General features: G+C 58.2%; 207 protein-coding genes and 2 tRNA genes (1 of these 209 cut by a window edge). 104 read left to right on the forward strand and 105 right to left on the reverse strand.

Annotated elements, in window-relative coordinates; all coding sequences use genetic code 11:
- Positions 1-291: 291 nt before the first annotated feature.
- The 9 genes from AAF739_14150 to AAF739_14190 all read right to left on the reverse strand — a co-directional run bounded on the left by AAF739_14150 (position 292) and on the right by AAF739_14190 (position 7,602).
- On the reverse strand, positions 292-732 hold the full coding sequence (locus AAF739_14150) for a hypothetical protein (protein MEM6383810.1): 441 nt from the start codon (positions 730-732) through the stop codon (positions 292-294).
- Positions 733-953: 221 nt separating this feature from the next.
- A complete protein-coding gene (locus AAF739_14155; GenBank protein MEM6383811.1) occupies positions 954-1,733 on the reverse strand; it encodes an HXXEE domain-containing protein in 780 nt (259 codons plus the stop codon).
- Positions 1,726-2,166: a DUF6640 family protein gene (locus tag AAF739_14160; protein ID MEM6383812.1), complete on the reverse strand. Its 441-nt coding sequence runs from the start codon at positions 2,164-2,166 to the stop codon at positions 1,726-1,728. Before AAF739_14160 ends, AAF739_14155 begins: the two co-directional genes overlap by 8 nt.
- A gap of 33 nt (positions 2,167-2,199) precedes the next feature.
- On the reverse strand, positions 2,200-2,766 hold the full coding sequence (locus AAF739_14165) for an NAD(P)H-dependent oxidoreductase (GenBank protein ID MEM6383813.1): 567 nt from the start codon (positions 2,764-2,766) through the stop codon (positions 2,200-2,202).
- A gap of 45 nt (positions 2,767-2,811) precedes the next feature.
- A complete protein-coding gene (locus AAF739_14170; GenBank protein ID MEM6383814.1) occupies positions 2,812-3,321 on the reverse strand; it encodes a hypothetical protein in 510 nt (169 codons plus the stop codon).
- Between the two features lie 40 nt (positions 3,322-3,361).
- Positions 3,362-3,739, reverse strand: coding sequence for a DoxX family protein (locus AAF739_14175; protein MEM6383815.1), 378 nt, complete (start codon positions 3,737-3,739; stop codon positions 3,362-3,364).
- Between the two features lie 79 nt (positions 3,740-3,818).
- Positions 3,819-5,729, reverse strand: coding sequence for a hypothetical protein (locus AAF739_14180; protein ID MEM6383816.1), 1,911 nt, complete (start codon positions 5,727-5,729; stop codon positions 3,819-3,821).
- Between the two features lie 13 nt (positions 5,730-5,742).
- Positions 5,743-6,342, reverse strand: a complete 600-nt coding sequence (locus AAF739_14185; GenBank protein MEM6383817.1) for a hypothetical protein — start codon at positions 6,340-6,342, stop codon at positions 5,743-5,745.
- A gap of 129 nt (positions 6,343-6,471) precedes the next feature.
- Entirely contained in the window at positions 6,472-7,602 is a 1,131-nt protein-coding gene (locus AAF739_14190) for an alpha/beta fold hydrolase (GenBank protein MEM6383818.1), read from the reverse strand.
- Between the two features lie 88 nt (positions 7,603-7,690).
- Here AAF739_14190 and AAF739_14195 point away from each other — a divergent pair, with 88 nt between their 5' ends.
- On the forward strand, positions 7,691-8,599 hold the full coding sequence (locus AAF739_14195) for a LysR family transcriptional regulator (GenBank protein ID MEM6383819.1): 909 nt from the start codon (positions 7,691-7,693) through the stop codon (positions 8,597-8,599).
- A gap of 172 nt (positions 8,600-8,771) precedes the next feature.
- On the opposite strand, the gene AAF739_14200 is transcribed toward AAF739_14195, so the two are convergent.
- From AAF739_14200 to AAF739_14215, 4 genes are all read right to left on the reverse strand, one after another.
- A complete protein-coding gene (locus tag AAF739_14200) occupies positions 8,772-10,778 on the reverse strand; it encodes a methyl-accepting chemotaxis protein (protein ID MEM6383820.1) in 2,007 nt (668 codons plus the stop codon).
- A 384-nt stretch (positions 10,779-11,162) separates the two neighbouring features.
- On the reverse strand, positions 11,163-12,227 hold the full coding sequence (locus tag AAF739_14205; GenBank protein MEM6383821.1) for a PLP-dependent cysteine synthase family protein: 1,065 nt from the start codon (positions 12,225-12,227) through the stop codon (positions 11,163-11,165).
- A 373-nt stretch (positions 12,228-12,600) separates the two neighbouring features.
- Entirely contained in the window at positions 12,601-13,134 is a 534-nt protein-coding gene (locus tag AAF739_14210; protein MEM6383822.1) for a gamma carbonic anhydrase family protein, read from the reverse strand.
- 89 nt (positions 13,135-13,223) lie between these two features.
- Positions 13,224-13,550 (reverse strand): hypothetical protein, encoded by a 327-nt coding sequence (locus AAF739_14215; protein ID MEM6383823.1) that lies wholly within the window; start codon positions 13,548-13,550, stop codon positions 13,224-13,226.
- Positions 13,551-13,664: 114 nt separating this feature from the next.
- Between AAF739_14215 and AAF739_14220 the strand changes: the two genes are divergently transcribed.
- On the forward strand, positions 13,665-14,387 hold the full coding sequence (locus AAF739_14220; protein ID MEM6383824.1) for a hypothetical protein: 723 nt from the start codon (positions 13,665-13,667) through the stop codon (positions 14,385-14,387).
- A 14-nt stretch (positions 14,388-14,401) separates the two neighbouring features.
- Here the strand turns inward: AAF739_14220 and AAF739_14225 are convergent, their stop codons facing one another.
- Both AAF739_14225 and cysE read right to left on the reverse strand, forming a co-directional pair.
- Positions 14,402-14,611, reverse strand: a complete 210-nt coding sequence (locus tag AAF739_14225; protein MEM6383825.1) for a DUF3126 family protein — start codon at positions 14,609-14,611, stop codon at positions 14,402-14,404.
- Between the two features lie 86 nt (positions 14,612-14,697).
- Positions 14,698-15,576: a serine O-acetyltransferase gene (cysE, locus tag AAF739_14230; GenBank protein ID MEM6383826.1), complete on the reverse strand. Its 879-nt coding sequence runs from the start codon at positions 15,574-15,576 to the stop codon at positions 14,698-14,700.
- 50 nt (positions 15,577-15,626) lie between these two features.
- Between cysE and AAF739_14235 the strand changes: the two genes are divergently transcribed.
- The gene (locus tag AAF739_14235; protein MEM6383827.1) at positions 15,627-16,385 is read left to right on the forward strand and encodes an enoyl-CoA hydratase-related protein; all 759 of its coding nucleotides are present in this window, start codon (positions 15,627-15,629) and stop codon (positions 16,383-16,385) included.
- Positions 16,386-16,393: 8 nt separating this feature from the next.
- Here AAF739_14235 and AAF739_14240 read toward each other — a convergent pair whose 3' ends face one another.
- Positions 16,394-17,161, reverse strand: coding sequence for an alpha/beta hydrolase (locus AAF739_14240; GenBank protein ID MEM6383828.1), 768 nt, complete (start codon positions 17,159-17,161; stop codon positions 16,394-16,396).
- A 133-nt stretch (positions 17,162-17,294) separates the two neighbouring features.
- On the opposite strand from AAF739_14240, the gene AAF739_14245 reads away from it, so the two are divergent.
- Positions 17,295-17,552 (forward strand): zinc-finger domain-containing protein, encoded by a 258-nt coding sequence (locus AAF739_14245; GenBank protein ID MEM6383829.1) that lies wholly within the window; start codon positions 17,295-17,297, stop codon positions 17,550-17,552.
- A 5-nt stretch (positions 17,553-17,557) separates the two neighbouring features.
- Positions 17,558-18,670 carry an FAD-dependent monooxygenase gene (locus AAF739_14250; protein ID MEM6383830.1) on the forward strand — a complete coding sequence of 371 codons (1,113 nt, stop codon included), beginning with the start codon at positions 17,558-17,560 and terminating at the stop codon, positions 18,668-18,670.
- 31 nt (positions 18,671-18,701) lie between these two features.
- Here the strand turns inward: AAF739_14250 and AAF739_14255 are convergent, their stop codons facing one another.
- The 4 genes from AAF739_14255 to AAF739_14270 form a co-directional block, all read right to left on the reverse strand.
- A complete protein-coding gene (locus AAF739_14255) occupies positions 18,702-20,369 on the reverse strand; it encodes an AMP-binding protein (protein MEM6383831.1) in 1,668 nt (555 codons plus the stop codon).
- 384 nt (positions 20,370-20,753) lie between these two features.
- Positions 20,754-20,839: transfer RNA gene (locus AAF739_14260), tRNA-Leu, on the reverse strand.
- Between the two features lie 17 nt (positions 20,840-20,856).
- Positions 20,857-21,363: a xanthine phosphoribosyltransferase gene (gpt, locus tag AAF739_14265; GenBank protein ID MEM6383832.1), complete on the reverse strand. Its 507-nt coding sequence runs from the start codon at positions 21,361-21,363 to the stop codon at positions 20,857-20,859.
- Between the two features lie 26 nt (positions 21,364-21,389).
- Positions 21,390-22,133 (reverse strand): molybdopterin-binding protein, encoded by a 744-nt coding sequence (locus tag AAF739_14270; protein MEM6383833.1) that lies wholly within the window; start codon positions 22,131-22,133, stop codon positions 21,390-21,392.
- A 163-nt stretch (positions 22,134-22,296) separates the two neighbouring features.
- On the opposite strand from AAF739_14270, the gene sfsA reads away from it, so the two are divergent.
- Positions 22,297-23,028: a DNA/RNA nuclease SfsA gene (gene sfsA, locus AAF739_14275; GenBank protein MEM6383834.1), complete on the forward strand. Its 732-nt coding sequence runs from the start codon at positions 22,297-22,299 to the stop codon at positions 23,026-23,028.
- Between the two features lie 14 nt (positions 23,029-23,042).
- On the opposite strand, the gene AAF739_14280 is transcribed toward sfsA, so the two are convergent.
- Positions 23,043-23,921 (reverse strand): FkbM family methyltransferase, encoded by an 879-nt coding sequence (locus tag AAF739_14280; protein MEM6383835.1) that lies wholly within the window; start codon positions 23,919-23,921, stop codon positions 23,043-23,045.
- A 245-nt stretch (positions 23,922-24,166) separates the two neighbouring features.
- On the opposite strand from AAF739_14280, the gene map reads away from it, so the two are divergent.
- The 6 genes from map (at position 24,167) to AAF739_14310 (ending at position 30,011) form a co-directional block, all read left to right on the forward strand.
- Positions 24,167-24,982, forward strand: coding sequence for a type I methionyl aminopeptidase (map, locus tag AAF739_14285; protein ID MEM6383836.1), 816 nt, complete (start codon positions 24,167-24,169; stop codon positions 24,980-24,982).
- Positions 24,983-25,077: 95 nt separating this feature from the next.
- Positions 25,078-25,776: a DNA repair protein RadC gene (gene radC / locus AAF739_14290; protein MEM6383837.1), complete on the forward strand. Its 699-nt coding sequence runs from the start codon at positions 25,078-25,080 to the stop codon at positions 25,774-25,776.
- Between the two features lie 107 nt (positions 25,777-25,883).
- Complete coding sequence (locus tag AAF739_14295; protein ID MEM6383838.1) at positions 25,884-27,296, forward strand: circularly permuted type 2 ATP-grasp protein; 1,413 nt, start codon at positions 25,884-25,886, stop codon at positions 27,294-27,296.
- 14 nt (positions 27,297-27,310) lie between these two features.
- A complete protein-coding gene (locus AAF739_14300; protein MEM6383839.1) occupies positions 27,311-28,255 on the forward strand; it encodes an alpha-E domain-containing protein in 945 nt (314 codons plus the stop codon).
- Positions 28,256-28,314: 59 nt separating this feature from the next.
- Positions 28,315-29,217, forward strand: a complete 903-nt coding sequence (locus tag AAF739_14305; protein ID MEM6383840.1) for a transglutaminase family protein — start codon at positions 28,315-28,317, stop codon at positions 29,215-29,217.
- A gap of 50 nt (positions 29,218-29,267) precedes the next feature.
- Entirely contained in the window at positions 29,268-30,011 is a 744-nt protein-coding gene (locus AAF739_14310; protein MEM6383841.1) for a peptidase, read from the forward strand.
- On the opposite strand, the gene AAF739_14315 is transcribed toward AAF739_14310, so the two are convergent.
- Entirely contained in the window at positions 30,008-31,582 is a 1,575-nt protein-coding gene (locus AAF739_14315; protein MEM6383842.1) for a cryptochrome/photolyase family protein, read from the reverse strand. The two genes, AAF739_14310 and AAF739_14315, sit on opposite strands and share 4 nt — an antisense overlap.
- A gap of 88 nt (positions 31,583-31,670) precedes the next feature.
- Between AAF739_14315 and AAF739_14320 the strand changes: the two genes are divergently transcribed.
- The 3 genes from AAF739_14320 to AAF739_14330 all read left to right on the forward strand — a co-directional run bounded on the left by AAF739_14320 (position 31,671) and on the right by AAF739_14330 (position 34,239).
- Positions 31,671-33,209 carry an FAD-binding domain-containing protein gene (locus AAF739_14320; GenBank protein MEM6383843.1) on the forward strand — a complete coding sequence of 513 codons (1,539 nt, stop codon included), beginning with the start codon at positions 31,671-31,673 and terminating at the stop codon, positions 33,207-33,209.
- Between the two features lie 9 nt (positions 33,210-33,218).
- Complete coding sequence (locus AAF739_14325) at positions 33,219-33,365, forward strand: DUF2256 domain-containing protein (GenBank protein ID MEM6383844.1); 147 nt, start codon at positions 33,219-33,221, stop codon at positions 33,363-33,365.
- 136 nt (positions 33,366-33,501) lie between these two features.
- Positions 33,502-34,239: a cytochrome c biogenesis protein CcdA gene (locus tag AAF739_14330; GenBank protein MEM6383845.1), complete on the forward strand. Its 738-nt coding sequence runs from the start codon at positions 33,502-33,504 to the stop codon at positions 34,237-34,239.
- Positions 34,240-34,245: 6 nt separating this feature from the next.
- Here the strand turns inward: AAF739_14330 and AAF739_14335 are convergent, their stop codons facing one another.
- Positions 34,246-35,307, reverse strand: a complete 1,062-nt coding sequence (locus tag AAF739_14335; protein MEM6383846.1) for an ABC transporter substrate-binding protein — start codon at positions 35,305-35,307, stop codon at positions 34,246-34,248.
- Positions 35,308-35,576: 269 nt separating this feature from the next.
- Between AAF739_14335 and AAF739_14340 the strand changes: the two genes are divergently transcribed.
- From AAF739_14340 to AAF739_14355, 4 genes are read left to right on the forward strand one after another with little or no spacing between them, the layout of a single operon-like run.
- Complete coding sequence (locus AAF739_14340) at positions 35,577-36,575, forward strand: sodium:proton symporter (protein MEM6383847.1); 999 nt, start codon at positions 35,577-35,579, stop codon at positions 36,573-36,575.
- Positions 36,576-36,615: 40 nt separating this feature from the next.
- A complete protein-coding gene (gene rpe, locus AAF739_14345) occupies positions 36,616-37,299 on the forward strand; it encodes a ribulose-phosphate 3-epimerase (GenBank protein ID MEM6383848.1) in 684 nt (227 codons plus the stop codon).
- A gap of 12 nt (positions 37,300-37,311) precedes the next feature.
- A complete protein-coding gene (purB, locus tag AAF739_14350; GenBank protein ID MEM6383849.1) occupies positions 37,312-38,619 on the forward strand; it encodes an adenylosuccinate lyase in 1,308 nt (435 codons plus the stop codon).
- A gap of 2 nt (positions 38,620-38,621) precedes the next feature.
- A complete protein-coding gene (locus AAF739_14355; GenBank protein MEM6383850.1) occupies positions 38,622-39,176 on the forward strand; it encodes an alpha/beta fold hydrolase in 555 nt (184 codons plus the stop codon).
- Between the two features lie 47 nt (positions 39,177-39,223).
- Here AAF739_14355 and AAF739_14360 read toward each other — a convergent pair whose 3' ends face one another.
- Positions 39,224-40,000: an aldolase/citrate lyase family protein gene (locus AAF739_14360; GenBank protein MEM6383851.1), complete on the reverse strand. Its 777-nt coding sequence runs from the start codon at positions 39,998-40,000 to the stop codon at positions 39,224-39,226.
- A gap of 5 nt (positions 40,001-40,005) precedes the next feature.
- Complete coding sequence (locus AAF739_14365) at positions 40,006-40,329, reverse strand: DUF1476 domain-containing protein (GenBank protein MEM6383852.1); 324 nt, start codon at positions 40,327-40,329, stop codon at positions 40,006-40,008.
- Between the two features lie 333 nt (positions 40,330-40,662).
- Between AAF739_14365 and purC the strand changes: the two genes are divergently transcribed.
- The 8 genes from purC to AAF739_14405 all read left to right on the forward strand — a co-directional run bounded on the left by purC (position 40,663) and on the right by AAF739_14405 (position 47,209).
- A complete protein-coding gene (gene purC, locus AAF739_14370; protein MEM6383853.1) occupies positions 40,663-41,430 on the forward strand; it encodes a phosphoribosylaminoimidazolesuccinocarboxamide synthase in 768 nt (255 codons plus the stop codon).
- Positions 41,430-41,696 (forward strand): phosphoribosylformylglycinamidine synthase subunit PurS, encoded by a 267-nt coding sequence (gene purS, locus AAF739_14375; GenBank protein ID MEM6383854.1) that lies wholly within the window; start codon positions 41,430-41,432, stop codon positions 41,694-41,696. Before purC ends, purS begins: the two co-directional genes overlap by 1 nt.
- Before the next feature lie 4 nt (positions 41,697-41,700).
- On the forward strand, positions 41,701-42,372 hold the full coding sequence (purQ, locus tag AAF739_14380) for a phosphoribosylformylglycinamidine synthase subunit PurQ (GenBank protein MEM6383855.1): 672 nt from the start codon (positions 41,701-41,703) through the stop codon (positions 42,370-42,372).
- A gap of 452 nt (positions 42,373-42,824) precedes the next feature.
- A complete protein-coding gene (purL, locus tag AAF739_14385) occupies positions 42,825-45,044 on the forward strand; it encodes a phosphoribosylformylglycinamidine synthase subunit PurL (protein ID MEM6383856.1) in 2,220 nt (739 codons plus the stop codon).
- Positions 45,045-45,060: 16 nt separating this feature from the next.
- Positions 45,061-45,297, forward strand: coding sequence for a BolA family transcriptional regulator (locus tag AAF739_14390; GenBank protein MEM6383857.1), 237 nt, complete (start codon positions 45,061-45,063; stop codon positions 45,295-45,297).
- Between the two features lie 148 nt (positions 45,298-45,445).
- The gene (gene grxD / locus AAF739_14395) at positions 45,446-45,787 is read left to right on the forward strand and encodes a Grx4 family monothiol glutaredoxin (GenBank protein ID MEM6383858.1); all 342 of its coding nucleotides are present in this window, start codon (positions 45,446-45,448) and stop codon (positions 45,785-45,787) included.
- A 2-nt stretch (positions 45,788-45,789) separates the two neighbouring features.
- Positions 45,790-46,512 (forward strand): TIGR02453 family protein, encoded by a 723-nt coding sequence (locus AAF739_14400; protein MEM6383859.1) that lies wholly within the window; start codon positions 45,790-45,792, stop codon positions 46,510-46,512.
- Between the two features lie 4 nt (positions 46,513-46,516).
- A complete protein-coding gene (locus tag AAF739_14405; protein MEM6383860.1) occupies positions 46,517-47,209 on the forward strand; it encodes a GNAT family protein in 693 nt (230 codons plus the stop codon).
- Here AAF739_14405 and AAF739_14410 read toward each other — a convergent pair.
- From AAF739_14410 to AAF739_14425, 4 genes are all read right to left on the reverse strand, one after another.
- Positions 47,199-48,224 carry an aldehyde reductase gene (locus AAF739_14410; GenBank protein MEM6383861.1) on the reverse strand — a complete coding sequence of 342 codons (1,026 nt, stop codon included), beginning with the start codon at positions 48,222-48,224 and terminating at the stop codon, positions 47,199-47,201. The genes AAF739_14405 and AAF739_14410 overlap by 11 nt on opposite strands.
- A 143-nt stretch (positions 48,225-48,367) precedes the next feature.
- Entirely contained in the window at positions 48,368-48,985 is a 618-nt protein-coding gene (gene rpsD / locus AAF739_14415; GenBank protein ID MEM6383862.1) for a 30S ribosomal protein S4, read from the reverse strand.
- A 177-nt stretch (positions 48,986-49,162) separates the two neighbouring features.
- Positions 49,163-49,852 carry a DUF805 domain-containing protein gene (locus AAF739_14420; protein MEM6383863.1) on the reverse strand — a complete coding sequence of 230 codons (690 nt, stop codon included), beginning with the start codon at positions 49,850-49,852 and terminating at the stop codon, positions 49,163-49,165.
- A 66-nt stretch (positions 49,853-49,918) separates the two neighbouring features.
- Positions 49,919-50,752, reverse strand: coding sequence for an RNA methyltransferase (locus AAF739_14425; GenBank protein ID MEM6383864.1), 834 nt, complete (start codon positions 50,750-50,752; stop codon positions 49,919-49,921).
- Between the two features lie 208 nt (positions 50,753-50,960).
- Here AAF739_14425 and AAF739_14430 point away from each other — a divergent pair, with 208 nt between their 5' ends.
- Complete coding sequence (locus AAF739_14430; GenBank protein ID MEM6383865.1) at positions 50,961-52,172, forward strand: NADP-dependent isocitrate dehydrogenase; 1,212 nt, start codon at positions 50,961-50,963, stop codon at positions 52,170-52,172.
- Between the two features lie 217 nt (positions 52,173-52,389).
- Here the strand turns inward: AAF739_14430 and alaS are convergent, their stop codons facing one another.
- From alaS to flgB, 9 genes are all read right to left on the reverse strand, one after another.
- On the reverse strand, positions 52,390-55,038 hold the full coding sequence (alaS, locus tag AAF739_14435) for an alanine--tRNA ligase (protein ID MEM6383866.1): 2,649 nt from the start codon (positions 55,036-55,038) through the stop codon (positions 52,390-52,392).
- A 185-nt stretch (positions 55,039-55,223) separates the two neighbouring features.
- Positions 55,224-56,327 carry a recombinase RecA gene (recA, locus tag AAF739_14440; protein MEM6383867.1) on the reverse strand — a complete coding sequence of 368 codons (1,104 nt, stop codon included), beginning with the start codon at positions 56,325-56,327 and terminating at the stop codon, positions 55,224-55,226.
- A gap of 120 nt (positions 56,328-56,447) precedes the next feature.
- Positions 56,448-59,129 (reverse strand): response regulator, encoded by a 2,682-nt coding sequence (locus AAF739_14445; protein ID MEM6383868.1) that lies wholly within the window; start codon positions 59,127-59,129, stop codon positions 56,448-56,450.
- Positions 59,130-59,280: 151 nt separating this feature from the next.
- A complete protein-coding gene (gene flhB / locus AAF739_14450) occupies positions 59,281-60,369 on the reverse strand; it encodes a flagellar biosynthesis protein FlhB (protein MEM6383869.1) in 1,089 nt (362 codons plus the stop codon).
- A gap of 30 nt (positions 60,370-60,399) precedes the next feature.
- On the reverse strand, positions 60,400-61,149 hold the full coding sequence (gene fliR, locus AAF739_14455; protein ID MEM6383870.1) for a flagellar biosynthetic protein FliR: 750 nt from the start codon (positions 61,147-61,149) through the stop codon (positions 60,400-60,402).
- A gap of 70 nt (positions 61,150-61,219) precedes the next feature.
- Complete coding sequence (fliQ, locus tag AAF739_14460) at positions 61,220-61,483, reverse strand: flagellar biosynthesis protein FliQ (GenBank protein ID MEM6383871.1); 264 nt, start codon at positions 61,481-61,483, stop codon at positions 61,220-61,222.
- Positions 61,484-61,510: 27 nt separating this feature from the next.
- Entirely contained in the window at positions 61,511-61,837 is a 327-nt protein-coding gene (locus AAF739_14465; GenBank protein ID MEM6383872.1) for a flagellar hook-basal body complex protein FliE, read from the reverse strand.
- Positions 61,838-61,848: 11 nt separating this feature from the next.
- Positions 61,849-62,259, reverse strand: a complete 411-nt coding sequence (flgC, locus tag AAF739_14470; protein ID MEM6383873.1) for a flagellar basal body rod protein FlgC — start codon at positions 62,257-62,259, stop codon at positions 61,849-61,851.
- A 23-nt stretch (positions 62,260-62,282) separates the two neighbouring features.
- Positions 62,283-62,699: a flagellar basal body rod protein FlgB gene (flgB, locus tag AAF739_14475; protein ID MEM6383874.1), complete on the reverse strand. Its 417-nt coding sequence runs from the start codon at positions 62,697-62,699 to the stop codon at positions 62,283-62,285.
- Between the two features lie 216 nt (positions 62,700-62,915).
- Here flgB and AAF739_14480 point away from each other — a divergent pair, with 216 nt between their 5' ends.
- Positions 62,916-64,244 carry a flagellar biosynthetic protein FliO gene (locus tag AAF739_14480; GenBank protein MEM6383875.1) on the forward strand — a complete coding sequence of 443 codons (1,329 nt, stop codon included), beginning with the start codon at positions 62,916-62,918 and terminating at the stop codon, positions 64,242-64,244.
- A gap of 109 nt (positions 64,245-64,353) precedes the next feature.
- Complete coding sequence (gene fliP / locus AAF739_14485) at positions 64,354-65,085, forward strand: flagellar type III secretion system pore protein FliP (GenBank protein MEM6383876.1); 732 nt, start codon at positions 64,354-64,356, stop codon at positions 65,083-65,085.
- Positions 65,086-65,101: 16 nt separating this feature from the next.
- Here the strand turns inward: fliP and AAF739_14490 are convergent, their stop codons facing one another.
- From AAF739_14490 to AAF739_14510, 5 genes are all read right to left on the reverse strand, one after another.
- Positions 65,102-68,554 carry a hypothetical protein gene (locus tag AAF739_14490; GenBank protein ID MEM6383877.1) on the reverse strand — a complete coding sequence of 1,151 codons (3,453 nt, stop codon included), beginning with the start codon at positions 68,552-68,554 and terminating at the stop codon, positions 65,102-65,104.
- 125 nt (positions 68,555-68,679) lie between these two features.
- The gene (locus AAF739_14495; protein ID MEM6383878.1) at positions 68,680-69,387 is read right to left on the reverse strand and encodes a hypothetical protein; all 708 of its coding nucleotides are present in this window, start codon (positions 69,385-69,387) and stop codon (positions 68,680-68,682) included.
- Positions 69,388-69,417: 30 nt separating this feature from the next.
- Positions 69,418-69,879 carry a DUF6468 domain-containing protein gene (locus AAF739_14500; GenBank protein MEM6383879.1) on the reverse strand — a complete coding sequence of 154 codons (462 nt, stop codon included), beginning with the start codon at positions 69,877-69,879 and terminating at the stop codon, positions 69,418-69,420.
- A gap of 2 nt (positions 69,880-69,881) precedes the next feature.
- On the reverse strand, positions 69,882-71,003 hold the full coding sequence (gene fliM, locus AAF739_14505; GenBank protein MEM6383880.1) for a flagellar motor switch protein FliM: 1,122 nt from the start codon (positions 71,001-71,003) through the stop codon (positions 69,882-69,884).
- A gap of 11 nt (positions 71,004-71,014) precedes the next feature.
- Positions 71,015-71,551 carry a flagellar basal body-associated FliL family protein gene (locus AAF739_14510; protein ID MEM6383881.1) on the reverse strand — a complete coding sequence of 179 codons (537 nt, stop codon included), beginning with the start codon at positions 71,549-71,551 and terminating at the stop codon, positions 71,015-71,017.
- 329 nt (positions 71,552-71,880) lie between these two features.
- On the opposite strand from AAF739_14510, the gene AAF739_14515 reads away from it, so the two are divergent.
- From AAF739_14515 to flgH, 4 genes are read left to right on the forward strand one after another with little or no spacing between them, the layout of a single operon-like run.
- Entirely contained in the window at positions 71,881-72,624 is a 744-nt protein-coding gene (locus AAF739_14515; protein MEM6383882.1) for a flagellar hook-basal body complex protein, read from the forward strand.
- 15 nt (positions 72,625-72,639) lie between these two features.
- Positions 72,640-73,428 (forward strand): flagellar basal-body rod protein FlgG, encoded by a 789-nt coding sequence (flgG, locus tag AAF739_14520; protein MEM6383883.1) that lies wholly within the window; start codon positions 72,640-72,642, stop codon positions 73,426-73,428.
- A gap of 18 nt (positions 73,429-73,446) precedes the next feature.
- Complete coding sequence (gene flgA / locus AAF739_14525; GenBank protein ID MEM6383884.1) at positions 73,447-74,427, forward strand: flagellar basal body P-ring formation chaperone FlgA; 981 nt, start codon at positions 73,447-73,449, stop codon at positions 74,425-74,427.
- Positions 74,424-75,194 carry a flagellar basal body L-ring protein FlgH gene (flgH, locus tag AAF739_14530; protein ID MEM6383885.1) on the forward strand — a complete coding sequence of 257 codons (771 nt, stop codon included), beginning with the start codon at positions 74,424-74,426 and terminating at the stop codon, positions 75,192-75,194. Before flgA ends, flgH begins: the two co-directional genes overlap by 4 nt.
- A 34-nt stretch (positions 75,195-75,228) precedes the next feature.
- Here flgH and dksA read toward each other — a convergent pair whose 3' ends face one another.
- Together dksA and AAF739_14540 are read right to left on the reverse strand one after the other, a co-directional pair.
- Positions 75,229-75,642 carry an RNA polymerase-binding protein DksA gene (gene dksA / locus AAF739_14535; GenBank protein ID MEM6383886.1) on the reverse strand — a complete coding sequence of 138 codons (414 nt, stop codon included), beginning with the start codon at positions 75,640-75,642 and terminating at the stop codon, positions 75,229-75,231.
- A 141-nt stretch (positions 75,643-75,783) separates the two neighbouring features.
- A complete protein-coding gene (locus tag AAF739_14540; GenBank protein ID MEM6383887.1) occupies positions 75,784-76,194 on the reverse strand; it encodes a flagellar assembly protein FliX in 411 nt (136 codons plus the stop codon).
- Between the two features lie 282 nt (positions 76,195-76,476).
- Here AAF739_14540 and AAF739_14545 point away from each other — a divergent pair, with 282 nt between their 5' ends.
- The 7 genes from AAF739_14545 (at position 76,477) to flaF (ending at position 82,530) form a co-directional block, all read left to right on the forward strand.
- Entirely contained in the window at positions 76,477-77,607 is a 1,131-nt protein-coding gene (locus AAF739_14545) for a flagellar basal body P-ring protein FlgI (protein MEM6383888.1), read from the forward strand.
- An 11-nt stretch (positions 77,608-77,618) separates the two neighbouring features.
- Positions 77,619-77,939 carry a rod-binding protein gene (locus AAF739_14550; GenBank protein ID MEM6383889.1) on the forward strand — a complete coding sequence of 107 codons (321 nt, stop codon included), beginning with the start codon at positions 77,619-77,621 and terminating at the stop codon, positions 77,937-77,939.
- Positions 77,936-78,403 (forward strand): hypothetical protein, encoded by a 468-nt coding sequence (locus AAF739_14555; protein ID MEM6383890.1) that lies wholly within the window; start codon positions 77,936-77,938, stop codon positions 78,401-78,403. Before AAF739_14550 ends, AAF739_14555 begins: the two co-directional genes overlap by 4 nt.
- A gap of 126 nt (positions 78,404-78,529) precedes the next feature.
- On the forward strand, positions 78,530-78,925 hold the full coding sequence (locus AAF739_14560; GenBank protein ID MEM6383891.1) for a hypothetical protein: 396 nt from the start codon (positions 78,530-78,532) through the stop codon (positions 78,923-78,925).
- 232 nt (positions 78,926-79,157) lie between these two features.
- Positions 79,158-81,542: a flagellin gene (locus AAF739_14565; GenBank protein ID MEM6383892.1), complete on the forward strand. Its 2,385-nt coding sequence runs from the start codon at positions 79,158-79,160 to the stop codon at positions 81,540-81,542.
- Positions 81,543-81,701: 159 nt separating this feature from the next.
- Complete coding sequence (flbT, locus tag AAF739_14570) at positions 81,702-82,151, forward strand: flagellar biosynthesis repressor FlbT (protein ID MEM6383893.1); 450 nt, start codon at positions 81,702-81,704, stop codon at positions 82,149-82,151.
- Positions 82,078-82,530, forward strand: a complete 453-nt coding sequence (gene flaF / locus AAF739_14575; GenBank protein ID MEM6383894.1) for a flagellar biosynthesis regulator FlaF — start codon at positions 82,078-82,080, stop codon at positions 82,528-82,530. Before flbT ends, flaF begins: the two co-directional genes overlap by 74 nt.
- A 96-nt stretch (positions 82,531-82,626) precedes the next feature.
- Here flaF and AAF739_14580 read toward each other — a convergent pair whose 3' ends face one another.
- From AAF739_14580 to AAF739_14590, 3 genes are read right to left on the reverse strand one after another with little or no spacing between them, the layout of a single operon-like run.
- On the reverse strand, positions 82,627-84,144 hold the full coding sequence (locus tag AAF739_14580; protein MEM6383895.1) for a hypothetical protein: 1,518 nt from the start codon (positions 84,142-84,144) through the stop codon (positions 82,627-82,629).
- Between the two features lie 11 nt (positions 84,145-84,155).
- Positions 84,156-86,024, reverse strand: a complete 1,869-nt coding sequence (gene flgK, locus AAF739_14585; protein ID MEM6383896.1) for a flagellar hook-associated protein FlgK — start codon at positions 86,022-86,024, stop codon at positions 84,156-84,158.
- A gap of 32 nt (positions 86,025-86,056) precedes the next feature.
- Entirely contained in the window at positions 86,057-87,439 is a 1,383-nt protein-coding gene (locus tag AAF739_14590) for a flagellar hook-basal body complex protein (protein ID MEM6383897.1), read from the reverse strand.
- A gap of 180 nt (positions 87,440-87,619) precedes the next feature.
- On the opposite strand from AAF739_14590, the gene AAF739_14595 reads away from it, so the two are divergent.
- The 3 genes from AAF739_14595 to AAF739_14605 all read left to right on the forward strand — a co-directional run bounded on the left by AAF739_14595 (position 87,620) and on the right by AAF739_14605 (position 90,710).
- A complete protein-coding gene (locus AAF739_14595) occupies positions 87,620-88,144 on the forward strand; it encodes a histidine phosphatase family protein (protein MEM6383898.1) in 525 nt (174 codons plus the stop codon).
- Between the two features lie 92 nt (positions 88,145-88,236).
- Complete coding sequence (locus AAF739_14600; protein ID MEM6383899.1) at positions 88,237-89,688, forward strand: YcjX family protein; 1,452 nt, start codon at positions 88,237-88,239, stop codon at positions 89,686-89,688.
- Between the two features lie 5 nt (positions 89,689-89,693).
- On the forward strand, positions 89,694-90,710 hold the full coding sequence (locus AAF739_14605; GenBank protein MEM6383900.1) for a TIGR01620 family protein: 1,017 nt from the start codon (positions 89,694-89,696) through the stop codon (positions 90,708-90,710).
- A gap of 20 nt (positions 90,711-90,730) precedes the next feature.
- On the opposite strand, the gene AAF739_14610 is transcribed toward AAF739_14605, so the two are convergent.
- From AAF739_14610 to AAF739_14625, 4 genes are all read right to left on the reverse strand, one after another.
- Complete coding sequence (locus AAF739_14610) at positions 90,731-91,135, reverse strand: hypothetical protein (protein MEM6383901.1); 405 nt, start codon at positions 91,133-91,135, stop codon at positions 90,731-90,733.
- Positions 91,136-91,227: 92 nt separating this feature from the next.
- Positions 91,228-92,280 carry an NAD(P)/FAD-dependent oxidoreductase gene (locus AAF739_14615; protein MEM6383902.1) on the reverse strand — a complete coding sequence of 351 codons (1,053 nt, stop codon included), beginning with the start codon at positions 92,278-92,280 and terminating at the stop codon, positions 91,228-91,230.
- 219 nt (positions 92,281-92,499) lie between these two features.
- Positions 92,500-92,820: a 2Fe-2S iron-sulfur cluster-binding protein gene (locus tag AAF739_14620; protein MEM6383903.1), complete on the reverse strand. Its 321-nt coding sequence runs from the start codon at positions 92,818-92,820 to the stop codon at positions 92,500-92,502.
- 161 nt (positions 92,821-92,981) lie between these two features.
- Positions 92,982-93,425: a histidine kinase gene (locus tag AAF739_14625; protein ID MEM6383904.1), complete on the reverse strand. Its 444-nt coding sequence runs from the start codon at positions 93,423-93,425 to the stop codon at positions 92,982-92,984.
- 263 nt (positions 93,426-93,688) lie between these two features.
- On the opposite strand from AAF739_14625, the gene AAF739_14630 reads away from it, so the two are divergent.
- A complete protein-coding gene (locus AAF739_14630; protein MEM6383905.1) occupies positions 93,689-98,623 on the forward strand; it encodes a hypothetical protein in 4,935 nt (1,644 codons plus the stop codon).
- A 108-nt stretch (positions 98,624-98,731) separates the two neighbouring features.
- On the opposite strand, the gene AAF739_14635 is transcribed toward AAF739_14630, so the two are convergent.
- The 4 genes from AAF739_14635 to AAF739_14650 form a co-directional block, all read right to left on the reverse strand.
- Positions 98,732-99,373 carry an ABC-type transport auxiliary lipoprotein family protein gene (locus AAF739_14635; protein ID MEM6383906.1) on the reverse strand — a complete coding sequence of 214 codons (642 nt, stop codon included), beginning with the start codon at positions 99,371-99,373 and terminating at the stop codon, positions 98,732-98,734.
- Between the two features lie 32 nt (positions 99,374-99,405).
- Positions 99,406-100,803, reverse strand: coding sequence for an MlaD family protein (locus tag AAF739_14640; GenBank protein ID MEM6383907.1), 1,398 nt, complete (start codon positions 100,801-100,803; stop codon positions 99,406-99,408).
- 86 nt (positions 100,804-100,889) lie between these two features.
- Positions 100,890-101,714, reverse strand: coding sequence for an ABC transporter ATP-binding protein (locus AAF739_14645; GenBank protein ID MEM6383908.1), 825 nt, complete (start codon positions 101,712-101,714; stop codon positions 100,890-100,892).
- An 8-nt stretch (positions 101,715-101,722) separates the two neighbouring features.
- Entirely contained in the window at positions 101,723-102,937 is a 1,215-nt protein-coding gene (locus AAF739_14650; protein ID MEM6383909.1) for an ABC transporter permease, read from the reverse strand.
- A gap of 175 nt (positions 102,938-103,112) precedes the next feature.
- Between AAF739_14650 and dgcN the strand changes: the two genes are divergently transcribed.
- Positions 103,113-104,117 carry an N-acetyltransferase DgcN gene (gene dgcN, locus AAF739_14655; GenBank protein ID MEM6383910.1) on the forward strand — a complete coding sequence of 335 codons (1,005 nt, stop codon included), beginning with the start codon at positions 103,113-103,115 and terminating at the stop codon, positions 104,115-104,117.
- Complete coding sequence (gene dgcA, locus AAF739_14660; protein MEM6383911.1) at positions 104,117-105,097, forward strand: N-acetyl-D-Glu racemase DgcA; 981 nt, start codon at positions 104,117-104,119, stop codon at positions 105,095-105,097. The genes dgcN and dgcA overlap by 1 nt, the downstream gene beginning before the upstream one ends.
- An 11-nt stretch (positions 105,098-105,108) precedes the next feature.
- On the opposite strand, the gene AAF739_14665 is transcribed toward dgcA, so the two are convergent.
- The gene (locus AAF739_14665; GenBank protein ID MEM6383912.1) at positions 105,109-106,383 is read right to left on the reverse strand and encodes an MFS transporter; all 1,275 of its coding nucleotides are present in this window, start codon (positions 106,381-106,383) and stop codon (positions 105,109-105,111) included.
- A gap of 66 nt (positions 106,384-106,449) precedes the next feature.
- Between AAF739_14665 and AAF739_14670 the strand changes: the two genes are divergently transcribed.
- The gene (locus AAF739_14670) at positions 106,450-108,315 is read left to right on the forward strand and encodes a protein phosphatase CheZ (protein MEM6383913.1); all 1,866 of its coding nucleotides are present in this window, start codon (positions 106,450-106,452) and stop codon (positions 108,313-108,315) included.
- A 7-nt stretch (positions 108,316-108,322) separates the two neighbouring features.
- Here AAF739_14670 and AAF739_14675 read toward each other — a convergent pair whose 3' ends face one another.
- From AAF739_14675 to AAF739_14685, 3 genes are read right to left on the reverse strand one after another with little or no spacing between them, the layout of a single operon-like run.
- Positions 108,323-109,324: a threonine/serine dehydratase gene (locus tag AAF739_14675; GenBank protein MEM6383914.1), complete on the reverse strand. Its 1,002-nt coding sequence runs from the start codon at positions 109,322-109,324 to the stop codon at positions 108,323-108,325.
- The gene (locus AAF739_14680; GenBank protein ID MEM6383915.1) at positions 109,314-110,372 is read right to left on the reverse strand and encodes a glycosyltransferase family 1 protein; all 1,059 of its coding nucleotides are present in this window, start codon (positions 110,370-110,372) and stop codon (positions 109,314-109,316) included. Before AAF739_14680 ends, AAF739_14675 begins: the two co-directional genes overlap by 11 nt.
- Positions 110,373-110,429: 57 nt before the next feature.
- Positions 110,430-111,470 carry a UDP-2,3-diacylglucosamine diphosphatase gene (locus tag AAF739_14685; protein MEM6383916.1) on the reverse strand — a complete coding sequence of 347 codons (1,041 nt, stop codon included), beginning with the start codon at positions 111,468-111,470 and terminating at the stop codon, positions 110,430-110,432.
- Positions 111,471-111,696: 226 nt separating this feature from the next.
- Between AAF739_14685 and AAF739_14690 the strand changes: the two genes are divergently transcribed.
- Positions 111,697-112,476, forward strand: a complete 780-nt coding sequence (locus AAF739_14690) for an SDR family oxidoreductase (GenBank protein MEM6383917.1) — start codon at positions 111,697-111,699, stop codon at positions 112,474-112,476.
- Between the two features lie 60 nt (positions 112,477-112,536).
- On the opposite strand, the gene AAF739_14695 is transcribed toward AAF739_14690, so the two are convergent.
- From AAF739_14695 to AAF739_14705, 3 genes are all read right to left on the reverse strand, one after another.
- Positions 112,537-113,838 (reverse strand): outer membrane protein transport protein, encoded by a 1,302-nt coding sequence (locus AAF739_14695; protein ID MEM6383918.1) that lies wholly within the window; start codon positions 113,836-113,838, stop codon positions 112,537-112,539.
- 163 nt (positions 113,839-114,001) lie between these two features.
- Positions 114,002-114,619 (reverse strand): XRE family transcriptional regulator, encoded by a 618-nt coding sequence (locus tag AAF739_14700; protein ID MEM6383919.1) that lies wholly within the window; start codon positions 114,617-114,619, stop codon positions 114,002-114,004.
- Between the two features lie 35 nt (positions 114,620-114,654).
- Positions 114,655-115,566 carry a DMT family transporter gene (locus tag AAF739_14705; GenBank protein ID MEM6383920.1) on the reverse strand — a complete coding sequence of 304 codons (912 nt, stop codon included), beginning with the start codon at positions 115,564-115,566 and terminating at the stop codon, positions 114,655-114,657.
- A gap of 197 nt (positions 115,567-115,763) precedes the next feature.
- On the opposite strand from AAF739_14705, the gene AAF739_14710 reads away from it, so the two are divergent.
- From AAF739_14710 to AAF739_14720, 3 genes are read left to right on the forward strand one after another with little or no spacing between them, the layout of a single operon-like run.
- Positions 115,764-119,108 (forward strand): transglutaminase family protein, encoded by a 3,345-nt coding sequence (locus tag AAF739_14710; GenBank protein MEM6383921.1) that lies wholly within the window; start codon positions 115,764-115,766, stop codon positions 119,106-119,108.
- On the forward strand, positions 119,105-121,573 hold the full coding sequence (locus AAF739_14715) for a circularly permuted type 2 ATP-grasp protein (protein MEM6383922.1): 2,469 nt from the start codon (positions 119,105-119,107) through the stop codon (positions 121,571-121,573). Before AAF739_14710 ends, AAF739_14715 begins: the two co-directional genes overlap by 4 nt.
- On the forward strand, positions 121,573-122,505 hold the full coding sequence (locus AAF739_14720) for a transglutaminase family protein (GenBank protein ID MEM6383923.1): 933 nt from the start codon (positions 121,573-121,575) through the stop codon (positions 122,503-122,505). Before AAF739_14715 ends, AAF739_14720 begins: the two co-directional genes overlap by 1 nt.
- Here AAF739_14720 and AAF739_14725 read toward each other — a convergent pair.
- Together AAF739_14725 and AAF739_14730 are read right to left on the reverse strand one after the other, a co-directional pair.
- Entirely contained in the window at positions 122,471-123,253 is a 783-nt protein-coding gene (locus AAF739_14725; GenBank protein ID MEM6383924.1) for a GntR family transcriptional regulator, read from the reverse strand. The two genes, AAF739_14720 and AAF739_14725, sit on opposite strands and share 35 nt — an antisense overlap.
- A gap of 230 nt (positions 123,254-123,483) precedes the next feature.
- Positions 123,484-123,966 (reverse strand): fasciclin domain-containing protein, encoded by a 483-nt coding sequence (locus AAF739_14730; protein ID MEM6383925.1) that lies wholly within the window; start codon positions 123,964-123,966, stop codon positions 123,484-123,486.
- 509 nt (positions 123,967-124,475) lie between these two features.
- Here AAF739_14730 and AAF739_14735 point away from each other — a divergent pair.
- Positions 124,476-127,268, forward strand: a complete 2,793-nt coding sequence (locus AAF739_14735; protein MEM6383926.1) for a bifunctional aconitate hydratase 2/2-methylisocitrate dehydratase — start codon at positions 124,476-124,478, stop codon at positions 127,266-127,268.
- A gap of 126 nt (positions 127,269-127,394) precedes the next feature.
- Here AAF739_14735 and AAF739_14740 read toward each other — a convergent pair whose 3' ends face one another.
- Both AAF739_14740 and AAF739_14745 read right to left on the reverse strand, forming a co-directional pair.
- Positions 127,395-130,016 carry a calcium-binding protein gene (locus AAF739_14740; protein MEM6383927.1) on the reverse strand — a complete coding sequence of 874 codons (2,622 nt, stop codon included), beginning with the start codon at positions 130,014-130,016 and terminating at the stop codon, positions 127,395-127,397.
- Positions 130,017-130,326: 310 nt separating this feature from the next.
- The gene (locus AAF739_14745; protein ID MEM6383928.1) at positions 130,327-131,055 is read right to left on the reverse strand and encodes a GntR family transcriptional regulator; all 729 of its coding nucleotides are present in this window, start codon (positions 131,053-131,055) and stop codon (positions 130,327-130,329) included.
- Between the two features lie 258 nt (positions 131,056-131,313).
- On the opposite strand from AAF739_14745, the gene AAF739_14750 reads away from it, so the two are divergent.
- The 13 genes from AAF739_14750 to AAF739_14810 all read left to right on the forward strand — a co-directional run bounded on the left by AAF739_14750 (position 131,314) and on the right by AAF739_14810 (position 142,963).
- Positions 131,314-132,309 (forward strand): ABC transporter ATP-binding protein, encoded by a 996-nt coding sequence (locus tag AAF739_14750; protein MEM6383929.1) that lies wholly within the window; start codon positions 131,314-131,316, stop codon positions 132,307-132,309.
- 35 nt (positions 132,310-132,344) lie between these two features.
- A complete protein-coding gene (locus AAF739_14755; GenBank protein MEM6383930.1) occupies positions 132,345-133,649 on the forward strand; it encodes an extracellular solute-binding protein in 1,305 nt (434 codons plus the stop codon).
- A 74-nt stretch (positions 133,650-133,723) separates the two neighbouring features.
- A complete protein-coding gene (locus tag AAF739_14760; protein ID MEM6383931.1) occupies positions 133,724-134,590 on the forward strand; it encodes an ABC transporter permease in 867 nt (288 codons plus the stop codon).
- A gap of 2 nt (positions 134,591-134,592) precedes the next feature.
- Positions 134,593-135,438, forward strand: coding sequence for an ABC transporter permease (locus AAF739_14765; GenBank protein MEM6383932.1), 846 nt, complete (start codon positions 134,593-134,595; stop codon positions 135,436-135,438).
- Positions 135,416-136,096, forward strand: coding sequence for an aspartate/glutamate racemase family protein (locus AAF739_14770; protein ID MEM6383933.1), 681 nt, complete (start codon positions 135,416-135,418; stop codon positions 136,094-136,096). Before AAF739_14765 ends, AAF739_14770 begins: the two co-directional genes overlap by 23 nt.
- A 42-nt stretch (positions 136,097-136,138) precedes the next feature.
- A complete protein-coding gene (locus tag AAF739_14775; GenBank protein ID MEM6383934.1) occupies positions 136,139-136,978 on the forward strand; it encodes a GNAT family N-acetyltransferase in 840 nt (279 codons plus the stop codon).
- 384 nt (positions 136,979-137,362) lie between these two features.
- The gene (locus AAF739_14780; protein ID MEM6383935.1) at positions 137,363-138,013 is read left to right on the forward strand and encodes a malonic semialdehyde reductase; all 651 of its coding nucleotides are present in this window, start codon (positions 137,363-137,365) and stop codon (positions 138,011-138,013) included.
- A gap of 29 nt (positions 138,014-138,042) precedes the next feature.
- Positions 138,043-138,435 carry a YciI family protein gene (locus AAF739_14785; GenBank protein ID MEM6383936.1) on the forward strand — a complete coding sequence of 131 codons (393 nt, stop codon included), beginning with the start codon at positions 138,043-138,045 and terminating at the stop codon, positions 138,433-138,435.
- A gap of 42 nt (positions 138,436-138,477) precedes the next feature.
- Positions 138,478-139,527, forward strand: coding sequence for a C4-dicarboxylate TRAP transporter substrate-binding protein (locus AAF739_14790; protein ID MEM6383937.1), 1,050 nt, complete (start codon positions 138,478-138,480; stop codon positions 139,525-139,527).
- A gap of 36 nt (positions 139,528-139,563) precedes the next feature.
- On the forward strand, positions 139,564-141,525 hold the full coding sequence (locus AAF739_14795) for a TRAP transporter large permease subunit (GenBank protein MEM6383938.1): 1,962 nt from the start codon (positions 139,564-139,566) through the stop codon (positions 141,523-141,525).
- A 9-nt stretch (positions 141,526-141,534) separates the two neighbouring features.
- Positions 141,535-141,837: a YciI family protein gene (locus AAF739_14800; protein MEM6383939.1), complete on the forward strand. Its 303-nt coding sequence runs from the start codon at positions 141,535-141,537 to the stop codon at positions 141,835-141,837.
- Positions 141,838-141,850: 13 nt separating this feature from the next.
- Entirely contained in the window at positions 141,851-142,492 is a 642-nt protein-coding gene (locus AAF739_14805; protein MEM6383940.1) for a glutathione S-transferase N-terminal domain-containing protein, read from the forward strand.
- A 36-nt stretch (positions 142,493-142,528) separates the two neighbouring features.
- A complete protein-coding gene (locus AAF739_14810; GenBank protein MEM6383941.1) occupies positions 142,529-142,963 on the forward strand; it encodes a GFA family protein in 435 nt (144 codons plus the stop codon).
- A gap of 190 nt (positions 142,964-143,153) precedes the next feature.
- Here the strand turns inward: AAF739_14810 and AAF739_14815 are convergent, their stop codons facing one another.
- Complete coding sequence (locus tag AAF739_14815) at positions 143,154-147,737, reverse strand: calcium-binding protein (GenBank protein MEM6383942.1); 4,584 nt, start codon at positions 147,735-147,737, stop codon at positions 143,154-143,156.
- A gap of 377 nt (positions 147,738-148,114) precedes the next feature.
- On the opposite strand from AAF739_14815, the gene AAF739_14820 reads away from it, so the two are divergent.
- The 17 genes from AAF739_14820 to AAF739_14900 all read left to right on the forward strand — a co-directional run bounded on the left by AAF739_14820 (position 148,115) and on the right by AAF739_14900 (position 168,709).
- The gene (locus AAF739_14820) at positions 148,115-149,527 is read left to right on the forward strand and encodes a sigma-54 dependent transcriptional regulator (GenBank protein MEM6383943.1); all 1,413 of its coding nucleotides are present in this window, start codon (positions 148,115-148,117) and stop codon (positions 149,525-149,527) included.
- Positions 149,528-149,530: 3 nt separating this feature from the next.
- Positions 149,531-151,537 (forward strand): cache domain-containing protein, encoded by a 2,007-nt coding sequence (locus tag AAF739_14825; protein ID MEM6383944.1) that lies wholly within the window; start codon positions 149,531-149,533, stop codon positions 151,535-151,537.
- A gap of 206 nt (positions 151,538-151,743) precedes the next feature.
- Entirely contained in the window at positions 151,744-153,447 is a 1,704-nt protein-coding gene (locus AAF739_14830) for an OFA family MFS transporter (protein MEM6383945.1), read from the forward strand.
- A gap of 329 nt (positions 153,448-153,776) precedes the next feature.
- Positions 153,777-156,149, forward strand: coding sequence for an FdhF/YdeP family oxidoreductase (locus AAF739_14835; protein ID MEM6383946.1), 2,373 nt, complete (start codon positions 153,777-153,779; stop codon positions 156,147-156,149).
- The gene (locus AAF739_14840) at positions 156,136-156,450 is read left to right on the forward strand and encodes a hypothetical protein (protein MEM6383947.1); all 315 of its coding nucleotides are present in this window, start codon (positions 156,136-156,138) and stop codon (positions 156,448-156,450) included. The genes AAF739_14835 and AAF739_14840 overlap by 14 nt, the downstream gene beginning before the upstream one ends.
- The gene (fdhD, locus tag AAF739_14845; protein MEM6383948.1) at positions 156,450-157,283 is read left to right on the forward strand and encodes a formate dehydrogenase accessory sulfurtransferase FdhD; all 834 of its coding nucleotides are present in this window, start codon (positions 156,450-156,452) and stop codon (positions 157,281-157,283) included. Before AAF739_14840 ends, fdhD begins: the two co-directional genes overlap by 1 nt.
- 514 nt (positions 157,284-157,797) lie before the next feature.
- A complete protein-coding gene (locus tag AAF739_14850; protein ID MEM6383949.1) occupies positions 157,798-158,742 on the forward strand; it encodes a tripartite tricarboxylate transporter substrate binding protein in 945 nt (314 codons plus the stop codon).
- Between the two features lie 107 nt (positions 158,743-158,849).
- Entirely contained in the window at positions 158,850-159,290 is a 441-nt protein-coding gene (locus AAF739_14855; GenBank protein ID MEM6383950.1) for a tripartite tricarboxylate transporter TctB family protein, read from the forward strand.
- 6 nt (positions 159,291-159,296) lie between these two features.
- On the forward strand, positions 159,297-160,796 hold the full coding sequence (locus AAF739_14860) for a tripartite tricarboxylate transporter permease (GenBank protein MEM6383951.1): 1,500 nt from the start codon (positions 159,297-159,299) through the stop codon (positions 160,794-160,796).
- A 3-nt stretch (positions 160,797-160,799) separates the two neighbouring features.
- The gene (locus AAF739_14865; GenBank protein MEM6383952.1) at positions 160,800-161,975 is read left to right on the forward strand and encodes an L-rhamnonate dehydratase; all 1,176 of its coding nucleotides are present in this window, start codon (positions 160,800-160,802) and stop codon (positions 161,973-161,975) included.
- Positions 161,972-162,883: a dihydrodipicolinate synthase family protein gene (locus AAF739_14870; GenBank protein MEM6383953.1), complete on the forward strand. Its 912-nt coding sequence runs from the start codon at positions 161,972-161,974 to the stop codon at positions 162,881-162,883. The genes AAF739_14865 and AAF739_14870 overlap by 4 nt, the downstream gene beginning before the upstream one ends.
- 2 nt (positions 162,884-162,885) lie before the next feature.
- On the forward strand, positions 162,886-163,608 hold the full coding sequence (locus tag AAF739_14875; protein ID MEM6383954.1) for a GntR family transcriptional regulator: 723 nt from the start codon (positions 162,886-162,888) through the stop codon (positions 163,606-163,608).
- Positions 163,605-164,621: a 4-hydroxythreonine-4-phosphate dehydrogenase PdxA gene (locus tag AAF739_14880; protein ID MEM6383955.1), complete on the forward strand. Its 1,017-nt coding sequence runs from the start codon at positions 163,605-163,607 to the stop codon at positions 164,619-164,621. Before AAF739_14875 ends, AAF739_14880 begins: the two co-directional genes overlap by 4 nt.
- Positions 164,622-164,869: 248 nt before the next feature.
- Complete coding sequence (locus AAF739_14885) at positions 164,870-165,832, forward strand: tripartite tricarboxylate transporter substrate binding protein (protein ID MEM6383956.1); 963 nt, start codon at positions 164,870-164,872, stop codon at positions 165,830-165,832.
- A gap of 47 nt (positions 165,833-165,879) precedes the next feature.
- Positions 165,880-166,338 (forward strand): tripartite tricarboxylate transporter TctB family protein, encoded by a 459-nt coding sequence (locus AAF739_14890; GenBank protein MEM6383957.1) that lies wholly within the window; start codon positions 165,880-165,882, stop codon positions 166,336-166,338.
- Entirely contained in the window at positions 166,335-167,834 is a 1,500-nt protein-coding gene (locus tag AAF739_14895; protein ID MEM6383958.1) for a tripartite tricarboxylate transporter permease, read from the forward strand. Before AAF739_14890 ends, AAF739_14895 begins: the two co-directional genes overlap by 4 nt.
- The gene (locus AAF739_14900; GenBank protein MEM6383959.1) at positions 167,831-168,709 is read left to right on the forward strand and encodes an amidohydrolase family protein; all 879 of its coding nucleotides are present in this window, start codon (positions 167,831-167,833) and stop codon (positions 168,707-168,709) included. Before AAF739_14895 ends, AAF739_14900 begins: the two co-directional genes overlap by 4 nt.
- A gap of 198 nt (positions 168,710-168,907) precedes the next feature.
- On the opposite strand, the gene AAF739_14905 is transcribed toward AAF739_14900, so the two are convergent.
- Positions 168,908-169,504, reverse strand: coding sequence for a TetR/AcrR family transcriptional regulator (locus AAF739_14905; GenBank protein MEM6383960.1), 597 nt, complete (start codon positions 169,502-169,504; stop codon positions 168,908-168,910).
- Positions 169,505-169,615: 111 nt separating this feature from the next.
- On the opposite strand from AAF739_14905, the gene AAF739_14910 reads away from it, so the two are divergent.
- Positions 169,616-170,086, forward strand: coding sequence for an ester cyclase (locus tag AAF739_14910; GenBank protein MEM6383961.1), 471 nt, complete (start codon positions 169,616-169,618; stop codon positions 170,084-170,086).
- Positions 170,087-170,390: 304 nt separating this feature from the next.
- Here AAF739_14910 and AAF739_14915 read toward each other — a convergent pair.
- The 6 genes from AAF739_14915 to AAF739_14940 form a co-directional block, all read right to left on the reverse strand.
- Positions 170,391-170,466 (reverse strand) — tRNA-Lys (locus tag AAF739_14915).
- An 81-nt stretch (positions 170,467-170,547) separates the two neighbouring features.
- A complete protein-coding gene (locus AAF739_14920) occupies positions 170,548-172,128 on the reverse strand; it encodes a 2-isopropylmalate synthase (protein ID MEM6383962.1) in 1,581 nt (526 codons plus the stop codon).
- A 287-nt stretch (positions 172,129-172,415) separates the two neighbouring features.
- Complete coding sequence (locus AAF739_14925; protein MEM6383963.1) at positions 172,416-173,345, reverse strand: PhzF family phenazine biosynthesis protein; 930 nt, start codon at positions 173,343-173,345, stop codon at positions 172,416-172,418.
- An 82-nt stretch (positions 173,346-173,427) separates the two neighbouring features.
- Positions 173,428-174,402 (reverse strand): PhzF family phenazine biosynthesis protein, encoded by a 975-nt coding sequence (locus AAF739_14930; protein ID MEM6383964.1) that lies wholly within the window; start codon positions 174,400-174,402, stop codon positions 173,428-173,430.
- A gap of 118 nt (positions 174,403-174,520) precedes the next feature.
- Positions 174,521-174,862, reverse strand: a complete 342-nt coding sequence (locus AAF739_14935; protein MEM6383965.1) for a BA14K family protein — start codon at positions 174,860-174,862, stop codon at positions 174,521-174,523.
- Between the two features lie 102 nt (positions 174,863-174,964).
- A complete protein-coding gene (locus AAF739_14940; GenBank protein MEM6383966.1) occupies positions 174,965-175,759 on the reverse strand; it encodes a sulfite exporter TauE/SafE family protein in 795 nt (264 codons plus the stop codon).
- A 149-nt stretch (positions 175,760-175,908) separates the two neighbouring features.
- On the opposite strand from AAF739_14940, the gene AAF739_14945 reads away from it, so the two are divergent.
- The 4 genes from AAF739_14945 to AAF739_14960 all read left to right on the forward strand — a co-directional run bounded on the left by AAF739_14945 (position 175,909) and on the right by AAF739_14960 (position 179,451).
- The gene (locus tag AAF739_14945) at positions 175,909-176,655 is read left to right on the forward strand and encodes a pyridoxine 5'-phosphate synthase (GenBank protein MEM6383967.1); all 747 of its coding nucleotides are present in this window, start codon (positions 175,909-175,911) and stop codon (positions 176,653-176,655) included.
- 95 nt (positions 176,656-176,750) lie between these two features.
- Positions 176,751-177,413 (forward strand): TetR/AcrR family transcriptional regulator, encoded by a 663-nt coding sequence (locus AAF739_14950; protein ID MEM6383968.1) that lies wholly within the window; start codon positions 176,751-176,753, stop codon positions 177,411-177,413.
- Positions 177,414-177,440: 27 nt separating this feature from the next.
- Positions 177,441-178,460, forward strand: a complete 1,020-nt coding sequence (gene ilvC / locus AAF739_14955; GenBank protein MEM6383969.1) for a ketol-acid reductoisomerase — start codon at positions 177,441-177,443, stop codon at positions 178,458-178,460.
- Positions 178,461-178,554: 94 nt separating this feature from the next.
- Positions 178,555-179,451: an NAD(P)-dependent oxidoreductase gene (locus tag AAF739_14960; protein MEM6383970.1), complete on the forward strand. Its 897-nt coding sequence runs from the start codon at positions 178,555-178,557 to the stop codon at positions 179,449-179,451.
- Between the two features lie 61 nt (positions 179,452-179,512).
- Here AAF739_14960 and AAF739_14965 read toward each other — a convergent pair whose 3' ends face one another.
- The 4 genes from AAF739_14965 to AAF739_14980 all read right to left on the reverse strand — a co-directional run bounded on the left by AAF739_14965 (position 179,513) and on the right by AAF739_14980 (position 181,479).
- The gene (locus AAF739_14965) at positions 179,513-179,899 is read right to left on the reverse strand and encodes a hypothetical protein (GenBank protein ID MEM6383971.1); all 387 of its coding nucleotides are present in this window, start codon (positions 179,897-179,899) and stop codon (positions 179,513-179,515) included.
- Between the two features lie 172 nt (positions 179,900-180,071).
- Positions 180,072-180,941, reverse strand: a complete 870-nt coding sequence (locus tag AAF739_14970) for a hypothetical protein (GenBank protein MEM6383972.1) — start codon at positions 180,939-180,941, stop codon at positions 180,072-180,074.
- A 53-nt stretch (positions 180,942-180,994) separates the two neighbouring features.
- Positions 180,995-181,300: a YARHG domain-containing protein gene (locus AAF739_14975; GenBank protein MEM6383973.1), complete on the reverse strand. Its 306-nt coding sequence runs from the start codon at positions 181,298-181,300 to the stop codon at positions 180,995-180,997.
- Positions 181,297-181,479: a hypothetical protein gene (locus AAF739_14980; GenBank protein MEM6383974.1), complete on the reverse strand. Its 183-nt coding sequence runs from the start codon at positions 181,477-181,479 to the stop codon at positions 181,297-181,299. Before AAF739_14980 ends, AAF739_14975 begins: the two co-directional genes overlap by 4 nt.
- Before the next feature lie 126 nt (positions 181,480-181,605).
- Between AAF739_14980 and AAF739_14985 the strand changes: the two genes are divergently transcribed.
- The 5 genes from AAF739_14985 (at position 181,606) to AAF739_15005 (ending at position 185,728) form a co-directional block, all read left to right on the forward strand.
- The gene (locus AAF739_14985; protein MEM6383975.1) at positions 181,606-182,190 is read left to right on the forward strand and encodes a hypothetical protein; all 585 of its coding nucleotides are present in this window, start codon (positions 181,606-181,608) and stop codon (positions 182,188-182,190) included.
- Positions 182,191-182,435: 245 nt separating this feature from the next.
- On the forward strand, positions 182,436-183,959 hold the full coding sequence (gene adh / locus AAF739_14990; protein MEM6383976.1) for an aldehyde dehydrogenase: 1,524 nt from the start codon (positions 182,436-182,438) through the stop codon (positions 183,957-183,959).
- A gap of 129 nt (positions 183,960-184,088) precedes the next feature.
- Positions 184,089-184,679: an NAD(P)H-dependent oxidoreductase gene (locus tag AAF739_14995; protein MEM6383977.1), complete on the forward strand. Its 591-nt coding sequence runs from the start codon at positions 184,089-184,091 to the stop codon at positions 184,677-184,679.
- A gap of 222 nt (positions 184,680-184,901) precedes the next feature.
- Positions 184,902-185,219 (forward strand): DUF779 domain-containing protein, encoded by a 318-nt coding sequence (locus AAF739_15000; GenBank protein ID MEM6383978.1) that lies wholly within the window; start codon positions 184,902-184,904, stop codon positions 185,217-185,219.
- 122 nt (positions 185,220-185,341) lie between these two features.
- Positions 185,342-185,728 carry a hypothetical protein gene (locus tag AAF739_15005; GenBank protein MEM6383979.1) on the forward strand — a complete coding sequence of 129 codons (387 nt, stop codon included), beginning with the start codon at positions 185,342-185,344 and terminating at the stop codon, positions 185,726-185,728.
- A 27-nt stretch (positions 185,729-185,755) separates the two neighbouring features.
- Here the strand turns inward: AAF739_15005 and AAF739_15010 are convergent, their stop codons facing one another.
- The 4 genes from AAF739_15010 to AAF739_15025 form a co-directional block, all read right to left on the reverse strand.
- The gene (locus AAF739_15010) at positions 185,756-186,853 is read right to left on the reverse strand and encodes an ATP-dependent RecD-like DNA helicase (GenBank protein ID MEM6383980.1); all 1,098 of its coding nucleotides are present in this window, start codon (positions 186,851-186,853) and stop codon (positions 185,756-185,758) included.
- Between the two features lie 42 nt (positions 186,854-186,895).
- Positions 186,896-188,383: a methyl-accepting chemotaxis protein gene (locus AAF739_15015; protein ID MEM6383981.1), complete on the reverse strand. Its 1,488-nt coding sequence runs from the start codon at positions 188,381-188,383 to the stop codon at positions 186,896-186,898.
- A gap of 129 nt (positions 188,384-188,512) precedes the next feature.
- Positions 188,513-189,073, reverse strand: a complete 561-nt coding sequence (gene ilvN, locus AAF739_15020) for an acetolactate synthase small subunit (GenBank protein MEM6383982.1) — start codon at positions 189,071-189,073, stop codon at positions 188,513-188,515.
- Between the two features lie 17 nt (positions 189,074-189,090).
- Complete coding sequence (locus tag AAF739_15025; GenBank protein ID MEM6383983.1) at positions 189,091-190,869, reverse strand: acetolactate synthase 3 large subunit; 1,779 nt, start codon at positions 190,867-190,869, stop codon at positions 189,091-189,093.
- A 351-nt stretch (positions 190,870-191,220) separates the two neighbouring features.
- On the opposite strand from AAF739_15025, the gene AAF739_15030 reads away from it, so the two are divergent.
- The gene (locus tag AAF739_15030; protein ID MEM6383984.1) at positions 191,221-192,405 is read left to right on the forward strand and encodes an MFS transporter; all 1,185 of its coding nucleotides are present in this window, start codon (positions 191,221-191,223) and stop codon (positions 192,403-192,405) included.
- Here the strand turns inward: AAF739_15030 and AAF739_15035 are convergent.
- Complete coding sequence (locus AAF739_15035; protein ID MEM6383985.1) at positions 192,366-192,749, reverse strand: hypothetical protein; 384 nt, start codon at positions 192,747-192,749, stop codon at positions 192,366-192,368. The two genes, AAF739_15030 and AAF739_15035, sit on opposite strands and share 40 nt — an antisense overlap.
- Positions 192,750-192,763: 14 nt before the next feature.
- Positions 192,764-193,696 (reverse strand): tRNA (adenosine(37)-N6)-dimethylallyltransferase MiaA, encoded by a 933-nt coding sequence (gene miaA, locus AAF739_15040; protein MEM6383986.1) that lies wholly within the window; start codon positions 193,694-193,696, stop codon positions 192,764-192,766.
- Positions 193,697-193,722: 26 nt separating this feature from the next.
- Here miaA and serB point away from each other — a divergent pair, with 26 nt between their 5' ends.
- Positions 193,723-194,622, forward strand: coding sequence for a phosphoserine phosphatase SerB (gene serB, locus AAF739_15045; protein MEM6383987.1), 900 nt, complete (start codon positions 193,723-193,725; stop codon positions 194,620-194,622).
- 33 nt (positions 194,623-194,655) lie between these two features.
- Here serB and AAF739_15050 read toward each other — a convergent pair whose 3' ends face one another.
- The 8 genes from AAF739_15050 to AAF739_15085 form a co-directional block, all read right to left on the reverse strand.
- Positions 194,656-196,197, reverse strand: coding sequence for a Do family serine endopeptidase (locus AAF739_15050; protein ID MEM6383988.1), 1,542 nt, complete (start codon positions 196,195-196,197; stop codon positions 194,656-194,658).
- Between the two features lie 147 nt (positions 196,198-196,344).
- A complete protein-coding gene (locus tag AAF739_15055) occupies positions 196,345-196,554 on the reverse strand; it encodes a DUF2065 domain-containing protein (GenBank protein ID MEM6383989.1) in 210 nt (69 codons plus the stop codon).
- A 6-nt stretch (positions 196,555-196,560) separates the two neighbouring features.
- Positions 196,561-197,466: a protease modulator HflC gene (hflC, locus tag AAF739_15060; GenBank protein ID MEM6383990.1), complete on the reverse strand. Its 906-nt coding sequence runs from the start codon at positions 197,464-197,466 to the stop codon at positions 196,561-196,563.
- A complete protein-coding gene (gene hflK, locus AAF739_15065) occupies positions 197,466-198,638 on the reverse strand; it encodes an FtsH protease activity modulator HflK (protein ID MEM6383991.1) in 1,173 nt (390 codons plus the stop codon). The genes hflC and hflK overlap by 1 nt, the downstream gene beginning before the upstream one ends.
- A 212-nt stretch (positions 198,639-198,850) precedes the next feature.
- Positions 198,851-199,357, reverse strand: coding sequence for a dihydrofolate reductase (locus AAF739_15070; GenBank protein MEM6383992.1), 507 nt, complete (start codon positions 199,355-199,357; stop codon positions 198,851-198,853).
- A gap of 6 nt (positions 199,358-199,363) precedes the next feature.
- Complete coding sequence (locus AAF739_15075; protein ID MEM6383993.1) at positions 199,364-200,158, reverse strand: thymidylate synthase; 795 nt, start codon at positions 200,156-200,158, stop codon at positions 199,364-199,366.
- 88 nt (positions 200,159-200,246) lie between these two features.
- Positions 200,247-200,573: a DUF2853 family protein gene (locus tag AAF739_15080; GenBank protein MEM6383994.1), complete on the reverse strand. Its 327-nt coding sequence runs from the start codon at positions 200,571-200,573 to the stop codon at positions 200,247-200,249.
- A gap of 174 nt (positions 200,574-200,747) precedes the next feature.
- A complete protein-coding gene (locus AAF739_15085; GenBank protein ID MEM6383995.1) occupies positions 200,748-201,311 on the reverse strand; it encodes a YHS domain-containing (seleno)protein in 564 nt (187 codons plus the stop codon).
- A 797-nt stretch (positions 201,312-202,108) separates the two neighbouring features.
- Between AAF739_15085 and AAF739_15090 the strand changes: the two genes are divergently transcribed.
- The 4 genes from AAF739_15090 (at position 202,109) to AAF739_15105 (ending at position 204,697) form a co-directional block, all read left to right on the forward strand.
- Positions 202,109-202,678 carry an SspB family protein gene (locus tag AAF739_15090; protein ID MEM6383996.1) on the forward strand — a complete coding sequence of 190 codons (570 nt, stop codon included), beginning with the start codon at positions 202,109-202,111 and terminating at the stop codon, positions 202,676-202,678.
- A gap of 182 nt (positions 202,679-202,860) precedes the next feature.
- Positions 202,861-204,249 (forward strand): class II fumarate hydratase, encoded by a 1,389-nt coding sequence (fumC, locus tag AAF739_15095; protein ID MEM6383997.1) that lies wholly within the window; start codon positions 202,861-202,863, stop codon positions 204,247-204,249.
- Positions 204,250-204,259: 10 nt separating this feature from the next.
- Entirely contained in the window at positions 204,260-204,454 is a 195-nt protein-coding gene (locus tag AAF739_15100; GenBank protein MEM6383998.1) for a DUF4169 family protein, read from the forward strand.
- The gene (locus tag AAF739_15105) at positions 204,455-204,697 is read left to right on the forward strand and encodes a ribbon-helix-helix domain-containing protein (protein MEM6383999.1); all 243 of its coding nucleotides are present in this window, start codon (positions 204,455-204,457) and stop codon (positions 204,695-204,697) included.
- Here AAF739_15105 and AAF739_15110 read toward each other — a convergent pair.
- Positions 204,663-208,457, reverse strand: coding sequence for an AsmA family protein (locus tag AAF739_15110; GenBank protein ID MEM6384000.1), 3,795 nt, complete (start codon positions 208,455-208,457; stop codon positions 204,663-204,665). The two genes, AAF739_15105 and AAF739_15110, sit on opposite strands and share 35 nt — an antisense overlap.
- Positions 208,458-208,643: 186 nt before the next feature.
- Between AAF739_15110 and AAF739_15115 the strand changes: the two genes are divergently transcribed.
- The 4 genes from AAF739_15115 (at position 208,644) to AAF739_15130 (ending at position 215,450) form a co-directional block, all read left to right on the forward strand.
- Positions 208,644-210,281, forward strand: a complete 1,638-nt coding sequence (locus AAF739_15115) for a chloride channel protein (GenBank protein MEM6384001.1) — start codon at positions 208,644-208,646, stop codon at positions 210,279-210,281.
- Between the two features lie 104 nt (positions 210,282-210,385).
- Entirely contained in the window at positions 210,386-212,755 is a 2,370-nt protein-coding gene (locus AAF739_15120; GenBank protein MEM6384002.1) for a UvrD-helicase domain-containing protein, read from the forward strand.
- A gap of 6 nt (positions 212,756-212,761) precedes the next feature.
- Positions 212,762-214,588, forward strand: coding sequence for a sodium:proton antiporter (locus tag AAF739_15125; protein MEM6384003.1), 1,827 nt, complete (start codon positions 212,762-212,764; stop codon positions 214,586-214,588).
- Positions 214,575-215,450 carry a 50S ribosomal protein L11 methyltransferase gene (locus AAF739_15130; protein ID MEM6384004.1) on the forward strand — a complete coding sequence of 292 codons (876 nt, stop codon included), beginning with the start codon at positions 214,575-214,577 and terminating at the stop codon, positions 215,448-215,450. Before AAF739_15125 ends, AAF739_15130 begins: the two co-directional genes overlap by 14 nt.
- Here AAF739_15130 and AAF739_15135 read toward each other — a convergent pair.
- A complete protein-coding gene (locus AAF739_15135; GenBank protein ID MEM6384005.1) occupies positions 215,447-215,698 on the reverse strand; it encodes a hypothetical protein in 252 nt (83 codons plus the stop codon). The two genes, AAF739_15130 and AAF739_15135, sit on opposite strands and share 4 nt — an antisense overlap.
- A 189-nt stretch (positions 215,699-215,887) precedes the next feature.
- Here AAF739_15135 and AAF739_15140 point away from each other — a divergent pair, with 189 nt between their 5' ends.
- On the forward strand, positions 215,888-217,708 hold the full coding sequence (locus AAF739_15140; protein MEM6384006.1) for an aminopeptidase P family protein: 1,821 nt from the start codon (positions 215,888-215,890) through the stop codon (positions 217,706-217,708).
- On the opposite strand, the gene AAF739_15145 is transcribed toward AAF739_15140, so the two are convergent.
- From AAF739_15145 to murB, 10 genes are all read right to left on the reverse strand, one after another.
- Entirely contained in the window at positions 217,705-218,703 is a 999-nt protein-coding gene (locus AAF739_15145) for an aldo/keto reductase (GenBank protein MEM6384007.1), read from the reverse strand. The genes AAF739_15140 and AAF739_15145 overlap by 4 nt on opposite strands.
- A gap of 9 nt (positions 218,704-218,712) precedes the next feature.
- Positions 218,713-220,860 carry an NAD-dependent DNA ligase LigA gene (gene ligA, locus AAF739_15150; protein ID MEM6384008.1) on the reverse strand — a complete coding sequence of 716 codons (2,148 nt, stop codon included), beginning with the start codon at positions 220,858-220,860 and terminating at the stop codon, positions 218,713-218,715.
- Positions 220,857-222,527, reverse strand: coding sequence for a DNA repair protein RecN (gene recN, locus AAF739_15155; GenBank protein MEM6384009.1), 1,671 nt, complete (start codon positions 222,525-222,527; stop codon positions 220,857-220,859). The genes ligA and recN overlap by 4 nt, the downstream gene beginning before the upstream one ends.
- A 109-nt stretch (positions 222,528-222,636) precedes the next feature.
- Positions 222,637-223,527: an outer membrane protein assembly factor BamD gene (locus AAF739_15160; GenBank protein MEM6384010.1), complete on the reverse strand. Its 891-nt coding sequence runs from the start codon at positions 223,525-223,527 to the stop codon at positions 222,637-222,639.
- A 273-nt stretch (positions 223,528-223,800) separates the two neighbouring features.
- Complete coding sequence (gene lpxC, locus AAF739_15165) at positions 223,801-224,781, reverse strand: UDP-3-O-acyl-N-acetylglucosamine deacetylase (GenBank protein MEM6384011.1); 981 nt, start codon at positions 224,779-224,781, stop codon at positions 223,801-223,803.
- Positions 224,782-225,059: 278 nt separating this feature from the next.
- On the reverse strand, positions 225,060-226,787 hold the full coding sequence (gene ftsZ, locus AAF739_15170) for a cell division protein FtsZ (protein ID MEM6384012.1): 1,728 nt from the start codon (positions 226,785-226,787) through the stop codon (positions 225,060-225,062).
- Between the two features lie 199 nt (positions 226,788-226,986).
- The gene (gene ftsA, locus AAF739_15175; GenBank protein MEM6384013.1) at positions 226,987-228,321 is read right to left on the reverse strand and encodes a cell division protein FtsA; all 1,335 of its coding nucleotides are present in this window, start codon (positions 228,319-228,321) and stop codon (positions 226,987-226,989) included.
- The gene (locus tag AAF739_15180; protein MEM6384014.1) at positions 228,321-229,211 is read right to left on the reverse strand and encodes an FtsQ-type POTRA domain-containing protein; all 891 of its coding nucleotides are present in this window, start codon (positions 229,209-229,211) and stop codon (positions 228,321-228,323) included. The genes ftsA and AAF739_15180 overlap by 1 nt, the downstream gene beginning before the upstream one ends.
- Positions 229,199-230,122: a D-alanine--D-alanine ligase gene (locus AAF739_15185; GenBank protein ID MEM6384015.1), complete on the reverse strand. Its 924-nt coding sequence runs from the start codon at positions 230,120-230,122 to the stop codon at positions 229,199-229,201. The genes AAF739_15180 and AAF739_15185 overlap by 13 nt, the downstream gene beginning before the upstream one ends.
- 175 nt (positions 230,123-230,297) lie before the next feature.
- Positions 230,298-230,686: the final stretch of a UDP-N-acetylmuramate dehydrogenase gene (gene murB / locus AAF739_15190; protein ID MEM6384016.1), read on the reverse strand. Its footprint extends 571 nt past the window's final position; only the last 389 of its 960 coding nucleotides appear in the window; its start codon lies off the right edge, out of view — the gene reads right to left on this strand; it ends in the stop codon at positions 230,298-230,300.

Genomic DNA, 230,686 nt, shown 5'->3' on the forward strand with positions numbered 1-230,686 from the left:
ACAATGAGCATCGCCCTCACGGAGCAATCGGCAATAAGGTCCCCATGGACCTGATGAAATCGGAACACGCATCCAGCCCGTGTTCCTGATTTGGTCCAGAAAACCCAATGCCCGACCGAGGGCGCGTTGGGGAGCGCTTCATTAGTCCGGAAAACTCAATGCCCGACCGAGCGTACGTTGGGGAGCGCTTCATTAGTCCGGAAAACTCAATGCCCGACCGAGCGTACGTTGGGGAGCGCTTCACAGGTCAGACGGGTTCTCCAAATCGCTGGAGGAAAGTCGGGTCTCAGGTCAATCCCAATCGCTCTGCCAAAAGGACAATTGGTAATCTACTAGCTCTTCGGGGTCTTCCGGAACGAAAAATTCCACCTTGCAGGGTCGGTCTGGAAACTGAAATTGCAGTTTTGCTGCCCACATTTCTTTTACGATGTTGCCCAAGAAAAGGAGCTTATCTGCTGACACATTGTCATCATCATGAATGTGAATATCTGCTAGGTGCCGGTGGTTGAGAACCCACTCGACGCCCTTAGGCGTAGAACCTGGCTGACTTTCAAAGCCTTCGATATTTTCTTTGGTCGTTCCTTCGTGAACGATGTATCTGCCTACGGCCTCAAATTCTGGCCAAAGCACGGCTGCGTAGCCAACTGCCAGCTTGTAGTTGCCCACGCACTCTGCCCATACCTCGAGCGAAACTCCGGCACCGTTGTTCCATGCTCCAAGTTCGGCGGCCATGCTGTTTGGGATTCGATATGGCAATAGACAGGCCCTAGCTCTCTGTGTTTTCGGTAGGACTATCAGAGGAACGTTCCCAAGGGCAGCTCCTCACTTGAGCGCCTTCCAAAATCCCCTACCCAAAACACCCGTGCCAAAAACGACGCTTTTTGGAGTCTCCAAAAACGTGAGGATTTGGAGCATTTTAGATCAGATGGAGAGACCTTCGCTGCCAGGATTGATCAGCTTGCACCGGATGGCCTGGCGCTGGTCTCTCGGTCATTCGAAAACGCAAAGGCAGGCGTGATCGACCAAGAAATCAAGGCGACAAAATACATGACCTCGTTTGCGACGTCTGTGCGGTTCATCAGAACGATCCCGCCTATCATGATGATATGCGCCAGGAGACCCCACAACAGGCTGGCGAGTACAAGACCGGCCGAAGCTGCACCGCTCTTCAAGAGCGCGATGTAGGCGAAAATGCCCAGTGGCAAGAACACAAGCACAGCCGTTAAGAGGCCCGGATTGTAGCCTCCGGCCAAGCCCGCCGCACCGATATGGCTAATCCCGTTCACGACAACGATGGCGGCCATGCACAGAGGCGCGAAGATGTGCTGCGAGCCCTTCCAAATCGCCAACGTTCCAACAAGCCAAACAAGAGATGTGTTGATCACAAAGATGGACGCGTCCGAAATGAGTTCGGTACCATCTCGCTGCCCTATAAGGTTTGAGAGAAAGCTGTTGAGGTAGGGTTTGAAGGCGAAAGTCTGGCCGTACAGATCGACCCAGTGCTCCTCAAACTGATGGACAATGTACGCGATCAGTAGGCCTAGCGAGAGGATCCGCGCGTCGCTCCAATTGGTATCGCTCGATTTGAAGGCAAGTGCGGCAAACGCAAGGAAGGGAGCCATGAAGGTGCCGACCTTCATCCAATGTTCGAGCAGAAAGTCGTGTTGACCAAGCGGTACCCAGAGCATCGCAAATGCCAGGATCAACGCGGCAATTTGGGCTCTTTCAGCCATTGGTGAATGGCGAGCGATAGATGCGTATCGCCGCGACAAGCGCAGCGACGAGCAAGATGCTCACGACCGAAAACAGGAACATGTTGGATTCGATCCCAGCAATGGTGTGCGTATGGCCGTTGCTATCGACAAGTGCGCCCCCGTATCCGTCGCGAAACAGCGTTGCCACCCAGAAGCCCGCTGCAAACATCATTCCAAGGGCGATTGGGACAAAGACCTCATCTCTGCGCCAAATCAAAAACAAGGCAATGCTGGATACCCCAGCGGTGAAGGCGAGAAACCAGGCCGTATGGAAGCGTGCATGTTCGCTCCACAGGGGATTGAACAGGTGCGTTTCGTTCAGGTCTGCCAGAGCAGGAATGAAGCCGTAGAAGATCGTGATGGCGCTCACGAATACTTTGAGCGCAAGTTTCGCGACGGGGTTATTGATCATTGCACCCTGGTCCCATTCGCTGCATTCGGAGCATCACCGTTGGGCTTTCACAGCGTCGTAAAAGCTCGATAGCTGATTTCGAAGTTCGCGCTTGAGCTCGGGCGTGGTAACGCCCGCACCTTCGGCATCGAAGTGCTCAGCGAAGGGACCGAAATTGAACGTCCCTGCGAGCTTCCCGCCGAAAAACGGCGCGGCTTCGGACGCGATGCGCAACACGTTCTGACCACCGCCACGTCCTGGAGAGGTGGCCATCAAAAACAGCGGCTTGTCCTGATAAATCTGCATCTTGATCCGGCTGCACCAGTCAAAAACATTCTTAAATGCGGCCGTATAGTTTCCATTATACTCGGCAAAAGAGATCATGAGGCCGTCGGCGGCGCCCAAACGATCGTAGAATGCGTGAGCCTCTGCTGGGATGCCTGCCGCCTGCCTTTCGGGGCTGTAAACAGGCATATCGAAATCGGCGAGATCGAGCGTTTCAATCGTGATGTCAGCGCCCATCTCATCGCGCAGAGTCTCTGCAGCATGCAGGACAAGCTGCGCATTTATGGAGGCCGCGCTGTTGCTTGCAGCAAAAGCTAAGATGGTGGATTGGCTCATCGGCTGGTCCCTAGGTTTTGCCGCAGCAATAGGATTGGATGCGTTCTAGGACCCTTGACCGGCGCGCAGCATTACAATGGGCGTCCACCCTTGCTCAAACTCGTCTTCGCTGAGGACACCGTTGCCATCGAAATCGGCGCGGTCGAAATCTCGACGTGTGCCTATGCGCAACTCGCGAGCGTCGATGTCTTTGCTCGCATCTAAGTCCGTAACTGCGAACATGACGCGCTTAACCAAGGCCATATCGGCAGCTCTGCCTTCGCTCCGTGCGAGGTACGCAAAGCCGAAATCCCAAGCCATGAACTCCTCTAAACTGAGGCGCTCATTTGCATCGGTATCGGCAGAGAGAGCTATGCTTTGGGTGAGTTGGGTTACTTCGGCAAAATCCAGCGTCCCATTGCCCGTGGTATCCACACTAGAAAAGATGACCTCTGTCAGCTCTCTGCCATTCTCCCAGGCCAAACCTTCAGCTGGTAGAGCCAAGATGGCCAGGGCGGTTAATAGTCTTAACTTCATGTTTTTGTCTTTCTTTCGTTCTGCATGGGAGTGCTGCATCTGAATGGTCAGCAGTTAGAGGGTCTTTACTGGGCAGGCTCTACGACCTGGCCATGAAGCGTGCGGCTAGCGGCTCTATCTGCGCGCGTTGGACGTAGATGACTGCTGCGCAAAAAGCCGCCAGAATGAGAGCGGGGACTGCTGAGGGTCCCAGAATCAACAAGTGGAAGAGCGCCCCACAAAGCATGGTCGCCAGCAGCAGGGCCGCGCCAAGAACGTTCAGGCCAGGTACCCAGAGAAGCGCGGCGGCACCAAGCTCCACAAGCGCGGTCACGTAGCGAAACCATTGGCCCCACCCGATGGTCTCGAAAATATCTACCATCATCGAAACACCGAGCAGTTTGGCACCGCCTGCAGCTACGAAAATAAGTGTCAGTAAAGCGCGCAGCCCTACGTCGGCTCCTCTTTGCAAAGTCATCAGCAAAACCTTCCATCCGTTGTTCGTAGCGCAGCAATGGTAGCGTGCGCCCGAGAGATAAATGTCCCGGGCGCGCCTCTCAGTAGATGTGTGGATCGACTGGGTCTGTGCCTGCTTCAAGCTCGGCCATGTCGCCAATGCCGTCCCCGTCGGAATCGGCCTTGTAGGGATAGGTGCCTGCCTCTAACTCGGCTGCGTTGTCGATGCCGTCGCCGTCAATGTCCGGATCCAAACTGTCTTCGGTGCCGTCACGATCTGTATCGGCCCAACGGCTGGGATCGGCTGGGAAGCCGTCGAATGCGTCTTCCACCCCGTCGCTATCGGTATCGATTGCCGGCGGTGTGAAGGTACCGTTCCATTCGCTGGCGGCATCAGGGACCTTTCCGCTGTTGATCTCGGACAGGATCAAGTCGGCTAGCTCGCTCATATGGTAGGCACGTTGCTCACTGGGCAGGCCAAGGTGAACACCTGGCTTCCAGCCCAGTGGCCCAAGATTGCGCAGCGTCCAAGACATGCTGAGCTGGTCTGTGACAGCGGCAACCGATTGCATCGAGCCTGACAGCCATGCCGTCACAACCGGGATCGCAAGGATCTCTTGCACTTGTCGGTCCGAATAGTGACGCCGCAGCTCTTCAATGTGAGCGGCAGTGACGCGCGTCGGCAAACGCCCCGCATCGCGGGCAAAGCGAAGGGCGGATTTGAAGGCTGGATCATCCGCCAACTGCTCAGACCGCTCAAAGTCCATGAGAGATTGGATGTAGGCCAGAAGCGGGGCTTTCTGGTCGTCAGGAATTTCTGACCAAAAATTATCGGCTTCGGTGTAGTCCCAGATTCCGAAGGCACCGTGTGCTTGGCAATGTACGCAGCCAGAGGCTAACTGGTAGACGAAGAACAGCGACCAGATTTCTGGAAAATCCATGCTGCGCTCTCGTTGCAGCAGGTACTCGTCCATCGCCAAAGTGCCGAAAGCGGCACCCCGGTCCCAAAAGGTGTCCAACATGTTACGATCGCTGTAGGGAACTGTCGAACTGACCTCGGGTGGACCGGTATAGTAGTCGTAGTCATAGGCAGCGACGTCAAAAGCTGGCGTTCCCTCCACAGGGACGTTGGCGGCGATTGCGTCTTCGTCCTGCCATTGCAAAAGCGTGCTTGGAAACGCGTCAAACGGTTCTTCTATGCCATCGCCATCCCCGTCGAAGGTCACGATGGAGACATCGTAGCCGGTGACGAAGTTGAGCCAATCGGTCTCGAGAACCGGATCGACGGCGCCGTAGTCATCTCGCACCCAGCTGGCATCGATTTCTGCAACGAAACCGATTTGAGCTTCGCCCACAAACGGGTTTGTGCGCTGCTCTTGAGGAGAGGTCGGTGCGTTATGACCCAGCTCCCAGCCGACAGCCGCTAAGTTCTCCATCGCCCATTCTACCGTTTCTTGGTCGGTAACGATGGGGAGCACCGCGTCGTGCGTCGCTGACGCGTGGTTGATGGCGCCCAGTTGCATAAGCTCAGCAATGGCGCGGTCGGTGTAGTTGGTGCGCAGAAGCGCATGGATATCCGCCGAGGAGGTGATCGGGTACCGTCCCATGACGTCTATATAGGTGAACGCTGCCTTGAGACGGGGGTCTTCAAGATTTTGGACATAGTTAGGATCGAAAATCGCGAGGATATCTTCCAGTGGCACACCCATCAGCGACAGCTGGTAGGCGCTGCGCGCTGTATGGTGGCCGCTCTCTGACAGGATCATTTGCCGCAGCGTGAGCATCCATTTGGTCGTGCTGTCAAAGAAGGCGTCGCGATGGATCATCGCATCGGCTGTCATCAGACCCTCGTAGAACTCACGCAGATTGCTTATGTCGATCTTATGCCGGTCATAAAATGGCATTGCACGATCGACCGCAGGTGGCTGAGGTGCAATATCGGCCAAAGCCAAAGACGATGCAAAGGTCGCACAGACTAGCGTGGTGCTCGCCAAGAGTGTTTTCAGACGCATAGGATTGCTCTCCTTATTCGGCAAGCAGGAACATCGTGTTCGGATTTGGGGAGTGTGACGGTACGTTTTGGAGCACGTCCCAGTGCTCCTCTAGAAGCCCGGTCTCTTCGTCAAAACGGTACATATCAACCGCCGCAATCCCGAGATCGCGAGGGTCGTCGTGATCAAGGTTCCGAAAATTCACATGGGCAAAGGCGTAGTTTCCCGAGACGATGATCCGATGGATATCGATGGAAATCGTTCGCTCCTCAACCGAGCCGCCAAAAAGTTCGGCCAAGGGTGCGCGACCATTGGGAAGAAAAATGCTATGCTGGATATACTCGTCCGAGATGTACGGGGCTAGGTTCTCGTTCGTGGCGCCTGATACGAATATCTCGTAGATATCGATTACCCGCTGTACGATCTCCAACTCCGCTTCTGTTTCGGCAAGAATGTGGGTGTCGAAGTCCGTTGGCACAGAGTTCTTGTAGATCGCGCCTTGTTCCCACGCTCGCGTAGGCGGTGCGAACGGGTTGCTATCTTGGGCGGCGCTCGGCGATGGGCCCGCCATGACTGCAAGGCTAGCGACAGCAACCAGGCAGGTGGGCAGTGATGTCGTCAGTTTTGAAAGCATGTGATCCTCGTTGATTGGCAAAGCGCTACCGGCGACGCCAAGCGCTGTGCTGGCTCGTGGGTTCGTGGTTCAGATTGTGGAGGACATTCGCTGACCGCTGCGGGCCGAATGAATGTGCCTTGATTGCCGTTAGTTCTTCGCTGGGAACTGGAACGTCACGGGGTGGGAAAAGACCATCTCTGGCCGGTTTTCATTGCCGTTCTCGAACAGTTCCCGCGCCAGATCAGCCACCATGTGCGGGTCTTCGGCATGGAGGAAATGGTTCGCGCCAACGATTGCGACACGCGCGTCGGGCAATAAGTCAGCGGATGTCATATATTCCTCGGCCTTTTGTCCTGGATCGTGATCGCCCTGGATCAACAGAACTGGCATTGTGAGCTTGTCGATCACGTTGGCCATCCGGAATTCTAGCTCGATGTCAAAGCTTGTTCCTTGAAACGTGCGCGCGGCCGCTTCTGGTGTACCTTCGAACTCAAACTCCCAATCAAGGCGCTGAAGAAAGCGCTCGGGGAAGTGTACGGAGCCATAATCGCCGGAGTATGCGGTGCGCGCGACGTTATCCTGGCTTTGGAACTCAACAGACGCCATTGCCTCATGGGGCGGACGTGGCAGTCCGTGTGGCTGATCAAAAGATTGCTGCATCCGAACGTAGGCCGCGATGCGCTCACTCATGCCGTCGATCGCGATCAAATTTTCACTGACGATGGTGCCGCGATCGTGGCTGATGAGGTTGAAGTCCGAGACGCCGATATTGTCCAAAAGCGTGCTCAGGCTCGCTGCAGCACCGGCATAGCTCACGTCAATCTCCGGGCCTTTATCTGATTGCCCATAGCCAAGTACATCGACGGCGATCACATAGTAATGGTCGGATAGCAGCGCCATTACCTCAGCGTTCGCCCACCACGTGTCAGGGTATCCGTGCACCATCAGCACGACCTCATCGGCGGGGTCACCTGCGGTCACGAAATGCCAAACTGGCCCGCCCCCATCAACAAACCAGTGCGTGCCAAACACGCCATCACCCAGATGCTCGACCTCGCCATGCTGGCTAACCCGAAGGGTCGCCGGAAAGGCTTCGGGATACCGGTCTACATCGGCGGAAATCCGTGCCAGTGGATAGGGTTCGTAGGAGAATTCCACCCACTCAGCGTGGGGCGCCTGATCGTCCGCATGAGCAAGGTTCGCGAATGGTGCAGAAAAAACCATAAGCGCGGTCATTGCCGTCGCCGATACTGGAATGAAAAATCTTTTTGCAGGCATCGTTGGTCACCGTCGTGTCCTAGCCAGATGAAGGTGGGCCTGGTGCCGTTGATTGATCAAATTGATTTTTTAGATCATCATCATTGGCATGAAGAATATTAGCGCCGTCGATCTGAACCTGCTGGTCGCCTTCCAAGCGATGTTGGAAGAGCGCAGCGTAACCAGAGCAGCCAACCGTATCGGGCTGGCGCAACCGTCGATGAGCAACGCGCTCGCCCGGCTGCGGGCTTTGTTTGACGACGAGCTTTTCGTTCGGACACCGCAAGGGATGGTGCCCACGCGCTTGGCCTTAGACGCTGCCGATCATGTGAAAGCAGCGGTCGCTGCCGCGGACAGTGCCTTCAATGTCGGCGAGGTGTTTTCTCCGAAAACCGCGACGGGAACATTTCGGATCTTGACCCATGATTTGATCGAAATAACGGTGTTGCCCGATCTTCTTCGGACCGTCGAAAAAGACGCTCCGAACATTCATGTGGGCGTAAGATCTTTGGTGGGCGAAAGCTTCGAAGAAGATCTCGATTTTGGTCGAGCAGACATAGCTGTTTGCGCTGCGGCGGCGGTACCAAAGCGGTTCAGCTATCAAGTCGTCTTTCGTGAATCCTTCGTCTGCCTCGCACGCCTTGGACACCCCATCGTCAGGGGGAACGAACTCAATCTCGAGACCTATTTGGCCTGCAAGCACGCAACAATGTCCCGTCAACCTGAGGGCAAAGCAATCGTTGATGAGGCATTAGCGGGGATGGGTCGGTCGCGCGAGATAAGCGCCAGCGTGGCCAACTTCGGGTCACTGCCTCCCCTGGTTATTGAGACCGATCTGATCGCTGTGATCCCGTTACGCCTGGCAAAGAAGGCGTGCCACGTTATGCCCTTGGTCATGTTTGAATTGCCCTTCGATCTGCCCAGCATCGAGGTGAAACTCATCTGGAACCGCAGTGTGGACCGATCCCCCATGTCCGTCTGGTTTCGAGATCTCATGGTCAAAACAGTCTCGGCCTAGTCGGCAGGTTTGCAAACTCTGGTTCCAAAAACGACCGTTTTTGGAGTTTCCAAAAAGGTACGTTTTTGGAACATAAGAGCCGATAGAAACCGTCCTTTTCTACCGATTGGCAAGCGGCCAGGACGACCCCTGTTGGAACTTCCAACACGGGTCGTTTCTGAGGTTTGAACCTCTATGCGGCCCTCACGTTGGCCAAGAATTGACCAACGTTCTCACGCAAGCGCTGTGCTTCACCAACAAGCTGTGAGGACGCTGCCTTAACATCATTCGCGGCGGAGCCTGTTTGCTCGACGGCGGAGGAAACCTCGGAGATGTTTTCGGACACTTCTTGCGTACCATCGGCCGCTTGCTGCGTGTTGCGGGCGATCTCTTGCGTTGCCGAATGCTGCTCTTCCACGGCAGCAGCAATCGATGATGAGGTGCTGTTCAGCTCCTTGATCATACCTCCAATTTTCTCGATAGCTGATACGACGGCGTCGGTGTCGCCTTGCATACCGGTGATCTGAGTGGAGATTTGCTCAGTGGCCTTCGCAGTCTGTTCAGCTAAGGTTTTCACCTCGGTCGCAACAACGGCAAACCCTTTGCCCGCTTCACCTGCGCGCGCCGCTTCAATGGTCGCATTGAGGGCAAGTAGGTTCGTTTGCTCCGCAATGTCAGAGATCATTGAAATCACGTTTCCAATGGTCTGCGCGCCGACAGCAAGCTTACCCACCATCTGCGTTGAATCTTCTGCACTCATAGCCGCGTCACTCGTCATGCTGGCAGCCTGACCAACTCGCTCAGACACTTCTGAAATTGAGTTCGACATTTCTTCAGAGGCGGCAGCGACAGTGCCAACATTAGTGGATGCTTCTTCAGAGGCGGCTGCGACAGCTGTTGAGCGCTCAGAGGCCCGGTTGGCCGCTTCGCTGAGTACCTCGGCCAAACCGACCATCTGTTCAGCGGCGCTAGAAACAGCTGTCACGACGCCATTCACATTCGCCTCAAAGTCGTCAGCCATGGCATCCATGGCACGGCTCTTCTCCGCCTCGGCTGCAGCTTCGGCTTCTTTTTGTTCCGCCTCAATACGAACCTTTTCTCGCCCATTTTCTTGGAACACCAACAGCGCACGCGCCATGTCGCCAAGCTCATCCTTGCGCTCAGCACCAATGATCTCAATGTCGAGTTGTCCGCCTGCCAGTTCATTCATGCGCCCAACTACACGGGCGATTGAGCCGGAGAGAAGTCGTCCGATGAGGAACGCGGCTGCGACACCGAGAGCGAACGCGACAACAGCAATGATGGTTGTGTTGCGTAACGTGGTGGCCACATCGGCTGATGCCTGGGGCCCAAGTGTGTTTTGGGTATGCACCACAGTCGACAGAACGCTGTTATAGCCAGCCATCAGTTCGGGGCCAATTGAGTCTAAACGATCCCGTAGGATACCGTTGCGGGTCTCAATGAGGCTTACAATCTCACCATAGTGGCCCTCGAAGGTGTTCACCTGAGCATCAAATTGCGCGGCTAGACGGCGGCGTACCGGGTTCTGCAAGCTCGCCAAGAGGGTGCGCATGTTCTCTCGAACAGTCTCAATCTCCGCATAGGTGCGGTCACGATCGTCTTCGCGATTTTCAAGCAGAAACTTTTCACCGTAGTAACGCGCAAGCATCAGGTGTTGCTGAACAAGCCCGCCATAATATGCGGCCTCAATGTCCGCGTCGTTGTAGGCACTCTCGATGATCTCAGTCATCGTGGTGCGTGCATCGCGGCCAACTTGGTTCATCTGTGGCACAAGCTCGTTACGCCGGGCCTGAATGTCTACAACCTCGGCAAAGCCTGCCTTGTAGTCGTCCAAAGAACCCTCAAGGCCAGTAATCTGCGCAACGAGGTTCTGGTCGACCAAGAACGAGGAGATCTCGTCATTCAATGCACGAAGCTCGGTTACGCTGTTAGCGACACGCTCAGCAGCGGCCTCGTCATTACTGATGCGGTATTGCATGACGCCAAGACGTGCAGTGATGAGGTCAATCTTCGCGTCGTTTACCAGTAGGCTCTCTCGCGCCGCCTGTCGGTAGTCGGTGAACACGTCACCGATGTTCGATGTTCCGCGCAGGGACATCATCGCGAGAAGCGCCATCAGCAACAGCACAAGGCCGAAGCCCGATGCGATCACTTGTTTTAGAGAAAATGACGTGAGCATCGGGGGGTTACCTTTGCGTTAGAGGGCGCGCACGAAGTTTACGTGGCGAAGAGCAAACGGCAACGATGGATAACAAACTGCTAATTAAGGTTAGAAACTCGCAATACTGCGTCCCGAGGTATCAGTTCCGCCTGCGTTGGATGCCAGGCCAAAAACTCTTAACCAAAACACCTGTGCCAAAATGTTAGGTTTTGGAGAACTGTACCGCGCGTCTGATCACACTTCCGAAGCAATTTTAGTACTGCTTCCGTTGTCATGCGATCCATGTCAGCGTCGGGCATATACGATTGAAAGCGCAACAGTTATCGAGGGCTAAGACAACCGGTTGGGGTAAAAAGTGACGATCAATTTAATGCACTTTGGAGGGTTCCCGTCCAAACTTCATCAACGATTTGTTGCTGACAAGGTGTTCAGCAGGCGAGTCTCATATCCGAGATCTTCAAGGCCTTTTTTCTGACTGCGCGCTTTAGGGTCATACAGGTCAGGATATATTTCACCCCCGTCGCACATAAGAGTCACGATGGTGATCGGTTTGGCGCCTGCTTTGCTCTCGTTTTCCATCGCTATCTGGATTGAACCCCAAATATTTGAGCCGGTGGAGGGGCCCGCCTTTTTCCTGGTAAGTTCATGAAGCCAAAGCATTGACGCAATTGCCTCGCGATTAGACACTTGCTTCATGTCATCGATAACCTCTTTCAAAAACGATTTCTCTACCCGTGGTCGCCCGATTCCCTCTGCGAGATTCTCTTCTGCATTCTTGTCCAGCTGTTTTACCCCCATTTCCCAATGTCCAAAAAACGCCGACTTATAGGGGTCAACTACTACTAATTTAGTCCGAAAATTTTTATATCTAATATATCGACCAATCGTAGCAGATGTTCCACCCGTGCCTGCACCAACGACTATGTAGTCAGGTATGGGATTAGACTCTCTCTGCAATTGAGAAAATATTGTTTCTGCGATGTTATTGTTGCCGCGCCAATCGGTAGCTTGCTCCGCATACTTAAATTGGTTCATAAAGTAGTAGCCACGATTTTTAAGTCGTCTTATGGCTTTCTTTCGCGCGTTGGAACTGTCAAAAACCTCTAAACGACCGCCGTAAAATTTTATAAGCTTTTTCTTTTCATCGCTGATGTTTTTATCCACCACCGCAATAAATTTTACTCCAATTAACTGAGCGAAATAAGCTTCGGATATCGCAGTGTTTCCTGAGGATTCTTCGAATACTGTAGTGTCTTCATGGATTCTACCATTACAAAGGGCATGCAAGAAAAGAGACGCAGCAAGTCGATGTTTCAAATTGCCGGTGGGGTGGGTGCTCTCATCCTTCAAGTATATGTCTGCCTTTGTAAAGTTTGTTGGCAGTTTGAAGAGGTGGGTGTCTGCCGTCCCGTGGTTTTCGCGAACGATGCTCTGGATTGCATTGCGAGCCCATTTGTCGTTAGACATGTCAATCTCCGATCCAATTCATGTGCCATCGAAGCCGATTGCAAGTGATTTGGGAAGTATGACTTCCTAATTAAGTGAAATTTTTCGCAGCTGTTGAATAACGTGCATGCGGCTTTCCACTTTTGGCTATCAACATACAATTGTTTTGCTTATTTAAAGCTGATTTGGCGAAACAGGTTCGCTATTATTTTGCTCGTGACCCATTCAGTGAATATGCTTAAAAGTCTGACAATTGCATCTGAAGCGAAATTCGAGTCGGTCTGTACAGTAATTAGGATTTTCGAGGAGATTTTGAGCACTGGCAAACGCGACAGCGCGCCTGAATCACGTCATATGCGGACGTTCTTGGGTCGGCCCAGCCACCCCGCCATCGCTACCGATCAAGGCGCTTGAGGCCCTTGGCGAAGCGCTCCGCGTTCTCGACATAGTGGGCCGCTGATTTCTCAAGCATGCTAGCGGCGCCCTCGCCCAGAGACTTCACTTCACGTGCGGGCACGCCAACGGCGAGTTTATCTTCCGCGATGGTCTTGTTCTCGGACACAAGGGCATTGGCACCGACGATCGAGCGGCTGCCGATCCGTGCTCCGTTCAGAACGGTGGCACCCATCCCGATCAGGGCGAAGTCACCCAGCGTACAGCCATGCAAAATCGCCTTGTGCCCAATGGTGCACCCGCGCCCCACGGTGAGCGGGAAACCCATATCGGTGTGCATCATCACCATGTCCTGAACGTTGGTATCAGGACCGATGTCGATCCATTCATTGTCACCGCGCAGAACGGCGCCAAACCAGACACTGGCTCCAGGATGGAGACGCACCTTGCCGATCACCCGGGCGGACGGCGCTATCCATGTACGAGCCGGGTCGACAATCTCGGGTTCCGCGTCATCAAGTGCGTACAGTGCCATGCGTGCTCCCCGAAGACCCCTGTTTGCCTCGCGTTGAAACACCGCGTCTCAAAGCGACACACCGCCCAACCGTGACCGGGAGCCCGCGCTTACGAAACCGAAAGGGCGAAGCTGAGCACCAGGACACCAACACAGGCGCTCCAAAGGGTGGCGACGCCGAAGCTTGCGAACAACCACCCCAAAGGTCGATGTTCGATGAACCGGCCCCGCAGCGCGTTGCGCATAATGATGTAAGGGGCGGCCCAGACCACCAGAACAGCTTGGAAAACCAGAGAAAAGAATGGCGCGTCGCCGGCTCCGAACAACATTTCAAATCGCGCCGGGCGGCTGGTCACCAATTGGTACCCCGTCGCCAACAGCGCTGCCCACACAAAGCCGCATGCCGCGGCATAGGTGAACAACATCGGCTCACTCATACTCGTACTACCCTGTCTCACTGTGCGCCAACGCTGCGGTGGCTGGAGACAACACTGCAAGAGCCGTGCCTTATGGTAAAGGGATCATTAAGGTCGTTGCGCTACGTGGTTAACATGACTGTGTTCGACCCACGCTTGCTTGATGATGATCGACCGTTCGCGGTCGTGCCGTTTACAGTTTTCACTGCGGCGCTTGTGCTGATGACAGCCTTGTTCATCGGCCACATCGGGTTGCGCGAGAAGGGACTGGTCGTCTCCGAGCGCAGCCAACACGAGCAGCGCCTGAGCGCTTATGAGATCGTCGTAGGCGGAATCAATTTCCGCGTGCCGGCGGGCTACCTTCGCTTTGCCGAGCAGCAACGTTCCGGCGTTTTGCCGGGCTATGATCTCGCGCTCGCCTGGCCGACGATGGCGCCCCTTGGGGACGCGGAAACGTTGCGCGCCACACCGCGCGAACGCATTGTCTTCATCGGGGTTGCCGAAGCGGGCGAAGCGCTCGACACCACAGATCTTCTGGGATCGGTGTATCGTGAGGTCTTTGTCGGACCCGTGACGACCGATGAAAGCGGTCTTGTGCGCCGCCGCCTTGATCCGCAGGCGGGATATGGTCACGACAGCGTCGTTTTCGACATCACCCAAGGCACCGGTTTTGCTGCTCGGTGTTCGGCCGGCGGCGAGACCATCTGGTCAACCTGCTATCGCGACGTGATCCTGACGAACGGCCTTACTGTGACCTACCGCTTTTCACCCGAGCTGTTGGCGCAGTGGGAAGACCTCGACCGGAGCATTCTTGGCTTCCTGCTCAGGTTGGCGCAATCAAGTGCCGAAGCGCGTTAGAGGCCAGCGTCTTTCTATTCGAGGTCGAAGTCGAGGATCGACATCGTGAAGTTGTAGGCCAGGTCCTCGTCCTCATCATCCTTGTGAATGAGGCCAATGAATTCGTCGCCCATGTAGACCTCCGCTGAATCGTCCTTGCGCGGGCGCGCTTTGACCGCAAGCGCAGGCGAATCAAACAGGCGCCGCAAATAGGTTTCGATCTTCGACAGTTCATCAGCGGTCATGGTGTTTTGCGTCCCTTGAGTCGGCGTTGCCGGCCAGCCTTAGGGCGCAGCGGCGGGCACGGCAATGCGCCAGAGCGGTCAATTGCTCAAATTCCCGAGCCTTCATCCACAATTGATTGCAGTGGCATGGTGTGATCCATCCGGACCGACGGCATGCTTGCGTCGTCGGTGCAGATATCGCGCGCCACGATCTTCGCCGGAATCCCTGCAACGGTTGCGCATTCGGGCACGGGGTCAAGAACGACCGAACTGGCCGCAACGCGGGAAAACTGCCCCAGTTCGATGTTCCCCAGCACCTTTGCACCGGCCCCAACGAGCACGCCGCGTCGCACCTTGGGATGACGGTCGCCCTCATCCTTGCCCGTCCCGCCAAGCGTGACGTTCTGCATGACCGAAACGTCGTCCTCAATCACAGCCGTCTCACCGATGACGATCCCGGTCGCATGATCAAGAAAAAGCCCCGCGCCGATCCGCGTGCCGGGATGGATGTCTACCTGGAAGCGGGCGCTCGCCCGGCTTTGAACAAACAGGGCAAGATCCTTGCGGCCCGCGCGCCAAAGCGCATGCGAAAACCGGTAGGACTGCAGCGCGTGAAACCCTTTAAAGAACAAAAGCGGCTCGATCAGCCGGTGGCAGGCCGGGTCACGGTCGAGAACAGCGAGCAGATCTCGATGCAAATGGGTCAGCGTCGCCTCATCGGTCTCAAGAACGTCGAGAAACAGCGCGGAAATGTCGTCCGACGACCAAAGCGTATCGCCCAGCCTAGCCGCAAGCACACCCACCAACGCGTACTCGAGCGATGGCTGGCCCAAAACCAACGCCTGGAAAAGCCCACCGGTGGCGCCGTCTCGATCAACCGCCTGAAGGGCTTCGTCGCGGATGCTACGCCAAATCGGGTCCGTGGGCGCAAGCAGCTGGGCGCTTGCATCCTTGGTCGAGTGGGCGGCGAGTGCATGTTCAGTCATGGTGCAGGAACTTAAGCGCACACCACCTAAATTGCCAGCCGGTTCCCCTGATGACCATCACCATTGATGCAACGCCAACACGCCTCACCATCACGATAAACCGACCGCACAAGCGCAACGCGATGACAGCGGCGATGTGGGGCGCGGTTAAGGACGCCGTGGAGGCAGAGACAGGCGAACGCCTGATCATACTGCAGGGCACCGGAGGTATCTTCTGCGCGGGCGCGGACATATCGGAATTCGATTCGCTGCGCGCCAATCCACAAGCCGTCGCCCGATATGACGAGATCAGCGGCGGCGCGTATAGGGCGTTGCGGGCTGCGCGCGCGCCCACCTTAGCCCTGATTGACGGCGACTGCATGGGCGGCGGGTTGGCAATGGCAGCTGCCTGCGACATCCGCATCGCTAGCGGGAAGGCCCGCTTTGCGGTCCCGGCCGCCAAGCTGGGGCTTGCCTATCCGCCAGACGCAGCCGCTGATCTGGTGAGGCTCGTCGGTGCTGGAGATGCAAAATGGATCTTTCTGACCGCCGAACCGATCGACGCGGCGACCGCGCTGCGTATGGGCCTCATACAGACCCTGATCGACGCAGACCGCTTTGACGCCGACAGCGCGGCATTGATCGACGCAATCGAGGCCAAGGCCCGCCTGACGCAAATCGCGGCAAAGTCCGCCGTCAGCGCTGCGCTTGGGACCGGGACAGTGGGTCAAGCAGCCCGCGACGCGCAGACCTGTTTCGAGTCTGATGATTATGCGGAAGGACGGCAGGCCTTTCGCGATAAACGAAAACCCAATTTCACCGGTCGTTAAACCGCCGCCTAAAGCCCATGCCGGTCCAGAAACGCCAAAAAACCCTGCTTGTACTGCTTGTCACCGACCGCCGTCATGTGATCGCGGCGCTCAATGGCAAGATGCTCGCCGGCTGGCAGCAGGTCCACCAACTCGGCGCCGTCGCCAGAGACATCATCCTTCGTGCCAACAGCGACCAACGCGTGTTGACGGATTGACTGAACATCCTCTTCGGTAATCGGGTCGCGTGACGCCAGAATACAGGTCGCCAGCGCCTCCCGATCTGACTTGGTCTGCTCGGCAAAGGCGCGGAAGGCACGTCCGACCGGATGGTCCACCGCGCTCAGTGATGGCGCACGGAGGGCCTGTGCGATGATCTCCGATCCGCCGATGCCGCGGACCATATTGATACCAAGCCCGGCAAAACAAACCGCCGCGACCCGCTCCGGCGCATCGAGACATAAGAATGCTGAAATCCGGGCGCCCATTGAGTAGCCCATAACGATTGCCTGTTCGATGCCCAGATGATCGAGCAGACGCTGCGCATCGCCAGCCATCAGGCGCGATGGGTAGGCGGCGGGATCGTAGAGCTTTTCGCTCTCCCCATGCCCGCGATTATCGATCGCAATGGCGCGGTAGCCAGCCGTCTCAAGGGCTTCAAACCAGCGGGGCCCGACCCAGTTAATCTGACTGTTCGACGCGAAGCCATGGATCAGGAGTACAGGGAGTTTGCTCGCCCTGCCCTCGCCACTATCGCGAAATGCGAGGGTGACACCGTCGCTCACAAATGTCTGCATTGCGGGCCGCCCCTGTTGATTGATCTGAGCTGGAATGCGCGGCGAAAGGCTCGCGCACGCCGCTTGCCGCGCGCTATGTGCCGCGCTAGACCGGGAACGCGCAAGCCTGATCATCGTAAAGCGGGACACGAAGATGGCCGACAAGGCAATTCTGCACGTGCACAATCACGAAGGGCTACCCAAGATTTATGTGGGGGCCCGATCGTTCATGTGTATCGGCGCCAAGCCGCCTTTCGACCATCCGCACGTTTTCCTGACGTTTGGCGACGAGAACGAGAAGGTTTGCCCCTATTGCTCGACGCTTTATGTCTATGACCCGACGCTCGGCCCAATGGAGGCTCGGCCAGCCAGCGCCGTCTGGCATGGGGAAAGCGTCGCCGAAAGCGCCTGACACCCTTGAACAAAGAGCCGTTTCGAATCGTCGGCGGCGGGATTGCCGGCCTCACAGCAGTGCTATGTCTCGCCAAGCGAGGCCTGGCCTCTCAGCTCTTTGAAAGAGCGCCACAATTTGAGGAAGTTGGCGCAGGTCTTCAGCTATCGCCCAACGCGCTCAAGGTTTTGTTTGCGCTGGGCCTTCGGGACAAACTCGAGGGCCATGCAGTCGCCCCGTCACGGATTGCCATTCACAGCGGGCTTTCAGGCCGTCCCATCGCCCATGTGCCTTTAGGCAAGACTGCCGAACAACGCTACGGGACGCCCTATTGGGTGATGCATCGCGCCGACCTTCAGCGTGTACTCGTCGAGGCCTGTACCGCGAGCGAACTGATCACTCTGCAGACAGATCGCGATATCGCGCCTGACGTCGGCGTTGACGATGGTGGGGACCATCTGCCAACAATCGCTGCAGACGGCGTCAACTCGCGTTGGCGTTCCGCCATCCGTAATGACGCCGCAACCCGATTTACCGGCACAGTCGCGTGGCGCGCTGTAACACAGAGCGACAGCAGTGAAGCCAGCAACCCCGAAACACAGGTCTGGTTCGGACCAAATGCTCATCTGGTCAGCTATCCGCTTCGTGGCGGACGCGCGAGAAACCTCGTCGCCATCGCCCGGACAAACAAAATCGAGGGCATGCTTGATGCATTTGCAGCCTGGAGCGGAGACATTCGCGACCGGCTCATGGGCTGCCGAGACTGGAGCCCTTGGCCTTTGAAAGCCGTCGACCCAAAAGGGGCCTGGTACAAACACGACACCGTCCTTTTGGGCGATTCTGCCCACGCCATGCTGCCGTTTGCCGCGCAGGGTGCTGCGATGGCCATAGAAGACGCGTGGGTACTCGCACAGTTCTTGAGCCAACCAGTCGAGCCAGCTCAAGCTTTTGTGCGTTTCGAGGCCGCCAGGAAGGCACGGGTCTCAAGGGTTTGGCGTGAAGCGGAGCGCAATGGACGAATCTATCATATGACCGGACCCATGGCCTTGGGCCGCGATACGGTCATGCGAGCCAGTGGGCCGCAGCGTCTTCTGGCACGCTACGACTGGCTTTACGGGTGGTCGCCTGAAGGTTTGTAACCTTGGCGCTCGCTTAGATCCGCGACCTTTCTTAAGCCGCCTTCGCGCTTGAATTTTCGGGGGCAGCGAGCGCATCAATCGCGCCGTAGTTCAGCTTACCGGTTCCAAGAACGGGAAGAGCCTCAACGCTCACAACCTTTTTCGGGATCATCAGCTCTGACACGCCCGCTTTTTTGGCCCAGGCTAGGAGCTCCTTGGTTTTCGGATCTTCCTTTTCGGTGACCAGAACCAGTTGTTCGCCCTTGCGCTTGTCGGGGACAGCGCAAACCGCGTGGTTCACACCCGGCCAGACCTCACTGACATAGGCCTCGACAGCACTGAGCGAAACCATCTCGCCGCCCAGCTTTGCGAAGCGCTTCGCGCGACCCTTGATGGTAATCCGGCCATCCTCGTCGAGGTCGACAATGTCGCCGGTATCGTGCCAGCCACCCTCCAGCGGCTGAATGACACCGGGTTCGTCGCGCATCATGTAGCCCGCCATGACGTTGGGTCCGCGAACCTTGAGCCGACCACCTTCATTCAGGCCAGGAACCGGGTCGAGCTTGAACTCAATTGCGGGCATGACATAGCCCACAGTGCCCGAGACATTGTCGTCGAGATGATTGGCAGCAATGACCGGGGCAGCTTCAGTCGCGCCGTAGCCCTCAAGCAGATCGATATCGAAACGTTCGCGGAAAAGACGACGCGTCTCGTCTTTGACCCGCTCAGCTCCCAGCACCATCAGCCGCACGTTGGAGAAATCTTCTTTGTCCGCCGCCTTGATCCAACCGTTCACAAACGTATCGGTTGAGACCACAATTTTGGCGCCGGACCGGCGGACGTGGCTTGGTATCTCCTTGTAGTGAAGCGGCGAGGGATAAAAATAAGCCCCGACGCCCAGAACGATGCCTGCGATCAGACCGGCGGTTAGCCCAAACGAATGGAACACCGGTAGCGCCGTAAAGAAGCGATCTCCGGGCCGTAGATCGATGATCTGGCTGAACTGCCAGCAGTTCGACAGAAGGTTTGCATGGGTCAACGCCACCCCTTTGGGCACGCCCTCGGTGCCGGAGGTGAACAACAACACAGCGACGGCATCGGGGGATAAAGAGGCACCTTTCGCCCGCCGGGCACCAAGCTTCAGGCGCGCCATGCCCTTGACCTTGTCCATGGTGCCGATCTGCGCACGGACGTCTTCGGTCCAGACGAAGCGGCAGCGCCGGGACAGGCCCTCAACGAGGTCTTCAAGTCCGGCTTTTTCTATGAACGCGCGTGAGGAGACAATCACGTTAATCTCAGCGGTTTCACAGGCCGCCGTCAGGCTGCGCAGGCCCGCTGAGTAGTTGAGCATGGCCGGGATGATCCCTGCCGCCTGGCAAGCGAAGAAAACAGCTGCAACCCCGGACGCGTTTGGCAGGAGGACGCCAAGCGGCTTTCCGGACGGATCAAGAGCGGACAGCTTGTCGCCGAGCAACAGCGCGCCAAGGGTCAGCCGATCATAGGTCAGAGGCGTCTTCTGAAAATCATCAACGATGACCGTGCTACCGCCATGGTGTGCGCGAGCGTCGAGCAATGCCGTGTACAGGGTTTGTCGCCATGGTTCCGCGCCAGCTTCAGGAAGTGTAACGCTGCGCTTGCCGACGGATTGGCTTTTGCCATTGGGCAGCGCGCCGCCGACAAAGCGAGGCTCGACGGCCTGCGATTCCACCTGTTGCAGCATTGATAATCCTCCTCAAGCGCCGGCGCGCCGCGTTCGTCGCAGCATCCATGTTCGGGTTTATGCGTAGCCTAGCATATAAGCGATTGCTACTCGAAACCAAATTTGGGGGGGGGCAAACTGCTCTAGCTGGATGGAGGCGTCCGGTACAAGCCCCCCTCCCGTCGGTGAACAAGCCGATTGCGACAACCCAGCCCATGGGCAACTCCTGGGGACACGGTTGCAAGCAGCCGGCACTTGCTCATTTGTCGCGACAAACACCGCTTATGGCTGTGCCATATGGGCGGGCCATGTTTGTCGGCATTTTGGCGGGCTGACAGGAGCGAATGGTGAAGGAGGACTCGACCTGCACCGCAGTCGGGTCGCAGGTCCACTGCCTGGCAAGAGTGGTGCGGGCGGCGGGACTTGAACCCGCACGGCCTAGGGCCTCGGGATTTTAAGTCCCGTGTGTCTACCGATTCCACCACGCCCGCATCTTGTTCGCCTGTGCTCACCCTTCCTTCGCGATCGGCGGCACGAACGAGTAGCCCAAATCCCAAGGGAAGTAGATCCATGTATCCTGACTGACCTCGGTGACGAAGCTGTCCACAAGCGGTCGCCCCTTAGGTTTGGCGTAAACGGTCGCAAAGTGCGCTTTGGGCAGCATTTCCCGCAGCGCCTGGGCGGTTTTCCCCGTGTCGACGAGATCATCGATCAGCAACACGTTTTCACCCCCGCTCTCTAACAACTGCGGCGAGATCGCCTTGAGAACGTAGATTTCCCCCTGCATTTGCTCGCCGGAACCCTCGTAATCGTAGCTCGCAACCGACACGGTATCGATGGTGCGGATGTTCAGTTCACGGCAGACAATCGCTGCCGGAACCAGACCGCCGCGGGTCACCGAGACCATAGCGTCGAACGGCCCCTTGTCCGCCAGCCGCCAGGCCAAAGCCCGAGCATCGCGGTGGAACTGATCCCACGAAACGGGAAATGCTTTGTCGTTGAGGCTTTCGCTCATCGGATGCATGTCTCCTGCAAGGTCTCTCAGGCCGAGGGCGGTTTATCGGCAAGGCTTGCGCGCAGCTTGTGAGCCGCAGCGCTTGCTGCGTCAAGCGCCTCACGGTCCCTTGAACGAAGCACGATCTCGGTCGTGAACGCGCCATCCACCATCTTCGGATAGCTGCCAACGGAAACGGTCGGATGGGCCGTGGCGATGTCGGCAAGCTCACCAGCCAGGTCACCCTCACCGCAGGAGAACGGAACGATCTCCACCGCCAGCGGTTCGCCGCCATCAAGCGTCGGCAGGACGCTTTCCAGCATTGCCGAGAAAATCGACGGGACGCCTGCCATGACAAAAACGTTGCCGATCCGAAACCCCGGCGCGATGGACACGGGGTTATCAATCAACTCAGCGCCGTCCGGAAGCCTGGTCATCCGTTCGCGGGCGGCATTCATGTTACGCCCGGTTGCGTCATACCAGTCTGACAGCAGCTTGTAGGCTCTCGGGTCGACGGCGATACCGACACCAAAGGCTTCCGCGATCGAGTCGGCGGTGATGTCATCGTGCGTGGGTCCGATGCCCCCCGAGGTAAAAACATAGGAATTGGCCGCTCGCAGTGCATTGACTGCCGAAACAATCGCGTCCGTCCGGTCAGCAACGACCCGCACTTCCGTCAGATCGATACCGACCATTGTCAGAGCATCCGCAAGCGTCCCGATGTTCCGGTCCTTCGTTTTGCCAGACAAAATCTCATCGCCAATGACAAGAAAAGCTGCAGTCGCCACCATTGTAGTTTCACGCTCACCGATTGTGTTCTGACGCTAACCGCCGGTCGATCCCATCGCTGCCAAGGAGCGCGCCACATCGACCGGTCTAATCTGCTTGTGGGCAAGGGCTTAGCGGTGCCGGTGGGATGTTGCAATTTGCTGATTGCGCCACATTGGTATGAGCATGGAGTTTCCCACACCCCTGTTCGAAGCGCGCCTCATCAAACGCTACAAGCGGTTCCTCGCAGACGTTGAAATGCGCACGGGGCCGGATGCAGGCCAAATGATCACCGTGCACTGCCCCAACCCCGGCTCAATGATGGGCCTCGCTCGGCCCGGTGCCACGATCTGGGTATCGAAGTCGAGCAATCCGAAACGCAAACTCGCCTACACCTACGAGTTGGAACAGGTCGATGGGCCGGGCGAGCCGGCGATTGTTGGGATCAATACGATGCATCCCAACAAGCTTGCCGAAGAAGCAATACGCATCGGGCTCCTACCTGAGCTTGGCCCAATCGGCACCATTGTGCGCGAACAAAAGTATGGACAGAATTCGCGCATTGACCTGCTTCTTGCCGGCCCGGACGGTTCGGACACCTATGTTGAAGTCAAAAATGTTCATCTCATGCGTGAAGCTGGGCATCTGGAGTTCCCAGACAGCGTGACGGCTCGCGGGGCGAAGCACCTTGGAGAGCTGGCATCGATGGTCGAGCAGGGTCACCGCTCAGTGCTGGTTTTCATAGCCCAATGGCCGCATGCCAAAACCTTAGGTTTGGCGCGCGATCTCGATCCTGCCTATGGAAGAGCAATGGACGATGCGGTCGGGCGCGGCGTTGAAGTCTACGCTGTTGACTGCCTGCCAAGTCTCGAGGGAATTCAGCCGCGCGGACGCATACAAGTCGTGTTGGACGCTTGAGGCGCTGCGCGAGTTTACCCGGTCGCCGGCCGGGTCAACACCACGTTCAAGCGGGTCGAAAGAACGAGCTGATAACCCCTCTTGCGGGCGAGGTCGATGCAGTCGATCTGCCAGCTTTCCGGACTGTTTTCCAGTATAAGCACCGACGGCCACAGTGTAGCAGGCGCAGCTTCGAAAAACGGGGCGAGTGCGATGTCTTCGGCACCCTCAATATCGATCTTCATTGCATCGATACGTTGAAGGCCGAGGTCTGAAACCAAAGCCGCAAGTGGCTTGGCAGAAACGCTAATTTCCGTTGCACTGCCGCTGTTGCCGGCGAGACGACGCATTGATGTCTCACCGGCGTTTTGCTCGTCAACGAAAAGACTGATTGCGCCGTCAATGTCCGCAATCGCAAGCTGAATAGCCTCGATTGGCACGCCGGGGTTGAAGGCAATGTTCGTTTGCAAGCGTTGATGTATTTTCGGCTGCGGCTCGATGGCGATAATTCGCGCGTGCGGTCCGGAGCAGCTGGCAGCGAAAAAGCTGTAGGCCCCAACGTTGGCGCCAATATCAAGGAAGACCGCGTCGGCTGGTAAGGCGCGTGCGAGCAGTGCCCGCTCGTCGGGGTCGAAATACTGAGGCGTGAAGAGCAGACGCTTTTCGGCAAGATTGCCGCGGGGATCAATGCGCAGTTTGTGCCCAAAGACCTCAACGTCGGCCACATCTGGGACAGCAGACATCGCGAGGCGACGGGCAAGATAGGCCATCCTCTTTGCAAGGTAGCCGGTTCCACGCGAACTTGAGAAAGCTCGAAAACGCCGTGCGCGATCGTTCAACTCAAAACGGCCCCAAGGGGAGCCGGAGGCGTCCGAGGGCGTTGTATCCGATCCACTGTGTGCGTGTGCGTTCATGTAGCCGTCTTGTAGCCTCTTCTTTTGCGCTAAAAATCAGTCTATAGAACCACTTGCAAGCGGTCTTCCTTGCGGGGGCACCGATTTTAGGCGGGCAAATATCGTGATTGGCGTGATGAGGAAACCTGCGTTGCGCTCTAATCGCTGCGATAATGGCAAACGACCGCACTGTGATCGGCACCTTTTGTGACACCCGTCTTGGTCACTTGTTTGAGGTAGTGAAGAGCAGGAATTCGAGCCGACTGATGCTGCAGACCCAACCCCAAATCCGTTTGTTCGGGCCCGAAGCTTTCGAAGGTATGCATCGCGCCGGCCAGCTGACGGCAACGATCCTCGATCAGATCACTGACCTGATCAAACCCGGCGTCACAACCCAGCAGATTGATGACGCGGTGATGGATTTTGCCCGCGAGAATGGCGCTGTCCCTGCAACGCTCAACTATCGCGGTTACACGAAAGCAAGCTGCACATCGATCAACCATGTGGTGTGCCACGGCATCCCCAACACCAAACCTCTACGGCAGGGCGACATCATCAATGTCGACGTCACGCTCATTTATGATGGCTGGCACGGCGACTCGAGCCGGATGTATTCGGTCGGGGCGCTTAAGCGCGCGCCGGAACGCCTGATGGAGGTCACCTACAAAGCGCTGATGCGGGGCATTGCGGCTGCACGGCCAGGCAACCGGACGGGCGATATCGGGCATGCCATCCAAAGCTTTGCGGAAGCGGAGCGTTGCTCCATCGTGCGCGACTTTTGCGGCCATGGCATCGGCGACGTGTTTCACTTGCCGCCCAACATTCTGCACTATGGGAGGCCCGGCGAAGGCATCGACCTGCGCCCAGGAATGATTTTCACCATTGAGCCGATGATCAACATCGGTCGTCCGCACGTTAAAATCCTGTCGGATGGCTGGACCGCGGTAACCCGCGACCGGTCCCTTTCGGCCCAGTATGAGCATTCGATCGGCATAACCGAAGACGGCTGCGAGATCTTCACCAGCTCACCGGCTGGCCTGTTTGCACCAGCAAGCTTGCGCGACGCGGTCCGGGCAAGCTGAAGGGGCAGGCTTGGATTGGCGGGTTGGGCTTCATCAATGTCATCGGCGGGCAATGTCGAAGGCCTACCGTCTGAAGGCCCTTCAAAGCGCTGTCGATGAATGGGACCAAGCCCCACTATCATGGTCATCGCGAGCGGCTGCGAGAGCGGTTTAGGGAAGCTGGAGCGGAAGCGCTCGCCGATTACGAACTGCTTGAACTTCTCCTTTTCAGATCGATCCCCCGCCGGGATACCAAGCAGCTCGCCAAGCAGCTGATTGACCGATTTGGCTCACTTGGCGCCGTGTTGCATGCGCCCGTCGCGCAACTGTGCGAGGTGCCTGGCATCAAGATCAATACCGCAACCGACTTACACCTCGTCAGCGCTGCCGCCGCGGCCATGCACCGTGACGACATTGCGCACCGTGACGTCCTTTCAAGCTGGTCCGCTGTGATCGACTATTGTCGCAGCGAGATGGCACACCAAAGCGTCGAACAGTTCAGGATCCTGTTTCTGGACAAAAAGAACCAACTTCTGCGCGATGAGGTTCAGCAGAGCGGCACCGTTGACCACACACCGGTCTACCCCCGAGAGGTCGTCAAACGCAGCCTCGAACTTGGTGCCTCGGCAATCATCCTCGTCCACAATCATCCCTCCGGCGATCCAACGCCGTCGAACGCCGATATCACGATGACCCGTGAAATCATGGCAGCGGCGGAACCGCTCGGCGTCAACGTCCACGACCATCTGATCGTGGGTACCCAGGGCCATGTAAGCCTGAGGGCGCTGGGGTTCATGGATCAGCAGTCTGGCTAAATTTTAGCGCGTCATCCGCACCGTTTTGCTAAAACTCTGAGCTTACCGGCGCGTTTACTTCAACGAAGGTGTGTGCTCGATTGAAGGAAAGCCGACCAGGGAGCGCCATGACAGCATTTGATGAAATGACGATTGATGGGAGCGCGTGCCGCTCGCCTTACTCAATCGTACACCAGTGGCTCGACGGCCTCGACGCCGAAACACTGAAACTGCAGTCTTCCGAAGCGGAGATGCTCTTTCGTCGCATTGGCATTACTTTCGCGGTATATGGCGAAGCGGACGCAGAAGAGCGCCTAATTCCTTTCGACCTGATACCGCGCGTCCTTGCCAAAGACGAGTGGGCGCGCATGAGCGAAGGGCTGACACAACGGGTCAACACGCTCAACAGGTTCCTAGCCGACGTCTACGGTCCGCGCGAGTGCATCAAGGCCGGGATCATCCCCGCTGATTTGATCGATCAGAACGACCAGTACCGTCCCGAGATGATCGGCACGACACTGCCGGGCGATATCTGGGTCAACATCGCTGGCATCGATATCGTGCGTACCGATGCGGACAATTTCTTCGTTCTGGAAGACAATGCCCGCACGCCCAGCGGCGTATCGTATATGTTGGAAAACCGCGAAGTCATGATGCGGGTCGTGCCCGAACTTTTCTACGATCACGCGGTTGAGCCGGTCGAAAACTACGCCGACGAGCTGCTGCAGGCCCTGCAGTCCGTTGCCCCACGTGGGGTCAAGAACGATCCAACCTGTGCGCTGCTCACCCCCGGCCCCTTCAACAGCGCCTACTACGAGCATTCCTTCCTGGCCGATAAGCTGGGCATCGAGCTGGTGGAAGGGCGCGATCTGTTTGTCAAAGATGATGTGGTCTATATGCGCACCACGCTCGGTCCCCAACGCGTTGACGTCATCTACCGGCGTATCGACGACGACTTCATCGACCCCCTCGCCTTCAACCCGGAATCCATGCTGGGCGTGCCAGGTCTGATGACCGCCTATCTGGCTGGAAACGTCACGCTCGCAAACGCCGTGGGCACCGGGATTTCCGATGATAAGGCTATCTACACCTACATGCCGGAGCTGACGAAGTTCTTTCTCGGCGAAGAGCCAATCCTCAAGAACGTCCCAACGTGGCGGTGCCGCGAGGCCGATGCCCTTGCCTACGTTCTCGAGCACCTGTCGGAGCTGGTCGTCAAGGAGGTTGCGGGCTCAGGCGGCTATGGGATGCTGGTCGGACCGAAGGCCAGCCGCGATGAAATCGAGATCTTCCGGACCAAGTTAAAATCCAACCCCGATCACTTCATTGCCCAGCCCACCCTGGCGCTTTCGACCTGCCCGACCTTTGTTGGCGAAGGCGTCGCGCCACGGCACGTCGATCTGCGTCCCTTTGTGCTTTCGGGAACCAAAGGGGTGAATATCATACCAGGCGGTCTGACACGCGTTGCCCTGAAGGAGGGATCGCTGGTCGTCAATTCATCTCAGGGCGGCGGGACCAAAGATACCTGGGTCTTGGCGTAAGGAGCCTGGTCATGCTGCTCAGTCGCACAGCCGACAGCCTATTCTGGACCGCCCGTTATATTGAGCGTGCCGAAAACATCGCGCGGCTTCTGGAGGCGGCCACCCGCTTGTCAAACGTCCGTTCTGGAGATGCACCGGTTTCCAACGAGTGGGAGTCGGCGGTGCTTGCGACCGGAATGGAAGAACTTTTCGAAGAACGCTATGGCGAAGCGACGGCGCGCACGGTTGTCGATTTTCTGGCCTTTTCGGAAAGCAACCCGTCGTCCATCCGTTCTTGCCTCGAAGCGGCACGGTCGAATGCGCGATCTGTGCGAACGGCGATCACCATCGAAATGTGGGAGACGATCAACGCTGCGTGGCTTGAGCTCAAGCGCTACCGCACCTTCGGTCAGTCACGCGCGGAGTTGCTGGAGTTTCTGCGCTTCGTCAAACAGGTGGCACTGCGCGTCGACGGGATTGCCAACCGCACCATGCTTCGTACCGATGGCTACTCATTCTTCCGGCTTGGCGGATACATCGAGCGCGCCGATAACACCGCCCGCATTCTCGATGTGAAGTATCATGTGCTGCTTCCGCGCGGCGACCGCGTCGGCGGTGGACTGGACTATTTCCAATGGACGTCGATCTTGCGCTCTGTCTCGGCGCTGACCGCCTACCATTGGGTTTACCGCGAGAGCCTCAAGCCGTGGCTGGTTGCTGACCTGCTACTTCTTAACGAGGCGATGCCGCGCTCCCTGGCATCCTGTTATGGCAATATCACCCGCTACCTCGACATCCTGTCAAAGACCTATGGACGCCAGGGCAAGGCTCAACGTCTGGCGCGATCGATCCACTCGGACTTTCGTAACCGCGACATAGAAGGGATATTCCAGTCGGGGCTGCACGAGTTCGTTGAACAGTTTATCGGGCGCAACAACGAGCTAGGCTCGACGATCGCCGAGCAGTATCTTTTCCAGTAGATGAAAGCGCCAGGGCAAGCCCACCCGGCGCTCGTCGCGACACCAGTACCGAGTGCGTCATGCGTTTATCCGTCCAGCATATCGAGAAGTTTGAATTCGAACCCGCGGCCTTAAGCACCATCCAGGTTTGCCGGCTGACACCGCGCGACCATACCGGGCATTATGTTTGTGAATGGTCAGTCGAAGTCGATGCCGATTGCGATCTCAGCAATCGCGAAGACGCCTTCGGCAACATCGTCACCAGCTTCTCCGTCAACAAACCGCTCGAACGGCTGACTATTCGCTCGCTCGGCGAGATTGAAACAGAACAGCACCACGGGGTGGTGCGCGGAACACGCGAAGGGGTGCCGCTTGGCGTCTTTTTGCGCGTGACAGACGATGATGATCATGTCGCCCAAACCAAACAGTTGCTAGAGATGGCAGACACGCATGATCGATCACCCATTGATCGCCTCCATGCGCTTATGACGGCGCTTCACGCTATCACTGGAGACGACGACACTCGCGAGGCGAGCAGCAATGGAGGCGAAGGAGCGCCGGGTGCAAACGGTACGATAACGCCGCAACAGAGCCAGTCGCAAAGCTCTGATCCTGTACCCAAGTCTGCCCAGCGGTTCGCCGACGCCCTCAGAGCAAAGCAGTCGGGCAACCCTGCACTTCCGGCGATGTTGTTGGCCGATGCTGCGCGGCTGATCGGCATTCCTGCAAGGTTGATATCGGGCCACCGCCTGCTCAGCGAACAGGCGCGCAACACCGACACACGCGACGTTTGGGCGGAGATGTTTGTCGAAAAACTTGGTTGGATCGGCTTCGACCCGCGCCGCAACAATTGCCCCAGCGATGAGAGCGTTCGCATCGCAGCCGGTCTTAACCTGCCTGGGATAAGTGCGCTGCGGGTAAACCATCATACACAGCAAGGTGAGGCCACGCGCCACACGGAGATTGCCTTGTCGCGTGCCTGACGATAACCGTTGAGACACCGTTTATCGCACCGTGCTGTGGATTTGATGCTGTGACCTACTGTGTCGGCTTGCTTGTCGAAGATGGCTTGGTGTTGATCGCGGACACGCGCACAAATGCCGGCCTCGATAATATTGCGACCTACCAAAAGCTGCATCGCTTCGAGCAAGCGGGCAAGCGCACGATTGGCTTGGCAACAGCCGGCAATCTTGCTGTCAGCCAATCCGTTGTCTCGTTGATCACCGACGGTTTTGAAAATCCCGAAACGGGCGAAACCGAGACGATTTACGATCATCCGACGATGTTCAAGACGGCTGCCTATGTGGGGCGCGCGGTCACCGAGGTTATGCGGATGAATGCCGCGTCGAACGGCACGATGGGCGGTGGCTTCGACGTCACCATGCTTCTGGGCGGTCAGGTGAAGGGCGGGCGGTTGCGTCTTTTCATGATCTACTCAGCCGGCAACTTCATTGAGGCAACTGAGGACACGCCCTACTTGCAGATCGGCGAGCACAAGTACGGCAAGCCGATCCTCGACCGGGCGATCGCGTTCGAGACGCGCTTGAACGACGCGCTGAAGATCGGGCTGATCTCGATGGATTCGACCATGCGGTCCAATCTCGGGGTTGGCATGCCTATCGATCTCTGGCTGACGCGCCGCGATTCACTTGAAACCCAGGTGTCCACTCGGATCGAGCAGGGCGAGCCGTACTTCCATGACCTGCAGGACAGATGGTCTGCGGCCCTGCGCTCGGCGCATCAGGCGATACCGGTTCCACCCTACCTGAAGCGCTAGGCGACCTTCCGCTGGTCCTCGGCGCTGTGCCGCGCATGAGAAGCAGTCGTCGCAAGCGAACTCAAGAACCGCTTTGCATCCTGCTTGATCTCCTCGACGCGATCATCATGCATTTTGTCGAGCGACCGATAAATCATGCCCATCCGCGGATTCGCCTGGAGCGTCTCACGGTTGCGGATGATGAAGTCCCAATACAGGTAATTGAAAGGACACGCCTCTTCGCCGGCCTTCTGCTTGACCTTGTAATGACAGCCTTTGCAGTGGTCGCTCATGCGGTCGATGTAAGCGCCAGAAGCGGCGTAAGGCTTCGACGCCATGATGCCACCATCCGCATAGACGGCCATGCCGTGCACGTTGGGCAGCTCAACCCACTCGTAGGCGTCGGCGTAGACGATCAAATACCATTCATTGATCTCCGCGGGGCTAACGCCTGCAAGCAACGCGAAATTGCCGGTCACCATGAGGCGCTGGATATGGTGCGCATAGGCGTGCTCGCGCGTCGTTTCAATGGCATCGCGCATGCACGCCATTTGCGTGTCGGCAGTCCAATAAAAGTCCGGTAGCGGCCGATCAGCATCAAGTGCGTTTGCCTCTTTGTACTCCGGCATCTTGAGCCAGTAGAGGCCGCGCACATATTCGCGCCAGCCAAGGATCTGGCGGATAAAACCCTCCACTGCGTTAAGCGGCGCCACGCCCTGATGGTAGGCTGCCTCGGCAGCCCGACAAACCTTTTCAGGCAGCAAAAGGCCGGCGTTCATCGCAGCTGAAATCGTCGAGTGAAACAGGAAAGCTTCGCCCTCGGCCATTGCGTCCTGATAGTCACCGAACTGTGGAAGACAGTCCTCGATGAAGTGCGCAAGCACCTCCTCCGCCTGATCGGCGGTGACCGGCATGGAAAAAGGTTCAAGGTCACCAAAATGATCCGCAAATCGTCTCTTAACGATGGAAAGGACCTGTTTGGTGATCCCATCAAGTTCAAACTCCAAGCGCTTGGGCAAAACGATATCTTTGGGCAGGCGCTTGCGATTGTCCGCGTCGTAGTTCCACTCTCCGCCTTCCGGCTTGCCGTCCTGATCGATCAGAAGCCCTGTTGCCCTGCGCATCTCGCGATAAAAGTACTCCATCCGAAGCTGCTTGCGCCCTTCGGCCCAGTTTTCGAACGTGCTGAGCGACGCCATGAAGCGTGTGTCTTCGCGCACGATCACCGGCACATCAAAGCGATCCTGCCAGTCATGGATCATCTCCATAACCCGCCATTCGCCGGGCTCTGTGACGATTAAACGGTCGAAATCGCCATCATCGAGGGCGCGCTCGACTTCGCCGGTGAAGCTGCCACTGTTAGACTTGTCGTCGAGCTCAACGTAGCGAACTTTAATCCCTTCCGCTTCCAGAGCGGCTGCGAAATGCCGCATGGCGGATAGGACAAAAGCGATCTTCTTCTTGTGGTGCCGCACGTAAGTCGCTTCATCCCAAACCTCGCACATCAGCACCATGTCGCCCTCCTCAATGCCTTCGAGGCTAGAAACAGAGCGGGTGAGCTGGTCACCAAGAACAAGGCGAAGACTGGACATGGTGATCCTTCAGGACAATTGGAGAAGGTATGGGTTGGTTACGCCGACCCCCCTGCGGCAGTTCAGTGAAGAGCGGCTCTGAAAACCGATGGTTCAACTTGTCTGGTTCAAACGCGACCTACGGATCGCTGACCATGCTCCGCTCGCACGAGCAGCCGAGTGCGGGCCGGTCCTGCCGTTGATTATTGTTGAACCAGAATATTGGCAACTGCCCGAAACATCTTACCGACATTACATTTTTTGGCGCGATAGCGCGCGGGAACTGATCGACTCAGGTCTACCCGCTGCGGTCCGTGTGGGCGCTGTCACAGATGTGTTCGACCAGCTGCATCGCGACTATGGCATTGATGGCATTTGGTCGCATGAGGAAACCGGAAACCGCTGGACCTACGAGCGCGACAAGGATGTTGCAGCATGGTGCAAAAAGGTTGGTGTGACGTGGACGGAGGTCCCGCAGTTTGGGGTGTTCCGCGGTAAGGTTGACCGCAACCGATGGGCGAAGCGTTGGGAGGCCTTTATGGCTGAGCCAGCGCACCAGGCGCCAGAACGTATGCGAACTGTCGATGCGCCATCCGACCCTTGGCCGGAACCACAAGCCTTAGACCTGGCGCACGATGGAGCGGTGCGTCTGCAACCTGGTGGGCGCACACATGGCCTCGACGTGCTTGAGAGTTTCTTCCGTTCAGGGCGAGGCGCTGACTATCGCCGCGCCATGTCATCGCCGCTCGATGGTGCTGACGCTTGCTCTCGGCTGTCACCGTACCTCGCCTATGGCTGCCTTTCGATGCGCGAGGTGGTGCAGGCGGCATATGCGGAGCGACGCATCGTGGCGGACACCGAACCGCATGCGCGGATGATTACCACGCAGAGCCTCGATAGCTTCATCGCGCGGCTCCATTGGCACTGCCACTTTATCCAGAAACTCGAAAGCGAACCCGAGATCGAGTACCGCGATTTACATCCGGCTTTTCGCGAAGCGCGTGTCGATGGATTTGGCCACCCGCATTACGAGGCTTTCGCCGCCGGTATGACGGGTTTTCCGTTCATCGACGCCTGCATGCGTTCGCTGATTGCAACGGGTTGGATCAACTTTCGCATGCGGGCCATGCTGACCGCGTTCGCCAGCTATCATTTGTGGCTCGACTGGCGCGCATCGGGGACCCGACTAGCGCAGCTCTTCACGGACTATGAGCCAGGCATTCATTGGTCGCAGACACAGATGCAGTCCGGGTCGACGGCGATCAACACGCCGCGTATTTATAATCCTGTCAAACAGAGCCATGACCAGGACCCTTCGGGCGTGTTCATCCGGCGCTGGGTGCCCGAACTTTGTGGCCTATCAGGGCGTGCGCTCCATGAACCATGGACCTTGAGCCCATCGCAGGCAGCCGAGTTCGGCGTTGAGCTTGGCAAGACTTACCCCGAACGCATCATCGATCACGAAAAGGCGGCCCGCGCGGCGCGTGAGCGCTTAACCGCTTTGCGACGTACCGAAGGCTTTTCGAAAGAACAGCGTGCGATCTTCCTCAAGCACGGCTCGCGCAAATCATCTCGCCATACGCCAAAACAGGGGCGCGCTTGGAAAAAGCGCAAGCCGAGCGATAGCCAGCTGGAAATGGATGTTTAGATGGCCCGGATGCGAAAAAAATCGGAGCTTCCGACAAAAACCTGCCCGGCGTGCGACCGCCCGTTCTCCTGGCGCAAAAAGTGGGAGCGTGACTGGGACTGCGTTATCTATTGCTCGGAACGCTGCCGCAGGTCGGCCAAGGTGGCCAGCAAATGATCTCGCCTGCCTGCAAGGAGCCAAGCCCGCTGACCACTCATCACAAGCCTACACCTCACCGTGAGTTGGTCTTCCGTTGCGGGCAGTGACATCTTAGGTAGGACTTATGGGCAGCTGAAAGGAGCCTGAGTAAGCAATGGGCGCGGAACTGACCTTGGCAGTTGTATTTGTGGCGGGGATCTTCTCCTTCCTGTCGCCGTGCGTCCTGCCGCTGGTGCCTGCTTACCTGACCTACATGACGGGGGCGTCGCTCGAAGAACTGTCAGAAGACCAACGGACGCCGCAGCTGACGCGGTTCCTCTTGATCCAGTCGGTCGCGTTCGTTATCGGTATTTCGCTGATATTCGTGCTGCTGGGTGCGACAGCAACCCAGCTGAGCTTACTGCTCCGGCAATACGCATCGATCCTTTCAATCGTTGCCGGCATCGCCATCATCATCATGGGGCTGCACTTCCTTGGAGTCTTCAAGCTGTCGATGCTTTACCGCCAAGCACGACTTGAAGGCCCACAAACAGGCAAAAGCCCAGCCGCAGCGCTCACGATGGGCCTCGCATTCGGCTTCGCATGGACGCCTTGTATCGGTCCGATCCTCGGCGCCGTTCTGGCGGTGGCTGCCAGCCGGGACACGGTCGGTCAGGGCGCCGGACTACTTCTGATCTACGCACTTGGGATGGGCGTGCCGTTCATTCTTGCCGGCCTCGCGGTGGGGCCGTTCACTCGCTTCGCAAGCCGCTTCCGGCAGCATATGCAGACAATGGAGCGCGCGACGGGGGCTCTTTTAGTCGCGACGGGGGCAGCTTTCCTGATGGGTTGGCACACAATCCTGGCGAACTGGATGCTTGACCGCTTTCCCGGTCTCGTAGCGCTTACCTAGCAGGGCTTACCTGAGTTCTTCTGGAACAGCATCAGCTGGCCAGATCGCACCGTTTCGCCAAGTCCAAAGCAAATAGCCAGCGACGTCAACATCGCCGTTTTCAGCAAAGCTCAATTCGCCGACCGTGGTCTGATAAGGCCCGGTTTCCTGACCAGAAAATCGCGCGATGCCAACCTCTGTTGCGGCAATGGAGGGCTCCACAAGACCCGCTCCAAAGCTCCACGGGCGCGGAAAGACCACGCCATCGGCAGCGCCATCAGCAAGTAACGGAAACTCGGAGGTCATGGCACTGTCACCCGTCACAATCGGCACATCAACGCCGCGCTGGCGCAGCGCGGAAACCATCAGCGCCGTGTCTGCCTGCCCAGCGAACACCATCACGATATCGGGATCTTCTGCGCGAGTCCGGCCCGCAGCACGGTCAAGACCGTTCTCCGCATCGAAACTCTCGTTAAGTGCCGGCGCGCGCCCAACATCTGTCAGTTTCTCTGCAACTTCCTCAGCGAGCGTGCGGCCATAGGAGCCGTCGGTGAAGAGGATTACGGTGTTGGCAGCTGAAAAAGCGTGACCGACTTCAAGATCAAGAGCGCCCTCAATGAGCTTATCTGCGAGAAAGCGCGCTTGGTGGTCATCCCGGCCGTTGAGCCGGAAAACTGAACCAGGCATGGCATCGTCGGTCAGCGGTCCGTAACGCACCCCGGAGGCAAAAAAAGGGATGTCCTCGAAGGCCAGTACGGCGAGCGCGGCCGTTGCCGGACGCCAGCAAACCCCCCCAACAACAAAATCTACCCCTGCCCCGATCAATTGATTGGCGGCGGCCCGGCCCTGCTCTTCATTGCATTCGTCATCAACGGCAGAGATCCGGACATCAAGCTCACTGCGTTCTATAGCCTGCTCAACGCCTGCTTGTACCTGCGCACCAAGCGGGGCGAACGGGCCCGAAAGAGGCGCCATAATTCCGATGTGAATTGGCTCCTGTGCGCTCGACGTCACGGAGCCGAACGCAAAGGAAAACGCACATAACAGGCCGAAGAGCCGCAGGCATGAAACCTTGGGCCACGAAACCACTGCTGTCCCTTTCAAAAACCAAAATCGAACACCGGTTGGGCTTGGGCCCCTATTAGCTGGCATCTGTCGCCGGTTCTCCTTTCAAATCAATGGGTGGACTGTATGCCAGACGGATCGATCTCCGAAAGCCTTGAGAGCCCAGACGCTTAACGCGTCTCATTTTCAGCGGCGGACCGAACATACGGGCCTGTCCGCTTGAGAACGCAGACTGGCGCGCCGCGCCATAAACGCCTAAGGACCGATGCTTTGCAACATACACAGCGCCGTCTATGACCGCCCTCCAGCGTGTTTTCTTTCCCCTCGCGTTCCTTGGCCAGCATGGCACTATCGCCATCGCTGCGAGCCTACTTGTGGGAATGGCCGTACCTTTTCTGGCAGCCACTCTGCGCCCTTGGCTGGATGAGGCAATCCTTACGCTTCTGACGCTCGCGTTTCTGCGGATCGGATTTCGAGCACTCGGCAGCGAACTCAAAAAGCCCCTGCCCGTGCTGCTTGCCACCGCCGTGGCACTTATCGCGCTACCAGCACTTGGGCTGGGGTTGGGCGCAGCATTTGGCCTGAATCAAAGCCATCCAGAGATTTATCTCGCTTTGTTCATCGCACTCGCAGTCCCCCCCATAACCGCCGTCCCGATCTTCGCCGGTCTCTTGCGCCTTCCCGGGGCTGTGGCGCTGGCCTTTTTGATACTCGCGATGGCGGCCACGCCCTTAACCGCCTGGCTGCACGCGAGCGTATTCTTTCCCGCAGGCAGCCTTCCCCTCGACCCGTCCTCCATCGGCCTGCGTCTGGCCGGATTTCTGGTTGGCGCCGCGGCGCTTGCGTTCGCAATTCAGAAGGTCGCCGGCTTACCTCGGCTCGATAAGATCCGGACCCATCTCGATGGCATCAATGTGCTGGCGATGTTGGTTTTTGCGATTGCGGTGATGGATGGCGTTGGACCGGCAATGGTGCAACGGCCTGGTCTGGTAGCAATCCTGTTCGTCGCAACCTTTGCCCTCGCCTTGGGCCAAATGCTGCTGATGCGTTTGTGTCTGTTCTTCATGGAAGCCCAGAACGCCATATCGGTCTCCCTTGCGACGGGCCTGCGCAACATGGGCCTGATGGTCGCAAGTCTGGGCATGGCCATTCCAGAGACCACGTGGCTTTGGTTTGCTGTCGGCCAGTTTCCGATCTTCTTCATGCCCTGGCTCATCGAGATCGCCCGCAAACGCGGCTTATCCAAGGAACCAAAGACCTCTGTTCAAGACAGTGAAAAGATCGCTCGTTGATCTTGACCCCCTGTGGTGAATGGCTCACTCCCGCTTCGATATGAGCAACCAACGACCCGCCCCACTCATCGCGCCATCGATCCTGGCTTCAGATTTCAGCCGATTGGCGGATGAGGTGCGCGCGATTGATGATGCCGGGTGCGACTGGGTTCATCTTGATGTGATGGACGGGCATTTCGTTCCAAACATCAGCTTCGGGCCAGCAATCATCAAAGCCCTTCGCCCTCTGACAACCAAACCGTTCGATGTACACCTGATGATCGCGCCCTGCGACCCTTATCTGGAAGCATTTGCCGATGCAGGCGCAGACAATATCAGCATTCACGCAGAGGCCGGACCTCACTTGCACCGATCGGTTTCCGCTATCCGTGCCATGGGAAAAAAGGCCGGTGTCGCCCTCAATCCAGCGACCCCCGCCGGCGCGATCGAGCATGTACTCGACACCATCGATCTGGTTGTCGTGATGACCGTCAATCCGGGTTTTGGAGGCCAGAGTTTTCTTTCCAGCCAAGTCGCAAAGATTTCGCAGATCAAGGCGCTGATTGGCGACCGCCCGATTTCAATTGAGGTTGATGGTGGCATCACCGCTCAGACTGCACCGGCGACACTCAACGCCGGGGCGGACGTTCTGGTTGCCGGTTCGTCAGTATTCGGAGCCGGTAATGCCGACAGTCCCGCTGGTTATCGTGATGCTATCGATGCGCTACGCGCGACTTCGGGTTAGGAGAAACCGACTATGGCTGTGGCCCGATACGCCCGCAAAGAGATGAGCGCGATTTGGTCGGCGGAGACCAAGTTTCGGATCTGGTTCGAGATCGAAGCACACACCTGCGATGCTCAGGCAAATCTCGGCGTCATTCCCAAAGCGGCAGCACAAGCGGTCTGGGAGCGCGGCGGGAGCGTAACGTTTGATACTGACCGGATCGATGAGATAGAACGGGAAACGAAGCACGACGTCATCGCGTTTCTGACCCACCTGGCCGAGATTGTCGGTCCCGAAGCGCGGCTCGTCCACCAAGGTATGACATCTTCAGATGTGCTCGACACCACATTGGCGGTCCAGTTGTCTCGCGCGTCCGATATTCTGCTCGACGACCTTGATGCCCTCCTGGAAGCCCTCAAGCGGAGGGCCGTCGAGCACAAATACACACCAACGATCGGTCGCAGTCACGGCATCCACGCGGAGCCAACGACCTTCGGCCTCAAATTGGTGCAAGCTTATGCTGAGTTTGACCGCGCGCGCGCGCGACTACAAGCGGCGCGTGCGGACGTCGCGACGTGCGCGATTTCCGGTGCCGTTGGAACTTTTGCCAATATCGACCCCGCGGTCGAGGCGCATGTGGCCGACAAGATGGGGCTCACAGTTGAACCGATCTCAACCCAGATCATTCCACGCGACAGACATGCGCAGTTTTTTGCCACGCTTGCCGTCATAGCGTCGTCAGTTGAACGCCTCGCAACCGAAATTCGCCATCTGCAAAGAACGGAAGTTCTCGAGGTGGAAGAATATTTCTCGCCCGGACAAAAGGGCTCATCCGCGATGCCGCACAAGCGTAATCCGGTCCTAACCGAGAACTTGACTGGCCTGGCACGCATGGTTCGATCCCAAGCGCTACCGGCCATGGAGAATGTCGCGCTGTGGCACGAGCGGGATATCTCCCATTCGTCCGTTGAGCGTTTCATCGGGCCGGACGCCACCATCACGCTGGACTTCGCACTGGCTCGCCTCACTGGGGTGATCGACAAACTCTTGGTTTACCCCGACCGCATGCAGGCAAATATGGACCGGCTGGGCGGGCTCATGCATTCGCAGCGCGTGCTGCTCGCGCTCACGCAAGCGGGCGTCAGCCGGGAAGACAGCTATAGGCTGGTTCAGCGTAACGCGATGAAGGTCTGGAACGACGGCAAGGACTTCTTCGACGAACTGAATGCCGACAAGGACGTCACGCAGCACCTGTCACGCGATGCACTCGAAGACCTTTTCGACCTAGGCTACCACACCAAGCATGTCGACACGATCTTCGAACGGGTGCTGGGGAGTTAGCGTTGGCGATTTCCGATATCGACGTGTTGGTCCTACCCGGTTGGAAGGGTGGTGATCCAAGCATCTGGTACGAAGGCTGGATCGAAAAGCTCCCGAACGCACAACGCGTTGAACAGGCAGATTTCGAAGCACCAAAACTGGAAGACTGGGCCAAGCAGGTCGAGAAACAGATTTTGCTCGCCTCACGCCCGGTTGCCTTGGTGGGCCACTCGCTGGGCGCTCTGACAATCGCTCACATGGCGCAATCAATAGCAAAGCTCCCCGTGATCGCAGCCTTTCTGGTCACGCCACCTGAGCTTTCCGGACCAAGCTCGATTGGGCATCTGCTCACCGGTTTCGAGCCGGTGCCCTCGGCTCCCCTGCCCGTCCCATCGTTCCTTGTTGCCAGTCGCACCGATCCATACGCCACGTTTGGCTTTCAGGAGCAGTGCGCGGCCGCTTGGGGCTCGGAATTGATAGACGCCGGCGACGCAGGTCATATCAATGTTGATTCGGGGCACGGACCGTGGCCGGAAGGGCTCCTGCGCTTTGGCGTGCTGCTCAAGCGCGCACGCTGAACGAGCCCTAAGGCCGCAAACGACCCGCAAATGTGTTTATGGCTCACTCAATCCAGTTTGGAGGCTGAGGCTGCAAAAGCCTTCAAAGCGATCAGATCAGACGCGATGGCCGTCAGCGCAAAGCCCTGAGCGACGTAGGCACGCGCCTTTTCATTGTCGACCGCATAGACACCTGCGATCTTGCCCTTTGCCTTTGCTGCCTGCGCAATTGACCCTGCGGTCTCCAACACATGCGGCGCAAGCGGCTCAATACGTTGACCCGCTGCAAGCGTCAAAGAGAGGTCTGATGGTCCAACAAATACCCCATCGATACCGGGCACATCGAGAATCGCGTCGAGGTTCTCAAGTGCCTGTACGGTTTCGATCATCGCAAACGTAACAACCAGCTCATTCGCGCGCGCAAGGTAGTCTGCGGGCGTGACCCCCCACATGTCGAGCGCGATGGCGGGCCCCCACGAGCGGCCACCAATGGGTGGGTATTTCGTCTCATACGCAAATGTTCGCGCATCATCAGGGGTGTTGATCATCGGCGCGATGACGATCTGCGCACCGCCATCAAGCGCCCGAGAGGCAAAGTCATACCGTCCGACAGGAATTCTGAAGCCCGGCATCGAACCCGCGTGATGCACCGACTGCAAGCTTGTCAGAACGGACGCCTCATCATGTGAGCCGTGCTGCATGTCCATGCAAACGGCGCCAAACCCACCGCGTGCGAGCGCGGCCGCGGTGTACGCTGACGGTATCGCCGTCCAACCGGTGGCGACAGGCTCGCCACGACGCAGTGCACGAGCGCGCTCAAGACCTCGGTCAAATACAGCCGACACGGTTGTTAGCTGCCGCCTTGAATTTCAGCGATTGCTCGATCCATCAGCTCTGCCATCTCTCGGCGCAACTGGTGCTCGGAAACATCGACACCCTTGGCATCGAAATCTCCCTTCACCTTTCGGTAGACATCCTCATCGCCCGGCTCTTCGAAATCGGCGAGCACCACAGACTTGGCGTAGTCGTCTGCTTCGCCCCCGCTAAGGCCAAGTTTTTCTGCAGCCCATGCGCCCAACATTTTGTTGCGCCTTGCTTCTGCCTTGAATTTCAACTCCTCGTCGTGCGCAAATTTGTTTTCAAAACCTTCTTTACGCTTGTCGAAGCTGGACATGAATGCGTTCTCCCTCACACGCGGACAATTGATTAGGTGCGGGGCCAAACCATGGACCGCATCGAATGCGTTTTCCCCACTACGGGGCGTATATGGGGGGAAAGTGAAACACAATAAAGATGGCACTAAGCCGAATGTCCCCAATAGGCCGGACTGGGCCAATTGCGCACAAGGCCCAGCATCGGGTATTCGACGCAATCAGATGGGCGGCGAGTCGGCTATTTTGCTTTGTGTCGCCCCAATAGTCTCGAGGGCGCTGGACCTGTCTCGGCGCCACCAGCCCTAAACGTGAAACCGCAGCCCACCCACATCAAAGCCAAGACGAAGGATGCGATGAGCCGCCGCCGTAAAATCTATGAGGGAAAAGCGAAGGACCTCTATGAAGGGCCAGAGCCGGGAACACTGGTGCAGCATTTCAAAGATGATGCGACAGCTGGCAATGCCCAAAAACACGCCATCATTGACGGCAAGGGTGTCCTCAACAACCGCATCAGCGAATACATCTTCAATCACCTCAATGACATTGGTGTTGGAACCCATTTCATCCGCCGCATGAACATGCGCGAGCAGCTGATCCGTGAGGTCGAGATTATCCCGGTCGAAGTTGTTGTGCGGAACGTTGCCGCCGGTTCGCTCTCGAAGCGCTTGGGTCTTGACGAAGGAACGGCGCTGCCGCGGTCTGTGGTCGAGTTCTACTACAAGAATGATGCGCTCGGCGATCCAATGGTCTCCGACGAGCACATCACCGCTTTCGGCTGGGCCAACCCCCAAGAGATCGATGAGATGATGGCGCTCGCCATCCGGGTAAACGATTTCCTCAGCGGGCTGTTTCTGGGAGCAGGCATCAAACTTGTAGATTTCAAGATCGAGTGCGGGCGCTTGTTCGAAAACGATATGATGCGGATCGTTCTAGCCGACGAAATCTCCCCTGATTCGTGCCGTCTTTGGGACATTGAGTCCGGAAACAAGCTCGACAAAGACCGCTTTCGCCGGGACATGGGCGGCGTCTTGGACGCCTATCAGGAGGTGGCGCGTCGCCTTGGTGTCTTGAATGAGAACGATCCGGCTCCAACCGGCGGGCCGAGGCTGGTGAAAGGCTGATGATACAGTTTGATGCCCGTGTCGTGATCGCCCTGAAGCCGGGGGTTCTGGATCCGCAAGGCAAAGCGAGCGCCGATGCTTTGGGCGGACTTGGTTTCTCCGGTGTTCAGAGCGTCCGGCAAGGCAAGGTCATGGATATAGAACTTCAGGCGGCGGACATTCACGCCGCCCGGAGCGATCTTGAAGCCATGTGCGACAGGCTTCTGGCCAACACCGTGATTGAGGATTTTGAGATCGCCATGCTTTCAGAACGCGTCGAGGCGTAGCACTATGGCGGTAGCAGTGGTCGTGTTCCCGGGCTCCAACCGGGACCAGGACATGATCGACGCCGTCGAGCACGCGACCGGCCAGGCACCGCATGTCGTCTGGCATGCCGACAGCGACCTCCCGACGGGCACGGATGCGGTCATACTACCGGGCGGCTTTTCCTACGGCGATTATTTGCGATGTGGCGCGATTGCAGCCCGGGCGTCTGTCATGACGGCAGTTGCCGACGCCGCCAACCGCGGTATGCCGGTCTTGGGCGTCTGCAACGGTTTCCAGATCCTGATTGAAACGGGTCTCTTGCCCGGCGCCCTGATGCGCAATGCCAGCCTGCACTTCGTCTGCAAGACGGTCGAACTGAAGGTCGTGCACAACCGATCACCTTTTCTGCAGACGTGGGCAATAGGCGAAAAATGGACGTGCCCTGTTGCGCATGGTGATGGCAATTACGTTTGTGATGACACCACACTGCGGGCTTTGCAGGACAACGATCAAATCGCTCTGACCTACGCCGATGGGACCAACCCGAACGGATCGCGTGACGATATCGCCGGTATCACCAACAAGGCAGGAAATGTTCTGGGAATGATGCCCCATCCGGAAAATGTAAGTCTTCCGCATCACCCAAGCCGCGCCGGTGAGCGGCTGTTCAAGGGATTGCTCGATGAGGTCGAGTGAGGGTTTCGTTGCCGCTGTGACAGCTGCGCTGATGGTCGCGGGATGCGTGAGCGTCAACCTGCCGGAGGGGAGCTACGCCGCTCGCGGTTCATTAGGCCCCACAGCGGAACGGATTGCAGACCGGGTCCGCACCTGTTGGTTTACCTCCGGCGAATCAGATTTCGCAGACTTCAGACAGGAAACGGAGATCACTTCGCTTTCCGGACAACCGCGCATCCTGCTCGTAGATCGCGATGACCGGGGCGGACTTCCACAGCTGGCCATTACCATCCGCAGGGTGGATGGCGCGGGACCCGTGGTCTCATCATTCGGGCCGCTTACCGCGACCCCTCTCAAAGCCCGAATAAACCGTGACCTACAACGCTGGGCTCGGGGCTCGCGGAGCTGTGGTACATGATGCTTGCGCCATTCTCCGGGGCCCTGCATTCGCGGGCTAGCTGGGTTTGCTCCACATGACACTGAACCCGCCAATTGCCATTACACCAGACCTAATCGCGGCGCACGGGCTCACCGCCGAGGAATATGAGCGCTTCCGCGGGCTCCTCAGTGGTCGCGAGCCAACCTTTACCGAGCTTGGGATCGTTTCAGCCATGTGGAACGAGCATTGCTCGTACAAGAGCTCGAAGAAATGGCTGAAAACGCTGCCGACCGAAGGCGAGCGCGTCATCGAGGGGCCCGGCGAGAACGCCGGTGTGGTCGATATTGGCGACGGACAGGCAGTGGTCTTCAAGATGGAGAGCCACAACCACCCTAGCTATATCGAGCCTTATCAAGGCGCGGCCACCGGTGTCGGTGGTATTCTGCGCGATGTTTTTACCATGGGCGCCCGGCCAATTGCGGCGATGAACGCCCTTCGGTTTGGGGCGCCGGACCACCCAAAAACCCGCCATCTCGTGTCGGGCGTGGTCGCCGGCATTGGCGGTTACGGTAATGCCTTTGGGGTTCCCACCGTTGGTGGCGAGGTTGAGTTCCACCGGCGCTACAATGGCAACTGCCTGGTCAACGCATTCGCAGCCGGTATTGCGCAGACCGACGCGATTTTTCGATCCGAGGCACGGGGTGTCGGTCTGCCCGTCGTTTATCTGGGAGCCAAGACGGGCCGTGATGGCGTCGGCGGCGCGACGATGGCGTCGGCTGAGTTTGACGACACGATCGACGAGAAGCGCCCCACTGTGCAGGTCGGCGACCCGTTCACCGAGAAATGCCTTCTTGAAGCCTGCCTCGAGTTGATGGGTACCGGCGCGGTAATCGCCATTCAGGATATGGGCGCAGCGGGCCTGACATGCTCCGCTGTCGAGATGGGTGCGAAAGGCGATCTCGGCATTCGGCTCGACCTGGACAAGGTGCCGTGTCGCGAAGAAGACATGTCCGCCTACGAAATGATGTTGTCGGAAAGCCAAGAGCGCATGCTGATGGTGCTTGAGCCAGCCAAGCGCGCACAAGCGGAGGCGGTTTTCAACAAATGGGCACTCGATTTTGCCGTTGTCGGCGAAACGACTGACACGCTACGTTTTGAAGTATTTCACGAAGGCAGCCTCGTTGCTGACCTGCCAATCAAAGACCTTGGCGATCAGGCCCCCGAATATGACAGGCCTTGGGTCGCACCAGCAAAACCGGCTCCTGCCCTTGATATCGATCGCTCTGGCGATGTCGCCGACGGTCTCCTGAAGTTGCTGGCGAGCCCGGAAGGCGCGTCCAAGCGCTGGGTCTATGAGCAGTATGACACCCTGGTCAGAGGCCAAACGATCGCAACACCAGGCGGGGACGCGGGCATCGTCCGCGTGACGGGGGATGGTAAGTGCCTTGCTTTCTCCTCCGACGTGACCCCGCGCTATGTCGAAGCGGACCCCTTTGAGGGTGCCAAACAGGCTGTGGCCGAAGTCTGGCGCAACCTGACAGCGGTCGGGTCACTGCCCCTCGCCGCCACAGACAATCTCAACTTCGGCAATCCGGAAAAGCCGGAAATCATGGGCGGCTTTGTGCGGGCGATCGAAGGATTGGGCGAGGCATGCCGGGAGCTAGATTTCCCGATCGTGTCTGGCAACGTCTCCTTGTACAACGAGACGGATGGCTCGGGCATTCTGCCCACTCCGACGATTGCCGGAGCGGGATTAATTCGGGCGGGCAATCCTGTAGCGACCCTCGCCTTGCGAAGAGACGGCGATGTCCTTGCCTTGGTTGGACCCAAGGCAGCAAGCCTGGGACATCTCGGCCAGAGCGCTTATTTGCGCGACGTTCTTGGGCGTGAAGATGGAGCGCCACCGCCCGTCGACCTGGCTGCCGAGAAAAACGTCGGCGATTGTGTGCGCCGCCTCATTGGGGATGGTCTCGTTGACACAGTTCACGATGTTTCAAGCGGTGGTCTCGCTTTGTGCATTGCCGAGATGGCCATCACAGGCGGGATTGGCGCAACTATCACTCCGCCGGAAGCCGACGCCATTGGCTTCTTTTTTGGCGAGGATCAAGCGCGGTACGTCATCGCTTTCAGTCCAGACAGGACCGCCCAAATCGAAAGTGTGGTTGGTGAGACGGAGACGGTTGCACTGACGCCACTTGGCTCGACCGGTGGCGATGAATTGAAACTTGGCAACAGCCGATCCATATCGATCGGGACGCTGCGTTCAGAGCATGAGCGCTGGTTTCCGAACTTCATGACGCAATCGCCGCTTTGAATAAGGACGAGTTTCCATGCCGATGAACGCCGCTGAAATCGAGAAAATGATCACCGACGCTATGCCGGACGCCCGTGTCGAGATCCGCGATCTTGCCGGGGATGGCGATCATTATGCAGCCGTTGTCGTATCAGAGGCGTTTCGCGGCAAATCACGCGTTCAGCAACACCAAATGGTATACTCCGCCTTACAAGGGAAAATGGGCGGTACGCTGCACGCTCTTGCGCTGCAAACGTCAGCGCCTGAAGCCTAGAAGAGAGTTTCCCGCCTATCTTTCAAAGCGTGCTTTGCTTGTTCAATGGTTTGCCACTATGTGTTGGTAAAGGCGGTCAGAGGTAAGCCCGACTAACCCGCATTCGTTCCGCAGTCAGGCGGCTATCATCAAACAACGAGACACCATCATGTCAGACGCTCAACAATCCATTGAAAACACAGTGAAATCACAAGACGTCGTTCTGTTCATGAAGGGAACGAAACAGTTTCCACAGTGCGGGTTCTCCGCGCAGGTTGTCCAGATTCTCGAGTATGTCGGCGCTGACTACACCGATGTGAATGTCTTGGAAGACATGGATATTCGCGAGGGCGTCAAAGAGTATTCCAATTGGCCAACCATCCCCCAGCTCTACATCAAGGGCGAGTTCGTCGGCGGCTGCGACATCGTACGCGAAATGTTCCAAGCTGGTGAGCTTCAGCAGATGTTCACTGATAACGGGATTGCGGTCAAAAACACCGAAAGCGCCTGAGTTTGACGGACACGCCGACACCCTTCAGTGGCATGGGCAAGAAAGCCCTGCCATTTCTGAAGGCACTTGGCTTTCACCAGTCGAGAGAATGGTTTCACGAAAACAAGCCGCTCTATGAAGCGGAGGTGAAACAACCACTTGGTGATCTGATCGAACATCTCTCGGAGCGAATGAACGCTGAAGGGCTGCCTTTTCGCGGCAGCCGAAAAACGTCGCTTTACCGCGTCAATCGGGACGTTCGGTTTTCAAAGAATAAAGACCCTTACAACACGCACGCCAGCGCTTTGATGACGCGGGACGGAACTAAGAAAGATCAGGGCTTCGTCTACGTGCATATGGCCAACGAGCGCTCGTTTATTGCGACCGGCTTTTACGGATTACAGCCCGCTGAATTGTCAGCAATGCGCCATGCCATCGTCGAGCGGTCTAGCAAGCTTCACAAAATCCTCAGTGAGCTTGAGAAGAAGGGCCGAAAGCTCGACACGAGTGAGGGTCTCAAGCGTATGCCACGCGGGTTTGAGGCTGTGGACGATGAACATCTGCAAAAACTCCTCAAGCTGAAACACTTCACCTTCGTTGAAGAGCTCGATAACGCGGTGCTCACTACACCCAAGATCGCTAACAAGATGATCGCGTTGGCGCATCAAACGTTGCCCTTCATCGAGTTCGGATGGACGGCGATCGACCCGGTACGCAGCGCCGAAGCCCTGAAGAACGCGGGATAACTCTATGGATGGCAAGTCCGAATGGCGCGGATGTCCGGCTCCGCGCCCAGCAGAGCTGTGTGGCCAAATGGTTGTGCTTGTTGCATTCGATCCCGACAAACATGGCGTCTCTGTCTGGCAGGCGCTTGGCGGAGACGCTGCCGCAAACCAACGGATCGGCTATTTTCCCGATGCGCCCTACAAAGATGCCGAGCATTTCACCCAAGCCTATGCCGAGCGGCAGTCGGACTGGCACACCATGGTTATCTGTGACGCCCAGTTCGTTATCCCGCGGGGCATGGCAAGTTACATGCGGATGCGTCCGGAGCACGGGTCCGTCGAAATCGGCGCCGTTGCACACGGACACGCCATGGCGCGCACGCCAATAGCGACCGAAGCGCATTACCTGCTTGCCCAGCACGTGTTCGATGATCTGGGCTATCGGCGTTACGAATGGAAGCTGAATAACGATAACGCGGCCTCCCACAAGGCAGCATTGCGGCTCGGCTTTACCTTCGAAGGTGTATTCCGACAGGATATGATGACACCGACAGGCAATCGCGATACGGCGTGGTACTCAATGCTCGATGGCGAGTGGCCGAGCGCCAAAACGGCGCTTGAAACCTGGCTTGCACCGGACAACTTCACGGCAGAGGGAGAGCAGCGGCAGACGCTTCAGCAACTGCGCAACACGACTTGGCAAGCCCCTAGCTCTTGAACGTCTCAATCGACTGGGCGGATGCCAGAAGGCTGTCTTTGGCCTTTATGAAGTCGATGCCCAACACCGTGCGCGCCCGCTCGTTCGAGACGCGCTTTATCTGGCCCAGTTGCGGAACGATGGTTTTGATATCGCCATCGAAAAAGGACATCAGCTTGATCATGAAATCCGGCGCTTCGCGTGGCTTGATGGAACGGTCGGGATAGGCCTCCTTAAGGGTCGCCGCCATATCGCGCATCCACATAAAGCCTTCCGTTGCCAGAATGCGCAGTCCTGCGCTCTCGGGCGTCTGAAGCGCCTTGACGTGCATCTCTGCTACGTCGCGGACATCAACGATAGGGATCCCAAACCGCGGCTGCATGGGATCCTTGCCTGACAGGATTCGCTCCACAACCTGCAGCGAGGTGCCATAATTGGCGTCAAGTGCAGGGCCAGCCACCAAAACCGGGTTGATGGTGGTCAGTTTCATGTCTGGCGCTTGTTCCTCAACGAACGCCCAAGCGGCTTTCTCGGCATGCGTTTTTGACCGGCCATAAGGGTTCTGCGTCGGATGAAAATCCTCAGACCAATCCGCTTCGTCATACATAGACTTGCTCGCCGGAAGCTCGCCATACATGACCGCCACCGCCGATGAAGTCAGGACAACACGTTCAATTCCTGCGTCTTTGGCCGCCTTGAGCGCCCGCAACGTTCCCTCGACCGCTGGGCGGATGATCTCGTCTTCGTTTTTCGGTTGTTGCAAAGGGAATGGCGACGCTGTGTGCAGAAGCGCTGAGCATCCCTCCATAACCCCTTCCCAGCCATCGTCCTTAGCCAAATCAAGGGCTACAAACGAAAGTCTGGCCTGAAGGTTCTCCGCATCCTTCACGTGGGGACTGACTGCATCAATAACCTCTTGCGAGCGCCTCAGCGATCGCACCGATCCCCGAACGTAAAAGCCGGCGTCAAGAAGCTGCACAATGATGTGTTTGGCAATGAAACCAGATGCACCCGTCAGAAAAACGGTCTCGGCCATGCTGAAGCCCTCCCTCAACTGAATGTAAGTGTAGCTAACTTTGATTGCCCTATTAAGGAACGATCGACACAAAAAAAAGGGCCGCTGGTGACCAGCGACCCTAAAAGTATAACCGGTGCGGCGGTGGCCGCGTGAATTATGCTTTACCGCGAGTAGAACTCGACAACGAGGTTCGGTTCCATTTGAACCGGGTACGGCACGTCGCTCAGCGTTGGAATGCGCGAGAGCGTGGCAGTAATCTTGCCGCCATCCACGTCGATGTAATCGGGTGTATCACGCTCATCGAGACCAACGGCTTCAAGCACGATGGTTAGCTGCTTCGAACGCTCGCGCACTTCGACGACATCGCCGACCTTCAAGCGATAAGAAGGGATATTGGTGCGGCGACCGTTGACCAGCACATGGCCGTGATTGACGAACTGACGAGCGGCAAAAACCGTTGGGACGAACTTCGCACGATAGACAACCGTGTCGAGCCGACGCTCCAGCAAACCGATCAGGTTCTCGGACGTATCGCCCTTCATTTTAGACGCCTGATCGTAGATCTTGCGGAACTGCTTCTCCATGATCGAGCCGTAGTATCCCTTGAGCTTCTGCTTCGCGCGCAGCTGCACCCCGAAGTCAGATAGCTTGCCCCGGCGTCCCTGCCCGTGCTGGCCAGGCCCGTATTCACGGCGATTGACGGGGCTCTTCGGCCGCCCCCAGATGTTCTCGCCCATGCGGCGGTCGATCTTGTATTTCACACTGTCGCGTTTTGACATCGCGGTATCCTTTCAAGGTTTGAAGGTACACGCGCCCTCCTCTTCCGACCTTTTGGCCGAACGACAGGATCGCAACGCCAGCGGTTTGCAAGCACGATCCACGGGACACGGGAAAGCAAAAGGGGGCGCGAACGCCCCCATAAGCTGCATGGTCTTTAGGCCGAGGTCCGTTTGGCGTCAAGCTGGACCGTATTCATTGTCCTGCGGTTCACTCGGACGCGTTGTCCACCAAAGCATAATGATCAGACCAATCAATGGGACGAACCCAATCAGCTGCCACCAACCTGAACGACCAATGTCATGGAGGCGTCGGGCGGCCACACAGATAAAGGGTATGACAACAGCCAGGATAAAAATGTTGGAAAAGACCCCGGTCTGCGCCACCGCTTCGCTGAAGAGCGCCGCGTCGACAAAATAACAGGAAATCAGCCCAAGCACGTAGAACAGCACCCAATACCAATATTCCGATCGGCGTGCGCGCCCAGAAATCTGGGTGTATCGGGAGAACACGGTTCGAACGACGTCGAGAAACTGCGTTGGATGATAGTAGCTGCCCGCCACGGGAGCCCTGGGAGCCCCATGGTATGGGGTGGCCGCACCACCGGAGGATGATCCACCGCCAAAGACCGCTTCACTGCCCGGCCCTCCGCGCGGGAGATCATCCACCCAACTTTGTGGGATCATGTTTCCCGGCAACACGGCTTGGGCAGGCGTCCAATTGTCCATGCCTTCGGCCCAAACGAGCGAGTTTGCGCCGATCTCACCGCTATCAATCAGGGCTGGCAGCTCTGATTGGTCAATCGGCCCGCGTTGCTCGCTCCCAACGGCATAGAACCACTGCCGAGCACTGTCGTCCTGAGTAGCCATGAGTAAACCTCTCCAAGCAGTGGCCGATTGTTGCGCATGGTGTTCTGACGCGTGGCGCCGATAAGCTCAAGAGCGCTCATGAACACGATCAAGCGAAGCCAGCACGCCCCGCAGGGTGCGCACCTCTTGTGCTGTCAGCTGCGGGCGCTGATAAATGGATCGCAGATTGCGAACCATGCGATCGCGCTTCTCAGGTGGGTGGAAAAATCCGCGCTCGTCGAGCAAACCTTCCAGGTGTTCAAAAAAGGCGATGAGTTCCGCCTTTGTTGCAAGCGGCCCCCTGTCCGCAGCACCCAGCGGTAGCTGGTCGCTTTCAGACGTCCGCCCCATCGTCTGACTTGCGTGGCGCCGCCACTCATAAGCGCAAACGAGTGCCGCCTGAGAGATGTTGAGAGATGCGCACTGAGGGTCCACAGGGAGCGTGAGAATATCATCGCAAAGCGCCACTTCGTCATTGGTCAGGCCCCAGGCTTCGCGGCCAAACACGTAGCCAACCCGGCACTGATCGTCTTCAGATAAATGCCCGCAGGCGGATGCGGCAGCCTCCGCAGGACCAATCACCGGCTTTACCAGATCATGCTTGCGCGCGGATGTGGCGTATACGAGGGTCAGGTCGGCAAGTGCGGCGTCCAGCGTTTCAAAAAGCTGAGCGTTCTCAACAATGGCACGCGCGCTGCTTGCCGTGGCGGTAGCCTTAGCACTCGGCCATCCATCTCGTGGACGCACCAGGCGCAAGACCCGCCAACCAAAGTTTCCCATAGCCCGCGCGACCATGCCAATGTTTTCGCCTAGCTGAGGTTCGACCAAAATCGCCACCGGCGGCTTGGGGAGCTCCCGCAGTGGATTGGGCTCGGCACCTCCAGCTCCGTGCACTCCTCCAGGCGCGCCAAACCGGCTCATACCGAGCCCCCCTTGCAAACCGCAGGTGTTTGGGAATCCAGAATAGCTGCTCTCCATTTCTTATCAGCCCATCGACCGGGTTCATGGGCTTGAACCGCTTTGCTATAGGCCGGGTGAAACCGGTTCAAGGCTCCATTGCGTTTCGCAGGGCCGACAGAGCCGCGCACTGCTTCGCGCCGCTAGGGGCGCGCTCAAACGAGGACCCTCCATGGCCAAGATCAAGGTTGCAAACCCTGTCGTCGAACTCGACGGCGATGAGATGACGCGGATTATCTGGCAGTTCATCAAGGATAAGCTGATCCACCCTTATCTCGACATCGACTTGCACTATTACGATCTTGGGATTGAGGAGCGCGACAGGACCGACGACCAGATTACCGTCGATGCCGCCAATGCCATCAAGGAACATGGCGTTGGAGTGAAGTGCGCAACGATCACGCCCGATGAGGCGCGCGTTGAAGAGTTCAATCTCAAGCGCATGTACCGCTCGCCCAACGGAACGATCCGCAACATACTTGGCGGCGTCATCTTCCGCGAACCGATTGTGATGCAAAATGTGCCGCGATTGGTCCCCGGCTGGACGCAACCCATCGTTGTCGGCCGGCACGCGTTTGGCGACCAATACCGCGCGACCGATTTCAAATTCCCCAGCGCGGGAACCCTGACGGTCAAGTTTGTTGGCGACGATGGCCAGGTGATCGAGCACGAAGTGTTCAAATCACCCAGCGCTGGCGTCGCAATGGCGATGTACAACCTCGACGACTCGATCCGCGATTTTGCCCGCGCCTCCATGAATTACGGCATCATGCGCGGGTACCCAGTTTATCTGTCGACCAAGAACACCATCATGAAGGCCTATGATGGGCGCTTTAAAGACCTCTTCCAGGAGATCTTCGAAAGCGAGTTTGAGGCCCAGTTCAAAGAGGCCGGAATTCATTACGAGCACCGGCTGATCGACGACATGGTAGCGTCAGCGATGAAATGGTCAGGCGCGTATGTCTGGGCATGTAAAAACTATGATGGCGACGTGCAGTCGGACACGGTCGCGCAGGGCTTTGGATCACTGGGGCTCATGACCTCGGTGCTGCTCTCGCCCGACGGCCGGACTGCGGAGGCCGAAGCCGCGCACGGCACGGTCACGCGGCACTATCGCATGCACCAGCAAGGCAAAGAAACCTCAACGAACCCAATCGCTTCCATCTTCGCTTGGACGCGTGGCCTCGCCCACCGTGGCAAGCTGGATGACAATCAGGCTCTCATCGATTTCGCGGACACGCTTGAAAAGGTCTGCGTGCAGACGGTTGAGGCTGGCGACATGACCAAGGATTTGGCGATCCTGATTGGGCCCGACCAAACCTGGCACACCACGCAGGGCTTTCTTGCCAAGATCGACGAAAACCTCCAGAAGGCGATCGGCTGATTTGCATCTGCATCTGTAGGCTTGGGTGAGCGCGTGGCGAGCCGGTTGGGGCCGGCTTGCTTGCGCATTCCCCGCCACGGCCAACTGCAAGCGCTTGGGTTTACAGATGCGCGCCGCTCAAGCTCGGCTGGCCGATGCACCGCCATTAAGCCACTTTTTGCCGGATGCGTACAGCTGTCGCCGCTGAAACTCTTAGCCTAGCGAGTACAGCAGCGTTTTAGACGGCCAGGGCGTCCCGAACAGCGTCAAGCGCAGCTGATGCCGCAGCGGCATCCGGACCGCCCGCTTGCGCCATATCTGGCCGCCCGCCACCACCCTTCCCGCCAAGGACTGCAGCGCCCGTCCGAACAAGATCAACCGCATTCTCGCGCTCGGTCAGGTCATCGGTCACCGCAACAACAAGCGCCGCTTTGCCGTCATTGGTGCCCACCAGTGCAACCACGCCCGACCCCATTGAGGCTTTCATCTCATCGGCGATACCTTTGAGGTCACGAGGTGCAACATTTTCCAGAACCCGTCCGATAAACGAGATCCCAGCGACCGTTTCCGTCTCTGCGGCCGCTTCGCCGCCCATGCCACCGCCAAGTGCTACCTGCTTCTTCAACTCGGTAACCTGCCGCTCGAGAGCACGCCTCTCATCCACCAACGTTTGGACACGTTCCAGCGCGATCTCCGGCTGCACCTTCAGGGCACTCGCCACAGCGTTCAGGCGCTCATCCTGCTGGGCGAAGTAGGCCAAGGCAGCTTTGCCCGTTAGAGCTTCAACCCGGCGAACGCCAGCGGCAACCGCACTCTCGGAGACCACCCGAACGAGCCCTATTTCCCCTGTGCTCCCAACATGCGTTCCGCCGCACAGTTCAACGGAAAACGCCCGGCCGTCGTCCCTGGTCCCCATGGAGACAACGCGAACCTCATCGCCATATTTTTCACCGAATAGCGCACGCGCACCGGATTCAATCGCACTATCGACGTCCATCAGACGTGTATCGACAGCGCTGTTCTGCCGAATGAAGCGATTAGAGATGTCCTCAATTCTCAAAAGCTCATCGCCAGCGATAGGTTTGGGGTGTGAGAAATCAAAGCGCAGCCTGTCGGGCGCCACGAGCGATCCCTTTTGTGCAACGTGATCACCCAAAGTCTGGCGCAACGCTTCGTGCAGCAAATGCGTCGCGGAGTGATTGGCGCGAATATCCTGGCGGCGTTCCCGATTAACGTGGAGATCTGCCGGTTCCCCGACTTTAATGCCATCTCCGCGCGCCACGCCCTGATGTTCAAACAGGCCGTCGGCCCGTTTGACCGTGTCGGTTACCTCGAACTTGCCATCGCCCTGCAGAATGTCACCACAATCTCCAACTTGCCCGCCTGATTCTGCATAGAACGGCGTCTGATTGAGAATAAGACTGCCCTGTTCGCCGGCAGCGAGACCGCTAACAACAGCACCATCCTTGACGGCCGCGACGACCAGCCCTTCCGCCGTGAGGGTGTCATACCCAAGAAATTCAGTTGAGCCGTGCGCATCGCGCAGACTGAACCAAAGTGATTCGGTTGAAGCATCGCCAGAGCCAGACCACGCAGCCCGCGCTTCTGCACGCTGACGATCCATAGCCGTGTCAAAGCCGTCCCTATCGATGCCGATACCACGGGAGCGTAACGCGTCCTCTGTGAGGTCAAAGGGGAACCCGTAGGTATCGTACAACTTGAAAGCAGTTGCACCCTCAAGTGTATCGCCGCTACCCAAGCCGCTGGTCGCGTCCTCAAGCAGACCTAAACCTCGGCCTAGAAGCTTCTTGAAGCGGTTTTCTTCAAGTTCCAGAGTATCGGTGATCAATGCCTTGGCGCGAACCAGTTCCGGGTACGCTTCCCCCATCTGGCGCTGGAGAGCGGGCACCAAACGGTGCAGGAGAGGCTCCTGCGCACCCAGAAGATGCGCGTGGCGCATGGCGCGACGCATGATGCGGCGTAGGACATAACCTCGACCCTCGTTTGAGGGCAGGACACCATCAGCGATCAAAAAACTGGATGCGCGCAAATGATCGGCGATCACGCGGTGGCTGGCTTTGGCGTCCCCGTGAGCCTCCACATTCGTTAGCTCGACCGAGGCAGCAATAAGCTTCTCAAACAAATCCGTCTCGTAATTGTCGTGCTTGCCCTGAAGAAGCGCGGCAATGCGCTCAAGCCCCATCCCAGTATCAATTGATGGCTTGGGCAGCGCGACCCGGGTTTCCGCATCAACCTGCTCAAACTGCATGAAGACAAGGTTCCAAATCTCAATGAACCGGTCGCCATCTTCATCGGGAGAACCGGGCGGGCCACCCGGAATATGATCTCCGTGATCGTAAAATATCTCAGAGCATGGCCCGCACGGTCCCGTATCGCCCATAGCCCAGAAATTGTCGGAGGTCGGAATGCGGATAATCCGCTCGTCAGGAAGCCCGGCAATTAACTTCCAGAAATCGTAGGCCTCGTCGTCTGTGTGGTAGACAGTGACGAGGCAGCGATCGGGATTGATACCGAACTCCTTCGTCACCAGCGTCCACGCGTGATGGATGGCTTCTTCTTTAAAATAGTCGCCAAAGGAAAAGTTCCCCAGCATCTCGAAGAACGTATGGTGCCGTGCCGTGTACCCCACATTATCGAGATCGTTGTGCTTTCCGCCTGCCCGAACACACTTTTGCGACGTCGCGGCACGCGGAGGTTCGCGCGTTTCAAGGCCGGTGAACACGTTCTTAAACTGCACCATGCCCGCATTGGTGAACATCAGTGTCGGGTCATTGCGCGGCACGAGGGGTGAGGAGGACACAACCGCGTGTCCGGCATCTTCGAAGTAGGAAAGAAAGCGCGAGCGGATTTCGTTGACACTACTCATGGCCGACCACCTGAACCCATCAGGTGCGCGCCGTACCAAGCTCTGAGCCAACAGCTGACGTCGCACCAACCGAAAGAAAGCGGCTGGCCACTCATGCAGCCAACCGCTTCTGCGCTATCTATCGTTCGGCTCAGGCTGTGTCCAGAACAAGCCCGTCTGCATGGGATGCGTTTTCAGTGTTTAGGCTAGCCATCGTTCGCAGGTGATACCGGCAGTTCAGCGTCATGATCCGCATCGCCTGCGTCATCCCCCTCCAATATCTGCTCCGCTATCAAACCAGCATTCTTTCTGATGGACGCTTCGATGGTGGACGCAACATCGGGATTATCGCGCATAAACTGTTTGGCGTTCTCGCGTCCCTGGCCCAGCCGTTGGCTGTCGTAGGAGAACCATGCGCCTGACTTCTCAACAATCCCTGCCTTTACGCCGAGATCAATCAACTCGCCAACTTTCGAGATACCTTCACCGTACATGATGTCGAATTCGACTTGTCGGAACGGCGGTGCCACCTTGTTTTTGACAACTTTCACGCGCGTTTGATTGCCCACCACCTCGTCGCGATCTTTGATCGAACCGATCCGGCGGATATCCAGCCTGACTGATGCGTAAAACTTCAGTGCGTTCCCGCCAGTCGTCGTTTCAGGGCTTCCAAACATCACACCGATCTTCAATCTGATCTGATTGATGAAGATCACCATACAGTTCGATTTGGAGATCGACGCGGTGAGCTTGCGCAACGCCTGGCTCATGAGCCGCGCCTGCAAGCCCGGCAAACTATCGCCCATCTCACCTTCAAGCTCAGCACGCGGCGTCAAAGCGGCAACCGAGTCGATCACCAAGACGTCAACGGCCCCGGACCGAACCAAGGTATCGGCAATCTCCAAAGCCTGCTCGCCCGCGTCTGGTTGAGAAACCAAGAGGTCGTCGACATTCACGCCAAGTTTGCGAGCGTAGATCGGATCGAGTGCATGCTCTGCATCGACAAAGGCGCAAATACCGCCGTTCTGCTGTGCCTCGGCGACCGTGTGAAGAGCCAGCGTCGTTTTGCCAGACGACTCAGGGCCAAAAATTTCGATTACCCGACCGCGGGGTAAACCGCCGATACCCAGCGCAATATCCAGACCAAGTGAACCAGTGGAAACGGCCTCTATCTCAAGTGCATCGCCCTTTCCCAACTTCATAATAGAGCCCTTGCCGAAGGACCGCTCTATCTGGGACAAAGCAGCGTCGAGCGCTTTGGTCTTATCCATTCCGTTATCTTCCACCACTCGCAAAGATGATCGCGCCATTACCGTTGTCCTTTTTCCATGCACCGACGATTCTCGCAATGCCATGGCACCGCATCTCGCACAGGTGTACATGTTTTGTTCCATAAGAACAAGTGCAGAACATAGGTTTCCAGTAAGCGACTATTCAGCCAGGACGTTTTTCACGGTCTCAGCGAAATCCTTCATCGAAAATGGCTTCGCCAGGAACGTAAACTCCTGATCATCGGGCAGATTCTTAGCAAACGCATCTTCGGCATAACCGGAAACGAACACGAACCGCATATTTGGATGCCGAGCGCGAACCTCCTGCAACAACGTTGGACCGTCCATTTCAGGCATGACCACGTCGGAAACAATCAGCGAGATATCGTCGCCAACTTCGTCGAGAACCTCGAGCGCTTCGACGCCACTATCGGCTTCATAGACCGTGTAACCGCCCGACCGCAGCAACGTCGCGTTCACCATCCGAACGCCTTCATCGTCTTCAACCAGCAAAACACTCGCGACGCCGGTAAGATCCTGTTGCTGATCGCTGGATACGTCTGCAGCCGAGGCTGGCAGCGCCGCCGTTTCAGACGGCTCATCGGCCGCACTGTGGCGCGGTAGGAAGATATGAAAGCTGGTTCCCTCGCCGACCGTACTCTCTGGATAGACGTAGCCGCCGGTCTGTTTGATGGTACCATAGACGGTCGCTAGCCCGAGGCCCGTCCCCTCGCCGACGCCCTTGGTGGTAAAGAAGGGCTCAAAAATCTTCTCCATGATCTCGGGAGGAATACCCGTTCCGGTATCGCTTACCGTCACCAAGACGTAATCCTGAGCTTCCAGCCCTTTGAAATCAAAGGCCGCGCATTCTTCTGCCATGACGTTACGCGTTGACATTATCAGGTTGCCGCCATCAGGCATCGCGTCCCGTGCGTTTACCGCCAAGTTGATCAAAACGTTCTCGAGTTGCGAGAGATCCGCCATGACGGGCCAGACTTCCCCACTGATATCGACGTCCAGCTTGACCTTCTCGCCTACAAGACGATCGACGGTCATGGAAAGATCGGACAGGACATCGTCCATGCGCATGACTTGCGGGCGCAGGGTCTGTTTGCGGGAGAACGCCAAAAGATGTCGAACAAGTGCGGCCGCGCGATTGCAGTTTTGGCGGATCGGAGAAATGTAGCGGTAGCTCGGGTCTGATGGGGGATGGTTGAGCATCAGCAGGTCAACATTCCCCATAATTGCCTGGAGCATATTGTTGAAGTCGTGAGCAACCCCGCCGGCAAGCTGCCCGAACGCCATCATTTTCTGGGTTTGTGCAAACTGTTGCTCAAGAGCCTTTTGCTCGGTGGTATCCATCAGAAAGGCAAGGATCTCGCTCTGGTCGGCATCACCAGCAGCCGAAAGGAACAGCTGGGCTGAATTCTGCGTGCTCATCTCGACGAGTGCGAGAGAGTTTGCCTCGTCCGTCTTGCGGTCATCTGCTTCGTCACCGCCAATCACCACATCCACGGGCCGGATGCTGCCGCGCTGGGCGAGTGCGTCATCCATGGCGCGCCGAACGGCATCGCGCGTTCCGGGAGAAAACAGATCAAGGAAGCGTGCCTGAGGTTGCACCAGTGTTCCAACTTTCTCCCCGCTGTTTGTTGCCGGGAACATGCCGGCAAACGGCGCATTGCGCTGCACCACAACGCCGTCCTGATCGACCACCGCGATTGCAACCGGCGCGTTGTGGAAGAAGCGTGCGAACTTGACCTCGGCAGCGCGAACACTTTCGTCGGCATCAAAGCCGGTCGAGCGGTTGATCACCAGTGTGCGAGACGCACGCGGGGCTCCATCGGGGCTGATCGGAACACGGTGGTGAATGCGTACCGGCATGCGTGACCCGTTGCGCCGTAACAGGTCAACATCGACGATTGTTGCCAAACCATCGTAGTCGGTCGTCGTTGGCGCGCTCGCCAAAAGCGCTGCCCCATCGCCCGCCAGCATATCGGTCAACGTCAAGCCAAGCTGGTCAACGTCAGTTAGGTCATAACCGAGCCAACTGGCCAGTGTTGCGTTCATGTAATCAATGGCGCCGCTTTGCTCGCAGGAAAAGAAGCCGGCAGGTGCGTGGTCGAGATAGTCGACTGCCTGTTGCAAGTCTTTAAAAAGCTGCTCTTGCCGCACGCGCTCCGCAGTGATGTCACGAACGCGCCACGCTATCCCATAACCCGGCTTAACGACCGGCGATGACGGATTAGCGGGATGGTTGGGCGTCTGCGATCGAGACGCAGCCCCCGAGGGCAACTCAGGACCAAACGCCAGAGGCCTGGCTAGAACGTGATACCATCGAGGTTCGCCCTCCCCAGCTGCTCCCCGGGAAAGCCGGACCTCCGCGTCGCCTGCGGCACCCCCCGCGACCTGTCGAAGCAACTGATAGACTGTGTCCGCAGTGGACGCTTCAGTCCCGAACACACGATCAGGCAGCCGCACCATTTCTGGCTGCTGCGCGCCCGTTAGCGTGCCGTAAGCCGCATTGGCGTACATGATCTGGCCGTTGGCATCGGTACACAGCAAGCCATCCTGGTCGGCATCCAAAAACCCGTCAGCCCACCCTGCAGGCCGCTCGCGTTCAGCAAACTGTACGAAGCCAAGAACCAGTGCCAGGAGCCCGGCGACACCAAGCGCAGAAAAACCTGCCAGAACGACCAGCAAGGCGGTTGGACTGGTGCCATAGCGTGTGAATGCGAGAAAAAACAGCAGCGCAAGCAAGAGCCCCAGAACAAGCACCATGACCCAAGGACGCTTTGGCGTGACCGGTCTTGCGGAGCGGTTATCGATCAGGGGACGAGCCACGGGAAAGGTCTCAAGTTGAGCGGACAAGGATCCGAAACCAAGCAAGGGATAAGGGCAAACGAATCGCCTCACCAAGCTAGCCGGTTCAAAGCAAAGGCAACATATTTATTCGGCTGCGAAGGGCACCTTGCCCAAGTTTTGCGGCCACAAACTAGCGCGCTGATGCGTTGCGAGCTCGGCGCCTATCACGCATGCGCAGCACAAAGCCAATCACCTTGGCAACAGCCTCGAAGTGCTCCGCGGGAATAGTCTGATCGATCTCAACGCCAGCATGCAACGTTCGAGCCAGCGGCGGGTTCTCGACAATTGCAACGTCGTGTTCGCGCGCAACCTGTCGAATGGAAAGCGCCAACGCATCGACACCCTTGGCGACGCACAAGGGTGCCTGCATGCCCTCTTCATATTTTAAGGCAACGGCGAAGTGCGTTGGGTTGGTGATCACAACAGTGGCATCGGGGACGTCAGCCATCATGCGTTTGCGGGAGCGCTCCATACGGATCTGCCGAAGCTTCGCTTTGACTGTGGGATCGCCTTCCTGCTGTTTGAACTCGTCCTTGACCTCTTTGACGGTCATTTTCTGCCGCTCAAACCACCTGTGTCGCTGGTACAGATAGTCGGCGACGCCGATGACGATCATGACGGCCGCGGCCGCGAGTAACAGTGCCACAGCCATGTCGAGAACGGCGGGCAGGAACTGGCGCAGATCGGTGAACAGCAGAGCGTCCAACTCGTCTCGGCGCGGCATCAAGATCAGCGTCATCAGGACACCGATGATGCCGATTTTCAGCAAGCCTTTGACGAAATTCATCAAGCTTTCGGACGAAAAAAGCCTTTTGAACCCTTGAATGGGAGATATCTTGGAAAGCCTGGGCGTAATCGGCTCAACCGAGAGCACCGGACGGTGCTGAACAAGATTGCCCAGCACCGCCATCGCCATCAGAAAAAGGAAGGGGATGGCGACGGCCATTGCGATTTGCGGTCCAAGCTCTCCAGCCAATGCGATGATCGCTCCACCATCAACAGGCATCACAGCGAGATTAGCAAGCAGCGACTGGAACATCAGCGTCATGTCGATCATCGCTGGCGCGATCATGACAGCTACGACAAGGGTTCCCCCCAGCAGGACGAAGGCCGACGATAATTCCTGAGATTTTGGGACATCCCCTCGCTTGTGAGCTTCTTCGAGCTTTCGTTGCGAGGGGTCCTCAGTCTTCTCCGACTGCTCGGTATCGTCAGCCATCACATACCCTCCAAAGGGCGGATCGGCTCATCAGCCTGGAAGTAACTGCCGAAGAACCTCGGCAACATGATCGATGTAAAGCGCCATAAGCGCCGCAAGCATCACCGCCAACAGCAAAAAACCCGCTAGGATGTTGACCGGCATTGCAATCATAAAGATCTGCAGCTGGGGCATCAGCCGGGACAGAATACCAAGGCCAAGATAGAAGATCAGGCCGAAAACCATGAAGGGTGCCGAAATCTGGATTGCCACCTCGAAGGCCTTTGCGGCGGTGTTGAGCCCGAACTGAACCATGTCGCCCAACGGGATCGGGGCCCCGACAGCGAAGATGTCGTAGGATCGAACGATTCCCATCAGTGCGAGGTGATGGAGGTCCGTCACGAAGAGAAGCGTAACGCCCATCAGCGCGAGAAAATTGCCCAGAAGAACGCCTTGCGTACCCTGGGCCGGATCGACGTTGAGCGCGAAGCCTAGCCCCATTTGAAAGGCGATCGTCGTGCCGGCAACCTGCATAACCGACAAAACGAAGCGAACGGCGAGCCCCAAGCCTAAGCCAACGAAAATTTCCTGAATGATCAGAAGTACAATCTGCACGAAACTGGTCGGAACCTCGGGTAAGTCGCCCGCAAGAGAAGGGTACACAACCAAAAGCGTCAGAAGGGCGATCACCAATCGGATACGCACCGGAACGGTCTGCTCGCCGATGCCCGGCATCAAAGCGAACAGCGTTCCTAGTCTTGCGAACAGCAGAAGCGCGAGCCACGCAAGTTGTGGCAGCATTTCGATGGTCAAAGCCCAGCCCCGCCAAACGACGTTGGTCCGCCGCCGCTTGCAAACGCACCATGATGCGCTAGCCGGAGATGATTCGTTCAGCGACGCGATCCATGTAGCCTGCCATGAGGCTTCCCATAAAAGGAAGTGACAGCATAAACGTCACGAAAATCGCGACGATCTTCGGAACGAAAACCAAGGTCATTTCCTGGACTTGCGTCAAAGCCTGTATCAGTCCGATCGCCACCCCGACGGCTAGGCCGACGCACATCATAGGTGCCGAGACGTAAATCAAGGTCATCACGCCTTCTCGTCCTAAATCAATGACTTCTGGGCCTGTCATAATGTAATACTTTCGATTGGACGATGCCTAGATCGGCATCCTCAATATCTCTTGATAAGCGGAAATCACACGATCACGAACGGTGACGACGGTTTCCAGGAGGACCTCTGTTTCAGCGACGGCGGTCACCATATCGACCACATCCGACCGGCCCTGGATCATATCGATACCGCGTGCTTCCAGGCCCTGACCTTGTTCAACGAGGCCGGACATTTGTTCCTGCACCAGCGCACCAAAACCCTCTGCCGGGCCTGCCGCGGCTGCCCCTTGCGTTCCAGCTTGATCGCCGCGCGCTAGGGCCTGAGCCGCTTGTGCATAAGCCTGTATGGCCTGGTTAGTCGGGATGTTTGTCATCGCTCAGAACCTCAGGCGCGAAGGATTTCAAGAGTTCGGGTGATCATCTGACGCGTCGACTGCACGACATTCAGATTCGCTTCGTAAGAGCGCTGAGCGTTGCGCATATCCATCGCCTCCACCAACCGGTTGACGTTAGGCAGTTCAACATAACCCTCGGCATTTGCAGCGGGGTGACTGGGATCATAGCGCAGCCGGAACTCCCCACGATCCGGACGAACTGGGCCCATTTCAACGGTCCGCGACTGGGTCTCGCGGTCAAGCGCCTGCCGAAACGTCGGTATCTGGCGCCGATACGGGTCGCCATCGGGCGACCGCGCAGTCGAATCTGCATTCGCAATGTTTTCTGCGATAATCCTCATCCGGCCTGATTGTGCCTGGAGGCCTGACGCCGCTGTGATGAGGCTTTTAAAAAAGTCCATGAGTGTAGTCTCCTTAGCGCCTGTCAGCGCCTGCCAACGGCCGAACGCAACATGCTCAGCGATTTCTGATAAAGGCCAGCAACCGCCTGGTAATCGAGTTGGTTGGACGTCATCTTCATGACTTCCTCCTCCAGGACCACCGAGTTGCCCTCTGGCGTCACCTCAAAACTGTCCACCCGACCCCCACCCAGTGGACCGTTTTCGATAATCGCACGCCCTGCCAGGTGGCTTTTGTTGGTGCGCACCGGTGCCATGGCTACTGGCGCTTCGACCTGCCTACGCGTCTCGTGATCGATACGCTTCAGGTCTCTAGCCTGAAAGCGCGGGGTGTCCGCATTCGCGATATTCTCCGCAAGCACCGACTGCCGCGCCGAGTGCCATTTCATCTGCGTCTTGAGCGCCGAGAAGAATGGAAGATCGCCAAACACAAATTTACCCATGGTTATCTGATGGCCGCATGGCCACTGCTAGGCAGAATGTGCCCAACCGATGGTTAACAGGTGCTTAAGGAGGTGTTAGCGACAAGGCCTTGTGAATTGACTAAGCTTTGCAACGCACAGGCGAATCGCGAGTTTTGATGGCGGCGATGCCCTTGCTAAGCCTTTTTTGGGGCGGCGATTGCGAACGAGCTTCGGTCCAAGAGTGGAGTGACTGGCGTGTTTGGGGACGTTCTTGGAGAGACTGGGGGAGCGGTCGCGCAATTCGTTCTCGCACTGATATTTGTCGTCCTTCTGATCATTTTGGTCGCCTGGGTGATCAAGCGTTTTGGTGGGGGGCGCTTTGGCGTCGCTGCAGGCGGAAAAGCCGACTTGGAGATTGTCGATACTTTGGCTGTCGACCCCAAGCGCCGACTGGTTTTGGTTCGACATGGTAAGCTTGAACACTTGCTGTTGATCGGAGGGGGCTCAGACGAAATCGTTGAGCGCTCAATGATTGGCGGTCTGCCGATCGCAGCCAGGTTGGAAGCCCAGAAGGTCGCCCACAGCAGAGCGGCTGTCGCGTCCGAAGCCAGCGTCCCTGAACAGACCACAGCGGCGCCTGCTTCCCAGCACGATGTGTCTAGCAGGCCTGAAGCGGAGTTGCCCCGTCAAGAGTTTGGAGTGGGGGCCGCAGCGGCGGCTGCCGTTACCGGATTGGCGGCGGCAGCTGCAACATCGGAATTGGCGGTCGCAGCAAGCAGATCAGTTTCGCCACCACCACCTCCGTTGGCCCCACAGTTGGAGCGCGACCTGCCATCAAGCACTGGTAGTGACACCTCCCAGCCACAAGTCCAGGAGCCGTCGATCGCAGAGGAATTACAGTCAAGCCTTGAAAAAGCTCTGCAGCAGGAGGCGCGTCCTGCATCGGTCGAGCCGACCCCAATCCCTCCAGTTGAACCGGCTGCTTATGAACCGGAGTTCGATTTGGCGGCTGAATTGGAAGCCGCTCTGACTGAGGAACGCGGTCAAGCGACAGCGCCGCCTGCTGATACGGTGGAGGACATACCAGCCGCATTTACGCCACGCGAAAAGGCCCCACCGCTCGACCCGCCAACGGAGCCCGTCGAGGAACCGGACGCTGCGCCTCCTGTGTCGCGGAGCGAGATCGACTTCACTGCCCGTCCGGAGCCGGTGTCCGTTACCATTCCAACCCGCGGACCCGGATCGGGCGCAACGACCGTCAACCAGGTGAGTGACCTTTCGGCGGACAAGTCGATCCTTTCAAGCTCCGTTGAAGCCGAAACGTCGCCGGCGGTGACAGTTACGCCGGCCGACGAGGCGAAACCTGCTGAAGCCGAAGAAACGGCTGTGCAGGCGGATCAGGCCGCAGTTGCAACTCCGCAGGAGCCAACCGAAGCCGGTTCACAAGAGCCGCTCATTGACCTTGGTGAGCTCGCCGCGCCAGCACAAACCGCTAGCGCCGAACAGGAGGACACGAGCGACGATCTCGACGAAGAGATGCGACGTTTGCTCGGTGAAATCGCCGGTGTACCCAAGCGCGACTGAGCAACAAGAGACATCGAGGGCAGGCCAAGCGGGCATTAAGCCCGTTCCAGATGGCCAAAGGTTACGTTTGGCCAGGCCACCGAAGCGCTGGCCATGGTTTGTTGCGCTTTTGCCGGTCGTTCTCTCCGCTGGCTGGTTCTTCGCTGGCAGCGCTTTCGCACAAGATATCTCGATTTCGCTGGGCGATGACCTGACGGTTACCGAGCGGGCCGTTCAGATCATTTTACTCATTACCGTCCTGTCGCTCGCCCCATCGATCCTCGTGATGGTGACGTCCTTCACCCGTATCGTTGTTGTCTTGTCCTTGTTACGGACAGCAATTGGCTTACAGACCGCGCCGCCAAACACAGTCATCATTTCGTTGGCGCTTTTTCTGACCGCTTTCATCATGGCGCCCACCTTTCAGGAGGCCTATGACGCGGGAATCCAGCCGCTCATCGATGAAACGATCGAACTTGATGAAGCGTTTGAACGCGCTGTCGAACCGTTCCACCTGTTTATGAGAACACACGTTCGAGAGAACGATCTCGCGTTGTTCTTGGGACTGGCGGACACCGAACCTCCCGAAACGCCAGAGGCGATTCCCCTCACCGTTTTGGTTCCAGCCTTCATGATATCGGAACTGCGTAGAGCCTTTGAAATCGGCTTCCTGCTGTTTGTCCCGTTCATCATCATCGATCTGGTTGTCGCATCCGTGCTGATGTCCATGGGTATGATGATGCTACCGCCCGTCATCATCTCCTTGCCCTTCAAACTGATCTTTTTCGTGCTTGTCGACGGTTGGAACCTTGTCGCCGGTTCTCTGGTCGAGGGCTACGCGCAGGGGCCACCGCCCCTTTAGCGCCTATGGCGCACGGTCATGCCTCGGGATCGATTGCTTGATCGGATGGCGCAGTGAACGCCGCGCGGTAGTCATCGAGAAACCTCGAAAGCGTGTTCACCCCTGCAACGCTTCGGGCAATATCGCGAAACGCCGTTCCGCGTTCAGAGATAGGCGACGTGACCACATCGAATGCGCTGGCAAACACGCCGTCTGACATCTTTTGGTCAAAACGTGCGCGCAGTCGGCGCAGCGCATAGTCCTCGCCAGCAAAGCTGTACGCGATGGCTGCGCGGAGCACGTGGTGCATCTCTTCATCCAGAAGCGGAACTCGGTCCGCCCAGCGATCAGCAAGCATACGCTCCAATTGTTCGCCAGCCTCCTGCCAGCGCTCAGCATTCCACAGGATATCGGAGCGAACCTCGGCAACATCATCACCTTCCAGCGAGCGGAGCACCTCAAGAGCCAGATCATAGCGGCCAAGCTCCGAGAGGGCGCGCGCCTCGATGATACGGCGTCCCCGCTCGATGGCCATTGGGACTTGCGATAGTCGGGAACGCTGAAGAACGGCGACGGCTTCGGCCGGCCGGTAATCCATCAGATAGATGAGCGCCAAATCCCCAGAGACCTGGGCCTGCGCCACGCCCGAGAGGCGGTTGCTGACCTGATGTTCAAGCAGATCTGCTGCCTGATCGAGAAGATCAAGTTCGACCATCCTGCCAACAAGGCGGCGAACCAGCTCATCACCTCGGCGACCGATGGGCGTCAATTCACGGAAATCATAAAACAGGCTCAGCGCATCGATAGCATCAAGCGCATCTGCTTTTCCGTCCAGAAAAAGATCGACAAAGATGTCTTGCATCCGATCGGTAACGTCAGCCGCCTTGGGATGATCGGGTTGGGCTACAACAACACCCTTGAGCGCTAGCAAGGCATCCGAGTATTGGTCTTGCGCGGTATACAGGTCTGCCAGAAGGCTTCGTGCTTCAACTTCGGTATCATCGCCACGCCAGGCAACAGCGAGGTTCTCCAACTCCTCGATCGCGGCTTCGACTTCGATTTGTCCTGAACGGTAGCGCGCTGCGATAGAATGCAAGGTTGCTTCGGCACCCGCAGGACCTGGGTCCTTCTGGCGTACGGCCTCGAAGCCTGCGATGGCTTCCTCCGTCCTACCCTTTGCGAGTGCGAGCTGAGCATCCAGTAAATGCACAATCCCGCGCTCGGCTTCCCCAATACGCAGCGGATCAATTTGCGACAATCGCTCTCGTGCCAGGTCGACTGCCCGCGTCTGAAACGCCGCTTCGGTACCGGCCAACCTAAGCTGCGTAACAATTGAACCTGGGTAGTCGTCGAACAGCAAAGCAGCCTGTTCATAGTGCGTGTTCACGGCTGGCCAGTCGCGAAGTCCGGCAAAAGTCAGAACTTTCCAGATCGCTGCGTCACTGTAGTCTGCCATGGCATGCGATGTCAGCAATTGCCGCGCAAGCTCGAACCGGCCGGCCATGGTCAGCGCAGCACTTTTGAGCATCAGGAACGACGGGTCGTGCTCCAATGACGGATCGAGATCAACCGCGATATCAAGGGCGCCATTTGCCTCCTGACCCAGCTCAAAGGATAGCAGAAATCTCGCGAACTCCAAAAGTGCACGGGACTTTTCAAGCCCATCGAGCATCGCAATTTCATTATGATACGTGGCAAAATTGGGTTCAAAAGAACCCGGGCCCTGGCCCAAAAAGCGCCGCATATCAAAGTACCCAAGCCGTTCGGTCGGTGAAAAGCCAAACGAGCCGAGCGACAGCCCCACTTCAGAAAGGCGAAGGCCGCCTTCACGACTGATCTCTGCGCGGCCAGGTTCAACCTCAACAATTAGGTCCTCTGACAACGGCCTGACCACGATGCCACTGGCAGAACTCAAGACCTCGAAGTCGACCAAGGATTGCGTCGCAAGAACCGCCCGTGTGGGGGCACTCACCGGGATGAGCACCAAACGGTCTCGGACCTCCGGGTGCGTTACATGGAGCGGCGTTCCCAGTCCTTGGGCAAGAACCTCTGCGAAAGCTCGACCATCAGGATAGGTGCCACGGTTGATATCCAATGGCTGTGGAGGAAACTCGACTTGCGGCCCAAATGAAATGATCCAACGGTTTTCGGACGGTTCAGCTGACACCATCAAATCCTGGCGAAGCCGGATATTGATCATATACGCGCCTGGAAGCCGGGTCGGCGCAATGCTTTCAGCGATTGGCGAGAGCTCGGCTTGGATAGGTGTCAGGTCAATTCTCGAATCCGTCTCAAAAGCAAGCGTGAGAACACCCGCTCGTTCAAAGATCGCCGCTGGCGTCGGGGCGATAAACGGCAAGGTTAAGACGTAAAGATCATCGTCAGTTCGAAGGTTGGCGATGACGCTGTCATGCACGTCGATCTGGGTCTGCTGACCGGACACCTCCGGGGGCCGAGCAGCCGCAGCGCTTGCCAAACTGTCATCGTCACCAGGAGATGGCGGGACAACACTTATGCTATCGCGGTCGACCCTTTCGCCAGGTTCCAGAGTGCTCAGTTGCGGAGCCCCTGCCTGGACCTGTGCGACTGCGTCTTCGCTTGGCTGTGTTATCGTTTCTAGCTCCCGCTCGACGGTCGCTTCGAAACGCGCAGCGTTTGCATCGGCGCTATCAGGCACAAGCGCTTCGAGTGCTTCGGCGATCGCCTCAGAGTCGGTTCTCGGCCTAGCCGCCTCCTCTCGATCCAGATCGACGACAAAGCTCAGGTCGTCCTCGAACCAACGCACGCGTGATCCTGGCGCCACTTCAAACGTGATCGCGAGCTCCAACCCATCCCGCTCTGCCGAAATGTCTTCGAGCTCGGCGGGTTGATCGATTAGCGCAGCCGAAAGATCGATCGGCACATCATAGCCGAAGACGACCTCCAGCGTAGAGCCGGACTGGGTCACGTCCACATCGAAGGGGACAGACCAATCAAACGAGTAACGTGTGAAGGTAGGCGCACTTCCGACGCGCAACGAAACTTCAGGCTGGAGTTCCCCAAGCAGCCTCTGGCGTTCTTCGATCGCCGCTTCGCGCGCCGCTTCTTCGGCACGATCAGCCAGACGCTGAACCACCTCTTGCGGGAGCGGCGGTGGAAAGCCCTGCCAATTGCTGGGAAGAAAATCGATGAAGAGTGTTTCCCCAGCTTCCATCGTGTTGATGCGCACAGATCTGGCGAGGCCGAGGCGCAACGCCCGACCGTCTGGGTCACGCCGGGCGATCGTGACAAAGTCTGATAAGACACGGATCGCGTCGCGGATATCGGTATCGACCGGCTGTTCAAAAACCACCCGAAGAACACCGTTCTCGACCTCGATCTCGTGCGGCGGTAGATCCAAACGGTCGGCAAAAGTCAGCTGGAGGCGGCCAAAACTCTCCTCTCGCTGCGCGACGGCCTCGGCTGTAAGACCTTGCGCCTGCACCACAGGCGAGCCAAGCGCTGCAAACACGATGCAAACGAAAAAGGCGCACCTCAAAACGTGCGCAGCAAACAATCTAGATACGAGAAGCTGGTACAGCATTGACTTGGAAGGCCTCCGGCTTTGCACCGTAAGCTGGTGGCCTTAAAAAGCGCTTACTGGATTGGTACGCCTTCTATTTGAGGTAGCTCCATACCTGCGGCCTCTTCGGGGGCATTCATAGGGCGGCGATCACCTGCCATAGCAATGGTCAAACGGCGCGCGGCTTCAGGGTTCATGTTGCCCAAGATGTCGGCCATTTTCCGCGGGTTCATAGCCTGCGCAACTTCCAGCAAGATCGGTAAGTCGAGAACGTCAAATATCGCCGCGGCATCTTTGGCGCGCATGGCGCCATAGACCTGCACCAACCGGCCGATCTCTTCGTTTTCTCTAGCCTCATCGGCTTCAATGGCGGACGTGACACGCTCTTCCAATGCGGCTAGCTCGGCAATCCGCTCTTCCAAACGACGCTCTGCCGCTTCAAGCAGTTGCTCCCGAATATCGAGATCCTGCTCGCGCTGTTCGATGGCTTCCCGCCGCTCACCCAACCGCTCCAGAAGCAAGTCACGAGAGGTTTCGAGCGGAATCTCGGTTTGATCAGTCTCTCGCGCCCGAGCATCACGGGCTGCTTGTATTGCGGCAGCAACATTGTCTGCCATATCCCCACCGCCTTCAGCGGACGCGTCCGCTTCTGCCTGCTCCTGCGCTTGAACAAGCTCCACACCGGATAGCCCAGCCGCTCCGCTAATCAGGTTTAGCGTCTTCAAGCCGAGCAACATCGCTGCGGCAACGATCACCATTGGTATCAAACGGATGGAGCGCATGGTGGTCCAACCCCCACTTCGGTGCGGACGTCAGACCGCACGCTGCAGCCGCTCTTGCAGCGTGCGCGCCGCACTATCGAGCCGCTGGCTTGCCTTGGTTGCGGAGGCGACCGGACGCCCTGAAGCGGGAGCTGTTGCGCCCGAGGCCATTGCGGGCGCCGGTGATCGGCTTGCTGCCGCAAGCTTGCCAATACGCTGAACAACGGCATCTGCAGCCGTCAGCTTGGATGACAATTCATCCGACAGCGCGGTGGCCTGCGTGATCCGACCCCCAAGATTTGCGTCGCACTCCGCAGACGCCGCTCTGAGGCCATGAATGGCGCGCTCGGCGATTTCAGTTGCTGTCAGCAGTTCGGCAATGGTTGCCCGGAGCGACTCCTCATCAGCACGCAAACGCTTCAAGCGCTTATTGAGCAAAACACAGTAACCTATTGTAATAACGAGAAGAGCAGCCACAAGACCCTCGATTACCAGGCTCAACGGCATATTCATCGTCACGACTCCATTGCATTTGTGGACGCATCGTTGGTTTCAAAAGACGCGAGGGTTGTTTTGGGTCTTCTCAGTGGCTTGGTCACCCGGACAGAGACCGTGCGGTCCCTCTGGCCCAGTTGACCCTCAGTCAGAACTGTCTCGCCGCACTTGAGAAGGATCGGGTCGGTCGGGTCGGTGTCGAAGCTGAGGGTTTGACCAACCTCGAACTTCATGACCCGGGACAACGGCATTGCCTGCTCGAACAGAACGGCATCCACGCCAACGTTAGCTGCATGTATCTCAGTCGCAAGGTGGCCTTCCCAGATCGAGTCGCGGCCAAACTTCTCACCCATGAACATCTGCAGAAGCAGTTCACGGATCGGCTCGATGGTGGCGTAAGGTAAGAGGAGCTCGACCTTGCCGCCGCGATCTTCCATGTCGACCCGCATCTCGACGAGAATTGCTGCATTTGCAGGCCTGCAAATGGTTGCGAAACGCGGATTGGTCTCCAACCGGTCGACGGAAAAATTGACTTTGGACAGTGGCGCAAACGCTGCTTCGGCGTCGGCGATGATCACCTCGACCATGCGCCGCACAAGGTTCATTTCAATTGTCGTGTAAGGCCGGCCCTCAACGCGTAGGGATGACGATGCCCGGCGACCGCCCAACAGGACATCGATAACGGAATAGATCAAACTGGAGTCGACCGTGATCAGCCCGAAATTGTCCCACTCCTCCGCCTTGAACACGCTCAAGATCGCAGGCAGCGGGATCGAGTTCAGGTAATCCCCAAACCGCACGGATGTTATGCCATCAAGCGACACCTCGACATTATCGGAGGTAAAGTTCCGTAAGCTGGTGGTTGTCAAACGAACGAGACGGTCAAAGACAATCTCCAGCATCGGCAGCCGTTCATAGGAAACCAATGCCGAATTGATAATGGCGCGCACACCGGAGGTCTCGGTATCAAGGCCGTCTCCGGCATTAAACCCGAGCAGATTGTCGATTTCGTCCTGGTTAAGGATGCGGTCCGCACCCTTTTGCTGCGGATCCGCTTCTTCTTCTTCTTCATCATCCAACATCGCCGCCCATTGGGCAGCCATGTCGTCGGCGTCATCGAAATCTTCGTCTTCGTTGATCACAGCGTCGACCTCTACTGCACGATGATTTCGCGGAACAGCACGGCGTCAATCTCGGCGGGATAAATCGCGAGGTTTATGCGCCTTTGCAGCTCATGTTTCAGACGAAACAGCCCTGCTGACCCTTCAAGGTCTGAGACCCGTAACTCGCGCAGGTAAGTTTGAAAGACGTCAAGAACCCTCGGCAGATTGGGCTGAATAACCGCCCGTACGTTCTCATCGCCCATTTCAAGCGCCACAAGAATGCGCAGATACTGCGCCCGCTGCTCAGCGTTAGCCAAATTGACGGTGATCTCAGGCAGATCGAAATAGAAGACCGGCTCCTGGGCTTGCTCAAGCGCAACCTCCTCTGCGGACTGACCGCCGAACCAACCAAGAAAATAAGCGGCGCCCGCACCACCTCCAACCAACGTGATTAGGCCAACAGCGCCCGCAATTATCATCATTTTCGTCGAGAAACGCCGCTTACCAGCTCCAGGCTCTGCTGCGGCGGCCTCTTCTGAGACCTCGGCAGCCTCAGCGGTCTCGTCTGCAGTATCGACGTTTGCCATGGAAATAGGGTCCCGTTGGAGGTGGAGCCACCAAATGAACAGTGGCTGCACGACCATTGGGGTCGGACGGTTAACGAAGCGTTGACAGGTCGGTCAGATTTGCCGGGCGCGACCTCGCCTTGCCCGAAAAACGCACCTCTACAACTGGCCGATCGAGAAGAGTAGATTCCTAAGATATTGATTTGATGTTCTTTTTTTGAATGGCACGGCACCTGCACAGTATACGCCATCAATGACCGCTATGTGGTCGTTGCCCGTTACCAACTATGGCGCCTGCCACCCGCGAAGCGCCCCTGCCCCGGCAGGTATCTCAATAAGGAATCGGCTCGATGATGAACTCCCAGCTGGTTGCACTGTCCCGCGAGGTTGCCTTGAGGCGAGAGTTGGATGTCATCGCCAACAACATGGCCAACTTGAACACAACCGGCTTCCAAGCCGAACGGGTCGCTTTCGAAGACTATATGATGCCGAAAGCCGAGGCGACGAGCTTTCGCCGCCTCGATCAAGACGTTGCATTCGTCCAGGATTGGGCGACGTACCGCGATCTTGATCCGGGCGCTCAGAGGCCGACCGGGAACGCTCTCGATTTGGCGCTGTCCCCCGGTGGCTATCTCACCGTGGAGACGCCACAGGGCCTGCGCTACACGCGCAACGGCGCGCTCCAAATCAACGACCAGGGTCAGCTTGCGACGATGCAAGGCTTCCCCGTGATCTCTCTGGGCGGCATCCCGATCCTATTCAACACCAATGACAGCGATATCACGGTAACACGGACCGGGCAGGTCAACACATCCGGCGGCACACGCGGTGTGCTGCAGCTCGTGTCGTTCCCCAACGAACAGGAATTGACCAAGGTCGGAACCAACCTCTTTGACGCTCCGGAAGAACCTGAGGTCGATCCCACCGTCCGCGTCACCCAAGGCTTCTTGGAGGCCTCAAATGTCCAGCCGGTCAGAGAAATGGCCCGTCTCGTCGAGGTTCAACGCGCTTATGAAATGCAGTCGAACATGCTGCGCCAGTCTGACTCCATGCGGCAAGAGGCGATCCGCCTGCTTGGCCGTCTCAACGCTTAACCGGGAACTTTCACCATGCAAGCGCTCTATATCGCGTCTACCGGCATGATGGCTCAAGAGCTGAATGTCGAGGTCATCTCGAACAACATCGCCAACATGCGGACCGCTGGCTTCAAGAAGCAGCGCGCCGAGTTCCAAGACCTTCTTTACCAAAGCCTGCGTCGAGTGGGTGCCGAGACCTCACAGGAAGGCACGATCGTCCCATCTGGCGTCCAGATCGGATCAGGCGTGATGACTGCCGCCACACCACGCATCATGACCCAAGGCTCCATCCAGCCAACCGATAAGGACTTGGATATTGCCATCTCGGGTGACGGCTTCTTTCAGGTTCAGATGCCTGATGGCAGCACCGCCTATACACGAGCGGGGACATTCGAAAGAGACGCCACAGGCACAATCGTGACAGCCGACGGTTTCACCGTTTCACCGGGCATCACCATTCCCCAAAACGCCCGAGAGATCACGATCGCGGCAGATGGAACGGTCCAGGTTTTTACCGGAAACAATACGAACGGCCAGAATATTGGTCGGCTCGAACTCGCACGGTTTATCAACAGAAGTGGTTTACAGGCCGTTGGCGATAATTTGTTCGTCGAAACACCCTCGAGCGGCAACGCCCTCACCGGAAACCCCGGAGATGAGGGCTTTGGCTCCCTTCGTCAGGGATATGTTGAAATCGCCAACGTCAATTCGGTCACCGAGATTTCGGACCTCATTGCGGCGCAACGAGCATATGAAATGAACGCGCGGGTCGTGCGAGCGGCCGATGAGATGCTCTCCAACACCTCTCAGATGATGCGCTAGCGGGAGTAGCTGAACACCATGGTCCGTTTGCTGTTCGCCCTTTTGTTTTTCTTCGTTACGCTCGGCTCGGCTTATGCCCAGAGCGAGCCGCTTCTGAAATCGAGCGTAGAGGTCAATTCCGACTTAGTAACGCTCGGCGATCTTTTCGATCACGCCGGGCAGCACGCGGAGACCGCCGTCTTCCGCGCACCCGCCCCAGGCACCCGAGGCCAGGTGACCGCTTCGGCCATCGCCGAAGCCGCAGAGACCGCGGGTATGAACACATTTGACCTTGCAGGTCTGCGATCCGTTGATGTTGTGCGGTCGGGGTTGCGATTGGACGACGCTTTGGTCCGCGAACTGATAGACGATGCTCTGCAATCTCACCTGGAAACCCTGCATGGCTTCGGGCGCTTTGACTTCACACTCGCCAATTCCCGTGTTCAGCAACAGATGATCGGTGCAAGAGGCGTTGATGAACTGAGCGCCAACCTCGTTGTTCCTCCAGGGCGGCGAAACAGTGGTTTTCTGGCTGTTATTCGCGGACCCAACGGGGCGGAAATCACGCGCATTGAGGGTCGGGCAAGCCACCAGGTGGAGGTTCCAGTCTTGGCCCGACCGATAGCCCGCGGTGCAACAATCAACCAAGGCGACGTGCGCTTGTCGGCGGTTCCGTATGCCCGCGTCGCCGGTATCCCAACAGTTCTTCATGAGGCTGACTTGATCGGCCAGGCCGCGACGCGCTCCTTGCGAGCAGGCGTGCCAATCAACCGAGACGACATTGATGCGCCAGCTCTGGTCAGCCGGCAGGACCTCGTCACCCTCATTTATCGCCAGGGTGCACTTGCTCTCAGTGTTCGTGCGCGTGCGCTTGATGACGGCGCAGAAGGACAAGCAGTCGATGTGACGAATTTGCAGTCGGGCCGCGTTGTGCGCGGGATCGTCACCGGGCGCGGGATCGTCCAAGTCGTCGGTGCGCTCGACCAAATTGCAGCCGTCGCTCCGGAGCAATCACAATGAAGAACAAATCCACATTCCGTCGCTCAACCAACTCTGCTTTCCGCGCTGTCCTTCTTACGACCGTCAGCATCGCCCTTATAGGGTGCTCTGCTGCTGACCGGATAGGGACAATCGGCGAACAGCCGCCTCTCTCGGCAATTGCAAACCCCACAACACAGCCAGGCTACCAGCCGGTTTCGATGCCCATGCCCGAACCTGTTGTCGCAACCTACAGCCCCAACAGCCTTTGGCGATCCGGTGCGCGCTCGTTTTTCAATGATCAAAGAGCCGCGCGGGTCGGCGATTTGTTGACCGTGCGCGTGGACATCACCGACTCGGCGCAAATCGCCAATCAGACAGCCCGCTCGCGCTCAGCGTCCGAAGATGCCGGTGGCGGAGGTGTGATCGGTACGCAGCTGGACCGGATTTTGCCAAGTGGGTCCACGCCGCAAGCAATCGCCAATTTTGAGTCGGGATCGAACGCGAACGGCGAAGGTTCGGTGAACCGATCTGAACGCCTGACAACCACGGTCGCAGCCGTGGTGACGCAGATCTTGCCGAACGGGAACCTTGTTATCGAAGGTCGACAGGAAGTCAGAGTGAATTTCGAAGTGCGTGAATTGATCGTCGCTGGAGTCGTGCGCCCTGAGGACATCGATGCGAGCAACACAATTGATTCATCGAAGATTGCTGAAGCGCGCATTGCTTATGGCGGACGCGGCCAGATAACCGATGTGCAACAGCCGCGTTACGGACAACAACTGTTCGATATCCTGATGCCGTTTTGATTAGTGCGTAATTCAGGCTGCCGACGCGCCGTAATCAATCGTCGCGGTACACTTTTTCGCGACGTTCATGGCGCTCTTGAGCCTCGAGAGACAAAGTGGCGATCGGGCGTGCATCCAGCCGTTTGAGACCGATTGGCTCTCCGGTCTCCTCGCAATAGCCATAGGTTCCCTCGTCTATCCGGCGGAGGGCGGCATCTATTTTGGATATCAGCTTGCGTTGCCGGTCGCGAGCGCGCAACTCAATCGAACGATCCGTCTCGGATGACGCCCGATCCGTCAAATCAGGGTGGTTGAGATTCTGATCCTGCATTGTGGCCAGGGTGCCGCGGGCTTCTGTGAGGATTTCATCCTTCCAAGCCAGCAGCTTTTGCCGAAAATACTTTCGCTGCGCCTCGTTCATGAATGGCTCGTCATCCGACGGCCGATAATCGTGTTCGAGGTCCAACATCACCCACGCTCCATTGGTTGCTGACCTTTGGTGATGGAGCCTATACGCGATCAACGTTAGTCGAACAAGCAAACGTTATGCGACACGCTGGTGCAGAGGCGATTTCGATGCACAAGCAATCGCTTGCTGCAACAATCGGGCTCAATCTTGGCCAATCTTGGCCAGTTCGACACGCGCTCGCAGCGCAATATCGTCAATAATCGCTGCCAACTTTGGATCATCGATCCTGTCGGGCGCGTTCAACAGTCCGACCAGCGCGCGTAAGCGATTCGGTGAGACCTTGCCCCCGAGCAAGTCTGCGCGCAACGCTTCGAGTTGATCGAGAAGATCGTGACCTTTTTGAACAGCTCGCCGAAGCTGGTCGCCATTATCATCAACGGACTGAAGCGCCAGCAGAGCGTCCATGTGCGCCACCTTCGATGGGGCAGCGGTCGTTTGTGCTGAATCCGTAGACTGGCTTTCAGCGCCCGATGCCAGCGAGAAACCACCGCCCGAAGGCGATACCCGCTTTTTCGTGCTTGCAGCTGGCCCTTTTGGCCCCTCGATCCGCATGGCTGTCCTCGTTGAATACCAAGTTCAACAGGTGCGTCAGTATGGTTAACGCGAACTTAACTGCCCGGCATAATTAGCCCATCACCCGGCAAGTGGTGGCCAAGGCTTATCTGGAACCGCGTGTATCAAGGTCACGCATTCCAAAAATATCATGATATATCATTGATTTAGGCCCAAGGCGATGTTTGGCACACCACTTGGATGTTTGGCACACCACTTGAATGACGACCAGGGCATGAGCTCACTGGGAGTTTCAGCCGCGTAGCAACAGGCCAATCTGTGATGATGCAAACTCGACGCTTCCAATACCTTTCGGCAATCCCGCTGATTGTCTTTCTATCGGCTCTACTGGTTGTGCCGGTAGCCGCATCGTCGCGCATCAAGGACATCGCAAACTTCGAAGGCGTTCGCGAAAACCAGCTCGTTGGTTACGGCCTTGTTGTCGGGCTCAATGGCTCCGGTGACACGCTCAATAATGCTCCGTTCACCCGGCAGAGCCTCCAGGCGATGCTGGAGCGTTTGGGGGTCAATACGCCCGGAGACGAGCTGCGCACCGCAAATGTGGCCGCCGTCATGGTCACGGCGAACCTCCCGCCTTTCGCAACGCAAGGCACACGAATTGACGTTACGGTCTCGGCGCTTGGTGACGCCGATAGCCTGCAGGGTGGGACGCTCCTGGTCACGCCTCTGCTGGGCGCCGATGGCGAAGTCTACGCAATCGCGCAAGGCCCGGTCGCGATCGCGGGCTTTGCCGCAGAAGGCGCTGGTGCATCAATAACCCGCGGCGTTCCCACCACAGGGCGTATCGCAAATGGCGCCTTGGTTGAAAGAGAGGTCTTTTTTGACCTCGCCGAGATGGATTCAATCCGCCTCGCTTTGCGCAATCCCGATCTGACCACAGCGCGCAGGATGGCGCTCGCTATCAACGCCCTGATTGGTGAGGAACTTGCCGTCAGCACAGACCCCGGGACGGTACGCCTGACGCTGCCGCAAAACTACCAAACGTCGATGGTCGAGCTTCTGACGGACATCGAGCAGCTGATTGTCGAACCCGATCAGGCCGCGCGCATCGTCATCGACGAGAGTTCTGGTATCATCGTTCTTGGCCGAGAGGTTCGCGTTTCAACGGTCGCCATTGCCCAGGGCAATCTTACCGTCACCATCACAGAGACACCGCAAGCCTCGCAGGCCCAACCGTTTGCGGATGGAGGGGAAACGTTGGTCTTGCCGCGAACAGCTATCGACGTCGACGAAAGCGAGACGACCCAACTCGGCATTGTTGAGCAATCGGTAACGCTGCATGAGTTGGTCGATGGACTAAACGCTTTGGGCATTGGTCCCCGCGACCTCATAGCAATTCTGCACGCCATCAAAGCGGCTGGTGCTCTGCAAGCAGAAATCGAACTGATGTGAGGACTTAGAGCGTGATCGAAACTGCTGCGACCAGCCTCTTATCGCCGAATGCCAGCAGCCTAACACAGGCAGCGACCAATCGCATGTCGGTCGACGATGCTGCCGAAGAATTCGAAGCTGTGATGCTGACCGCTCTTCTCAAGCCGGTCTTTGAGAGCATCGAGACCCCTGCACCGTTTGGCGGTGGGTCGGGCGAGCAGATGTGGCGGGGCGTCCTCGTAGAACAGTACGCCAAAGAGATGGCAGCCGCTGGCGGCATTGGCATTGCGGACCAAGTCCGCGCTGAATTGCTCCGCATTCAGGAAACGGGTAACCGGGAGGCAGCGCCGTGAGCAATCAAGCCAGTCCGCATGACATGATCACCGACCGCGCGCAGGCGTCAGACTTCGCGGAGAGGCTGTACGGCCTCATCGTGTCATTGATGCAGGTTTTAGACCGAGAAACTGAAGCCATTCACAAAGGAGCCTACGGCAAGGGGCATCTGATTGATGACGCCAAGTCCGATCTAATGCTTGCTTATCGTCACGCTCTGCAGGACGTGCAGGCAAATCGGGATACCCTGTCACGGTTCGTGCCGGTTCGCCTGGACGATCTTCGGAAGCTGAATGCGCAATTTCAGCATACGCTGCAACGAAACCTTGCCGCGGTGTCTACGGCCAAGGCAGTCTCCGAGCAGCTGCTTTCCCGTCTCGCAAAACAGGCAGCCACGACGAAAACGCCGAAGTCTTATGGTGCCAACGGCGCGATGTGCCGCCCCCGGCAGACATCGTCTTTAACGATCGATCGATCACTTTAGGTCGGGCCCGGTCGCTTACCCACCTGCGGTAAATCTAACCAAACCCTTAAGATTCGATTCACGTGGCTGTGCTAGTCTGATTCACACTGAGACATGTCCCTTTGTAGTGTGTACGAGGACACGGAGATGGAAACACGGCCGCCACCGGGCGCTTTGCCCCTCGCGCCGATACCTGAGCCCAAACAACGCGAGGGCGCGAGCGAAACAGAATTGCCGAAGGTCAAGTCGGTCCCCGAGACAGATAAAACCGAAGACAGTGGAACTGCGCGCGACAGCGACGCAAAGGAAAATGAACGTACAGTGGCCGAGCGCGTTGCCGAAGCGTCGCCAGCGATTGTATCGATGTCGGAAACCGAAGTTAAGACGCACGCTGCTACAGGGTCCGTTGTGTTGCAGACGCTCGACATGTCGTCGGGAGAGCTGATCAATCAGTTCCCGAACAATGCGACACTCAAACAGCGCGCACTGGAAAAATATGCCGCACTTCAAGGCACAGGGTCGATTAAGCGAACGATCTTGTAGATATCCACACCACTGAAGCTGCAGCTTTTAAGTCCGTAACGTCAGGCCAAAGTATCTGGCGTTTTTGTGTTTTAACCGGTCGGAAATCATAGCGCGGCTTTTCGAAAATAGATCGCAAAACGCTCAAATTTGAGCCGGCGCATTAACGCTCCCTTCAACCGCCACTGGCAACGTCCGTAGCACGTTTCAGGAAGAAGCGTATTGAGTACTGTATCCTAGAAGGGAAAATACAATGTCTGATATCACTCTCTCGAGTGCGGTTCGTTCGAACCTTCTCTCTCTCCAGAACACAGCTGACTTGCTCGCCCAGACCCAGGAACGCCTGGCGACCGGCTTGGAGGTCAACTCTGCGCTGGACAATCCGACCAACTTCTTCACCGCATCGTCCTTGAATGGCCGTGCCGGTGACCTCTCCCGTCTTCTGGATGGCATTTCAAATGCCACTCAGACGCTGGAAGCGGCCGATAACGGAATTTCCGCTATCACAACGTTGGTCGAATCTGCCCAGGCCTCTGCGCGTCAGGCGCTTCAGGCTCCGGGTGAAGTAACCGAGTCGAAGATTGAGGGCCTCACGTCCGCAAGCTTCAACCCGGCCTCCCTGTCTTCTGTTCAGGGTGACAACCTCAACAACCTGTCGGCTGATGCTTCGGCGTCGATCGATTTCCTTTCTGTCGCCGATGATACGGCCAACATTGCGGCTATCACGACCGGCGACTTGGATACCGGCGCTACTGATGGTGCCGGACTGTTGTCCGACACCGGTACAGATGGTCCCGCGCTTGTTGCCACCGATTCCATCACATTGAACGTCAATGGCACAGATTACACTCTGAGCTTTGACGCATCGACTGCTGCGGGCGCTGCCCGTACCGGCGATAGCGTCAATGGCTTCGATGTAACCATCGGTGTCGACCAGAATGTCAACGATTTGACTGCTGCCTTCAACACGCTTCTCTCCGGCTCCGGAGTGACGGTTGCAGGTACGGATGATCTGACATTCTCCTTCTCTGCTGACGTTGATACCGTTGAACTCAGCGATAACACCACCAATGGTGGTACGCTGACCAAACTTGGTCTGAATGGTGAAGGTATCGATGTTGCGGCTACCGGTGGCGACACTGGTGACCGCTTGCTCGCTCGCAACGCTGCATTCGGTGCAGAAATTGCTGCGCGTGGCTCGGCAACTGTTGATGTTGCGCTCGGTAATGCAACGCCAACGACCCTGACCATTGGTTCGGGTCCTGGCGAAATCAGCACCAAGGCAGGCCTTAACGACGCCTTGAACGCCATCAGTGGCGTCCAGTCGTCCTACACCGGCGCTGGCGCTATCACGGTGACGACCTCGGATTCGAACAACGCATCCGACGACATCACCTTCCAGTCCAGCACGGCTGACCTCAACTCCTTCCTCGACTTCGATGTGGCGGGCGATGATGGCGGTGCGGACGTTGACGTCTTTGATGCAGGCACAATTACCACCACGGCCGGCGCCGAAAACCTGCTCTCGCAGGCAAACGGCCCCGATCAGGGTGATGTGCTGAGCATCAAGGTTGGCAACTCCACGACACTGGCCCTGACTTTCGGGACCGGTGCCAACGAGATCGACACCATTGGTAAGCTGAATGCTGCCTTGGAAGATCTCGCCGGTGGTGCTGCTTCGGTTGATGGCGATGGTGAAATCAACATCACCGCGGACAATGCCGGTGACACCATCGAAATAGGTGGCTCTTCCAATGCACGTGCAGCTTTCGGTCTGGAAGATGCTCGTGTGGGCAACCTGTTCAATGGTCAGTCCAACAGCCTGCTTGATGGTACCAACCTCACGCAAGGTGACACCCTGAGCCTACAGGTCGGCACCAACAACGCGCTGAACATCACGTTCGGCACGGGTGAAAGCCAGGTCAACTCCCTTCAGGAGCTTGAAGACGCTCTGGGCAACCTGGCCGGTGGCCGCGCTGAAATCGATGGCACAACTGGTGCGATCAGCATTGAAGCAACCAACGGCACCGAAGACATCACGGTTACAACCAACCGTGGTGGTGGTGCACAGGCTTCGATTGCAGAAGCTTTTGGCCTTCCAACCGTGAACAACCCAACCTCGGAGACCACGTCGTCCACCGAGCGTTCGGAACTTCGCGGTCAGTACAACGAGCTGCTTATCCAGATCGATGAACTGGCGGAAGACTCAGGCTTCAACGGTGTGAACCTTCTCAATGGCGATGACCTTCAGGTGATCTTCAACGAGGACGGCTCATCGACCTTGGACATTGATGGCGTCAACTTTGACTCCTCAAGCCTCGGTCTGTCGCGCTTGAACACAAACTTCTTCCAGAACGATTCGAACATTGAGAACACGCTCGACACGCTCGACAACGTTATCAATACGCTTCGTTCGCAGTCGTCGAAGTTTGGTTCGAACCTGTCGGTTGTGGAAACCCGTGAAAACTTCACGAACGACATGATCAACACCCTCGAAACCGGTGCTGCCAACCTGACGCTGGCCGACTCGAACGAGGAAGGTGCGAACCTGACTGCTCTCCAGACCCGTCAGACGCTGTCTACCACAGCTCTGTCCCTGGCGACGCAGTCCGACCAGAACGTGCTGCGTCTGTTCTAAGAACGGATCAAGCAGCCAGACGAGAGGGCGGGGCTTCGGCTCCGCCCTTTTTTGTGGGCGCTTACCGGAAATTTAACAGTTTCCACTAGCGTATCCGTGCGTTCGAAGAATTCGGCGCATCGCATATCTGCGATCCCTGCCCCAGAAAGGAGCAAGAGCATGGCCCTTAAGGTTGAATTGAAGCCCGGCGAGCGCATCATTATCGGCGACTGCGTCATCACCAATGACAAACAGCGCACGCGCCTTTTCATCGACGGCAAAAGCCCGATCCTGCGCGAAAAGGACATTTTGACGCCAGAGACGGCCAACACGCCGGCCAAGCGCGTCTACCTCACCGTCCAGCTGATGTACCTCGACGGCAACGTCGATAATCACGCAGATGCATTTGTTGAGCTGCTTGGGGATTACCTCAAGGCTGCCCCGTCATCTGCGGCAATTGTTGAGCGCATAAATAATAAAATCTTAACCGGCGAACTCTACAAAGCTTTGAGAGAAGCTAAAGCTTTGATTTCACACGAAGAGGAACGGCTCGGTCATGCAGAATTCGGCGGTAGCGGCGTATGGAAAGACAGCCCAGGAAACGGTCAATCCGCGGGAGTTGGAAGCTAAGCTTCTTATGAAATCCGCCGCCCAGCTGCAGACCATTCAGGATAATTGGGACGATCTGAAGGACACGGCAAACGACGCCTTGTTCTACAATCGTCGCTTGTGGGCGGTGTTCATGGATGCCGTTTCAGCTGAAGATAGCCCCCTACCCCGACCGATTGCCCAGAATATTATGAATCTCGGTCTGTTTGTCTTTAACCAGACGCTGAAGGTGCAGACAAAGAAGGAGCCCAGCCTGCTCTCTTCGCTGATCTCCATCAATCAGCAGATCGCCTTGGGCCTGCGCGGCGTTTCGGTCGAGGGGCAGACATCTGAGGCGAGCACTGTGGCTTCAAGCTCAACCGCATCGACGCCTTCGGCACAGGTGCAGTCAAGCGCCTGACAGCTTCAGTCTTAATTCGCCACTAGACCGAAGCCCGGCCATCTTGGAGCCGGGCTTTTTATATGTGGCGGCGGGAAGTTGTGGCCGTAGCCTACATCAGCGCAGGAAGTTGACCAGCGACAGATCCTGCAGGATAGCCGTCACGCTGTAGCTTGCTTCGAGACGTGTTTGGAGGTTGAGGATGCGGGTAGCAACCTCTTCCTGGCTCACACCATCGGTGTCGTCCAAAATCGTCTGCAAGAGCGCTCGTGTTGACGTCAAACGCTCATCTGTGGACGCCAGAAGCGACCCCGCTGTCCCGACTTCCACATTGATAGCGCGCGGTAAGGTACCGCCGGTAGGATCATCGAGGTTGTCGCGCGTCCGCCCAGCCATGGCCTGATACCGATCAGTGCCGGCATCATCGGCCAAGGAGAAATCGAACGCGGTGAAGACTGCGGTTTCACGAAGTATCGTCCGCAGCGCATCTTCATTGGCTCGCGCGCCATAGCGGACCTGCTGACCATCGTCGATCCGCGCTGTTGCCGTCAGACGTGCATCGACAGGCCCGTCCTCCCCGCGGTACCAGCTGACCGTACCAGCAGGATCTGCGACTTGAGCACTGGCACCGGCCAGTCCCAGCGCCGGATCTGGATCAACCCGCAGTGGTGGATCGTTGTCGAAAAAGTCCTTGCCAGCTTCCTCGGCTGAGGCCGCCGCAAGCTCCGTGCGCGCAAGCTCGTCAATAACGTCCTCAAGCGCCGCCTGTATGTTGGCGGCGGTCACGAGATTATCGCCATCGACAACAAAACTACGGTCACCGGGCTGCCGCGTTTCCGCTGCCATCAGCGTAACGTTTTCCGTTGTCCCATCGGGCAAACTGAGCGTGAAGCGAACGGTTTCGCCGACATCAATGCTGCCGGTAACTGTCAAATCCAGGCTGGCCGGGGGGCCAGGCAGCACCGCTGTCGTCAGATTTGGAGAACTTGAGGATGCTCCTGAAGCGACATCGAGCGCGAAACCAAACGGCCCGGACGCGGTATCAGCGAGGGAAACCGTTGTACCCCCAACACCGAGGGCCAGCCGCCCGCTCAAAGGGCTGTCCGCAAGGGTACCGCCAAGATCGGCTTCCAGCCGTTCGGCCATGACCTGACGCAGCCCGGCTTGCCCGCCCTCGCCATCGAGGATGACATCTGGCGGCGCGACCGGCTCCGTATCTGCCGAAAGGCCGGAAAACAGATACCGACCATCGATATCCGTGTTGAGCATCGCGACCATGTCTTCCATGCGGTAGCCAGTCGCAATTTGTGCAGCGGTGCGCACGCCATCATCGAGCGCAAGCGAAGTTGTTAGCGCTTCCTCCTTAACCTCGAGCGCGAGGTCATCGAGACGCGAAAGGGTATCCGACATGATCGACAGCGTCACTTCGGTGCGCCCGATTGTCTGCTGGTATGCATCAATGGACGCAAGCTCGGCGCGCGTGTTGATCGAGGTCAGACGACTTTCGCCAAGTTCGGCGTAGCTTTGCGCGCGTTGGCCAGTGCCCAACTGTCGTTGCAGCACGTCCAGCTCTGCGCGCATGGATAGCAGCAGATCGGTGTTCGCCGAGTTTCTTGAGACGGAGTTGATGGTCAAGACAGCCTCCTTTAGATCGCCAGTAACTGATCAATCATTTCGCGCGCCGCATTGAGCACCTGCGCATTGGCGGCATAGACGGTCTGCAATTCGGTTAGACGAGCCATCTCAGCATCGATGTTGACACCGGATTCATCGTTCTGACGCGCCAGTAGACCGTTCGTTACCAGCGCCTGTCCCTCTCTCGCACGTTCTGCGCTTTCTGCCTGCCGACCGGTCACGCTCACGATCTCGCGCGCCAATTGTTCAAGTGTGAGAGACAATGGCGTGTCTTCAGAACCAATTCCGGTGCCGGCGGAGACGGTGACGGGTGTCTCTCGAAAAGCATTGGCCAGAAAATCCGCGCGTGTAGGATCGGCCGACGGGGTTGTCGGCGAAAACTGGCTTAACAGTGTCGGGTCATCCGAAATCGCCGCATTCACCCGGATGCGCGAAGCGAAACCGGTTTTCTGCTCAACCTCATCAAAAGACTGTGTGTAGAAGGAGTTTGCGAGCGCACCATCGGTGAAAAGTGGCAAAGCCGGGTTCCCGGACTGGAGCCCGGTCACAGATAGCGTGGCCGTCACCGCTGTAATGTCCACCTGTGCCGCCACCCCATCATCAATGAACTGGGTTGTCCCCCCCGCACCAGGTGCGGTGGTGATTGCAATACCAGCGGCCGCAAGCGCCGCATTAACGGCAGCGGGATCGGTCAGGTCCACCCCGATGACGCGATCGTTCGGCTCCGCGGTAGCATCACCGCCAAGCGGCAAAAGCGCGGGGTCCGTCACATGAATTAAAGTCAGTTCTTGTCCAGGCCCTGCCACGGCATCGTCGTAGGTCAGGGAAACGGCGTTACCCGGCTGGATGCCGGTAAGATCAATCTGCAAGCCCGCCGAGCCAGCGACCGGCGGGTCAAGCGGGACCGAAGGGCCCGCAGGGCGCGTGGACATGGCAAGCGCCATCTGACTGGCAAACTCATCCAGTCGCGCTTGCATTTCCGGCAGCACCTCATCACGCATCTCAATGAAAGCCGCGAGGGTTCCCGAACGGATCGATCCGCTCGCGATCATGTCAATCGAGTTGCCACCGACCCCGATCGATACCGTACCAACCGAGCGCTCCGAGGGCGTACTGGAGTATTGCGACGCGGCGGACAGCTGACCAGCTTGATCGAAACGCAGAATTGCTGCGGTTCCATCGAAAAGCGCCACACCTGAGGTGGTGTAGACCGATACTGAACCATCCTGGCCGGGTAAAACGGTGATGTCGATGTTTTGCGCAAGGGCATCGATTGCCAGATCACGTTGATCAAGAAGATCGGGTGGAATTCGATCCTCTGTACCAAACGATAAAATGCTGGCGTTCACCCGCTCAAGTTCCTGCAGTTGATCGTTGATCGTGGCAACCGTATTGGCGATACCCTGCTCGGCCTGTGTGCGCATGGACTGAACATCGTCGCTCATGGCGTTCAGCGAATTGGCCAAGACGGATGCATCGGTGAGAACGGCCTGTTGTGCCGTGAACGATGCGGGATTGTCCCCCAACCCGGTCAGGCTCGTGGAGAAGTTTGCAACGAGCGTATCGAACGAGCTGGCGGAACCTGGTACCCCTAACAGAGTATCCAATCGCTGGTGATAACCAGCAAGCGTATCCGTGTATCCCGTCGCGCCAAGTTCTGACCGGATCTGGCGCTGAAGTAACGTGTCCAACTGCCGGTCGAGGGCTTCGGTCCGTACCCCAAAAGCTACGCCGTCGGCAACGGACGCGCTTTGAGAGAGCTCTTTACGCGTGTAGCCCGGCGTATCGACGTTCGCGACATTCGTCGCCAACACATCGAGATGAGCTTGCGTGGTTCGCAAGCCAGTCAACGAAGCATTTAAGGCGCCCGAGATACTCATTACACTACCCCTTCAGCGTCCGAAACGATCCCTTAGCGGACCATTCCGAGCGCTTCCTGCATCATCTCATCAGAAACTGTGACGATCCGGGTTGATGCCGAGTAGGCCTGCTGAGTCACGATCAGTTTGGTGAACTCGTCCGAGATATCGACGTTCGACATCTCCAGTGCCCCACCCGTTACCCCGGATGCATCAACCAAAATGGCATCGCCAGATTCGCGCGTAGCTTGAAACGCGCCGCCATCAAGCTTTTTCAAGGCGGAGTCGCCATTGAAAGTGACTACGGCGACCTCTGCCACGTCAGCAACCTGACCGTTGGCATAGGTTGCGACAAGTCGGCCAGATTCTGAAACGGCGACGCCAACAAGTTCACCAGCGGCAAAGCCGTTCTGGCTCAAATCGGTCAGCTGAGCGTTACCACTTGGATCAGAAAACTGCGTGACGCCGGTCGTGTCGTGGCGCAGCCGAACGTTGCTGACAACACTGCCACCCACGTTGAAGTTGATTGTCGGATCGGTTGTCGGGGCGGTCAGCGTGCCATCCGCAGCGAAAGTGTACGTCGAGCCCGTGTTACGCCAGGCAGGTGCAGCGCCGGTCGCCGTGGAATCGCTGAGGTAATAGAGCTGCCAGCTATCGACACCGCCACTAGCGGCCGAATCGATCTTGGCCCACCGAAACTGGACATTCACTGGCGCGCCAGCTGCGTCATAAACGGTGGTTGCTCCACCGGCGATGCTGCTTTCAAGGAAAACGGTCACATCATCACCACGGATGAAACCATCGGTCGCGGTCGCCGGAACAACAGTTGGATCGTTCTGAAACTGCGTAGGATCAAGCAGTTCTGACCCAGGGATGGCAGGATCGGCCCGCGAGGTCAAAGGGAAGCGCGCAAGGTTCAACTCGTAATTGATTTGGCTGGTTGCCTGGGCGGGGAGAAAATCGTTTTCAATACGTACTGGCCCAGGAACCGAACCGGCTGCGTTGCCGGTGGCCGGATCAATCTCAAGGCCTTGAAGAAAATAACCGGATCCGTTGACCAGATAGCCATTGCGATCAAGCTGAAAATCACCACGGCGGGTGTACACGTCAGTGGTATCGAAGTTCAGCTCACCGTCGAGCTCACCAAGTGCTTGGGAAACCACAAAGTAACCATCACCACTGATGGCCATGAAGGTCTCCACCGAGGACATCTGCAAAGCCCCCTGAACGTCATTGGTGGCACGCGTACTGGCTGAGACTCCACCGGGCGCCTGCTGCGTGGACGTCGACTCATTGATCATGTCGACGAAACTGGTCTCGGAGCGCTTGTATCCAACGGTCTGCGAGTTCGCGATGTTGCCGGAGATTTGCTCGAGCGCAAAAGACTGTGCTTGCAGGCCAGATACTGCATTGTTGAGTGCGCCGTAGATGCCCATACTGTAACCTCTTTGGTGATCGACGTTATGTAACGACGCCGCTGCGTCCGCGAACGAGTGAGCATCATCCATGCCAAACCAAATAGACCTGATATTTCAGATGATTAGCCGAATTGGATGGCAGCTACCGATCATGCAGGTCGGCAATCTCGGTCATAGGCGGCAGATTCTGCCGGGCTCATGACGCGTACTTTGCATTTGCTTCGACACGCCAAATCATCATGGGCCGATCAGGCGTTGGACGATTTCGATCGGCCTCTCAATGCGCGCGGCAGAGCGGCTGCTCTAAGCTTGGCGTCGTACCTTCGGGACGTGCCAATCGAGCTGGTAATCTGTTCACCCGCCCTTCGAACGCGGCAAACCCTCGCTCCGATAACTGTTGCCATCGGACCAGAGTTGGCCGTCGTCTTTGCCGCTGAGCTCTACGAAACCAGCGCAGAGCGCTATTTGCAGGTGTTGCAAGATCGCGGCGAAGGGGCGGCTCATGTGCTCATGGTTGGCCATGAGCCTTCCATATCCCAATTGTGTCACTCACTTGCGGGGTCAGCATCGCCCGATGCGGTTGATCGGCTACGGGTCAAGTATCCAACCGGCACGCTTGCAACGCTTTCGTGGGATGGGACGCTGTGGCGCGACCTTTCCCATGGCGCTGCTCATCTTCAATCCGTTATCAGGCCGAGGGACCTTCTGCAGCAGGAAGAGTAGGGATTATCGAGGCTTTCACTGAGCTTGCAATTGTCCTCGGCCAGCCAAATATCCCTGTCGTCGTGTCGCTCGAGCTCAGCATGTGAACCAGATTGCCCAACCTATCCCTTCTTGACGATGCTCAACTCACTGTCAGCAATCTGGCACACAGCGCGACAGAACTTGTAAGTCCATCCCTTCGCATCGGCGTGACGGGCCTCTCGCGCGCCGGCAAGACCGTATTTCTAACGTCGCTGATCCATGCGCTGATGCACGCGGCGAACCTGCCTGCGTTGCATGCTCAACGATCCGGCCGCCTTATCGGCGCTCGCCTGACCCAACAGCCCGATGATGGCGTCGCCCGCTTCGCAATCGAAGATCATGTCGACGCCCTCATCAACGACCGTGTCTGGCCACGTTCGACGCGGCAAATTTCGCAGCTTCGATTGACACTGCGCTTCGAGCCGCAGTCCGGTTTGTCGCGGGTTCTGGGCCGATCAACCTTGCATCTGGACATGGTGGACTACCCCGGCGAGTGGTTGCTCGACCTGCCGCTTCTTGACCAGTCTTTTGCACAGTTCAGCGCCGAAGCGTTGGTTAAAGCGCGAGCCACCGGGCGAGAACGCTTGGCCGACCCCTTTCTTCGGGTGCTGAACGATATCGATGTTGAGGCGCCGCTTGACGATCGGATCGCAAACGCACTTGCCGAAGCGTACACAGAGTATTTGCGCGCATGCCGGGCCGATGAAACGGCCTTGTCGATGTTGCCGCCCGGACGTTTTTTGATGCCAGGTGACATGGAAGGGTCGCCTGCACTGACCTTCGCACCATTGGAGCCTCCAGAAGACGGCGCGCACCTTTTCAATGAGACGCTCTACAGGGCTTTCGAGCGACGGTTTGAGGCCTACAAGCGCTTGGTTATCAAGCCATTTTACATCGATCATTTCGCCCGGCTCGATCGACAGGTCGTGCTTGTCGACACGCTTGCCGCGATCAACGCGGGGCCTGAAGCCATGAGCGATCTACAGGACGCGCTTGTCGCGATCCTAAAATGCTTCAAGCCAGGCAAGCGGAACCTTATCTCGAACATTTTCGGACCGAGGATCGACCGCATTGCCTTTGCAGCGACAAAGGCCGACCACCTGCATCATGAGAGCCATGATCGTCTTGAAGCCATTCTGGCCACGCTGGTCGGCGAGGCAACGCGCAAAGCACGCTTCTCAGGTGCTCAAGTCCAAACCCTTGCTCTGGCGTCAGTCCGCGCAACGCGGGAGGCAAAAGCGCGGAAAAACGGTCAAATGCTGAAGGCTGTAGCGGGTGTCCCCATTGCGGGGGAGACGATCAATGGAGAACAATTTGACGGCGAGCGAGAAGTCGCCATCTTTCCCGGGGACCTTCCAGCGGACCCCAACGCGCTTTTGCGGCTGGGCCACGACGAGCAACCGCTTCGCTTCGTGCGCTTTCGGCCGCCACACTTGGCCGCCAAGAACGGTGAGGCACCCTACCTTCCCCACATCCGGCTTGATCGGCTGCTTGAATTTCTCATCGGCGACAAGCTGAACTGATCTGCATGACTGGACCAACCACACAGCCAAAGACCAGTGCGAGCCGTGCACCACAGGTCATCGATCTATCAAAAGCCGAAGTCGAAGCCACGGTAGCAACGTTCGAAGAGGAACCAGCTTCGGGTCCTGCAGAACCGGCGCGTCGCCCGTATCGCTGGCTGGCGATGTTTGCCTCGGGACTGTTGGGTCTGATCGTGATCGGCGTGACGCTATGGGCTGAAAACCTGGTTCGAGCGCTCATCGCTGAGCAACCCGTTTTGGGGTATGTCGCCCTTGCCTTCGCTATCCTCGCGCTCATGGGTGCGGTTGGTTTTGTCGTGCGTGAGGTCCGCGCCGTGATGCGCTTATCGACGCTGGACGCTTTGCGGGCCAAAGCCCAGGAAGCGTTTGACGAGCAGAACTTGAAAGCTGCCCGTGAGACCGTCGATTCCTTGCTTTCCGTCTACGCTTCAAAGCCTTCCACAGCACAAAGCCGCGCACGATTTGTCGAGCAACGGCAGGGCGTTCTCGACGCGCGTGATCTGCTGATTATTGGCGAGGACACACTCCTTGGCAGCCTTGATGAACGCGCGGTTGCTAGCGTGTCATCGGCGGCGCGAAGGGTATCGCTCGTCACCGCTTTGTCGCCGCGCGCGCTGATAGACATAGCAATGGTTGCTTTTCAGTGCGTCGCCATTACGCGCCAGATTGCAGAACTTTACGGCGCTCGGCCTGGGCTCCTGGGGGGTTTGAGACTCTTTCGACACATGATGGGTCACCTTGCGTTGACCGGTGGAATGGCTGCAACGGAGGGGTTGGTCAGCCAAGTTCTGGGTCACTCGCTCGCGGCTCGGCTCTCCGCACGACTTGGCGAGGGCGTCATTAACGGACTTCTGACGGCACGCGTGGGAATTGCGGCGATCGCGGTGATGCGTCCATTGCCGTATTTTTCAGGGAATGAGCCGACGCTATCGCAGGTGACGCGCGGGATGGCGAGCCTCAACAAGGCGGACGAAGACGAAGCGAACGAAACCGACCAATAAACAGGCGGTGGATCGCTGACTCAGCCAGATTGCCTGGACAAAGGCAGGTCGAGGACCGTTACGCTGCGTCCGTCGACAATCGTCGTAACCAGCAATCGCAGCTGGTCGCCGCCAACGCCAACGACGACGATTTGGCCCACGCTGCCATCTCTTGCACTGAGCCGAAGAAAGATATCACCTCGGTCGATCTGACCGTAAAGTTGCCCTCGCATGTAGTTAAGCGGGGCAAGCATTTCACCCGTGAAGCGTTGGCTCGCCTCATTGTAACTCAGCAGCATGGCAATAGTTGCCGATTGACCCTGCGTCGAACAATCGGCAGACATGCTCAGGCGGCCAGCGACTATTTTGCTTTCCACATCGCAACGCACAGGCGCCTCGCCTGAGCTCGTAGCGGCGCGACCTTCACCAACCCACTGCCCCACCATTGCAGCGATTACGGGCGCTTGAGCTGCGGTAGGGGTAACCGCTTGCGTTGAGCAGACGGTGGCTAAAAGGGCGGCAAAGATAAGCCTGAGGCTCACAGAACGCCCAGTTTCTTCTGCAAATTCGAAGACGACGTCGTGTACTGAAACACAATCCGTTTGTCCGGGAACACAATCCGCCCGACCACCTGCGCCATTAAGGCGGCTTCATGGAAACCCGACAGGATCAGCTTGAGCTTACCCGGATACCAATTGATATCGCCGATGGCGAAGATGCCCGGCTCGGAGGTTTCGAACCTTTCTGTATCCACCGTTATCAAGTTCTCGTGCAGGTTAAGGCCCCATTCCGCAACTGGGCCCAGTTTCATCGTCAAACCGAAAAACGGAAGAAGGCGCGAGCAGGCAATCTCCGTTTGCTCCTGCTTGTTCTTGACGACGACCGACGACAAGGCACCGTTATCCCCTTTGAGCTCGGCCACCTGCCCCATTTCAAAACGCATTTTTCCCTGCTCGACCAGCGAACGCATTTTGTTGACCGTGTCAGGGGCGGCGCGAAACTCATCGCGGCGATGGATGAGGGTCAGCGATCGTGCCAGCGGTTGCAGATTGACGGTCCAGTCAAGCGCCGAGTCGCCTCCGCCGACAATGACAAGATCCTGATCGCGAAACGCCTCCATCTGGCGGACCGAATAGAAAACCGAGGTTCCCTCGTACGCTTCAATCCCGGCGATGGGCGGCCGCTTCGGTTGGAATGAACCACCGCCCGCGGCAACAATGACCGCCTTGCAGACAAAATGCTGGCCAGCGTCGGTTTCAAGCGCAAAGCGGCCATCGTCAAGCTTCGTAAGCGAGGTTACCATCTGCGAGAAGTGGAACTGCGGCTCGAAGGGCTCGATCTGCTTCATCAGCTGATCGACCAGTGCCTGACCAGAAATCTCCGGCCACGCTGGAATGTCGTAAATCGGCTTTTCAGGATACAGCTCGGCGCACTGCCCACCGGGGCGATCAAGAATGTCGATCAGGTGAGCTTTGACGTCCAGCAAACCCAATTCAAAGACGGCAAAAAGGCCGACCGGCCCCGCACCGATAATCACTGCATCTGTTTCAACCGTCGCGCCAGGATCGTATCCAGCTGCCGTATCCAGCATTCTCTTCTCCAAATGCTTGCTTCATCCGCGGGCTTTAACGGCTGCGGGCGCAGCAACCCACTATCATGACTGCCCCAACCGATGCCGAGGGCAAACCTAGCTATCACAGTGGTAAAACCACGAAACGAGGAGGTTTGAGTATCCGCAAACTTCCCAAAGGCTGCGATCAGCCGCCGAACCGAAGTCGAGACCGGCTGGCTGGCGGCGCCGCGGAAACACCTATGCCTGGAATTCAGGAACGCGCACCACCAAACCGTTGAACGCGGTGCTCACGCGCAACTGACACGATAGCCGGCTTTCGTCACGAATATCGTACGCCAAATCCAGCATATCTTCTTCCATGATCTCCGGCGAGCCAGTGGTCTCCTGCCAAGCAGGATCGACATAGATGTGGCATGTTGCGCATGCGCATGCACCACCGCAGCTTGCTTCGATGCCCGGAACGCCGTTCATCACTGCCGCTTCCATAACGGTTGAGCCTTCCTGCGCTTCTACCTCATGAGAAGTACCATCGTGCTCGATGAAGGTGATCTTGATCATGCCGCCTTACCTTTTGGCCCAAATCGGAACCCGCGCCTCCTAGCAAACGGCGCGCGGACTTGTGAAGCGCCTGCGCGCCCACATTTTGTCACGCGTCGCTTGGATTGCAGATGGTGGAAACGATCGTATCGCGCAAGGGCACGCAGAGCGTAGTCGATTTGCTAGATGCGAAGCAGGCCCGGCACGTGGGCTGCGGCCGTATCAAGACTTTCAAAGAGCTTGCTGATTGACGATCCATCGCTCGGCGCTTCTTCGGCCAGTTGGCTTGCCGACGCTAACTCGAATGCCCCAACACCTCGGGCCGCACCTTTGATCAAATGGCACAAACGCGCACGCTCGTCTGGGTCTTTGCAGGTCTCCAAGGCAGCACGGGTCGAGAGAACTTGTTGGAGAAATAAGCTCAGCACGTCTCGCCGAAGATGGATATCGCCAAACGTTTGCTCGTCCAAATGCGCCTCATCAATGATCGGCAAATGGGCTTCAGGCTGGCCTCTGGCCACCGACTGTCCATGGTGCCATGCGCCACCAGCGGAACCATTTGTCGTCGCATTCTCCATGATCGGAGCGGGATCTGGGGATCGCTGTTTTTTAACGGCAGGGGTCATTGGCGGAGGGCATTCAAACGCAAGGAACGTGTCACAACGGCAACAATTATGCGGCTCAGCAGCTTGCAACAGCGTTAAGGGAGCGAAAAAAGCGCGCCCTGGGGGTGTTAACCATGATGAACAAATTGCTAACAAAACAGGGCCACCACCTTCCTCTAGAACCCGCAAACGCTTAGTTTGCCCGCAACATTGGGGAGTGTGTGGCTTCCGCGTCGTTTGAACGTGGTTAATTAGGGTGCCCCAAGCATAACGAGGCGTTCACCATGGCAACCAAACCTTCCGAAGCGAACAAAGCGGCGCTCGATGCTGTTGAGGAGGCTTTGGCGATCGATTTCCCGGACCCCAGCGAATTGTCTGGAAAGGGTAAGTCTGATGATGCGCCTGCGGAAAAAGCGAAGATGCCTGAAGCCAAGGCAGATGTCCTCCCGGAGGCAACGCGCTCGCGTGCTGATGATATAGCGCCGCGCGACCGAGCGGCCGATCAACGCCTTCGCGAACGTCGCCCAGCTGCCAATGACGATCGGCGCGCAACAAGCGCATTGGTCTATGAATTGCAGCGCAGGCCGTCCCGTTCCTCCTTTTGGTTTGCGCTCCTGATCTCTCTTGTTTGGATCGGCGGTGCAGCGGTGCTTGCGCCAGCGCTTTTCAATCTGTCGCCCGCGGCAATTCTGGATAATCCCCAGGCACTGATCACACCTGGCTTCATCGCCTACATCGTTGCCGCGTTCGCACCACCGCTCATTTTCTTCATGGTCGCGTTTATGCTCTATCGCGCCGCCGAAATGCGGATGGTGACCAAGGCTATGGCCGATATCACCATGCGACTGGCGCAACCCGAAGATGTTGCCAAGGAGCAAGTTCTGTCCGTCGGTCAAGCCGTGCGCCGTGAGGTTGCGGCGATGGCCGATGGCGTCGAACGCGCGTTTGCCCGTGCGGGCGAATTGGAGGCGATGGTGCAGGCCGAGGTTGCCGGCCTCGAGCGCGCGTACTCAGACAATGAGACGAAGGTGCGCACACTGCTGACGCAGCTCACTGCGGAACGCGAGGATATCCTCCTGAATGCAGAGAAAGTCCGCGAAGCCATCTCGTCGTCACATGATGCACTGAACGCCGATCTCCTGGCAGCATCGAATGAGCTCACGCAGTCTCTGGCCACGACGGGTTCAATTGTCACGCAATCCCTAACCGATAAGGCACAGCAGGTGACTGCGGACCTGTCGCGGGCTGGCGAGCAAATGAGTGGCACGTTGCAGACCCATGGCGACAACATGGTCGACCAGATGACGACACTTGGCCAATCTGTCACCGAGCGCATCGCCGGCGTGGGCAATCAGATCGTCGGTGAGATCGGGGAAAAAGCAGATTCGGTGGACGCGCTCCTGCGGCAGCGGACGGAAGAGGTCAACGAACAGCTTGATAGCACCGGGCGTGCATTGGCTGAAAACTTTGTCGCACGCGCCGACGAGGTGACCGGGACGCTTCGGTCGACGTCTGATTCCTTGCTGATGGACATGGAAGTCCGGGGGACCACCATAACCGATCGGATGGAGGAGACCGGAACCCGTATTTCGAGCTCCATCACCGAGCATGGCGGCAATCTTGCCGAGCGCATGGAGCAGTCCGCCGAGCGCATGCATGATGCGGTTGTCGAGCGTGGCCGCGAACTGCGTGAAGGTTTCGAACAATCCGCACAGTCGTTGATCGGTTCGGTGGACACCAAGCTCGAGCAGCTTCGAAACACCGCAAACGATACCAGCGCAACAATTGAAGCCAGCATCCTGGAAAACCTTGATCTCGTTGGTGCGCGGTTGGCCGAAGGACGCAACTCTCTTGACGAGTTGATCAAGACAGGAACGGTCGACGTTACCGAACGCATTGCAGCGGTCGGTGCACGCGTCGCAAAGATCGTCCTCGACCGCGGTGAGGACCTTACCTCCGCATTTTCCTCGCGCGCCGATGAATACTCCGCGCTTCTCAAGCGGGATGGTGATGCGCTGATCGACGCGATTTCCGAAGGGTCAAGTAATCTTGACGCACAGATCCAGACGCGCGCCGACTCGATCCGAGCGCTGCTCGACGACAAGGCCGAGGCCATAGATTTGACGTTAGCGGACCGGTCCACTGCGATCGATGCAAACCTCGCTGCGCATCGCTCCGCTTTTGAAGAAGCTGTCGACCGCGCCACTGTCCAGGCCAATGAGACGCTGGGTAATCAGTCAACATCATTCGCGCAGACCATCGAAGTCGCGACACAAGACTATCTTCAGCGGCTTTCGGATCGTTCTACGAGCCTGATGAGCACGATTAACGAGGTCAACACGGCACTCGAAGGTCGCATCGATGCCCGCACAAGCGAACTCATCAGCTCCCTGAACGGACGTTCAGAGGCGCTACTGGCGAGCCTGGAAGAGGCTGGCCGCTTGACTGAGTCCCGTATCGTTGACGGCTCCGACACGCTCAGCCAACGCATTGAGCAAGTGACGGCACACCTGGTCACGGAGTTCGACGCACGCACCGAAAACCTGGCGGGTTCGCTTACGGCCGTAACCAGCGATCTCTCCGAGCGCGCAGAGACGATTGATACCAAGCTGTCAGAGCAGATCAGCAGCCTTTCCAATGCACTGCAGATGCGCACCGAATTGCTCGAGAGCACTGTCGCTGATCGTCTGGGTGATTTCGACAACCGTGTTACGCAACAACTCGAAGAAGCGACCCGGACATTCGTGCAACGCGCCGACGCTCTTGACGATGCGCTTTCCAGCCGTGGCCGCGAGATTTCCGAGACGTTGATTGACCGGACGCGTGATGTGGCTTTCGCCTTCTCAAAAGGTAAAGACGAAATCGAGACAGCCATCGCCGCGCGCGTGGAAAGCGTCTCCGATACCATGGCCGCGCAGACCAACCAGCTCACCGAGCTGGTCACCTCGCGCGTCGATGAAATCAATTTGGCGCTCGGCTCCAAAGTGTTCGAAGTCGCTGAATCGATCCGCGCGCAGTCCGAAGCGCTCGAAGGCGTGATCAACGATCAGGCCAACAACTTTGGAGAAACCCTGTCGGGCGAAACCCGTAAGGCACTCGCTGGCTTTGAAACCGAAGTCTCCAATGCAACCCAAGCATTGGTTGAAGCGGCCTCGGAAGTTCGGGTAGCAGCGCGCGACGAAACGCTGGAGGCAAACCGCGAACTCACCGAACGGGCAGACGCGCTGCGTGCGGCGCTCGCTGGTCAAACCGACGCGATTGGCACACTTCTCGATGGTCAAGGCCAAGCGCTGGTCTCGTCCCTGGAAACGCGCACCGGTGAATTTGCGGGTGCCCTGCGTGTGGCAACCGATGCGATGCAAGCGGCCGCAGACCGCAATGCGACCGCTGTGCGCGATGCGCTCTCCGAACAGACCACAGCCCTTAGCGCTGTGCTAAATGACGAAGGCCAGGCCCTCATCAATGTGCTTGGCGAGCGCACCACCGGTCTTGAAAGCTCGCTGCAGCTTTCGACAACACGCCTCAACGAGGCGCTGAGCGCGGGCACTTCCCAGTTGGTCTCAGGCGTCGATGATGCGAGCCAAACACTTGCCGAACGCATCTCGACCGTTACGCGTTCCCTCGATGACAGCCTGGTCAACCGAACGCTTGGCTTCGAAACAAGCATTCAGTCAGCAACAGAGGCGTTGGAAAGCGCATTGGTTGAGCGTACTGATGCCGCAAGCCGTCTGATTGCAGAGAGCCAAACCCGTCTATCCAGCGATCTCGATGGGCTGACGGGTCGCCTTTCGCAGGTCAACTCGTCTATCGATGATCTTCTCGCTGCAAGCTCCACAACGATGGCCGACATGAGCGCAAGGCTTGAAGAGAAGACGCTGGACTTCCGCAAAGCCGTCGAAAACGCGGCAACTGACACAACGCGGACGACTGACGCGTTGGACCGTCAGCTGGACGCTTTGCGCGCTGTTTCTACCGAAGTGCTTGGTCAGATCGTCGATCTGTCCGACCGGTTCGATATTCATGGGCGCGCACTTTCAAACGCGTCCCAGTCGCTGATGCAAACCACACAGACCCTCGACGGGTCGCTTACCGAGCAGGTTACCAAACTCGATACGGTGACTTACGGTATCGGCGACAGAGCCTCGCAGGCTGAGGGTATGCTCCGCGACACAACCGAACGCTTGGCTGCGACCTTGGCCAACGCCGAAGAGCGGTCAAGTACGCTGGCTGCTGTGTTGTCGTCGGCTGCGGAAGAGGCGGCACGGAACGTCGCCGCGCAGTTCGATGCGCTCCAATCGACCGCTAACACAGAAACAAGCCGCGCAATCGACAGCATACGGCACTCTCAGACATCTATTGCCGAAGAGTTGCGCAGTAGTCTCGATGGCGCGATCTCCGCGTTCCAATCATCGATCGATGACATGCGGAAAATGACGGGCAATCTGAGTTCGGAACTGGCGACCACGCGTGCGGACATCCGCCGCGGCGTCTTCGAATTACCGGACGAAGCACGCGAGAGCACCGCCGCTTTGCGACGCGTCGTCAACGAGCAAGTGGATGCGTTAAAGGAGTTGGGTAAGCTCGTAACTGTCGAAGGCAATGGACGCGACGTTTCTGCGCCGCGCCTGGAACGGGTAGCGGCTCCGGCACGGGCGCCCGAGCCACGAGCACCTGAGCCCGCGCCTGCACCAACTGTTGTCGCGACCGAACCCATCGAGGATCCGAACGCCGATATCGTCCAGTCGATGGCCGACGTTCGTCAGGCTGTTTCACAGGATCTTGGAGGCGAGCCTGCGGGCGCTGCATCCGGAGGATGGATCAGTGACCTGCTTCGCCGCGCCTCGACGGAAGGCGAGGACGATCATGACGAGGGAGGATCGCCCCTCGATCCCATCCGGACATCACTCATTGAGGCTCTGGACGAGCGCACCTATGTGCAGCAGTGGGATAGTTATCTCTCAGGCAACAAGAGCGGGTTCAGCCGCAGACTGTATACCTTGTCTGGTCAGCAGACGTTCGATGATCTGCGTCGTCAAATAGGACGGAACGCTGAGCTGAGGGCCGCTGCCCAAGATCAGTTGCGCAGCTTTGAAAGCCAGTTACGGGACCTGGCGGCACGCCGTGCAAACCGTGCTGAAACCCGAGCGCTGCTCTTGTCTGATGATGGCCGATTGTACACGGTCTTGGGGCACGCTCTGGGCCGCTTTGAAGGCACCTAGATCCATGCGATGATTGGGCAAACGCCCATTCTCCGGACATCCACCCATTAAGAACGCCGGCCGCTGGGCCGGTGTTTTTATTTAATTTGAGGGACTTATTCTGAAAAGTTAAACACGCCTGAGAACAAATACGGTCATCTCACTCAGCACGGTGTCAAACGCCTGATCGAGCGCCGCAACACCGTCGCCCGCAGCGTCGCTTGCTGCTGGAACACTCGCCGCGAAGTCTGCTGTGGCCAAGACACGCCCGTTGGCATCGTTCATGACCTTCAGGCCGATATCGACGACGGCGATTGCGCCGCCATCCTGCGAGACCTGAACTTCGAACGCTCTGATTTCCGGCACGAGACGCGTGTCGATCAAAAGCCCCTGCCCCGGAACCCCGACAGCGCGCACGCGACCCGTTTTTTCAAGCGTCTCAGCGAGACGTGCCTGAAACAATTGAGGCAGAGCATCGCTCCACAAAGCTTGCGGATAGTAGCTAAGCGTCGAGGCATCATCGCGGACAACGATGCGGTCTGTCGCATAAAAACGCACCGCGGTGGGTTCTGCTACAAGGAGTTGTCGTGATGTGCGCGCACTGCCGGTGTTCACCTGTTGAGGCGCCGTAAGGTCATAGACGATCGGCGGCGCTTCAGGCACCAAGGTAGCGCATCCACCAAGCAGGAGCGCTGCTCCTGACACGGCGGTGAGCCCTCGTCGCGCGCTGGATTGCCAAGCGTTCCAGGGAGAAATCAAAAACTTGGGCATGAAGGACTTACGCATACGCAACCACAAATCTCCTACCGCCGCTGAGGCTGATACTCAGGGGTAGCACCATCCCCGAATATCAGTTGCTGCGGGTCTCGCTCGAGCGAACTGACGACACGGTCAATACGGGAAAGCACCCGTCGCCCATCAGTCACCAGAGCTTCTATATCTTGAAGCCCTCGCCCACTGAAACGTGCCAGACCATCGGCAATCTGTCCGGATTGACCCTCGAACGCCACAGCGACATTGCGGAGGGCCCGCGCTGCATCGCGTGCATCACCGATCAACCCACGCGTTTCGTCCTCGCCCAAAAGGCCACCAACCTGACCGAGCAAGGCGTCCAAACCGCGTGACGCGCGCTCAAGCCGTTCGGCAATCAGAACGGCACTGTCAAACACGGCGTCCACCTGTTCAGCATTGTCTTCGAGGCTCGCGGTAAACCGATTGACATTGGCAACAGCCTCTTCGGCCTGGCCGAGAACGCTATCAACGCGCGCTCCCGTGCCCGGCAACACCTCGGCGAAGGCGGAAACGTCAACAACAACTTGTCCAACCAGGGTTGGGTCAACAGCATTGACCACATCTTGAACGCCTTGAAGTGTATCGCTAAGCGCCGTGGATGAGGCCTCAAGGTTTTCGAACACACCCTCTCCGCGCGCAACAAGTGCACGCGCATCCTCACCGATTCCGCGGAACTCGGTCGACGCGAAGCGGATATTCTCAACCACTTCGGTCACTGCCTGCTCATCCACCGCGGCCAGCAGACGTTCAGAGCCGGAAATGATGCCTTCCAAGCGACCAGACAGGCCGGAGATCTCAACAGCAATGGCACCAACACCTTCCATGAGCTGCTGAATGCTATCGGACTGTTCAGCTATAGACCCCGTTATCTCGTTCACATCCGCAATCGTTTGAGTGAGGAATGGCTCGTTGACGAGCAGAAAGTTCTCAATCGTCTGCATTGCGAAGTCGGCGCGACCCAGCACGTTACGCGCGCCGTCGATCAAGTCTTGTACAGCGGAGATGCGTGCCTGCATGAAGGCTGGTTGATCGGGGTCGAGCAGCGGCGGCTCATCCATACTCCCCCCACGCAATGCGATGAACGCGGTACCCGTTATTCCCGTGATGCCCAAGGACGCGTCCGTATCCTGCCGCACCGGCGCGGTGGTGCGAACGAACGCGGAGGCAAGCGCTTCTGATGGGTTATCGGGATTGAGAGAAAGCGAGCGCACCTCACCTATCTGAATACCGTTGAACAGCACCGGCGAACCAGCATTCAGGCCATTGACCGGACCATCGAACGAGAAAATGATCTCCGCTCGCTCTTCGGTATCGCCGAACTCGACCACCCAATAAACGAACGCTAATGCAGCCGCCATGACGGCGAGCGCAAACAGACCAATAACGATGTGGTTGGCACGGGTTTCCATGCGGAACGCTTAGCGCGTCACCACGCCGAAGCCCAGCGTCAAAACACCAGCCGGCTCACCATCGGCGCCGAAAAAAGAATTTTCCGTCAAAGCGTTGCGCGTTTCCCGCGGTCTGAGGCGCGTTCACTCGCGCGACCGCTATTGAAGTAGCGCTGAACCCAAGGATCGTCATAGCGGCGGACTTCCTCCACTGTGCCGATCGTCAGGACCCTTTTTTGACCCAGAACAGCAATCCTGTCGCAAACCGAAAACAGGCTGTCGAGATCGTGTGTCACCATGAAAACCGTCAGCCCCAACGCGTCCCGCAGGTCGGCGATAAGCTCATCGAACGCCGCTGCACCAAGAGGATCGAGGCCAGACGTCGGTTCATCGAGAAAGACAAGATCGGGGTCAAGCGCAAGCGCGCGTGCAAGGGCCACACGTTTGATCATTCCGCCAGACAGCTCTGATGGACGCTTCAAGGCAGCATCGGGCGGCAAACCAACCATGGCCAATTTGACCGCAGCAAGGCGCTCCATCATGACCGCATCAAGCTGCCAGTGCTCACGCATCGGAACTTGCACGTTCTGAAGCACATTGAGCGACGAAAACAGGGCACCATGCTGAAACAACACACCGAGCCGCTCATCGATCCGAGAACGCTCCTGATCTGTCATCTCGGAATACGGTTCCCCAAGAACATCAATTGTTCCAGCCCGCTTACTGTTCAGGCCAAGGATTGCCCGCGTTAGAACCGACTTGCCTGTTCCCGATGCGCCAACAAAGCCTAAAATTTCCCCGCGGCGGACATCGAGATCGAGGTCCTTGAGAACGGTGAAATCTCCGAAACCAACCTCCAGCCCGCGAACGCGGATAACGGGCTGTCCTTTTTGCGCTTGGAAACGAGACTCATTGGCCGACTGTCCCTGCATGAAGGCCTCTAGAAATTGATCGCGGCGAAGAACATCGCGAAGATACCATCCATCACGATCACCACGAAGATGGACTTCACGACGGCAGCAGTTACGCGCTGCCCCAAGGATTCTGTGCTGCCTCCAACACGGAAGCCCTCCGAACACGCAATACAGCCGATGGCGAGCGCCATGAATGGTGCCTTGATCAGCCCAACAAGGATCGTATCGAGGTTGATCGCATCTCGCATGCGATCAACGAAGATCGCTGGTTCAATGCCCGAATAAATCCAAACCACAAACATGCCGCCACCAAGCGCGGCAGCATTGGCGATGGTTGTGAGAATTGGGAGGGCAATAACAAGCCCAAGGACACGCGGTAAGATCAGAGCATGGACGGGATCGAGGCCGATAACGCGCATGGCGTCGACTTCTTCGCGCATCCGCATTGCGCCAATTTCAGCAGTGAACGCAGACCCGGTGCGGCCTGCGACCATGATGGCCGAAATCAGGACGCCAATCTCCCGCAAGACGAGAATTGCAACCAGATCGACCGTAAAGATCTCCGCACCAAAGTAGCGCAGTTGCCACGCACTTTGCTGAGCAATAATACCGCCGATTACGAACTGGATCAGGACAATAATAGGCACAGCGCGAAAAGCGCTTCGATCCAGTTGGTTGACGAGCGCATTGAGACGCCATGTGCTCGGACGGAAAACCGTTGTCGCGGTGGCGGAAAGCACAACGCCAAGCATCGCCAGAATTCCGAGAAGATCACTCCATAGCGACGTCACACCTTCGCCGAGCCGCGCGACAACATCGTCGAGGCCCCAGCCCTTTTGATCCGGCACTTGGACGTCTGCGTTCCTTTGGACAGCGGCTAACAGATCAGCCTTGTCAGGCGGCAAACCGACCAAACGCGCCTCACTTCCTGGGCGAGACAGGGCCGCTTGAAGATCGAAAAGCGCGAGACACCCCAGGGTATCGAGCGTACCGATACCGCTTGCATTAATGTCAATACCGCCCGGCAAGTCCGCCCCATCGACCCAACCCCGCGCGCCATCAAAGCCTTGATCCATCAGCACGGCGCGAACAAATGGGCGCGTCCAATCCCCCGAAACGAACACGCCGTGCTCGTCTCGACCGATCATCGCAGCATCCGGCGAGGACAGATCGCCCTGCGAGGCCAAAGCTGGTCTCGCAGCGCTTATGTCCGCAGTCCAAAGCGCGTCTCCTGTGGTCACGTTTGGCGATCCTTTCGAACTATGTCGAACAAACTGAACAAAAGTTGTGGGGTAACGTCCGCTCCGTAGCGGTCGATACCAATCAGCGATACCCTACGTGCCAGAATGTGGCATGGGCTCGCGGTGGGCTCAATCACCGATGATGACGACAGAACTGAGGAGGTTGGGAAACTGCATGTCGGAGATTGCAAGGCCTTATGTGCTTTTTCTCGGTGACGTTCCCGATGCACTGGCTGCAAAGACGGCTTACGGCATCACCGATTGGCGGCGTGATTGGTGCGTCGGTCAGATCCGGCTGCCGGGCTGCCAGGCGGATACCGGACTGCCAGACATGCAGATTGAGCAAGCCTTTGCTGCGGGCGCAAGAACGTTTGTGATCGGGGCGGTGAACGCTGGTGGCGTTCTTCCCGGCCACTGGGTTGATAGCATCGTTCAAGCGCTCAACGCCGGCCTTGATGTTGCAAGTGGTTTGCACGCTCGCCTCCAAGACAACCCTGCAATCAAACAGGCTGCGGACGCCGGTGGCCGGCTGCTGCACAATGTCCGCAGAATTGAACAGGCGTTACCCACAGGAAAAGGCGATAAGCGGCCGGGTCGGCGGCTTCTTACCGTTGGGACGGATTGCTCGGTCGGCAAGAAGTACACCGCGCTCGCAATGGAACGGGGCATGCTGGAGCGTGGCATGAAGGCAAGCTTTCGGGCGACCGGTCAGACGGGCGTTCTTATTTCGGGTCGCGGGCTTTCGATCGATGCCGTTGTCGCCGACTTCATTTCGGGAGCTGCCGAGTGGGTGTCACCAGCCAATGACGATGATCATTGGGATTTGGTCGAGGGACAGGGGTCACTGTTCCACCCCTCGTTTGCCGGGGTCAGCCTGGGGCTGCTACACGGCGCGCAACCCGACGCCTTTATCGTTTGCCACGAACCGACGCGGACCACCATGCGCGGCGTCAGGACGCCCCTACCCTCGATCCGACAGGTGATCGACGCCACCATAGCCATGGGATCACTGACCAATCCCTCGATACGCTGCACGGGCCTCGCCGTTAACACCGCAGCACTGGACGAGGATGCAGCACGTTCGGTGCTCGATGACCTTTCAAAAGAACACACACTCCCCGTCACCGATCCTGTGCGCTTTGGCGTCGAAGACCTCGTTGACGAATTGCGTATGGTTTAATGCAGCGCCTCACCGTCACAGATGAGCGCTTCCCGATACGCGGCGGCTTCACCATCTCACGCGGACGTCGCTCACATGCGCACGTCGTCACGGTCTCAATTGAAGACGGTTCAGCTGCGGGGCGCGGCGAGTGTACGCCTTACGCGCGTTACGGTGAAACGCCGCAAAGTGTTTGTGCGCAGATTACATCCATCGCGACAGCGGTTGAGGCGGGAGCCAGCCGCAAAGACCTCCAATCCTTGCTGAGCCCCGGGGCGGCGCGAAACGCCGTCGACAACGCACTATGGGACCTGGAAGCGAAGCAAAAAGGCATACCGGTTTGGCAACTTGCGGGGCTGCCCGAACCAAGCCCGTTGCAGACGGCCTTTACTCTCAGCCTCGATACGCCCGACGCCATGGCTCTCGCCGCCTGGGAAAACCGCGACAGACCGTTGCTGAAGGTTAAACTTGGTGGAAACGGTGACGACGATCGAATGCGGGCCGTGTGCGGCCATTGCGGGGATGCGCGGGTCATTGTCGACGCAAATGAAGCGTGGCCGCTAGATCAGTTATGGGAATGGCTGGACCTTGCAGCTAACCTTGGCATTGAGCTGGTTGAGCAACCTCTTGCTGCCGGCGAAGACGAGTTGTTGGCAGAGCGTCCGCATGCGGTCCCCGTGTGCGCCGATGAAAGCGCTCATGATTTGCTTAGTCTGGAACGGCTCAAGGGGCTGTACGAGTTTGTAAATATCAAACTCGATAAGACCGGCGGCCTCACAGAAGCACTCGCAATGAAAAACGCAGCTGGCGAAGCAGGTTTCGGTATTTTTATCGGGTGCATGATGGGTTCGTCGCTGGCAATGGCCCCCGCTTTTCTCCTTGCGCACGATGCGCACTACGTCGATTTGGACGCTCCCCTGCTCCTATCTGAAGACCGCAAACCGGCACTTGCGTTTGACGGCAGCGTTGTCCAACCACCGCCACCCGTACTTTGGGGCTAATGCTTTTTGTTTTACGGCATCAAACCTGCGGGAACAGTGAGCCTGTTTACCAATAAAACAGCTGTGCCGATGCTCGCCATACCAGCCATGGCCAAGTAGCTGACCGGGCCAAAGGCTTCAAATAGCGGGCCAGCCGCTAACGTCGCCAGACCCATGATCGCTCCCGATATTACCGCAAAAACGCCTTGGGCAGCTCGCAGTTCATTGGGACGCGCCCGACGTTCAACGTAAGCGATCAAGGCCAGAAACGTCATGGCAAACGAGAAGCCATGCAAAACCTGGAGCGGGATCGTCAGAACCAAGTCGGGCTTTGTGGCTAGGGCAATCCAGCGAAGAACGGCTCCGCTTCCACCAACCAGCAGCAGCCCGCGGGCGCCAATGCGGGCGATGATCGGCTTTGAAACGGCAAATAGCGCGATCTCGACGGCAACACCCAGGGCCCACAGAACGCCAATCGCACTTTCAGAAAATCCCTGCTGCCCCCATGACAGACTACCGAAGCTGTAAAGAACGGCATGGCTTGCTTGGATCAATGCAACACCGATGAAAACACTCATCGCGCCCTTGCGCCGGAAGAAGAACAGCCAACCCGACCGTTTCTTTCGTATGATGCTTTCACTTTTTGAGACAACGGCTCTGGGGAGCAGGATCGCAACAACGTAAAATGCAAACAGGTGTGCCAGGATAATCCACGGCACGACCCCAACTCCGAATGTGGCGACCATCCAGCCAACGCTGGTACTTACGACGATAAAAGCGAGGGAACCCCAAAGCCGAAGGCGCCCGTATGCAGCGCCAGTCGCGCGGGAAACTTGGATGGCAAGCGCATCGGAAAGTGGAAGAACAGCATTCCAGCCAACCGACATTGCCGCCACTATGATCAAGACCGGGTAAGGCCCGGCCAGTAGAAACGTCAGCGCTGGAACAACCATCGCCATTGGAAGCAGCGCAAAAAGCGCGAGCGCCAGCAGAGCCATAACGCGAAGAGGACGGCGGGGATCACCGAATCGCTCGGCCCAGTCAGACACGAGGCTTGTTGTCGCCACACGGACCAAAAGCGGCGCGGCAACAACGACAGCAATCCACCCCGTGCTGAGCCCGATCGACTGCAGCCAAACGGGAAAGAACGGGATAAAAACGCCCACACCACCGAAATAAGCCGCAAAAAGCGCGGATATGGTAACTATTTGGTGACCGGCTTGCGGTGGAATGTAGGCTGGCGAAATCAATACGGTATACCCAATTGCGGAAATCGCCACGCGAAGCTTTCCCGCTGGATGTACCATAAGAGCGCCTCTGTTAAACAAGAGGCGGAATGGGCGAGAGAGACGGCGCTGGCACCAAGGCACGGCATGAGCAAGTCACCCTCGAAAGCTGCGGCGAAACCACGTCGGCCGCGCCGGAAGACCAGCGCGTCTAAGGCACCTGTGCCTGTGACCGTGGAGAATCACGCGCTCAACGATGATGACTATGACGCCATCGCATCAGCTGTCATGGAAACAGCCCGGGGACGCTGGTTTCTCGACGAGTATGCGCGCCGAAACCGCCACGCAGAAACCGAAAAAGTACTTGAAGCTCTTGCGAGGATGCAGGAGCGCTGGGATAGCGCGCCGGCAAACCCGAATGCTGTCGAGAGCGATGCCACCGCAAGCCTGATCAATCGCGACGTTATCGACCTGGCTGAGGCCATCACCCAGGTCAAAAAAGAAGTCCGCGAGTTGGGTGGGCAGCCTGGCGGCGATGACCACTTTAATTCGGCAACGTCTGAACTCGAATCAATTGTCTCGCAGACAGAGAGCGCGACCTCGGAAATCCTCGAAGCCGCCGAAAAAGTTCAAGAGGTTTTGTGGACCCTCCGCGAAGATGGTGCCAGCTCCACGCAGTGTGACATCATCGAATCGAAGGTGATGGAAATTTACACAGCCTGCTCCTTCCAAGACTTGACAGGTCAACGATCAAGCAAGGTTGTGCGCCTGGTCGGTTACATAGAACGTCGCGTCCAGTCGATGATGGCCATCCTCGGCCTTGGACAAGCTGAAAAGGAAGCCATCCAATCAGACGAGGCAAACCCTGTCACAAGCGACGAAGCAGCAAGAGAGCGCGACCGACGATCAGACGCATCCCTCTTAAACGGCCCGGCGTCACCAGATACAGCGCAAAATCAGGGGTCAGTTGACGCCGTCTTTGAAGAGAGCGAACCGGCAGACACACTGGGTGGCGCGCAGGCAATAGCTGATGATGCCCAGCCTTCAACAGGCACTGCCGGTGGTGAGGTTGTCGAAACCTCAGCCAGCAATCTCGCTAAGCATGATGAAACTGACAGTCCGTCCCCTGAGGTTTCGGCTCAAGACCAAGAAAACGCTGAGTTCGAAGGCGCCGATGTTTTCGCGACCAGCAAGCCTGCATCTGCCATACTGCCGGAGACGTCTGAGCACTCGCTCGATGAGACAGGCGGGGTCGCCGAAGCTGAAGATCCGGTCATAATTAAAGATAGTGCGATCGTCGAAATCCATGATGCAGAAATCCTGCAGCAGCCCATTGAGCCGGAGCTCATTCAAACGGCAGTCAACGCCAAGGGCGCAGCGGTCATTTTCGAAGTCGAACAAGTTGATTTTGGCGGCTCCGCCCTTCGGCTTTCCCCGCAAGAAAGCGACGAACCACCGGTACTCGCCGCTGGCATTGGCGCTTTTGATCTGAACGAAGGTATCGCTGATATCTTTGAGACCGAGACGGCCTCTGATGACGCGCCCAATGGGCAAGCTGGCGCGCGTTCGGGCAGTTCGGCGGATCAAGCTCACCTTGAGCCCATGCCAAATGAATTGCTCGGTCAGGACGTTTTTGAACCCGATCTGGTCGAAAGTGAACCGATCTTCGCTGACGAGCCATCGACCGTGGAAGAGGACCTCCCGAAACAGGTTGAGCAAGTGGACGAGTTTGGACTTGCGCTTTCACAGCCCGACGATGTCACGATCAATGCCCTGGAGGATAGCGACGCCGTTGACAAAGCGTTGCTCGATGCAATTTCCGACGCGGAAGAGGTCGCATTCGACAACGCGCTTGAGGCGCTTGAGAGCGACATCACCATGGCGCTTGCAGCACAGGCAGAACCTGAAACCGCGCAGCAAGCTTCCGACGAAGCGGTCGAGAAGCCGAAACCGCGCAATAAGGGACTGTTGGGCGACTACACTGACGCAGAACGTATCGCGCTATTCAGCTAGCACCTTTTCAACTGTTCAGTGCCCGGTCGAACATTGCCGGATCGACGTTTCCACCCGAAATAATGGCGACGACCACTTTGTCGGCGACGTCGAGCTGGCCGCTTAGCAAAGCTGCCAAACAAACCGCCCCGCCAGGTTCGACAACCAGTTTCAGCTCCTCATAAGCAAATGCCATAGCCGTCAGGACATCTTTGTCACTTACGGTGAGCCCACGCACGCCATTCTCCATAAGCAGCGGAAACGTCAAGACGCCAGGCATTTCCGTCAAAATAGCGTCGCATATCGACTTGCCCCCCGGACGGATCCGCTCCCGCTGTCCACTCTGTAATGAGCGCGTGGTATCGTCAAAATCGGCCGGCTCAACCGCAAGTATATCCATCTTTGGGAAGGCGGCGCGCCAAGACGTCGAAATGCCGCTGCACAACCCGCCACCACCGCAGCACACAAGCCCAAGTTCCGGAACGAGGCCAAACGCGCCAAGCTGGGAAACGCACTCCAGCCCTGCGGTTCCTTGGCCCGCAATAACGTCCGGATCATCAAAGGGGAGAATAAGCGCACGCCCCAGGTCTTCGGCGAGCTTCCGCGCAACAGCATTTCGATCGTCATGTTGGCGATCATAAGGAACAACGTCAGCTCCAGACCGGCGCACGCGCCGGGTCTTAATCGCAGGCGCGTCGCTTGGCATCACGATCGTAGCAGGCACGTTGAACAGGCGTGCCGCCTCCGCCACGCCTTGCGCATGGTTCCCTGATGAGACAGCCACAACACCCTTTTGTCGGACGTCCGGTTCAAGAACACTCATGGCGTTGTAGGCACCGCGAAACTTGAACGAGCCGGTACGCTGCAAATTCTCACACTTGATGAAGACGCGACCTCCGGTCAGCTTGTCCAACCAATCGTTGCGCAGAAGAGGCGTCCGAACTGCAACGCCAGCGATGCGCTCCGCGGCCTGCTCAATATGGTCCAAGGTGCACGCCAAAGCCTGCGTGTGCGCCACGTCAATGGTCATAACTTGGCACGCTCCAGTCCGCCTTCAGGGGGTATAGATGATCAAAGAAAGCCTTGGCGCTGTTTTGCCAGCCATGCCGCTGAGCAAAAGCAACACAGTCCTCTGAATTCAGTTCGAGCGCCGCGAGACAAGCAGCTTGAAGGTCGTCAGATAGCACGCCCACCTTGGGATCGGTAATAACATCGCGCGGCCCCATCACAGGATAGGCAGCAACTGGTAAGCCGGACGCCGCAGCCTCCAGCAAAACGATACCAAACGTATCGGTCCGACTGGGGAAAACAAAGACATCGCTTCCGGCGTAATATTCCGCAAGCTCCTCACCGGTCTTGGGCCCGACAAATTCAGCATCAGGATAACGGGACCTGAGGCTGCCGAGCGCAGGACCGCCTCCCACAATCAGTTTGGTGCCGGGCAGATCAAGGTCGAGGAAGGCTTCCAGGTTCTTCTCGACCGCAACACGGCCAACGTAAATGAACACCGGTTTGGGATAGGGCAAGGCAATACGCGGGCGCGGGTAGTAGACATCTAAATCGACGCCGCGGGACCATCGCACAAGGTTGGTGAAGCCCCTTTGCCGCAGGTTATCCTCAAGTGTCTGCGTGGCGACCATGCATGCGGTAGCGGCGCTGTGGAAACGGCGCATATAGCCATAACTCCAGCTTAGCGGGATCGGCCAACGTGCGGCGACATATTCTGGAAAACGGGTGTGGTAGCTGGTGGTAAAACCAAGGCCGTGCTTGAGGCAAAAACGCCGCGCGACACTGCCCAATGGACCCTCGGTTGCGATGTGGATGGCACGCGGCGCCTCAGCACGGATCGCACGTCGAATTGCACGCGGCGCAGCTACCGCAAGACGAATTTCGGGGTAGCTGGGCATTGGAACGGTGCGAAAGCTTGACGAGCCTAGGACTCTTAGGTCGACTCCAAACTTTGGCGCTTCGCGCACCATCCACTCCAAGGTGCGAACCACGCCGTTAATTTGCGGGTGCCAAGCATCGGAGACAACCAACGCCCGCGCCGGTTCGGAGGCATCGAAGCCGCTCGACATGACAGAACGCTTTCCTGACCCGCTGCTTGACCGAAGGTTTGACCGCGCTGCCGACCGCTACGCAGCTTTTGAACCCGAGCGCCGGGAGGTCTTCGGCAGCCGACGTGGATCGAACGCCAAAATCTCTGCGGCGTCCGCCGCAGCATTCCCGACCATGGCCTTCTGAGCTTCCGCTTCCGCAACGCCCTCTGCGCTCAATCGGGTCCACTTGATCAGCTCAAACGTGCCATCTTCGCGCTCAGCAACTGCCGTACAGCTTTCGACCCAATCGCCGGTATTCACATACTCGACATCGCCCACTTGCCGCATCGTGGCATGATGAATGTGCCCACAGATAACGCCATCAACGTTCGCCTTGCCCGCTTCATGGCTGAGGGTCTCCTCATAACGCCCGATAAAGCTCACAGCGTTCTTGACTTTGTTCTTGGCCCACGCCGATAGCGACCAGTAATCGAAGCCAAGCCGACGCCGCACAAGATTGACGTAAATGTTGGCCCAGAGCGCGAAATTGTAGGCCCAGTCCCCGAGGAAAGCGAGCCATTTGGCATGACGAACAACCACGTCATACTGATCCCCATGAACCACAAGGAACCGCCGTCCATCAGCGGCTTCGTGCACAACGCTATCGATGATTTCAACACCGCCCATACGGAGGCCAAGGTAGTCTCGAAGGAATTCGTCGTGATTGCCAGGTAGGTAAAATATGCGCGCGCCTTTCCGGCCTTTGCGCAAAAGCTTCTGAACAACATCATTGTGCGCCTGCGGCCAGTGCCAGCGCTTCCTCAGACGCCAGCCATCAACAATGTCTCCGACAAGGTATATCGTGTCGGCATCGTTGTAGCGCATGAAATCCAGTAGAAGTTGCGCCTGGCAGCCGCGGGAACCCAAGTGCACGTCGGAAATAAACAACGTCCGAAAATGGCGCGCCACCGGTGCCGTGACAGAATCATCCGGCAACGCTTGGTTTCCCGGACCATCGCCTTCGCGCCTGGATCGCCCATCGCCACCTCGCTTCCGGCGTTCAAGGGATTGTGAACTCAGCTCATCGGGTTGCGTGGATGGCGAGCTCGGAAGGTCAGAAAAGGGGGGACGTGTCATCAATCGAATCCATTGCAAGCACCGCACTGGCCCGCTGACCACCCAAATAAGGCGCTGAGGACGGATTGGCCACTGCAGAGAATGGCTATGCGGGGTTTTTTCCCATGGAGACGCCTAAATGCATCGCCTCCGTCCCGCGAGCATGTCCCGCTTAATAAGCGCGCCTTGACCGGGCGTAATCGGTTGTCCAAGGCATGTGGTTACAAATGGTGCTTGGGAGAAGGTTATGCATTTGGGTCTTACGGGCCGTTGGGCGATCATCGGCGCATCCAATCGCGGGCTCGGCCGCGGCTGCGCGGAGGCACTTGCTCAGGCGGGCTGTAACGTCGTCATCAACGGTCTTGACGCGGAGCGCCTTTCGCAGACCGCAGCTGCAATCGATGCGCTGGGTGATGGCATCGTCATTCCTGTCGCTGGCGATGTGGCTGATCACGCGGTTCAGGAAGACCTGTTCAAAGCGTGCCCTCACCCAGACATCGTTGTCACAAACAATGGTGGCCCCCCGGTGGCATCGTTCGAAGACCTCACCGCCGATGCCATTCTCGCTGGTGTCCGGAAGAACATGATTACGCCAATCGAGCTGATCCAACGGTCCTTGCCTGGCATGCAGGAACGTCGATTTGGGCGCATCGTCAACATCACCTCATCTTCCGTTCTTGCACCGATTCCAGGGCTTGATGTTTCATCCGGCGCGCGTGCTGGCCTCACGGCGTTTGTTGCAGGTGTTGCAAAAAACGCTGCGGCGCACGGGGTGACCATCAATAACTTGCTCCCCGGCAAGATGGACACTGATCGACTACGCGGCAATCTTGATGCCCAAGCTCAAAGAACGGGTCGCACTGTTGACGACGTCGTGAAGAGCTCGATCGCCGCCATTCCGGCCAAGCGTTTCGGAACGGCCGATGAGTTTGGGGCAACCTGTGCGTTCCTGTGCTCGGTGCATGCTGGCTACATGACCGGGCAGAACGTCCTGCTCGATGGCGGCCTACTGGGCCGCGCGTTCTGAAGTTAAGAAAGAAAGCCGGGCGCGATCGCCCGGCTTCAATGGTTGCTCTTGCTGCGAAGGCTAGTGGCCGCCAAACAGGCCGTGCAGCCCATCTTCCAGCGCCACGTTGACGCCAACTGTGAAGATGTGGACGTCCGCATCGGCCGTGCCGCCAACCCCGCTGTTGCCGACAAAAGTGCCGGGAATGTTCGTGTCGCCCACGCTGATATAGGTGTAGCCCGCGTCGACCCGCATATGATCGGTCAGGTCATACGACGCGCCAGCGGACAGCCACAGCCGGTCATTGTCCGGCAAGCGAAGGCTGCGCACATTGTCCTCGACCGGTGAAAGCTCATAGCCAACGCCCGCCCGCACGGTCAGGTCTTCGTTGATATCGTATTCACCGCCGATGGCGAAATACCAGCCATCGCTGTATTCGAGCGGGACGCTCACCAGCGTGCCGCCACCCAGAAGAAGGTTCAGCTGGCCGCCGGTTCCATCGTCCTGAACGGGGAAGGTCCCCACGCGGCTCCAGTTGGCCCATTCGGCGGTGGCCGAGACCCGGAAGGCATCGGTGATGCGCTGCTCTACGGAAAGCGTCACAAGCTCCGGGGTCTTGAACTCATTTATGGTGATCGGTGTGCGTGCAACCGGGAGACCACCGGTCGCGATGATCGGCGCGGGAGCAAGTGCCTGACCCTCGAGCGTGTGCTCAATTGACGACCGGAATCCCAGGCCAATCTTCGTCCCCTCCACCGGTTCCCACAACACACCGGCAGTGAAACCAAACCCGATATCGTCTCCCGCGAGATCAAGGGCCGCGTTAGTGTAGCGCACTTCCATGTACTGCACCTGCGCGCCCACCGCGACGCTGAGACTATCCGTCACCGAATAGGCGACGGTCGGGCTAACGTTTAGCGAGAACACTTCAGACGTCCCCGCAACAGCGCGAACCGGTGCGCCGCCAGGATACTTGGTGGCGAGCCCAAAAGGACCGTTGACCGAGAAGCCGAGCGCGATGCGCTCGTTCAGCCGGTAGGCGCCATAGGAGCCGGGAACAAACGCATCAAGGCCGATATCGCCTTGAGGGCCAAGCGGGATACCCAAAGGCGCCAGGTCTTGGGTAAGGGTCACCTCGCTTGTGGGAATAATGAAGTTGAAGATCGCCTCATTGGTCATGCCCGGCCCGACTTCGCCGAGCGCGGCGGGGTTCCAGAACATCGAGGACAGCGTTCCACCCGAAGCGGCTCCGGCAAACGAGGTGCCTTGGTAGTAGCTCGACTGTTCACGCAGCGCGAAGCCGCCCGCCAGCGCGGCGTTGGCCGTCAAGGCGAGCGCCGCAAGCGCGGTTCCGCCGACGAGTGTCTTCAGTGTTCGATGCATGACTGTCCTACCCGGTTCACGTGCCTATTAAACAGGCATTGTTTTGAGCAGGCATAGGAGGCGGCGAGAAAGGTGCGCAAGCGTCAGCGTGATAAGTGCCGCTTTTTCAGGGTGTTTGGCCCGTGTTGTGTCGGTATTGCAACGCTGCCGTAGGCGGCAAGCATCACTCCATCACCGCAGCTTTCAGGATGCACACCATCGTCGCCCGCCCCTCGGGATCACCATCAAGGCATCGCACCGTGTGGGGCCTGTCACAGCGGTAGCGCACAGTACCGCCCGCTTCGACCGTTCGGGTCTCATTTCCTGCAGTCACCTCGAAGCGTCCGCTGAGGACGGACAAGCACTCAATCGAGCCCCGCTGATGTCCTTCCGAAGCCAGTTCCGCGGCGGGAAGAGCAGTGACATCATACCATTGCAACCATTCGACCGTCTTTGACCAACCGATGATGGCCAACTGCATCTTGCCGTCTTCGGATCGGAGAAGCGGCATGTCTGCAGGGGGTATCTCCTCGACGAAGTCCCGGTCGTGAGCGGCGGAAAGGACCCGATCAATCGAGACGTCCAAGGCCTGCGACAAACGCCATATCGTTGCGAGGGTAGGATTGGTCTCGTTGCGCTCGATCTGAGAGATGATCGATTTCGCAACGCCAGACTGCTCCGACAGCTCTGACAAAGACAAATTGTAGGCCTTACGCAACCGCTGAATGGTCTGCCCCAACTGTCCCGAAAAGGCTTGGGCCTCTGCCTCCGAAGCAGCGCTGCGGGGTGTCTTGTCTGGCATTGAAATTCCCGTCCCTGCACCAGCGCCTTGTGCCACTAGCTTGGCGTGCGGGCACTTCGCGCGGCATCCCGCGAAATCCCGATCCTGTGTTCGCGGTAAATCACGAAAAGCCCGGCGCCGACAACCAATACCGAGCCTGCAAGCACCCAAACGGTTGGAACCTCATCGAATACCCAAAATCCGATGATGACCGCAAAAACCATGGCAACATAATCAAATGGGGCCAGCACAGATGCGGGAGCTAGACGGTGGGAATGCGTGATCGCAATCTGCCCTGCGCCGCCCAGCAGCCCACATGATACAAGCAGAAAAAGCGTCCAGGCATCGGGCATCACCCAGCCGAAAGGCCAAGTAAACGCCGCGAACACAGCGGTAAGGGCGGAGAAATAAAACACCACCGCGGTTGTCGTCTCGGTTTTGATCAATTGCCGAACATAAACCTGCGCCAAAGCCATGAAACACGCCGAAGCGAATGCCAAAATTGCGCCAAGCGTGCGTTCCTGGTCCCCCAGCGAGCCAATCAACCCAAGGTTCGGCGCTAGAACGATCAAAACACCAATGAACCCCACGATGATGGCGGACCATCGATAAAGCCGAACGACCTCACCAAGAATGAAGACCGCAAGCGCGGTGGTCATAAGAGGTTGCGCGAAGCTGATTGCGGTGGCGTCCGGTAGGGGCAAGCGCGCCAGCGCCATGAACCAGCAGGTCATCGCCGCCGCGCCAATTAATCCGCGACCGACATGGGATAGCGGACGCGTCGTCTGAAGCGCCGATGACCAATTATGCTGAACCTGAATCATGATCGCGATCGGAACGATGCCGATCAGAGCACGAAAAAAAACGATCTGACCGACCGGCACCGTGTCGCCGAGCAGCTTGACTGCGGTCACCATGATCGAAAACGCAAGAACAGCCAGAAGCTTGAAGCCAATGCCGATAAACATCGCGGAGCCCACCCTCTATCGCGCACGTTGTTTCAGCTAATCGGCTGCGACACCAGCCACACGATCCGCCATCAGCCATGCACTGAAGGAACGGCGAGGTTCCATCCGAAGGAGGAATTGGCGCTGGCGATTGTCCGATACACTGAGTAGGTTGACCCTATTCCCTCCGGACCAAGCTAAGGTTGATCCAGCCCCCCATGTCTTTGCTTGCATCGCTCACCCACAAGACCCGCTACACCTACGACCGGCCGGTGACGCTGGGTCCCCAACTCATCCGTCTCCGTCCAGCGCCACACGCTCGCTCGCGCATTGCATCCTACGCTCTTACGGTTGGGCCAGATAACCACTTCATAAACTGGCAGCAGGACCCCCATGGAAACTGGGCAGCCCGCATCGTCTTCCCGGAGCCGGTCACCGAGTTTTCAATCGAGGTCGACTTGCTGGCGGATATGGCCATCATCAATCCGTTCGATTTCTTCATCGATCCCGACAGCGAAGAACTGCCGATAAGCTACACCGAGCAGCAACGGATTGACCTTGATGCCTTTATGCACACCGAGCCGCAAGGCGAATTATTTGAAGCGCTGTTAAAGGAAATCGATATAAGTACCCAAAATACAACGGATTTTCTTGTTGGACTGAATCAGAAAATTGCGCAACGCGTCGCTTATATCATCCGAATGGAGCCAGGCGTGCAGACCCCTGAGCAGACCCTGAAAACCGGTCAGGGGTCTTGCCGCGACTCATCTTGGTTGCTCGTCCACATCCTCCGCAGGCTCGGCTTTGCTGCGCGTTTCACCTCAGGCTACCTTATTCAGCTCAAGCCGGACGAAAAAGCGCTCGAAGGACCGTCAGGTACCGATCACGACTTTACCGATCTGCACGCATGGACCGAGGTTTACATACCCGGTGCGGGTTGGATCGGCCTTGACCCTACGTCAGGGCTCTTGTGCGGTGAGAGCCATATCCCTCTTGCCGGCACGCCGCATTATCAAAGCGCAGCGCCCATCGAAGGCAAGGCAAGCTCCGCGAATGTGGATTTCCACTTCGATATGCGCGTCGCGCGTGTCGATGAGCGGCCTCGCGTCACGGCACCGATTGCCGATGATGCCTGGGACGAACTGATCAAGGTTGGCGATGCGGTCGACGATGTCCTGAGCGAGCAGGATGTTCGTCTCACCATGGGTGGCGAGCCCACCTTCATTTCGATTGACGATCTCGAAGGCGAAGAGTGGAACACCTCGGCCGTTGGCCCAACAAAGCGCAGTTTTGCCGATAAGTTGACGCACCGCCTTGCTGAACGTTTCGCCCCAGGTGGCTTCCTCCACTATGGGCAGGGAAAATGGTATCCCGGCGAGAGCCTGCCACGATGGACGTTTGCGATTTACTGGCGCAAGGACGGCGAGCCGATCTGGCAAGACCGCAGTCTGTTTGCCCGCGAAGACCATGACCAGGTTCTTTCGGACGAGGACGCTCCACAGGCCGCAGAAAAGGTCCTCAGGGCGGTTGCCCAGGGGCTGGATGTGGACCCGGACCATGTCAACGCAGCCTATGAAGACCCCGCAACCTGGCTCATCAAGGAAGCCAACCTGCCGACCAATGTCTCGCCCAGTGATAGCAAACTGACCAACCCTGAAGACCGCGCGCGCATCGCCCGCGTTTTCGACCGCGGCCTCGACAAACCCACCGGTTACGTCCTGCCCATTCAGCGATGGCAGACCCGCGCAGACCCACCGCGTTGGATGTCCGAGCGATGGGAAACCCGTCGTGAGAAGCTGTTCCTCATTCCCGGCGATAGTCCGGTCGGCTACCGTTTGCCGCTTGAATCGCTTCCGTTCGTTCCCGCGTCTCAATACCCGTTCATCGAGCCAGATGACACCTTGGCCGAACGCCCTGATCTTCCCTCACCCGCAGACCTGCAGCACAGGGTGACCGCGCCAGCAGGGCAAGACGGCTCGCCGACGCAAGCGATCCACGAGCAGTCGCTGGACGGCGAAGGGCGATACAAGGTGCGTACGGCTCTCACGATTGAGGTGCGAGATGGCAAGCTCTGCGCCTTCATGCCCCCAACCAAAAATGCCGAAGACTATCTGGAACTCCTCACAGCCGTGGAAACGGCAGCTGCCGATACCGGCTACAAGGTGCAAATCGAAGGCTATCATCCACCCGCAGATCCTCGGCTCAACGTGATAAAGGTTGCGCCTGATCCAGGTGTGATTGAAGTCAATATTCATCCCGCCTCAGGATGGCGTGATGCCGTTGAAATCACTGAGGCCGTCTATGAGGAGGCCCGCCTCACCCGTCTTGGGACCAACAAGTATATGGTCGATGGACGCCACACCGGTTCAGGCGGAGGCAACCACGTCGTGGTTGGCGCCTCGAAACCGGCCGACAGTCCATTTCTGCGCCGCCCAGACCTTCTCAAGAGCCTGATCACCTACTGGCAGAGACACCCATCGCTTTCCTACCTGTTCGCGGGCCTGTTCATTGGGCCGACGAGCCAAGCGCCGAGGGTCGATGAGGCACGCCACGACACGCTCTACGAGCTCGAAATCGCCATGGCCCAAGTGCCGCCGCCAGATGACAATGGCGCGCCGCCGCCATGGTTGGTCGACCGCTTGTTTCGCGACCTTCTGACAGATGTGACCGGCAATACGCATCGCGCGGAAATTTGCATCGATAAACTGTACTCACCCGATGGGCCGACAGGCCGGTTAGGTTTGGTGGAGTTTCGTTCTTTCGAGATGCCACCAACAGCACGTATGAGCCTTGCACAACAGCTCCTTATCCGTGCGATTATCGCCATGCTGTGGCGCGAGCCGGTCGGCCCTCCTTTGGCAAGATGGGGCACGGCACTTCATGACCGGTTTATGCTGGGATCGTTTCTCTGGGAGGATTTCCTTGATGTCATCCGCGATCTGAACGGCGCAGGCTTTGCGATCAATCCAAGCTGGTACCTTGCCCAGTACGAATTCCGCTTCCCGCACTTCGGCGCGATCCACACGCAAGGTTTGAGCCTGACGGTGCGCGGAGCGCTTGAGCCTTGGCACGTGCTGGGCGAAGAGGGAGCTGTTGGTGGGACCGCGCGCTATGTGGATAGCTCAGTGGAACGCCTGGAAGTTGCTGTAACCGGGCTCAACCCAGCTCGTCACCTGATCACGTGCAACGGCCGTCAGGTCCCCATGCACGCAACAGGCTCGGGGGGCCATGCCGGTGGGGTCCGCTACAAAGCATGGCAACCGGCGCGTGGTCTGCACCCCACAATCAAGGTCCATGCACCCCTCACCTTTGACATCGTCGACAGCTGGAACGGGCGTGCATTGGCGGGCTGTCGTTATCATGTCGGCCATCCCGGTGGTCGAAACTATGAGACCCCGCCCGTCAACGCCTATGAGGCGCAGGCTCGGCGGCTATCCCGCTTCGAGGATATGGGCCACACGCCCGGTGCGATTCGCGTTCCTCGCGAAACCCCAAACCCAAGCTTTCCGTACACGCTCGACCTTCGCACACCCGCACCAAACATGTCGGACACCGGACATTGAGCGCCAACGCAGTCATCTCCGCTGGCAACACGGAGATCGGCAAAAGCTGGCTTGAGGGCTACGCACCACCTTCAGGTGGTTGGGACGAATGCGTTGACGCAAACGGCCAAGTCCGCCCTCATTGGCGGGACGCTATAGACATATGGGAGCACCGAGGCGCTGAAGGCCGCGCACGTCGCCGATCAGCTGCCGACCGTTATCTGCGGGATAATGGCGTCGGGCACCGGATCTATGGAGATGGTGAGGAAGCTCAGCGCCCCTGGCCGCTGAGCCATGTACCTCTCATCATCGATGCTGATGAATGGGCCATGTTGCAAGACGGGCTGATCCAGCGAGCCCATCTGCTCGAAGCGGTCATCGCTGACCTATACGGGCCGCAAAAACTTATCAGGGACGGCGCGCTGCCCGCCCCGCTGGTTGCAGCAAGTCCGGGCTTCTTGAGGCCTTTGGTCGGCGTCGAGCCGCTCGGCGGCTACCACCTGCATACGATAGCCGTCGAACTGGGCCGCGGACCGGATGGGCGCTGGTGGGTTCTGGGAGACAGAACCCAGGCGCCTTCGGGCATGGGCTACGCGTTGGAAAACCGCATCGCACTGAGCCGTGGGGTAGGAAACGACCTGACCGAGCTTCAGGTCGAACGGCTTGCTCCGTTCTTTCAGACGCTGCGCGCCACGCTTGGAGGCATGTCCAGCCCGCAAACCGCACGCGTGGGTTTACTGACGCCCGGCCTGTTCAGCCAGACCTATTACGAACAGGCGTTCTTGGCGCGCTATCTTGGCTTTCTGCTTCTTGAGGGCGGGGACCTCATCATGCAGGACGATGCGCTTTTCATCAGGACGGTGCGCGGCCTGCGGCCTCTTGACGTGCTCTGGCGTAGGCTGGACGCGGATTTCTGCGATCCGCTTGAGCTTCGCGGGGACAGCCAGCTCGGTGTACCGGGTCTTGTACGGGCCGTCCGCGCCGGGAACCTTGTATGTGCCAACGCGCTGGGTGCGGGCCTTCTCGAGAGCCGTTTTTTCATGGCGTTTGCCCCGGCCCTATCGCGCCGCCTTCTGCACGAGGTTCTGCGCATTCCGAACATTGCAACGTGGTGGTTAGGCGACGAACGCGCCGCCGCGCGCGCTCAGTCAACGGACGTGGCAACGGTGCGGCTAAGCGCCGTGGGATCAGGTTTGCCGGTGGACGGTGCGCAAGCGATCGACCAGCCGATCAGCGGTTCCCAGGGCGTTGGCCAACTTCCCGATGCGTTATCCGTCATGCAGGAAGTGGTCCGGCTGTCCACGCTACCCAGCCGGGCTCCCCTCGATGATGGCGGATCAGACGTTGCGGCAGGCGTAAGCCCGCGTCCATGCACATTGCGCGTGTTCCTCGTGCGCAACGGCCCCGATTGGGTGGTTATGCCGGGCGGCTTTTGCCGCGTTGCGGAAACCGCCGACACCCGGGCATTGTCGATGCAAGATGGCAGCCGCTCGGCAGACGTCTGGGTACGTTCGGCCAACCCGATCGCACCGGCGTCACTCTTGCCGTCACCCAGCACGGTATCGATCCGTCGCCTTCCGGGCACTTTGCCAGCTCGGGCAGCGGATAACCTCTTTTGGCTCGGCCGGTATGCCGAGCGCGCGCAATTGTCGATCCGCCTTACGCGGGCGCATCTCAACCGGCGCCTGGAGGGTGAGGCTTTCGACGACCCTACATTGGCGTTTAGCGAACGCCAGCTGGCCCTTTGGGGCGTTAAAGGGCTCGAGAGCGATGACCTTTTCGAACGAGCGCTGATGCCGAACATTGATCGGGCACATCAGGCCGCATCGTCGATCAGGGATCGCTTCTCGCCAGACGCCTGGCAGATCCTCAACCGGTTTGTCGATCAGAACGGAAGGGGCGAACTGAGGCAGCTGGGCGCACTTGAACGTGCAGATGCTGCGTTGACCATGCTTGCCGCCTTCACCGGCCTGATTGCAGACAATATGGTCCGCCTTATCGGCTGGCGGTTCCTGAAAATTGGCCAGCGGCTTGAACGCGCAATTGGCACCAACCAACTGGCGCAAACGCTCCTCGACCCCAAAGCACCGCGCGAAGCGCTCGATCTATTGCTTGAAGTGGCCGACAGTACGATGAGCTACCGCCAGCGCTATTCCGTGCAGACAGAGCACCGTTCCGTCGCCGACATCGTGATCCTTGACCCAAATAATCCAAGGTCCGTCGTGTTTCAGTTGGAGCGGATGCATCGACACATCAATGAAATCACCGATCACAAGGCATTCGATCAAACCAGCGACTTGCAGAAGCAATCCTTTGGCCTTTGGGCAAATCTGCACGCGTTGAGCATTGAAGACCTTCCCGTCTCCGCGCACCACGACCTGGACAAGGCACTGAACAGCCTGTCCCAGGCAATCAGCGACACGTACCTTATTGCGCTCGACCGCCGGGGCAATCGGGGCGGTCTGCAGACTTCGGGGCCAATTTGATGCGCGCCTACTCTGTGCGGTTCGCCAGCACCTACAATTACTCCGCGCCTGCTCGCAACAGCCTGCATGCAGCACGGCTTATGCCCGTTACCAGCGCTTTGCAGACCGTATCCAGTGCAAGGCTCGATGTTACGCCGCGCCCTTCCAGCAGCTCCATTCGCAACGATTTTTTCGGGAATGCCGTCAATTGGTTTCGACTGGATGAACCCCATGACGAGCTCATATTGACCATGACCGCGAACATCAAAGTATCCGACCCGGTCACCGCGTCTGCGCCGCGATCAACATGCGGCGAAATTGCAAATAAAGCGCGAAGTTTACCAAGTCTGTCGGCGGATGCCCCGGCACACTATCTTGCCGAGACAATGTTCACGCGCGCGGACCCTCAGCTGGTTGAGTTTGCCAGAGCACACCTGTCTACGGACGCTCCAATTCTGACGGCCGCCCAAAGTCTTTGCACCGCATTGAAAGAAGAAGTCCGGTACGATCCTGAGGCGACAGATGTCACAACCACCGCTGCCGATGCTTTCGCTGCCCGCGCAGGCGTGTGCCAGGATTTCGCACATATTTTCATTGCCGCCAGTTGCAATAGCGGCGTTCCAGCCCGTTACGTAACGGGATATCTTCGGACGCTCCCGCCGCCTGGCCAACCAAAGCTCGAAGGCGCGGATGCAATGCATGCCTGGGTGGCAGTCTGGGCGGGCACTGACGTCGGCTGGATCGAGTTCGACCCCACCAACGGCTGTATCGTCGCTGACGATCATGTGCGTGTTGCGGTCGGGCGGGATCACCGCGATACAACCCCGGTCAGTGGGCATCTTCTTGCCAGCGGAAAGCAGAGGCATACCGTTGCGGTGGACGTAACAGAGATCAGGCCGGAGGAACCAGGGTCGACCGTCATGAGACTGCCAGCGGCGCATACCTCAGATTAATCAGACTTCGTTCCAGCACAAAGATTCGCCCGTTTTGATCGACGAGCTGCGCCTGCAATCGAACCACCGAGCAGTCGGAACCGAGCTTGAGATAGCCCGCTTCTTGTTCATCGAGGTCGTGCGCCGACAGAACAACGCCCGTCCGCCGAACCAGCACCTCGGCATGTTCTCGATAGGCAACCTCGATTGAGCCGAAACGCCTGAGTGGGTCACCGAGGTTTCTGATCGGCTGTAAGCTTGCGATCCATTCGGTCAGCACAACTGGCGCTTCACGGGACCTTGTGAGCGCCTGAACACGCTGAACACTGTCCCAGGGTGATAATGCCAAGCTGCCGGCGTAGCTGTACCCCGCATCGATGACTTGTCGGCTTAAAACCCGCAGCTCCGCATCTTGTAAGGTCTGCTTAAGCGCGCCTGCATAGTCAGAACCCGCCGCAAGCGAAAGAAGCGGAGGCTCGTCGCCTGCAACACAAGTCCCCCTGCCCCGCGCTGCACTGATCGCTCCGTCTTGAACCAGCAAGGCAAAGGCGCGCCGAACAGTGTGCCGGTTGACACAATAGTGCGCGGCGATATCAGCCGCCGAGGGTAGCTGCGTGCCCTCCGGCCACCTCCGGTGAACGATCTCGTCCCGAAGCGCTGAGTACAGCTTCTGCCATTTGGCCCCACCAGCCGCCTTCAAGTCGCTGAACTCATCGCTGATCCTCGGTAGGTCGGCGATGGAAAGCTTGAGCGTGCGGCGTGCGGCCATCCCATCTCCTGTCTTTGTGCGCCCGTTTCACCCGTGCTTAAGTCAGCTTCCGCATTTTAGATAGCGCCCAGTGCGGTCGGCCGCCTTTTGCGCCCCAGTCAAGCAAAGCCTGTAAGCGATAGCGATTGTTTTTAGCCACCAACGTTGAGCGATGGCGGGCAAACAGAAAGGGCCGCCAGATGTGGCGGCCCTTCGGGCATATGCGAGGCATTTATTGAATGCGAAAGCGCTTAGTGGTTGCCGTCAGGCAGCATCACGCTGTCGATCACGTGGATGATTCCATTATCGGCGACAATGTCCGCAGCGACGACGTTGGCACCATCGACCGTAACTGAGCTGTGCGACTTGCTCACGCGAAGGTTGTCAGCTGTGTTCAGGGTGCGAACGGAAATGGTGCGGCCGGGAAGATCGGTCGAGCGCAGCTCACGCGGCAGCACGTGATAGGTCAGAATGGCAACAAGCTGATCGCGGTTTTCTTCGAGCAGCAAAGAATCCACGGTACCAGCCGGCAACGCCGCAAATGCTTCATCGGTCGGAGCGAAGACTGTGATGTTGTCGGTCGAAGCAAGCGCATCGGCAAGACCCGCGGCCTGGGCAGCCGCGAGCAGAGTATTGAATGTGCCGGTCGATGCAGCGGTCTCAACAATGTTGGCAGCCTGAGCGCCGGAGGCGATTGCCGAAGCACCGGCGATGGCTAGAAGCAGCTTACGCATAATATATTCTCCTGTTTCCCGCAGCTTTTGCCGCGACGGAGCCAGCGCGGGTGCGCCGGTCATGGTTGGAATGGCGGCGGGGCGACCGCCGCTAGGACGTGGGAAAATACGCCACGTCCTCGATCTGGATCACGCGTTCACAGATCCGTGATCGACCCGTGAGCAGATTTCGCGCGCGGCGAAGGCATTGCTACGCGGAAAGATCTGCCCAGAACGAAAGGGTTGAACCGGTCAAACTGATCAAGGGCCAAAAGGTCGGGGGTGAGGTGCGTCAACCCTTTCCGACGGCAAGGTAAGCCCAGCATCGCGACCACCCAAACTAGCTTTCGGCAGCGTCCAGGGCCCCTTGAACCCACCCCAAGGGTTAGTGACTAGTCCCAATTTCCAGTAGCAAAATAGCCCGTTACAATCCCATACCATTACATATCGGGAGGTGCGCGCAGCGTTCAGGCGCATTGGCGTGCACCGCAGCAAATACAAAGCTGACTTCAAGAGGCATGGCGAGAACGATGAGCCTATACGCGGACTATCTGGCAGAGATCGAGACGCGCAAGAACGACGGCCTGAACCCCAAGCCGATCGACGACGCAGCGCTGCTGAACGAGATGATCGAGCAGATCAAACAGCCTGGTCATGAGCATCGCGAAGCATCGTTGAACTTTCTGATTTACAACACGCTTCCGGGAACAACGAGCGCAGCGGGAGCGAAGGCCGCGTTCCTTAAAGATGTCATTTTGGGCGATGTCGCAGTTGAGGAGATATCATCGGCTTTCGCATTCGAGCTCCTCTCCCACATGAAGGGTGGACCATCGGTTGAGGTGCTCCTCGACTTGGCACTAGGGAACGATCCGGCCATCGCCCGCGAAGCTGGCGAAGTGCTCAAAACGCAAGTGTTTCTGTACGAGGCCGACACCGAGCGTTTGAAGGACGGTTTCGCAGCCGGAAACCCGGTCGCCAAAGAGATATTGGAGAGCTATGCCGAAGCGGAGTTTTTCACCAAACTTCCTGACATCGATGAAGAGATAAAAGTTGTCACCTACATTGCTGCGGAAGGTGACATTTCGACAGACCTTCTGTCGCCCGGCAATCAAGCACACTCTCGGTCTGATCGTGAACTCCACGGCAAGTGCATGATCTCCGAAGAAGCCCAACAGGAGATTGAAGCGCTCAAGCTTCAGCATCCGGGAAAACGGGTCATGCTGATCGCTGAAAAGGGCACTATGGGGGTTGGCTCATCGCGCATGTCCGGGGTCAATAATGTCGCGTTGTGGACGGGTAAACAGGCCAGCCCATACGTACCCTTCGTGAATATTGCGCCGGTCGTGGCGGGTACGAACGGTATTTCGCCCATCTTCCTTACCACCGTCGGAGTGACCGGCGGGATCGGGATTGACCTCAAGAACTGGGTCAAGAAACTTGATGAGGACGGAAAGCCTATCCTGAACAATGACGGCAACCCGGTCCTCGAACAGCGCTATTCCGTCGATACCGGCACAGTTCTGACGATCAATACGAAATCGAAGAAACTGACGGACGACTCCGGTGACGAAGAGCTGGTCGACCTTTCTGCGTCTTTCACGCCTCAAAAAATGGAATTCATGAAGGCTGGGGGCTCCTACGCGATTGTCTTCGGGAAAAAGCTGCAGACCTTTGCTGCCGAGACCCTTGGCGTCGAAGCACCCTTGGTGTTTGCGCCGTCCACAGAGATCAGCCATGACGGCCAGGGACTGACGGCGGTTGAGAAGATTTTCAACCGCAACGCAGTTGGCGTTACGCCGGGCAAGGTCCTACATGCGGGCTCAGATGTTCGGGTTACAGTCAATATCGTTGGCTCGCAGGACACAACAGGCCTGATGACTTCCCAGGAGTTGGAGGCCATGGCCGCAACCATCATCTCGCCGAAAGTCGATGGCGCCTACCAATCTGGCTGCCATACCGCTTCGGTTTGGGATCTGAAGGCTCAAGCCAACATCCCGCGCCTGATGGGTTTCATGAACAATTTCGGGCTCATTACCGCGCGTGATCCAAAGGGCGTCTATCACTCGATGACGGACGTCATCCACAAGGTGTTGAACGACATTACCGTCAGCGACTGGGACATCATTATTGGTGGTGACAGCCATACCCGCATGTCCAAAGGCGTCGCATTCGGTGCCGATTCTGGCACCGTCGCTCTTGCGCTTGCGACCGGTGAAGCAACCATGCCGATCCCGGAGTCGGTCAAGGTGACTTTCACTGGTGACATGGCGCCGTGGATGGATTTCCGAGACGTGGTTCACGCCACACAAGCGCAAATGCTCCAGCAGTTTGGCGACAATGTTTTTCAGGGCCGGGTTATAGAGGTCCATATCGGAACGCTCCTGGCGGACCAGGCGTTCACCTTCACCGATTGGTCGGCGGAGATGAAAGCGAAGGCCGCGATCTGTATCTCCCACGATGACACGCTGATCCAGTCGATCGAAATTGCCAAAGCGCGCATCCAGATCATGATCGATAAAGGCATGGAGAACAGCGCAGGTACGCTGCAGGGACTGCTAGACAAAGCAAACGAGCGCATCGCGCAAATCCGGTCGGGCGAACTTCCAGCTCTCACTGCTGATGACAACGCCGAATACTTTGCTGAAGTGGTGGTCGATCTCAACGAGATCATCGAACCGATGATCGCTGATCCCGATGTGAACAATGCCGACGTGTCCAAACGCTACACCCACGACACCATTCGCCCAGTTTCTTACTACGGCGGCTCAAAAAAGGTCGACCTGGGCTTTGTCGGCTCCTGCATGGTGCACAAGGGCGATATGAAGATTGTCGCCCAGATGCTGCGCAACCTCGAAAAAGCGGGCGAAGAGATCAAGTTCAACGCACCTTTGGTGGTGGCGGCACCGACCTACAACATCATTGATGAGCTGAAGGAAGAGGGTGACTGGGAGGTTTTACAGCGTTATTCGGGTTTCGAGTTCGACGATGCAGCACCCAAAACCGCTGCGCGCACCGAGTATGAGAATATTCTCTACCTGGAGCGTCCGGGCTGTAATCTATGCATGGGCAACCAGGAAAAGGCGGAAAAAGGCGATACGGTCCTCGCCACATCGACCCGACTGTTCCAAGGGCGCGTTGTCGCCGACTTGCCGGAGAAGAAAGGCGAGTCGCTCCTGGCGTCAACGCCCGTTGTCGTGCTGTCCGCTATTTTGGGACGGACGCCGTCCATGGATGAATACAGGGATGCCGTTGAGGGAATTGACCTGACCAAGTTCGCGCCGCCCGTCGAGCGGCCGATGAGGTCAATGTCTGTCCATTATTAGGACGAGTGCACGCTAGCCTTCAAAGGCCCAGGCACGGCTCTCGGTTCTGTGAAACCGAGCCACTCGGAGGGCCGGGGACGATCCGTGCCCGGGAGGCGGCGGCTCGTGCCAAGCAACTATCGCCGGTCAGATCAAAATATCATCAACCAGCTGGGCTTGGGTCGTGTTCTCAATCGTGAAGGTGTTGGGGCCGAAGGTGAAGACGACGTCGCCCGCGACATCGGCGGCGAACGACAGCGCGCCATTGACGGTGGCGAATTTGAAGGCGGTCAGATCGAGCTGATCGAGATCGTCCTCAAAATCGGTCACTGTGTCCGCGCCATAGGCCGGAGCAAACACAAACGTGTCAGAACCCGTGCCGCCTATGAGCGTGTCTGTTCCCGTCCCACCGTCAAGGACATCATCATCCTCTCGACCCTGAAGCGTATCGTCACCTGCCCCGCCAGAGAGTTGGTCATTGCTCGCGCCAGCCTGAAGGAAGTCGTTGCCCTCTTCGCCTCTCAGCGTGTCCTCGCCAAAGCCACCGAACAGGCTGTCATTGCCACTTCCCCCTTCGAGGGTATCATTGCCTGAGCCCGACGAGATGAAGTCATTGCCCTCCTGACCGCGGGAGACGTCATCGCCCGCGCCGCCGTACAGCCCATCATTCCCGTCGCCACCGAAAAGCCTGTCATTGCCGTCGCCGCCGATGAGCCTGTCGTTCCAGGTACCACCATCGAGAAGATCATCGCCAGTTCCGCCGTCAAGGCTGTCAAAGTGCTCTCCACCGAACAGCCTGTCATCGCCGTCGCCGCCGATGATGGTGTCGTTGCCCGCACTTCCCAGCATCAGATCGTTGCCATGACCACCATTGAGGGTGTCTCGGCCATCACCGCCGTTGAAGAGATCGTCCCCAACTCCGCCATACAAAGTATCGGTATCGGATCCACCATCGAGCGTATCGTCACCCGGACCGCCGCTCAGCACATCTTTACCTTTTTGCCCCCAGAGGATGTCATTACCAGCGCCGCCTTCGAGGCTGTCGAAGCCGTCATTGCCGTAAAGGATGTCGGCGCCATCACCACCGTTCAAGGTGTCGGCTTCAGATCCACCATCAAGGGTGTCGTCGCCGGTACCGCCGCTCAAAACGTCTTTACCGTTTTGTCCCAACAGGGTGTCATCACCCGCACTGCCTCCGAGGCTGTCGGAGCCGTCATTGCCGTAAAGGACGTCGGCGCCATCGCCACCGATCAAGGTGTCGGCTCCAGACCCACCATCGAGCGTATCGTCGCCACTGCCGCCGTCCGCAATCCCCCCTGCGCCACCGATCAAGGTGATCGTGTCTTCAAGGTCGGTGCCAACGACGGACCCGATATTGTAACCATCGCCGCCGCCCAGACTGTTCGATCTATGGATAAATCGGAGAAATCCGGTTTCGGTATCAAAGCTTGCATCAACGCCAGCTGTTTCGCCGACCCCGGGTAGCTGACCTAGGTCGAGCGCGTTCGAGCCGGAGCCACCGAGATTAGTCAGGCCCATAAACATCGCAATGGTGTCGGTCTCGTCGGTCCACCCAACGCCGGCAAACGTCGCGGCGGCGCCCGGGACCGATATTTGCGCATCTCCCAGCTGGATGCCGTCGGTCGTTTCGAAAAAGGTATAAACGCGACCCGGGCGATAACTGAAATCAAGGTCAAACTCGAGGATCGCGCCCGGTTCAAACCGGATTTCCTGCGCGATAAGCTTCCCAGACGCGCGCCCAATAAATGGCACTTCGACGACGACCTTCGATCCCGTACCCACAATAAGGCCTTGCCCGGTCAGTTTGGATGGCTCGCCGTTAGGGTCACTTAATAAATTGATTACACCGCCTTTGGTGACCTCAAGAAAGCGATCGGCGGCGGTTGTGGTGAGGGAAGCATTGCCCAGACGCAGCTCTCCGCCACTTGCTATAATGGCCGAGTAAAACGTGGCACTTCCGCCATCGCTTATCGTTACTTGGCCCTTCCCTGAAGACGCTTCCAAGCCTGGGAAAAGGCGACCGACAAGAAGGTTGAGTTTTCCGGCGTTAATCTCAGAACCGGTGTCTTTAATCCTGATCGAAGAGGTTCCAAAAGCAGGATCGTGGACGCCGACGTCAATAAAGTTCTTCTCGGTCCCAGCAGCCCCGAGAACGGTTAACCTAGAGCCGCTAGAAATAAGGAGCTCACCTTTAGATGCTATCCCAACCCCAAACGAAGCGTCAGATCCATTCAGGATCAACTCCGACCGGTTGTACATTTTCAAGACGCCATCGCCGCCCCGGCCAAGGAAAATGAAAGGCGTCTTTCCGGTTAGTTCGACTCTACCCGAATTTAGAATAATCTCGCCGCGGCTTCCCGGATAATAACCGACATTGATGCCAGCACTTCCAATGTTGCCCGGTGACGTGGGATTCGTGGTTTCTGAAAGCTCGATACGCGCCCCATAGTCCACTCTGAGGTAACCTGTACCTCCCGCGCCGACTACGAAACCGACCGGCGTAGTGTCGTTGCCTGTGACAGAGAACGACGTACCTTCACCGCTGACCGTCATTCTGCCCAACGAGCCTGGCTGCGCCCCAATGATTACAAAGGAGTTTTGCCCCTGGGGATAGCCCGGTGCGCCGTGGTCGACGGCCACCTGCGTTCCGCCATCGATTGTGTAGTAGCCGCTGTGTGTACCACCAACGGTATCGACGTCTCCAGGAGCAGGATCAAAAGATACATCACCAGAGAATGTTTTAGCCATCTAAATATATGCTTTTACTTACTTTTTGTTTTCCGCCTCCCAACAAATATAGTATCTAAGACAATTGCCATCAGTACTACTGCGGCCTGACCGACAATATTACGTCATCTGTCGGGCTGCGGTGAGGCCGTGAAGGCTAACCGATGAAAGCGCTTGGGCTCTAAGCCCGTCATATCCATGACGTTTTCAAAGTCGCAGACAACCGCGGTTTTGAACCGCGCTCCGAAGACATACATATCTGCCCGGGCTTCAGCGTCTTACGATGCTATGGCGCACTCGCCACTTGCTCAGATTACGCCAGGCCACGGATCTAACGCCGCTTAACCAGAAGGGCCTCGGCGAGCGACTTGTTGGGCGGTGCGTCTGGGTTGAGATCCAGACCCGAACTCAAATCGACGATATGGCTGCGCATGATGTTTTCGGCGTTTTGACCATCGCCCCTCTCGAACGCGGATAGTAGAGCTTCATGAGAGTGGCTTTCGCACGTGGTATCAGGTCGCTTCCAATACAACGCGATGATCAAGGATGATCTTGATATCAGCGTCTCGACGAACTGAGTGTAGAGTCGATGACCCGCGATCCGCGCAATCTCAAGATGAAATTCGCCAGAAAGGGCGAGCGCATGCCCCTTATCGCCCTTTGCATTAGCCGCGTGCTCAATTTCGATATGTTTGATCAAGCGGTTTAGGTGCCGCGGCGACATCCGCCCGGCTGCCATGTTGGCAACCTTGGGCTCTATCAGCGCCCGCGCTTCAAAGACTTCTCGCGCCTCTTGCACCGAGGGTCGGGCGACAAAAGCACCACGGTTTTTTTCGATTGAGACCAGTTCGGAATGGGCAAGCGACTGCAAGGCTGCGCGAACAACGGTGCGGCTCACCCCGTACACCTCGCCAACCTCATCTTCCGATAGCTTCGCGCCGGGCTTGAGGCGATGCTCAAGGATTGCCTGGCGCAAGCCCTCAACAATCTCCAGGCTGCGGTCCGCCGACCGGTTGGTCGGTTCCGTCCTCGGCTTAGCTTGCGCGGTCAGCGGCGCCATCTTTCTCCAACATCGCATGGAACACTGGTGATAGCGTTGATACGGATTTCGCCTGGAAATTACAAATACAAGATTGTATACAAAATTTAGTCAGATCGTATCGTATTTGCCGTTTTATTGTGCACTTTTCTGATCAACAACGTCGCTAAGTATCTGTACGTATGACATAATCCCCATATTTGCAGCCACGTGAATCTACGGCCACTTGGTACGCCTCTTGCAAGCTCAAGATAGGCACAACAGGATACGACGTCGCGCATGGCAGCAGCTCTGGAACTGATCTCCGTTTCGAAAATCTACGGCGCCACAACCGCCGTCGATGCCATCGACCTGAAGATCGAAGCCAACAGCTACACGTGCATCCTTGGGCCATCTGGCTGCGGCAAGTCCTCAACGCTCCGGATGATTGCAGGGCACGAGACGGTGTCCGCAGGCGACATTGTTTTAGGTGCGCAGAACATCACGAACCTCGCGCCCTCGGCTCGCGGTACCGCCATGATGTTCCAGAACTATGCGCTCTTTCCGCACCTCAGTGTCAGCGAAAACGTTGCCTTCAGCTTGAAAATGAAGGGCGCGAGCAAAACGGAACGCATTGGCCGGGCGGCAGAGATGCTCAAGCTGGTGGACATGCTTGATTATGCGGAGCGGCTGCCCAGCCAGCTGTCGGGTGGCCAACAGCAGCGCATCGCTCTGGCGCGGGCCCTAATCACAAAGCCCTCCGTTCTTCTTCTCGATGAGCCGCTATCGGCCCTCGACCCTTTCCTGCGCATCCGCATGCGCGCGGAACTCAAACGCTTCCAGCGCGAGTTGGGCATCCCCTTCATCCATGTCACACATAGCCAGGACGAAGCGATGGCGCTCGCGGACAAGATCGTCGTGATGAACAACGCACGCATCGAGCAGGCTGGTCCGCCGCATGAAGTGTTCAACGCGCCGACAACCGAGTTTGTGGCGCGCTTTATGGGTGGGCACAACATCGTTCAAAACGGCTCGGGACACATCGCTTTGCGCAGTGACCGCATCAAGGTCAGCGCGGTTGGCTCTGCCCAAAGTGAGCGCACCGCAACGGTTCACGCGATCGAGTATCTCGGGACCAGCTTCGAGCTAAGCCTGAAGGGCGAGCACGGCGAGGATTACGCCGTCACTGTCCAAGATAGCACCTATCTCGCAGCGCCTTTCGAGATCGGCGACGCCGTCTCACTAAGCTGGGACGCGTCCGACGCGCACCCGCTTTCAGCCTCTGCCACCAACTGACCAACACCATCAAACCCGAAAAACGGAGACAGGGAATGACGACGAAATCCACATCACCGAAAGCGGACAAAGGCCTCAGCCGGCGTTCGGTTCTCAAAGGCGGCGCCGCGGCGACCGGTGCAGCCCTCGGGTCCACTGCGATCACGGGCTTTCCCACGATCTGGGCGCAGAACATTCAGAACGTGACGCTGCGCCAGTTCGGCACCGGTGTGTCGAACCTCAATGAGGTCGCCGATAAAGTGAAAGAAGACCTCGGCTTCACGCTTGAGATGACGGCGCTTGATTCCGACAGCGTCACACAGCGCGCCGCCACGCAGCCTAACAGTTTTGATATCGCCGACATCGAGTACTGGATCTGTAAGAAGGTCTGGCCGACGGGCAATTTGCAGGCGATGGATACGTCGCGGATCGCAAATTACGACAAGATCGTCGGCATCTTCCGCAACGGTTTGCTGACACCGGAATCCACCATTGCGCAGGGCACCGCGCCGCACACCGTAGGATTTGTTGATGGACCAGGTGGGACCGAGTTCGTGGACAATGAATCGGGTTGGATGACCCTCATCCCGACCATCTACAACGCCGATACACTGGGGATACGACCGGACCTGATCGGGCGGCCAATCGATACGTGGGCAGAGCTTCTCAACCCCGAATTCGCCGGCAAGGCGTCTATTCTCGACATCTCGTCCATCGGCATCATGGATATGGCCATGGTGTGCGAAGCGATGGGCGAGATCACTTATGGCGATAAGGGCAACATGACCCGCGAGGAGATCGACACGACCATCGGCATCTTCACCGAAGCCAAGCAGAATGGCCAGTTCCGCGCTTTCTGGAAGAGCTTCGATGAGAGCGTCAATCTGATGGCGTCCGGTGAGGTGGTTATCCAGTCCATGTGGTCCCCGGCAATTACGGCAGTACGCTCGCGCGGTATCCCCTGCATCTATCAGCCGCTCAAAGAGGGCTACCGCTCCTGGGGCGGCGGCATCGGCCTGTCAGCCAATCTGTCCGGCCTCGAACTTGATGCGGCCTACGAATACATCAACTGGTACTTGTCCGGTTGGGTTGGCGGCTTCCTGATGCGCCAGGGCTACTACTCCGCAGTTCCCGAAACCTCCAAGGACTTCATGAGCGAAGATGAGTGGGGCTACTGGTTTGAGGGCAAGGAGGCCCAGGGCGACATCGTCAGCCCGCAAGGTACGGTCATCGAGACGGCTGGCGCAGTTCGCGACGGTGGATCCTTCTTCGATCGTATGGGTGCAGTCGCATGTTGGAACGCGGTGATGGACGAGAACCAGTACATGGTCGCCAAATGGAACGAGTTCATCGCATCGTGATGCTCTGACCAATTTTGCCCGCGCGGACTGCAAAACCGCGCGGGCATCTTTGTTTGAACGTAAGGCCCTCGCTCGTGTCGGTAACCAACGCCAAAAGCTCCCACCTGACAGGTTGGCTTCTCGCGTCGCCAATCGCTGTGGTGTTGGCCTTGTTCCTGTTGCTGCCCATCGGAATGATCGTCGCAGTCAGCTTTTGGGGATCGACCGAGTTCTCGATCTTCCCGGCCTTCATCTTTGATAATTACGAATTTCTATTCGGCTCACAGGTGACCTACCGCGTGTTCATCAACACGCTGATGTATACGGCCATAACGTGGTTTTTCTGCCTCGTCATCGGCTTCACAGTGGCCTACTTCCTGGCCTTCCATGTGCGTAGCCTGACCTGGCAAATCGCCCTATTTCTTGTGTGCACGATCCCCTTCTGGACCTCGAACATCATTCGGATGATTTCGTGGATTCCGTTTCTGGGCCGCAACGGAATCGCCAATCAGACGCTGATCTCGATGGGGTTGATCGACGAGCCGGTCGAATGGCTCCTCTTTTCGGATTTCGCGGTCATCCTCGCGTTCATCCATCTCTATACGCTGTTCATGGTCGTCCCAATCTTCAACACCATGATGCGCATCGACAAATCCCTGCTCGAAGCGGCAAGAGACGCGGGCGCTTCTGGCTTTCAGATCCTAACCAATGTCATCATCCCCCTCACCAAACCGGGGATCATGATCGGCTCGATCTTTGTCGTCACACTGGTGATGGGCGACTTCATCACCGTGCGGTTCATGAGCGGGTCGCAGTCCGCCAATGTTGGACGCTTGATTTCCAACGATGTAGCACTTCTGCGCTATCCGGCGGCGGCGGCGACCTCTGTTGTCCTGCTCGTCACGGTCCTGATCACCATCGGGATCATGCTGCGCTTCGTGAACATCCGGAAGGAGCTGTGAGGATGCACGGAGAAAAGCGCGGACTTTCCTTCTACATTTTAGCCGGCGTCTTCGGCCTGTTCGTACTGTTTCTGTATGGACCGATCATCACCATAGGCATTCTGTCGTTTCAGGGACCCGGAGGGGGACTGACGTTCCCCATGAACGGCGTCTCAATGTACTGGTTTGCTGATCTGTTTGAGCAGCAGGCGGTCGGCGACATTTGGGGGTCCTTCCGCCGATCCTTCGCACTTGGTCTCATGGTCATGGTGACCACGGTGATCCTGTCGGTCATGGGAGGGCTCGCGTTTCGCCGGCGCTTCGTAGGCTCGACGGTTCTGTTTTACCTCGTCATCACCAGCCTGATCATCCCCTCAATCCTCATCTCGCTGGGAGTCGGATTGATCTTCAGCCAACTTGGGTTCGATGTGCACTGGTCGACATCGGGCTTCGGCTCCCAGCTTACCTGGACGCTGCCGTTCGGCCTTCTGATCATGTTCGCCGTCTTCAACCGTTTCGACCCTTCCTACGAGGAAGCCGCCCGGGATCTGGGTGCAACACCCTGGCAGACAATCCGCCATGTGGTACTACCGATCATAGCCCCTAGCCTGATCGGCGTCGCGTTGTTTGGCTTTACCCTGTCCTATGATGAGTTTGCACGCACACTGCTGACAGCAGGCTCGCACAACACGCTGCCGCTCGAAATTTTCGGCATGACAACGAACGTCACATCGCCGGTGCTGTATGCGCTGGGAACCCTGACGACCGTCTTCTCGTTCATCGTTATTGGCCTTTGTCTCCTGATCGCCTATCTGATGCGACGCCGACAGACCCGGCAAGGCTCGGATGCGGGCAAAGGTATGGTCTGAAGCAGTGCGGATTTTGGTTATCAATCCAAACAGCACGGCAGCCATGACCGAACAGATCGGCGTTGCTGCTCAGACGGCGGCGTCCCGCGGTACCGAAATCGTTGCCGTCAACCCGCTTGATGGTCCTGCATCTATCGAGGGCGCCGAAGACGGCGAGGCTGCGCTGCCAGGCCTTTTTGGACTGTTCAATGATATGGTCATCACCGAAGGCGGCTATCATGCGGCGATCATAGCCTGTTTCGATGACACCGGACTTCTCGAACTCAGAGAGCGATCCCCTATTCCGGTTAGCGGCATTGGCGAAGCAGGTTATCTGGCGGCAATGGACCATGCTGCAACCTTTTCGGTCGTTACAACTTTAGAGATTTCCGTCCCCGTTCTTGAAGCCAATCTCGCAGCCTATGGTATGATAGAGCGGTGCGTGCGCGTCCGGGCGAGTGGCGTTCCGGTCCTCGCGCTCGAAAATGATCTATCGTCGCTTCCTAAACTGGAAGCGGAGATCGAAGCCGCCATTACAGAAGATGACGTTGGAGCCGTTGTGCTGGGATGCGCGGGCATGTCGAGCTTCTCACATGCGATGCAGTCCAAATACGCGGTGCCCATCATTGATGGAGTCGAAGCCGCCGTGCGGTGGTGCGAACAGCGTGTGGGCCGATAAGTGGGCTTGGATATACGCAAGGCATCTCTCGAAGAATTTTCGGTGGCCGTCAGTTGGGCAAGGGAGGAGGGCTGGAACCCCGGCCTCGACGATCTTGCAGCCTTCTTCGCCGCCGACCCCAACGGATTTTTCATGGGTTTCCTAGACGGCGAGCCTGTGTCGTCCATATCCGTGGTCCGCTATGGTTTGGAATATGGCTTTTTGGGCTTTTACATCGTTGCGCCAGACCATCGTGGTTCGGGTATCGGCATCGCCACCTGGAACCGCGGCATCGATTATCTGGAAGGGCGGACAATCGGCCTGGACGGCGTGGTCGACCAACAGGATAATTATCGCGCCAGCGAGTTTGTCTATGCGGGAAGAAACGTTCGGTATTCCGGGTTACCCAGAGGCCTACCCAACGCACTAACCGCACGAAACGATGAGGCTACGATTGTTGCGTCATCCGACGCTTTGCTGCCGGGCCTGAACGCCTATGATAGCACCTTCTTTCCCCACGGCCGTGCGGCGTTTCTTCGGGCGTGGACACAGCCGTCAAGCAACGTTCAGCGTCAGACATGGGCGTACCTGATTGATGGCGAGGTGTTGGGATACGTCACCAAGCGCAAGTGTGCGGTCGGATACAAAATTGGGCCACTTCTTGCCGACAACGAACAAATCGCCGAAGCGCTGCTGATAAGGGCAGCGGCGACCTTGGGTCCAAATGATCAACTGACGATAGACGTACCGGACGCAAACATCGAAGCGGTCCGGCTTGCCAAGAGGTTCGGAATGCAGCCGGTCTTCGAGACTGCTCGCATGTACCGGTTGGCCGGCGCGCAAACGGTCCCGGGTCTTCCGATTGACCGAACCTTTGGCGTAACAACGTACGAATTGGGCTGAGCCTCCAATCGCTCTTTGTTACGGGGCACCCCACGCCGGCATCAGAAACCTCAGACCTCTCCCAGACCGCAAACATGTGCACTTAGGGGACCCATCGCCGTTCAAATGAGCTGCAAGTTGAGTTTGAGGCGCGGCCTACGTATCGAAACCAAAACTTATGTTCTTTGGATTTTCATGCCGATTTCATAACGTAAAGCTATATTAATTCGCCGAGATTGAATGAGCCATCGCGGTTTCGCGTGGTAGCCTCTGAATAACTTGGAAAAGACGCCACGAACGGCGCGATCCTGAGGAAACGCTGCTGCACGCTCAACGCGATCTGCTCGCGTTGATTGGTCTTGGCACGCTAGCCCTTTGGATTTGGAAAAAGGGCTGGTTGTATTCATGGACACACAGACGGCTGATGCCCAGGCGCAGGGTGCTGCACTGGCGTTGCAAAATGAGGCGCTCAAGGCCGATCCTGATACCCTTCGACTGCTCTTCACCGAAGCGCGAACCCACTACGGTTGGCAGGACCGCGAGGTGACCGACCAAACGCTGGCTGAGCTGTATGCCATCGCCAAGATGGGTCCGACGTCCATGAACCAGCAGCCGATGCGCGTGCTGTTCATACGCACTGCCGACGCCAAGGACCGCCTGGAGCCGTGCCTGATGCCGGCCAACCGCCCGAAGATGCGCAGCGCTCCAATCACCGCCATCGTCGCCTACGATCTCAATTTCTGGGAGGAGTTACCGCACTTGTTTCCGCCCAACCCAGACGCGCAAGACATCTTCAAGGACAACGCCACCGCAGCGCAAATCAACGGCTTCAGAAACGGCACACTGCAAGGCGCTTACCTGATGCTTGCGGCTCGTGCGGTGGGCCTAGATGTCGGCGCGATGTCCGGCTTCGACAATAGCAAGGTCGATGAAGAATTTTTCCATGGCACGTCGATCAAGTCCAACTTCCTGATCAACATCGGCTACGCGGACACATCAAAGATTTTCCGCCGCTTGCCGCGCCTCGACTACGACAAGGTCTGCCAAACAATCTGAGGCCAAGCGACCAAAACAAGGGAGAAGACATGTCGGGACCGCACATTACAAAGCACGACATTCTGGAAGCATCGAAAGGCATGCTGCAGAAACAGCTCTTCGCTGTGTTCACGTCGCCAACCAATGGGATGGGGCCGGTGATGGACAACATCGAAGAGCATCTGAAGTTCCAGGTCGAGCTGGAACAAAAGGGCATCATGTTTGGCGCAGGTCCTTTTTGGGCCGACGACGAAACCACATGGAACGGCGAAGGCATGGTCCTGATCCGCGCTGACAGCCTCGACCATGCACGCGAGATCGCCGAGACCGACCCAATGCACAGCTCCGGCGCACGATCGTTCACGGTGCGCCCGTGGCTTCTCAACGAGGGACGGATCACCGTCACCATCGACTATTCAACCGGCGAGCACACCGTCGGATAAACAAGAAAAAGCAATCAAACCAAATCTCTGGGAGGAATGATCATGAAAATCGCACTTGGCGCTATTGCCGTAAGCCTCGCCTTGGCATCGGGCGCACAGGCCGAAACATTCAACCTGACCATGTCCTCAAGTCACCCCACGGTGCTGCCATGGGTCGGTCAACTTTCCACTCTGGTAGTCGGCGAGACCAACGCGCGCCTTGAGGCTATGGGGTCCGAAGATCGCGTCGATTGGACTGAGGCGTACGGTGGTTCGCTCTACGGTTTCTCCGACACACTGGAGGCGGTTGGCGATGGCCTGACGGATGCTGGCTGGGTCGGCACCCTCTGGGAGGGCTCAAAGATGCCGCTTCAGAACATGACCTACTTCATGCCCTTCGTGACCGACGATCTGGTGAGCATGTTGCAGGTTCTCAACGAGATGCATCGCGAACTGCCCGAGCTTCAAGAGGCTTGGGAAGACCAAAACGTCGTGTTTCTTGGCGCCAGTGGCGTTGAGACCTATCATCTGCTGACGAATTTTCCCGTGAACTCGCTCGCCGATCTTGAAGGACGCCGGATCATGGCACCGGGACCTTCGGCGAACTGGATCGAGTCACTCGGCGCTGTGCCAGTCAACGGTGCGCTGCCGACCTACTACAATCAGGTACAGACAGGCGTTGCCGACGGCATGGTCGTCATCATAACCGGCGCCTTTCCCAACCGCCATTATGAAGTCGCCCCCTACGTTACGCTTGTTGGTATCGGCGCGCATATGACCGGTGGCCTCGGTATCAACCGCGATGTTTGGGACGGGCTGTCCGATGATGTCCGCACCGTCCTGACCGAGCTGGGCGAGGAATACACCACGGCACACGCCGAGGAAGTTGTCGCGCGCTACGACAATTTCCTCGAGCAACTGCCTGGTGTTGGCGCGACCGTAACCGAACTGCCCGCTGATGAAGTACAGGCTTGGAAAGACGGCCTACCCAACCTCGCAGCCCAATGGGCAGAGGCCAATGCCGACGATGGTGCGGCCGGCGTCATGGAAGAGTTTGTCAACCGCCTGCGTGCGCGAGGCATCGAGCCTGGCATCGACTGGACCGCGCGCTAACAGGCGGCCCAAGGGTCTCGTCGCGAGGTCGATATCATGGCCGACGCTCTACGCCGCCTTCGTCGTGGCACTGACCAGGTAGAAAAAAGCGTGTCGCTGGTCACCGGCGTGATCAGCGGCGCGGCATCGGTCTGGATCTTCGCGCTGATGTGCCTGATCTGCGCCGATATCTTGAGCCGCAACTTCTTCAACGATCCGATCCAAGGCGTTGCGGAAATAGTCGCCAACTCCATTGTCGCGATCGTATTTTTGCAGGCGGCGCATACACTGATGAGCGGGCGAATGACCCGCACCGATCTGTTCATTGGGTCTTTGGAAGACAGGCGCCCATTCGCGGCGGCGGCGATCCGCATTTTCTTTCACCTGGGCGGGATGTTCGTCTTCGCCGTCATTGCGCAAGGCACCTGGCCAGCTTTGGTGGACGCGTGGGTTGAAAAGGAGTTCTTCGGCGCACAGGGCGTTTTCACAGCACCCGTCTGGCCGATCAAAGCCTGTCTGTTTGGCGGTTCGATCCTAACCGCAATCGCATTTGCCGTTCAGCTCGTGAAAGACATCAAGCAGCTCGCCAACGAAACGCGCGTCGAGCCCCTCACCTTCCGCCATAGCGTCGACCGTCCACCGCGAGGTTGGCCAATCGTGTTCGGCTTCGTCGTGTTGCTGGTCATTGGTTATGTGATCGTGGTGGGCGATCTTAACCGGGTCCAGATCGGCGCAGCGGCAATAGCGTTCATGTTGATCCTGATCCTGTCGGGCGCGCACATCGCTGTGGCTCTGATCCTGCTGTCCTTCATTGGCATCTGGCTGATCCGCGACAACCCGAACGTTGCCGTGCGCTCCCTTGCCCTGGCAGCTGGCGGGTCGATCAACCGCTACCTTTTCGGCGTGGTTCCCTTGTTCGTCTTAATGGGGCTCGTGGTCGACGCCGCCGATATTGGCCGCGACGCCTACCGGGTAGCCGCTTGGATGATGCAAAAGATCCGTGGAGGCCTCGGTATGGCAACCGTCGCCGCCAACGCCGTGTTTGCCTCCATCACCGGTATATCGATCGCCTCCGCTGCGGTGTTCTCGCGCGTTGCGGTGCCACAAATGGTGGCCAACGGTTACAACAAGCGCTTTGCGCTTGGCGTCGTGGCCGGCTCATCCGTCTTGGGGATGCTCATTCCTCCCAGCCTTCTGCTGATCATTTACGCCATCCTCGCCGAACAGTCCGTCGGCGCACTCTTCCTCGCTGCTATTGTTCCCGGCGGACTGCTGGCGCTGACATTCGGCATCGGCATCTATCTCATGGCGCGATTGCGCCCCACTATGGTGATGCAGTCCGATCGACCATCGGCGGTCATTGATGAGACATGGCCCACAGCGACAGCCAAGCTCGCGCCCATCGCCATTCTGGTCGCAATTGTGCTTGGCGGCATTTACACGGGCTTCTTCACGCCCACAGAAGCAGGTGCAGCCGGGGCCGCCGCGGCGATCATGGTGGCGGTTGCGAAGCGTAAGCTAACTGTGAAACGGTTTTGGAAGGTGCTCATCGATACCGGCCTGGTATCGGTTTCCATTCTCTTGCTCATTGTCGCCGCGTCCATGTATTCGCGCATGCTGACGCTTTCGACGATCCCGCAGGAGATCACCATGATGTTCGGTGAGATGGGTCTCGGTCTCGCGGGGTTCCTTCTGATCTACATCGTGCTCGTCATTATTATGGGCATGATCCTCGACAGCACGTCGATCATGTTGATCCTGCTGCCTTTGTGCCTGCCGATCGTAACGGACCTGGGCGGGAACCTGATCTGGTTTGGTATCGTCACGGTGATCGCCGTTGAGATCGGTCTGTTGACGCCGCCCTTTGGGCTGACGGTCTACGTCGTCAAAGCGACCATATCGGACAGGACCACAACGCTCGGCGATATCTTCACCGGCACCTTCCCGTTCGTGATCATGATGTCGCTGGTTACAATCGTTTTAGCGCTGTTTCCGGCGCTGAGCCTCGTCTTCGAGTAGGAAGAACCCATGCACTTCGTCGTTCACGCGCTCGACAAGCCCGACGCCGAGGGACACCGCCTCGCCAACATCGATGCCCACCGCGCCTACCTGCAGACGGCACCATCGAAGCACGACTTGACCATCCTCTTATCCGGTCCACTCAAGACCGATGATAACAGCCGCATGATCGGAAGCTTCTTTCTCCTCGATGCCAAAAACCGAGCGTCGGTCGAGGCGATGTTCGCCGATGACCCATTGGTGAAAGCCGATGTCTGGCAGCAGTCGGTTACTACTGTGGTGGAGATCCGCACCAACACACTGTTGGCATGAGTTGAGCGGACCGATGGCATCAAAACCAGTTCTGTGGGGGCGAGGATCCTCAACGAATGTTCAGAAGGTAATCTGGACGGCCCACGAGCTAGGCATTGAGGCCGAACGGCGCTTGGTGGGCGGGCCATTCGGTGGAAATAGGACCGCTGATTTTCTTGCTTTGAACCCAAATGGAACGGTGCCGGTCTGGCAGGACGATGCCTTCGTCCTGTGGGAAAGCCACGCCATCATGCGGCATCTAGCCAGGCAAGAGGGCCACATGTATGGCGACACGCCCGAGGCGATTGCGAAAACCGATCAGTGGCTCGATTGGTACGCATTGGTTTTCTGGCCGCCGGTGCGCCTTCTGTTTCTGGATATCTTCCAGACAGATCAGGTTCCCGATGAAGGCAATGGCGGCACGGCTGCGCTGGCGGCGGCGCACCGCAATCTATCGCTGATTGATGGGACGCCGACGGACTTTTTCACTTTAGAAAACGCCCGGCCAAACCTTGCAGAGGTCAGTCTGGCGATCGGCATCAATCGGATGCTTGGGTTGGGCTTTGGTATCGCTTTACCCCAGCGCATAGCGGAGTGGCACGACACCGTCCGGAAGCGGCCAGGTTTCCTTCTGGCGACCGAAGATGAGCCCGACATGCCTGGCCATCGCTCATGAGAATCCGTCCGAACCGTGCAACCGAAAGGAAGTTCGATGCCTGAGATCACAGGTGGCTGCTTGTGCGGCGCAATCCGCTATAGGGTGTCAAGCGCACCGGTGAACATGTGGAACTGTCATTGCGAAGATTGCCGCCGCTCATCGGGCGCCAGCTACGCGACCAATGTTTTCGTCAAAGCTGCGGATCTGGTCGTGACGCAGGGTAAAGCGCAGACCTTTGACCATCCGGCTGACAGCGGAAACATTATGACCAAGCACTTCTGTGCCGCCTGCGGCTCCCAGCTGTTTAACGCAAATTCTGGCCGCCCGCAGATAGTCGTTATCCGAGCCGGGAGTTTGGATGATCCTGGGTTTGTCAGCCCACGAGCCAACGTCTATGCGTCAAGGGCTCTGCCAGGCGCACTCCCAGCGGGTGACATTCCGAGCTTTGACGAAATGCCACCTGACCCATCAATCTTCTTTCGCGCTTGAACGCAGCTTTTTTGATTTCAGGCGCGCGCCCGAGGCAAAGCCACAGGGCTCTCATGATCACGATCCGGTCAAGTGTTCTGAACCGAACAGGACATCACGAGCAATGGCGTGTTTCGCCCGCCCCTGAGCCTCGCTGCGGCGATCCGTATGCTTGGTAATTCAGTTCCTATGATCCCTGCCCCGGCCAGCCTCAAATCAGAATGTCATCCGCGAGTTGGGCCTGGGTGGTGTTCTGGATGGTGAATGTGTTGGGGCCGAAGGTGAAGACGACGTCTCCGGCGACATCACTGGCGAAGGACAGCGCGCCATTGACGCTGGCGAAGTTGAAGGCCGTCAGGTCCAGTTGATCGATGTCGTCCTCAAAGTCCGTGACGGTGTCGTTGCCGAAGGCAGGTGCGAAGACGAATGTGTCCGCGCCCGTGCCGCCCGTCAGGCTATCGGTGCCGGCACCGCCATTGAGGAAGTCATTGTCTTCCCGGCCCTGTAACGTATCGTCGCCTGCGCCACCGAACAGCACATCGTTGCTGGCACCGGCCTGCAGGAAGTCGTTGCCGTCATTGCCCGATAGCGTGTCTTCGCCGAAGCCGCCGAACAGGCTGTCATTGTCGTTGCCGCCCTCTAGGGTGTCATCGCCCGAGCCGGAAGAGATGAAGTCATTGCCCGCCTGACCGCGGGACGTATCGTCCCCCGCCCCACCGAACATGCGGTCATCCCCGCCACCGCCGTTCAGCGTGTCATTGTCTGCGCCACCCGCCATGACGTCATTACCGGCATTGCCCGAAAGCAGATCGACACCGCCGCCACCGCTGAGGTTGTCATTGCCCTCATCGCCGATCAGCGTGTCATTGCCACCGCCGCCGGTGATGATGTCGTTGGACGCGCCGCCATTGAGGAAGTCGTTGCCGAGCTCGCCGTTGAGCGTATCGAAGTCAGCCCCACCGAACAGCTGATCGTTGCCGTCCCCGCCATTGAGCGTGTCATTGCCGGCGCTGCCTGCAAGGACGTCGTTCCCATCGTCTCCGTTGAGCGTATCTGGACCACCGCCGCCATTGAGGTTATCGGCGCCATCACCGCCATTGAGGGTGTCGATCCCCGCCCCACCCTCGAGCGTGTCGTCTCCATCTTCGCCGTTCAGCTCATCGGTACCGTTCTGACCGCGCAGCGTGTCGTTGCCGTCCCCACCATTGAGGGTGTCATTGCCGATGTTGCCATTGAGGGTGTCATCGCCGCCGAAGCCATTGACCAGATCAAGCCCGTCGAGCGCGCTGATCACCTCACCCGAACCGGTGCCAAACAAGGTATCGGGCCCGTTGGTCGCCACATCGGCCTTCTCGAACGCACCGATGTCTGCACCCGTGCCGAACTCCCGCGGCGCACCGCGGGCGTCCGAGAGCAAGTCATCGACTGAATTGACCAGATCATTGGTGTCGCCATCACCATTGATGTCGATGCCAAGCGTTACTTCATTGAGCGCGATAAAGCTCGCCATTGCGTTGCCAACGTCGAGCAGCGGGCTGCCACCCACAAGCGCGATTGTTTGCGCCGGCCCGCCATTGTCAGCGAGGCTCCCAAGGTTAGCCATGCCGCCATTGGTGTTGCCGCCGCCATCGGTCTCGATCGTGACGGCATCCCCGAAGAAACTGGAATTGGCGTTGATCGTGTTACCGGGCCCCGGTGCGCTGACATCGTTCGCGCCGCTTGCAGACGTGTTGTCGGCGATGACCGAATTAATCGTGGTCAACGCGCTCCCACTGTAGAGGTCAAGTCCTCCGCCGGGGTCATCGGAAGAATTTCCGCTGATCGTTGAATGAACGAGCAGAATGGTTGAGACGTTTGCGGTTATGCCGCCTCCGCCAGCACCGCTCGTGTTACCGACAATTGTCGTGTTGATGAACCTGCCTGATGACAAGCTGACGTAAACACCGCCTCCGTAACCGCCGGCGTTGTTGCCGCTGATCACTGAGCTGCTCACCGTCAGATCTCCGCCCGCATAAATGCCCCCGGCACTCATACTTGCTGCGTTCTCCGTAACCGATGAGCCGGAAATCGCGATGCTGGACGCCGAAACGCCGTAGATGGCCCCACCGTTTGCAGCAGAATTGTCGGCAAGTGTGCTGTTGATGATTGTGAGGGTACCGCTCGTGCGCACAGCGCCACCATTGCCGACCCCGGCGTCCCCGTTCGTGAGGGTGAGGCCCGTCAACGTCACGTCGGCGCTTATGCTGTTGATGGCAAAGATGCGGCTGGCGTCGGCCCCGCTGACCGTGATGTCGGCTGCTCCATCGCCATCGGTGTCGCCATCGATAAGCATGTCGCTGGTCAAAATCAGCTCGCCTTGCGACAGAACAACGGTTCCCCCGGCGAGCCCGGCGTCAAAAGCGATTGTGTCGAGCGTTGTGTCATTCAGGTTGGCGAGAAAAACCGCTTCGCGCAACGACAGATCACTCGCACCACCCATGGTGTCGACGGTGGCGTCCGGAGAGACCGAGTCCAACTCATCATCAAGCGTTGTCACGACCAGGTTCTGCGGCGTGGAGCTGACGTTCTGAAGCTCAAACGCGCCGATATCGGTCCCTGAGCCATTGTCTCGAGCGCGCCCTCGACCGTCGCTTGTCAGCGCTTCGTCATTGTTCCCGTTGTCGATGGCTTGGCTGCCCGATTCCAACGCGAACGTCTGCGTTGGACCGCCATTGTTCCCCAGCGGCGATAACAGCGGATCAACCGGGCTTGCGGCGGTGCCTGCGATGTCCCCATTCGTTCCGGTGACGAAGAATGTTGTACCGTTGAACTCGCCGTCTCCGACCAGATTGTTGCCGAGAGAAGTAAACGGGGCGCCACCAATATCGTTGCCCTTACCCGCTTGGGTCGCGGTGTTCTCTGCAATGATGCTCGATGAAACGTTCACCGACAGCCCGAACCCGTTCGAGCTGAAAATTCCACCGCCTTCGCCAGCTGTATTTGATGTGATGGTGGAGTTTAAAACGCGAAAACTGGAGAGGTAGGCCTGTATTCCACCTCCTTCGCTTGTGGAGCCGGCGCTGTTGTAGGCGACTGTCGAATTCACGATTTGCCCGGTAGCAAATTCAAAATCGGAGAAATCCCCTCGCGATGCGATTCCACCACCCGATAAGACAGACGTGTTGTTGATGATCAGACTGGAGTTAACATTCAAAGTCCCCGCGTACGACAAGATACCGCCGCCATACCTATTAGCCGAACTATCGCGGACAATGCTGTCGTTCAGCGTGATGCGGGACGCATAACCGCCATAGATCGCGCCGCCTGAGTAGTTGGTCGCGCCGTTGGCAATGTCCAGACTGTTGAAGGAGGCACTCGTATCGGTGCTCACGAAGAATACACGGCTCGCATCATTGCCGCTGATGGTAATGTCCGGCGTGTCATCGCCATCAACATCGCCGTCAATGGTCACAGCACCATAGATGGCGAGTTCCCCATCGGTCAGCGTTATGGTCTGGCCCGCCAACGCTGGATCAAAGACGATCGTGTCGGCGGTACCAAACTGCTGGTTGGCAAGGAAAACCGCTTCGCGAAGGCTGAGGTCGCCCGCACCACCCATGAGCTCAACGGTGGCATCGGGCGCTACAGTATCCAGCTCGTCGTCCAAAGTTGTGACAATGAACGTCTGTGGTCCGTTTAGCTGCCCTTGAAACTCAAAGGCGCCGATGTCGGCCGACCCGCCAAATTCCCGAGCCAAACCCCTTACATCGGTCGCTAAGAATGCGTCGTTGTTACCAGCGTCGATCGCCTGACTGAACGACCGGATCGCCAGCGTTTGAACGGGTCCGCCATTGTCCGCGAGGTCATTGAGAAACGCATTAACGGGAGATGACGTGGTGCCAACGATGTCCCCATCGCTGTTGAAGGGCGAGAAAAACGTGTTGCCGTTGAACTCGCCGTCGCCGATCAAATTGTTACCGAGCGAGTTGAAACTGAAGATCGGGCTATTCAGGACGTCTGAGCCAACGTCGTTTCCGTCCCCGGCGTCCGCCGCGGTATTTCCCGCGATTATGGACGAGGAAAGATCCGTTCGCGTTGTCGCTGAACTGCGGCTGGAGACGCCGGCTGCCGTTCCAGCATTGTTGTCGCTGATAGTTGAATTCTGGATGAGCGTGAGGCCATCGCTGTTGAAGACGCCGCCACCTGAATCGGTCTGCCCCGTTCCCGCACTGTTCAACGTGATCGTCGTGTTGGTGATCGTGGTGGTCTGGGTGCCAGACAGGTTGGTGTCGGAGTAGACCCCGCCGCCAAGTGTCGTCGCGGTATTGCCCGTTATGAGACTTCCGGTAACAGACAGGTTGCCGACGCTGACATAGATACCGCCGCCGAGGTTAGCCGCGCTGTCCCGGATCGTGCTCTGATTGACGGAAAGGTCGCCGCCGACAATCCTGATCGCGCCGCCAGCAGTCGCCGACCCGTTTGTCAGGTCAAGGCTGTTAAGCGTGGCGTCAGCCCCCGAGCCCACGACATCAAAGACGCGGCTCGTATCATTGCCACTGATCGTGATGTCCGCTTCACCGTCCCCGTCGATGTCGCCATCAATGGTGAGCACGGAACTCAGACTGAGATCGCCCTGCGTCAGGACAAGTGTTTGGCCCGAAAGGCTGGCCGCAAATGTGATGGTGTCGTCGGTCGAGGGGTTGTCGTTGGCCAGCGTGATCGCTTCACGCAAGGACAGCCCGGCCCCAATAGGCGATCCAGCCGTCGCCCCACTGTCATTCTCATCCAGGATTGTGGTGACGACAAAATTAGCCATGGAGTTCCCTGCGAGTAAGTCTTTTGATCTGTATACCGAAAGCAAGCATACCCGTCGCGGCATGTGCCACGCCAGATGGTCGTCTATTGGTCTAACGTTGCGTCAACTGACGCCGGCGGACGCAGCGCGTTCGAACCACGATCACAACTCCAATCAGCCGCCTTCGCTGGTTGTTTGGCCACTCCCACACGTTTTTGGGCAGCGGCCGATGTATGTACTTTGCGCGATGGACGCTTCGCGATCGCTCCTATTAGCTACTGATAATGATAAGCCGGTACGACCGACCAAATCTGGGACAAGGCACTTAGCGCAAAAACGCGCGGGCCTTTGGTAAGAAATCGGCGGGAAAAAGGTTCGAGGAAGCTAGCGGGTTTGCGGTGAATATCCAAAAAAATGAACTGGACGGTTCAACGCCCATTGGCTCGCCAGTGCACGATGGTCGTTTGACCAGGACACTTGCTAACGCATCCATTCTCGTCGTCGATGACGAACCGGGCATGCGCAACTTTCTGCAGAAAACGCTAGCGCGTGTGTGCAATCGCGTCGACGTTACCGCAAGCAGTGAGGAAGCAACCAAAGCGCTTGACCAGAGGCGGTACGACGTCATCGTGCTCGATAACGTCATGCCCAAGCAAACCGGCGTCGACTGGTTGACCGAGCAAAGCGAGATTGGGCTTTTCTCGGACGCAATTTTGATTACCGCTCACGCAGACCTCGATACGGCCATCGCTGCAATGAGAGCAGGTGCGTCGGACTTCCTGCTCAAGCCCTTCCGATCAAACCAGCTCATCAATGCCATTGCTCAAAGCCTCACCAAGACCAGACTGCGGCGCCAGAACAGCGTTCTGCGCAATGAGATAGAGGCAGGCCGGGACCTTTTGCGCCAGCGCGATGCGTTGGTTGGCAGTTCGGCAAAGATTGAAGAGGTTCGCAACATCATTCGGCGCGCGGCAACGACTGAAGCGCAAGTGATCATCCAAGGTGAGGTCGGCTCTGGCACGCAGATTGCGGCCCGTATGCTTCACAACAGGTCGAGCCGGGGCGAAAGTCCCTTCGCGTGGCTGCATTGCTCAACGCTTGACGAGCTGACATTCCAACGTCGGCTGTATGGAGCGATCGATCGGTCAACAGAGACAGGGCCGACAGATACTGCGTCACCGCATGATGACGGTATTCTGGTGAGCGCGTCCGGGGGAACGCTTTACCTTGAGGATGTCGATACCCTGATTCCGCCTTGCCAGACCCTGCTGACACAGCTCCTGACGGAGGAGCGCTTTCGACCCTTGGGGGCCGAGCGCAGCGTGCCGTTGGATGTTCGGATCATCGCATCCTCCAGAACGCCACTTCAGGAAGCGGTCGCCCAAGGGCGGTTCCGGCAGGATCTGTTTTATCTGCTCAGCGTCATCCAGGTCGACCTGCCGCCGTTGCGCGAACGCCAAGACGATATCATCGAGTTGGCCAACTTCTTTCTCGACAGTCTTGCTGCCCGGATGGGGTTGGATAAACCAACCATGTCTGCCGGTGTGAAACGGCGATTAATCTCCTACGGTTGGCCGGGTAACGTCGTCGAACTGCGCAACACGATGGAACGCGCGCTTATCCAAGGCACCTTCGATCAAGCCGTCACAGACGGTAGCGGTCCAACTGTGGTTGAAACGCTTGCCGATGTTGAGAAGCGTCACATCCTTGAAGCCATCAGTTCCTGCGGTGGCAATCGCGCGCAAGCAGCCCGCCAGCTTGGCATCGCCCGCAAGACGATAGACCGGAAATGCCAGGCTTGGGGCCTGTGACAGATGTTTCGCTCGGTCCGGCTTCGGCTGCTCGCTCTGGCGCTTCTGCCTCTCATCGTGGTCATGCCGGTCCTGCTGGGCCTGACGATGCTTCGCTGGGTCGACAAGTTTGATGAACTGCTTATCGCCAAAGTTGCCAGTGACCTGCGGATAGCGGAGCAATATTTTCACCGCATTGAAACCACTCAGGCTGAAGCGGTGGCGGCAGTGGCCCAGTCGGTTGATTTTGCCGAACGGCTTGATGGCCCGCCCGATCGGCTTTCAACCTATCTGGCGGAGCGGAAGGCTCTTGCTGAGCTGGATTTCCTGGTTCCGTTTGCCGGCGATGACCCGGCCATACCGGGCAGCGTCCTGCTGCTTGCGGCCCTGACGTCCGGAGAGGTGGGTGCTGCTGGTCTTGCGGTCCTGCAAAAGTCAGACTTGGAGCGCCTGGGTGATGAACTGGCCGAGCGGGCAGCAATCCCGCTTGTCGAAACCGAAGCGGCCCGACCACTCAGCGCAGGCAGTGAGGATCGAGGTCTTGTGCTGTTGGCCGTTCATCGTGACCCCCGAAGCGGTATGATCCTCGCAGGTGGGCGGCTCCTCAATCGCAACCTTTCGATTATCGATACGATGAACGCCCTCATTTATCGCGATGCAGGGGATGAGGCGGGCCAGCGCGCCGGCACAACGACCCTTTTTCTCGATGATGTTCGCGTATCGACGAACGTTCGCCTCTTTGAGGGCGAACGCGCGCTGGGAACGCGCGTGTCGGAGGTGGTCTGGCAGCACGTGATGGGTGAAGGCGAGCCGTGGCTCGACCGGGCCTTCGTCGTCAATGATTGGTACATCTCGGGCTACGTTCCGCTTACTGACATCGAAGGGCAGCGTGTGGGCATGCTCTACACGGGCTTTCTCGAAGCACCATTCTCCGAGCAGCGCTCGACAACCGTACTCACGCTTATTCTCGCTTTCCTTGCCGTTGTCTGCGTCTCCGTTCCCATTTTCCTGAAGCTCGCTCAGGGTGTGTTCTCGCCACTGGAGAAGATGACGGCCACCATGGATCGGGTCGGCGTTGGTGAACTGGGCGCCAGAATCGGTAAGGTCAAAGCCAAAGACGAGATTGGGCAAGTCGCAAGCCACCTCGATCAATTACTTGATCAGGTTCAGGAGCGCGATGAAAGGCTGCGCAACTACGCCGACAATCTCAATGAACAGGTTGAAAAGCGTACCGAGGAGCTCCGGGAGGCCAACCAACAGCTTGAAGCGACCTACGAGCAACTTGTCGTCTCCGAGAAGCTCGCCTCAATCGGTGAAATCACCGCTGGCGTCGCCCACGAAATCAACAATCCCGTCGCTGTCATCCAGGGCAATCTCGAAATCATACGAAGCGGACTGGGCGAAGAAGCGCGCGACTATAAAGTCGAATTCGACCTCATCGATGGGCAGACGCATCGGATCAATACGATCGTAAGAAAGCTGCTGAACTTCTCTCGATCGGATGAACTGTCCGAGATGCCCTCGCAGGTCAGCCCGCGCGATAGTGTTGACGATACGGCAATCCTTGTTGGTGCCGATCTCCGAAACGACGCCATTGTTCTGGTGCGTCATCACGACAATGCGACGCCCGACATCCGGATTGTCGCGACGGAGTTGCAGCAGGTCCTGGTGAACCTCATCATCAATGCCGCGCAAGCGATTGGTAGCGATGGACAAGTAACCGTCGAAACGCTGCCCGGCGAACGCAACGGTGTCCCGGGTGCCATTATTCGTGTCACCGATACCGGTCCGGGAATTGAAGCGGCGCGACTCAGCCATGTCTTCGACCCGTTTTTCACCACCAAGCTAGGCGAAGGGACCGGTTTGGGCTTGTCGATCAGCCAATCGCTGGTTCAACGGGCGGGTGGGACCATCACGGCGCATAGTACTTTAGGCGAAGGCGCGGTGTTTGAGGTCTGGCTACCGGCTCTGGACAATTCGACCCGATCTGACACCGACGTCGAAAACGAAGTGGACATTTTGTCCATTTAGCTGGTTTGATTTGGGCTCAAAGTGGCCAAAAAGACCAGACTCTATGTGGCCAGAAATCCCCATAACCCATTGTACTTACATCATATTTTTCTTTGACACATGGACATCTCGCGTGGGTAAACAACCCCAGGTGCGGCATTTTGGCGATCTCGCAATCCGCATCGCGACTTTGGGGGCAATGGTGCCTCGCAAACGGGGAGACGCTCATGTCTAGCGCATCTGGAGGAGCCCTGGGGTTCCTCAAAAAGGAAAACATTGTGGCCCCCGAGGGCTACAATCGCTGGCGGGTACCGCCAGCTTCAATCGCGATCCATTTGTGCATCGGCTCGGTGTACGCGTGGTCTGTCTTCAACCCGGCGCTGACGCGTGAATTGGGCGTTGTCGCCCCCTCTGGCGGTGACTGGTCGCTGTCATCGGTTGTCTGGATTTTCTCGGTCGCCATCGTCGTTCTGGGCCTGACCGCCGCCGTTGGCGGCAAGTGGCTTGAGAAAGTCGGCCCGCGCTACGTTGGCGTCGTGGCGGCCCTTCTGTGGGGCGGCGGATTTGTCATTGGCTCCGCCGGTATCGCCAACCACCAACTGTGGATGGTTTATCTGGGATACGGCGTGTTTGGCGGCGCAGGTCTCGGCCTGGGCTATGTCTCACCGGTTTCAACGCTTATCCGATGGTTCCCTGACCGCCGCGGTATGGCGACGGGCATGGCGATCATGGGCTTCGGCGGCGGCGCAATGATTGGCGCTCCGCTCAAGCAGTGGCTGTTGAGCATCTACCAGAAAGCGCCAGACTTCCTGGGCGCCGAAAGCGCAGTGTCACTGGTCACCGAAGGCGGTCGCCGGTTTGCCGAAACCACCAACGGTCTTGTGGAAGTCGTGGTTGCATCTGCCGACCAGGCTGCATCGTTCGGTGGTGAAGCTGGCGTCTATGTCGTGGGCACCGGCAACACGGGTGCAGCATCGACCTTCCTGACCCTCGGTATCGTGTACCTCCTGGTCATGATCTTCGCTGCGTTCCAGTACCGCGTGCCGCGCGAAGGCTGGAAGCCCGCCGGTTGGGAGCCCAAGCCTGTCGCTTCCGGCATGGTCACGCGCAACAATGTGCACATCGATCAGGCGCTCAAGACACCTCAGTTCTGGCTGCTGTGGGTTGTGCTTTGCTTCAACGTGACCGCCGGTATCGGTGTGATCGGTGTGGCGAAAACCATGATCAACGAGATCTTCGGCGACTTGGCGCTTGTAACCGCTGCGTTCGCAGGCACCTACGTGCTGATGATCTCCGTGTTCAACATGGTCGGCCGCTTCTTCTGGGCGTCCACGTCGGACTTCATCGGTCGCAAGAACACCTATCACTGCTTCTTCATTATCGGCACCATCCTGTACTGCACGATCCCGTTCTGGGCAGGCATGGGCGGAACCACGGCACTGCTGGGCTTCTACATCGCCACCATGATCATCTTCACGATGTATGGCGGCGGCTTCGCGACGATCCCCGCCTATCTGGCCGATATCTTCGGCACGATGCACGTTGGCGGCATCCATGGTCGTCTTCTGACGGCATGGTCGACGGCCGGTGTGCTTGGCCCGTTCGCCATCACGTTCCTTCGCGATATGTCGAAGAACAACGCGATCACCGACCTGGTTGCCAAGGTTGACCCGTCGGTCTTCCAAGAGACCTTTGGCGCTCCGGTCGCGCAGCTTCGGGAACTTGTGGACGCCAACACGGTGACCATCGCGAAGCTGATGGAGATCGTGCCCGCAGGCACCGTCGACCCAAGCTCGACGCTCTACAACACCACCATGTTCGCCATGGCTGGGTTGCTGGTGATCGCGTTCTTCGCCAACCTCATGGTTCGCCCGGTTGGTGAGAAGCATCATCACAAGGAGCCCGAAGCGGTCGCAGTACCCGCGGAGTAAACTCCACCCCCTGAGACACGAAAACTGGTGGCCCGGTCTGACTGGGCCACCGACCACCTCCCAACACAACAGTTGCGCCAGGCGCCAGCATCTCTCAAGATCGAGACGCGCTGGTTTGGCCCAAAGCACCGCCCTCCCCCCGCCCCGAGCGGAGTACCGAGCGGAACGCTGAAGCCACCCGAGCCGGCGCGCATCAGGGCAACGCCCCAAGGGCACTGCTCTGAAGACTGATGACCTGGCCAAAAGGGGCACATGACCTCTGACGCCGGAGACGTTTTCCAACCACGGGGATCGGGCCTGGTGGGGCGAAAGCGGGGGAAATGCTTGTTATGGCAAACCACACCACCTTCGATGACGATCGGTCAACGACCACGGATACGACCGCACGCGATGCAGCGGTCTCCGACAAAGACTTCATAGGCAAAAGCTCGAAAGCCGCTGGCGGTTGGGGCGCATTGAAGAGCGTTGGAAAGCGCCTGTTGCGCAGCGGCCAGCCCCTGACCAATGTCCGCACACTATTGAAGACCAATCAGCCGCACGGCTTTGACTGTCCCGGGTGCGCTTGGGGCGATCCGGAGCATGGCTCGTCTTTTGAGTTCTGCGAGAACGGCGTGAAGGCCGTCTCGTGGGAAGCAACAAAAGAACGCGTCACGCCAGATTTCTTCAAAACGCACAGCGTCTCTGCGCTTCAGCAGTGGAGCGATTTCGACCTTGAGCATGAGGGGCGTCTGACCCACCCCATGCGCTACAACAGCGAAACAGACCACTATGAGGAGGTCTCATGGGATGATGCCTTTGCCGAGATTGGCGCGGAGCTGAACAAGCTCGACGACCCCAATAAGGCGGAGTTCTATACGTCCGGACGCACGTCTAACGAGGCCGCTTTCCTCTACCAGACCTTCATTCGCCTGTATGGCACCAACAACATGCCCGATTGCTCGAACATGTGTCACGAGGCAAGCGGCGTTGCGCTGACTGAGGCCATCGGTATCGGAAAGGGCACTGTCCGGCTTGAGGACTTCGACGAGTGTGATGCGATCTTCTGTGTGGGGCAGAACCCTGGCACGAATCATCCTCGGATGCTCGCGGAACTTCGCAAGGCGGTCGAGAACGGCGCACGGGTCGTCGTTTTCAATCCGCTCAAGGAAAAAGGTCTTAAGCGCTTCGCTGACCCGCAGGAAAAGCTGGAAATGATCCGTGGCGGTAGCGAGGCCACCTCCACGGACTACTTCTGCCCTCGGCTTGGCGGCGACATGGCCATCTTCCGCGGTATGGGCAAACTTGTCTTTGAAGCGGAAGACCACGCCCAGCGCGAGGGGCTGCCCTCCGTGCTTGATCATGACTTCGTCCATGAACACAGCGCAGGCATCGAGGATTATCGCAAACGCTGCGAAGAGACATCGTGGGAGCAGATAGAAGAGCAGTCCGGCCTGTCGCGCGACGACATCGCTTACTGTGCGGACATTTACATGAACTCCGAACGCGTGATCGCGACCTGGGCGATGGGTGTCACGCAGCACCGGCATTCCGTTCCCACTATCCGTGAGATCGCCAGTTTCATGTTGCTGCGCGGCAACATCGGCAAGCCCGGGGCCGGCTTGTGCCCGGTACGTGGCCATTCAAACGTTCAGGGCGACCGCACCGTCGGCATCAACGAAAAGGCGCCCAAGCCACTGCTGGATGCGATGGAGAAGGAACTGGGCGTTCCACTGCCGCGCGAGCCAGGCCACAACGTGTTGCACGCCATCGGCGCGATGCTCGAAGGGTCGGCGAAAGCCTTTATCGGCATGGGCGGCAACTTCGCCCGCGCGACCCCCGATAGTGAACTGGTTGCGGACGCTTTTAAGCGGATGCCGCTTGCCGTCCATGTGGCGACAAAGCTCAATCATGGCCATCTCATGCCAGGCCAGAAGAGTTTCCTTCTGCCGTGTCTTGGGCGCACAGAGATCGACAAGAACTCGAAGGGCGTGCCTCAAATGGTGACGGTCGAAGATTCCATGTCGATGGTCCACGGCTCAGGCGGCATCAACCAGCCGGCTTCCAAACACCTACTGTCCGAGGTGAAAATCGTCGCCGGTATCGCAAAGGCGACCGTTGGCAGCGCGGTCGTGGACTGGGACACGCTCTCCGATGACAATGATCTCATCCGCGACATGATTGCCCGCGTTCTGCCGATCTACGGGAACTTCAACGAAGATGTGCGCAAGCCGCGCGGCTTCCGGCTGCGCAACGGCGCATCATACCGTGACTTCAAGACGACGAACGGCAAAGCCAACTTCACCTCGCACGACCTGCCTGAGCAAACCGAATGGCAGCGCAGCCAACAGGACGATGGCACCTTTGTATTGCAGACCTTCCGGTCGCATGATCAATACAACACAACCGTGTATGGCATGGATGATCGGTACCGCGGCGTCTTCGGTCTGCGCGAGATCGTCTTTATGAACCCCAAAGATATGAAGCGCCTTGGCGTCAAAGCGCGTGGCCTCGTCAACATCATCGGCGTGCATGATGATGGTGTGGAGCGGGTCTGCAACGGGTTCCGCGTTGTTCCCTATGACACACCGCTCGGCTGCGTTGCGGGCTACTATCCGGAAATGAATGTTCTGGTGCCGCACGGCCAGTTTGGGGTTCAGAGCTACACGCCGGCATCAAAATCAGTACTCGTTCGCTTCGAAGTTGTGTCCGATGATGACGGCTGAGAAGCGAGAGCGGACCGAGACCCAGTTTGAAAGTTTGGTCGAACGGCTCTTGCACGATGAGGCCAATGATCTGACGCCGCTTGCGGCAGGGCTGATCGCTGCCTCCCACAGCGGCTACTGCTCCGACAGCCACACCTTCTCCAAGCGCCTGGGCATCGAGCATGCCCTGGTCATCCGCGAGTGCGTCCAACTGGCTCACGAGGGTGGTGCGATCACGATCGACCAGACCCACACGCGCACGCAGCGCGTGACCTATTCGCTGACGAACGCAGGGCTGTCGATGATTGAGGCAGCAAACTGATGGCTGTTGATCTGGAGAGGTTTGACAACGATCCGGTGCGTGAGCCGACCCGGTCGGTCCGCGCAGACCGGCTGCCTGAGCGCAAACGGGAAGAGTGCCAGCTCATTGTCGAGACGCCGGTTGCGGTGGTCATCCAGGGAACCACTGTTGCGGTGATGATGGCATCGCCGTCTGATCTTGAAGACTTTGCCGTTGGTTTTGCGTTCACCGAGGGGTTCATCTCCGCCCTCGACGACATTGTAGAACTTCAAGTGCTCGATCATGATCGCGGGATCGAAGCGCGGCTTTGGCTTAAGGATGACAAGGCTGAAGCGTTCGCGAACCGGCGCCGGTCCATGGCAGGTCCGGTCGGCTGCGGCCTATGCGGCATCGACAGCTTGGAGGAAGCAGCACGATCGGTACCCCGTCTGAAAAGCGCGCGAACCATGCTCTCAACCGATGAGATCAATAATGCGACCGAGCAGCTTCGCAACCATCAGCCGTTCCACGATCAGACCCATGCGGCACACAGTGCAGGCTTCCTTGTCCCTGAGGCGGGGATTGTCGCCGTGCGCGAAGATGTCGGACGCCACAACGCCCTCGACAAGCTCATCGGCGCGCTTCTGTTGGGCGGGCAACCGGTCCAGAGCGGCGCCATCGTACTGACGTCCCGCATTTCGGTGGAATTGGTGCAGAAAACCGCTCTGGTCGGCTGCCCGATGATCATCGCCGTATCGGCACCAACAAGCTTCGCGGTGGAAGTGGCGATGGATGCTGGCATCACGCTCATCGCGCACAGTCGAGGCGCCGGCTTCACCGTGTTCAGCCATTCGGAACGGTTAGCATCCGTCTGAGTGCCACGGCGCACGGCCAAACCTCTCGACGGCACACTGTCTGGCAACACAAGAACCCGCCCTGCTGCTGGCCACTTTGGGCTGCTTTCGTGGGACGGCTCTTAGGCTTCGAGCGTGACGTGACGATCCCTGCCCGGGGCCGAGACCCTAAGACCCTAAGACCCTGCGACCCTGAGACCTCAGCCGATTGAGGCGAGACTAGGTACTCTGAAACGGCCAGTCGAGACAGCGGACTTGAAATGGTCTTGATCATGTCTCGATCGCGGAAGGGAAAAGCCTGCAGAAACATGCCAACCGTCAAACCGGTGCGACGATGCCAGGCCTGCTGAACGCGCCTTTCCGCATTCGGCGGCCACGTGCAGCGCGTAGAAGTTTTGCTCGCACTCGCCAAAGACAAGTGGCGGAAGGCTAGGGAAAGCAGGACTAAGAAAATTTTGGTATACCAAAATATCTTTTGTTGCTAAGGACCTCCCAGACGCGCGAACGAACGCGCGCATTCAAGGAGGAAAATTCGATGAAGAAGCTCTTGCTGGCAGCCGCTGCCACCGCCACCGTTTGCACAGGCGCAGTGGCGGAAGACTTCCCAGCCCGAACCATTGAGGTCGTGACGCACGCCGGTAATGGCGGCGGCACTGATGTGACGACGCGCATGATGATGATCCGCGCACGCCGCGAACTTGGCACCGACATGGTTGTCGTCAATCGTCGTGGCGGCGGTGGCGCCGTCGCGATGGACTACTATCTTGAGCAAGAAGCCGACGGTCACAGCATCTTGACCTTTACGATTGGTCACTCGGCCACAGTTGCGCTTGGCAACACCGAAATGACGCTCGATGACGTCCGCCCAATCGCGCGCGGTACCGATGATCCTCAAATCCTGATGACCCGTTGCGGTGTCTATGACAGCGCCGAAGCGTTCGTTGAAGCGCAGCGTGAGGAAGGCCTGAAGTATGGCACCACGCACCTTGGTGGCATCGACGATGTGTCCGCCTTCATGTTTGTGCGCCGTGGTGATCTGGCAACGCCTGATATCGTGCCCTTCGAAGGTGGCGGTGAGCTCGCCACACAGCTTGTTGCAGGTGCGGTCGATGTGGCGGTTTTGAACCTCGCTGAGGCCGGCTCGCAGATCGAAGCAGGCGACATTTGCCCGATCGTTGTTCTGGCACCTGAGCGTATGAGTGCCCTTCCCGATGTTTCGACCGCTCAGGAGCTTGGTATTGACGCCAACTTCTCGACGGTGCGTGGCTTTGTTGTGCATGCGGATACGCCCGATGAGGTCGCGATGAAGATCGAAGACGCGCTGATCTCTTCGATGAACCATACTGTTTACCAGGGCTTCCTGACCTCGGTCGGTCTGGATGCAACCTCGGTTGCAGGTTCAGACGTTTGGGGCAATCAGCTCAGCTCCATGCAGTCCGATATGGATGCAGCTTTGCGTGAACTTGGCTTCATCGAATAAGCACGTCGCGTGCCCTGGTCCGCTTTCCTCCCCGGCGGGCCAGGGGTTCGTACCCATCGAGTATCCTTCGCAACGATCTTAATCGTGCCCACTCAAAGGACGTGGACATGGCCCGCATCGCGGTTCCTCTCGGCCTGATCGCTTTCTGCTGCGTCGCCTTTTGGCTGACCACCCAGTTTGATCGCGTGCCACCCATTTTGCTGCGTGGTATGCAGCCGGAACACTTCCCGCAGCTCGTGATCGTGCTGATCGCTGTTCTATCGCTCGCTGTCATGATGCTCGACCCTGTGGTCGACATCGCGGCACCGGACAAGATGGTCTGGATCAGTATGGGGTTGTTCGGGGTTTTCGGTCTGGTCACGCAGATCGATCTGTTCCTTGCCCTTGGCATCTTCGCCGGAGCTCTTGCATTCCTGTGGGGTGAGCGACGGGCGTGGGCACTGGTGCTGGTTGCGCTGATCGCTCCCACCGCTGTCTTCTTTCTGTTTGATCAGATCTTCGAAGTGCGCTTCCCCCGCGGGGCGCTGACAAACCTCTGGTACGGGTAGCGGGCAATGGAAGCGCTAGTTGGCGGGCTCTACGCCCTCATGGACCCCGGTCTTCTCTTCCTCATCTTTTTGGCAACGCTCGGCGGCGTGGTGATCGGTGCATTGCCGGGGCTTAACGCCACAACCGGTGCCGCGCTGATGCTGCCGTTCACGATCACGATGGAGCCAATTCCGGCCATCGCGATCCTGACGACGATCTATTGTGCTGCCACGTTTGCTGGCGCCATCACGGCAATCCTCATCAACACGCCTGGGACGTCAGCCAGTGCAACCACCTGCCTTGACGGTTACCCGCTGGCGCAGCGCGGCGAGGCCGGTAGGGCGCTTGGTATGGCGACCATCTCGTCGACCTTTGGCGGCATCATTTCCGTGATCTGCCTCATGGCAGCTGCGCCGCTTCTAGCGCGCATGGCCTACAATTTTGCACCGCCGGAATACTTCGCCCTGACCGTGTTCGGCATCTCTATGCTCGCAACGATCGGCAGCGGCACACCGATGCGCAATATCATCGCGGGTCTGTTGGGTATCTTGCTCGCCACAGTCGGCAAGGATCTTCTGACCACCGTCGAGCGCTTCACCTTCGGCTTCAATGAGCTCTCCGAAGGGATTGGCTTTGTACCAGTGATGATTGGGATCTTCGGGATTTCTGAGCTTCTGGTCCAGGCGGAGCGTCTGTCGGTTGAGCAGCGCCAGGTCATCATGAAGGCGATCAAGCTGCCGAGCCGCGAAGACTATCGCCGCGTCTGGCGGACGATCCTGCGCAGTTCAGGCATTGGTACATTCATCGGCATTCTACCCGCTGAGGGTGCCACCGTAGCCTCGATGATCGGCTACAATGAAGCGCGCCGCTGGTCGAAGAAGCCTGAGGAGTTTGGCAAAGGCTCCATTGAAGGGATCGCTGGATCGGAAGCGGCCAACAACTCCGCGACCGGCGGGGCTATGGTGCCGACCTTAGCTCTTGGCATTCCTGGAAGCCCAACCGCCGCCGTCATCCTGGCTGGTTTGATGGTGCACGGCCTTCAGCCGGGCCCGACAATGTTCACCGACCAAGCGCAGTTCGCCTACGCCATCTTTTGGGCGATGCTGCTGGTGAACGTCATGTTCATCTTCGTGGGGTTGTTCGGCGCCAAGATATTCGCCCGCGTCGCCTTTATCCCGATCCCCATTCTGTGGCCGATCGTTTTCACGTTTTCCGTCGTCGGCGCTTATGCTCTCGACCAATCCATGCTGGACGTATGGATCGCGATTGGCTCGGGCATTATCGGCTACTTCATGCGCCGCTTCGGCTATTCGGTTGTGCCGCTTGCCATCGGATTGATCCTGGGCGGCATGCTTGAAAAGCGGTTGGGGCAGTCTTTGATTATGCTCGATGATCAATGGTGGCTCATGTTCACCCGGCCGCTATCGCTTTTGTTCTTTGTTCTAACCATCCTTGCGCTGTTCGGACCCTGGCTTTGGAAAAAGCTGGTCAGGCAGCCCGGTCCCGCCGCGACGGCTGGAGAGTAAGTCATGACCAAGATTAAATCCGTCCGTGCACGCGTCTGGCACTGGAAAGGCCCAACGGTCCCTCCGACCGGCAATTTCTGCACCAACGCCTCTGATGCCCTTTGGATGAAGGGCGACGCCATGGAGTCCTTTCGGTTCCACCAGTGGCTGACCTGCGAGGTTGAGGCGGAAGACGGGACCGTCGGCATCGGCAACGCGGCGCTGGCGCCCGGTTTGGTCAAGGCAGCCATTGATGAGTGGTACGCCCCTCTGGTGATCGGCGAGGACCCGTTCGACTACGCTTATATTTGGGAAAAGATGTACCGCCGCACCCATGCCTGGGGCCGCAAGGGCGTTGGTATGACGGCGATGTCGGCCATCGATATCGCGATTTGGGATCTGATGGGCAAGTTGGCCGGTAAGCCGGTATTCAAGCTGTTGGGTGGCCGGACCAAGGAGCGGATCCCGGTCTACTATTCCAAGCTTTACTCGGGCCCTATCGACGCCATGCAGAGGGAGGCCGAGGAGGCCAAGAAGCACGGCTACACAGGCTACAAGATGCGGTTTGGGTGGGGTCCGAAGGACGGCATGGCCGGCATGCGCGAGAACCTCAAACGCGTCGAGGCCATTCGTGAGGTGATCGGTTACGATGTCGACTTCATGCTTGAGTGCTACATGGGCTGGAACCTCGATTACACCAAGCGCATGCTGCCGAAGCTGGCAAAGTATGAGCCCCGCTGGCTTGAGGAGCCGGTTATCGCCGATGACGTCGAGGGTTATCGCGAGCTCAATGCAATGAACATCGTCCCGATCTCAGGTGGCGAGCACGAATATTCGATCATTGGCTGCAAGGATCTGATCGCAACCAAGGCCGTCAGTGTCCTTCAGTACGATACCAACCGCGTCGGCGGTATCACCGCGGCGCAGAAGATAAACGCGATTGCCGAAGCCTATCAGCTGCCTGTGATCCCGCACGCCGGTCAGGCGCACAATTATCACGTGTCCATGGCCAACACGAACTGCCCGATCAGCGAGTACTTCCCGGTCTTCGACGTCGAAGTTGGCAATGAGTTGTTCTACTACATCTTCGATGGCGACCCGGAGGCCGAGGATGGCTTCCTGCAGCTCGACGACGACACGCCGGGCTTGGGTATCAGCATCACCGACAAACACCTTGAGCATTTCGAGATCCACGAATGACGACCTATTCGGGCATTTGGCCGGTTGCGCCGACGCCTTTCCATGATGATGGGACGGTGGACTATGACGGCATGCGCCGCGTCATTGATTGCATGGTCGATCAGGGATCGGATGGCATTTGCATTCTGGCGAATTTCTCTGAGCAGTTTCTCATCACAGATGAGGAACGGCGCGAGCTGACTGAACTGTCTTTGCAGCAGATGGCAGGTCGGCTGCCCGTCATTGTCACGATCAGTCACTTCGCCACTGAAATCGCTGTTACGCGCGCCAGGCACGCGAAGGATCATGGCGCTTCTATCGTGATGATGATGCCGCCTTATCATGGCGCGCTCATGCGCGGGAGTGCTGAGCAGACCTATGAGCAGTTCGCACGCGTTGGCGATGTCGGCATTCCCATCATGGTGCAGGACGCGCCGCTCTCTGGCGTCGATCTGCCTGTTCCGCTCCTTGTTAAGATGGCGCGTGAAATTGAGATGTTGAAGCTGTTCAAGATCGAATGCGCTCAAGCCGCAGCGAAGCTGCGCGCGCTCGTTACCGAGGGTGGCGATGCTATCGAAGGGCCGTTTGATGGCGAAGAAGGGATCACCTTGATGGCTGATCTCGATGCGGGTGCTACCGGTTCCATGACGAGCGCGATGATCCCTGATCAGATTAAGCCCGTCGTCGAGGCGCATCGCGCCGGCGATCACGAAGCGGCGACGGCGGCCTATGCGCGTGTCTTGCCAGCCATCAACTTTGAGAATCGCCAATGCGGATTCCGGTCTGCCAAAGCTGTGATGGTTGAGGGCGGGGTCTTTGGTTCGGCCTTCTGCCGTCATCCGATCCCGCCGCTTCACGCGCAGACGCACCAGCAACTGCTTGATCTCGTGCGTCCGTTGGACCCGGTCGCGCTGAGCTGGGGGCACTAGGCATGAGCACTGTCATCGACCTTAAAAGTCTCATCGACAAGGAAGGCGGGGTTTCACGCAGCCCCAGCCTGTCGGAAGATGCTGCCAGCACACTGCGCGAGATGATCCTACTCGAAAAGTTGCCACCTGGTATGGCATTGCCAGAGCGCGATCTCGCCGAAGCCCTGAATGTCAGCCGTACGCCAATGCGCGAAGCCATTCGCCTGCTTGCGAATGAAGGTCTTGTTTCCTACACGCCCTCGCGCCGACCCTATGTTGCCGACCCGTCGCTTGAAGAGATCAACGATTATCTGCGGGTCCAAGGATGTCTTGAAGCGCTTGCCGGCGAACTGGCGTGCTCGCTGGCCTCTGATCGGGAACTGGCCACGATTGCCGACATCAACATGTCCATAGCAGACGCTGCCGATGCCGAAGGAAAGCTACGCGCCTTTAGGCAAGACATGCAGTTTCACAATGCCATCGTCGCAGCCGCGCGCAACCAAGCACTGGCGGACACGCACAAGACCTACAATGCCCGGCTTTGGCGCGTGCGCTTTTTGTCCTCCCAGCGCCTGCAAGGACGTGGGGAGACCCGCCGGGAACATCTGGAAATTGTCGAGGCGCTGACGGCGCGCGACCCTGGGCGCACAGCTGCCGCTTTGAAGAAGCATTTGCAAACCGCCGAGACCAACATCGCAGCAGCGCTCGATGAGCGCGCCCAAGCCAAACAAGAGCGATCATCATGAGCCGACCCCGACTTGCAATCGTGCCAGGCGACCCCTCCGGGATTGGACCGGAGCTCATTGCCAAGCTGCTCCATGAAGACGGTGTACGAGAAGCGGCGGACATCGTTCTGGTTGGCGACGGCCATCTATGGCAACGGGGTGGCAAGCAGGCTCATTTAGAGGTGCCACTCAACACCATTTCCGAGGACAGCATTGCGGACTTTGGCGGGCTCGCGCACCTCGATATGAACACGATTTCTCCTGAAGACGTGCGCATTGCCGAGGTTACCAAGGCTGGTGGCACAACCTCTCTACGCTGCCTCGATCGGGCGATGGATCTGGCACAGGCCGACCTGGTCGATGGCATCCTCTTCGCACCCTTCAACAAAGCAGCGATGACGTCCGCTGGTCTGAATGCCGAAGACGAGCATCGCTACATGGCGCGCTATCTCGGTTTTGAAGGCTATCACAGCGAAATCAACGTCTTGGACGATCTGATGACCACGCGTGTCACCAGCCATATCGGTCTTAAAGACGTTGCGCAGAATATCGATGAAGCCGGCGTTATCCGCGCCGTGGGTCTTGCCTACAACACCCTGAAGCGCGCCGGTCGCGATCATCCGCACATCGCGGTTGCCGCGCTTAATCCGCACGCTGGCGACAATGGCAAATTCGGTCGAGAAGAGATCGAAATCCTCGAACCTGCAGTGCGCAGTTGCCAGGAACGGCAGATGAAAGTGACCGGTCCCTGGCCATCCGACACCGTGTTCTTGAAAGCCAAACGCGGCGAGGTTGATGCGGTGGTCACGATGTACCACGACCAGGGCCAGATAGCGATCAAGCTGATGGGTTTCGAGCGCGGCGTGACGGTCGCGGGCGGCTTGCCGATCCCGATCGCGACCCCCGCACACGGCACTGCCTTCGATATCGCCGGACAGAATAAGGCCAACGTTGGGGCTACCCGCCAAGCCTTTGATCTTCTTGTGCGCATGGCCAAGACCCATCGCGCTGCACGCTTGGAGCAGGTCGCCTAATGGAACGCGCAGGGAACGCACTGATTCCCGGTGGATGCACGAACGGCGAATGGTCCCTCGCTTTGATGCCCCTTTCTAGGTGGCGCACTCACTTTGGGCTGGCACCACGACGGATACCGATCACCCGAATTCCGCAACCAGTTTGCGACCAGACCCTGCTTGACCTCGCATTTTGCGCCCTCCGCCACAGGGGTGCGCCGGCTTGATGCCGTAAGACAAAAACCAAGAATGTGGCCACGGAGGAATACATGAAAAAGATCATCACCGGTGCAGCAGCAGCAGCCATGTCCCTTACCGCATTTGCCGCCACGCCTGCGTTTGCAGAATTTCCCGAAAGACCGGTAACAATCATCGTTCCCTGGGGCGCCGGGGGCGGAACTGATACGATCATTCGTATTTTCGCGGTTGGTTTTGAAGAAGCGATGGGGCAACCGATCAACGTGGTCAACCGAACCGGCGGTTCGGGCGTTGTGGGACACTCAGCCATCGCCAATGCACAAGCCGATGGCTACACGCTGGGCGCCTGCACATCTGAGATCACCTATTTTGACACCATCGGTCTTGCGGACATTACGCCGGAAAGCTTTGACCTGATTTCACGGTTGGCGGAAATTCCCGCTGGTGTGACGGTAGCGGCGGACAGCCCGCACACGTCGGTCGAAGAGGTGGTCGAAGCAGCGTCAACCGGAGATATGACCTCCTCCGGCTCTGGTCTCGGTGGTCCATGGCACATGGCGGTGGCCGGCATGATGCGTGAGGCGGGCGGCTCTGTTGATACCGTTCGCTTCATCCCCTCACAGGGAGGCGCACCAGCTCTTCAAGAGTTGGTCGCAGGCAGCATCAGCATGTTCACCGGATCACCGATTGAAGCTCGTGCGCTCGCCGACGCCGGAGAGGTTCGCATCCTCGGCATCATGTCAGAGGAACGCTCCCCGGCATTCCCAGACGTCCCCACGCTCAAAGAGAGCGGGATTGATTGGGCCCTCAGCAACTGGTTCTCTCTCTGCGCACCGTCCGGACTGCCCGACGATGTGAAAGCCACCATTGAAGCGGCCGCCGCAGAAGCGCATGCCTCCGCAGCTGTCCAGGAGGCGTTGGCTGACCGTGGCATCACACCGCTGTTCGATGGATCAGAAGCATTCTCTGCTTTCGCTTCCGGCTTTGCTGGTGAGGCCTCGTCACTTCTGACGGATCTTGGCATCGCTCAGTAATGGGGAATAGGCGTCGGCGATACCCCACGAGCCGGCGCCTTTTTCTAATGCAAGTCAACGATCGCTTCTTAGGTGGACTTGTCATCGTCGCAGGCGTTGCGGTGATTGCTGGAACCTTGGGATTTCGTGAGCTTCCGGGCCAACAGTTTGGTTCATCCTTCTTCCCGCGACTGATCGGCTCCGCGATGATCCTGAGCGGCCTTGCACTCGCCATGGCCCGCACGGACACCCCCTGGCTCGCCGTCAGTCAGATGGTGCAAGGCGCCCAGGGTCTGAAAGTTGCTTCCGTGTTCGTGGCCGTCCTGCTTTGGGTTTTCATCTCGCCGCATCTTGGCTTCATCGCCACGACGGCTCTTATGATTACTGGCCTTATCGTAATTGCTGGCGGGCGAGTTTTATCAGCCGCGTTGACAGGCCTTGGCGTTGCCGTTCTGCTCCATCTCATCTTCTCAGTCCTCCTGCGCGTTCCGCTGCCATTTGGACTTGTTGAGCGGGTGATCACATGAGTGTTTTCGCAGAAGCGCTCAGCCTTGTTTTTCAGCCCGATGTGATCGGCACAGTCGTGGTGGCCAGCCTGATCGGCATCACCATCGGGGCAATACCAGGCCTGACCGCCGTAATGGGCGTCGCGCTGCTGATCCCAATCACCTTTTTCATGGACCCGGTACCGGCCATTGCTGCCATTGCTTCACTGGCCGCGATGGCGATTTTCGCAGGCGACATTCCTGGCACTCTGCTTCGCATACCCGGCACGCCGGCTTCGGCTGCCTATGTCGATGACGGGTACGCAATGACCAAGCAGGGGTGTCCGGAACGGGCCCTGGGCCTTTCCATGGTTTCGGCTTGCATCGGGGGTACGATCGGCGTTCTTCTGTTGATGCTTGCCGCCCCGGCGCTGGCGCGATTTGCCACCAATTTCTCTGCGGTCGAGTACTTTTGGCTCGCTATTTTGGGGCTCAGCTGCGCGGCGGTAATCGCGTCGAATTCGGCGCTGAAGGGCATCATTTCCGTTCTGTTCGGCCTTTGGGTAGCCATGATCGGCATCGATACCGTCGCCGGTCAACCGCGTTACACGTTCGGTTCCATTGAGCTGATGGGCGGTGTTAGCTTCATCCCGGCCATGATCGGCATGTTCGCGTTGCCTGAAGTCTTGCGCAACATCTCAGCGATGGCCGAAAAGCGGCGGCCTCCGGTTATGGGGCCTATCTTCCCTGGTCTGGGAACAACTCTTTGGAAGCGCCGGTCCAATGTCGTTCGCGGCGGGCTCACCGGCTCGTTGATCGGCGCGTTGCCAGGTGCGGGCGCGGACATTGCTGCGTGGGTAGCCTACGCTCTGGCAAAACGAAACTCCAAGACACCTGAGGCGTTCGGCAAAGGGCACGATGAAGGGTTGATAGAAGCTGGCGCCGCCAACAATGGCGCGCTATCGAGCGCTTGGGTGCCAACGCTGGTGTTCGGCATTCCTGGCGATAGCATCACGGCCATTGTGATCGGGGTTTTGTACCTCAAGGGCCTCGAACCCGGCCCCATCATCTTCGTTCGCACACCCGAATTGGTTTATGCGATCTTCTTCGCCTTTCTGCTGGCTAACATGCTTCTTATCCCCTTTGGTTGGGCAATCATTAAAGCCTCGCGCCAACTGCTGCGCATACCGTCGGCTTACTTCACGCCCGTCGTGTTGGCATGCTGCATCGTTGGGAGTTTTGCCATCAACAATACTGCCTTTGGTGTTTTGACCATGCTGGTGTTCGGATTGATCGGCTGGTTCTTTGAGGAGAATAAGATCCCGATAGCTCCGGCCATCCTGGGTATCGTTCTGGGCGGCATCTTGGAGTTCAACTTCGTGACATCGATGCTCATCTCGCAGGGCGATGTGACGGTATTCTTCTCGCGGCCTGTTGCGGTGATGCTTGCCATAGCTGTGCTCCTGGCATGGACGGTGCCAATCGTCAGGCACCTGCGACATCGGCCCAAAAAGGGTGACGAAGAAGCCAGCCGATGAAGATCATCGACGCGCACCACCATCTCTGGGACCCGGTGGCAAACGACCATCCCTGGTTGCGTGATGAGCCGATGATCCCCTTCCGATACGGCGACTATTCAGCCATACGGCACCCTTTCATGCTGGCTGACTATGATCGGGTGACCGCAGGATGGGATGTCACGGCTTCCATCACCATGGAAGGCGAATGGAACCCGACCGACCCGACAGGCGAAGCGCTTTGGCTACAGCGGCTCGCGGATGTGCAGGGACGGCCTGCCGCTCACGTTGCTCAGGCATGGCTCGATCGCGAGGATCTCCCGCAGGTGCTGAAGGTCTACGAGAGATTACCCCTTGTGCGATCGGTTCGTCACAAGCCGCGCGCGAACGCCAAGCCCGGCGGCCCGGCTGGCGGTATGACTGATGATGCTTTCCGCGAGGGCTTCAAGCGACTGAGCGACTGCGGTCTGATCTTCGATCTGCAAACGCCATGGTGGCACCTTCACGAGGCCATTGATCTGGCTACAGTCAGCCCTGAAACGCTCATAGTTCTCAACCATGTAGGGCTTCCCTCCGACCGTTCAGCAGCGTGCCTCGACGGTTGGCGAGAGGCGATGGAAGCCTTCGCCGCCTTACCGCAGGCAAGGGTGAAGATTTCCGGGCTGGGACTTCCCAATCAACCGTGGCGCTTAGAGGACAATCAGGACATCATCCGCTTTTGCGTCGACACGTTTGGCTCCGAGCGAGCCATGTTTGCCTCGAACTTCCCTGTCGACGGTCTTTGCGGGTCGTTTGACACGATTTACTCGGGTTTTTTGTCAGCTACCGCGATGTATGCCGAAGACCAAAGGGCAAACCTCTGTTGGAGAACGGCGTCGAACACTTATCTGAAGTGAACGGCGCGATGGTCGAATTGGCGCGGCAGCTGGCGATATCTGGCAGCACGCACAACACACGACCGGCGGAAAACCCTTTTCCAAAACACATGTGCCAAAATCGTCGGGTTTTGGCTCGGTTTGGGTTGCGGCGAGTGTTCTAATTGCCTCTTGCTGCACGTGGGTGGTTTGTCTTTTCTTGAAGGAGTCGCGTCTGGACTAGTGTATCGCTGACAGCGCCAGCTTAAGCGTTTCACGGACCTGTTCTGGGTCTTCCCCCGACGCTCTCTGGGTTAGCGCCAAACCCATTTGTTCGACAAGATATCGGGCAACAATGGGTACGGACACAGTGTTGGTCCAGTCCCCGTTTTCACGCCGTCCCGCCAAATAGGCCTTGAATGCGTCGACAGCGCCGGTATCGATCGCATCAACACGGGCGCGGGTCGTTGGACCCAGACGGTGTTTCCCAGCGCGCATTTTGTAGAAGACGCACCCGGTTTCCATTTTTACGTCTTCGCTGACGAAGAAGGCCAACGCATCCAACGTGTCTTTAAATGACATGCCTTTGGCCAGTATCTCAAAAATATCCGATAGGACCTTCTCCGCATAGCGGTCCAAAACGGCCACCATCAATCCATCTTCGTTGCCGAATTCACGATAGAGCGCAGGCTTTGAGACCTCTGCCATCTGGCAAATGGTGTTGATGGAAACGTCAGCGGGATCCTTTCTCCAGTAGGCCTGCATGGCCGTATCCAGCACGCTCTCTGCATCCAGCGTACTGGGGCGCCCGCGCTTTCGTTTTTGGGTTTCATCCATATTTTCATACCGACTGGTATTTAATTATTGACACACATCTCATGATTTCGTACCAGGTAGTACATCAAAACTCAATCAAAGCCCGCGACGCGTGGGATAGGAGACATGATCATGAACAAAACGCTTATCGCAGCCGCGGCAGCAGTCGGAACACTTACCGGCTCAGCAAGCGCGAGCGACCTGGAGACGGTCCGTGCATTTTACACAGACATCCTGACGGCTCCGGCTGAGACGACCGAAGCCCAGTATTACCAGGTGTTTTCCCCGGACGTCGTCTCCATCCCGACACCTCCGGGCGGACCGGGCGCGCAGGGCATGCTCAACACCATCGCATTTTTGGGACAGGTGGTGCCCGATCTAACGTGGACCCCCGATGAGATCATCGAACTTGATGGACGCTTCGTCGTACGCGGTACCGCAACAGGCACACCCGTTGGACCCTTTTTCGGGGTCGACCCGGCAACCGGCAACGCCTTCGAGATCATGTCCATCGATATCGTAACGATGGAAGACGGGTTGATCACTCACATTTTCCATTTGGAAGACTGGACAGGTGCTGTCGCACAACTGACCGCTGAGTAACCCGACTGCGTTAGATGAGACGGGGCGGCAGCGAGCATCGCATTGCCGCCCCAACATCCAGGGCATCGAATGCATACTGTAAAACGCGGTCAATCAGCGGCAGCGTCGCGGACACCGCAGCAGTCGGTTAGACTTCCAAAAACCTCTACCCCAAACACGTGTGTTAAAAGGATTGTCTTAGGTCCGCTCGCAAGGCGTCCGATGGAGAAGATCGAAAGCACATTTTGGGAACAGGGGTGTAAACCAACTGTAAAATACTTGATGAACCGAAGCGTTGCTTCGGTGCTAAGTGCTTGATGTATATTGGTGGGTGATACAGGGTTCGAACCTGTGACCCGCTGATTAAGAGTCAGCTGCTCTACCAACTGAGCTAATCACCCAAGCCAGAGTACCATCTGGGAAGGCGCGGGATATACGCCCGCGCCCTTGTGTTTGCAAGAGGCCGTCTAGCCGCGCCCCGCTCAACTCGCCTGCAGCACATCGACCGGCGGGCTTTCACGCCGCATCGCCAGCTTGTTGAGCGCCGACACATAGGCCTTGGCCGACGCGACAAGCGTATCGGCGTCTGCCGAGCGGCCGGTTACGATGCGCCCTTCTTCTTCGAGCCGAACCGAAACCTCGGCCTGCGCATCGGTGCCTTCGGTGACAGCGTGAACCTGATAGAGCGACAGGTTTGCCTCGTGCGGCATGATCGCCTTGATGGCGTTGAACACAGCGTCAACCGGCCCGTTGCCAGCTTCCTCGCGGGTGATATGCGCGCCGCCAATGTCCATGGTCAGGATCGCTTTCTGCGGACCACCCGTTCCAGCAATCACCGTCAACGAGAGCACATGATTGGTCTCGCTGCGCTCGGTGATTTCGGTCTCCACCAGTGCTTCGATATCCTCGTCGTAGACATGCTTCTTGCGGTCGGCGAGCTCCTTGAAGCGGTTGAACGCGTCCTCGAATGCGTTGTCACCCAGATCAAGGCCCAGCGAGACCAGCTTCTCCTTGAACGCGTGGCGCCCTGAATGCTTGCCCATGACGAGGCTTGTCTCGCGGACGCCAACATCTTCAGGCCGCATGATCTCATACGTCTCAGCGTTCTTGAGCATGCCGTCCTGATGGATGCCGGATTCGTGCGCGAACGCGTTCTTGCCGACGATGGCCTTGTTGTACTGCACCGGAAAGCCTGAAACAGCCGCCACCAGCTTGGACGCGCGTGTCAGGAAGCTCGGATCGACCGCGGACGCGTAAGGCAGCGCATCGCCGCGCGTTCGGATCGCCATGACGATTTCTTCAAGCGCGGCGTTCCCTGCCCGCTCGCCCAAGCCGTTGATGGTGCATTCAACTTGCCGCGCGCCGCCGGCAACGCCGGCAAGCGAGTTTGCGACCGCCATGCCCAGATCATCATGGCAATGCACGGAGAAGATGGCTTTGTCAGAGTCCGGCACCATCGAGCGGATACGCTCGAACATCGTCTTGTACTCTTCGGGCGTCGCGTAGCCCACCGTATCTGGCAGGTTGATCGTTGTGGCGCCATTCTTGATGGCCAGATCAACGCATTTGGCCAGAAACTCGATGGGCGTTCGGGTCGCGTCCATCGCCGACCATTCAACATCGTCAATCAGATTGCGCGCCCGCGTTACCGTCGCTTCGACGATCTCAAGGACCTGATCCTCATTCTTGCGCATCTGATGCGCCAAATGAATCGGCGACGTCGAAACGAAGGTGTGGATGCGTCCGCGCTTGGCGTGCTTCACCGCTTCCCCTGCACGGTCGATATCGGCGTTGATCGCGCGGGCGAGCCCAGCGATGATCGAACCATCGGAACGTTTGGCAATCTCACAGACAGCTTCAAAGTCGCCGTTGGAAGCGATCGGAAAGCCCGCTTCGATAATATCGACGCCCATGCTTTCCAGCAGTTCTGCGACCTGCAGCTTCTCTTCAAGGGTCATGGATGCGCCGGGCGACTGCTCGCCGTCGCGTAAGGTCGTGTCAAAAATCCGCACATAGTCACGGTGGGACGGGTCAATTGTTGCGGAAGCCGGATTGGCGGCCATGGCTCGGTCTCCTTGTGCGCTCTCGTTGTGGCGCAACTTCAAAAGGTTGGATGCGGTCTTTTGAAATCCCCTAAAAACCCGGCGCGTCTGAACGCCGACGGTCCCTAGGGGCTGATAAGGAGGAGTCGCGCAAGCGCGAGCGGCCCGGCGTCGGGTCGCAAAGCCTTTTGACCTGAAAGAGCAGCGATCTGCATCATCGCAAAGCCTCAGTGTGTCCATTGCACAGTGTGCAACGCGACCGTTACCCAGTCCTTAATGGCTTGGCAACCCGGCACAAGGGCCATGCATCACAGCTTCAGCACACCTTCGGCGACGCAAACGGCGTGCCCACCAAGACGCGCTGCCCGCAAACTTCCCGCGCTATCGACCTCAAGTTCCAGCTCGATATGAGATGGACGCCCCATCGCGAAGCCTTGCTCGATGGTCAGGCGATGAAGGCCCTCCATCGGAGCGTCAAAAGCCATAATCGCGCCCGCCAGCGATGCAACTGCCGATCCCGTTGCCGGGTCTTCACGGACGACCCCTCCGACGGGCCACATCATGCGCGCGGCAAATGCGCTATGCGCACCGACCGTCTCGCGCGTGTAGGCATACATGCTGTCATGGCCCCGCCCGCCTGCGAAACGCTCGGCAAACAGGGGCGCATTGGGCTGGATGCTGTTGAGGGCATCAAGATCGTGCACCGGGACGCAGAAGTAGGGCATGCCGCCATCAAAGTCGGACGAGACATGGTTTTCGAAGCCAATCTGGTGGGGGCTTAGACCAAGCGCGAGGGCGAGATCGGCTTTGTCGACATCCCAAGGCGCGCGCGTCGGCAAGGTGGCAAGGTCAAATTCGGCAAATCCACCCGTCCGCATGGCCGGGTCCGCGTCGACCCTCACCGCCGAGCGAATGAGCCCGATCTGCTCTTCGAGCAACACAATCCCGGTATCGATACCGGCGGAAAAAAGATCGCAACCCAGCGCGACAGCCGCTCCAACCGTGGGATGCCCCGCGAACGGTAGCTCGCGGTCAGGGGTGAAGATGCGCAGGCTCGCGGTATGGCTCGGCTTGTCCGGTGGGCATAGGAAAACCGTCTCTGAGAGATTGAACTCGCCTGCCAACGCCTGCATGCGCTCATCGGACAGGGATACCTCGCGCCGATCCACCACCGCCAGCGGGTTTCCGGCGAGCGGGGTCTGCGTGAAGACATCGAAGATGCGGTAAGGCAGCGTCATTGATTGGGCTCGCGCAATCGGAAGAGTATTGGAATGGTGGCTCAGGGGCTTGGATCAGCGAATTCGGGTCAATTGAATGGGCTCAAGGCCAAAGCAAAGTGCCCTCACCGATCAGTATTGCTTCGCCGCCCAGCCGCACGCGCTGCAAGCCGCCATCTTCGCCGACCTGTACCTCAAGCGTGAGCCTTGAAGGCCGCCCGATTGTGACGCCCTGTTCGATGCTCAGGCGATGCAGGCCAGCCATCGGTGCATCGAAGAGATGGATGGCGCCCGCTAAACTGGCCACGGCGGAACCCGTCGCCGGGTCCTCCTCGACTACCCCGTTTTCCGGCCACAATTTACGAGCTGAGAAGTCGGCGTCGGCTGCGACCGCATCACGGGTGTAAACGTACAGGCTGTCGCGGGCCTGTTCGAATACGCCAGGCGGCCGATCGGACATTCCAAGAAGCTTGTCGATGGCCGCCGCCTTGGGTTTGACCGACGCCAGCGCCGCCTGATCACGCACCGGCACCAGATGGTAGGGCAGCGCGCCATCAAAAACGGTCGGCAGATGGTTTTCAAAACCCACTTGCCCAGGATCAAGGCCAAGCGCCAAGGCGATTTCTGCCTTCGTCGCCGACCAAGTGTAGCGCCGTGGCAGATGCAACAAATCAAACTCGCCAAAGCCACGATTGCGATCAGGATCGTCTGGCTCAAACGAGACAGCTGCCCGAATGGCGCCAATCGCTGTTTCCAGAAGGACCAGACCGTCCGACAAACCCTCAGCCAGAGACGCGCGGCTCAAAGCCACGGCCGCGCCGACGGTCGGATGGCCCGCAAATGGCAACTCACGGTCGGGGGTCAGGATTCGCAGCCGCGTCGAGTGCACATCATTTTCGGGATGACACAGAAAGATCGTGTCGGAGAGATTGAACTCCCGCGCGATGCGCAGAAGCGCATCATCGCTGGGAAACCGCTCTCCAGCGAACGCTTCGACACGCATATCAACGACCGCAAGCGGATTACCGGCAAATGGTGTCGACACAAAGACGTCGAAAATCTGATAGTTCAGCGGCATGTGCAACCTGCCCCGGAGCCTGTCCAAAGGACAGTGAAAATGCCCGTCACCCGGCGCTAAGGCACCGGGTCGGGTAGGCGTGCATACACCGCCGAACTAACGAGGAAAACCCGTCCGCTCAGTGGATGAACGGCGAGCGGCAGTGGTGATAACGGCCCGAGTACGCCAGGAACAAATTGTTGTGGTGGTTATAGGACCGGTACCGGTTGTAGCAGTAGCGCACGTGCTGGTTCCAAACGTGGCCCCGCCCGAAGCGTACGTGACGGCCTCGGTAAGAGTAGTACTGCGGCCGGTGGTAGTTGCGGGCCTGGCTTGCCAGGATGCCCGCGGTGACACCGCCGATGATCAGCCCCGCAACCAAGGCGCCTCGACGATTTCCAGCTTCCGCCGGCTGAACGGTACTCAACGCCATTGCTCCAGCCAGAAACACCGCGCCGGCAAGTGTTAGAAAGCGTTTCATGATTTTGGTCTCCTCAAACCAAGCTCTTTGCCCTCGTACAAAGAGTTAACACACTTTTAACGCGTAGTGCACAGGGGTTTTGACTATGCTTTGCTTGCGCGTTCAGCCGAGTAAGGCGGCACCGTTTCGCACAGTGAGCGAGAAGCCGATCACACCTAGGCCCAGCAGAAAAACGATACGAAACAGACGCTCGGACAAACGCTGACGCAGCCGCTCGCCGATCCGCATTCCGACGATGCCCGGACCGATTGCCAGCGCGGACACGAGCGCCAGCGTCGGTGTCATCAGGCTCTTGGCGGTGAACACGACGCCGATCATCGCCGTTGAAAGCAGAAACAAAATGCCCAGCGCTTGCACCAGTTCGTCGCGCCTGAGGCCCAGAGACTGCAGGTAAAGGCCACCGGGGATGACAAAGACCCCGGTTATCCCCGTGACAAAGCCGTTTACGGAGCCAACGACCGGTCCAAGCCAGCGTTCCGCCTCAGCGGACAAACGCAGCGCAAAGCCGGAAAGACCGGTTGCCGCGAACGCCATAGCGAGGACGCCAAGCAGCAAGCCCGGAATGGCGGGATCAATAAGCGTCTGGATACGCGTACCTAGCCAGATGAGTGCCAGTGCGGGAACGAGAAACGGCCATAGCCGCCGCACCAGCCGCCGGAGATAGGGCCCTCGGACAGCCTGCATGAAATTGGTCACCAACGAGGGACCCACATTGGCCGCAATGGCAACCGACAGCGGCATGCTGATCGACAAAACGCTCAGGGCGAAAAGCGGCATGCCGAAGCCGACCACACCTTTGATGACGCCCGCGAGAAAGAACACGACCATGATCCAAGCGGTCGTGCCGAGGTCGAGCTGGGCAACCATTGCGCCTATGTCGCGAAGAAAACCGTCCATGGCCGAGCCATAAAGCGTCTATGGCCGTGCCATAAGGGCGGCGATAGGCGAAGCCTGCTTTTAGCCCTCTTGAGATGGGCAAATCGCGGTTGACGCGGCGGCGTTGCGGGCGCATGTCCGGCAGCCCGAAACGATGAACGGAACGCTCCATGCCCACTGAACTGTCTGTCAACGTCAACGCCATCGCTCATTTGCGCAATCGCCGCGATCTGCCCTGGCCGTCCGTGACCGATCTGTGTCGTATTTGTCTGGAAGAAGGTGCGGTTGGGATCACCGTACATCCACGGCCCGATCAGCGCCACATTCGAACGCACGATGTACATGATATCAAGGCGTTACTGTCCGAAGCTCAGTTTCAGGGTAAAGAGTTTAACATGGAGGGCTTCCCCGAAGAGCGCTTCCTTGCCCTGTGCGAACAGGCGCGGCCCACCCAGGTCACGCTCGTCCCTGACGATCCGGCACAGGCAACGTCGGATCATGGCTGGGACGTCGGGGCGCATGCGGCGATGCTGCGAGAAACCTGCGCGCGGATGCAGGCGTTCGGCGCTCGCGTGTCCCTGTTCATGGACGCCGATGCGGGCCAGATGGCGAGCGCGAAGGAAGTCGGTGCCGATAGGGTCGAACTTTACACCGGCCCTTACGGCCACACATTTGATCCGGATGCGAAAGCTCAGGAATTGGCCAAGCTCAAAAATGCTGCCGAAGCTGCGCACAGCGAAGGGCTGGGCATCAATGCCGGCCACGATCTGACGCTCGACAACCTCCCGCCCCTCCTTAGCTCGGCGCCGATGATTGCCGAAGTTTCAATCGGCCATGCTTTGACGGCGGACGCTCTTACCCATGGCTATGCCGAAGCCGTTCGGCGCTATCGGGCGGCCTGCGGTCAAAACGTTTAGCCAACGAAATCTGCTTCTGGTTCCGCTTGACGGCTCACGCGAATTCCTGTTGAAGCGCGTACCGAACCGTACAGTACCTACCAAAGAGCTCCTCCTTGGCCGTAGACAGCTTACATGCACCTTCCGGCGACACTGAATTCACCGAACGCCAGGCCGCCGTCCTCGAGATCGCGCTCAACCTGCTTGTGCAAGGCGGTGATAAGGCGCTGACCACGGCTGGCTTAGCGAAGGCCGCAAACTGCTCGAAAGAAAGCCTCTACAAATGGTTCGGCGATCGCGACGGAATCCTCGCCGCCATCGTCACCTTCCAGGCATCAAAGGTTCGCGGCGCCGATGACCGTGCCCTGCCCTCGACAAAAGACGCGTTCGACGCCGCGCTGCTGGCCTTCGCGGAAGACCTGCTGGAAGTTCTGCTGTCAGAGACCTCGCTTGCTCTCAACCGCCTCTCGATCGGCCAGGTCCCCGGCGAGCATGTGCGCGGCGAGAGCGCTGGGCTCGGCGCGCTTCTCGTTGACAGAGGCAAGCGCCGGATCGAGGCCCGTGCCACCCAGCTGCTTACTCACGGCAAGCGGCAGCGCTTCATCGCATTCGACACCGCACAGGAAGCCTACACACTTCTGTACGGTCTGATTGTCGGCGACCTTCACATCCGGGCTTTACTTGGTGATGACCCGGAGCTGAATGAGGGTGACCGTCGCGCCCGCGCGGCAAAGGCCATCGACACTTTTCTTTCCCTTTATGCCACGGCGCTGAGCTAGCGCCCTCACCCGCAAACGGAGACAAACATGCGCGTGTATTATGACCGCGACGCGGACATCAATCTCATCAAGGACAAGGCCGTCCTGATCGTCGGCTATGGCAGCCAGGGGCATGCGCATGCGCAGAACCTGCGCGATTCAGGTGTCAAAGATGTGCGGATTGCGCTGCGCGAAGGCTCCGCTACGGCCAAAAAGGCAGAGGCAGCGGGCTTCACAGTCATGACGCCCGCCGAGGGCGCGAAATGGGCCGATGTGGTGATGATGCTGACCCCGGACGAGCTGCAGGGCGACATCTACGCCGAAAACCTGGCCGGCAACATGAAGCAGGGCGCAGCTCTTGTTTTTGCGCACGGACTTAACGTGCATTTCAACCTCATCGAGGCCCGCGCCGATCTCGACGTCTTCATGGTCGCGCCGAAAGGGCCGGGTCACACCGTGCGCTCGGAATATCTGCGCGGCGGCGGCGTACCGACCCTCATCGCGATTGATCAGGACGCGACTGGCAATGCGCACGACCTCGCCCTGTCCTATGCCTCAGCCAATGGCGGCGGGCGCGCAGGCATCATCGAGACAACCTTTCAGGAAGAGTGCGAAACCGACCTGTTTGGCGAGCAGGTCGTCCTTTGTGGAGGCATGGTCGAACTCATCCGGGCGGGCTTCGAAACGCTCGTGGAAGCTGGTTACGCCCCCGAGATGGCTTATTTTGAGTGCCTTCATGAAACCAAACTCATCGTCGACCTCATTTACGAGGGCGGCATTGCCAACATGAACTACTCGATCTCGAACACGGCCGAATACGGTGAATATGTCACCGGGCCACGCATCATCACGCCGGAAACCAAGGCCGAGATGAAGCGGGTTCTCGAAGACATTCAGTCCGGCAAATTCACGCGGGATTGGATGCTCGAGAACAAGGTGTCTCAAACCTCGTTCAAGGCGACCCGCGCCCGTAACGCGGCCCACCCCATCGAGGAGGTCGGCGAGCGCCTGCGCGGAATGATGCCATGGATCTCAGAAAAAGCACTGGTCGACAAAGAGAAGAATTGACCAGCCCTTTATCGCCTTTCAAGCGTGATCGATAATCCGAAGCCTCGAGGCACCCAGTCTCGAGGCTTTTCTTTATAAAAAGAGGTTGGAACCCATGGCAAAGCTAGCGTTTCTCGGGCTCGGCATGATGGGGCGGGGCATGGCGTCGTGTTTGTTGCAAGCCGGCCATGACGTGACAGTCTGGAACCGCTCGCCCGGTAAAGCGGAGGCGCTCGCCGCGTCAGGTGCGCGCGTTGCGGCAACGCCCCAACAGGCAGCCGAGGGCGCTGATGCTGTCTTCTCCATGGTTGCCGACGATCAAGCCTCGACGCACTGCTGGTTATCAGAACAAGGCGCGATGCAGGCTCTGGCAAAGGGCACCTTTGTAATCGAGTGCTCAACAATCTCTCATGATCACAGCAAACGCCTCGCAGACGCAGCAAAGGGCGCGGGCCTTCGCTATCTCGACTGCCCGGTCAATGGACCGCCTTCCGCAGCTGCGCAGGGCAAGCTGGTTCTCCTGGTCGGTGCCAGTAAGCCCGATCTGGACTTGGCCCGCCCGTGGCTTGAAACACTGTCGCAATCCATTCTCCACTTTGGCCCCGTTGGGACCGGTACGGCCTACAAGCTGTTAAACAACCTGCTTGGCGCGGTGCACGTCGCTGCCATCGCAGAGGCAGCAAACGTCGCCCGTCGCCTCGGCCTTGACGTCGAAACCACCGAGGCTGCGGTGAAAACTGGGCCGATTGGCAGCCCGCATACGGTGCGCATGATCAAGCCGATGCTCGAAGGTCGAGCTGCGGACAGTTTCGGCCTAGCCATTGGGTTACGCGAAAAAGACGCCCGTTACTGCCTACAGATGGCACGCGGCTTAGGCCTCAACATGAGCGTCGGCGAAGACGCCCATGCCTGGTATGTCGAAGCCTCCCAGGCTCATGGCTCACAGGACGATTCATCCATGCTGCAGGTCGTGGAGGGGCATGAGGGCCGCGTACCAAAGGCATCGAGCTAGGCGCTGCTCGAAGCACGCATTTCATCGCCGTTCCCGCAAAGGCCTCGTCCCAGCCGCGTCGTTAATCGGTGTCTCTGATCCGCTTCCACGCGCCAGGGTCGGCGTTTTTCAGACGCCGCATCGCGTTTTTTGCATCGGCTTCGAGCGCCTCCGTCGTCTCCTTCTTAACGGCGTCAATCCTTGTCAAGAGGTCGCTGATGGCCGCCAGCTTGTCGAGGTCCTCTTTCTCGGCAAGTTTGGCGTTCTTTCCTAGCGCCTCAACAGCTTCGAGCAGTTTTCCAAGCTGCTTACCGAAGCTGGCGACTTCAGTCTCGACCTTGTGCTCAATTTCGGGAACACCCTGGATATCAGGTGACCAGAATCTTGGGGCAATGGATTGCGTGACATCGCCAGAAAAAGGGGCGCGAAAAATCGGAGCCCAGACGTCGAGCGGGTTAAGGGGAGCCATGGTTCTCTCGCAACTTGTTGAGGGGGAACTCAAAGTTGCGGTCGCTCATCGTTGCACGCAAGCTCAATTGTCAGGCAGCAAGGCAAGAGGAACGGGCATCCGAGGCTTCTGACGAACAAACGATCGGCCTTCCGGCACTGCGCTTCGAACCGGTTGGCAGAATCTGTGTCTGTCAACTGGGTTGTTCAAAAGGCACGTCCGGGCAGCCAGAGGGCTGCACGATTTCACCAGATGAGAATACCGTCCCGCTGCGAAACACACGGTGTACCGTAAAGACGTCTTCATAGTCTCTCAGCGCAAAACCAAGGCTGCGGATCAGCCCATCAGCGGAGCCCATCTCTTCGAAGGGAGGTGCCGTGACGATAATCAGCTGCCCCGACTGGACCTCAAAGGCGATGTCGATGTTTTGGTGGACGGTCGTCGTTTCGTTTTTGAGGAACTGGCACACGGTGGAGAACTCTCGGCAGGCCCATGCCGCCTGCTGCGGGGAACAAATGACCGGCACGCCGCCAGCCTGCGCCACAACATCTCCCACGCCAGCAATTGAAAAACCAAGAGTCAGCGCCGAGGGTGACGATGGCACGTTCCTGGTGAGCCTAAGACCGCCGACCTTTTCCGTGGCGGGCGTGCGATAGGTGATAACGTCTTGGGCCTCGATGAAAGGCGCCAAACTATTTGCCAGAACACGAGACGAATGCGGCGCCTGCCAATACACAAGAGTGATGAAAAACGCTATCGCCGCCCCAACCGCGCAGCGCCGCACATTGAAGGGGCCCAGCTGTTTGGAGCCGACAGTGATGATCACAGACCAGATAAATCCAATCGTCAGGATTACCGTGACCGGGGTCGTCAAGCCGCTTACATGGTAGCGGCCAAGGACAAGATCGTTCTGACCAACGAACAGTACCAGGACACTGCAAAGGCCAAAAAGCGCAATGTGCCGGCTCTTAGGCTGGGCAAGCCAGTCGAAACTCAGAACGCCGAAAAACGGGATCGATGCATTAAGGCATACAGCGAGGAGCTTGTTGGCGAGCGTCACCATTCGCCCTCCACCAACGTGCGCCCCATTGCTCAAAAGCGAGACCGAACCCTGCGTTAGCAGCCCCGCCGCCGCTCTTCGGAGCGTATGCGCTCAATGTAGCGGCGGGTATCCGAACCCATGGCGTTAAGGGCTTCCTGGCTGCTGCGGTAGCAACCCACATTGCCAAAGGTGTTGATGCCGCGTTGGCTCTGGAAGCAGTAATTCCAGTCCGCAAACACCGCATTGCGCTCGTACCAAAGATCACCGCAACTCCATGCGGAAAAGTTCTGCGCGGTGGCTGGAACGGCCCAGAGCATCCCGAGCAGCAAAAGACCGCAGATTTTGGACAATCTGGATCGTTTGGTTGGTGTTCGTCTCATGCGTAAAGCTCCCCCTGAACCAGTACTGAGAGCATTTCACCGGCGAGCGGCGATGTCCACACAGCGGTAAGGGTAAGCGCGCCACCCGCAACGCCAACGACGCCGTCAAACGCAGCAATTATGTCCAAGAGCTGCGGTTTTGGATCGACCCACGGACCCTCCGTCTGCAGCGCGGACAATGACCAGCCAGGTCAGGTTTCAGCCAATGCTGATAACTAAGCCGGTTGTGCTATAGATCACAGACGCTGCCCTGCCCGCGTTCTTGACTGGGTTAGTAGGCGGCTAAGTTGGCGTCGGAGGGCATCATGGAACACATCATCGGCGTTCTTGTTGAAACCAACATCGCAACGATTATCGCCGTCAGCGGTATCGCTCTGTTGTTTCTTTCATTTGCGGGCAAGTTCGGGACCTACATCGAGATCAAAGCGGAACGACAGAACAAGGCTCTCATAACCGGTATTTTCCTGCTGATCCTGGGTGTCGGCATGCACGCGTATCCGTTGCTTTTTGACGATGGCACGGGCAATGGCGGAAACGGTCAGGCCATCGCAGACACCACCGACCCGACAACGACCGGCAGCACCGGCACCCATACTGGCTCGGAAACCGAGACTGAGCGCCGCGTCTTTATTCAGGCGGGCTCTTTTATCTTCGAAGACAGCGCGCACGATGTGCGCAACGAACTGGTGCAACGCGATATTGTGGCGTTTGTGGCACCCAGCGACACGTTCGAGTTTTTGTGCCCTGGCTATTATGTCGTGTTGATTTCAGCGACAGACGATCAATCGGAGATGCGCGAACTGTTGGGCCGGGTACGCGAGGTCGCCCCGGATGCCTTTCCGCGCCTGCGGACACACATTCCTGTTGACCTCTCAGCCTGCCCAAGCTGAGCAGCCGAAACGCGTCGACTTTCCGCGCTTGTGAGACGCACGGTGCGGTTCCGCGGTCGGGCGTGCTGCGGCGTTTGGTATGCGGGCAATCCCTCACGACAAAAGGCTCTATGGAATGCAGGTTAACGCCGTTAGCCGACGCAGCGGTTTGCTGAGCGCCTGCGCACGCGGCTTGCACCGGGCAAAGAGACACAAGATCTCTCATGGCCCATGGAGAAAACGCCTGTTCAACGAGGGACACTCTTATGAACGATCAAACACTTATTGACGCCGGAACGCATGTTTCGCCGTTCGCGAAACGCTACGAGAATTTTATTGGCGGGCAGTTCGTTGCGCCGAAGGCGGGCCGCTATTTCATGAACACGTCGCCGGTGACGGGCGCGGACATCGGTGAAGTAGCCCGCTCGGACGCCGATGACGTGAACGCCGCACTGGACGCCGCCCACGCCGCAAAAGACGCCTGGGGAAAGACATCGCCGACCGACAGAGCCAATATGCTCCTCAAGGTCGCACAGGTAATGGAAGACAATCTGGAGCTTCTGGCGATCTGCGAGACCTGGGATAACGGCAAGGCACTGCGGGAAACGCGTCTCGCCGACCTGCCGCTCGCCATCGATCACTTCCGCTACTTTGCCTCGGTAATCCGCGGCCAGGAAGGCTCCATGGGCGAGTTGGACGACGACACCGTCGCCTACCACTTTCATGAACCGCTGGGCGTCGTCGGCCAGATCATCCCGTGGAACTTCCCGCTGCTGATGGCCGCCTGGAAGCTCGCGCCGGCACTGGCGGCAGGAAACTGCGTTGTTCTCAAGCCAGCCGAGCAGACACCCGCCACGATCATGGTGTTCGCTGAATTGGTCGGCGACATTCTGCCTCCAGGCGTGATGAACATCGTCAACGGGTTTGGCCTTGAAGCAGGCAAGCCGCTGGCAAGCTCGGACCGGATTGCAAAGATCGCCTTCACCGGCGAGACATCGACCGGCCGCCTGATCATGCAGTATGCGACCGAGAGCATCATTCCCGTGACGCTGGAACTGGGCGGAAAATCGCCGAACATCTTCTTCAAGGACGTCCTGCGCGAAGATGACGCCTACTTCGACAAATGCATCGAAGGCTTCGTGATGTTTGCGCTGAACCAGGGCGAGGTTTGCACCTGTCCCAGCCGTGCGCTCATCCACGAAGACATCTACGACGCCTTCATGGAGCGCGCTTTGGCGCGGACCAAAGCCATCATTCAGGCCGATCCGCGCAACGGCGACACCATGATGGGCGCGCAGGCGTCGTCGGAACAGAAGGAGAAGATTCTCTCCTACTTCGACATCGCATCACAGGAGGGCGCGGAGGTGCTTACCGGCGGCAAAGAAGCCGATCTCGGAGGCGATTTGTCGGGCGGCTACTATATCGAGCCGACCGTGCTGCGCGGCCACAACAAGATGCGGGTCTTCCAGGAGGAAATCTTTGGGCCGGTCGTTTCTGTCACGACCTTCAAGGACGAAGCAGAAGCCATGGATATCGCCAACGACACGCTCTACGGCCTTGGGGCCGGCGTATGGAGCCGCGATGCGAACACCTGCTACCGCTTCGGTCGCGGCATCAAGGCTGGGCGTGTGTGGACCAACTGCTATCACCTGTATCCGGCGCACGCGGCATTCGGCGGTTACAAGCAGTCGGGCATCGGTCGTGAGAACCACAAGATGATGCTCAACCATTACCAGCAGACCAAAAACATGCTGGTGAGCTACAACCCCAATACGCTGGGCTTCTTCTAAGTCCTGCTTTCCGGAAGTACGAAATTCTGGCCCGCCGCACGCGATGCGGCGGGCCTTTCATTAGGCATTAGGGGGCTGGAAGCGCCGGTGACCTAAACGGGACGACTGACAAGCTCAGGGAGCGTGCACATGGGAAAGCGAATTTTTATCCTGAACGGCCATCCCGCCGAGAAGTCGTTGAGCCGGAGTTTTGCGGAGAGCTATCAGACCGCGGCAGAGCAGAATGGCAACGAAGTCCGCATCAAGCACCTGCACCAAATACAGTTTGACGCCGATTACGGCGAGGCTGGTTATGACAATGCCAAACCGCTCGAGCCGGCTTTGGAAGCTGCCCTGGCCGACATCGAATGGTGCAACCACTGGGTCATCTGTACGCCCATGTGGTGGGGCGGATTACCCGGTAAACTCAAAGGCTTCATGGATCGCGCACTTGTTCCCGGCCGCGCTTTCTCAACCCGCGAAACGACGAAGCTGGGACTGCCGAAACCACTCCTGACCGGCAGGAGCGCACGCGTGATCATCACCGCAGATACGCCGGGCTTTTTCCTTGCGCTCGCCTACGGGAACGCGATCAAGAAACAGCTAAAGGGTCAGATCCTGGGGTTTGTGGGTTTCAAGCCGGTGGACATTACCTATTTCGCGCCGACCACCGAGGCCGATGAGAAGACAGTTACCGACCGCATCGAGGAGGTGCGCCAGTTGGGGGCACGTGCCGCCTGATACATGCCCTTTCAGATGCATGCAGTTGGCTGCGTTGCCATCGCTTCCCATCTTTGCGGCAAACATTATATAATTCTCTTCAAAAAGAGCCCAACGGCTCAGCCGGGAGACTGAAAAGCTATGAGCGATACGATACAGATAGGGTGCGCCACGGACGGAGACATTGTCGCTGGCACCGACCCGCTTGCCAGGGTCGCCGCAACGCCCGAAGCACTGGATTTCATGGCGGAGATCAAGGCAGACCATGGTGAGATCATGTTTCACCAATCCGGTGGCTGCTGTGATGGATCGTCTCCCATGTGCTACCCCAAGGGCGAATTCCCTCTTGGCGCTTCAGACGTCCATCTGGGTACTGTGGACGGCACCGAAGTTTGGATTTCCGGGCCGCAGTTCGAGGCATGGAAACATACGCAACTGATCCTTGATGTCGTGCCAGGGCGCGGCGGGATGTTCAGTCTCGATAATGGTCGGGAGAAGCGTTTCCTCACACGCAGCCGGGTTTTCACCGAGGCGGAACGAGCTGAACTGGAACTAAGCTAAAGCCCAATCTCACGGTCGCCTGTCTCGATTATTGACTGATGCGGCGGCCAGTATGTCGCGCGACACAATGCGCGGCGAAGCCAGACTTAAACCTCTGAATTTGCGACCTATTTTCGGAAAGCATGAGCAGCAGCGGACTAATCGTTTCGCTGTGGTCCGCTCTGGTTTTCAACACGATTATGGGTTGCCAAATTATGCTTCGCTACAAAAGCACAGACGCGCTTCTGTTCACCCCGGCCCTGCTCATCCTCGCAGTCTGGGTTCTGGTATCATTTTTTCCTTTAGCCAGCGCAGGCATGGCATGGGGCTCTTGGTGGGTACTCGGCCACCTGGTTTTCCTTGCCACAGGTTTTCCTGGCCTATTCGCGGGGTATTTGGTCTTCGCTTGGGCAAGCCGCGCGCCCATCGCCAAGCCCGATCCGGAACGTTTCCGCTCGCGCTGGGCTGTCGCCAGCGCCTACGCGCTGATCTGGCTTCTTGCCTACTGGTTCTTCGTTCGCTTCACTTGAGACATGCACTGTAAGGCGTCGCCGGCTTCAACGAACAATTGTCAGGCGCTCAGCAGCTCGCGTGATCGCCGTATACAACCATCGCTCGCGGTAGTCCTTGAAGGCCCAGCTCTCATCAAACAACACGATATGGTCCCACTGCGAGCCCTGAGCTTTGTGCACCGTCAACGCGTAACCAAAGTCGAAAGCGTCCATCGATCTAGGCACCGGAGGCGCGTTTTCGGGATCTTCGAAGGCCATGGCGGAAAGCCTGACCTTCTGACTGACGCCTTCATCTTCGGAGCGGACGAGAACCTGCAAAGTATTGCCTTTACGACGCCCTACCGAGCTGACTGACCAAAGCGACCCATTGAGCAGGCCCTTTTCCGAACGGTTGCGCAGGCACACAAGCTTGTCGCCTTGTGCCGGCAGCAACCCCCGATAGCCCTGAAGCTCTCGCAGCCTTCGATTGTACTTACGCCGGGTGCGATTGGTGCCTACAAGAACCTGGTCCGCGGCCAGTACCTCGCTTTGGTCGACGTCTGAACGTTGGATTACGCGGCTAACACCGTAATTTCCGTGGTCGAGCCGACCGCCCTGGCGCACCGTGTCGGCCATGTCGATGATCGGGTTTTCACGCGCCTGCCGGTGTATTTCGCTCAACAGCACATCTGGCTCATGGTCGGTGAAGAATCCGCCCCCAGAGACGGGAGGAAGCTGTCCCGGGTCACCTAACACCAGGATCGGCGTGCCGAACGATAGAAGATCTCGGCCAAGCTCCTCATCGACCATCGAACACTCATCAATGATAACGAGATCAGCCTTTGAAACCGGACTGGAACGGTTGAGCGAAAAAAGGGGCGAACTCTCGCCCGTTTCGTCATCAGCTTCCTCACCCTTGGGCCTGTAGATCAGCGAATGGATGGTGCGCGCGTTTTCCGCACCCTTGCTGCGCAGAACCTGTGCAGCCTTACCCGTAAACGCCGCAAACTGGACATCGCCAGACACATCCTCCGCAATCAAACGGGCCAACGTGGTCTTGCCGGTTCCGGCAAAACCAAAGAGGCGAAAAACTGGACGGTCGGGGGCTTTGAACCAGCGCCGCACATCGGCGATGGCGCGTTCTTGCTCGGCAGATAGCTTCATGCAGCGGGTTGTATACGCTGCTCACAAAGCCCGCCAGCCGGTTTAGCCCAGCGCTTGCGCCGCTTCCTGGACCTTTTGGATTGACGCATCAACCAATTCGGTTGCTTCGGCAATCTCGCGAACACCTTCGTTCATCTGAGACACACCGTCAGCGGCAACCTGCATGGCACCGGACATTTCGGTAGTCGTTGCGGACTGTTCTTCGACTGCGGACGAAATGACTGTGGTGATTTCGCTGATCTTCACGATCGTTTCCGTGATTGCACCAATGGCTTTGACCGCATCGCCGGTCGAGCTTTGCACCTTGGCAATTCGTTGTCCGATCTCTTCGGTTGCCTTGCTCGTCTGCGTAGCGAGAGACTTGACCTCGGATGCCACAACGGCGAACCCTTTGCCTGCCTCCCCGGCCCTTGCCGCCTCAATGGTCGCATTCAGCGCCAGAAGGTTGGTTTGTTCGGCGATGTCAGAGATAAGTTTGACGACGTTCTCAATCTCTCCGGCGGCCTCGGAAAGCCCTGTGACAGTTGCCGTCGTTGTTTCTGCCTCTTTTTCCGCCTGCTGAGAAATAGTGCTGGCGTCGACCACCTGGCGGTTAATCTCGTTGACGGACGCCACGAGTTCTTCAATGCCCGCTGCGATCGACTGAACGTTTTCCGAAGCCTGCTCGGACGAGCTTGCCACGGTAGACGCTTGCATGCTTGCGGTGGATATTGCGCCGGTGATCTGACCTATATCGGCAGACATTTGCTGTTGGGCGTCCTGGCGTCGCTCGCGCGCTTCGATCTCAGAGGTCACGTCAGACGCGAACTTCACGACCTTGTAGACTTCGCCTTTGTCGTTCAGCAGAGGGCTATAACTCGCTCGAAGCCAGAGTTCTGATCCATCTTTTCGGCAGCGAACCACTTCACCAATTGATGCTTTACCAGCGGCCAGGTCAGTCCAGAACCGGCCATAGTCCGGTCCATTGGCCTCGGCGCTAGGCATGAAAATCCGATGATGCTTCCCGACGATTTCTTCCAGACGATAACCGGTTGCTGACAGAAAATTCTCGTTGGCGTCAAGGATTGTACCGTCAGGCATGAAGGAGATTACCGCTTGCGAGCGCCCAACAGCCTTGATCTGTGCTTCGTAATCGCGCCTCGCCAAGCGATTGGCAGCATCGCGCCACTCGACAACAGTGCCCAGGCGCTTGCCGCCTGACCCGATGATCGGCTGTGCGACGAGATCGAACTTCACCCCACCAACCTCGATCATGGTTTCAAACAGACCGGACATCGCGCTAATCATGCGCTTTTGGTGGCTGGGGTCCTTGTGGAAGATATCGATGTTCGCACCGACAAGACCATCCACCTTGAAGGCGGGAAGGTCCTGCTGAATAGCCTTTTCGTTCTCAGACAGGTATGCGATCAGCGCCTTGTTTATATAGACGATATTACGATCATTATCCGCCACCATCACGCTGGCGGACAGGTTTTCAAGGACAGTAAGAAGTCGGTCAGTCTGGACCGAAGAGCGAAAATTTTTAAGCATAAAAGGCGCCTCCCGAAGCGAGGCGCGAAATATAAAGAAAACTACTTAATAAAACTTTTCTAATATACGATCCACGTTCAGCGTCGCAGCACACCCGGCGGCGGACCAAGGGCAAGCCTCGATGGCTTGTTAAGCTATTCCCTGGGCGCCGCGCGTGACCGCCGCCACGCCGGTTCGCGACACTTCGACAAGGCCAATTTCCGCCATCAGATCAATGAAACGATCGATTTCACGGGTCCGCCCTGCGAGCTGGAACACAAAGCTCTCCAGTGTCGCATCTTCGGTCGTTGCGCCAAAAGCCTGAGCCAGACGCAAAGCCTCAAGCCGCGCTTCGCCGGTTCCCGCCACCTTCACAAGCGCCAGCTCGCGTTCGAGGGCGTCGCCAGCCTCAACGGTCAGGTCGGCGACCTGATGAACCGGGACCAACCGGTCGAGCTGATGGCGAATTTGTTCGAGAATCGCTGGCAGCCCGGTAGTCACAATGGTGATGCGGGATAGGTGTTTGTCATGCTGTGTTTCGGAAACCGTTAAGGAGTCGATATTGTAACCACGGCCTGAAAACAGTCCGATGACCCGCGCGAGTACACCCGGCTCGTTTGTGACAACGATCGAAAGCGTGTGGGTCTCCACCTCGGTGCCAAGGTCAGTAAGGAAGTAAGCCGATCCGGTGGGCTGATGTTGTGCGTTCATGATTAAATCTCCCGGTGCTAGACGAGCACTTTGCCTTCTTCTCCAATGGCGTTTTCGATCTCCTGATCGGGCACACTCTCGCCCAGAAGCATCTCGTTATGAGCCTTTCCAGAGGGGATCATCGGGAAGCAATTGGCGAGATTGGCGACGACGCAATCGAAGATCACCGGACGATCAACCGCCACCATCTCGTTGATCGCGTCATCGAGCTCATCTGGCTTTTCGGCACGAATACCGACACAGCCATACGCTTCGGCAAGCTTTACGAAGTCAGGCAGTGCTTCGGAGTAGGAATGAGACAAACGGTTGCCATGCAACAGCTGCTGCCACTGCCGGACCATCCCCATGTAGGAATTGTTGAGGATAAAAATCTTCATCGGCAGATTGTACTGAACCGCTGTCGACATCTCCTGCATCGTCATGAGGACCGACGCGTCTCCCGCAATGTCGATAACCAACGCATCGCGATGGGCAACCTGGACACCAAGCGCTGCTGGCAGCCCGTACCCCATAGTGCCCAATCCACCTGACGTCATCCAGCGGTTTGGCTCTTCGAATCCATAGAACTGGGCTGCCCACATTTGATGTTGGCCCACCTCGGTGGTGATGTAGGTCTCGCGGTCCTTGGTCAGCTCATACAGACGCTGGATCGCGTATTGCGGCATGATGACCTTGTCGTTCGGTTTGTAACGCAGCGAATCGCGCGACCGCCAATGGTCAATTTCGCCCCACCAGCTTTTCAGCGCAGCCTTGTCAACGTTGTGGGCCACACTTGGCCACAGGCGCACCATCTCTTCCAGAACATGCGCGACATCGCCCAGGATGGGCACGTCAACCCGCACAACCTTGTTGATTGATGAGGGGTCGATATCGACGTGAATCTTCTTTGAGTTTGGCGAGAAAGCATCGATCCGTCCGGTGATGCGATCATCGAACCGCGCACCAATATTCACCATGACGTCGCAGTCATGCATGGCGAGGTTTGCCTCGTAGGTGCCGTGCATACCCAGCATACCCAACCATTGTGGATCGGACGCGGGAAACGCCCCAAGCCCCATCAAGGTGGAGGTGATGGGCATTCCAGTCGCGCGGACAAGTTCGCGCAGCAAGTGCGATGCCGCGGGTCCTGAGTTGATAACCCCGCCACCAGTGTAGAAGACGGGCTTCTTCGCCTTCGACAGCAGCTCGAGCGCGCTGCGAATGGCCTCGCGGTCGCCTTTAACGCGCGGCTTGTAACCTTCATAGCCGGTGCGCGCGCGCCCATTCTGCGGGCCTTCATAGGTGCCCATCGCAAATTGCACATCTTTTGGGATGTCGACCAACACGGGCCCAGGGCGACCAGTCGTAGCGATGTAGAAAGCTTCATGCAGAATGCGAGGTAGGTCGTTTACATCCTTGACCAACCAATTGTATTTGGTGGCTGGCCGCGTAATGCCGACAGTGTCGCACTCCTGGAATGCATCCGACCCGATAAGCTGCGTGGGGACCTGTCCGGTGATGCAGACCATGGGGATGGAATCCATCAGTGCATCGGTCAGCGGCGTCACCATGTTCGTCGCACCGGGACCAGACGTCACAAGCGCAACCCCGCATTTGCCAGTTGAACGGGCGTACCCCTCGGCAGCATGCCCGGCCCCCTGTTCGTGCCGGACGAGAATGTGTTCGATATCCGACTGTTGATGGATTTCATCATAGATCGGCAGCACCGCTCCGCCAGGGTACCCGAAAATGTGTTCAACGCCCTGGTCCTTCAGAGCCTGAATAACCATCTCGGCGCCCGTCATTTGCCGTGTCATCTCGTTCTTCCATCCCTTTCGTACCGCCCTCAGGGCCGTTTCGTTCCGCAAGATGCCCACATACATCTCGCGGATTCAGACAATAAAAAAGGCCCTTCGAAGAGGGCCTGTGCGCACACCGGATTGTTTACGGATCTACAACGACCCGCACCCGGTGTGCCTACCTACAAGTACAATGTTCGAAGCATCTACCATAACGAAGCCCTCGTAACCGATCGCTTGCGCACCGTCAAGAACCGTAAAAGGCCGCCAATACTAGCCAAGTATGCGCCATTCTCACTGTTCAGCGCGTGCGAAAACGGTTAGGCCACGCCCACCGTCCCACGTTTTCCCAAGAGAGCTCCCTGCCGCATGGCTCTTGCCTTTATGCAGCACCGTATCGCTGTTTCCTCTATGTTTGTCATGAATGGTGCTCTGGTTGGCAGCTGGGCACCCGCGATCCCCTATTTCAAGGACAAGCAAGGCCTCTCAGAGAGCGAACTGGGTCTGAGCCTGCTGCTGATCGGGATTGGGTCGTTGGTAACAATGCCGATCACGGGCGCGATCATCGCTCGGCGTGGCTCGACAACGATTCTTAGAGTTGCAGCGCTCGCCTGCACAGCGGTGCTTCCGCTCGTACTGCTGGCTCCATCAACAGTGACGGCATTTGCTGCCCTGTTGGTCTTCGGTGGAGCGGTTGGTTCGATGGATGTCTCCATGAACGCCAATGCGGCGCGCATCGAACAAGTCTACGACCGGCAAATCATGTCTTCGTGCCACGGATTTTGGTCCTTAGGTGCTCTTATCGGCTCCGGAGTGGGCGGAACCGTTTTAGGCTTCGTGGGATCGCTGGGGCTATCGGTGATGATCGCGGCCGGACTTTTGGTCGGCAGCCTGGTTTGGGGATCACGGCTTATGCACGATGAGGTCGAACGCGGAGAAGGAATCGAGAAACCATCACTTACGCTGCCACGCAGTCTTACAATCTACCTGATTGCACTGATCGCCTTGGCAGGCTTTACCGCAGAAGGTGCGGTGCTCGACTGGGCTGCACTTTATCTGCGCGATGAACGCGACGTGCCCGCCTGGATGGCGGGATACGCCTTCGCCGCATTCGCAGCAACAATGGCCAGCGTCCGTTTTGTCGGTGACCCAATTCGCATGCAACTGGGTGATCAGCGCACCATGACGGCCTCATCAATCCTGGCTTTTGCGGGCTTCCTTATGGCAGGTCTTGCGCCAAACCTGGCCCTCACGATCATTGGGTTCGGGGTGGCAGGTCTCGGGCTTGCGAACATAGTGCCAATTGCATTCGCTGCCGCCGACCGCACACCCGGGCTCCCGCGAGGCATCGGTATCTCGATTGCAACCTTTTGCGGCTACGCTGGCATACTGTTCGCCCCGCCGGTCATCGGGTTCTTTGCCGAACGGTTCAGCTTTTCGGTAATTTTTGCTGCGATCTCAGTCCTTGCGCTCTTGACGCTCGCAGCAAGCCCCACGGTTCGCAGGAACGCACATCAGGGCTCCAGCACAACCACATCAACACGTGTTGGATAAACCGTCACACGCACCAACGGCGTGCCGTTTACAATAGCCCGACGAACATCTGGCCGGATAAGACCGCGCGATACGAGCCGTTCAAAGCGTCCGCGCTCATGGGGGTCCGAAAACACCTCATCCACCTCGTCTTCGGGGTCCGCAGCGTCGAACCTATGCACGTTGGCGCGGTCCTGACGAAGCACGCCGGCAACAGTATCGTGGCGCACGCCTTGGGATGTCTCGTGGTCTGCTGAACTCAGCCGCGCCGTATACTCGGTGACGAGCCGACCCTGAGCTTGGCTTGCTACAGGTGCCAGCACTAGACCGAAGACCATCATGGCCCGGAAAACTCGGTTACGCATTCTCAGTCCCTGTCTCACCCTGTCCTGGGCATACTTGCAATCTCGTTGAGCACGGCCGCTGCGAGAGCTTCATCTTGCGGATCACACCAAAGCCAATCAGCCATGTGACCGCGAAACCACGTCATCTGACGTTTGGCATACCGCCGCGTCTGCATGCTCAGATGATCGAGCGCTGTCTCATGATCCGTTCGGCCTTGCAAATAGGAACCAATGACTTCGACGCCAAGAGCCCTCATTACGGGTAAATCCTCTGCCAGCCCTCGGGCGTGAAGTCGCTGCACTTCAGCGAGGCCTTCGGCCTTGAACATCAGCGCGGCGCGCATCGAAATGCGCTGCTCAAGCCAACTCTTGTCCGGTTCCAGGACCAGCTTCACCAGCGCCGTATCGCGGATAAGACCGCCGTCCTTCGGAAGATCCTGCCAATAAGCCAGCGAACGGCCTGTCGATAGCTGCACTTCAAGCGCGCGTGAAACCCGCTGACTATCGGTTGGTCGCAAACGCGCCTGCATCTCACCGTCTAACTCATCGAAGAGCGTCGGCGCCCCGTCCAACTCGCAACGGGCGCGAACCTGCTCGCGAACCGTTGGATCAACTTCGGGGATCGGCGATAACCCTTCGAGCAAGGCCAGAAAATACAGGCCTGTACCGCCGACGAAGACAACCGTGGCGTCCTGCGCATCGGCCAAAACAATCCGCACCTCGTCACGCCACTTCGCCACCGAATAGGCCTGAGAGCCATCCCGATGACCAAAAAGCTGATGTGGGATGCCTGCCTGATCCTGTTTCGATGGACGCGCTGTGATGATGGACAGATCGCGATAGACCTGCATCGAGTCACAATTCACAATTACTGGCTTGTGAACCTCACGCGCGAGCCGCAAAGCAAGCTCAGACTTGCCGCTGGCAGTCGGTCCTGCGATACACAGCGCGGCCCTCACCCCAATCATTTCCTTACAGCTTTACGACGCCCTCAATGACGCACATATGCACGCTGATCGCTGCCCGCGCCAGCCAAGCCCTGACGCACGAAACGCTCACGCAGGCCTCGCAGGCTATCGGCGGCGACGTGCAGACGCAGGAGCTTGCCTCCCTGTCAGCCTACGATCTCGCCTTCACGCCGTCGGGCGATGAACACTTAGCCAACGCAAGGCAACGTGTTGGGGAAGCGCTTCGTCATCTGCCAGTCGATGTAGCGATTCAACCAGCCTCCCATCGGCGCAAGGCGCTTTTCCTCGCCGATATGGATTCAACCATGATCGAGCAGGAATGCATCGATGAATTGGCCGCCGAGATCAATATCAAGGATCATATTGCCGGGATAACCGAACGCGCGATGCGCGGCGAGATAGCCTTCGAACCAGCGTTGCGTGAGCGCGTTGCCTTGCTCAAGGGCATCCCCGAAAGCGCCATAGACCGCGTCTTTGACGCGCGCATTCGCCTAACCCGTGGCGCGGAAACACTGATTGCCACCATGCGTGCCCATGGCACCTATTGCGTCCTTGTTTCCGGCGGCTTCACCCATTTCACCAAGAAGGTTGCAAAGGTGCTTGGCTTCGACGCGCATCACGCCAACAGTTTGATCGTGGGCGACGGCGTCCTGACCGGGGAGGTCGCTGAACCTATCCTGGGCAAGGAGGCCAAGCAGCAGACACTCGAAGCCTATGCCGCCCAGCGGGGCGTTGACCTACAAGATACGATGGCAATTGGCGACGGGGCGAACGACCTCGCCATGATCGGCGCGTCAGGTTTGGGCGTTGCCTTTCGCGCAAAGCCCGCCGTGCGCGCCCAAGCGGATGTCGCACTCAACTACGCCGACCTCACAGGTGCGCTGTACTTGCAAGGCTATCGCGACGCAGATTTCGTCAGCGCCTAAGCACGTTACCCAGGCGCTGGTTGACGACCATCGTCACTCTGCGGGGATAGCGAAAAACCGGCTTTGGCCGTCTTCATCTTGGACCAGCATCAAAATCTGGTTGCGCCCCTCCTCGCGCAAGGCATCGACCCGCTCAACGACATCCTCGGGTGTCTCAACGATCTGCTGGCCAACCTCCACGATGATCATGCCAGGCTCGATTTCCTTCGCGGCAGCCGGTCCATCGGAAAAAACAACGGCAACAACGGCACCGACAGCTTCATCGGGAACATCAAAGCCAAGCTCCATGGCCTCATCAATCGTCGCCAATTCCATCCCCAGCAAGGCGACCGGCTCTGGCCCCTCTTCAAGGAGCATATCGTCCGCTCCCTCACCGTCTCGAAGCGCGAGTGTGATCGACAAGCTCAATGGCTCACCACGCCGAATGACATCGACCTGGACCTCGGTACCAGGCGGCGTCTGTGCCACGCGCGCTGGAAGATCATTGTGGCTTGATATTCTGCGCCCGGCGAACCGGACAATCACATCACCGCGCTCGATACCGCCGACCTGCGCCGGCCCACCGTCCATGACGGCGGACACAAGCGCACCACGCGGCCGGTTCAGTTGAAGGCCCTCAACAAGGTCTGGTGTCACTTCCTGGATGTTGACCCCAAGCATACCGCGGCGCGTCGCGCCGAACGTTACCAACTGCGTGACAATTGCATCAACCGTCGACGATGGAATGGCGAAGCCAACCCCAACGGAGCGGCCGTTGGGCGACAAGATCGCTGTGTTTACACCGACCACATTGCCGTTGAGATCAAACAAGGGCCCGCCAGAGTTACCGCGGTTGATGGCTGCATCGGTTTGGATGAAAGAATCATAGGGACCCGCACCGATATTGCGGTTCATCGCTGAGACAATGCCCAGCGACACCGAACCACCCAAGCCGAACGGATTGCCTATCGCCACGACCCAATCACCAATACGCAGCGCGTCTGAGTCGCCGAAGCTGACTGCGGGTAGCGGTTCGTCCGGTTCAATTTGCAAGACCGCAAGATCGGTCGCCTCATCACGACCGATAAGCTGTGCGGGATAACTGCGCCCGTCCGTCAGAACAACATCGATATCGTCAGCGTCTGCAATCACGTGATTGTTGGTGACGATGATACCTTGCTCATCGATGATGAAGCCGGATCCCAGAGAGTTTTCGCGTGATGGCCCATCCCCACCCCCATCCTGATCGAAGAACTCCTCGAAAAAGTCTTCGAACGGCGATCCCTCAGGCAAATTCGGCAATGGAAGGGCACGCCTGCCGGCAATTCTCTGGCGGGTTGAGATGTTGACCACCGATCCCAGAAGGCCTTCGGCTAGGTCAGCAACGCTAACGGGCATTTGCGGGCGAAGTTCCGGCCGCACATCGGTACTCGATTGCCCGAACGCATGGTTGGGCGCCAACACGACCGAACACGCGATAAGGAGGAACCCCAGCATCAGGAGACAGCGAGTCGCAGCGCTCGGCAGATCTACTGAGGGCGTCTCACGAAGTTGTATCGACCGGGCGGAGACGGCCACATCTGCATCAGACAACATCTTCAAGCCGCGCTCCCCTTTGCTCATGCCTGCACCACCGAAGGACGTAAATAGCGCGCAAGCGGATAGTAAAGTGGGCCGCAAGCATCAGGAGATCAAGGGAGCAAATATTCCGGCGCGACACACAAAGCCGGCAAACTCACACCTTTATGAGCCGAACCAGGTCCGAGCTGCGTAAAACGCGGCGACCCCCATCGCCAGAGACACGACACCGGCGATCCGTAGCGCCTGGGGGCTCACCTGCTCGACCATGCTGAGCATCTTCCGCGCGGCATCAGGGAACAATGCGTACAAAAAGCCCTCGGCAACGAGAGCGCCGCCGAGGACCAGAAGGATGAGTTCGATTAAGCCGTCCATGCGACCCTATTGTGTGGGCACCGCAGCCCCTTCGGTTGGCCGCTGCGCGCCGCCTTGCTGATCGCCGAAGTAGCGGAAGAAATCCGATTCCGGGGAAATCACGAGGCTCGCACCGTCGGAGAAGCCTGCTTCGTAAGCTTGCATCGAACGGTAGAAGGAGAAGAACTCGGGATCGCGCCCAAAGGCTTCGGCAAAGATCGCGGTGCGTTCCGCATCGCCTTCACCACGAATCTGCTCGCCTTCGCGGGTCGCGTCGGCAACGATAACCGTCACCTCACGATCCGCACGGGAGCGAATACGTTGGGCCGCTTCTTCACCTTGCGCGCGAATCTCTGTGGCTTCGCGCTCACGCTCAGTCTGCATGCGCTGGAAGATTGCCTGCGAGTTCGCCTCCGGCAAATCAGCGCGGCGAATACGCACGTCAACGATTTCCATCCCAAATGATCGAGACTCTCGGTTCACCTGATCACGGATCCTGCTCATCAGGTTGCCACGATCATCACGAACGATCGTGATGTAGCTAACCTCACCAAGCACACGACGTGTCGCCGAGTTGAGAACCGTCGATAACCGCGACTGGGCCCCGGCAATGCTACCGACTGTCTGGAAGAAGGCCAGAGGATCGGTAATCCGGAAGCGGGCGAATGTATCGACCACCAGACGCTCCTGGTCAGCGGCGATAATCTCTTGAACCGGACTGTCGAGGTCCAGCACGCGCCGGTCGAAATAGCTCACATTCTGGATGAACGGCACCTTAAATTTCAGGCCCGGTTCATTCTCGACGCGGAGCGGTTCACCAAACTGCAGGACGAGTGCCTGTTCGGTTTCATCGACGATAAACACGGCCGAATAAACGAGTGCGGCAGCAACCGCGAGCACGATTAGGCCGGCGCCTCCAAATAAACGTTTCATTACTGGGTAGCTCCCTGACGGCGCGTGAGTTCATTGATTGGAAGGAAGGGTATGACGCCTTGACCACCATCATCGGTATCAAGAACGATCTTTTCGTTGTCGCGGAAAATCCGTTCAAGCGTTTCGAGATAAAGGCGCTGACGTGTCACCTCCGGCGCAGAACGGTACTCATTGTATACGGCGATGAACCGATCGGCCTGACCACGCGCTTCCGCGACCGTTTGTTCGCGGTAAGCGGTGGCGGCCTCCAAAATCACGGCTGCTTCACCGCGCGCCTCGGGAATCACGCGGTTCGAGTAGGCCTGCGCCTGGTTCTGGACGCGCTCATTGTCCGCGCGCGCAGCCTGCACATCACGGAAAGCGTCGATCACCTGGCTCGGCGGGTCGACGGTCAACAGCTGAACCTGCGTGATTTCAACGCCCGCACCGTAACTGTCTAGCGCTTCCTGCATCAGTTCCTGAACGGCAGTCTCAGTAATCTGACGACCTTGGGTGAGAAGCGGCTGAATTTCAGATCGCCCAACCACTTCGCGCATGGCTGATTCCGCAACAGCGCGAACCGATCCTTCGGGGTTCTGAATGTTGAACAGGAAAAGACGCGCATCAGCGATCCGCCAAAACACAGCGAAGTCGATGTCGACGATGTTCCCATCCCCGGTAAGCATCAGGCTCTCCTCGGGGACATCGCGTGCGCCGGCACGGCGAGGGTCTTCAGCCCGCGTACCAACATCCGCCCGGTTGATCGTCGTCACCGACGGGGTGAAGACGGTTTCAAACGGTGGCGGAAGCCGGAAATTCAAACCCGGCTGCGCGGTGCGAGAGAATTCGCCAAAACGCAACACGACGCCCTGCTGGTCCGGCTGCACCCGGAAGGTGAAAAAATTGTAGGTCACGAAAACCAGGGCAACCAAAGCCACAACGGCAATCAGCCCCTTGCTCGCGCCGCCAAACGGCGCTTTTCCACCACCGCCACCGCCAGCCGGCAAAATGGTTTTCAAACGATCTTGGCCCTTTCGGATCATCTCTTCAAGATCGGGCGGGCGCTGGCCACCTGGACCTTGTGGGCCCTGCGGTCCACCACCGCCATTACCGCGCTGCGGTCCGCCACCCCAAGGGCCGCCACCGCCGCCCCATGGGCCACCGCTTCCACCAGACTGATTATTCCAGGGCATCTGCATCCTTTCGAAACACACGCGACAAGATCAGTGCAAAGCTGAGCACCATCGCGCCGCACACGCTTTGTATGAGATTGTGCGGATGCACATGGTCCGCCTTGCAGATTCTTTCAAGCTCGCATCGGCCCGAAGAGCCTATTTTCGCACCAAAGCCGCTCTTTTCGCTGCACAGCTTGCTTAAACGGAGCCATTTGGGGACCGAAACGGCATCATCTGCGGCGGTAGGTCGCGAACACCATCGGCGCCTCGTCGCGTGGATCTGCGGCTGGACGGTCCTCAGCTACCTTGTGCCAGATTTCCGGATCGATGACTGGAAAAACCGTGTCACCATCAACCTGCGCGTCCACATGCGTGATCTCCAGCCGGTCAGCGTCCGCTAGGGTTTGGGCGTAGACCTGCCCGCCGCCAAGGATGAAGACCGCATCTTTGCGCAACCCTTCCGCCAACTGCCGCCCGCGTTCAAGCGCGGTCTCCAGATCGGGGAAAACCTCGCACCCTTCCGCGCGAAACTCCGGGTTTCCCGAGACGATGATATTGGGTCGCCCTGGAAGCGCCCGCCCGATGCTTTCATACGTCAACCGTCCCATGATCACCGGGTGCCCGGTCGTTAGCGCCTTGAAACGTTTAAGGTCACTGGGGAGACGAAAGGGAAGCGCGCCATTCTTGCCGATAACGCCGTTGGTGGCGACCGCAGCAATCTGAACAAATTCAACCATCAGCGCTTAAACCGCAATCGGCGCCTTGATCGTCGGATGCGGGTCGTACCCCTCAATCGCGATATGATCATAGCGGAAATCGAAAAGGTCATGGACGCTCGGATCAAGCTTCAAACTTGGTAGCGTCCGCGGGGCCCGCGACAGCTGCAATTCAGCTTGCTCAATATGATTGAGATAAAGGTGAGCGTCGCCAAACGTGTGAACGAAGTCACCCGGCTTGAGCCCTACGACCTGCGCGATCATATGCGTCAACAAGGCGTAGGATGCGATGTTGAAGGGAACGCCTAGGAAAATATCCGCCGAGCGCTGGTAAAGCTGGCACGATAGCCGTCCCTCGGCGACGTAAAACTGGAAAAGGCAGTGGCAGGGCGGCAGCGCCATCGCGTCGACGTCGGCAGGATTCCACGCCGACACAATGTGCCGCCGTGAATGAGGATTGCGCCTCAGGCCATCGAGTAAAAGCGTAATCTGGTCGATCGTTTCACCAGATGGCGCAGCCCAGGAGCGCCACTGCTTGCCGTAAACGGGCCCCAAATCGCCGCTCTCGTCTGCCCATTCGTCCCAAATGGAGACTTTGTTGGCCTTGAGGTAAGCGATGTTGGTGTCGCCAGACAAAAACCATAGGAGCTCATGGATGATTGAGCGCAGATGCAACTTTTTCGTCGTGACCAGCGGGAAGCCTTCCGCAAGGTCGAAACGCATCTGATAGCCAAACACCGCCCGTGTACCGGTCCCGGTGCGGTCCATGCGGGTCACACCGGTGTTGAGCACGTGGTCGAGCAGATCATGGTAGGCACGCATCGAATCGCTTTCTATCGGGGGCGGGACGCGCATGAAAAAGGCCCGCCGCCAGAATGACAACGGGCCTCAAAAGTGCGCTGTGGAGCGCTTACTTCTTTTTGTGGAAAAGGCTGAGCTTTCCATAATGCTCCGCAAGCAAATAATAGAACGTCACACGGGACTTGGTCCGGTCGGCCTTCATCTTTTCACAAACCGCCTGCAGCGAAGCGTCCACCGCATCATCACCGTCCGGCAAAGCCAGCTTCTTGCGGCAGAAGCCATCGCGTACCCGCGCCAGTTCGGTCGGATCAGAACACGACACCAGTGATGCATCTCTGCTGCGCAATGCGATACCGAGGTGTCGGACAACGCCAGCCACCGCCTCTTCATCGACGCTCGATGTGTAGTTTTTCACGTCTGCTACGTAGTCGGTCATCGACCGTTCTCCCCTCAGTTTAACATGCGAGCCCGCGCGACCCCAGGTCGCAGGCCCAAAGCGCGCGCATGTTGATCAGGACGCGAGGGAAGCGTCAACCGCACCCGAGGGATGCAAAAGGCAAACTTTCTCGTTTCCGCGTCATCAATACGCGGAAACGAGAGTTGGTTTTGTTTACCCCTTCAGTGAGGGCCAGTTTGCATCGGCACGGGCGATGAAACCGGGCAGATCACGCAGCCAGCGACGATTGACGGACTGATTGGCGTTGAGAAAGAGGCGACCATCGATGATCCGCCAAACATTTGGGTCACCCTGCGCAAGGTAACCCTCGGCGGCGGCCCATGCGCAGTGCCCCCCATATTCCGGAGCGTAGCGAGCCGGATCGGCAGCGAAAGCGTCACGGTTGGCTTCGTTGGCAAATCGCCAGGTTGCGCCCTCATGCTCTAAGGTGATGGCTTCGCTTCCAACGATTGCTTCGCCTTCGGTGTGATAGGCAACTGCATCATAGCCGCCGACAGCCGTTCCGGCGATGAAGCCCGTATAAATAAGTGCCTGAGCATCGCGGGGGGCCAGCGCGACCGCCGCACCAGCGAGAAGACCAAGGCCGGTTAGTCGCAAGAAACCGCGCCGAGACGCGGTCGGTGCGCTGGTGTCGATGGCAGCGGCGGGCGAGTGCGTTTTGAACATCGTTATCTCCTGAAAGATGAGCAGCAGCAGGTGCTGCGGGTTGCTCTTCAACTGCTCCCTGCGCTTGTTTTTGTCCAATCACTGTCACTGATTGCGCCATCACAAAGCCGTCAGCGCTGCGCGATTGCCCTATTGGGGTCGAAGTGACCGCAATGACGCGTTGCGACGTTTCACAATCTGGGAGATTTAGCCAACGACCGAGCAACCTGCGCCTTAAACGTCCGGTTGCAGCTATCCTGAACAAGGACGCATCGCCATCATGTCGGCTTGAGGTTGCACGCCAACATCATTGAAAAAAGCCCGAAAGCACAGTATATTGGCGATGCCGAGTAATCGGCTACGGCGATAAACTGTCATCGCAATAAACCTATCGGACCCGGGGGCGGTACCCGGCGCCTCCACCATCATCCGCCGCACAACCAAATCAGGTTATGGGGCGGTTGTTGTGGGGGCGAAATAGGATCGACGAGGGTGTAAAGGGTGTGCTTTCGCTCGGCATGGTTCCGCCGTTATCGGGCCAAACTTGTAGTTGCAAATGACAACTATGCTCCGGTTGCTCAGGCTGCGTAACGCAGTTTGAAATTCCGACCTAAACTCCCACCGGGTTAGCCCCTGGTGGTCGGGGTCCGTGAGGGACCTGGCAACAGAATCCTCAAACGGCCCGCCAGCTTTCGCTGGTGGGCCAATTTTTTTGCCGATCAGTGTTGGGCAGCTGTCCCGACACATTAAGGCCACACGTTTGCCAGAAAGCCGAATATGCGAAGAAAACCACCTCAAAGTGGACATGTTTTCGCGCACCGACGGTTAGGCCTTTCCATTTACGCCAAAAGCATTGCAAACTGCGATTCATGGCAGACGATCTGATCCGATACGATGTTCTGGTAAGCGATGCGCTTCGTGGCGTCGTTCGGCAGGTTTTGACCGAGATAACGTCGACCGGTCTTCCCGGCGACCATCATTTCTACATCACCATCGACACGCGCTTGCCGGGCGTCAGGATTTCGTCGGCCCTTCGGCAGCGTTTTCCTGAAGAGATGACTGTGGTCCTTCAGCATCAATTCTGGGACCTGAAGGTAACAGACCAGGCTTTTGAGGTCGGCTTGAGCTTCTCCGGTGTTCCGGAGCGACTGTTAATTCCATTCTCATCCATCACAGGGTTCGCTGACCCATCAGTGGACTTCGCATTGAAGTTCGAGACAATCATGGTTGACGATGAGGAGTTGGTCGGGGAAGCCGTCGAGCTCGAAACAGCAAATGAGCCCGCGCCGGAACCAACTCCGCTGAGCACGGCGAAGCCAAACGGTGCCAATTCAGACGCCGATGAAGGTGCCGAAGAGGCTGCAGACGACGATAAAGAGGCGGATGAAGCAAAGTCTGCCGAAGTGGTCTCTTTGGACGCTTTTCGCAAGAAAAGTTGATTGCTGACCGGCGCTCGGCACCCCTCCACTTTCCCAGCATCCATCCGCCCAGCGCCGCGCCCGCGGCGGACGGACAGGCGTTAGACGAAAGCGAAACGCAATCGCCCTAGGGGGCACCCTCCACGCGTGGTACATCGCTGATCGAATTCAGTTCCACGTTTGCGCATGAGGGATGGCCCGCGATGACGACCACCAGGACAGAATCTGACACTTTTGGACCGATTGAGGTTGATTCAAGCCGCTACTGGGGTGCCCAAGCTCAACGCTCCCTCGGCAACTTCAAGATCGGCTGGGAGAAACAGCCAGCCCCCGTGGTCCGCGCCCTTGGTATCGTGAAGCGGGCCGCAGCCGAAACCAATATGGAGCTCGGCAAAATGGATGCCGACCTGGGGAACGTCATCATCAAGGCAGCGCAAGAGGTCATCGAAGGGAAGCTGGACGAGCATTTCCCATTGGTGGTCTGGCAGACGGGCTCTGGGACGCAGTCCAATATGAACGCGAACGAGGTGATCTCCAATCGCGCAATCGAGATGATGGGCGGTGAGATGGGTTCGAAAACGCCGATCCATCCCAACGATCACTGCAACATGTCACAGTCGTCCAACGACACCTTTCCCACGGCGATGCACATCGCCTGCGCTGAAGAGGTGCACCATCGGCTGCTTCCGGCGCTCCAATATTTGCGCAACGCACTGAACGACAAAGCCGAAGCGTGGAAGAACATCATCAAAATTGGACGCACCCATACACAGGATGCGACACCCCTCACCCTCGGCCAGGAATTCTCCGGCTACACCCAGCAGCTTACAAATGGCATTGCGCGGATTGAAAGCACCCTGCCCGCGCTCATGGAGCTCGCTCAAGGTGGCACAGCTGTTGGCACTGGGCTCGCATCTCCGGTCGGTTTTGCCGAAAAAGTCGCTGAGAAGATCGCCGCGATCACCAAACTACCGTTCACCACTGCCCCAAACAAATTCGAGGCGCTCGCCGCCCACGATGCGATGGTGTTCACCCATGGAGCAATCCACGCGGTTGCAATGAGCTGTTTCAAGATTGCCAATGATATCAGGTTTTTAGGGTCGGGACCTCGAGCGGGACTTGGAGAATTGGCGCTGCCCGAAAACGAACCAGGCTCGTCCATAATGCCCGGCAAAGTGAACCCGACCCAGTGCGAAGCGATGACCCAGGTCTGTGCGCACATCCACGGTAATAACGCCGGACTCGCCTTTGCGGGGTCGCAAGGTCATTTCGAATTGAACGTCTTTAACCCGATGATGGCCTACAACTTCCTGCAGTCGGTGCGGCTGTTGTCTGACGCGGCTGTCTCGTTCACCGACAATTGCGTTGTTGGCATTGAGCCCAGGCTAGACAACATTGAGCAAGGGCTCAAAAATTCGCTGATGTTGGTGACGCCATTGAAAGAGAAGTACGGCTACGATCTTGCCGCAAAAGTCGCGAAAAACGCCCACAAGAACGGGACAACGTTGAGAGTTGAGGCGCTCGCACTTGGCATTTCCGAAGAGGACTTCGATGCTATCGTGGTACCGGCGAAAATGATTAGCCCGGCATGAGGCGATCTTCGTGACCGACAACGTCATCAATCTGCGGCAGGCTCGCAAGCGCTTGAAAAAGGCCGAAAAGGAAAAGACGGCGCGCGAAAACCGCCGGCGCTTTGGGCGAAGCAAATCACAGAAGCAGGCCGAAAACAAAGAACGGGAAAGCAGCGCTTCCCGCCTTGATGGCCACCAGCGGGACCGAGACGACGGAGCTTCGTAAGTGCTCTTCAAACGTTCGATCAGCCTGTCGGGCCATGCGACGTCGATTGCGCTCGAGCAACCCTTCTGGGATGAGATCGATCGGCTTGCCGCCGAAAAAGGCATGGGTAGAGCTGCACTTGTAAGGCAGATCGACGAAGCCCGGGGTTCGGGAAACCTTGCCAGCGCGCTGCGGGTGTTTGTGCTGGAGACGCTGAAGGCTGAAACGCTTAATTCGGTGTCAGATCAAGCGGTGCGCCGGTAGCAGGTTGTTCGCTGGCGGGGACCGCATTGCTGAACGGCAGCGCATCCACCACGATGGGCTCGCCAAGCGGAGGCAAAGAAAGGTCAAGTTGCGGACCGTCTTGCGCCGCCGCCTGCTCGGCCTCCGCGCGTGCCCGTTCCGCTGCCTCTTCAGCCTGACGGCGGGCTTCTTCCTCGGCCTCCTCGCGGACTTGCCGCTCACGCTCGATCTCGATCAACTGCCGCGCACGCGCCGCGTCAAGCGCCTCTGCACCCATAACCCTCAGCAGGCTTTCGCGCTCTAAGATCTCCGCATTAAGCGCTTCGACCCGTCGGATCTCGCTTTCCAGTTGGCGGACGTTGAGGAAGCTGGCGACTTGCGCAACATCGAGCGTCCGCTCGGGAGCTGCGAGATCTCCGGTGAAGGAAAGGCCGACATTGGGCATCGCTGCCACGTCACCGGGACCGTCGGTCGCCGCGTAGGAGAAATCTGCGTCAACCACCTGTTCGCCGAGGTCGACAGTGAACCCGCCGCGCATAGCGGTCTGGTCACCGCCCAAAAACAGATTGCTGGCTCGCGCTACACCGGCAACCACACTCACTGGCGTATCGGCGCGCTCAATGCGCATCGTTCCAGCTTGCAAGGCATCCGCGAAGGCCGCTTCCAGATCGGAACCCTCGCCCAAGAGCCCCGCATCGGCCGCCTGCAAGATCCGAGCGAAACCGTTCAGGCCCAGTCCTGATAGTGTCGCGTCTGCTAAGGCTAAAGTGCCCTCACCGGTTAGCGCTGACATCAAACTGGCAACGGAATTTCCGGCACTCTCAAAACTCAGAGACAACGCGCCTTCCCCGCGCAGAACAGGACCGCCGCCGCGCTCCCAACTAAGCTGATCCAGTTCAAAGCCCTGCCAGCCAACGCGCCCGTTGAGCAGGCCACCACGGTCCGCATCGCGAAGCACCAGGCGAGTATCAAGATCGCCCCCCAGAAGCTGCCCAGATAGCCGTTCAACCTCTAGCTCATCCGTACTCGCCTTTAGGTCCAGCGCGCCATTGAGGACGGTCAGCCCATCCCAAAGGGCAATTCGTGGGCTGTCGAGCTTGAGATTGATTGCGATCGGCCACGGATTGAACGCGAACGGACCCTCGGGCCAGCCGTCGGCAAAACCGACATCAAAGGCGGCCGGGCCTATGAAAGCACTGGCGAGCGTCTGCAGGTCAACACGATCAATGCTCACATCTGCATCCAGCAGTGTGTTCAAGGGGCCGACGGTAAGGGCTGCCTCCCCAGCCACCGATATATCATCAACAAGCCCGGTCAGAGCGGAAAGATCCGCACGCCTTGAGTTGCTGTCATAGGCAATATCGAAACCCATGGACGCTGCGATCGGATCAAAAAGACCGGGCAGCGCTAACCCAGCCATCAGTCCGAGCTGCGCAATATCACCTGCAAACACCGATCCTGTCCCAGACAGGCCACTGACCGTCTCGTCCGCGCCGCGCACCAGGTCCGCATCAAGGCGGGCGGTCACATCAAGCCCATCAAACGCAAGGCGAACCGTTGGCGGCCCGTCTCCAGCGCCCGTGAAAACCGCCCGCAGACTGCCCGGTCCCTCAAGTTCGCTGGGAAGAGCGGGAACGCCCAGCTGACCGACAAGGGCAAAGCCATCTTCAGCTTCCGCATTCAACCGGATCTCCGAAGCGCGTTCGAAAAGCGCTTGAAGACTTTCTTGAACCGTCCGAGAGGCCGCAAACTGTGACCCCCCATCAGGCACAGTGCCGTTCAAATCGATGGTCGTTTCGGCAAGTGACCCCACCAAACCCAACTGCAAGCCAGCGCTCGCCGAATTGCTGTAGGTCCCGGTGAGGTTGGCAGGCTCATACAGCCCGGAATTGCGTTGAAGATCTGCAAGAAATGGGCTGTCACCAAGAACGTCGCGCGCCAGACGTACGACGCCGCCAATCCGCTCGAGCTCGCTTTGAACGGAAAACTCGCCAAGCGGCGGCACGCTTGAACGGTCGAAAAACCCGCTTGCCGACAACCTTGCGCCCGCTGCATCGCCGATCTGCAGTCGATCAACACGCAAGCGATCAGGCGTAGCATTCACGTCAACCTCGACCCCGCCCAAATCCTCATTGCCGGCGACGAGGGCATCGATTTTCAAACTTGCATCAATCGTCCCCAGAGCCAGATTACCAGCTTCATCAGGATCACTTGTCCGCGGGGCAACCCAACGACCGAGACCCGAAAGCAGGCCGAAATCGAAGCGCCCTGCATCCAGCTCCAGGGTCAACGCAGCGCCTCCGTCGCGCCCTTTCGGGCCCAGCTGATACGCCGCTGAACCGGTCAATGCCGACCCATCGATCGATCCACGCAAACGCTCAAGGCGCAAAGACCGAGCGTCAGCGATCAACCGCCCAGCGACATCCAAAGCGGAAAGCTGCGAGAATGCTCCCTCTTCATCCGCCCGGCCCGTTGACCACGCAATGAACAGTCCCGGTGCATTGCTGCGCAGGCTCATCCCACCATCCAGACGCAGTCCACCGGTCTCAAGGGCGTCGATCGCACCGGAAAAGCCAAATGCGGTCTCTCCGGGAAAGGTTGCTTCAAGGCTTCTCAGATCAACCGGCTGACCGGGCCGATAGGTTGCGTCGAACCCAATCTGCCGAATGACGGCGCTGTTGATGACGATGGCGGGAATATCGAAGGTCAGGTCGCCCGGTAAATCGAGGCGCTCTAGCGACCGCACCAGATCACCGGCTGCCGCCCAACCCGCACCAAGCGAGACTGGCTCCGTAGCGCCGCCACCCAAGGTTCGATCGAGATCAATCTGGCGCGACGATAACGCAGCCGAAAAACGCGCATCTTCTCCCAGTGTGGTGCGCGCATGACCGGTCAAGACGAAGGCCTGATCCCCGCCCTGCCCCAAAGTCAACTCGACGTCACGCGCCACCAACTCCGCCAGCGATGCATCGATTGTGCCTTCGAGCCGCCAATCGAGGGTAGCAACATCCATGCTTGCATCGACAGAAACGTCGCTGGAATCCTCCGATAGATTGAGGCTGCGCGCCAAAGACTGGCCTTCAAACCGTGCCTGATCTTCGGACCAGTCGAAAAAGCCATCGACCGTGATCTCGAGCGGTCGGTTGACCGGCATAACCGAAACCCGCGTCCTCATACGGCGATCGCCCGCATAGGTTCCAGAATTCACACGCAGCTCGACCCGCTTCCCTGCTATCACGGCAGACGCCGGGTCGACACGCCAAGGCCCGAGAATACTGGGCGCGCTAAGCCGCGCGTTAAGCTCGCTAACGAGCACCTGGACCGAGCCGTCACCGGTGAGGCGCTCAATCCGGCCATTGCTGACAACAGCCTCTTCGATGCTGATCGCCGCGAGGTCCACGGCGTCGGACCGTTCAGACGACCCAGCATCCAGCGCCGAGAGGCGTATGACCGGGCTCTCAAGGGCCAGCTCGACAATCTCCGCCTGCCCTCGCAAAAACGGCGCAAGCGACATCAGCGCCCGCATCCGTTGCACGCGAACCTCTGGCTCCGATCCGTCCGTCTGGCTGGCGATCTCGACATCGGTGAAGGTCAGCCGAGGCATTGGCAGCAGACGCAGATCGACTGCACCTGACACATGGACATCCCGACCCAACAACCGCGAAGCCTGTTGCTCGATGACGGCAGTGTAGTTGCTCCAGTCAATATAGCGCGGCGCGACCAACGCTGCCGTCAGCACCACAAGCAAGAGCGTCCCCACAAAGAGGAAAAACCGGTTCATTGTGCCCTTTCACCAATTGGGAAAGCCATTTTGTGACCACAGGCATGTTTGCGGTCAAGCAAAGCCGTCAAACAGCGTTTAAAGCATAGAACTTTGGCATGAAATGCGCCCAAGTGCATCGAACCCGCATTGCACAATGCGCAAAACGCGTCCCCTATTCGCACAAAGGGCAAGTTGAGCAGACCAATGGCCAGCAAACACATCGAAATGGTGGTCTCATCGGTCGTGCAATGGGCACGGCCGAACATCGCCTATGCGGTGCGCAGTCGGCTTTGGCTCGTTTGGATCCTGGCGGCGGTGATCGGCGTGGGTACGGCCTTCGGCGCGATCGCTTTTCGCGAGTTAATCGGCCTGGTCCAATGGACTTGGCTCGCGACCCGCACGGAGCAGGTCGCCAGTGCTGCACGGCTGCTGCCCTGGTACACAGTGCTCTTTGTGCCGGCGTTTGGCGGACTGCTTGTTGGGCTGTTCCTCCATTATATCCAGCCGGGCAAGCGGCACCTAGGCGTCTCGGACGTCATCGAAGGCAAACTTGATCCCGACAGGAGTTTGCGTTTTTGGCCGGGGATCGGCTCTGCATTTGTGTCGGCCACCTCACTTGGGTTCGGTTCAAGCACCGGTCGCGAGGGACCCGTGGTGCATCTCGGAGCAGTCATCGCGGCGAGCATTGCGCGGGTATTCAGGCTGCCTGCGGCCTCCAACAAAGTCTTGCTTGCGTGCGGTGTAGCCGGCGCGGTCTCGGCGTCGTTCAACGCGCCAATCGCGGGCGTTTTGTTCGCGCACGAGGTGATCCTTGGCCACTACGCTCTAACGGCCTTCAGCGCGATCGTCATTGCTTCAGGCGCCGCAACGATCATTTCGCGCATCTACTTTGGCGACGTCGCCGCTTTTGCAATCCCGGACTACCAGATTACCTCCTACTGGGAGTTTCCGGCGTTTGCCATTCTCGGACTTGTTTGTGCGCTTGTCGCCATCCTTTTCCAGTACGCGCTGATCGGCACAGACTATGTGGCCCGGACCGTCCGTGCGCCGGTTTTCATCCGGCCTATGGTCGGAGGTCTGGTGGTCGGCTTCATCGCCATCTGGTTTCCTCAGGTTCTGGGGGTCGGATACCAGGCCACGGACCTTGCGCTTCGCACACAGTTGCCGCTCGACCTCATGCTGATCCTTGTCGTGCTCAAGACAATCGCAACAGCGATTTGCCTCGCCTCCCGATTTGGTGGTGGGATCTTTTCTCCCTCACTTTATCTGGGGGCGATGACAGGGGGCGCATTTGGGCTGATAGCGGCGAGCGCTTTTCCGGATATGGCGTCGTCCGAAGGCCTGTATGCCATTCTTGGCATGGGGGCTGTAGCGGCCGCGGTCATCGGCGCGCCCCTTTCAACGACCATGATCGTTTTCGAACTGACAGGGGGCTACGCCCTTTCGATTGCACTTCTGCTGACCGTGTCGATCGCAACCGGGATATCAATCGCCGTCCATGGCCGATCCTACTTCTACTGGCAGCTGGAAAGCCGTGGGCTTGCGGTCGCGGACGGTCCACATGCGCAATTGATGCGAACGGTCAAAGTTGCCGATTTCATGCAGCGCATCTCGCCCAACGTCAAAGAGCGCCCTCCACCTCTTGAAGAGGGTGCGCCGAGACTGTTGACAACTGACACCATGGAGCGCGCCTTGCGGGTGTTCGATGAGACCGGAAGCGCGGAAATACCCGTGGTCCGGGCGGCAGCAGTTGGACAGACGGTAGGCTATGCTCTTCAAGTCGACGCACTGCGTTTCTTCAACGCGGCTCTCATCGACGCATCAATTGAAGAGCACAAATAGCGCCTTATTTTGGGAAGAACGGTCAGAGAACAAGCGACAGCCGCCCCCTGCTTGGCTACGCTCAGGGCCGTCGAATCATCATTTCTTCGGAACACCTGCCGGCCATGTCAGACCCTGCCCCACTCGTGCCCAAAGAAGGCGGAATCGCAGCCCGTGCCATGGCGGCAGTACAGCCAACGAACGCGCCGTGGCTCGACGGCTTGAACCCGGAGCAGCTGCGTGCGGTTGAAACGCTTGACGGACCGGTTCTCGTATTGGCTGGCGCTGGCACCGGGAAAACAAGGGTTCTAACGACAAGGATCGCCCACATACTTGGCACCGGGCGCGCAGCGCCAAGCCAGATCATGGCTGTGACCTTTACCAACAAGGCCGCCCGGGAGATGAAGCAACGCATTGGCGGCATGATCGGCTCAGCCGTGGAGGGCATGCCGTGGCTGGGGACCTTCCACGCCATCGGGACACGCCTGCTGCGGTACCATGCGGAGCTTGCTGGCTTGAAGTCGAGCTTCACCATCCTCGACACCGATGACCAGATCCGCCTTCTCAAACAACTGCTTCAAGCAGAGAACATCGACGAGAAGCGCTGGCCGGCACGCCAACTGGCAGCGTATATAGATCGCTGGAAGAACCGGGGCCTTGTACCCGATAAGGTTCCCGCGTCGGACGCCGTTTTCGCAAACGGCCAAGGCATTGAGCTATACGCTGCCTATCAGGAGCGCCTGTCTGTCCTGAATGCTGTCGACTTCGGCGACCTGTTGGTCAAACCGATCAAGCTTTTTCAGGATAATCCGGACATTCTAGCTGACTACCATCGTCGCTTCCGCTTCATCCTGGTGGACGAGTACCAGGATACAAACGTGGCCCAATATCTTTGGCTGCGCCTCCTGGCCCAAGGCTCGAATGGGCAACAGCCGAACGTCTGCTGTGTCGGTGATGATGACCAGTCGATCTATGGCTGGCGCGGTGCGGAAGTTGACAACATTTTGCGGTTTGAGCGCGATTTTCCCGGTGCAACCGTCATCCGTCTTGAGCGCAATTACCGCTCGACATCGCCGATTTTGGGCGCAGCATCTCATCTGATCGCACACAATGAAGACCGGCTTGGTAAGACCTTGTTCACCGACCTCGAAGCCGAGCCGGGCGAAGAGAAAGTAACGGTCGCCAGTGCCTGGGATTCCGCAGAAGAGGCGCGCGCGGTCTGCGAGGACATTGAGCAACTGCAGAGGCAGGATCACCCGCTTAATGAGATGGCTATCCTGGTGCGGACCTCGGCGCAGATGCGCGAGTTCGAAGACCGTTTCTTCACCCTTGGCCTCAATTACCGGGTCATCGGCGGCCCGCGCTTTTATGAACGGCAGGAAATTCGCGATGCCTTGGCTTACTTGCGGGTCATTGCGCAGCCGGAAGACGGGCTTGCATTTGAACGGATCGTCAACGTTCCCAAACGGGGCCTGGGCGATACCAGCGTTCGCAAGATCAACGCACTGTCCCGCGACCAATCGATCTCACCGCTTGCAGCGGCAAGGCTTCTAACCGAGACCGAGGAGCTGCGCCCAGCTGCTCGTTCGGCGCTTCGCGCCTTGATCGACGATTTCGATCGATGGCGCGACAGCATGAACCATTTGCCACACACGGAGCTGGCAGAGATCGTGCTTGATGAATCGGGTTACACGCGGATGTGGCAGGAGGACACCTCGCCGCAAGCACCAGGAAGGCTGGACAATTTGAAGGAACTCGTTCGTTCGATGGAGGAGTTTGAAAACCTCGCAGGCTTCCTCGAACACATCGCGCTTGTCGCTGACGTGGACAACCAGGAGATGGACGATGCGGTGACGTTGATGACGCTGCACGCGGCGAAGGGTCTCGAATTTGACACCGTCTTCCTGCCCGGTTGGGAAGAAGGCCTGTTCCCATCGCAGCGATCTCTCGATGAGAATGGCCGCGCTGGCCTCGAGGAAGAACGCCGCCTTGCCTATGTTGGGCTGACCCGCGCGCGCAAACGAGCAAAACTCTGGTTTTCGTCCAACCGGCGTATCCACGGGCTTTGGCAGTCATCGATGCCATCGCGCTTTCTTGATGAACTGCCCGAAGCGCATGTCGAAGTCGTCGAGCAAACCTCATCGTATGGGGGCTATGGCGCGCGCGGTTATGGCAATTATGGTGCTAGCCGCTTCGATAAGGCAGTCGAGATGAATTCAGCCTACGAGACACCAGGCTGGAAACGCGCGCAGGCGGCGAAGGGCGCGGGCAGAAGACCCTCGTCCGGGCCGATCACGATTGATGGAGAGTTGGTCGCCCGTTCCGTCGTGGATCGGGGCTCAGCTTATGGCATCGGCGACAGAGTGTTCCACCAGAAATTCGGTTATGGGCTCGTCGCAGTCATAGAGGGCAACAAACTGACGATCGATTTCGATAAGGCAGGCCGGAAAAAGGTCGTCGACAGCTTCGTGACCCCTCACGATCAGGTGGGTTAGCCCGCCTTGCCTGATCTGATCACCACCATTGCGCTGATCGGGCTTTTGGGGATCGGCGCACAGTGGATCGCATGGCGAACGCAGATCCCAGCCATCGTTCTTTTGTTGGTGGCAGGGCTGATCGCCGGACCAGCAACCGGCCTCGTCAATCCATCCGAAGACTTTGGCGATCTGCTCAAACCATTTGTCGCACTCGCGGTCGCGGTGATCCTGTTTGAAGGCGGCATGACCCTGAATTTCGCAGAGATCAGGGAGACCGCTCGAGCTGTCCGCCGAATTATTTTCGTATCGGCTCCACTGATCTGGGTCCTTGGAAGCCTCGCGGCCCACTATCTGGGCGGACTGTCTTGGCCGTCGGCCATCGTGTTTTCAGGCATAATGGTGGTGACCGGCCCAACGGTCATCATGCCTCTGTTACGACAAGCGAAACTGCCAACACGCACGGCATCGGTGTTGCGATGGGAAGCCATTGTCGTCGATCCGATCGGAGCCCTTTTTGCAGTCATCGCATTTGAAGTGGCGCTCGCGCTATCGTCGGGGGCTCCGGCGACGACGATAGCGCTCCAGGTCCTGGCCGCGCTACTGATTGGTCTGGTCGGCGGCTATGGGTTGACGCGCGCCCTCGCCATCGCGTTCGCGCGCGGGCATGTGCCCGACTTTCTCAAAGCGCCCATCCTGCTCGTTGCCGTTCTCGTAGGTTATGCGGCAACCGATGCCGTCTTGGCGGAAGCCGGACTTCTCACCGTGACCGTTATGGGCATCGTCATGGCAAACGCCAGACTGGCGAGTTACACCGAGTTGCGTCGCTTCAAGGAGGTGATGACGGTCATCTTGGTATCTGGCCTGTTCATCCTGCTGACCGCGAACATCACACCTGAAACCATAGCATCGCTCAGCATGCGCGATGTGGCCTATCTCGTTGCTCTGCTGTTCGTTATCCGGCCCGTCGCGATCCTGGTGGCAACAATCGGTACCGAATTGTCGCTGAAAGAACGGCTCCTAATCGGCTGGATCGCTCCTCGCGGTGTTGTCGCTGTCGCGGTCTCAGGTCTGTTCGCTGGAACGCTGGTGCAGATCGGTGTTGAAGACGGGGCGCAGCTTGCGCCACTTGCATTCCTCGTTGTTCTTGTAACGGTGATCCTGCATGGGTTCTCGCTAAAACCCCTTGCACGCCGACTTGGCATAACGTCCAAAGACCCTGATGGCTTTTTGCTGGTCGGGGCCAACCGCTTCACGCTCGCGCTGGCAGAAAAGCTCAAGGATAGCGAATTGCCGACGCTAATCGCCGATCGTAATCGCTCGCGCTTGAGCGCGGCACGCCAAGCCGGCTTCCCTACCTACTTTGGCGAAATCCTGTCGGAGGCGGCGGAGCACCACCTCGATCTATCGCGCTACGGAACCCTCATCGCTGCAACCGATAATGACGCCTACAACGCGTTGGTCTGCACGGATTTCGGCCCTGAATTAGGTCGCGCGCGGGTGTTTCGGCTGGGCGCAGAGGAAAAACGAGAAGCCGAGATGTTTGCCACCACCGTAAGCGGGCAACTGCTATTTCAGCCGTCAATCAGCGAAACCGAAGCAGAATTTCGCATGATCACCAGTGGCTGGACCGTTCAGCGCACCAAACTGACAGAGGCCTATCCCTTCGAAAAGCTCAAAGAGCAGCGCGGGGACGCCCACATTCTGTTCGCTGTTGGTCCCAAGGGTAACTTCATTTCGCCAGCACTTGGCGCGCAGTTCAAACCCGGCGCCGGTTCAACGGTTTTCACGTTTGGCTCACCCAAAAGAGCCAGCGCACAGACCCAAAAAGAGCGCAAACATGCCGACGCTTAAGGCAAGCCTCACAGTCCCACATCGCGAGGAAGCTGAACGCATCGCTCAGCTTCTAGAAGTCTCATTTGAAGACGAGGGCCTCCCGGTCGCCCATTTTGAGGATGAGACCGCAGGTACTTGGATTGTGGACCTGTACACAGAGGGTAGCGACCGCGAGGGGTTCGCGCATGCCATCCAGGACGCACTTGGAGCGGATGCCTTTGCAGCGCCGTTGCACGTCACACAACTTGATGAGATCGATTGGGTCACGGCAAGTCTCGAAGGGCTCGAAGCAATCCGTGCGGGCCGGTTCGTTGTACATGGGGTGCACGCGCGCGAGGCTGTCGGCCCAACCGACATCGGCATTCGCGTCGAGGCGAGCCGAGCATTTGGCACCGGTCACCACGGCACGACACTTGGCTGTCTCGAACTGATCGAATGGGTAACCGACCGGTACACGATCAGCAATGCGCTCGATCTGGGCGCTGGCACAGGGGTCCTCGCTATTGCACTGGCCAAGCGGATCAAGGCCCCTGTCCTTGCGACGGATATCGACCCGATCTCGGTTGCAATCACGGCTGAAAATGCAACGCTTAATGGCGTCCACACATTCGTGAAAAGTGTGTGGGCCGATGGTGCCGTTGGAGCGCCGGTGGCTCATGCGCCTTATGATGCGATTGTTGCCAACATACTTGCGGGACCACTTCTGGCGTTGGCAAGACCACTCTCGCAGTTGCTTGTCCCAGGTGGCGCACTCATCCTATCGGGACTGATGCGTCACCAGGAACGCGCAATTATCGCGCGCTACCGTCAGGCCGGGACAATCCTGGCCCGACGGGTCCACCATGGTGAGTGGTCGGCGCTTTTGCTGTTTCGGCGCTAGTACGGCCAAGCGTAGATGCCGTTTTTGCCAACGATTGCGGCATCAATGTCGTAGCGGTCTCGCTTCTCCGGCAGGCGCTGCGGATCATCTTCACGCGTGTTCGTGAACGCAAGGTATTCAGCGACTTCGGCACGCGCGCGGGCTTCGCGGGCTTGGATCATGCTGGTAAAGGCAGACTTGATGATCCGTGCAAACGCACTGTCGCGGAAAAGGCGTGGTTGTGGCTGCGAAAAAGTGAAGGCTGCCATTGTTTCGGCTCCTGCAGTTTTTGAACGAAAATGGTCGAGCGATTTGCCCGACCATGCCTTGGGGGAAGACGTCAGTAAGATGGCCCGCAGGCCCGCAATGAGGTAGGCCTTTGCGGTCAAGACAGCTCTGCACCAGACGCATGACGCAGTGCACAATTTATTAGGAATTGATGAGAGGACCTAAGCCTGATGCAGAGTTACGAGGACTTTTCTGACCGCGAAAAAGGCCCCGAAAGACTGGCTGCACTCCGCGCCGCTTTGGCCGACGAAGGCCTCGACGGTTTACTGGTGCCGCGTACGGACGAGCATCAGAGCGAGTGTCTGCCCGACTATGCGGAGCGGGTCGCCTGGTTGACCGGCTTCACCGGATCAAATGCCTTTGTGCTGATTTTGCCTGGCGAAGCGCGCGTCTACACCGACGGTCGCTACACACTGCAGGTGAAAAGCCAGACTGACCCGAGCGCGTTCACACCCGACGATATGACAATGATAACGCCGGCTCGGCATTTGGCGTCGCTGGAGCTGACCGGTCGCACGATTGGCTACGACCCATGGCTACACACGATATCCGGGTTCAAAAAGTTTTCTGAAGCGGCTCAAAAGTCTGGCTGCGCGCTGATGCCAACCGCCGATAACCTGATTGATCGCATTAGGACACACACACCGGGGCGACCAATGGCACCGATTGTGCCGCACCCACTGGAATTCGCCGGCCGCACACATGAAGACAAGATCGCGGCAATAGCGGAGGCGGTACGCGGGGCACGATGCGATGCGGTCGTCTTACCGCAGGCCGACGGTGCCGCCTGGACGTTCAACCTTCGCGGTTCGGATGTGCCACACAAACCGATGTTTCTGGCGTTCACGATCGTCGGTTCGGAAGGAAACGCCAGTCTCTTTATCGATCCGGGAAAGCTGACAGACGAGGCAGCTGCCCAGCTACCCGACGTGCAAATCAAAGACATCGCGGATTTTGAGGACGCCTTGAAGGCGCTTGGCGACTCTGGAGCGACAGTCATGGTCGATCCGGGAAACGTCAGCGTGAAAATCGCCGACACGATCACCGATGCCGGTGGCAAGCTCCATCACGCGCCAGACCCCATGGAGCCCCTTCGGGCACGCAAAACCGAAGCGGAACGACAAGGCGCACGCGCAGCGCATGTGCGCGACGGCGCAGCGGTGACCCGTTTTCTCGCTTGGTTTGACAGGGAGGCCTCCAAAGGCGGCCTTGATGAAATCACCGCCGCTGAGAAACTTCTGTCCGAGCGTCGCGCGACCAACCAGCTGAAAGATATAAGCTTTCCGACTATCTCAGGCGCGGGGGCCAACGGCGCCATCGTCCACTACCGGGTCACCAACGAAACCTGCGCGCCGATCGAGCCCGGAACGCTCTACCTTACGGACTCCGGCGCGCAATATCTTGACGGGACCACGGACATCACACGCACGCTCATGGTTGCCGCGGCCAATCCAGAGCATCGCCGTTGCTACACCCTTGTTTTGAAGGGGCATATCGCCGTTGCGCGGGCGCGCTTCCCGAAAGGTACCACTGGTGCCCATCTCGATGCGCTCGCCCGCCAGCATCTATGGGCCGCAGGTCTCGACTATGCCCACGGAACGGGTCATGGCGTTGGAAGTTACCTTGGGGTGCATGAGGGCGTGGCGCGCATCGCCAAGCAAGGAAACACACCGCTCGAGCCGGGCATGTTGCTATCAAACGAACCCGGTTACTACCGCGAAGGTGCTTTCGGCATCCGGCTCGAAAACCTAGTTTTAGTCACCGAACCGGAGGACCTTGGCGGGGATCAGCCGATGATGGGTTTCGAAACCATCACACGCGCGCCCTTCGATACGCGCCTGATTGACACATCGCTGATGAGCAAAGACGAACTTGTCTGGCTCGACGCTTTTCATGCCAGCGTGCTTGCGGATATCGGCCCACAACTCGAGGGTGATGCCTTGGCCTTCCTCGAACGCGCTTGTGCGCCTATCGAACGCCGGACCGGCTAGCAGTAGCGCTCAGGCCCGAACCATTGGCTATCTGAATAACGGTCGCCGTGCGCCCATCCAACCGGCAGCGCATCTTCGATGCGCGCAATGTCTTCGGTCGATAGCGTCAGCGAAGCGCCTGCCACACACTCTTCAAACCGTTGAACGGACCGGGAACCGGGAATCGGGATGATGTGATCGTCCCGAGAAAGAAGCCAAGCAATCGCAAGAGCCGCCGAGGACGTCTCCATCTCCCGGGCCAACGCCTGAAACGCAGCCATCTGCGTGATGTTGGCGCTGTAGTTGGGCTCCATAAAGCGCGGATTTTGCTTCAGAAAGGGAATGGAAGCGATCCGGTCGGGTGCCGCCGGATTGTCTGTGATGAGCGACCGACCAAGCGGAGAGAAAGCGACCAGCGCAACCCCCAGTTCCTTGCAGGCCTGGACCAAACCCAGTTCCGGAGCACGTGTTGAAAGCGAATATTCGTTCTGAACGGCTGCGACCGGGAACACCGCGTGCGCCCGTCGCAAGGTTGATGGGGCGACTTCGGAAAGCCCAATGGCTTTGGCTTTTCCCTTCTTGACGAGGCGGCCAAGGTTCTCAGCTGTTTCCTCGGGAGTAAAGCGAGCATCGCGGCGGTGCGCATAGAACAAATCAACACACTCGATTCCCATCCGTTTAAGGGAGCCATCGAGTTCCGCCTCAAAATGCTCAGCGGAGTTATTGAGCGTTCGGTTGCCGTTTTCATCGCTGCCAATACTGGCTTTCGTAGCGATCACGAACGCGTCGCGGGCGCCGGGGTCGCGCGCGAGGTAAGAGCCGATGGCGCGTTCGGATTTGCCGAGGCCGTAGATGTTGGCCGTATCGATGTGGGTAACGCCCCAGTCCCGGCACGCGTTTAGGATTGCGTGACTTTCGGCTTCATCAGTGGGACCATAAATGTCGGAAAACGACATCGCGCCGTATCCGACACAGCCAATCTCAGGGCCATCTTTGCCAAATTTTCGTTTTTGCATTGCTCTTGCCTAACCAGATGATGGGGCGACACCCACCTTTTCAAACCACCCGTCCTCATCAAGCGTCTCGATGCCGAACTCTTGCGCCTTCTTGAGTTTTGACCCTGCGCCTGGTCCAGCCACCACCAAATCGGTTTTCTTCGACACAGAACCGGATACTTTTGCGCCAAAACGCTCGGCCATAGCCTTGGCCTCATCGCGGGTCATCTTCTCAAGCGAGCCTGTAAACACAACGGTCTTGCCAGCCACAGGACTTTCCTGAACCTCAAAGACCTCATCAAGAACGGTGACCTGTTCAAGAAGCGCGTCGAGGACCTGCTCATTGTGCTCCTCCGCAAAGAAGCCGATCAACGCATTCGCAACAGTCTCACCGATCCCATCGATATCGATCAACTCTGCCCGAGCGTCAGCATCGCCTGACCCCGCGGCAATCATCGCTACGCGGAAATCGGCAAAAGCGCGGTAGTGACGCGCAAGCAGGCGCGCGGTGGTCTCGCCGACGTGGCGCGCCCCAAGCGCAAACAGAAAGCGGGAAAACGGGGCCTTGCGGCGCTCGTTGATCGCGGCCCATAGATTGGAGACGCTGGTCTCTCCCCAGCCATCCCTGTCCCTAAGCTTTTCCTGGCTCCGGCCATCACGCGTTTCCAGCGTGAAGATATCAGCAGCATTGGCGATGCGGCCCTCAGCGTAGAAAGCCTCAATCTGTTTGTCGCCCAGACCTTCGATGTCGAGCGCGTTGCGAGACACGAAATGTTTCAGACGTTCGACCGCCTGAGCCGGGCATATAAGACCTCCTGTACAACGGGTTACGCTGTCTTTCTCGCCTTTTGCATCAATGTCGCGTTCGGCATGGCTTCCGCATGCTGGACATCGTGTTGGGAAGATGAAAGGCCGCGCAGTTGAAGGCCGCTGATCGGGCTCAATATCAACAATTTGCGGGATCACATCACCTGCCCGTTGCACAATGACAGTGTCACCAACCCGCAGGTCGCGACCGTCTCGGATAGGCTGGCCATCGTTGCCGATACCGGCAATGTAGTCCGCATTGTGCAGCGTCGCGTTCGAGACCACGACCCCGCCAACGGTCACCGGGCGAAGCTTTGCAACGGGTGTCAGAGCACCAGTTCGGCCAACCTGAATTTCGATTGCGTCGATTATGGTGATGGCCTGCTCGGCGGGAAACTTGTGCGCAATGGCCCAGCGTGGATTGTTGGACCGAAAGCCAAGCCTCTCTTGATAATCCAGCCGATCGACCTTGTAGACGACGCCGTCGATATCATAGCCAAGCCGCGCGCGTTGTTCCGCAATACCCTCATAGACGGCAATCAGCTCATCGGTGCCATATCCGACCTGCATCATTGGGTTTGTAACGAAGCCTAGTTCTGCCAACCGCTGCACGACCCCACTCTGGGTATCGGCGAGAGGTTCGGAAAGCTCGCCCCACGCGTACGCGAAAAACTTCAGTGGCCTCGATTTGGTGATCTGCGGGTCAAGCTGGCGCAAGGAGCCAGCGGCGGCGTTGCGTGGGTTGGCGAAGACCTTGCCACCATCGGCCTCCATGCGCTTGTTGAGAGCCTGAAACTCACGTGTTGCCATGTAGACTTCGCCGCGCACTTCCAGAATTGAAGGCGCAGTATTTGGAAGACTGATGGGAATGCTGTCGATCGTCCGCGCGTTGCGCGTCACATCTTCACCCACCTGCCCGTCACCACGTGTCGTTGCGTAGCGCAACTGTCCGGCTTCGTAGCGGAGCGATAAGGAGAGCCCATCAATCTTTGGCTCCGCCGTAAACGCTGGCGTCTCCTCTAGTTTCAAAAAGCGTTTGATCCGTTCGACGAAACCGGCGACGTCATCACCCGAAAACGCATTGTCGAGCGACAGCATCGGCCGCACGTGTGTTATCTTTTCGAACTTCTCAGACGGAGCGGCACCTACTTTCTTGGAGGGGCTATCTGGACGGACGAGCGTCGGAAAACGCTCCTCAATGGCCTTGTTGCGGGCTTTGAGCGCATCGTAGTCCGCGTCTGAAATCGCAGGGTCGTCGTTCTGATGATAGGCGGTATCGTACGCAGCTAACTCGCGGGCCAAGGCCTCAAGCTCGGCTTTGGCGTCCGCTTTGCTCAATTCCTCGAGACCCAGCGCCCGAACGTTGGTCATGCGCGCTCACCATGCAGGAGCCTGCCAGCGGCGGCACGGGCTTCGTCAGTCACCTGCGCACCGGAAAGCATACGCGCGACTTCTTCTAGCCGCCCCTGCTCGTCCAAGCGTTCAACGTCGGTCCTTGTACTGTGGGGTGCCCGTACCGCCTTGGAAATAGACAGATGGCCCTTGGCGCGCGCCGCGACCTGCGGCGCGTGCGTGACCGACAGAACCTGCACATTCTCCGCCAATCGCGCCAGACGAATACCGATTGCTTCTGCTACTGCGCCACCGGCCCCGGTATCGATCTCATCGAAAACAAGCGTTGGCGCAGATCCCTTATCTGCAAGCACAACCTTGAGCGCGAGAAGAAACCGGGAGAGTTCTCCGCCCGAAGCCACTTTCATCATGGGGCCGGGTCGCGTCCCAGGATTGGTTTGGACGTGAAAGGCGACCGTATCAAAGCCAGCTGGCATGTGTGCCGTATCGTCTGCGCTAATCTCCACCATGAAGCGCGCTTGGCCAAGTTTCAGATCAGGCAATTCAGCCTGAACTGCATCGCCAAGATGACCCGCAGCGCGATGCCGAGCCTCGGAAAGCTGCCGGGCGCATGCGAAATAGCTGGCCTCCGCAGCCGCCAGTTCGCTCTCTAACGCCTCAAGCCGGCCTGCTCCTGCGTCAAGTGCCTCAAGCTGATCGGCAAGCACCGCCGCCTTCTCGGGCAGCGCATCGCAGGTCACCTGGTACTTGCGCGCTGCGCCGCGCAACGCAAACAATCGCTCTTCCGTCTCGTTCAACTCCTGCGGATCGAACTGCAAGGCCTGCATGGCACGCTCAATTTCGCCACCGGTATCAGCGAGCGCATCAAGAGACCGGGCAAGCGCTTCAATGATCGGGGCCAGTAATTCTTCGGTTTCAGGTCCCTTACGCTCCAAACGCCTCAAAAGCGAGGCGAGTTCCGGAGACGACGAGCCAGCGCCCGAAACGATCTCGTGCGCTTCGGTGATATCGCTTGCCACTTTCTCTGCCTGCATCATGACAGCGCGGCGCGCGGCCAGCGCGTCCTCCTCGCCTGGTTCAGGAGCCAGTGCGGTTAACTCATCCACGCTAGCGCGCAAATAGTCGGCCTCTCTAGCGGCCTCATCGAGCGCAGCCTTATGGCGGTCACGCACCTCGCGGGCCGCCTTGACAGTGGCATATGCACTCGTCACCTGATCGACCAACCCGCCAAGCCCACCATAGGCGTCGAGCAGCGCCCGGTGCGTCGCCGGGTCGACAAGCGCACGGTCGTCGTGTTGGCCGTGGATTTCCACCAGCGTTGGGCCGAGCCGCTGCAGCAAGCTCATCGTCGCAGGCTGATCATTTATAAAGCCACGCGCACGGCCATCTGACGATTGAACGCGGCGGATGATAAGCTCACCAGCCGCTTCAATTCCTGCGTTATCAAGGATTGCAAAGGCAGGATGGTCCGGAGATAGATCAAAAGCTGCCCTGACTTCGCCGCTTTCGCAGCCAGCTCGGACCAAGCCAGCATCACCACGCGCGCCCAAGACAAGCGCCAAAGCATCGAGCAGGATAGATTTGCCGGCGCCTGTTTCGCCGGTGAGCACCGTCATCCCGCGCTCAAGCTCAAGGTCAAGCCGCTCAATCAGCACAATATCGCGCACCGAAAGAAAACTCAGCATTGAGCGCGCTCACTATCAGAGAAAACTGAGTGCCCGAGTTCGCAACGTCTGGGAGCTGCGAGGAGAGATCGTCAGGCGAGTCGGACGATCACTCGTCCGACAAGATGGTTCACAGGACCGCGCCAGTAAAGCCTTCAAACGCACGCGTGATCCACGATCCGGCGTTCTGCTGAGGTTCAAGCCCGCCGGACTGTAGAAGGGCAAAGGAACGCGCGTACCACTCGCTGTCGGGAAAGTTATGACCCAGGACGGCCGCTGCCGTTTGAGCTTCGGGTATAACACCCATGGTTAGGTAGCTTTCAACGAGGCGATGAAGGGCCTCTTCAACGTGCCGCGTTGTCTGGTATTCCTCCACGACCACCCTGAACCGATTGATGGCACCGATGTAGTTGCGTCGATCAAGGTAAAAGCGCCCAACGCGCATTTCTGACCCAGCAATTTGATCGTAAGCAAACCTTATCTGCGCCTGCGCTGGCTCAACATATTCCGATGTCGGGTAAAGGCGCATCAGATCTTCAAAAGCATTGATTGCGCGCAACGTCTGTTCCTGATCACGGGTAACATCCGGAATCTGATTGTAGTAGGATTGCGCGACGATGAACTGAGCGTAAGCCGCATCTTCGCCGCCGGGATGCAGGGTCGTGTACCGGCGACCGGAATTGACCGCTTCTGGGTACCGTCCAGCGGAAAAGTAGGAAAACGCTCCTAGAACAAGCGAGCGCTTTGCATACTCCGAATAGGGGTGAACCTCTTCAAGCTCATCGAAAGCTGATGCCGCCGTCAGATAGTCGCGGGTTTCCATCAAGGCGAGAGCATCATTGAACATCACGCCGGGCGGACGGGTGTCGTCAACAAAATCAGTCGCATCGCCGATTTCTGTCGATGCGCAGGCCGCTAGCAAGCCGCAAGCGGCGAAAGCAACACTCAATGCTCTTGCCAGATGTACAATCTGCGCCCCCGGCCAGGAAATCATCTGCACACCCATTTCATTCGTCCACATTCATCTAATCAACTGCTACGCAACCCTACGCACGCGCCCAAGGCCGCCACCGTTAGCAGATCAGCGCCATCTCGAGCAGCCCTTGGATAGGCACAGCTGGCCCGATAAAGCAACGTTTGCATAGTGATGTGCCGAGCATCAAACACCCTGTGATCGACCAACTGATCACGGCGAAAACATGGCCAAAACCTCGGCCCACAAACGCGATTTGATCCAGTTATCTGCAGTCGGGCAGGGTTATTGCGCTCGATGGCGGGCGGACCACGTTGTGAGCTAGTTGGTAGACGGTCTGTGGGTCGCCGCAGCGAGGGAGACAGCGACCTCACCGACGTCGCGCGTGCGACCAGCGGTTGCGGGTAGACCCTGCGCATCAACAATCTCAAAAGCTGAGGGATCACTGAAAAGCGCTTTGAGCATCATGAAGTTCAAACCGTGCCCACCTTTGTGGGAACGGTAGCACCCTTCAATCGACAGGCCGGCTAGCGCCAGATCACCAACCGCATCGAGCACCTTGTGCCGTGCAAACTCGTCATTCCAACGCAACCCTTCTGCGTTCATGACACCATCATCAGTCAAAACAACTGCGTTCTCCAAAGACGATCCAAGCGCAAACTTGTTGGCCCACAGCTGCTCAACGTCTTTAAGGAACCCAAAGGTACGAGCCCGCGCGATCTCGCTGCGAAAACCCTCTGCCGTCAAATCGAAGGCGACGCACTGCTGGCCGATGCATGACCCTTCATAATCAATTGAGACCTCAAACCGTGAACCGTCGTAGGGCCGCAGCTCTCCGTAGGCATCGCCCTTCTCAACCCGAACCGGCTTGAGAACGCGTATCATCTTCCGGGAAGCATTCTGGGGGGTAAGACCGACCGCATCAATCGCGTGGACAAAAGCCGCTGAGGAACCATCCATGATGGGAACTTCGGGGCCATCAACTTCGATCAACGCGTTGTCGACACCAAGCGCCCGCAGTGCAGCCAGCAGGTGCTCGACCGTTGAGACAAACGCCCCCTTTGGATCACCAAGAACCGTGCACAGCGCGGTTGCAGAAACCTCTGACCAGCAAGCACGGATTTCGTAGTCGCCCTGCCCGCTTAAACCCGTGCGAAGAAAAATGAGCCCGCTGTTCTCATCAGCCGGATGGATCGTCACTGTTGCAGGTGCTGCGCTGTGCACACCAATGCCCGACAATGAAACCGTATCGGCTACGGTATTTTGGTGGGTGCCAATGCCCGCGGAAGTACCACTTGCCATGCAGCGTGTCCTCAACCCGACTTCATACTTTATAATCCCCCAGATCAGGGATCTCACAAGGACCAGACAAAGCTCTTACGAGTCAGACGCCGCTCCGAAACTGGCGGCACACTATCTGTGTGCTGGTCGCGAAAAAAGTCACGCTTTCTTACGCTGTGTTACACAATTCGCTCAAATAGTAACGAATCCAACCCTCTGAAATTATTTAAGAATTTGTTAATGGGCGCTGAGCCGTCCTGTGGACATCCCAGCGCCGCAACTACCGATCATTCAACCCTTCATCCGCTCTTGCGTCGGAGGAATGCGGGGATGTCCATAGCCTCATCTTCAAGCGGCTGACGGGGAGCCGGATTCGGACGACCCAAACCATCATAACCCGGCGATTGAGCAGGATCAGCGGAACGCTGCACGGCCGCCGGGCGAGCTGGGGCTGCAGGTGTAGGCGCAGGTTTGGGAGCCGCAGATGCGTCCTCCCGCTTGGGCAAACCCACGTTGGCCAGCTTCTTGAGCAAGCCAAGTGCCCCTTTGTCGCCATCACCGACTTCCTGTGAGGATGCTTTGTGCCGGATCTCGTCCTGCACAATCGCTGGGAGTTCTTCGACACGTGGCATGCGCGGCTGAACCTGCACGGGACGCGCCGCACTCGTGCGCGCGACAGCCGGAGGTGCAGGTGGCTCAGACCGCATAGGAGCCGCAGTCTCCGGTGCAGGCGCCGCCTCAATATCGCTTGGCATGTGAGGGACTGGGTTGATGGGCATGATAGACACACCGTCTTGCTCGCTTTCGTGCGCAGTCGGCACAGCCAATTCTCTTTCAATGCGCTCAATCCGCTCAACAGGCGATACTGAGCGGGCCTCGACGGCAGCAGCAGCGGCAACGGCGGCCTCGGCAGCTCGGCTGATCGCCTCAACCTCAAGGACCTCCGCCTCCTCCTCGTGCGACGGCTCAGCTACCTCGTCCTGTGCTTGCGTACGGGTTATCATCGGCACGGCGGGTTGTGTGTTGATTGTCTGACTACGCGGCATCGCATCGACGCCTTCAAGCATATCCACTCCGGTGGCCACGACCGATACACGGATCATGCCTTCGAGGGTCTCGTCGAAGGTCGCCCCAGTGATGATGAGTGCATCTTCATCAACTTCTTCACGAATGCGGTTGGCCGCCTCATCGACCTCAAACAGGCGCAAGTCGTTGCCGCCTGTGATGGAGATCAGCAGACCTTTGGCACCAAGCATGGAAACGTCATCAAGCAGAGGATTGGCAATGGCCGCCTCAGCTGCCTGCAGCGCACGCTTGTCACCGGACGCTTCGCCCGTTCCCATCATCGCCTTGCCCATGCCGCGCATGATTGAGCGAACATCGGCAAAGTCGAGATTGATCAGACCATCCTTCACCATCAGATCGGTAATGCACGCCACCCCGGAAAACAGCACCTGGTCGGCCATGGCGAACGCGTCGGCAAACGTCGTTTTATCATTGGCAATCCGGAACAGGTTCTGGTTCGGGATTGAGATGAGCGTGTCGACCTCTTTTTGCAGATCATCGATGCCCTGATCGGCGATCCGCATGCGGTGGCGACCTTCAAAATGGAACGGTTTGGTGACCACGCCAACGGTCAGAATACCCATTTCTCGCGCCAAGCGAGCAACAACCGGAGCCGCTCCGGTTCCGGTACCGCCACCCATCCCAGCGGTAATGAAAGCCATATGAGCGCCCGACAGGTGATCGGTGATCTCATCGAGGACTTCTTCAGCCGCTGCGCGGCCAATTTCCGGCTGCGCGCCGGCGCCTAAGCCCTCGGTGACGGCAACACCCATCTGAATGATGCGGCTGGCCTTTGAGTTTGTCAGCGCTTGCGCGTCGGTGTTCGCGACGATGAAGTCGACACCCTCCAAGCCAGACTCGATCATGTTGTTGACCGCGTTTCCGCCGGCACCGCCGCAGCCAAAGACCACAATCTTCGGCTTCATTTCATGGATGTCAGGAGCTTCCAACTGAATAGGCATGGGACCCTCTTTCATTCTTCCTTAGACGCGGCGCACAATGGGAAGTCTTGTGGAGCCAGATGTGGTGTCACAACGTGACGGGTTGGGGATAGCCGCAAAGCGGTTGTGCCGAAGGCACAGAGCGTGCGGGTAGGACCGCTTGGGATCGGATCATGAACGGTCGCTCCAAAAGAACGGAGCGAATGATCCCGATCAGCTGTCAAAGTGAGCTTTTTAGCCATTGGCTCACCCTTTCCAGATAGCCGCCCGTACCTGTGGCACGGACAGGAATGATGTGATCACGCGGGACCATGCGAACGCGCTGCGGATAAATCAGCAGCCCTGCGGTCGCGGCAAATGCCGGCCCTTTGGCAGCTTCCGGCAGCCCCTCCACTCCGTAGGGTCGCGCAAGGCGAACGTTGCGAGACAGGATACGACGAGATAGTTCCATCAACCCGTTCAACTGGCTACCACCGCCAGTCAGCACCAGCCGGCGGGCCATGAGCCCACCGAACCCGGCGGCGTTCAAACGATCACGCACCATCTCAAGCGTTTCTTCCACGCGGGGTCGAATGATCCGTGTGAGCGAGGAACGTGGAAGCTGCTGCCCGCCCTCATGGCCGTCGCCGTTTACCGGCGGAACTGTCAGAAGCTCCCCGTCATCAGCTGCGCTTGGAAGCGCCGAGCCATAAAGCGTCTTGAGCCTTTCGGCTTCCTCCGGCTTGGTCGACAGGCCACGCGCCAAATCCATTGTGATGTGATGGCCCCCAACCGGCAGGACATCTCCATGAACGAAGGCTCCGTCGTAGAAGACGCTGATCGCTGTTGTCCCTGCACCAAGGTCGATACAGACCGTTCCAAGCTCCATCTCGTCATCTGAGAGTACGGACAAGCCGCTGGCATGGCCCGCGCTGACATAGCCCTCGATCCCCAAATGAGCATTGTTGATGCAATTTTCGAGATTGCGCAGCGGGCTCATATCAGCGGTCACGATGTGCATGTCGACACCAAGCTCGCCGCCATGCATGCCGCGCGGATCAAGGATCCCGCGCTCACCGTCCAAAGCGAACCCCACCGGCATTGCGTGCAAGATGGCACGGTCCGGTTCGACCGCGTGATCGCTGCCGGCCTTAAGCACCCGGGCAATGTCACCCTCAGCAACGGCATGCCCGTCCAAGGCGACCTTGGCCGCCAAAACCTGAGAACCGATCCGCCCCGCTGTGATCGATACCAAGATCGAATCCAACGTTAGGTCAGCCATCTTTTCTGCCTGGTGAACCGCTTGTCGAATTGATCGCTCGGCACGTTCGAGATCAATCACATAACCAGACTTCAGGCCCTGCGACCGGTAGTGCCCAAAACCAAGCAGTTCCACAGTGTGTGTGCGCTGCCCGCTGATCGGACCATAGCTGTCGTCCTTCGGCTTGAGCCGCGCAATCATGCAGCTGGTCTTCGCCGTTCCGACATCAAGGACCGAAACCACCACCGATTTACGCTGTGGCAACGGTGCCGGCCCGAAGAAATCACCGGGGCGCTTTGCGGGATGATAGCCCATTATGCTCCCCCCTCGCCCACAGAGCCTTGCAAGGCATTGAGGCCCTCATCCGTCAGCCGCACCACCAATTGCTCCGGGCGGCGCAGATCGATGCTGGCGATCGCGCGGTCAAGAATAGCATGCTGACGCATCATGGATTCGAGCTCTGACAGTGCGCGATCAACGCCCGCCTCAGGCAAGTGGACCTGGACCCGGTCACTCATGTGCAGGGTCCAGCGCCGCTCGCCAATAAGTTCGAGCGCCACGACGTCTTCGAGGACATGTGGCCGTTCTGCCAAAGCCGCGAAGAAGTGATCGGTCTTCCGCGGTGCACCCTCGCCAACCACGAGCGGCAACCGCTGGTGGACACCGGCAATTTCATCGGTGATCTCTTGCCCATCAACTGTCACAAGATGAATGCGCCCGCCGACAAGCATCCGGGCAAACGGCTCATGCTCGGTGATGTCCACAAAGATAGCGTCCGGATAGACTTTCCGCACCGACGCGTCCGCCACCCAAGGCAGCGCGAGGACCCGCTCCCTTGCGGCCTCAAGGTCAAACCCTAAAAGTGGGGTTTCCGGCGCAACCGCAAGGTAGTCCAGCACGTCGCCCTGGCGGGTATCGCGAAGACCTTCAATCGTGATCTGCTCAACGCCGAAGCCGAGCGCAACCGTCATCGAGGTCAGGCCCTCTCCAAATGCAGCCCGAGGCTCTGCGGTGCGCTCACCAATGGAGAAGCCAAAAACGACGGTCGGGAGCACGACCAAACTGGCCAGCAAGGCGTTGGGGTGACGCACTGACCTTGCCCAGATGCGCATCCGATGGCCGATGCGCACGGCAGGCTGCAGGAACCTGCGGGCGCGGCCGACGACCGGAAGTGCAAGCAAATCTTCCAAGATCACCGGCGGCATGAGGCATCCTCCACCATCCAGCTAACAAGCTCCTCGAAGGAATGACCCGCATAAGCCGCAATCTCGGGTACCAGCGAGGTCGGCGTCATACCGGGCTGCGTGTTGACCTCAAGGCAGATCAACTCGCCAGTCCCCATTGGCATGTCGTCGAAGCGAAAGTCCGCGCGCGTTACGCCTCTGCAGCCAAGAGCTTGATGAGCCGCAAGCGAGTAGGCTTGTACGCGTGAGTAGATGTCAGAGGGGACCTCGGCAGGCAGAATGTGCTCGGAGCCGCCCTCCGCATATTTGGCGTCGTAATCGTAAAACTGCTGTCCCTGCGTGACGATATCGATGACACCAAGGGCAACATCGCCCATGACGGCGCACGTCAACTCGCGGCCAGCGACGTAGTGCTCGGCCATCAGATCATCGCCATAAGGCCAATCATCTCGAAACAGCTCTTGCGGGGGATGCTCCATATCAGCGGTGACAATCAAAACACCGAAACTGGACCCCTCACAGACTGGCTTGATCACATAGGGTGGGTCCATCACATGCCCGCTAGCCGCCTCGCTGCGGCTCGTCCGCTTGTGTTTGGCAACCGGAACGCCAGACGCCGCCATAACGACCTTCGCACGGTCTTTGTTCATGGCAAGCGCCGACGCCATAACCCCGGAGTGGGTGTAGGGAATTTCAAGCACTTCGAGGATACCCTGTATGGTCCCATCCTCGCCGTAAGGGCCATGAAGCGCGTTAAAGGCGACGTCTGGCTTCAGATCGGTTAATGTTTGTGCAATGTCGCGATCAACATCGACCCGCGACACACGATAGCCGGCGCTCTCCAAGGCGTCGGCACACGGCTCACCGGTTGCCAGGCTGACCGGTCGTTCAGACGACCAGCCACCCATCAACACGGCGACGTGTTTTCCCATACCTTTCAATGCCATGCCCGGTGTCGACACGATCAAGACCTGCTCGATAACCTCATACAGCCCGCAAAGAGGCGGACCGGCTCAAGGCTGGAAGCTAGGCTGGGTTTCGTAAGAAACTCTTAACCGGGTTTGGAAAGCAGCGGTTTACGTTGCGCGTTTGCGATCACGAAATATTTCAGGGCTCGAAATGTGAGATATGCGCCCCGTCCGCGAAGTCGCCAATGCGCTTTACCTCCCAATCGAGAAGCGTTCCGGAGTGCTCGTAAACGCGCTGGCGCACGGTTTCTCCAAGCGTTTCAAGATCGTAGGCTGTCGCATCGCCGGTATTGATCATGAAGTTACAATGCATCGGCGACATTTGCGCACCGCCCACCTTGAACCCACGCAGCCCAGCGGCGTCCACACATTTCCATGCTGAGCCGCCCGGAGGGTTCTTGAAGGTCGAGCCGGAGGTCCGTTCCTTGATGGGCTGGTTCGTCTCGCGGTGCTCCTGGACAGCCTTCATCGCCGCCTCGATCTCGGCTCGGGGCGCGGGTTCACCCTCGAACGTAGCCGAAACAAAGA

This window comes from Pseudomonadota bacterium (genome assembly GCA_039024915.1).
In the GTDB taxonomy this organism is placed as follows: domain Bacteria; phylum Pseudomonadota; class Alphaproteobacteria; order Rhizobiales; family MH13; genus MH13.

Excerpts from the sequence above, each read along its gene's own strand:
- AAF739_14150 (MEM6383810.1), bottom strand. The coding sequence starts at position 732 with ATGGCCGCCGAACTTGGAGCATGGAACAACGGTGCCGGAGTTTCGCTC.
- AAF739_14155 (MEM6383811.1), bottom strand. The coding sequence starts at position 1,733 with ATGGCTGAAAGAGCCCAAATTGCCGCGTTGATCCTGGCATTTGCGATG.
- AAF739_14160 (MEM6383812.1), bottom strand. The coding sequence starts at position 2,166 with ATGATCAATAACCCCGTCGCGAAACTTGCGCTCAAAGTATTCGTGAGC.
- AAF739_14165 (MEM6383813.1), bottom strand. The coding sequence starts at position 2,766 with ATGAGCCAATCCACCATCTTAGCTTTTGCTGCAAGCAACAGCGCGGCC.
- AAF739_14170 (MEM6383814.1), bottom strand. The coding sequence starts at position 3,321 with ATGCAGCACTCCCATGCAGAACGAAAGAAAGACAAAAACATGAAGTTA.
- AAF739_14175 (MEM6383815.1), bottom strand. The coding sequence starts at position 3,739 with ATGACTTTGCAAAGAGGAGCCGACGTAGGGCTGCGCGCTTTACTGACA.
- AAF739_14180 (MEM6383816.1), bottom strand. The coding sequence starts at position 5,729 with ATGCGTCTGAAAACACTCTTGGCGAGCACCACGCTAGTCTGTGCGACC.
- AAF739_14185 (MEM6383817.1), bottom strand. The coding sequence starts at position 6,342 with ATGCTTTCAAAACTGACGACATCACTGCCCACCTGCCTGGTTGCTGTC.
- AAF739_14190 (MEM6383818.1), bottom strand. The coding sequence starts at position 7,602 with ATGCCTGCAAAAAGATTTTTCATTCCAGTATCGGCGACGGCAATGACC.
- AAF739_14195 (MEM6383819.1), top strand. The coding sequence starts at position 7,691 with ATGAAGAATATTAGCGCCGTCGATCTGAACCTGCTGGTCGCCTTCCAA.
- AAF739_14200 (MEM6383820.1), bottom strand. The coding sequence starts at position 10,778 with ATGCTCACGTCATTTTCTCTAAAACAAGTGATCGCATCGGGCTTCGGC.
- AAF739_14205 (MEM6383821.1), bottom strand. The coding sequence starts at position 12,227 with ATGTCTAACGACAAATGGGCTCGCAATGCAATCCAGAGCATCGTTCGC.
- AAF739_14210 (MEM6383822.1), bottom strand. The coding sequence starts at position 13,134 with ATGGCACTGTACGCACTTGATGACGCGGAACCCGAGATTGTCGACCCG.
- AAF739_14215 (MEM6383823.1), bottom strand. The coding sequence starts at position 13,550 with ATGAGTGAGCCGATGTTGTTCACCTATGCCGCGGCATGCGGCTTTGTG.
- AAF739_14220 (MEM6383824.1), top strand. The coding sequence starts at position 13,665 with ATGACTGTGTTCGACCCACGCTTGCTTGATGATGATCGACCGTTCGCG.
- AAF739_14225 (MEM6383825.1), bottom strand. The coding sequence starts at position 14,611 with ATGACCGCTGATGAACTGTCGAAGATCGAAACCTATTTGCGGCGCCTG.
- cysE (MEM6383826.1), bottom strand. The coding sequence starts at position 15,576 with ATGACTGAACATGCACTCGCCGCCCACTCGACCAAGGATGCAAGCGCC.
- AAF739_14235 (MEM6383827.1), top strand. The coding sequence starts at position 15,627 with ATGACCATCACCATTGATGCAACGCCAACACGCCTCACCATCACGATA.
- AAF739_14240 (MEM6383828.1), bottom strand. The coding sequence starts at position 17,161 with ATGCAGACATTTGTGAGCGACGGTGTCACCCTCGCATTTCGCGATAGT.
- AAF739_14245 (MEM6383829.1), top strand. The coding sequence starts at position 17,295 with ATGGCCGACAAGGCAATTCTGCACGTGCACAATCACGAAGGGCTACCC.
- AAF739_14255 (MEM6383831.1), bottom strand. The coding sequence starts at position 20,369 with ATGCTGCAACAGGTGGAATCGCAGGCCGTCGAGCCTCGCTTTGTCGGC.
- gpt (MEM6383832.1), bottom strand. The coding sequence starts at position 21,363 with ATGAGCGAAAGCCTCAACGACAAAGCATTTCCCGTTTCGTGGGATCAG.
- AAF739_14270 (MEM6383833.1), bottom strand. The coding sequence starts at position 22,133 with ATGGTGGCGACTGCAGCTTTTCTTGTCATTGGCGATGAGATTTTGTCT.
- sfsA (MEM6383834.1), top strand. The coding sequence starts at position 22,297 with ATGGAGTTTCCCACACCCCTGTTCGAAGCGCGCCTCATCAAACGCTAC.
- AAF739_14280 (MEM6383835.1), bottom strand. The coding sequence starts at position 23,921 with ATGAACGCACACGCACACAGTGGATCGGATACAACGCCCTCGGACGCC.
- map (MEM6383836.1), top strand. The coding sequence starts at position 24,167 with ATGCTGCAGACCCAACCCCAAATCCGTTTGTTCGGGCCCGAAGCTTTC.
- radC (MEM6383837.1), top strand. The coding sequence starts at position 25,078 with ATGAATGGGACCAAGCCCCACTATCATGGTCATCGCGAGCGGCTGCGA.
- AAF739_14295 (MEM6383838.1), top strand. The coding sequence starts at position 25,884 with ATGACAGCATTTGATGAAATGACGATTGATGGGAGCGCGTGCCGCTCG.
- AAF739_14305 (MEM6383840.1), top strand. The coding sequence starts at position 28,315 with ATGCGTTTATCCGTCCAGCATATCGAGAAGTTTGAATTCGAACCCGCG.
- AAF739_14315 (MEM6383842.1), bottom strand. The coding sequence starts at position 31,582 with ATGTCCAGTCTTCGCCTTGTTCTTGGTGACCAGCTCACCCGCTCTGTT.
- AAF739_14320 (MEM6383843.1), top strand. The coding sequence starts at position 31,671 with ATGGTTCAACTTGTCTGGTTCAAACGCGACCTACGGATCGCTGACCAT.
- AAF739_14325 (MEM6383844.1), top strand. The coding sequence starts at position 33,219 with ATGCGAAAAAAATCGGAGCTTCCGACAAAAACCTGCCCGGCGTGCGAC.
- AAF739_14330 (MEM6383845.1), top strand. The coding sequence starts at position 33,502 with ATGGGCGCGGAACTGACCTTGGCAGTTGTATTTGTGGCGGGGATCTTC.
- AAF739_14340 (MEM6383847.1), top strand. The coding sequence starts at position 35,577 with ATGACCGCCCTCCAGCGTGTTTTCTTTCCCCTCGCGTTCCTTGGCCAG.
- rpe (MEM6383848.1), top strand. The coding sequence starts at position 36,616 with ATGAGCAACCAACGACCCGCCCCACTCATCGCGCCATCGATCCTGGCT.
- purB (MEM6383849.1), top strand. The coding sequence starts at position 37,312 with ATGGCTGTGGCCCGATACGCCCGCAAAGAGATGAGCGCGATTTGGTCG.
- AAF739_14365 (MEM6383852.1), bottom strand. The coding sequence starts at position 40,329 with ATGTCCAGCTTCGACAAGCGTAAAGAAGGTTTTGAAAACAAATTTGCG.
- purC (MEM6383853.1), top strand. The coding sequence starts at position 40,663 with ATGAGCCGCCGCCGTAAAATCTATGAGGGAAAAGCGAAGGACCTCTAT.
- purS (MEM6383854.1), top strand. The coding sequence starts at position 41,430 with ATGATACAGTTTGATGCCCGTGTCGTGATCGCCCTGAAGCCGGGGGTT.
- purQ (MEM6383855.1), top strand. The coding sequence starts at position 41,701 with ATGGCGGTAGCAGTGGTCGTGTTCCCGGGCTCCAACCGGGACCAGGAC.
- purL (MEM6383856.1), top strand. The coding sequence starts at position 42,825 with ATGACACTGAACCCGCCAATTGCCATTACACCAGACCTAATCGCGGCG.
- AAF739_14390 (MEM6383857.1), top strand. The coding sequence starts at position 45,061 with ATGCCGATGAACGCCGCTGAAATCGAGAAAATGATCACCGACGCTATG.
- grxD (MEM6383858.1), top strand. The coding sequence starts at position 45,446 with ATGTCAGACGCTCAACAATCCATTGAAAACACAGTGAAATCACAAGAC.
- AAF739_14405 (MEM6383860.1), top strand. The coding sequence starts at position 46,517 with ATGGATGGCAAGTCCGAATGGCGCGGATGTCCGGCTCCGCGCCCAGCA.
- AAF739_14410 (MEM6383861.1), bottom strand. The coding sequence starts at position 48,224 with ATGGCCGAGACCGTTTTTCTGACGGGTGCATCTGGTTTCATTGCCAAA.
- rpsD (MEM6383862.1), bottom strand. The coding sequence starts at position 48,985 with ATGTCAAAACGCGACAGTGTGAAATACAAGATCGACCGCCGCATGGGC.
- AAF739_14420 (MEM6383863.1), bottom strand. The coding sequence starts at position 49,852 with ATGGCTACTCAGGACGACAGTGCTCGGCAGTGGTTCTATGCCGTTGGG.
- AAF739_14425 (MEM6383864.1), bottom strand. The coding sequence starts at position 50,752 with ATGAGCCGGTTTGGCGCGCCTGGAGGAGTGCACGGAGCTGGAGGTGCC.
- AAF739_14430 (MEM6383865.1), top strand. The coding sequence starts at position 50,961 with ATGGCCAAGATCAAGGTTGCAAACCCTGTCGTCGAACTCGACGGCGAT.
- alaS (MEM6383866.1), bottom strand. The coding sequence starts at position 55,038 with ATGAGTAGTGTCAACGAAATCCGCTCGCGCTTTCTTTCCTACTTCGAA.
- recA (MEM6383867.1), bottom strand. The coding sequence starts at position 56,327 with ATGGCGCGATCATCTTTGCGAGTGGTGGAAGATAACGGAATGGATAAG.
- flhB (MEM6383869.1), bottom strand. The coding sequence starts at position 60,369 with ATGGCTGACGATACCGAGCAGTCGGAGAAGACTGAGGACCCCTCGCAA.
- fliR (MEM6383870.1), bottom strand. The coding sequence starts at position 61,149 with ATGCTGCCACAACTTGCGTGGCTCGCGCTTCTGCTGTTCGCAAGACTA.
- fliQ (MEM6383871.1), bottom strand. The coding sequence starts at position 61,483 with ATGACAGGCCCAGAAGTCATTGATTTAGGACGAGAAGGCGTGATGACC.
- AAF739_14465 (MEM6383872.1), bottom strand. The coding sequence starts at position 61,837 with ATGACAAACATCCCGACTAACCAGGCCATACAGGCTTATGCACAAGCG.
- flgC (MEM6383873.1), bottom strand. The coding sequence starts at position 62,259 with ATGGACTTTTTTAAAAGCCTCATCACAGCGGCGTCAGGCCTCCAGGCA.
- flgB (MEM6383874.1), bottom strand. The coding sequence starts at position 62,699 with ATGGGTAAATTTGTGTTTGGCGATCTTCCATTCTTCTCGGCGCTCAAG.
- AAF739_14495 (MEM6383878.1), bottom strand. The coding sequence starts at position 69,387 with ATGCGCTCCATCCGTTTGATACCAATGGTGATCGTTGCCGCAGCGATG.
- AAF739_14500 (MEM6383879.1), bottom strand. The coding sequence starts at position 69,879 with ATGAATATGCCGTTGAGCCTGGTAATCGAGGGTCTTGTGGCTGCTCTT.
- AAF739_14510 (MEM6383881.1), bottom strand. The coding sequence starts at position 71,551 with ATGGCAAACGTCGATACTGCAGACGAGACCGCTGAGGCTGCCGAGGTC.
- AAF739_14515 (MEM6383882.1), top strand. The coding sequence starts at position 71,881 with ATGATGAACTCCCAGCTGGTTGCACTGTCCCGCGAGGTTGCCTTGAGG.
- flgG (MEM6383883.1), top strand. The coding sequence starts at position 72,640 with ATGCAAGCGCTCTATATCGCGTCTACCGGCATGATGGCTCAAGAGCTG.
- flgA (MEM6383884.1), top strand. The coding sequence starts at position 73,447 with ATGGTCCGTTTGCTGTTCGCCCTTTTGTTTTTCTTCGTTACGCTCGGC.
- flgH (MEM6383885.1), top strand. The coding sequence starts at position 74,424 with ATGAAGAACAAATCCACATTCCGTCGCTCAACCAACTCTGCTTTCCGC.
- dksA (MEM6383886.1), bottom strand. The coding sequence starts at position 75,642 with ATGTTGGACCTCGAACACGATTATCGGCCGTCGGATGACGAGCCATTC.
- AAF739_14540 (MEM6383887.1), bottom strand. The coding sequence starts at position 76,194 with ATGCGGATCGAGGGGCCAAAAGGGCCAGCTGCAAGCACGAAAAAGCGG.
- AAF739_14545 (MEM6383888.1), top strand. The coding sequence starts at position 76,477 with ATGATGCAAACTCGACGCTTCCAATACCTTTCGGCAATCCCGCTGATT.
- AAF739_14560 (MEM6383891.1), top strand. The coding sequence starts at position 78,530 with ATGGAAACACGGCCGCCACCGGGCGCTTTGCCCCTCGCGCCGATACCT.
- AAF739_14565 (MEM6383892.1), top strand. The coding sequence starts at position 79,158 with ATGTCTGATATCACTCTCTCGAGTGCGGTTCGTTCGAACCTTCTCTCT.
- flbT (MEM6383893.1), top strand. The coding sequence starts at position 81,702 with ATGGCCCTTAAGGTTGAATTGAAGCCCGGCGAGCGCATCATTATCGGC.
- flaF (MEM6383894.1), top strand. The coding sequence starts at position 82,078 with ATGCAGAATTCGGCGGTAGCGGCGTATGGAAAGACAGCCCAGGAAACG.
- flgK (MEM6383896.1), bottom strand. The coding sequence starts at position 86,024 with ATGAGTATCTCGGGCGCCTTAAATGCTTCGTTGACTGGCTTGCGAACC.
- AAF739_14590 (MEM6383897.1), bottom strand. The coding sequence starts at position 87,439 with ATGGGCATCTACGGCGCACTCAACAATGCAGTATCTGGCCTGCAAGCA.
- AAF739_14595 (MEM6383898.1), top strand. The coding sequence starts at position 87,620 with ATGACGCGTACTTTGCATTTGCTTCGACACGCCAAATCATCATGGGCC.
- AAF739_14605 (MEM6383900.1), top strand. The coding sequence starts at position 89,694 with ATGACTGGACCAACCACACAGCCAAAGACCAGTGCGAGCCGTGCACCA.
- AAF739_14610 (MEM6383901.1), bottom strand. The coding sequence starts at position 91,135 with ATGGTGGGGCAGTGGGTTGGTGAAGGTCGCGCCGCTACGAGCTCAGGC.
- AAF739_14615 (MEM6383902.1), bottom strand. The coding sequence starts at position 92,280 with ATGCTGGATACGGCAGCTGGATACGATCCTGGCGCGACGGTTGAAACA.
- AAF739_14620 (MEM6383903.1), bottom strand. The coding sequence starts at position 92,820 with ATGATCAAGATCACCTTCATCGAGCACGATGGTACTTCTCATGAGGTA.
- AAF739_14625 (MEM6383904.1), bottom strand. The coding sequence starts at position 93,425 with ATGACCCCTGCCGTTAAAAAACAGCGATCCCCAGATCCCGCTCCGATC.
- AAF739_14630 (MEM6383905.1), top strand. The coding sequence starts at position 93,689 with ATGGCAACCAAACCTTCCGAAGCGAACAAAGCGGCGCTCGATGCTGTT.
- AAF739_14635 (MEM6383906.1), bottom strand. The coding sequence starts at position 99,373 with ATGCCCAAGTTTTTGATTTCTCCCTGGAACGCTTGGCAATCCAGCGCG.
- AAF739_14640 (MEM6383907.1), bottom strand. The coding sequence starts at position 100,803 with ATGGAAACCCGTGCCAACCACATCGTTATTGGTCTGTTTGCGCTCGCC.
- AAF739_14645 (MEM6383908.1), bottom strand. The coding sequence starts at position 101,714 with ATGCAGGGACAGTCGGCCAATGAGTCTCGTTTCCAAGCGCAAAAAGGA.
- dgcN (MEM6383910.1), top strand. The coding sequence starts at position 103,113 with ATGTCGGAGATTGCAAGGCCTTATGTGCTTTTTCTCGGTGACGTTCCC.
- dgcA (MEM6383911.1), top strand. The coding sequence starts at position 104,117 with ATGCAGCGCCTCACCGTCACAGATGAGCGCTTCCCGATACGCGGCGGC.
- AAF739_14665 (MEM6383912.1), bottom strand. The coding sequence starts at position 106,383 with ATGGTACATCCAGCGGGAAAGCTTCGCGTGGCGATTTCCGCAATTGGG.
- AAF739_14670 (MEM6383913.1), top strand. The coding sequence starts at position 106,450 with ATGAGCAAGTCACCCTCGAAAGCTGCGGCGAAACCACGTCGGCCGCGC.
- AAF739_14675 (MEM6383914.1), bottom strand. The coding sequence starts at position 109,324 with ATGACCATTGACGTGGCGCACACGCAGGCTTTGGCGTGCACCTTGGAC.
- AAF739_14680 (MEM6383915.1), bottom strand. The coding sequence starts at position 110,372 with ATGTCGAGCGGCTTCGATGCCTCCGAACCGGCGCGGGCGTTGGTTGTC.
- AAF739_14685 (MEM6383916.1), bottom strand. The coding sequence starts at position 111,470 with ATGACACGTCCCCCCTTTTCTGACCTTCCGAGCTCGCCATCCACGCAA.
- AAF739_14690 (MEM6383917.1), top strand. The coding sequence starts at position 111,697 with ATGCATTTGGGTCTTACGGGCCGTTGGGCGATCATCGGCGCATCCAAT.
- AAF739_14695 (MEM6383918.1), bottom strand. The coding sequence starts at position 113,838 with ATGCATCGAACACTGAAGACACTCGTCGGCGGAACCGCGCTTGCGGCG.
- AAF739_14700 (MEM6383919.1), bottom strand. The coding sequence starts at position 114,619 with ATGCCAGACAAGACACCCCGCAGCGCTGCTTCGGAGGCAGAGGCCCAA.
- AAF739_14705 (MEM6383920.1), bottom strand. The coding sequence starts at position 115,566 with ATGTTTATCGGCATTGGCTTCAAGCTTCTGGCTGTTCTTGCGTTTTCG.
- AAF739_14710 (MEM6383921.1), top strand. The coding sequence starts at position 115,764 with ATGTCTTTGCTTGCATCGCTCACCCACAAGACCCGCTACACCTACGAC.
- AAF739_14720 (MEM6383923.1), top strand. The coding sequence starts at position 121,573 with ATGCGCGCCTACTCTGTGCGGTTCGCCAGCACCTACAATTACTCCGCG.
- AAF739_14725 (MEM6383924.1), bottom strand. The coding sequence starts at position 123,253 with ATGGCCGCACGCCGCACGCTCAAGCTTTCCATCGCCGACCTACCGAGG.
- AAF739_14730 (MEM6383925.1), bottom strand. The coding sequence starts at position 123,966 with ATGCGTAAGCTGCTTCTAGCCATCGCCGGTGCTTCGGCAATCGCCTCC.
- AAF739_14735 (MEM6383926.1), top strand. The coding sequence starts at position 124,476 with ATGAGCCTATACGCGGACTATCTGGCAGAGATCGAGACGCGCAAGAAC.
- AAF739_14740 (MEM6383927.1), bottom strand. The coding sequence starts at position 130,016 with ATGGCTAAAACATTCTCTGGTGATGTATCTTTTGATCCTGCTCCTGGA.
- AAF739_14745 (MEM6383928.1), bottom strand. The coding sequence starts at position 131,055 with ATGGCGCCGCTGACCGCGCAAGCTAAGCCGAGGACGGAACCGACCAAC.
- AAF739_14750 (MEM6383929.1), top strand. The coding sequence starts at position 131,314 with ATGGCAGCAGCTCTGGAACTGATCTCCGTTTCGAAAATCTACGGCGCC.
- AAF739_14755 (MEM6383930.1), top strand. The coding sequence starts at position 132,345 with ATGACGACGAAATCCACATCACCGAAAGCGGACAAAGGCCTCAGCCGG.
- AAF739_14765 (MEM6383932.1), top strand. The coding sequence starts at position 134,593 with ATGCACGGAGAAAAGCGCGGACTTTCCTTCTACATTTTAGCCGGCGTC.
- AAF739_14770 (MEM6383933.1), top strand. The coding sequence starts at position 135,416 with ATGCGGGCAAAGGTATGGTCTGAAGCAGTGCGGATTTTGGTTATCAAT.
- AAF739_14780 (MEM6383935.1), top strand. The coding sequence starts at position 137,363 with ATGGACACACAGACGGCTGATGCCCAGGCGCAGGGTGCTGCACTGGCG.
- AAF739_14785 (MEM6383936.1), top strand. The coding sequence starts at position 138,043 with ATGTCGGGACCGCACATTACAAAGCACGACATTCTGGAAGCATCGAAA.
- AAF739_14790 (MEM6383937.1), top strand. The coding sequence starts at position 138,478 with ATGAAAATCGCACTTGGCGCTATTGCCGTAAGCCTCGCCTTGGCATCG.
- AAF739_14795 (MEM6383938.1), top strand. The coding sequence starts at position 139,564 with ATGGCCGACGCTCTACGCCGCCTTCGTCGTGGCACTGACCAGGTAGAA.
- AAF739_14800 (MEM6383939.1), top strand. The coding sequence starts at position 141,535 with ATGCACTTCGTCGTTCACGCGCTCGACAAGCCCGACGCCGAGGGACAC.
- AAF739_14805 (MEM6383940.1), top strand. The coding sequence starts at position 141,851 with ATGGCATCAAAACCAGTTCTGTGGGGGCGAGGATCCTCAACGAATGTT.
- AAF739_14810 (MEM6383941.1), top strand. The coding sequence starts at position 142,529 with ATGCCTGAGATCACAGGTGGCTGCTTGTGCGGCGCAATCCGCTATAGG.
- AAF739_14815 (MEM6383942.1), bottom strand. The coding sequence starts at position 147,737 with ATGGCTAATTTTGTCGTCACCACAATCCTGGATGAGAATGACAGTGGG.
- AAF739_14825 (MEM6383944.1), top strand. The coding sequence starts at position 149,531 with ATGTTTCGCTCGGTCCGGCTTCGGCTGCTCGCTCTGGCGCTTCTGCCT.
- AAF739_14830 (MEM6383945.1), top strand. The coding sequence starts at position 151,744 with ATGTCTAGCGCATCTGGAGGAGCCCTGGGGTTCCTCAAAAAGGAAAAC.
- AAF739_14835 (MEM6383946.1), top strand. The coding sequence starts at position 153,777 with ATGGCAAACCACACCACCTTCGATGACGATCGGTCAACGACCACGGAT.
- AAF739_14840 (MEM6383947.1), top strand. The coding sequence starts at position 156,136 with ATGATGACGGCTGAGAAGCGAGAGCGGACCGAGACCCAGTTTGAAAGT.
- fdhD (MEM6383948.1), top strand. The coding sequence starts at position 156,450 with ATGGCTGTTGATCTGGAGAGGTTTGACAACGATCCGGTGCGTGAGCCG.
- AAF739_14850 (MEM6383949.1), top strand. The coding sequence starts at position 157,798 with ATGAAGAAGCTCTTGCTGGCAGCCGCTGCCACCGCCACCGTTTGCACA.
- AAF739_14855 (MEM6383950.1), top strand. The coding sequence starts at position 158,850 with ATGGCCCGCATCGCGGTTCCTCTCGGCCTGATCGCTTTCTGCTGCGTC.
- AAF739_14860 (MEM6383951.1), top strand. The coding sequence starts at position 159,297 with ATGGAAGCGCTAGTTGGCGGGCTCTACGCCCTCATGGACCCCGGTCTT.
- AAF739_14865 (MEM6383952.1), top strand. The coding sequence starts at position 160,800 with ATGACCAAGATTAAATCCGTCCGTGCACGCGTCTGGCACTGGAAAGGC.
- AAF739_14870 (MEM6383953.1), top strand. The coding sequence starts at position 161,972 with ATGACGACCTATTCGGGCATTTGGCCGGTTGCGCCGACGCCTTTCCAT.
- AAF739_14875 (MEM6383954.1), top strand. The coding sequence starts at position 162,886 with ATGAGCACTGTCATCGACCTTAAAAGTCTCATCGACAAGGAAGGCGGG.
- AAF739_14880 (MEM6383955.1), top strand. The coding sequence starts at position 163,605 with ATGAGCCGACCCCGACTTGCAATCGTGCCAGGCGACCCCTCCGGGATT.
- AAF739_14885 (MEM6383956.1), top strand. The coding sequence starts at position 164,870 with ATGAAAAAGATCATCACCGGTGCAGCAGCAGCAGCCATGTCCCTTACC.
- AAF739_14890 (MEM6383957.1), top strand. The coding sequence starts at position 165,880 with ATGCAAGTCAACGATCGCTTCTTAGGTGGACTTGTCATCGTCGCAGGC.
- AAF739_14895 (MEM6383958.1), top strand. The coding sequence starts at position 166,335 with ATGAGTGTTTTCGCAGAAGCGCTCAGCCTTGTTTTTCAGCCCGATGTG.
- AAF739_14900 (MEM6383959.1), top strand. The coding sequence starts at position 167,831 with ATGAAGATCATCGACGCGCACCACCATCTCTGGGACCCGGTGGCAAAC.
- AAF739_14905 (MEM6383960.1), bottom strand. The coding sequence starts at position 169,504 with ATGGATGAAACCCAAAAACGAAAGCGCGGGCGCCCCAGTACGCTGGAT.
- AAF739_14910 (MEM6383961.1), top strand. The coding sequence starts at position 169,616 with ATGAACAAAACGCTTATCGCAGCCGCGGCAGCAGTCGGAACACTTACC.
- AAF739_14920 (MEM6383962.1), bottom strand. The coding sequence starts at position 172,128 with ATGGCCGCCAATCCGGCTTCCGCAACAATTGACCCGTCCCACCGTGAC.
- AAF739_14925 (MEM6383963.1), bottom strand. The coding sequence starts at position 173,345 with ATGACGCTGCCTTACCGCATCTTCGATGTCTTCACGCAGACCCCGCTC.
- AAF739_14930 (MEM6383964.1), bottom strand. The coding sequence starts at position 174,402 with ATGCCGCTGAACTATCAGATTTTCGACGTCTTTGTGTCGACACCATTT.
- AAF739_14935 (MEM6383965.1), bottom strand. The coding sequence starts at position 174,862 with ATGAAACGCTTTCTAACACTTGCCGGCGCGGTGTTTCTGGCTGGAGCA.
- AAF739_14940 (MEM6383966.1), bottom strand. The coding sequence starts at position 175,759 with ATGGACGGTTTTCTTCGCGACATAGGCGCAATGGTTGCCCAGCTCGAC.
- AAF739_14945 (MEM6383967.1), top strand. The coding sequence starts at position 175,909 with ATGCCCACTGAACTGTCTGTCAACGTCAACGCCATCGCTCATTTGCGC.
- ilvC (MEM6383969.1), top strand. The coding sequence starts at position 177,441 with ATGCGCGTGTATTATGACCGCGACGCGGACATCAATCTCATCAAGGAC.
- AAF739_14960 (MEM6383970.1), top strand. The coding sequence starts at position 178,555 with ATGGCAAAGCTAGCGTTTCTCGGGCTCGGCATGATGGGGCGGGGCATG.
- AAF739_14965 (MEM6383971.1), bottom strand. The coding sequence starts at position 179,899 with ATGGCTCCCCTTAACCCGCTCGACGTCTGGGCTCCGATTTTTCGCGCC.
- AAF739_14970 (MEM6383972.1), bottom strand. The coding sequence starts at position 180,941 with ATGGTGACGCTCGCCAACAAGCTCCTCGCTGTATGCCTTAATGCATCG.
- AAF739_14975 (MEM6383973.1), bottom strand. The coding sequence starts at position 181,300 with ATGAGACGAACACCAACCAAACGATCCAGATTGTCCAAAATCTGCGGT.
- AAF739_14985 (MEM6383975.1), top strand. The coding sequence starts at position 181,606 with ATGGAACACATCATCGGCGTTCTTGTTGAAACCAACATCGCAACGATT.
- adh (MEM6383976.1), top strand. The coding sequence starts at position 182,436 with ATGAACGATCAAACACTTATTGACGCCGGAACGCATGTTTCGCCGTTC.
- AAF739_14995 (MEM6383977.1), top strand. The coding sequence starts at position 184,089 with ATGGGAAAGCGAATTTTTATCCTGAACGGCCATCCCGCCGAGAAGTCG.
- AAF739_15000 (MEM6383978.1), top strand. The coding sequence starts at position 184,902 with ATGGCGGAGATCAAGGCAGACCATGGTGAGATCATGTTTCACCAATCC.
- AAF739_15005 (MEM6383979.1), top strand. The coding sequence starts at position 185,342 with ATGAGCAGCAGCGGACTAATCGTTTCGCTGTGGTCCGCTCTGGTTTTC.
- AAF739_15010 (MEM6383980.1), bottom strand. The coding sequence starts at position 186,853 with ATGAAGCTATCTGCCGAGCAAGAACGCGCCATCGCCGATGTGCGGCGC.
- AAF739_15015 (MEM6383981.1), bottom strand. The coding sequence starts at position 188,383 with ATGCTTAAAAATTTTCGCTCTTCGGTCCAGACTGACCGACTTCTTACT.
- ilvN (MEM6383982.1), bottom strand. The coding sequence starts at position 189,073 with ATGAACGCACAACATCAGCCCACCGGATCGGCTTACTTCCTTACTGAC.
- AAF739_15025 (MEM6383983.1), bottom strand. The coding sequence starts at position 190,869 with ATGACACGGCAAATGACGGGCGCCGAGATGGTTATTCAGGCTCTGAAG.
- AAF739_15030 (MEM6383984.1), top strand. The coding sequence starts at position 191,221 with ATGGCTCTTGCCTTTATGCAGCACCGTATCGCTGTTTCCTCTATGTTT.
- AAF739_15035 (MEM6383985.1), bottom strand. The coding sequence starts at position 192,749 with ATGCGTAACCGAGTTTTCCGGGCCATGATGGTCTTCGGTCTAGTGCTG.
- miaA (MEM6383986.1), bottom strand. The coding sequence starts at position 193,696 with ATGATTGGGGTGAGGGCCGCGCTGTGTATCGCAGGACCGACTGCCAGC.
- serB (MEM6383987.1), top strand. The coding sequence starts at position 193,723 with ATGACGCACATATGCACGCTGATCGCTGCCCGCGCCAGCCAAGCCCTG.
- AAF739_15050 (MEM6383988.1), bottom strand. The coding sequence starts at position 196,197 with ATGTTGTCTGATGCAGATGTGGCCGTCTCCGCCCGGTCGATACAACTT.
- AAF739_15055 (MEM6383989.1), bottom strand. The coding sequence starts at position 196,554 with ATGGACGGCTTAATCGAACTCATCCTTCTGGTCCTCGGCGGCGCTCTC.
- hflC (MEM6383990.1), bottom strand. The coding sequence starts at position 197,466 with ATGAAACGTTTATTTGGAGGCGCCGGCCTAATCGTGCTCGCGGTTGCT.
- hflK (MEM6383991.1), bottom strand. The coding sequence starts at position 198,638 with ATGCCCTGGAATAATCAGTCTGGTGGAAGCGGTGGCCCATGGGGCGGC.
- AAF739_15070 (MEM6383992.1), bottom strand. The coding sequence starts at position 199,357 with ATGGTTGAATTTGTTCAGATTGCTGCGGTCGCCACCAACGGCGTTATC.
- AAF739_15075 (MEM6383993.1), bottom strand. The coding sequence starts at position 200,158 with ATGCGTGCCTACCATGATCTGCTCGACCACGTGCTCAACACCGGTGTG.
- AAF739_15080 (MEM6383994.1), bottom strand. The coding sequence starts at position 200,573 with ATGACCGACTACGTAGCAGACGTGAAAAACTACACATCGAGCGTCGAT.
- AAF739_15090 (MEM6383996.1), top strand. The coding sequence starts at position 202,109 with ATGGCAGACGATCTGATCCGATACGATGTTCTGGTAAGCGATGCGCTT.
- fumC (MEM6383997.1), top strand. The coding sequence starts at position 202,861 with ATGACGACCACCAGGACAGAATCTGACACTTTTGGACCGATTGAGGTT.
- AAF739_15110 (MEM6384000.1), bottom strand. The coding sequence starts at position 208,457 with ATGAACCGGTTTTTCCTCTTTGTGGGGACGCTCTTGCTTGTGGTGCTG.
- AAF739_15115 (MEM6384001.1), top strand. The coding sequence starts at position 208,644 with ATGGCCAGCAAACACATCGAAATGGTGGTCTCATCGGTCGTGCAATGG.
- AAF739_15120 (MEM6384002.1), top strand. The coding sequence starts at position 210,386 with ATGTCAGACCCTGCCCCACTCGTGCCCAAAGAAGGCGGAATCGCAGCC.
- AAF739_15130 (MEM6384004.1), top strand. The coding sequence starts at position 214,575 with ATGCCGACGCTTAAGGCAAGCCTCACAGTCCCACATCGCGAGGAAGCT.
- AAF739_15135 (MEM6384005.1), bottom strand. The coding sequence starts at position 215,698 with ATGGCAGCCTTCACTTTTTCGCAGCCACAACCACGCCTTTTCCGCGAC.
- AAF739_15140 (MEM6384006.1), top strand. The coding sequence starts at position 215,888 with ATGCAGAGTTACGAGGACTTTTCTGACCGCGAAAAAGGCCCCGAAAGA.
- AAF739_15145 (MEM6384007.1), bottom strand. The coding sequence starts at position 218,703 with ATGCAAAAACGAAAATTTGGCAAAGATGGCCCTGAGATTGGCTGTGTC.
- ligA (MEM6384008.1), bottom strand. The coding sequence starts at position 220,860 with ATGACCAACGTTCGGGCGCTGGGTCTCGAGGAATTGAGCAAAGCGGAC.
- recN (MEM6384009.1), bottom strand. The coding sequence starts at position 222,527 with ATGCTGAGTTTTCTTTCGGTGCGCGATATTGTGCTGATTGAGCGGCTT.
- AAF739_15160 (MEM6384010.1), bottom strand. The coding sequence starts at position 223,527 with ATGTGGACGAATGAAATGGGTGTGCAGATGATTTCCTGGCCGGGGGCG.
- lpxC (MEM6384011.1), bottom strand. The coding sequence starts at position 224,781 with ATGGCAAGTGGTACTTCCGCGGGCATTGGCACCCACCAAAATACCGTA.
- ftsZ (MEM6384012.1), bottom strand. The coding sequence starts at position 226,787 with ATGCCTATTCAGTTGGAAGCTCCTGACATCCATGAAATGAAGCCGAAG.
- ftsA (MEM6384013.1), bottom strand. The coding sequence starts at position 228,321 with ATGGGCTATCATCCCGCAAAGCGCCCCGGTGATTTCTTCGGGCCGGCA.
- AAF739_15180 (MEM6384014.1), bottom strand. The coding sequence starts at position 229,211 with ATGCCGCCGGTGATCTTGGAAGATTTGCTTGCACTTCCGGTCGTCGGC.
- AAF739_15185 (MEM6384015.1), bottom strand. The coding sequence starts at position 230,122 with ATGGGAAAACACGTCGCCGTGTTGATGGGTGGCTGGTCGTCTGAACGA.